The sequence below is a fragment of the Butyrivibrio sp. DSM 10294 genome (assembly GCF_028539135.1).
Lineage (GTDB): Bacteria > Bacillota > Clostridia > Lachnospirales > Lachnospiraceae > Butyrivibrio.
The window spans coordinates 1-230,686 of the sequence record NZ_JANSWL010000081.1 but is presented as its reverse complement, the minus strand read 5'-3'; the positions used below and the strand labels follow the sequence as shown (position 1 = coordinate 230,686).

General features: G+C 45.8%; 171 protein-coding genes, 1 tRNA gene and 3 riboswitches (1 of these 175 cut by a window edge). Of the genes, 43 read left to right on the top strand and 129 right to left on the bottom strand.

Annotation, left to right across the window (positions count from 1 at the left end; translation table 11 throughout):
* From NXH67_RS13190 to NXH67_RS13175, 4 genes are all read right to left on the bottom strand, one after another.
* Positions 1-4,088 carry the 5' portion of a Spy0128 family protein gene (locus NXH67_RS13190; protein WP_272797660.1) on the bottom strand. It extends 949 nt beyond the left edge of the window, so the window shows 4,088 of its 5,037 coding nt (coding positions 1-4,088); the start codon lies at positions 4,086-4,088; the stop codon falls past the left edge of the window.
* Positions 4,089-4,131: 43 nt separating this feature from the next.
* On the bottom strand, positions 4,132-4,728 hold the full coding sequence (lepB, locus tag NXH67_RS13185) for a signal peptidase I (protein ID WP_272797659.1): 597 nt from the start codon (positions 4,726-4,728) through the stop codon (positions 4,132-4,134).
* The gene (locus NXH67_RS13180; protein ID WP_272797658.1) at positions 4,721-5,548 is read right to left on the bottom strand and encodes a hypothetical protein; all 828 of its coding nucleotides are present in this window, start codon (positions 5,546-5,548) and stop codon (positions 4,721-4,723) included. Before NXH67_RS13180 ends, lepB begins: the two co-directional genes overlap by 8 nt.
* A gap of 267 nt (positions 5,549-5,815) precedes the next feature.
* A riboswitch (cyclic di-GMP riboswitch) is annotated at positions 5,816-5,902 on the bottom strand.
* A gap of 243 nt (positions 5,903-6,145) precedes the next feature.
* Positions 6,146-7,825 (bottom strand): flagellar hook protein FlgE, encoded by a 1,680-nt coding sequence (locus tag NXH67_RS13175; RefSeq protein WP_272797657.1) that lies wholly within the window; start codon positions 7,823-7,825, stop codon positions 6,146-6,148.
* A 288-nt stretch (positions 7,826-8,113) separates the two neighbouring features.
* Here NXH67_RS13175 and epsC point away from each other — a divergent pair, with 288 nt between their 5' ends.
* The gene (gene epsC / locus NXH67_RS13170) at positions 8,114-9,013 is read left to right on the top strand and encodes a serine O-acetyltransferase EpsC (RefSeq protein ID WP_022778195.1); all 900 of its coding nucleotides are present in this window, start codon (positions 8,114-8,116) and stop codon (positions 9,011-9,013) included.
* A 53-nt stretch (positions 9,014-9,066) separates the two neighbouring features.
* Here epsC and NXH67_RS13165 read toward each other — a convergent pair whose 3' ends face one another.
* Genes NXH67_RS13165 through rsxC form a run of 6 tightly spaced genes read right to left on the bottom strand, consistent with a single transcriptional unit; the run spans position 9,067 to position 14,145 of the window.
* Positions 9,067-9,861: an RnfABCDGE type electron transport complex subunit B gene (locus tag NXH67_RS13165; protein WP_022778196.1), complete on the bottom strand. Its 795-nt coding sequence runs from the start codon at positions 9,859-9,861 to the stop codon at positions 9,067-9,069.
* 14 nt (positions 9,862-9,875) lie between these two features.
* Entirely contained in the window at positions 9,876-10,469 is a 594-nt protein-coding gene (locus NXH67_RS13160) for an electron transport complex protein RnfA (protein WP_022778197.1), read from the bottom strand.
* Positions 10,470-10,471: 2 nt separating this feature from the next.
* Positions 10,472-11,254 carry an electron transport complex subunit RsxE gene (rsxE, locus tag NXH67_RS13155; protein ID WP_022778198.1) on the bottom strand — a complete coding sequence of 261 codons (783 nt, stop codon included), beginning with the start codon at positions 11,252-11,254 and terminating at the stop codon, positions 10,472-10,474.
* The gene (locus NXH67_RS13150; protein ID WP_022778199.1) at positions 11,254-11,865 is read right to left on the bottom strand and encodes an RnfABCDGE type electron transport complex subunit G; all 612 of its coding nucleotides are present in this window, start codon (positions 11,863-11,865) and stop codon (positions 11,254-11,256) included. The genes rsxE and NXH67_RS13150 overlap by 1 nt, the downstream gene beginning before the upstream one ends.
* Positions 11,862-12,812: an RnfABCDGE type electron transport complex subunit D gene (locus tag NXH67_RS13145; protein ID WP_272797656.1), complete on the bottom strand. Its 951-nt coding sequence runs from the start codon at positions 12,810-12,812 to the stop codon at positions 11,862-11,864. The genes NXH67_RS13150 and NXH67_RS13145 overlap by 4 nt, the downstream gene beginning before the upstream one ends.
* Positions 12,813-12,828: 16 nt before the next feature.
* On the bottom strand, positions 12,829-14,145 hold the full coding sequence (rsxC, locus tag NXH67_RS13140) for an electron transport complex subunit RsxC (protein ID WP_272797655.1): 1,317 nt from the start codon (positions 14,143-14,145) through the stop codon (positions 12,829-12,831).
* 280 nt (positions 14,146-14,425) lie between these two features.
* On the opposite strand from rsxC, the gene NXH67_RS13135 reads away from it, so the two are divergent.
* Genes NXH67_RS13135 through sdaAA form a run of 3 tightly spaced genes read left to right on the top strand, consistent with a single transcriptional unit; the run spans position 14,426 to position 17,256 of the window.
* On the top strand, positions 14,426-15,625 hold the full coding sequence (locus NXH67_RS13135) for a ribonuclease H-like domain-containing protein (RefSeq protein WP_272797654.1): 1,200 nt from the start codon (positions 14,426-14,428) through the stop codon (positions 15,623-15,625).
* Between the two features lie 38 nt (positions 15,626-15,663).
* The gene (gene sdaAB / locus NXH67_RS13130) at positions 15,664-16,332 is read left to right on the top strand and encodes an L-serine ammonia-lyase, iron-sulfur-dependent subunit beta (RefSeq protein WP_022778203.1); all 669 of its coding nucleotides are present in this window, start codon (positions 15,664-15,666) and stop codon (positions 16,330-16,332) included.
* Positions 16,333-16,350: 18 nt separating this feature from the next.
* A complete protein-coding gene (gene sdaAA, locus NXH67_RS13125) occupies positions 16,351-17,256 on the top strand; it encodes an L-serine ammonia-lyase, iron-sulfur-dependent, subunit alpha (RefSeq protein ID WP_272797653.1) in 906 nt (301 codons plus the stop codon).
* A gap of 48 nt (positions 17,257-17,304) precedes the next feature.
* Here sdaAA and NXH67_RS13120 read toward each other — a convergent pair whose 3' ends face one another.
* The 7 genes from NXH67_RS13120 to NXH67_RS13090 all read right to left on the bottom strand — a co-directional run bounded on the left by NXH67_RS13120 (position 17,305) and on the right by NXH67_RS13090 (position 24,350).
* Positions 17,305-18,090, bottom strand: coding sequence for a CheR family methyltransferase (locus tag NXH67_RS13120; protein ID WP_022778205.1), 786 nt, complete (start codon positions 18,088-18,090; stop codon positions 17,305-17,307).
* 752 nt (positions 18,091-18,842) lie between these two features.
* On the bottom strand, positions 18,843-19,985 hold the full coding sequence (gene rpsA / locus NXH67_RS13115; RefSeq protein ID WP_022778206.1) for a 30S ribosomal protein S1: 1,143 nt from the start codon (positions 19,983-19,985) through the stop codon (positions 18,843-18,845).
* A complete protein-coding gene (gene ispH / locus NXH67_RS13110) occupies positions 19,966-20,820 on the bottom strand; it encodes a 4-hydroxy-3-methylbut-2-enyl diphosphate reductase (RefSeq protein ID WP_022778207.1) in 855 nt (284 codons plus the stop codon). Before ispH ends, rpsA begins: the two co-directional genes overlap by 20 nt.
* 15 nt (positions 20,821-20,835) lie before the next feature.
* Positions 20,836-21,498, bottom strand: a complete 663-nt coding sequence (gene cmk, locus NXH67_RS13105) for a (d)CMP kinase (RefSeq protein WP_272797652.1) — start codon at positions 21,496-21,498, stop codon at positions 20,836-20,838.
* Positions 21,499-21,524: 26 nt separating this feature from the next.
* Positions 21,525-22,829 (bottom strand): NAD(P)/FAD-dependent oxidoreductase, encoded by a 1,305-nt coding sequence (locus NXH67_RS13100; RefSeq protein ID WP_272797651.1) that lies wholly within the window; start codon positions 22,827-22,829, stop codon positions 21,525-21,527.
* Between the two features lie 9 nt (positions 22,830-22,838).
* Positions 22,839-23,774, bottom strand: coding sequence for a MurR/RpiR family transcriptional regulator (locus NXH67_RS13095; RefSeq protein WP_272797650.1), 936 nt, complete (start codon positions 23,772-23,774; stop codon positions 22,839-22,841).
* A gap of 24 nt (positions 23,775-23,798) precedes the next feature.
* Positions 23,799-24,350, bottom strand: coding sequence for a TetR/AcrR family transcriptional regulator (locus NXH67_RS13090; RefSeq protein ID WP_022778211.1), 552 nt, complete (start codon positions 24,348-24,350; stop codon positions 23,799-23,801).
* Positions 24,351-24,555: 205 nt separating this feature from the next.
* On the opposite strand from NXH67_RS13090, the gene NXH67_RS13085 reads away from it, so the two are divergent.
* Genes NXH67_RS13085 through NXH67_RS13075 form a run of 3 tightly spaced genes read left to right on the top strand, consistent with a single transcriptional unit; the run spans position 24,556 to position 29,362 of the window.
* On the top strand, positions 24,556-25,302 hold the full coding sequence (locus tag NXH67_RS13085) for a glycerophosphodiester phosphodiesterase (protein ID WP_022778212.1): 747 nt from the start codon (positions 24,556-24,558) through the stop codon (positions 25,300-25,302).
* Positions 25,299-26,276 carry an alpha/beta fold hydrolase gene (locus NXH67_RS13080; RefSeq protein WP_272797649.1) on the top strand — a complete coding sequence of 326 codons (978 nt, stop codon included), beginning with the start codon at positions 25,299-25,301 and terminating at the stop codon, positions 26,274-26,276. The genes NXH67_RS13085 and NXH67_RS13080 overlap by 4 nt, the downstream gene beginning before the upstream one ends.
* A gap of 11 nt (positions 26,277-26,287) precedes the next feature.
* Entirely contained in the window at positions 26,288-29,362 is a 3,075-nt protein-coding gene (locus NXH67_RS13075; RefSeq protein WP_272797648.1) for a DEAD/DEAH box helicase, read from the top strand.
* A gap of 152 nt (positions 29,363-29,514) precedes the next feature.
* Here NXH67_RS13075 and NXH67_RS13070 read toward each other — a convergent pair whose 3' ends face one another.
* The 9 genes from NXH67_RS13070 to NXH67_RS13030 form a co-directional block, all read right to left on the bottom strand.
* Positions 29,515-30,702 carry a hypothetical protein gene (locus tag NXH67_RS13070; protein ID WP_272797647.1) on the bottom strand — a complete coding sequence of 396 codons (1,188 nt, stop codon included), beginning with the start codon at positions 30,700-30,702 and terminating at the stop codon, positions 29,515-29,517.
* Between the two features lie 14 nt (positions 30,703-30,716).
* Positions 30,717-30,974: a GIY-YIG nuclease family protein gene (locus NXH67_RS13065; RefSeq protein ID WP_272797646.1), complete on the bottom strand. Its 258-nt coding sequence runs from the start codon at positions 30,972-30,974 to the stop codon at positions 30,717-30,719.
* A 43-nt stretch (positions 30,975-31,017) separates the two neighbouring features.
* Positions 31,018-32,034: a S66 peptidase family protein gene (locus NXH67_RS13060; RefSeq protein WP_272797645.1), complete on the bottom strand. Its 1,017-nt coding sequence runs from the start codon at positions 32,032-32,034 to the stop codon at positions 31,018-31,020.
* Between the two features lie 12 nt (positions 32,035-32,046).
* Positions 32,047-32,763 (bottom strand): sulfite exporter TauE/SafE family protein, encoded by a 717-nt coding sequence (locus NXH67_RS13055; protein WP_272797644.1) that lies wholly within the window; start codon positions 32,761-32,763, stop codon positions 32,047-32,049.
* Positions 32,760-33,410 carry a DUF3267 domain-containing protein gene (locus tag NXH67_RS13050; protein ID WP_272797643.1) on the bottom strand — a complete coding sequence of 217 codons (651 nt, stop codon included), beginning with the start codon at positions 33,408-33,410 and terminating at the stop codon, positions 32,760-32,762. Before NXH67_RS13050 ends, NXH67_RS13055 begins: the two co-directional genes overlap by 4 nt.
* Positions 33,411-33,567: 157 nt before the next feature.
* Positions 33,568-33,921: a C-GCAxxG-C-C family protein gene (locus tag NXH67_RS13045; RefSeq protein ID WP_022778218.1), complete on the bottom strand. Its 354-nt coding sequence runs from the start codon at positions 33,919-33,921 to the stop codon at positions 33,568-33,570.
* 29 nt (positions 33,922-33,950) lie between these two features.
* Positions 33,951-34,364, bottom strand: coding sequence for an acyl-CoA thioesterase (locus tag NXH67_RS13040; RefSeq protein ID WP_022778219.1), 414 nt, complete (start codon positions 34,362-34,364; stop codon positions 33,951-33,953).
* Between the two features lie 153 nt (positions 34,365-34,517).
* The gene (locus NXH67_RS13035; protein WP_272797642.1) at positions 34,518-36,830 is read right to left on the bottom strand and encodes a glycogen/starch/alpha-glucan phosphorylase; all 2,313 of its coding nucleotides are present in this window, start codon (positions 36,828-36,830) and stop codon (positions 34,518-34,520) included.
* 117 nt (positions 36,831-36,947) lie between these two features.
* Positions 36,948-37,937, bottom strand: coding sequence for a LacI family DNA-binding transcriptional regulator (locus tag NXH67_RS13030; RefSeq protein ID WP_022778221.1), 990 nt, complete (start codon positions 37,935-37,937; stop codon positions 36,948-36,950).
* A 372-nt stretch (positions 37,938-38,309) separates the two neighbouring features.
* Between NXH67_RS13030 and NXH67_RS13025 the strand changes: the two genes are divergently transcribed.
* Complete coding sequence (locus NXH67_RS13025; protein WP_272797641.1) at positions 38,310-38,735, top strand: hypothetical protein; 426 nt, start codon at positions 38,310-38,312, stop codon at positions 38,733-38,735.
* Between the two features lie 172 nt (positions 38,736-38,907).
* On the opposite strand, the gene NXH67_RS13020 is transcribed toward NXH67_RS13025, so the two are convergent.
* From NXH67_RS13020 to NXH67_RS13005, 4 genes are all read right to left on the bottom strand, one after another.
* Positions 38,908-39,810 carry an SGNH/GDSL hydrolase family protein gene (locus tag NXH67_RS13020; RefSeq protein WP_272797640.1) on the bottom strand — a complete coding sequence of 301 codons (903 nt, stop codon included), beginning with the start codon at positions 39,808-39,810 and terminating at the stop codon, positions 38,908-38,910.
* A gap of 29 nt (positions 39,811-39,839) precedes the next feature.
* On the bottom strand, positions 39,840-41,372 hold the full coding sequence (locus NXH67_RS13015) for an alanine/glycine:cation symporter family protein (RefSeq protein WP_272797639.1): 1,533 nt from the start codon (positions 41,370-41,372) through the stop codon (positions 39,840-39,842).
* Positions 41,373-41,556: 184 nt separating this feature from the next.
* The gene (locus NXH67_RS13010) at positions 41,557-43,566 is read right to left on the bottom strand and encodes a hypothetical protein (RefSeq protein WP_272797638.1); all 2,010 of its coding nucleotides are present in this window, start codon (positions 43,564-43,566) and stop codon (positions 41,557-41,559) included.
* A gap of 169 nt (positions 43,567-43,735) precedes the next feature.
* On the bottom strand, positions 43,736-44,275 hold the full coding sequence (locus NXH67_RS13005) for a Crp/Fnr family transcriptional regulator (RefSeq protein WP_272797637.1): 540 nt from the start codon (positions 44,273-44,275) through the stop codon (positions 43,736-43,738).
* 150 nt (positions 44,276-44,425) lie between these two features.
* Here NXH67_RS13005 and NXH67_RS13000 point away from each other — a divergent pair, with 150 nt between their 5' ends.
* Entirely contained in the window at positions 44,426-45,451 is a 1,026-nt protein-coding gene (locus NXH67_RS13000) for a DUF2804 domain-containing protein (RefSeq protein WP_272797636.1), read from the top strand.
* Positions 45,452-45,484: 33 nt separating this feature from the next.
* On the opposite strand, the gene NXH67_RS12995 is transcribed toward NXH67_RS13000, so the two are convergent.
* The 4 genes from NXH67_RS12995 to NXH67_RS12980 all read right to left on the bottom strand — a co-directional run bounded on the left by NXH67_RS12995 (position 45,485) and on the right by NXH67_RS12980 (position 49,665).
* Positions 45,485-46,204, bottom strand: a complete 720-nt coding sequence (locus tag NXH67_RS12995) for an ABC transporter ATP-binding protein (RefSeq protein WP_022780095.1) — start codon at positions 46,202-46,204, stop codon at positions 45,485-45,487.
* Between the two features lie 34 nt (positions 46,205-46,238).
* Positions 46,239-47,921, bottom strand: coding sequence for an ABC transporter permease (locus tag NXH67_RS12990; protein WP_272797635.1), 1,683 nt, complete (start codon positions 47,919-47,921; stop codon positions 46,239-46,241).
* Between the two features lie 24 nt (positions 47,922-47,945).
* Complete coding sequence (locus tag NXH67_RS12985; RefSeq protein WP_272797634.1) at positions 47,946-49,034, bottom strand: ABC transporter substrate-binding protein; 1,089 nt, start codon at positions 49,032-49,034, stop codon at positions 47,946-47,948.
* A gap of 124 nt (positions 49,035-49,158) precedes the next feature.
* Positions 49,159-49,665: a shikimate kinase gene (locus NXH67_RS12980; protein WP_022780098.1), complete on the bottom strand. Its 507-nt coding sequence runs from the start codon at positions 49,663-49,665 to the stop codon at positions 49,159-49,161.
* Positions 49,666-51,008: 1,343 nt separating this feature from the next.
* On the opposite strand from NXH67_RS12980, the gene NXH67_RS12975 reads away from it, so the two are divergent.
* Positions 51,009-51,413 carry a DUF5684 domain-containing protein gene (locus NXH67_RS12975; RefSeq protein ID WP_272797633.1) on the top strand — a complete coding sequence of 135 codons (405 nt, stop codon included), beginning with the start codon at positions 51,009-51,011 and terminating at the stop codon, positions 51,411-51,413.
* Positions 51,414-51,475: 62 nt separating this feature from the next.
* Here the strand turns inward: NXH67_RS12975 and NXH67_RS12970 are convergent, their stop codons facing one another.
* The 7 genes from NXH67_RS12970 to gap form a co-directional block, all read right to left on the bottom strand.
* Complete coding sequence (locus NXH67_RS12970) at positions 51,476-52,885, bottom strand: sensor domain-containing diguanylate cyclase (RefSeq protein WP_022777818.1); 1,410 nt, start codon at positions 52,883-52,885, stop codon at positions 51,476-51,478.
* Between the two features lie 155 nt (positions 52,886-53,040).
* Positions 53,041-57,282 (bottom strand): lectin like domain-containing protein, encoded by a 4,242-nt coding sequence (locus tag NXH67_RS12965; RefSeq protein WP_272797632.1) that lies wholly within the window; start codon positions 57,280-57,282, stop codon positions 53,041-53,043.
* Between the two features lie 178 nt (positions 57,283-57,460).
* Entirely contained in the window at positions 57,461-58,318 is an 858-nt protein-coding gene (locus NXH67_RS12960) for a CPBP family intramembrane glutamic endopeptidase (protein WP_272797631.1), read from the bottom strand.
* A 104-nt stretch (positions 58,319-58,422) separates the two neighbouring features.
* Positions 58,423-59,298, bottom strand: coding sequence for an NAD-dependent epimerase/dehydratase family protein (locus NXH67_RS12955; protein WP_272797630.1), 876 nt, complete (start codon positions 59,296-59,298; stop codon positions 58,423-58,425).
* Positions 59,299-59,930: 632 nt separating this feature from the next.
* Positions 59,931-60,677, bottom strand: a complete 747-nt coding sequence (gene tpiA, locus NXH67_RS12950; RefSeq protein ID WP_022777814.1) for a triose-phosphate isomerase — start codon at positions 60,675-60,677, stop codon at positions 59,931-59,933.
* Between the two features lie 148 nt (positions 60,678-60,825).
* A complete protein-coding gene (locus NXH67_RS12945) occupies positions 60,826-62,061 on the bottom strand; it encodes a phosphoglycerate kinase (protein WP_272797629.1) in 1,236 nt (411 codons plus the stop codon).
* A 109-nt stretch (positions 62,062-62,170) separates the two neighbouring features.
* Complete coding sequence (gene gap / locus NXH67_RS12940) at positions 62,171-63,202, bottom strand: type I glyceraldehyde-3-phosphate dehydrogenase (RefSeq protein ID WP_022777812.1); 1,032 nt, start codon at positions 63,200-63,202, stop codon at positions 62,171-62,173.
* A gap of 290 nt (positions 63,203-63,492) precedes the next feature.
* Between gap and NXH67_RS12935 the strand changes: the two genes are divergently transcribed.
* The 9 genes from NXH67_RS12935 to NXH67_RS12895 all read left to right on the top strand — a co-directional run bounded on the left by NXH67_RS12935 (position 63,493) and on the right by NXH67_RS12895 (position 69,607).
* Positions 63,493-64,311 (top strand): histidinol-phosphatase HisJ family protein, encoded by an 819-nt coding sequence (locus NXH67_RS12935; protein ID WP_272797628.1) that lies wholly within the window; start codon positions 63,493-63,495, stop codon positions 64,309-64,311.
* A gap of 122 nt (positions 64,312-64,433) precedes the next feature.
* Positions 64,434-65,171, top strand: coding sequence for a GGDEF domain-containing protein (locus tag NXH67_RS12930; RefSeq protein WP_272797627.1), 738 nt, complete (start codon positions 64,434-64,436; stop codon positions 65,169-65,171).
* 4 nt (positions 65,172-65,175) lie between these two features.
* A complete protein-coding gene (locus NXH67_RS12925; protein WP_272797626.1) occupies positions 65,176-66,171 on the top strand; it encodes a transglutaminase-like domain-containing protein in 996 nt (331 codons plus the stop codon).
* 15 nt (positions 66,172-66,186) lie between these two features.
* Positions 66,187-67,242 carry a type II secretion system F family protein gene (locus NXH67_RS12920; RefSeq protein ID WP_022777808.1) on the top strand — a complete coding sequence of 352 codons (1,056 nt, stop codon included), beginning with the start codon at positions 66,187-66,189 and terminating at the stop codon, positions 67,240-67,242.
* Positions 67,243-67,257: 15 nt separating this feature from the next.
* A complete protein-coding gene (locus NXH67_RS12915) occupies positions 67,258-67,602 on the top strand; it encodes a hypothetical protein (protein WP_022777807.1) in 345 nt (114 codons plus the stop codon).
* 13 nt (positions 67,603-67,615) lie between these two features.
* On the top strand, positions 67,616-68,110 hold the full coding sequence (locus NXH67_RS12910) for a DUF4860 domain-containing protein (protein ID WP_272797625.1): 495 nt from the start codon (positions 67,616-67,618) through the stop codon (positions 68,108-68,110).
* Between the two features lie 38 nt (positions 68,111-68,148).
* Complete coding sequence (locus tag NXH67_RS12905) at positions 68,149-68,664, top strand: hypothetical protein (protein WP_272797624.1); 516 nt, start codon at positions 68,149-68,151, stop codon at positions 68,662-68,664.
* Positions 68,661-69,074: a hypothetical protein gene (locus NXH67_RS12900; protein ID WP_022777804.1), complete on the top strand. Its 414-nt coding sequence runs from the start codon at positions 68,661-68,663 to the stop codon at positions 69,072-69,074. The genes NXH67_RS12905 and NXH67_RS12900 overlap by 4 nt, the downstream gene beginning before the upstream one ends.
* 170 nt (positions 69,075-69,244) lie before the next feature.
* On the top strand, positions 69,245-69,607 hold the full coding sequence (locus tag NXH67_RS12895; RefSeq protein WP_022773049.1) for a response regulator: 363 nt from the start codon (positions 69,245-69,247) through the stop codon (positions 69,605-69,607).
* 79 nt (positions 69,608-69,686) lie between these two features.
* On the opposite strand, the gene NXH67_RS12890 is transcribed toward NXH67_RS12895, so the two are convergent.
* Positions 69,687-70,844, bottom strand: coding sequence for an MFS transporter (locus tag NXH67_RS12890; protein WP_272797623.1), 1,158 nt, complete (start codon positions 70,842-70,844; stop codon positions 69,687-69,689).
* Positions 70,845-71,152: 308 nt separating this feature from the next.
* On the opposite strand from NXH67_RS12890, the gene NXH67_RS12885 reads away from it, so the two are divergent.
* The gene (locus NXH67_RS12885) at positions 71,153-72,022 is read left to right on the top strand and encodes a TrmH family RNA methyltransferase (protein ID WP_022777802.1); all 870 of its coding nucleotides are present in this window, start codon (positions 71,153-71,155) and stop codon (positions 72,020-72,022) included.
* A 35-nt stretch (positions 72,023-72,057) separates the two neighbouring features.
* On the opposite strand, the gene NXH67_RS12880 is transcribed toward NXH67_RS12885, so the two are convergent.
* From NXH67_RS12880 to NXH67_RS12830, 11 genes are all read right to left on the bottom strand, one after another.
* Positions 72,058-74,106, bottom strand: a complete 2,049-nt coding sequence (locus NXH67_RS12880) for a methyl-accepting chemotaxis protein (RefSeq protein WP_272797622.1) — start codon at positions 74,104-74,106, stop codon at positions 72,058-72,060.
* 115 nt (positions 74,107-74,221) lie between these two features.
* The gene (locus tag NXH67_RS12875) at positions 74,222-77,614 is read right to left on the bottom strand and encodes a DegV family protein (protein ID WP_272797621.1); all 3,393 of its coding nucleotides are present in this window, start codon (positions 77,612-77,614) and stop codon (positions 74,222-74,224) included.
* Positions 77,611-79,692, bottom strand: coding sequence for a hybrid sensor histidine kinase/response regulator (locus NXH67_RS12870; protein WP_272797620.1), 2,082 nt, complete (start codon positions 79,690-79,692; stop codon positions 77,611-77,613). The genes NXH67_RS12875 and NXH67_RS12870 overlap by 4 nt, the downstream gene beginning before the upstream one ends.
* Positions 79,693-79,791: 99 nt before the next feature.
* The gene (locus NXH67_RS12865) at positions 79,792-81,102 is read right to left on the bottom strand and encodes an MBL fold metallo-hydrolase (RefSeq protein ID WP_272797619.1); all 1,311 of its coding nucleotides are present in this window, start codon (positions 81,100-81,102) and stop codon (positions 79,792-79,794) included.
* An 86-nt stretch (positions 81,103-81,188) separates the two neighbouring features.
* Entirely contained in the window at positions 81,189-82,523 is a 1,335-nt protein-coding gene (locus tag NXH67_RS12860; RefSeq protein ID WP_022777797.1) for an ABC transporter substrate-binding protein, read from the bottom strand.
* 88 nt (positions 82,524-82,611) lie between these two features.
* Positions 82,612-83,451 (bottom strand): carbohydrate ABC transporter permease, encoded by an 840-nt coding sequence (locus NXH67_RS12855; protein ID WP_272797618.1) that lies wholly within the window; start codon positions 83,449-83,451, stop codon positions 82,612-82,614.
* Positions 83,452-83,465: 14 nt separating this feature from the next.
* Complete coding sequence (locus NXH67_RS12850) at positions 83,466-84,338, bottom strand: carbohydrate ABC transporter permease (protein ID WP_022777795.1); 873 nt, start codon at positions 84,336-84,338, stop codon at positions 83,466-83,468.
* Between the two features lie 23 nt (positions 84,339-84,361).
* Positions 84,362-85,405: an ABC transporter ATP-binding protein gene (locus tag NXH67_RS12845; RefSeq protein WP_022777794.1), complete on the bottom strand. Its 1,044-nt coding sequence runs from the start codon at positions 85,403-85,405 to the stop codon at positions 84,362-84,364.
* Positions 85,406-85,577: 172 nt separating this feature from the next.
* Complete coding sequence (locus tag NXH67_RS12840; RefSeq protein WP_022777793.1) at positions 85,578-87,512, bottom strand: ABC transporter ATP-binding protein; 1,935 nt, start codon at positions 87,510-87,512, stop codon at positions 85,578-85,580.
* Positions 87,513-87,530: 18 nt separating this feature from the next.
* Positions 87,531-89,294, bottom strand: coding sequence for an ABC transporter ATP-binding protein (locus NXH67_RS12835; protein WP_272797617.1), 1,764 nt, complete (start codon positions 89,292-89,294; stop codon positions 87,531-87,533).
* An 18-nt stretch (positions 89,295-89,312) separates the two neighbouring features.
* The gene (locus NXH67_RS12830; RefSeq protein ID WP_272797616.1) at positions 89,313-89,822 is read right to left on the bottom strand and encodes a MarR family winged helix-turn-helix transcriptional regulator; all 510 of its coding nucleotides are present in this window, start codon (positions 89,820-89,822) and stop codon (positions 89,313-89,315) included.
* Positions 89,823-90,165: 343 nt separating this feature from the next.
* Between NXH67_RS12830 and NXH67_RS12825 the strand changes: the two genes are divergently transcribed.
* Positions 90,166-90,942 (top strand): HAD family hydrolase, encoded by a 777-nt coding sequence (locus tag NXH67_RS12825; protein ID WP_272797615.1) that lies wholly within the window; start codon positions 90,166-90,168, stop codon positions 90,940-90,942.
* Here the strand turns inward: NXH67_RS12825 and NXH67_RS12820 are convergent.
* From NXH67_RS12820 to NXH67_RS12740, 17 genes are all read right to left on the bottom strand, one after another.
* Entirely contained in the window at positions 90,939-91,955 is a 1,017-nt protein-coding gene (locus tag NXH67_RS12820) for a hypothetical protein (RefSeq protein WP_272797614.1), read from the bottom strand. The two genes, NXH67_RS12825 and NXH67_RS12820, sit on opposite strands and share 4 nt — an antisense overlap.
* 96 nt (positions 91,956-92,051) lie before the next feature.
* Positions 92,052-95,381, bottom strand: a complete 3,330-nt coding sequence (locus NXH67_RS12815) for a leucine-rich repeat protein (protein WP_272797613.1) — start codon at positions 95,379-95,381, stop codon at positions 92,052-92,054.
* 145 nt (positions 95,382-95,526) lie between these two features.
* Positions 95,527-95,745 carry a hypothetical protein gene (locus NXH67_RS12810; protein ID WP_272797612.1) on the bottom strand — a complete coding sequence of 73 codons (219 nt, stop codon included), beginning with the start codon at positions 95,743-95,745 and terminating at the stop codon, positions 95,527-95,529.
* A gap of 98 nt (positions 95,746-95,843) precedes the next feature.
* The gene (locus NXH67_RS12805) at positions 95,844-96,014 is read right to left on the bottom strand and encodes a hypothetical protein (protein WP_022777786.1); all 171 of its coding nucleotides are present in this window, start codon (positions 96,012-96,014) and stop codon (positions 95,844-95,846) included.
* 94 nt (positions 96,015-96,108) lie between these two features.
* Positions 96,109-96,243: a hypothetical protein gene (locus tag NXH67_RS12800; protein WP_022777785.1), complete on the bottom strand. Its 135-nt coding sequence runs from the start codon at positions 96,241-96,243 to the stop codon at positions 96,109-96,111.
* A gap of 198 nt (positions 96,244-96,441) precedes the next feature.
* On the bottom strand, positions 96,442-97,476 hold the full coding sequence (locus tag NXH67_RS12795; protein ID WP_272797611.1) for a PD-(D/E)XK nuclease family transposase: 1,035 nt from the start codon (positions 97,474-97,476) through the stop codon (positions 96,442-96,444).
* An 801-nt stretch (positions 97,477-98,277) separates the two neighbouring features.
* Positions 98,278-99,210, bottom strand: coding sequence for an Rpn family recombination-promoting nuclease/putative transposase (locus tag NXH67_RS12790; RefSeq protein ID WP_022777783.1), 933 nt, complete (start codon positions 99,208-99,210; stop codon positions 98,278-98,280).
* Between the two features lie 484 nt (positions 99,211-99,694).
* Positions 99,695-100,090 carry a hypothetical protein gene (locus NXH67_RS12785; RefSeq protein ID WP_022777781.1) on the bottom strand — a complete coding sequence of 132 codons (396 nt, stop codon included), beginning with the start codon at positions 100,088-100,090 and terminating at the stop codon, positions 99,695-99,697.
* A gap of 53 nt (positions 100,091-100,143) precedes the next feature.
* Positions 100,144-101,454, bottom strand: coding sequence for a GGDEF domain-containing response regulator (locus NXH67_RS12780; protein WP_272797610.1), 1,311 nt, complete (start codon positions 101,452-101,454; stop codon positions 100,144-100,146).
* 8 nt (positions 101,455-101,462) lie between these two features.
* Positions 101,463-102,047, bottom strand: a complete 585-nt coding sequence (locus NXH67_RS12775; RefSeq protein WP_272797609.1) for a BMP family ABC transporter substrate-binding protein — start codon at positions 102,045-102,047, stop codon at positions 101,463-101,465.
* Positions 101,987-102,433: a hypothetical protein gene (locus tag NXH67_RS12770; RefSeq protein ID WP_272797608.1), complete on the bottom strand. Its 447-nt coding sequence runs from the start codon at positions 102,431-102,433 to the stop codon at positions 101,987-101,989. Before NXH67_RS12770 ends, NXH67_RS12775 begins: the two co-directional genes overlap by 61 nt.
* 141 nt (positions 102,434-102,574) lie before the next feature.
* Complete coding sequence (locus NXH67_RS12765; protein WP_022777779.1) at positions 102,575-104,065, bottom strand: alanine/glycine:cation symporter family protein; 1,491 nt, start codon at positions 104,063-104,065, stop codon at positions 102,575-102,577.
* A 388-nt stretch (positions 104,066-104,453) separates the two neighbouring features.
* Entirely contained in the window at positions 104,454-105,020 is a 567-nt protein-coding gene (locus tag NXH67_RS12760; protein WP_022777778.1) for a GtrA family protein, read from the bottom strand.
* Positions 105,020-107,449, bottom strand: coding sequence for a glycoside hydrolase family 3 C-terminal domain-containing protein (locus tag NXH67_RS12755; RefSeq protein ID WP_272797607.1), 2,430 nt, complete (start codon positions 107,447-107,449; stop codon positions 105,020-105,022). The genes NXH67_RS12760 and NXH67_RS12755 overlap by 1 nt, the downstream gene beginning before the upstream one ends.
* Positions 107,450-107,534: 85 nt before the next feature.
* Positions 107,535-110,516: a beta-glucosidase gene (locus NXH67_RS12750; RefSeq protein ID WP_272797606.1), complete on the bottom strand. Its 2,982-nt coding sequence runs from the start codon at positions 110,514-110,516 to the stop codon at positions 107,535-107,537.
* Between the two features lie 168 nt (positions 110,517-110,684).
* Positions 110,685-111,992: an ATP-binding protein gene (locus NXH67_RS12745; RefSeq protein WP_272797605.1), complete on the bottom strand. Its 1,308-nt coding sequence runs from the start codon at positions 111,990-111,992 to the stop codon at positions 110,685-110,687.
* Positions 111,993-112,023: 31 nt separating this feature from the next.
* A complete protein-coding gene (locus NXH67_RS12740; protein ID WP_022777774.1) occupies positions 112,024-112,731 on the bottom strand; it encodes a LytR/AlgR family response regulator transcription factor in 708 nt (235 codons plus the stop codon).
* 145 nt (positions 112,732-112,876) lie between these two features.
* Between NXH67_RS12740 and NXH67_RS12735 the strand changes: the two genes are divergently transcribed.
* Complete coding sequence (locus tag NXH67_RS12735) at positions 112,877-113,320, top strand: PH domain-containing protein (RefSeq protein ID WP_022777773.1); 444 nt, start codon at positions 112,877-112,879, stop codon at positions 113,318-113,320.
* Positions 113,321-113,330: 10 nt separating this feature from the next.
* Here NXH67_RS12735 and NXH67_RS12730 read toward each other — a convergent pair whose 3' ends face one another.
* Genes NXH67_RS12730 through NXH67_RS12715 form a run of 4 tightly spaced genes read right to left on the bottom strand, consistent with a single transcriptional unit; the run spans position 113,331 to position 117,831 of the window.
* Positions 113,331-114,023 carry an epoxyqueuosine reductase QueH gene (locus NXH67_RS12730; protein WP_272797604.1) on the bottom strand — a complete coding sequence of 231 codons (693 nt, stop codon included), beginning with the start codon at positions 114,021-114,023 and terminating at the stop codon, positions 113,331-113,333.
* The gene (locus tag NXH67_RS12725; RefSeq protein ID WP_272797603.1) at positions 114,020-114,586 is read right to left on the bottom strand and encodes a GNAT family N-acetyltransferase; all 567 of its coding nucleotides are present in this window, start codon (positions 114,584-114,586) and stop codon (positions 114,020-114,022) included. The genes NXH67_RS12730 and NXH67_RS12725 overlap by 4 nt, the downstream gene beginning before the upstream one ends.
* Before the next feature lie 26 nt (positions 114,587-114,612).
* Complete coding sequence (locus NXH67_RS12720) at positions 114,613-116,670, bottom strand: DUF2264 domain-containing protein (protein ID WP_272797602.1); 2,058 nt, start codon at positions 116,668-116,670, stop codon at positions 114,613-114,615.
* A 30-nt stretch (positions 116,671-116,700) separates the two neighbouring features.
* Positions 116,701-117,831: a glycoside hydrolase family 88 protein gene (locus NXH67_RS12715; protein ID WP_272797601.1), complete on the bottom strand. Its 1,131-nt coding sequence runs from the start codon at positions 117,829-117,831 to the stop codon at positions 116,701-116,703.
* Positions 117,832-118,035: 204 nt separating this feature from the next.
* Here NXH67_RS12715 and NXH67_RS12710 point away from each other — a divergent pair, with 204 nt between their 5' ends.
* A complete protein-coding gene (locus NXH67_RS12710) occupies positions 118,036-120,591 on the top strand; it encodes a bifunctional diguanylate cyclase/phosphodiesterase (RefSeq protein WP_272797600.1) in 2,556 nt (851 codons plus the stop codon).
* On the opposite strand, the gene NXH67_RS12705 is transcribed toward NXH67_RS12710, so the two are convergent.
* The 13 genes from NXH67_RS12705 to NXH67_RS12645 all read right to left on the bottom strand — a co-directional run bounded on the left by NXH67_RS12705 (position 120,578) and on the right by NXH67_RS12645 (position 137,806).
* Entirely contained in the window at positions 120,578-122,542 is a 1,965-nt protein-coding gene (locus NXH67_RS12705; RefSeq protein WP_272797599.1) for a heparinase II/III domain-containing protein, read from the bottom strand. The two genes, NXH67_RS12710 and NXH67_RS12705, sit on opposite strands and share 14 nt — an antisense overlap.
* Positions 122,543-122,643: 101 nt before the next feature.
* Positions 122,644-123,693: a tetratricopeptide repeat protein gene (locus NXH67_RS12700; protein ID WP_272797598.1), complete on the bottom strand. Its 1,050-nt coding sequence runs from the start codon at positions 123,691-123,693 to the stop codon at positions 122,644-122,646.
* 24 nt (positions 123,694-123,717) lie between these two features.
* Positions 123,718-124,092: a RidA family protein gene (locus NXH67_RS12695; RefSeq protein WP_022777766.1), complete on the bottom strand. Its 375-nt coding sequence runs from the start codon at positions 124,090-124,092 to the stop codon at positions 123,718-123,720.
* Positions 124,093-124,119: 27 nt separating this feature from the next.
* Positions 124,120-124,371 carry a hypothetical protein gene (locus tag NXH67_RS12690; RefSeq protein ID WP_022777765.1) on the bottom strand — a complete coding sequence of 84 codons (252 nt, stop codon included), beginning with the start codon at positions 124,369-124,371 and terminating at the stop codon, positions 124,120-124,122.
* Positions 124,372-124,425: 54 nt separating this feature from the next.
* Positions 124,426-125,421, bottom strand: coding sequence for a GDSL-type esterase/lipase family protein (locus tag NXH67_RS12685; protein WP_272797597.1), 996 nt, complete (start codon positions 125,419-125,421; stop codon positions 124,426-124,428).
* A 29-nt stretch (positions 125,422-125,450) separates the two neighbouring features.
* Entirely contained in the window at positions 125,451-126,701 is a 1,251-nt protein-coding gene (locus NXH67_RS12680) for an MBOAT family O-acyltransferase (RefSeq protein ID WP_272797596.1), read from the bottom strand.
* Between the two features lie 102 nt (positions 126,702-126,803).
* Entirely contained in the window at positions 126,804-128,219 is a 1,416-nt protein-coding gene (locus NXH67_RS12675) for a tetratricopeptide repeat protein (RefSeq protein WP_022777762.1), read from the bottom strand.
* 1 nt (position 128,220) lies between these two features.
* The gene (locus NXH67_RS12670; protein ID WP_022777761.1) at positions 128,221-128,385 is read right to left on the bottom strand and encodes a hypothetical protein; all 165 of its coding nucleotides are present in this window, start codon (positions 128,383-128,385) and stop codon (positions 128,221-128,223) included.
* 9 nt (positions 128,386-128,394) lie between these two features.
* On the bottom strand, positions 128,395-129,774 hold the full coding sequence (locus NXH67_RS12665) for a bifunctional folylpolyglutamate synthase/dihydrofolate synthase (RefSeq protein WP_272797595.1): 1,380 nt from the start codon (positions 129,772-129,774) through the stop codon (positions 128,395-128,397).
* Between the two features lie 23 nt (positions 129,775-129,797).
* Complete coding sequence (locus tag NXH67_RS12660; protein ID WP_272797594.1) at positions 129,798-132,470, bottom strand: valine--tRNA ligase; 2,673 nt, start codon at positions 132,468-132,470, stop codon at positions 129,798-129,800.
* Between the two features lie 394 nt (positions 132,471-132,864).
* The gene (locus tag NXH67_RS12655; protein WP_272797593.1) at positions 132,865-134,505 is read right to left on the bottom strand and encodes a tetratricopeptide repeat-containing diguanylate cyclase; all 1,641 of its coding nucleotides are present in this window, start codon (positions 134,503-134,505) and stop codon (positions 132,865-132,867) included.
* A gap of 519 nt (positions 134,506-135,024) precedes the next feature.
* On the bottom strand, positions 135,025-137,484 hold the full coding sequence (locus NXH67_RS12650) for an ATP-dependent DNA helicase (RefSeq protein WP_272797592.1): 2,460 nt from the start codon (positions 137,482-137,484) through the stop codon (positions 135,025-135,027).
* Between the two features lie 115 nt (positions 137,485-137,599).
* A complete protein-coding gene (locus NXH67_RS12645) occupies positions 137,600-137,806 on the bottom strand; it encodes an HPr family phosphocarrier protein (RefSeq protein WP_272797591.1) in 207 nt (68 codons plus the stop codon).
* Positions 137,807-138,140: 334 nt separating this feature from the next.
* Between NXH67_RS12645 and asnA the strand changes: the two genes are divergently transcribed.
* On the top strand, positions 138,141-139,151 hold the full coding sequence (gene asnA / locus NXH67_RS12640) for an aspartate--ammonia ligase (RefSeq protein ID WP_022777755.1): 1,011 nt from the start codon (positions 138,141-138,143) through the stop codon (positions 139,149-139,151).
* Positions 139,152-139,248: 97 nt separating this feature from the next.
* Positions 139,249-140,586 carry a GTPase HflX gene (gene hflX / locus NXH67_RS12635; RefSeq protein ID WP_272797590.1) on the top strand — a complete coding sequence of 446 codons (1,338 nt, stop codon included), beginning with the start codon at positions 139,249-139,251 and terminating at the stop codon, positions 140,584-140,586.
* A gap of 16 nt (positions 140,587-140,602) precedes the next feature.
* Here hflX and thiT read toward each other — a convergent pair whose 3' ends face one another.
* Positions 140,603-141,304: an energy-coupled thiamine transporter ThiT gene (gene thiT / locus NXH67_RS12630; protein ID WP_272797589.1), complete on the bottom strand. Its 702-nt coding sequence runs from the start codon at positions 141,302-141,304 to the stop codon at positions 140,603-140,605.
* A 90-nt stretch (positions 141,305-141,394) separates the two neighbouring features.
* Positions 141,395-141,499: riboswitch (TPP riboswitch) on the bottom strand.
* Between the two features lie 677 nt (positions 141,500-142,176).
* Here thiT and NXH67_RS12625 point away from each other — a divergent pair.
* Positions 142,177-142,653 (top strand): CPBP family intramembrane glutamic endopeptidase, encoded by a 477-nt coding sequence (locus NXH67_RS12625; RefSeq protein WP_196804946.1) that lies wholly within the window; start codon positions 142,177-142,179, stop codon positions 142,651-142,653.
* A gap of 293 nt (positions 142,654-142,946) precedes the next feature.
* On the opposite strand, the gene addA is transcribed toward NXH67_RS12625, so the two are convergent.
* The 4 genes from addA to pdxR all read right to left on the bottom strand — a co-directional run bounded on the left by addA (position 142,947) and on the right by pdxR (position 154,205).
* The gene (addA, locus tag NXH67_RS12620; RefSeq protein ID WP_272797588.1) at positions 142,947-146,921 is read right to left on the bottom strand and encodes a helicase-exonuclease AddAB subunit AddA; all 3,975 of its coding nucleotides are present in this window, start codon (positions 146,919-146,921) and stop codon (positions 142,947-142,949) included.
* 16 nt (positions 146,922-146,937) lie between these two features.
* Positions 146,938-150,474, bottom strand: a complete 3,537-nt coding sequence (locus tag NXH67_RS12615; protein WP_272797587.1) for a PD-(D/E)XK nuclease family protein — start codon at positions 150,472-150,474, stop codon at positions 146,938-146,940.
* Between the two features lie 30 nt (positions 150,475-150,504).
* Entirely contained in the window at positions 150,505-152,643 is a 2,139-nt protein-coding gene (locus tag NXH67_RS12610) for an EAL domain-containing protein (protein WP_022777748.1), read from the bottom strand.
* A 116-nt stretch (positions 152,644-152,759) separates the two neighbouring features.
* On the bottom strand, positions 152,760-154,205 hold the full coding sequence (pdxR, locus tag NXH67_RS12605; RefSeq protein ID WP_272797586.1) for a MocR-like pyridoxine biosynthesis transcription factor PdxR: 1,446 nt from the start codon (positions 154,203-154,205) through the stop codon (positions 152,760-152,762).
* A 132-nt stretch (positions 154,206-154,337) separates the two neighbouring features.
* Between pdxR and NXH67_RS12600 the strand changes: the two genes are divergently transcribed.
* Together NXH67_RS12600 and NXH67_RS12595 are read left to right on the top strand one after the other, a co-directional pair.
* Complete coding sequence (locus NXH67_RS12600; RefSeq protein WP_272797585.1) at positions 154,338-154,943, top strand: ECF transporter S component; 606 nt, start codon at positions 154,338-154,340, stop codon at positions 154,941-154,943.
* 15 nt (positions 154,944-154,958) lie between these two features.
* Positions 154,959-155,522: a TIGR01440 family protein gene (locus NXH67_RS12595; RefSeq protein WP_272797584.1), complete on the top strand. Its 564-nt coding sequence runs from the start codon at positions 154,959-154,961 to the stop codon at positions 155,520-155,522.
* Between the two features lie 135 nt (positions 155,523-155,657).
* Here NXH67_RS12595 and NXH67_RS12590 read toward each other — a convergent pair whose 3' ends face one another.
* The 13 genes from NXH67_RS12590 to NXH67_RS12530 all read right to left on the bottom strand — a co-directional run bounded on the left by NXH67_RS12590 (position 155,658) and on the right by NXH67_RS12530 (position 176,504).
* Positions 155,658-157,166 (bottom strand): family 43 glycosylhydrolase, encoded by a 1,509-nt coding sequence (locus NXH67_RS12590; protein WP_272797583.1) that lies wholly within the window; start codon positions 157,164-157,166, stop codon positions 155,658-155,660.
* A gap of 98 nt (positions 157,167-157,264) precedes the next feature.
* The gene (locus NXH67_RS12585) at positions 157,265-160,180 is read right to left on the bottom strand and encodes a glycosyl hydrolase 115 family protein (protein ID WP_272797582.1); all 2,916 of its coding nucleotides are present in this window, start codon (positions 160,178-160,180) and stop codon (positions 157,265-157,267) included.
* 30 nt (positions 160,181-160,210) lie between these two features.
* Positions 160,211-161,956, bottom strand: a complete 1,746-nt coding sequence (locus NXH67_RS12580) for an SGNH/GDSL hydrolase family protein (RefSeq protein ID WP_272797581.1) — start codon at positions 161,954-161,956, stop codon at positions 160,211-160,213.
* 54 nt (positions 161,957-162,010) lie between these two features.
* Entirely contained in the window at positions 162,011-162,964 is a 954-nt protein-coding gene (locus NXH67_RS12575; protein WP_022777741.1) for a hypothetical protein, read from the bottom strand.
* Positions 162,965-163,112: 148 nt separating this feature from the next.
* Positions 163,113-164,612, bottom strand: a complete 1,500-nt coding sequence (locus NXH67_RS12570; protein ID WP_022777740.1) for an ABC transporter substrate-binding protein — start codon at positions 164,610-164,612, stop codon at positions 163,113-163,115.
* Between the two features lie 391 nt (positions 164,613-165,003).
* Positions 165,004-166,014: a carbohydrate ABC transporter permease gene (locus tag NXH67_RS12565; protein ID WP_022777739.1), complete on the bottom strand. Its 1,011-nt coding sequence runs from the start codon at positions 166,012-166,014 to the stop codon at positions 165,004-165,006.
* On the bottom strand, positions 166,007-166,915 hold the full coding sequence (locus NXH67_RS12560) for a carbohydrate ABC transporter permease (RefSeq protein WP_022777738.1): 909 nt from the start codon (positions 166,913-166,915) through the stop codon (positions 166,007-166,009). The genes NXH67_RS12565 and NXH67_RS12560 overlap by 8 nt, the downstream gene beginning before the upstream one ends.
* Positions 166,916-166,929: 14 nt before the next feature.
* Complete coding sequence (locus NXH67_RS12555) at positions 166,930-169,503, bottom strand: DUF5696 domain-containing protein (RefSeq protein WP_272797580.1); 2,574 nt, start codon at positions 169,501-169,503, stop codon at positions 166,930-166,932.
* Between the two features lie 41 nt (positions 169,504-169,544).
* Positions 169,545-170,204: a Yip1 family protein gene (locus tag NXH67_RS12550; protein WP_026668597.1), complete on the bottom strand. Its 660-nt coding sequence runs from the start codon at positions 170,202-170,204 to the stop codon at positions 169,545-169,547.
* Between the two features lie 5 nt (positions 170,205-170,209).
* On the bottom strand, positions 170,210-171,727 hold the full coding sequence (locus NXH67_RS12545) for an NHL repeat-containing protein (protein WP_272797579.1): 1,518 nt from the start codon (positions 171,725-171,727) through the stop codon (positions 170,210-170,212).
* A gap of 21 nt (positions 171,728-171,748) precedes the next feature.
* The gene (locus tag NXH67_RS12540; RefSeq protein WP_022777734.1) at positions 171,749-172,609 is read right to left on the bottom strand and encodes a carbohydrate ABC transporter permease; all 861 of its coding nucleotides are present in this window, start codon (positions 172,607-172,609) and stop codon (positions 171,749-171,751) included.
* 1 nt (position 172,610) lies between these two features.
* Positions 172,611-173,549: a carbohydrate ABC transporter permease gene (locus tag NXH67_RS12535; protein ID WP_272797578.1), complete on the bottom strand. Its 939-nt coding sequence runs from the start codon at positions 173,547-173,549 to the stop codon at positions 172,611-172,613.
* 21 nt (positions 173,550-173,570) lie between these two features.
* Complete coding sequence (locus NXH67_RS12530) at positions 173,571-176,504, bottom strand: extracellular solute-binding protein (protein WP_022777732.1); 2,934 nt, start codon at positions 176,502-176,504, stop codon at positions 173,571-173,573.
* Positions 176,505-176,935: 431 nt separating this feature from the next.
* On the opposite strand from NXH67_RS12530, the gene NXH67_RS12525 reads away from it, so the two are divergent.
* The gene (locus NXH67_RS12525) at positions 176,936-177,892 is read left to right on the top strand and encodes a helix-turn-helix transcriptional regulator (protein ID WP_022777731.1); all 957 of its coding nucleotides are present in this window, start codon (positions 176,936-176,938) and stop codon (positions 177,890-177,892) included.
* 7 nt (positions 177,893-177,899) lie between these two features.
* Here the strand turns inward: NXH67_RS12525 and NXH67_RS12520 are convergent, their stop codons facing one another.
* Positions 177,900-179,447, bottom strand: a complete 1,548-nt coding sequence (locus tag NXH67_RS12520) for a glycoside hydrolase family 43 protein (protein ID WP_272797577.1) — start codon at positions 179,445-179,447, stop codon at positions 177,900-177,902.
* Positions 179,448-179,787: 340 nt separating this feature from the next.
* On the opposite strand from NXH67_RS12520, the gene NXH67_RS18315 reads away from it, so the two are divergent.
* Both NXH67_RS18315 and NXH67_RS12505 read left to right on the top strand, forming a co-directional pair.
* A complete protein-coding gene (locus tag NXH67_RS18315; protein WP_330676694.1) occupies positions 179,788-182,598 on the top strand; it encodes a carboxylesterase family protein in 2,811 nt (936 codons plus the stop codon).
* Positions 182,599-182,604: 6 nt separating this feature from the next.
* Positions 182,605-183,918 (top strand): glycoside hydrolase family 5 protein, encoded by a 1,314-nt coding sequence (locus NXH67_RS12505; protein WP_272797576.1) that lies wholly within the window; start codon positions 182,605-182,607, stop codon positions 183,916-183,918.
* A gap of 181 nt (positions 183,919-184,099) precedes the next feature.
* Here NXH67_RS12505 and NXH67_RS12500 read toward each other — a convergent pair whose 3' ends face one another.
* The 5 genes from NXH67_RS12500 to NXH67_RS12480 all read right to left on the bottom strand — a co-directional run bounded on the left by NXH67_RS12500 (position 184,100) and on the right by NXH67_RS12480 (position 189,990).
* Complete coding sequence (locus tag NXH67_RS12500) at positions 184,100-185,011, bottom strand: hypothetical protein (protein ID WP_272797575.1); 912 nt, start codon at positions 185,009-185,011, stop codon at positions 184,100-184,102.
* The gene (gene ybaK / locus NXH67_RS12495; protein ID WP_022777726.1) at positions 185,008-185,502 is read right to left on the bottom strand and encodes a Cys-tRNA(Pro) deacylase; all 495 of its coding nucleotides are present in this window, start codon (positions 185,500-185,502) and stop codon (positions 185,008-185,010) included. Before ybaK ends, NXH67_RS12500 begins: the two co-directional genes overlap by 4 nt.
* A gap of 626 nt (positions 185,503-186,128) precedes the next feature.
* A complete protein-coding gene (locus NXH67_RS12490; RefSeq protein WP_272797574.1) occupies positions 186,129-187,364 on the bottom strand; it encodes an IS256 family transposase in 1,236 nt (411 codons plus the stop codon).
* A 727-nt stretch (positions 187,365-188,091) separates the two neighbouring features.
* The gene (locus NXH67_RS12485) at positions 188,092-189,270 is read right to left on the bottom strand and encodes a phosphoribosylaminoimidazolecarboxamide formyltransferase (RefSeq protein ID WP_272797573.1); all 1,179 of its coding nucleotides are present in this window, start codon (positions 189,268-189,270) and stop codon (positions 188,092-188,094) included.
* 12 nt (positions 189,271-189,282) lie between these two features.
* The gene (locus NXH67_RS12480) at positions 189,283-189,990 is read right to left on the bottom strand and encodes an IMP cyclohydrolase (RefSeq protein ID WP_272797572.1); all 708 of its coding nucleotides are present in this window, start codon (positions 189,988-189,990) and stop codon (positions 189,283-189,285) included.
* 44 nt (positions 189,991-190,034) lie between these two features.
* Positions 190,035-190,120: riboswitch (ZMP/ZTP riboswitch) on the bottom strand.
* A 219-nt stretch (positions 190,121-190,339) separates the two neighbouring features.
* Here NXH67_RS12480 and NXH67_RS12475 point away from each other — a divergent pair.
* Positions 190,340-192,067, top strand: coding sequence for a sensor domain-containing diguanylate cyclase (locus NXH67_RS12475; protein ID WP_022779955.1), 1,728 nt, complete (start codon positions 190,340-190,342; stop codon positions 192,065-192,067).
* Here the strand turns inward: NXH67_RS12475 and NXH67_RS12470 are convergent.
* Entirely contained in the window at positions 192,064-194,208 is a 2,145-nt protein-coding gene (locus NXH67_RS12470; RefSeq protein WP_272797571.1) for a glycosyl hydrolase 53 family protein, read from the bottom strand. The genes NXH67_RS12475 and NXH67_RS12470 overlap by 4 nt on opposite strands.
* 707 nt (positions 194,209-194,915) lie before the next feature.
* Here NXH67_RS12470 and NXH67_RS12465 point away from each other — a divergent pair.
* Positions 194,916-196,508: an alpha-amylase family glycosyl hydrolase gene (locus NXH67_RS12465; protein WP_272797570.1), complete on the top strand. Its 1,593-nt coding sequence runs from the start codon at positions 194,916-194,918 to the stop codon at positions 196,506-196,508.
* A gap of 58 nt (positions 196,509-196,566) precedes the next feature.
* Here the strand turns inward: NXH67_RS12465 and NXH67_RS12460 are convergent, their stop codons facing one another.
* The 4 genes from NXH67_RS12460 to NXH67_RS12445 all read right to left on the bottom strand — a co-directional run bounded on the left by NXH67_RS12460 (position 196,567) and on the right by NXH67_RS12445 (position 203,856).
* Complete coding sequence (locus tag NXH67_RS12460; protein ID WP_272797569.1) at positions 196,567-197,805, bottom strand: permease prefix domain 1-containing protein; 1,239 nt, start codon at positions 197,803-197,805, stop codon at positions 196,567-196,569.
* A 45-nt stretch (positions 197,806-197,850) separates the two neighbouring features.
* Entirely contained in the window at positions 197,851-198,189 is a 339-nt protein-coding gene (locus NXH67_RS12455) for a PadR family transcriptional regulator (RefSeq protein WP_022779951.1), read from the bottom strand.
* 237 nt (positions 198,190-198,426) lie between these two features.
* Positions 198,427-201,672: a hypothetical protein gene (locus tag NXH67_RS12450; protein WP_272797568.1), complete on the bottom strand. Its 3,246-nt coding sequence runs from the start codon at positions 201,670-201,672 to the stop codon at positions 198,427-198,429.
* 69 nt (positions 201,673-201,741) lie between these two features.
* Positions 201,742-203,856, bottom strand: a complete 2,115-nt coding sequence (locus NXH67_RS12445) for an efflux RND transporter permease subunit (protein ID WP_272797567.1) — start codon at positions 203,854-203,856, stop codon at positions 201,742-201,744.
* Between the two features lie 280 nt (positions 203,857-204,136).
* Between NXH67_RS12445 and NXH67_RS12440 the strand changes: the two genes are divergently transcribed.
* Positions 204,137-204,739 carry a TetR/AcrR family transcriptional regulator gene (locus NXH67_RS12440; protein ID WP_272797566.1) on the top strand — a complete coding sequence of 201 codons (603 nt, stop codon included), beginning with the start codon at positions 204,137-204,139 and terminating at the stop codon, positions 204,737-204,739.
* A gap of 77 nt (positions 204,740-204,816) precedes the next feature.
* Here the strand turns inward: NXH67_RS12440 and NXH67_RS12435 are convergent, their stop codons facing one another.
* Both NXH67_RS12435 and NXH67_RS12430 read right to left on the bottom strand, forming a co-directional pair.
* A complete protein-coding gene (locus NXH67_RS12435) occupies positions 204,817-206,478 on the bottom strand; it encodes an alpha-amylase family glycosyl hydrolase (protein ID WP_272797565.1) in 1,662 nt (553 codons plus the stop codon).
* 20 nt (positions 206,479-206,498) lie between these two features.
* On the bottom strand, positions 206,499-207,482 hold the full coding sequence (locus NXH67_RS12430; RefSeq protein ID WP_022779629.1) for a hypothetical protein: 984 nt from the start codon (positions 207,480-207,482) through the stop codon (positions 206,499-206,501).
* A gap of 152 nt (positions 207,483-207,634) precedes the next feature.
* On the opposite strand from NXH67_RS12430, the gene NXH67_RS12425 reads away from it, so the two are divergent.
* From NXH67_RS12425 to NXH67_RS12410, 4 genes are all read left to right on the top strand, one after another.
* Positions 207,635-208,642 (top strand): LacI family DNA-binding transcriptional regulator, encoded by a 1,008-nt coding sequence (locus NXH67_RS12425; protein WP_022779628.1) that lies wholly within the window; start codon positions 207,635-207,637, stop codon positions 208,640-208,642.
* Positions 208,643-208,947: 305 nt separating this feature from the next.
* A complete protein-coding gene (locus NXH67_RS12420; RefSeq protein ID WP_272797564.1) occupies positions 208,948-210,315 on the top strand; it encodes an ABC transporter substrate-binding protein in 1,368 nt (455 codons plus the stop codon).
* 92 nt (positions 210,316-210,407) lie between these two features.
* Positions 210,408-211,505, top strand: coding sequence for a carbohydrate ABC transporter permease (locus NXH67_RS12415; RefSeq protein ID WP_272797563.1), 1,098 nt, complete (start codon positions 210,408-210,410; stop codon positions 211,503-211,505).
* Positions 211,505-212,374, top strand: a complete 870-nt coding sequence (locus tag NXH67_RS12410) for a carbohydrate ABC transporter permease (protein ID WP_022779625.1) — start codon at positions 211,505-211,507, stop codon at positions 212,372-212,374. The genes NXH67_RS12415 and NXH67_RS12410 overlap by 1 nt, the downstream gene beginning before the upstream one ends.
* Positions 212,375-212,453: 79 nt before the next feature.
* Here the strand turns inward: NXH67_RS12410 and NXH67_RS12405 are convergent, their stop codons facing one another.
* Together NXH67_RS12405 and NXH67_RS12400 are read right to left on the bottom strand one after the other, a co-directional pair.
* Positions 212,454-213,764, bottom strand: a complete 1,311-nt coding sequence (locus NXH67_RS12405) for a sugar phosphate nucleotidyltransferase (RefSeq protein ID WP_272797562.1) — start codon at positions 213,762-213,764, stop codon at positions 212,454-212,456.
* Positions 213,765-213,882: 118 nt separating this feature from the next.
* Entirely contained in the window at positions 213,883-214,818 is a 936-nt protein-coding gene (locus NXH67_RS12400; RefSeq protein ID WP_272797561.1) for an SH3 domain-containing protein, read from the bottom strand.
* Positions 214,819-214,973: 155 nt separating this feature from the next.
* Between NXH67_RS12400 and glmS the strand changes: the two genes are divergently transcribed.
* Positions 214,974-216,797 carry a glutamine--fructose-6-phosphate transaminase (isomerizing) gene (gene glmS / locus NXH67_RS12395; RefSeq protein ID WP_022779622.1) on the top strand — a complete coding sequence of 608 codons (1,824 nt, stop codon included), beginning with the start codon at positions 214,974-214,976 and terminating at the stop codon, positions 216,795-216,797.
* A 101-nt stretch (positions 216,798-216,898) separates the two neighbouring features.
* Here glmS and NXH67_RS12390 read toward each other — a convergent pair whose 3' ends face one another.
* The 3 genes from NXH67_RS12390 to NXH67_RS12380 all read right to left on the bottom strand — a co-directional run bounded on the left by NXH67_RS12390 (position 216,899) and on the right by NXH67_RS12380 (position 221,305).
* Complete coding sequence (locus NXH67_RS12390) at positions 216,899-217,507, bottom strand: PilZ domain-containing protein (RefSeq protein ID WP_272797560.1); 609 nt, start codon at positions 217,505-217,507, stop codon at positions 216,899-216,901.
* A gap of 211 nt (positions 217,508-217,718) precedes the next feature.
* Positions 217,719-219,506 carry an ABC transporter ATP-binding protein gene (locus tag NXH67_RS12385; protein ID WP_022779620.1) on the bottom strand — a complete coding sequence of 596 codons (1,788 nt, stop codon included), beginning with the start codon at positions 219,504-219,506 and terminating at the stop codon, positions 217,719-217,721.
* 14 nt (positions 219,507-219,520) lie between these two features.
* Positions 219,521-221,305, bottom strand: a complete 1,785-nt coding sequence (locus tag NXH67_RS12380) for an ABC transporter ATP-binding protein (RefSeq protein ID WP_272797559.1) — start codon at positions 221,303-221,305, stop codon at positions 219,521-219,523.
* A gap of 239 nt (positions 221,306-221,544) precedes the next feature.
* Between NXH67_RS12380 and NXH67_RS12375 the strand changes: the two genes are divergently transcribed.
* The 4 genes from NXH67_RS12375 to NXH67_RS12360 all read left to right on the top strand — a co-directional run bounded on the left by NXH67_RS12375 (position 221,545) and on the right by NXH67_RS12360 (position 225,687).
* Positions 221,545-223,215, top strand: coding sequence for a LytS/YhcK type 5TM receptor domain-containing protein (locus NXH67_RS12375; RefSeq protein WP_022779618.1), 1,671 nt, complete (start codon positions 221,545-221,547; stop codon positions 223,213-223,215).
* Between the two features lie 3 nt (positions 223,216-223,218).
* Complete coding sequence (locus NXH67_RS12370) at positions 223,219-223,950, top strand: LytR/AlgR family response regulator transcription factor (RefSeq protein ID WP_022779617.1); 732 nt, start codon at positions 223,219-223,221, stop codon at positions 223,948-223,950.
* 99 nt (positions 223,951-224,049) lie between these two features.
* Positions 224,050-225,525 (top strand): carbon starvation CstA family protein, encoded by a 1,476-nt coding sequence (locus NXH67_RS12365; RefSeq protein WP_272797558.1) that lies wholly within the window; start codon positions 224,050-224,052, stop codon positions 225,523-225,525.
* A gap of 89 nt (positions 225,526-225,614) precedes the next feature.
* Positions 225,615-225,687 (top strand) — tRNA-Thr (locus NXH67_RS12360).
* Positions 225,688-226,590: 903 nt separating this feature from the next.
* Here the strand turns inward: NXH67_RS12360 and NXH67_RS12355 are convergent.
* The 6 genes from NXH67_RS12355 to NXH67_RS12330 all read right to left on the bottom strand — a co-directional run bounded on the left by NXH67_RS12355 (position 226,591) and on the right by NXH67_RS12330 (position 230,085).
* On the bottom strand, positions 226,591-226,911 hold the full coding sequence (locus NXH67_RS12355) for an endo-1,4-beta-xylanase (protein WP_330676693.1): 321 nt from the start codon (positions 226,909-226,911) through the stop codon (positions 226,591-226,593).
* Between the two features lie 252 nt (positions 226,912-227,163).
* Positions 227,164-227,397, bottom strand: a complete 234-nt coding sequence (locus NXH67_RS12350) for an AraC family transcriptional regulator (protein ID WP_272797557.1) — start codon at positions 227,395-227,397, stop codon at positions 227,164-227,166.
* Positions 227,398-227,479: 82 nt separating this feature from the next.
* Complete coding sequence (locus NXH67_RS12345; RefSeq protein ID WP_272797556.1) at positions 227,480-227,920, bottom strand: hypothetical protein; 441 nt, start codon at positions 227,918-227,920, stop codon at positions 227,480-227,482.
* A 20-nt stretch (positions 227,921-227,940) separates the two neighbouring features.
* Positions 227,941-228,378 carry a LytTR family DNA-binding domain-containing protein gene (locus NXH67_RS12340; RefSeq protein WP_272797555.1) on the bottom strand — a complete coding sequence of 146 codons (438 nt, stop codon included), beginning with the start codon at positions 228,376-228,378 and terminating at the stop codon, positions 227,941-227,943.
* Between the two features lie 7 nt (positions 228,379-228,385).
* The gene (locus NXH67_RS12335) at positions 228,386-229,501 is read right to left on the bottom strand and encodes an alpha/beta hydrolase family protein (protein WP_272797554.1); all 1,116 of its coding nucleotides are present in this window, start codon (positions 229,499-229,501) and stop codon (positions 228,386-228,388) included.
* 98 nt (positions 229,502-229,599) lie between these two features.
* A complete protein-coding gene (locus tag NXH67_RS12330) occupies positions 229,600-230,085 on the bottom strand; it encodes an NUDIX hydrolase (RefSeq protein WP_022779610.1) in 486 nt (161 codons plus the stop codon).
* Between the last annotated feature and the right edge of the window lie 601 nt (positions 230,086-230,686).

The following is a 230,686-nucleotide window of genomic DNA, read 5'->3' as shown; positions in this document are numbered from 1 at the left end:
TTAACCGCATCTTTACCGGTTACTGTCACACTTGCTACTCCGTTGGAAGCTCCTACAGGCATTGGCTGCTGAGCAAGCTCAGGGTTCACACTGAAGTCGATTGGATTACCGGCTGAATCCTTCATAGAGAATCCGATTCCTTCCATTGTGAAGGTAAATGCCATGTCTTCATTCCAGGTTCCACCGGTGAAGTTCTTGGTGATCTGTATAGGTCCTATAGGAATACTGTAGTAGTTACATACCTGAACCGTCTGTGTATGTGAAGCATTGGGTATATCATCATAACCAACCTTTACATCTGTAGGTGCCTTGTCAAAATGATTCGGAATGTCACAAGAGAATACAGCTCTATAGTTATTTCCTCCGGTACCAAGCCAGTTGCCGCCTTCCTTATCAACTGTTACGTCATACTTGGTAACTCTTGAAAGGTTGGTAGTTGTAAGATATGTGCTCTTATTAGTATAAGGATCATAAGTAAAGGTAAGTCCGTCTGCCACCTCTTCCACTACATAAGTTCCTGCGGGAAGATCGGAGATGGTCCACTGAGCACTTCTGTTGTAGGTTACAACATATTTCTTACCTGTGGGCTTACCTGAGTTGTACTCGATAGCCTCACCCTTGGTATCTGCTTTTCCTGTGAAGCCCTTCATAACTACATAATTCTTGGTCGAATTATTGGTAATTCTAAAGGTTACATTGTCAAGGAGCGCTGTTCCGGTATTGTCTCTTACGAATCCGGAGCCGAAATCGTTAACCACCATCTTGTGAATTCTGAGAGCTGATTTACCCTTGGTCTCATTATAGAAGGCCACATTCCGGAACTGTTCCAGTTCCTTGGATGATGATATTCTGTGGGCATCATTGAAATATCCTGTGCCCGGATTATTCTGTAAATCCGCAGATTCAGTTGCATCGATTCTGTAGTAAAGGGGCTCTACCTCACCGCCCTTGTAATACTTAATCTTTGCAAGTATCGCAGTGTTGTCCTTAGAATAATTACCTGTCGGATCATTCTCAAAGATTACAAAATAGTAGGTGCTTGCATTCTGAGATTCCTTGGTATCACCGCTTCCATAAGTCATTCCAAGAAGCCATGGGTTAATATCAAAGGTAACAGTAGATCCCTCATTTCTGGTATCCCAGGTTACAGGCTTCCAATAATAATTTCCGTTACAATCCTTGGCAAGCATTACCATCATGAAACTGAACTTGCCTGTATCTTCTGCCTTGGCAAGAATGCCATCTACATATTTATCAATCTTAAGCTTAATGTTGTCAGTGTCATCAACCACATTGTTGATCATCATTGAAGCCTGCTGATCGAGGTATCTGCGAACCGTAAGCTTATGGATCTCTCTTCTCTGGATCATGTAGCCTGCGATTACTGATCCCGGTACAGCACCGTTATTGATATCAACAGTAGCTTCAGGAGCTACGAAAGTACCTGATACAGTGTCAAGCACCAATGTTCCTGTGTAAGGAAGAAGGTCATTAGCCGCATTTCTCTGCAAAGGATTGATGATGATCTGGTTGGCAAGTTCAAGCCATCCCTCACCGGTCTTACCGCTTTCCTTTTCTGTATGAACCAGGAACTGCTCCATCTTGTATTCAGGACAATTGGTCAGGTCAAGGTTAATAACACAGAGCTTGTCACCTATTGTAAGTCCTTCACTCGTAAGGTAGTTATTGATATCACCGCTGATACCAAACTTCTGGAAAATTGTCTTTGTCAGATCCTTACGGAAACCATCGCTTGTTCCGATGACATTGAGCACCATAACGTCCTTGGTGTCATCAAGAAGTGCAAACTTGCGGGATGCCTCGGATGCTGTAGACAACAGGTTTGAAACGGATATCGGGAATGCTCCCTGAACCGTTGTTCCCGCACTGTTATTAGGATAAGAGTAAACAGTGTAAGAATTATCCGAGTTCTTGATATATACTGTATTGCCATCAACATGCTTGAGCTTGTTGTAAAGGTTCTCACCGCTTGCATTGTTCTCAACATATGAACTTGAGAAGGAACCAACGATATCATTATCATCTTCAGTTGGAAGATCGTTTACATCATAGGTTACGGTATACTTGGTTCCGTCCGCTGCTACAAAGGTCTCACCGTCAGGAACTACATTGCCCTTTGTATCAACCTCATAAACGTAAAGTCTTGCGTTACTCTGAAGAGTATCCTGATCAAACAGCTGTAAGAGATTGACTGTACCGGTACCATCCTTAACTTCGATATTGAAATTACCGATCTTGCTGGGATTTCTGTTGGTATCGGAATATGGCTGTGAATAAAGTCCAAACTTAAAGGTTCCGTCCTTGGTGGAATTCTTGGTAATAAAGTATCCGTCAAACTGAATGTGTGTAAATACAGTTGATGAGTTACCGAATTCTATTACACTCTTAAGGGTTCCCACTGCGATATTTGACTCAACATCGGTATTATCTGCTGACTCAAAGGTTCCCGCAACGGCACCGAAGGATGTGTTATCGCCGAGTGCATCAGCAATGTCACGGGCTGACATATGCTCAGTTCCTGTCCAGGAAACAATTCCATATTCGCTGTATACAAGAGCGTATGCAGAGAAGGAATCCGTTTCGAAGGAAACCTTATCGGTATCGCCGGAAAGATCTACATCGCTACCCTTGACCACCTCAACATTGATATCGGAAGCCTTGATGTCTGTCGCATCACTGGTAGCATTCACATTGTCCATAATCTCGTCTTTAACCGGAAGATGTACAACGCTTACGCCATCGGCATCAGCTGCTCCAATCTCATCAGACAACTGATTCTGATTAAGGCTAAGTGAGATAGCTACCGTTCCTGCCTTGGGCTGATACTCAACACCATCAAGCTTGAAGGCGATGTCATAAAGAAGAGTGTTCTTCTCATTGTAGGACTGCTTCTCTTCTGCGTCCTTATCGGCGATCTTATCAGCGTTGTCGTTAAGCGCCTCCATGTAAGCAGCGTAGTTATAATCCTCAGACCTGGAACTGATCTCAGCTATCTTAAGCTCAACTCCCTCAGGAAGTGCTGAAGGATCGGAAAGCTCTGCCTTAACCGTAACCATAAGGTCACTGGCTGTGAAGCTGGTCTGTGTATTAGCTTTGTAGTATGTAAGAAGAAGATCTGTATCTTCAAGAATATCTTTTGTCTCACCGGATGCTGTTGTTACCTGGTAATAAGTATAGGTCTGAACTTCATCGTCGCTGGAAGCGGTGGAAGCTGCATCCTGATTTTCTCCCGACTTGGAAGAAGCTGTTTTCTTGGTGATGAGTACTACCTGAGTCTCATCAACTGTTCCTTTATCAAAAACATAACCTTCGAAGTTCTTGACTTCCTTGGTCAAGTCAAATGATTCCGTAATTGAAAGTTCCTTGGAATCAGCAATCTGTTCTCCGTTTGTATCTTTATAAACAACGGTAATCTTGACATCACTCTTGATATCTTTGTCAGAAACCTTGGTCTCTTCAGATGAACTCTCTGATGATGCATCTGCTGAGGTCTCAGCTGATGAAGCACTGGCGGCTGCGGAACTTGTATCAGAACTGCTATCGCCGGTTGATGCACTGCTTGATGCATCGGATGCTGCTGATGATGAGCTGCCGGTTGATGCACCTGAGGAACTACCTGTAGATGCGCCTTCGCTTGATCCTGTAGAAGAAGCATCAGTTGCTGCAGCCTCGGACTTTCCTTCAGAAGCACCTTCAGGCTTGCTCTCTGAACTCTCTAAGCTTGCTGCAACTGCGGAACTTCCTGATGAAGCTGCGGCAGAATTGTCCTCTCCTGAAGCCTGTGCGCCGGCTGACTCTTCGGTCTTCTCACCATCCTCTGACTTCTTGGCCTCTTCGTTCTCCATCTGCTTGATCAGTCCCTGCTCGTAAGCATTGTCTGCTGTTTCAAGTACAAGACCGACCTGCTTGGCTCCTTCCTCAGTCATAGCCGTTGCTGGCTTATTCAACATATAAAATGTTACTGTACCGGACAGAAGAGAAAGACATACAGCGAACGCAATCCACTTTTTGAATCTGCTGTGCTTTCTGATGTAGTTTTCTGCGCGATTTTCATCAGCTTTGCGCATGTTTCGTTACCCCTAATCTATTAATATTACTTCTTACAACGTTTCATCTATCTTGAATAACACCAAAAGCGTCAAAGGGAAATACTCTGAACATTACCCTTCCGATGAGCTGTTCCCTTGTCACACATCCTATTACACTGGATCTGGAATCAATGGAAACGCTTCTGTGATCTCCCAAAACAAACCATCTGTTCTCCGGGACCTGATACGGGAATTCAAGATCCGTGGGTTCCAGACTCTTGTCGGTAATGTATGGTTCATCGATCAGAACTCCGTTGACCATAACGTTTCCGGCGTCATCTATCGTTACCCAGTCGCCCGGGGATCCGATAACTCGCTTAACAAGAACCTTGTTGTTATAGTAAAAAGCAAGAAGATCGCCGGTCTCAAAAACCGTGCTGTTACTTGCTATGACTATCTGTCCCGTCTCAAGAGTCGGGGTCATACTGTCACCCGTAACCTTGAGAGCTGTAACATAAAAACTGGAAACAAGAACCGCCAGCGCTGCCACAACAACAACTACTATAATTGAGTTCCTAAGAACTTTCTTATATTCCTTTTTGTTGTTCTCTCTCTTAAGTTCGCTCTTAAGCTCGTCAAGAGTCGGCCTTCCCTGGGGTTCCTTTTTTTTCTTACTCATCAACTCTTATTTTCCTCGGCCTGCCACGTTTTCTCTTAACAGGCGGCGCATCGGTCTGTGTTACATTATCTGTTTCTGTATTGGATTTTGTAGTCTTTTTTGCCTTAGGGGCTTCCTTAGCTGTCTCTTCTGAAATTGTCTCTGCCTGTGCTGTCTCTTCCTTAGGTGCCTGTCCCTCCGTTGTATCTGTCTTGCTGCTGTCTTTGGCTACTATTTTTGCATTATTTATGCTATCAAGAATGGCTTTGAGCATCTCTTTGCCATCACCGCCGGCTGCTTTTATCATTTCTTCGCAGCGTCTTTTGGCTTCACTCTCCATCAGGTCCATTCTTCTGCGGGATTCCACCATCTGTTTCTTGAAATCCTCGTATTCCCTTTTAGCCTGATCCTGGATTGTCTGAACATAGAGGTCTGCGGCCTTCTGCCCTGCATCGAAGATGCCTCCGAGCTTAAGTGATGCCTCCGCCAAGGTTCCTGACGACTGAATCTTGCTCATTTTGTCATCAACCTGCTGTACAAGATCCTTCTTTTCCTTATCAAGTCTTGACTTAAGTCCCTCTATATCTTTGTCAAATTTGGCCTGCATCTGCGTCTTCTGTTCGTTGAACTTGGTACGCATCTCAGCCTTCTCATCGTCGAAGGATTTGAGCATTGCTGCTCTCTCTTCGGCCATCTCGTGCTGCAACTGCAGCTTTTCTCTCTCGAACTCTTCCTTGAGTTCCTTCTCATGCCTCTTGGCACTCTCAGCTTCTTCGGAAAATTCGATCATCATTTCCAAAAGTTCCGCACGGCTGAGCTTCTTTAAATTCAAATCCGCCATTTTCTCTTTTCCCGTTTTCCCACATGAAAAAAGGCACTTTGCATCGGACTAAACCTTTAGTACTCTGCAAAATACCTTCTAATACGGAGAGGCAAATGCAAAGCTAAAAACCTGTTGTCGAGAAAATTACATATCCCTGTACTACCATGCCATTACCAATGTCATGTGTTCATCCATGAACTGCCTGCGTACTGTAATTTCAATAAAAAAGACCGTCTGTATAATCCTTTAACAGACACGGTCGCTTTTTTTGGTGCTATCCGAAGCACCAGCAACTGGCTATCTGTCACATAAAGTGATTAAGACCCTGTAGCTTTGCGTCACCATCTTTCGACGGTTTTGCCTTTATTTCCTGTTGTTATTAAGTTAAGTAAATGTAAATAATATTATCTTTATTAAGCTAACATTATTCGCAAAATGTTGTAACTAGAATATAAACTATTGCTAATCATATTTCAATCCTTTTTTCACAAAAAAATCACAGTCTCTGAAAAAAAGAGCCGGAATCTCAGTCCGGCTCTGAAAATAAAATTTCATATTTTTTTTATAATTATAAATTGGGTCCCTTAAAGTTTCCTTTTTTTATCTGCTTTTAGCTTATCGTTTAAGTCCCTTAAGTATCTGCAACATCTCGTCAGATGTAGTAATTACGCGGCTGTTGGCTTGGAAACCGCGCTGGGTTGTGATCATATCAGTGAATTCCTTGGCAAGGTCGATATTACTGCCTTCCAGGTATCCCGAGGACATATAACCGCCATCCTGTGTGATGTCCATGTATATAGGTTCTCCTGAATTAAGTGAAGCTTTGTAGAGGTTATCACCTATCTTTTCAAGGCCCATGGCATTACTGAACTGTGCCACGATTATCTGAGAGATCTTGACTGTCTGGCCGTTGGTGTAGCTTCCGTATATTGAACCGTCATTGGTAATTGACAGGCCGCTTAGTTCTCCGTTGGGATATCCTTTATTTTGTCCCTGCAGATCACCCTTATACGCGTATATCGATGAGGTTGTACCTCCCATGGTGTTGGCGTAATTGGTTGTGTTGCTAAAGTCCACATTAAGATTACCGATGGCTGCCGCATCTCCTCCAAACATGAACTGGTAGGAACTTCCGGCGGGATCAGGAACCTTGGTGTTGCCAAGATCAAAGGTGATCGGTCCAAGGTTGTTAAGGATATTGTCAAACCTGAAGGTTGTGGTCTTGGTGTTTTCCTCGCCGATGGCCTCCAACTGTCCGGATTCCTCATTGTATTTAAGCTCCACTGACATATCATCAAAGGTTTTCAATACTCCGTCTTCATCTCTTGCGGAATATAATCTCAAAGTATATCCGTTCTCAGTTTCGGAGCTCGGATGCAATCCATAGGTCAGTGTGTAATGCTTGCCGTCCTTGCCGGTCACCGTTGTATTGTAAGTATAACTTGAAAGGTTGCCTTCAAGAGTTATGTTGGTCTCAGTGACACCTTCCCCGGTGCCGGGAGTCTCTTTGATTGTTGCACTAAGCGGTGAGATCGGTGCTATACCATCAAGTGTTCCGTCATGCTTGTTGTATGTAAGGAGAATATCGTTAGATACACTGTTATCAATTTTCTTACCGTTGTCATCCAGGATCTTGTCTATTGAAACGCGGTATGTGCTGTCATCGCTGTCTCCCGCATTGTCGACTTTAAGCTTGATCGTATAGGTCCTGCCGTCCTTGCCATAAACTTCGAGCTGAAGAACTCTTCCCTCCTCAAGGACTTCATCATCCTTGTTGATGTTTCCTTTAAGGTAAGCTTCGGACGTTGCCTGTCCGGCCATAGTCTTGGTACGCTCAGTCATAACGGCTGGAGTTCCGGATATTCCCTCCCCGGCGATCATATTGCAGATATAGCCGTTATTCTGGGTTACGAAATTACCGGAACCGTCAATGGTAAAAGATCCGTCTCTTGTAAAAGCCTGAGTTCCGTCAGGAAGAGTAACCACGAAGAATGAATCACCTGTGATCATAAGGTCAAAGGCGTTATTTGTTGTAACTGCTGACCCCTGCCTGGTGATGTTGGTATAGATTGATCCGACCTTAGATCCAAGACCAACCTGGGAAGCATTGACCGTGGCGGTATTATCACCCGCTCCTGCTCCCTGGCGAACTGTCTGATACAGGATATCCGTAAATCCTGTTGCCTGTGATTTATAAGAAGTTGTATTTACATTGGCAATGTTATTACCAATTACATCCATTTCCATCTGGTGGGTTTTAAGACCTGAGACACCGGACCAAAGAGATCTCATCATAGGGCACGTACCTCCAAATAACAAGTTCTTTTCCCATGTACGTCCCTGTACTTTTATAGCGGCTATCCCTTTGCCGGAAAAGAATATACTATCTGTCATTTGCTATATCGGCCGAAAGCTTGATTTTATTTAGGTCTTATTGAAAAAATGTTTTAACAAGCAGGATTCATGATGTATACTATAGCTTAGTAAAGCAACATAGTCATAAAGCCCGAAGAACTATATTAAACATTTCGTAACATTGTAAATGCTTACAAATTATTAATATAGAAGATATGGAGTCAAAAAATGGATTTTAAGAAGAGCAATAACAACGAAGAATTAAAGAATGAGATAAAAAGTATAGTAGATCTGATCCTCTCAGACTATGAGAAGGGACGGGATGTGGATCAGATGGATGTCTATAATCAGCCTGACCGTGATGCGGTTAAGGACATCGTCATCAAGCTGATCCGAATCATATATCCCGGCTATTACAGAGACAAGGTCTACAAGAGCTACAACGACAACAACAGAATAGCCGTAGTTATCGAGGACGTTATCTACAATATGCAGAAGCAGATCGCTATCGCATTCCATCACAGCCCCGATTACAAAAATGCCGGCGATGAGACCCTGGACTGCGGTTCACGCTGCATTACACATGAGTTCTTCAAAAAGCTTCCCAAGATAAGGGAGTACATTGACACAGATCTTCAGGCCTGCTATGAAGGAGATCCGGCAGCCTACAGTAAGGGGGAGATAATCCTCTCCTATCCGGGACTTCTGGCCACCACAATCAACAGAATAGCCCATGAGCTGTATCTTCTTAATGTGCCGCTTATTCCCAGAATGATGACGGAATATGCCCACAGCAAGACCGGTATCGACATCCATCCCGGAGCAACCCTTGGCAAATATCTCATGATAGACCACGGAACCGGAATTGTAATCGGCGAAACCTCCATAATCGGAGAACATGTCAAAATATATCAGGGCGTAACAATCGGCGGTCTCTCAACGAGAGGCGGTCAGGCTCTTAAGGGAATCAAACGTCACCCCACCATTGAAGACAATGTTACTATCTATTCAGGAGCTTCAATTCTTGGCGGTGAGACTGTTATCGGTGAAGGATCTGTTATCGGTGCTAACGCATTTATCACTGCTTCTGTTCCGGCAGGGAGCAGGATTAGTATGAAAAATCAGTAACTAATAGGGGACAGTCCTTGTTAATGGGGACTGTCCCCTTTATCGCTTTATTGTTAAATATCTTTTATTGCCTTCTTCGGGCATTTCTCCACGCAGGTACCGCAGTGAGTACACTTGCTCTGGTCGATGGAAGCTACGTTGTTCTCAACGGTAATGGCTCCGGCAGGACAATTCTTTTCGCAGATATGACAGGCGATACATCCCACCTTACAGTAACCGTTAACGGCTTTGCCCATGTCCTTGGACATGCAGGCAACAACCTGTTTTGCGCTGTAAGGAATAAGGTCGATGAGGTGTCTCGGGCAGATGTCGATACACTTGCCGCAGGCCTTACATTCATCCTTATCCACTACTGCCACACCATTTACGATGTGGATGGCATCAAACTGACATACGGATACGCAGGAGCCGCCGCCAAGACAGCCAAAGGAACAAGTCTTGGAACCGCTGCCGGGCGCCTGCATCTGCAGACGGCAGTCGGAAACTCCGTCATATTCATACTGCTGGGTAGCGTTCTCGCAGTTGCCGTTACAGTGAACATAGGCAACCTGTTTTTCCGTCTCAATAGCCTCTACGCCCATAACTGCTGAGATTGCTGCAGCAACAGGTGCGCCGCCTACAGGGCATTGGTTAACTGCCGCTTCGCCCTTAGCTATGGCCGCAGCGCAGCCCGAACATCCGGGATATCCGCAGCCACCGCAGTTATTTCCGGGAAGAGCTTCCAAAATAGCTGCTTCCTTCTCATCTACTTCTACATGCAACTTAAGGTCTGCCACGCCAAGAATAAAACCTATAACTATTCCGACACCGGCCACAACGCAGGTTGCAATGATAATTCCAGTGATCATAGTCTTTTTCTCCTTTATTTCAAAGCGCTGAATCCGGTAAACGCAATAGCCATAAGTCCTGAGGTAAGAAGTACAAGAGGCATTCCCTTGAAAGGTGCCGGAATATCGTTGTATTCCATCTTCTCACGAAGACCGGCCAGGATTACGATAGCGATGGTAAATCCAACAGCTGTTGCAAAACCAACCAGTGTGCTGGTAAGAGGGTTCTCATAATAGCCGTCTGTTACGTTGTTGAGGGCAACACCGAGAACTGCGCAGTTGGTTGTGATAAGGGGAAGATATACACCCAGTGCCTGATAAAGGGATACGATGTATTTCTTCAGGATCATCTCAACGAACTGAACCAGCATGGCGATAACAAGGATAAATACTATGGTCTTAAGATACGAAAGATCCAAGGGATCTAATATAAACTTGTAGATCAGACTACAAACAAGTGAAGCCAGTGTAATAACGAAAATGCAGGCTCCGCCCATTCCAAGCGCCGTATCCGTCTTCTTGGAAACACCCAGGAAAGGACACAGGCCAAGGAACTGGCTAAGTACTACGTTATTTACAAGCGAAGCTGTTATCATAAGGCCCACAAGATTAACAATTGTCTCTCCCATAATCAATCAGCCTCCTTCTCATTCTTTTTATCCGCAAGGATCTTATCTGCTGCGGCCTCCTCAGAGGAACTGCAGCATCCCTGTCCGAACTTGGATGTGTCTTTACCTTTTTTAGCCAGATTCATCTTGATCTTGTTCATAATGGCGATAAGGAAAGCAAGAACGATGAAAGCTCCGGCCTGCTGGATAAAGATGCTGATGGGCTTATAGGTTGAAAGGAAAGCTCCAACCGCACCGGGAACCACTGTGCCTTCACCAAGGATCTGCACATCAAAAGCAGTTCCTGCTCCGATGAACTCACGGATAAGACCGATAACGGTGATGGCGCAGGTAAAGCCTATTCCCATTCCGATTCCGTCGAAGAAGGAAGGAACGATTCCGTGCTTGCTGGCATAGGCCTCCGCTCTACCGAAGATGATACAGTTAACAACGATAAGAGGGATATATACGCCCAGCGCCTTGTTAAGTGCCGGAACATAAGCCTTCATAAGAAGCTCAACCAATGTAACGAAGGAAGCTATAACAACGATGAAGGAAGGGATTCTTACGGTGTTGGGAATCACCTTTCTAAGGGCTGAAATAACTGCGTTACTAAGTGCCAGTACAAATGTAGTTGCCAGTCCCATTCCAAGGCCGTTTATAGCCGATGAAGTAACGGCAAGGGTGGGACACATACCGATCATAAGGACCAGTGTAGGGTTCTCCGCAATGAGACCGTTAAAAAATCTTTCGCCCGGGGTATCTGCTCTGAAGCCCAAAGCGCCTTTTTTAGCTTCTGTGCTCATCAGTTACCTCCTTTCACAAGTGCGGTTTCAAAGTATTCAACGGCGGCGTTAACGCCCTCTGTAACTGCTCTTGAAGTAATGGTTGCACCTGAGATGGCTTCGATCTGGGTGCCGGCATCCGATAACTGTCCGTTCTTGACTACGCTGAACTGAGTAGCCTGCTTGTCCACAAACTGAGGAGCAACTACCTTCTCTGCGTTCATTCCAAGTCCGGGTGTCTCAGCAATACTGATAATGGATATACCGTTGATATTGCCTTCTTTGGTAATGCCCACGGTGTACTGAATGAAGTCGCCGTAGCCCTTGGATTTAACCTGAATAACGTATCCCGCGGAAGCACCTGATGCATCCTTGGCTTCCTTGACGCTCTCGATGGTAACTCCGGAATGAGCTGAGGCAACCTTGTCCGCTGCAGCCTGATCCAGATCAAGATCATCAAAGGTCTGAGCGGATGCAAAAACAGACTGATTAGCCTTGTCCTGCGCAAGCTTGTCCTGATAAGCGATGGGGTCCTTGGTAACCTGATATACGATTCCCAGAAGAACTCCGGCCACAAGTGTTATGGCAAAAAGGATAAAGGCGTTTTTGATCATGCTCTTTGTATCGTTCATGCTTTTTTCGCCTCCTTTTTAGTTTTCTTGATTCCGAAGGCTCTCGGAATTGTGAACTTCTCGATAAGAGGAACCAGAAGGTTACCGATTACAATCGCAAAGGAAACACCCTCAGCGTTGGCACCGAAGATTCTGAAGATTCCTGTGAGAAGTCCCAGTATAAAGGCATATATGTATTTTCCCTTAGTGGTGATGGGACATGTAACATAGTCCGTTGCCATGAAGAAGGCACCAAGCATAAGTCCGCCGCCTGCCACATGTGCGGAGATATAGGACCAGTTAAAGCCGTAGCCGCCAAACAGTCCCACAAAAAGCACGAAGGTGATGATGTAGGTAAAAGGAATAATGTAATCGATGATTCCTACTGCGAACAGTATCATTGCACCTATTGCAATGCAAAGCATTGAGGTCTCACCGATGGTTCCTGCTGTTCTACCGATAAGCATATCCATAACATTGGGCTGAACACCGCTCTTTAGCAGAGCAAGAGGTGTAGCTCCGGTATAGGTATCGGGAACGATGAAATTGGTCATAAGGGCCGGGAAGGAAATTACAAGAAAGCACCTTCCGCCCAGTGCAGGGTTCATGAAGTTCTGTCCAAGACCTCCGAAGATCTGCTTGACCATGATTATTGAGAAAATACCGCCAAGAACAGGGATCCACCACGGCACTGTGGAAGGCAGGTTCATTCCAAGTAAAAGACCTGTTACCACTGCTGACAGATCACCTACGGTTACAGGCTTGTGCAGAGCTTTCTCATAGATAAACTCTGAAAGCACGCAGGAAGCCACAGAAAGCAAAAGTATGATCAGCGCATCCAAACCAAAATTGTAGATACCATAACCGGCTGCAGGAAGCAGGGCAATAACAACCCACATCATGATATTTGAAGTGGTTGTCTTGGATCTAACGTGGGGATTGGATGACACTCTTCTTAAATCACTCATTTATTGATGTCCTCCCTCACTTTTTCCTATTTGCCAGCTGAATCTTTCTCATGCCCTTGATGAGCTGAGTAAGCTGACGTCTTGCAGGGCAGATGTAACTGCAGCATCCGCACTCGCAGCATTCCATTCCGTAGTAGTTAAGGAATGTCTTTTCATCGTTGTGCTCAACGGCATCTGCCAGGTTCTTGGGGATAAGTCTCTCAGGGCATACCTCCACGCAGCGTGCACAGTTAATGCAGGCTGAAGGCTCAAGCTCGGATACCGCATCCTTGGTAAGGCAGGTAAGAGCCGATGCAGTCTTGGTTGTGGGAACATCAAGATCAAAGATGGCGAAGCCCATCATGGGACCACCGGAAATGATCTTGGCAGGCTCGTGAGCAAAACCGCCGGCGTCATCAATGAGCTCGCGGTAGTTGGTGCCGATCCTTACCTTATAGTTCCTTGGCTCTGCAATGGCGTCACCGGTGATGGTAACGATTCTCTCCATAAGAGGTCTGCCCTCTTTTACTGCTCTGCAGACAGCACAAAGAGTATCAACGTTGTCCACAATACAGCCCGCATCCGCAGGGAGCATTGAAGAGTTGATCTCTCTTCCGGTACAAGCATAAATAAGCATACGCTCAGCACCCTCAGGGTACTTGGTCTTTACTTCCTTTACGCTGATCTTTTCTTCATCTTTGGTTAATTCTTTGAATTTGGCGATGGCATCAGGCTTGTTATCCTCAATGGCAAGAATACCTCTTGCGTTGGGGAAAATGCTGACAGCTATCTTAAGACCTTCCAAAAGAAGCTCAGGTTCCTCTATCATACGTCTGTAGTCGGATGTAAGATAAGGCTCACACTCTGAGCAATTGGCGATAACATAATCGATTTTGTCGGGTTCCTTAGGGGCAAACTTAACCGCGGTAGGAAAGCCTGCTCCGCCCATTCCGACAACGCCGGCCTCTCTGACTGCCGCGATCTTGTCCTCTGCGGTCATCTCCTCGTATGGCTTAGCCGGTTTAAACTCAACTTCTTCGTACTTCTCATCGTTCTCCACTATGATGCTGCTGCACATAGCGCCTGTCGCAAGTCTTCTTGGTTCGATAGACTTAACAGTTCCGGAGACCGTTGAAAAAATGTTTGCAGAAACGAATCCGCCTGCTTCCGCAATCTTTTGACCTGTAAGGACATGATCGCCTACAGCCACGATGGGCTTGGCCGGTGCACCGATGTGCTGGGATAACGGATATACCAGCTCACCCTTTGGCAGCACAGACTTAATGGGTTTGTCCTTAGACAGTTCTTTCCCCTCGTACGGATGGATTCCACCCTCAAACGTACCTCTTGCCATTTCCTACCCTTCTTTCGAATTTTTTTAGAATTACTTGCTCCGGAAGAACCTCGGAGCGAACAATAACCTATATTCTAGTATACTAATATTCGTGCAATAATTCCACATTTATGAGAATTTTTCTGACAATTTCACTAGATGTAAGTCAACGGGCGGTTGTGAGTCAATGGGGACGGTTCTTTGTGACTCGCTTCGTGAGTCACAAAGAACCGTCCCCATTGACTCATCAAATATGATAGAATAATGAAGGTAGGGGACTTTCGGAAAGGTTGGAGCAGGTATGATAAAGACTAGCGAGGAACTGATATTTAACGGCAACGAGATCATTACAAAAATTCCGGAATTAATAGGTTATCCTTCAGAAGAGATATTGTTCATTGACATAGAGACCACCGGTCTGTCAGCCAAGACTGCGGATCTGTACTGCATAGGCCTCGCCTATTATGAGAAGAACCATTGGCGAAGCTGCCAGCTCTTTGCAGAGAACGTATCGCAGGAAGCTGAAGTATTGTCATCCTTTATCGCCTTTGCCAAGGATTTCAAAGTGTTGGTGCACTTTAACGGCAACAGATTTGATATTCCTTTTTTGGAAAATAAATACGAGAAGTATTTGTTCAAGAGCCCTATGGACCAGATGGAATCTTTTGACATCTACAGAAAGATCGCGCCATACAAGAATCTGTTGGGGCTCCCGGACTGCAAGCAAAAGACCATAGAGCTGTACCTTGGAATCAACAGGGAGGATCAGTACGACGGCGGCAAGCTGATTCCGGTGTATCAAAGATATGCAGAATCCAAAGATGCTGAGGACTTAAGGCTCCTCCTTCTTCACAATGAGGAGGATATCAAGGGCATGTTCCAGCTTCTTCCGATGCTGTTGTACGAGAGATTTTTTAAACTGTTCGAAAATCTCCCTAAACTGTCTGTAAAAACCGATGAAGAGATCGACCCTTCTAAGTATTACGAGGATGATTTTGCCCTGCATCTGCCCCTTAAGGCTCGGAAGGTTCAGGCCAATTATTACAAGGATTATGAAGGCAGCCAGAAGAAGGAAGTTTACATGAAGCTGTCCCTTCCAATCGCACTGCCCGCTTCTTTGTCCGGCAACTACGACGGCTGCTATTTCAAGGCAGAAGGCGATGAAGCTACGCTCAGGGTTCCACTGTATGAAGCTGAGCTTAAGTACTACTACGCCAACTACAAGGATTATTACTATCTTCCCAGGGAAGATACCGCTATACATAAGTCCATCGCAGGCTTCGTTGACAAGGCCTACAGGGAAAAAGCCACTCCATCCAACTGCTATACCCGCAAGGCCGGTCAATATCTGAAGGAATGGGATCTTGTTTTTTCTCCCTTCTTCAAAACCGACTACGAAGATAAGGACTACTATTTTGATCTTAATGAGAACATGAAAAAAAGCAGGTTTGCCATGAGTCTCTACGCCTGCCATGTGATAGCACATATTCTTAATGCATGATCAGAATAAGTATCTGATTTATTCAAAAGGAAGTATTTATGAACGTTTTTGACATTATCGGGCCTGTAATGATAGGTCCATCCAGTTCTCACACCGCAGGAGCCGTAAGGCTTGGCCGTGTAGTAAACAAAATAATGAACGAACAGAAGCCGGAAAGCGTTGAAGTTACGCTATCCGGTTCTTTTGCCCAGACCTATAAGGGCCACGGCACAGACAGAGCGCTGATGGCAGGCATCATGGGCTTTGACTCTGATTCCGAGGAGATCAGGGATGCCCTGGAGATCGCCAGGGACAGGGGTATCAAATACTCTTTTATCAAAAAAAATATCCCCGGCGCCCATCCCAACACTGCCCTTATCAACTACACTCTCCCCGGGGGAGAGACGGGAACCGTGCTAGGCTGCAGTATCGGCGGCGGAAACATCCGCGTTGACAGCATCAACGGAATGAAGGTTGAGTTCAGCGGGGAAAAGAATACGCTTCTTATCATGCACAAGGATAAACCCGGTGTAATCGCCAAGGTTACCAATTTCATGCATTTCTTTTATTCCAGCCTTAATATCTGTAACTTCAGGCTCTCCCGCGAGGAAAAGGGAGGAAATGCCATTATGACAATTGAGATTGACGGGGTTCCTCCGGAGCATCTTATAGAAGATATCAAGCTCCTTAGGAGCGTGGACAATGCAATCCTGATAAGAAGAATATGATGGGAGTTATGTACCTGTATGCTTAAATATGAATCAATAAAAGAGCTGACCGATGCTGCGGATAACGCCAGGGTCAAGATAAGCAGCCTTGTCCTGGAGGATCAGGCCCGCAGCATGGAAATATCCGAAGAAGAGCTGTATGCCCGGATGACCGACAGTTTCAGGGTAATGAAAGAAGCCGTTGTCTTTGGCATGAAAAAGGATCAGAAATCAATGTCTGGCCTGACCGGCGGCGAAGCTTATCTTGTAAACGAGTACAGCAAAAAGAATAACGGCGGTATCTGCGGAAGTTTCATGTCCGGAGCCATTGCCCGCTCCCTGGCCGTTGCGGGATGCAACGCATCCATGGGAAGGATCGTGGCCGCCCCCACTGCGGGAAGCTGCGGAATCCTGCCGGGGTGCCTTATCTCCCTGATGGAGGAAAAAGGCCTTGATGAGAAAGATGTGATCATGTCCATGTTTACCGCCGGAGCCTTCGGCATGGTAATAGCAAACAAGGCCAGCATAGCCGGAGCAGAAGGCGGATGCCAGGCCGAGTGCGGCAGCGCTTCAGCCATGGCCGCAGCTGCCATGACAGAGCTCATGGGCGGAGCACCGGACCAGGCTGCAGATGCCTGCGCTATTGCCCTCTCCAGTCAGATGGGACTTGTCTGTGACCCGGTGGCAGGACTTGTGGAGATTCCTTGTATCAAGAGAAATGCTTCGGGAGTTATGATTGCTTTTTCCAGCGCTGAGATAGCGCTGGCGGGTGTCGGATCCAAGATTCCCTGTGATGAATGTATAGATGCCATGAGGGAGGTTGGAAATGCACTCCCGGGTTCCCTGAAAGAGACAGCAGGCGGCGGACTTGCGACGACGCCGACAGGTCAGATGCTTAAGAAAAAGTGTTCGGCGAGAAGTAAAAAGCATAAAATAAGGCAATAAAACAGGGCCGGTTCTGATTCAGAATCGGCCCCTTGTATTGCTATATTCTTAGCTCATAGGTTTCTCATAATAGAATGAATTCTTACGAACGAATCCGATATCCTTGTAGTTAACAATCTGCTCTGTACTTCCGATAAAGAGGATTCCGCCGGGCTTAAGATTAGCATAATACTTTCTGAAAATATCGTCCTTAGCTTCCTCAGTGAAGTAGATAAGTACGTTACGGCAAACGATAAGGTGACAATCCTTCGGATAAGGATCCCTTAAAAGGTCTGCCTGCTTGAAGGTTACGCGGGATGTGATCTCGCTGGATACCTTCATTTTGCCGTCGGGAGTTTCTGTGAAGTATTTCTTCTTGAACTCCTCGGGAACACCTGCAACTTCCTTCTTGTCGTAGATGGCTGCCTTGGCTTTGGCAAGTACAACTGCGTCAAGGTCCGTTGCATAAACATTTATCTGATTTAGCGGAATATGCTTGGACAGCATCATAACGATGGTATAAGGCTCATCGCCTGTGGAACAGGCGGCGCTCCAGATCTTGAGATTCTTGCCGAACTTATTCATAAGCTCGGGAACCATCTCCTTGTCCATAAGATTCCACTGATCCTGGTTTCTGAAGAACTCAGATACGTTGATAGTGAGGTAAGTAACGAATGAATCAAGCGCCTCTCGGTCTTTTTTAATCAGCGCAAGGAATCCGTCATAACCTTTAACCTCATACTTTCCGATAAGTGTATCGATTCTTCTCTTCATCTGCTTTTCTTTGTAAGCGTTAAGGTCAATTTTGGTGAGGTCATAGACACCCTTTTTAAACCACTCGTAATCGTATTCCATGAATGTACTTCCCTCCTACACACAATAATAATTACAGCTACTTTAATTATATTTAAGTTCTAATTGTATGTAAAATTAAATATATATAAATAGTTTATCGATAATTTATATTGCCAATTATGTCTTAGGCAGCGCAAAATTAGTGACGTAGAAGGCTCTTCCAATGTGAGGCTATTGACCGAAAGTCTAATGAGGACAGGGAAGGGCTTGCAGCAATAAAAAGTTTGTCATAACCCATCCGGGATTTATGGCTTTCCATCCAGCCGGACAGTCTCCTTTCAGCTTCGTTCAGAACAGTCGCCTGCGGCGTCGCAGGGCAGCTGTGCTGCCCTGAAGGAGATTGTGGGGTGGCTCGGGTGTGGCGGCTTATGTGGATATTAACTGCAGGAAGCGTGAAACTGACAGCCTTCTTTTGTTGTTGTAGTGGTGGGAGCGACGAGCAGAGCAAAGCGGCGGTGGCCGGGGGATGGGCTGATGCAATAAAATTTTTGTCATTAGCTCCGCGATGATGATTTATGAGCGTTTCAGATAGGTGACCGGGCGAGTGTTCTGAACAGGGTGAAATGAGACCGGTCGCCTAGATGAAATGCCATAAATCACTGAGCGAAGGTAGCAAAAATTTTATTGTATCAGCCCATCCCCCGGCCACTGCCGCTTTGCTCGTCCTCTCGTCCTCTTCCCCCCTCACCCCACACAATACAAAAAGGCCGGCAGCTTACGCTACCGGCCAATAATATTCACATAAGTGGGAATTAATCTTCCTGCTCGGCGATTACCTTGTCGATATCAACAGAAACTACATCGCCCTCATCCTCTGCAGGAGCTGCTTCCTCAGCAGGCTCAGGTGCAAAGAGTGCCTTGATTGAAAGGCTGATCTTCTTGTCATCCTCGTTGAAGTCAACGATCTTAGCTTCAACTTCCTGGCCAACCTTAAGTACATCTGAAGGCTTCTCAACATGTTCCTTAGCGATCTGTGAAACATGAAGGAGTGCGTCGATACCGGGCTCAAGCTCGATGAATGCACCGAAGTCAGTCATTCTGGCTACCTTACCCTTAACAACGTTGCCAACCGCATACTTGGTTGTTGCATCCTTCCAAGGATTCTCGTCGTCGAACTTTCTTGAAAGAGCGATTTTGCTTCCGTCGATGCTCTTAACAAGAACCTTAACTGTATCGCCAACCTTGAATACCTTCTTAGGGCTCTCAACACGGCCCCAGCTCATCTCTGAGATATGAAGGAGTCCGTCTGCGCCGCCAAGATCGATGAAAGCACCGAAGTCTGTAACGTTCTTAACTACACCGTCAACTACGTCGCCGGCCTTGATGGTATCGAAGAGCTTCTTAGCCTGCTCAGCCTTCTCAGCTGTTACAAGCATTCTTCTGTTACCGATATATCTGCGTCTCTTAGGATTGTACTCAGTTACAACGAACTGGATCTCCTGATCCTGATACTTGGAAAGATCCTTCTCATAGCTGTCTGATACAAGTGAAGCAGGGATGAAGATTCTAACTTCATCAACTACTACTGTAAGACCACCCTCAAGTACCTGAACAACCTTAGCTGTAAGTACTTCCTTGTTGTTGAAGGCTTCCTCAATTCTCTTGTTGCCTCTGTCGATGGCAAGTCTCTTGTATGAAAGAATGACCTGTCCGTCTGCATCGTTGGTCTTAAGGACCTTAACGTCCATTGTATCGCCAACCTTAACGGCGGTTGTAAGGTCAATGCTGTTGTCATTGCTGTATTCGCTCTTAGTCAAGATTCCGTCGGACTTATAGCCAATGTTAAGGATTATCTCGTCAGGCTTAACGTCAATAACAGTTCCCTCAACAACCTCCCCTGTGTGAATTGTTTTGAACGATTCGTTAAGCATCTGTTCAAAAGTTTGTTCTGACATAATTCTGAACCTCCTCAATAATGTTCTTTGGGGTTGAAGCCCCGGCGGTAATCCCAACAATTCTGGTAGTGTCAGGTAATTCCAGATGTAGGTCATCCGTTGTGTGAATAAAATATGTATATTTGCATCGCTGCTGACATATCTCATAGAGTTTCCTAGAATTGGAGCTGTGTGCTCCGCCAATAACAATCATGGCATCAGCTCCCTGGGCGATCCTCTCCGCCTCAGACTGTCTTTCGTCAGTAGCATTGCATATTGTATTCACAACATTAATATTGTAACCATTATTTTTAAAGATTTCAACGTTTTCTTTAAATTTATTTCTGTTAAATGTAGTCTGCGCAACAACTGTATATTGCTTATCCTTATTTTTGTCGAAGTTTTCGGCACTTTCGCGGCTGTCGCATACCCAAACATCGTCCCCCGCATAGCTTACAATTCCTTCCACTTCCGGGTGATCCGCGCTGCCTATAACAATAATTCCTTGACCTTTTTCGCTCTCTTCTGCCACGATCTTATGTATTCTTTTAACAAAAGGGCAGGTGGCATCAATGATCGTCAGACCGCTTTCCTCGATTTTCCTGTGAACTTCCTTAGTAACTCCGTGGGATCTGATAATAATTATCCCTTCATGAAGATTTTCAAGTTCTTCCTGGCTGTTAATAACCTTAACGCCCTTTTTCTCAAGGTCTGCAACCACAGTCTCGTTATGGATTATGGGGCCGTATGTATAAATATTCGCGCCACTGTTTTTTTCTATCTGCTCATAGACGGTTTCCACTGCCTTGGTTACGCCAAAGCAAAAGCCCGCATGTTCGGCAAGTACTACTTCCATATAGCCTCTCTTTCCTCATTTAGCTCTATAGAGCTCTATGATCTTACCGGCAACTTCCTCTATGGTCATATATGAAGAGTCCACAAGGATCGCATCCTCAGCCTGCTTGAGAGGAGAATTCTCTCTGTGGCTGTCTCTGTAGTCTCTGTCGATGATGTCCTTCTCGATGGTCTCGATATCGCAGGCAACGCCCTTCTCTGTAAGCTCCTTGTAACGTCTCTTTGCTCTTACTCTTGAGCTTGCTGTAAGAAACACCTTAAGATTCGCACCGGGAAGAACCACGGTTCCGATATCCCTGCCGTCCATAACAACATCCGTGGTCTCTGCAAGTTTCTGCTGAAGCTCCACCAGCTTTTTTCTCACATCACCGTTAACACTGCTGGCAGATGCCATATTTCCCACAGCTTCGGTTCTGATAAGTCCGTTGACATTCTCTCCGTTAAGATAAACTACCTGAACGCCATCCTCATATTTGATGGTGATGTCCGCAGTTTGGCAGGTTGCGCTGATCTTGTCGCTCTCCTCTGCCTTGATACCGTTATTTATCATATAAAGGGCCATGGCTCTGTACATGGCTCCCGTATCAACATAAATAAATCCAAGTTCCTTAGCAACCATCTTGGCGATAGTGCTCTTGCCTGCTCCTGCAGGTCCGTCAATTGCAATGCTCTTTGCCATAATATATAACTCCTCGTAAAAAATTTTTATTCTTCCGCTGCGGAAACACCGCTAAGATGCCCTGTTGACCAGGCAACCTGAAGATTAAAGCCGCCGGTCTCGGTATCCACATCAAGAACCTCTCCCGCAAAATACAGTCCCTTAACAAGCTTGGACTCCATGGTGGAAGGGTTGATCTCCTTGACGTTGACGCCGCCTCTTGTGATAATTGCTTCGTTAAAGCCTCTCGTTCCTGTGATCTCCATTGGCAGGTTCTTGATCAGCTTAACAAATGCCTGTCTCTCCTCCTTGGTGATCTCGTGAACGGGCTTCTCGGGATCTATGCCCGACAGCTCTATCATAACCGGGATAAGCTTCGATGGGAAAAGACCTCCCAGCACATTTTTAAAATGCTTGTTAAGTCCCTCTTCGAAGTCCCTGAGAACCCTCTTATCAAGCTGTTCCTCATTAAGCGCAGGCTTAAGATCAATGAACACCTTGCCAAGCTTGTCCTTCTCATAATGGCAGCTGGCAGTAAGAATGAGAGGACCGCTGATACCGAAGTGGGTAAAAAGCATCTCTCCAAAGCCGTCATACACAGCTTTGGGTTTCTTGGCCTTCTTGGATCCGCCGTTCTCACCGGTCCCGTTACCGGCCTTAGTGTCGCCCTTATCAGATAAAAAGAGCTTGAGACCCACATTTTTAAGAGACAAGCCCTGCAGATCCTTGCACCAGCTCTCTTTTACCTCGAAGGGAACCAGTGAGGGAAGAGGCTCCTTGATGCTGTGTCCCGCATCCTTGGCAAACCTGTAGCCGTCTCCTGTGGAACCTGTGGAAGGATAGCTCATTCCGCCGGTACATACAATGATGCTGTCGAACTCCTCGCGGGTTATGGGATCGTCATCCACTGAATAAGTCAGGGCTGAAATCACGCCGCCGCTACTTTCCACCGACAGGACATTGGCATTAAACACCACAGTGACGCCTGCCTTAACCACAGCATTGTACAGTGTCTTGATTATATCCGAAGAATGGTCGGATACGGGAAAAACCCTGTCTCCGCGCTCAACCTTCAGCTTACAGCCGTTACTTTCAAAAAAGTCCATAACGGCCCTGTTGTCAAAATCATAAACAGCGCTGTAGAGGAACCTGGGATTTCTTTTAACATAGTTAAAATAGTCCTCCACCTCGCAGGCGTTGGTGACATTGCACCTGCCCTTGCCGGTGATGTAGATCTTTTTACCGGGCTTTTCGTTTTTTTCAAAAATAGTGACGCTACCACCGCTATTCGCGGCAGCCAGCGCCGCCATCATGCCGGCCGCACCGCAGCCGATAACTGCAATTTTCTTCACTAAACTCTCCTACTTGTTGACGTCCCCTGATCTGTAAGGATAACCGATCATCGGATCGTCGGAAGCAAAATCAATCTCATCATTTAAATAAACCTGATAATTATTCCAGGTCTCTTCCAGCATCTTAAGGTCTGCCTGAACCTCGTTAGGCTTTTTCATACACAGAGCCACCACCAGCGCATTGATAACGCTAAGGGGCGCCACCAGTGAATCAACGATGGAAGCCATCTCGCTCTTGGCAAGAAGGTTACAGGAGGAATACAGGTTCATGGGCGAATGAACAGAATCTGTAATGGTGATGACCTTGGCATTCCTGTCATTGGCAAACTCCATGCACTTCAAGGTTCTCATGGAATATCTGGGGAAGCTGATTCCTATGATTGCGTCCCTGTCGTTGATCCTTATCATCTGCTCAAACATCTCGCTGACATTGGTGGTTTTGATAAGGAAGTTGTTGCCTCTTATCATATTCATGTAAAAGTGCAGGAAATCCGCCAGGGGCTCGCAGCTTCTGATGCCCACGATATAAAGGTTCCTGGCCTTAAGTATAATGTCAACGGCAGTCTTGAAGGCTGCCACGTCGATGTTGTTGATCGTGTGCTCTATATTCGAAATATCCGACTGAAGGATGGTGGACAATATCTCGCCTTCATTGCTCTTGCCAAACTTCCTTCCCACCTTCTGAACTGAGCCAAATTTGTCGCTGACCCAAACAGAAAGCGCCTTCTGAAACTCGGGATAACCATCGTAGCCAAGGCTCATGGCAAAACGGACAACGGTGGATTCACTCATTCCCACGATCCTGCCAAGCTCTGCCGCAGTCATGAAAACAGCCTGCTCATAGTGGTCACAGATATAGGTGGCAATTGACTTCTTGCCCTTACTCATCCTGGGATAACATTCATTTATTCTGGTAATAACATCAACATCCGCTTCGAAGCGCATTACATCCCCCTTGATAAACGCTTATTACTTGCTGAAAGCCATGTAGGCTGACTCAAGCATACTTACGGATGAAGCCTCATCCAGATCATAATCCCCGGTCACAGCCATGCAGCCTGCGCCGTGGATGAAGATCCACATCTTCATGAAAAGATCCTGTGCATTACCTGCACCCTTGGCAACTGCCTTGTTTATCTCTTTAACAACATTCTCATTACTGCCATTTACAAGGTCATACATGCTCTTGGACTCAGGTCCCTGCTCAGAGATGAAAAGGAGTCTGAACAGATGAGGATACTTCTGAGCAAATCCGATGTACGCAAGACCCAGGTCAACGAAAGGAACCTCGTGGGACTTGGTGTAATCGTTGTAATAATCTTCGTAGTAAACGGCTGCCTTATCGTAAACGTCCTTTTTAAGCGCATCCATATTTTCATAAATGCGGAAAATAGGCTGTGTGGAGCATCCTGCTGCTGCCGCAAGCTTCCTTGATGTTATCTGCTCAAAACCTTCTCTTTTGGTAATCTTGAATGCCGCATTTACTATTTCTTTCTGCGTAATGGTTGCTTTTCTGGACATGTTTTTATGCCTCCCCAAAGATTTTTTAATAGAATGTCATTAAGATTTTCAATGACACGCGTTATTATTTTACAGAATGAGCCCACCTCTGTCAATGGATTCACTAAGTTTCACTCAGATTTTATGACGCTTTTTCAATTGAATGGCATCTTCTAAAATGATACAATTAATAGATGACATTTTTTACCAAACGGGGGTAATAAATATGAGCAGACCACTTATCTGGGCACATCGAGGAGCCAGCGGCCACGCCCCGGAGAACACCCTCTCGGCCTTTGATCTTGCGGCCAAAATGGGAGCCGACGGCGTTGAACTGGATATTCAGCTTACCAAGGACGGCGCGATTGTCGTCTGTCATGATGAAAAAATAGACAGAACCAGTAACGGTGCGGGATTTGTCAGAGACTATACTCTGGCTGAGCTTAAGAAGTTCAATTTCTGCAATGGCAATCTTTTTTATGAGGATGCCACAATTCCAACCATGGAGGAAGTATTTAATCTCCTGGATCCCACAGGACTCACCATCAATATAGAACTCAAGACCGGCGTCTTCTTTTACCCCGGAATCGAGGAAAAGATCGTTGATCTTACCCATAAAAAGAACTGGCAGGACAGAGTCATCTACTCTTCCTTCAACCATTATTCGATCATGAAGATAAAAGAGATCGATCCTGACGCCAAACTGGGCTTTTTGTATGCGGACGGATCCCTCGACATGCCCCTCTACGGACATCAGCAGGGCGTCGATGCACTTCACCCCGCTCTTTACAACCTGCAGTACCCTCATTTCATGGAAGACTGCAGAAAACACGGACTTGATGTAAACGTATGGACCGTCAACAGCACCGCTGATATCAAGAGATGCATTGAGCTGGGAGTAAACGCCATCATAACCAATTATCCGGACAAAGCCAATTCCCTTCTTAGCTACAGAGAATCGGAGGAAGCATGAATAATGTTAAGCTCCTTGGGGAGGAGGATTTCCTCTCCGCCATGGAAAACGAAGTCAAGGACTGGTGCAAAAAATATGTCACCAGAGGTCAGCTAAAGGGCCGGGGCAACATAGATTTTAACTACTATGTATGCGATCCCGAAGGAGCCCCAAAAGCCAGCATCACTCTGGTTCACGGTCTTGGCGAATTCTTCGGTAAATTCCATGAATACATCTGGTATCTCACCCAGGCTGGCTACAAGGTCTTTTTCCTGGAACAAAGAGGTCACGGCTATTCCGGGGGAAAGCCCAAGGCAGTGGACACCATCTATATCGACAGCTACAGGACCTACGTGGAGGACCTTCACCGTTTCGTGGACAAGGTGGTGGTTCCCGAGAGCAGGGGCCTTGATATGTTCATCATCGCCCACTCAATGGGAGGCGCCATAAGCACTCTTTTTCTTGAGACCTATGATGGTTACTACAAGGGAGCTATCCTTAGTTCCCCGATGTTCAAGCTACTGGCGGGCAATGTCAATCCCCTCCTTCGCATTCTCCTTAAGGCCTATGCGATAATCTTCAGAAAAATGTACGACCTGGGGCCCAATCAGAAGCACTTTGATCCCAATCCGGATTTTGACAAGAGCAGTGCTCTTTCCAGACCCAGATTCGATTACCAGCTAATGCTAAGAATAAGGGATCAGCACTATCAGACAAGGGGCGCAACCTATGGCTGGGCCCTTGCCAGTATGCGGGTTCACGATGATATTATGAGAAATGCGGGAAAGCTACGACTTCCCATCACCATTATGACCGCAGGCCGCGATCATCTTATAGACGAGGCGGGTTATGAAGAGTTTAGCGGACTGGCTCCCGCTGCCAGGATTCACCCCTATCCCACCTCCAAACATGAGATCTTCAATGCCGATGAAGCCACAAGAAAAGCTTATTTTCGGGATGTTTTTGCAACTCTCGAGGGATATCTGACTCACTAAGGAATGGAAAAATGCCAAATAACAGTAACGACTTTTTTAAGACAGGATCCATAAGCGCCTCCGGAAGACGCTTTATTTCCGATGCTCCCAAGGACTTCCACTACACCTCCTTTGAGACCAAAAATCTGCTGAGAGCCTACGCTCCCGAATCCGATACGCCTCTTTTATACAAGAAGGCAGCGCTGGTGGAGCTTGAGCCACATCTCGTTTTTAACAAGGACAAGATCACCTTAAGCTTCAACATATATTCCGGTCAGGGCCACAGCTACGTGCTTAAGGACATCGCAGAGCTGATCAGGGCAATTGATGAGAACAGCACCGTCAGCTACGGCAAGCATCTGGAATTCACCCACGATCTGTCGGCCTTCTCCGATGCGTCAAAAAAGATAATCAGATTCCTTAGGGATTATTTCAGACATAAACAAAATGGCTTCACCTACTCCTACGCCAAGGGCCACAGCAAGCAGATCGAGCTTGAGGGCCATGAGATCGACGAGTTCTTCAGCTCCGTTTCAGGAGTTTACTACGTGAATAACGATTTCCGGGCAAAATACAGCGAGGAGCGCTATCTGGAGATAGTTCCCGTATTTCCGCCCATTGACCTTCACATTGACAAGACGCCGGGAGGCATCACCTTCGAAGCCAGCTCTTTTACCATGTTCGAGGGCTATTCCTATCTGTATTTCGAGAGGCGCAGGAAGCTCCACATGATCCCGAGAGTGGACGCTGAGCCTGTTATTCCTTTCCTTAGATTCCTGTCCGCAAGAAGGACTGAGAATGAGCTGTTTATTTCGGAAAAGGATCTGCCTGTTTTTTCAACGGGGCTCCTGCCTGTCATCGAGGAGTATTTCAACGTAGGCTCCGATGGTTTTGAGGCTTCATTGTACACTCCGGACATTCCGAAGTTCAGGCTCTATATCGATATGCCTGACGATTTCACCGTAACCTGCGACCTGCAGGCTCTTTATCATGAGGGAAAAAATACCGAAGAGGCCTATCATGTTTTCGAGGAGCCCTCGGCTTTTGATGCAAACGATGCCCGTGACAAGGAGCAGCTCCCCGTTATAAGACGCAATCTTTTTGCAGAAAATCAGGCCGCCAAGGCCATCAGCCCCCATTTTGACAAGCTTGATGCGGAAAAAGGACTTCTGATCCTCGGGGGCGAATCCGCAGAAAGCGATAGGATCTATACCTTTATTACCGATGACATTCCGTCCCTTGACCGCATCGGAGAGGTCTATCTGTCCGATAGCATCAAGGCTGTTCATATTGTTAAATCGCCCAAGATCTCTCTTGGTGTGTCCGTTGTTTCAGACCTTCTGCAGCTGTCCATAGTGCCGGAGGATCTGACAAATGATGAGCTGGACGAGATTCTTACCAGATACGACAGGAAGAAAAAATACTTCAGGCTTAAGTCCGGAGATATCGTGGACCTCTCAGGCAATGAGATGGAGCTACTGTATACACTAAGGGACGGTCTGTCTCTGACTTCCAAGGATATTCTTGAGGGACACGCAGCGGTGCCTAAGTTCAGGGCGCTGTTCCTGGACGATCTGTCGGGACAGAGTAAGGACTTTTTGGGGCCGCATCTGTCAAGAAGCAGAGAATTCAAGGCTTTGGTGGACTCTTTTAACGAAGACGAAAAAGCTATTCCTCTGCCCGAGAGTCTGTCGGAGGTTCTCAGAGACTACCAGAAGACCGGCTTCCAGTGGTTTGCAAGACTTAGGAAAAACGGCTTTGGTGCCGTACTGGCAGATGATATGGGCCTTGGTAAGACGCTGCAGGTGCTTACTCTTCTGCTTTCCATCAAGGAGAAAAATATTAAGGAGGGCAAAAAGAATAAGTGCTCCCTTATCGTGTGTCCCGCTTCCCTGGTCTACAACTGGCAGCATGAGATACAGAAGTTTACACCGCAGCTACACTGCGAGCTGGCGGTTGGAATAAAGCCCGACAGAGAGAGGGTCACCTCGGAGATTGACGAGGAAGGTACCGATGTTATCATTACTTCCTATGACCTTTTGAGAAGAGATATTGAGCTGTACAAGTATCTTTCCTTTGAATGTGAGATCATTGATGAAGCGCAGTTTATCAAGAATCCAAGCACGCAAGGTGCAAAGGCAGTTAAGTCCATCAGCGCTTCCTTTAAGATTGCCCTTACCGGAACTCCTATAGAGAACAGGCTCAGCGAGCTCTGGAGCATATTTGATTATTGTATGCCGGGGTATCTTTTCAGCTACAAAAAATTCCACGACGTGCTGGAGGGACCTGCTGTTTCCGAGAAGGATGAAAGTGCCATGGAGAGGCTTCGCAAGATGATCGCACCTTTTGTGATGCGTCGTCTTAAGAAGGATGTCCTTAAGGACCTTCCGGATAAGCTTGAGGAAAACATCTACGCTCCCATGACCAAGGAGCAGGCAGAGCTCTACAAAGCAAGGCTTCAGCATATCAAGATGATGGTGGAGCTTAAGAGCGATGAAGATTTCAAGAAGGACAGGATCGTTATCTTGTCGGAGCTTACAAGGCTTCGTCAGATATGCTGCGATCCCGGCCTTGTTTATGATGGCTATCAGGGAGGCAGCGCCAAGGCGGATCTGTGCCTTGAGATGATTAAAAGTGCTGCAGAGAGTGGCCACAAGATGCTGGTATTCTCCCAGTTTACATCAATGCTGGAGAGACTCACTGCCCTGCTTAAGAAAGAAGGCATCGGCTACTATCTCCTTACCGGTGCCACCAAGAAGGAAGATCGCATCAAAATGGTTGACACCTTCCAGGAAGATGAAACACCTGTATTCTGCATCTCGCTTAAAGCCGGCGGCACAGGCCTTAACCTGACTGCAGCGGACATCGTCATCCACTACGACCACTGGTGGAACCGCGCCGTCGAGAATCAGGCCACCGACAGAGCCCACAGAATCGGCCAGAAGAACGTGGTGACCGTATACAGGCTTATCATGCAGGACACTATTGAGGAGAGAATTATTCTCCTTCAGAACAAGAAAAAAGAGCTGGCTGAGCAGCTCTTGTCTTCGGATTCACTTAGCACTCCGAGTCTTTCGAGGAAGGATCTGCTGGAGCTGTTGGGGTGATAGTAGAGCTTGAGGATGTGATACGGGGGCGATTTTTATACCAATGGGGACGGTTCTAAATGGTAAAGTTTTTGCAAAGAAAAAACTTTACCATTTAGAACCGTCCCCATTGGTATAAAAATCGTCCCCTTGTCATCTACATTGTCAATAGATCAAAATTTCTTCCACTCAATTCCTTGCGGCTCGGTTTGATGCTCATTAAGCAATGCCTCTACCTCTTCATCTGTAATTTCTTGCGGTTCTCCGCCTTCATGGATAAGAGTATTGGCCTCTATACCATCAACCCAGGGGTAGTCAAACTCCCATTTATGTACAAAGCCTTCGTCCCTGTCAAATTCATATGCATCAATGAAATAGTCAAAGTAATAGGTCCAATAGCCGGAATCCGGAAGATAGCCATTTAACGCTCTTCCGCGGATTACTTCGCCATTTTTGACATAGTAAACGACATAAGTGTGCCCTTCGTCGTTCATTCTGGGGGTGATAAACAGTTCATCTACGCCATCGCCGTCTATATCATACAGGGCATAGCCCGGGGCTGTTGCCTGGCTGTAGTCGTAGCCCTCACCTTCATCGGAGAACATTTCCTCGCCGGATCTGTAGTGCTGCAGGATGCCTTTGTACAGTTCCATCGTGGATTCAGTGGGTGCGGATTGCGAGTCAGTGGGGACGGTTCTTTGTGACTCACAAGGCGAGTCAGAAAGAACCGTCCCCACTGACTCACAATCCGCACCCACTGAATCACCGATATTAGACACGAAATACAATCCAACACAAATAATCGCCGTTCCGATAACCATTAGCGCAAATGCAATAGGCCATTTTCCGTTTTTGTTAAAACCATAGAAGTCATCCCAGCGCTTATCTTCAGGCGCATATATAACATTATAAAGGTACAGTATGCCATACAAGATCACCGGTAGCAGACCAAGTGCTGCAACACCCACAGACATACTACGCCTCTCAAATGTGCAAAATGATATTAACGCCAACAAGGGATTTATCAGATGGAGCCACAGCTCAGTGCCCACATAGAGTTTTTGGTAGCCACCCATACTTGGTCCCAGGAAAAAGATAACCGTGAGCATAGTTACTGTAACCGCCACAGTTCCGATGTACTTCAGAATAAAAGCCCACTGCGCTCCGGCAAAAAAGCACATGCAAAGTGCAGCAACTGCGCAGAGCACATTACTCTGGGTTGTAAAAAACTTAAAGGCCTTCTCCGCTCTTTCGCGGCACCACTTACCATCTTTTCTAAGAAAACTAAAGGAAATGACAGCTGAGATAACCACAATCGCGATGTTTAATAAATATGGTAATGCGCTGTAAACAATGCTCATAGCCTTGATCTACCTCATTTGCTAAAACCGCTGATCAGCTTCTCTTTCTGCTTTCTGGAAAGCTGCTTGATGCTGTACTCTCTTTTCATGGCCTCTTCTTTGGTCTCAAACTCCTCATAATAAACGAGCTTTACCGGAAGCCTTGGTTTGGTATACTTGGCTCCTTTGCCCTCATTATGAGCAGTCATGCGCTTGTCCAGATCATTGGTCCAGCCGCAATATAAAGTGCCATCGGCACATTCTACCAAATAGGTGTAATTCTTTTTGTCCATATACTTATTTTACCGCGGAAATAGCTGCAAATACCAAATTGTTTTATACAACACCGCTCTCTAAAATTGAAAAAGTCTTATTCTCACAGTTAATCTCAGCCATCGCACCATAAGGTAAAATGAACATTGGAGATGAATGACCAAAATTTAATCCATAAACAATGGGGATTGCACAGGAATACTTGTCGAAAACTATCTTTTTAATTATTTTTGCTCGTTCCAAGAAATCCCTTTCTTCATTAGATTTTCCCAGGATGATTCCATTTAACTTGCTAAGAATTTCTCTTTGTCCCAGATACTCAAAAAATCCCTTTATGGCCTCTTCATCAAAAAACTCAGGGATATCCTCTATAAACATAATTGCGCCGTTATAGTCTTCATCCTTAAGCTCTATAGCTGTCCCTTCAAGTTCCGTAATTCCGGTATGACCACCTATGAGTCTTCCGGTTGCTATTCCTTGTCCTTGAATGAACTCATATCCCAGGCAAGGATGGTAACCACGCTTTATATCCGATCGGAAATTGTTGGATGCCTCATATGTCCACTCCTTAGCCGGTTCAATAATTCCAATCGGATCATTTTCAAACAGCGTTTTAACAAACCATCTTTTACTGTACTCATGCCATCCGGCCTGATCCGCTATCTGTGTCAGAAGATTATCCCCGTAAAAGGTTGAAAGTCCGCATTTATAGCAATATAGGTGAAGATACATAACATCGGAATATCCAATGAAAATCTTAGGATTAGCTGCAATCACATTAGAATCCAGATACGGAATTAGATTAATGCTGTCATTTCCTCCAACATTAGCTATAACTGCCTTTATATCCTTGTTCTCAAATGCCCACATAATATCTTCGGCCCGGGCCTTTGGATTTTGAGACAAATATTCAGAGCCTTTCATAGAATTGGGCGCATGGATCACATTAAGTCGAAGTTCCCGGAGTCTTAATACTCCAAGCTCATATTTCCATCTTATTCCTTCATCTCCAGCCCAACCATTGCAAGGACTTATGGTTGCAATTGTATCGCCGGCTTCAAGTCGCCCCGGCTTTATCAAGTTCTTCATACTTCATACCTCTCTCAAAATCAAGGCTATTCCGGAAATGATCAGCATAATTATCACAATCTTTTTCACATATTTCTCGTCGATCACACGGGCGCTGAGCATGCCTGCCCCAAGACCGGCCAGCATGCATGGTGCCAGCCATAGAGCCATCTTCAGGGCTTCTAAGGTGATTATTCCATACAGACTGTAGAGAATGATCCTAAAGGAGTTCTCAATCACAAAGACCAGGCAGATATTTGCCTTGAAAGACTTGGAATCCTCAGTCACTCTGCCTATATATGCGCCAAGCAGCGCTCCCACGCCGTATAGTCCGCACAAAAAGCCGGATAAAATACCTATGACCGTCAGAAGTATCCTCGACTGCTTCGCTTTTTTCGAAGAAAACTCTCTAAAGAGCATCTCTATTCCAACCAAAATCACAAGCACGCCGAAGATAATCTTAATGACTGTCACATCAGCATTTTTAAGAAAAAGAACACCTCCAAGGCTGCCGGCAATCACCAGAACCGATAGCGGGATGCAGATTTTTAAATCTATGGATCTGCGCTCTTTCCAACTGATTATCAGATTGGTGGGATAGCCAAGGATCAGCTCCACCGGAGAAATATTTATATTGGCATTGCCAAAGCTCAGTATTGAGGTAAAAACGAGAGTGTTGGCAAACCCGCACAGGCCCTTAACAAAAAAGGCACAAATCGTTGCAGTTATCCAAAAGATCATAGTTTTACCCAATATGAATGATAACCGTGATTAAAAACCTTTGCTCCGTCAGGCACCTGTCTGATGCAGTTGTATACGTTCACGATATCGCCCACCGCGCTAAAGACCATGCAAATGGAATAAAGTGCTACAGCTACGGCCAGCACAACAGGCACCGCTATAAACTGCGCCAGGATTACCCAGGCAGCAAAAGGTAATATTCCCAGAACAATTGCAGGTCCCAGGGACATGATCACGAATCTGCTCTTGCTTATATAATCCTCACTATAAACAAACAGTGCACCTGAGGAAGGAGCGACATAGACTTCTTTTTTGGCAGCTCTGGGAAATAAAACAGCATGAATATATTCGTGAATCCACATGGAAACTATCAGAAGCGCCACGAATATACCCATGGCCACGACAAAAGATTTCATCTCACTTCGCAGCGCCTGCTTGGTAATTCCCGCATAGTCAGCCTTAAGCCTTAGCCAGGAGATTGCCCCCATCAGCAGTATCAGCGGGAGTAATATTAAGGTTCCTATAGAAAAAGCCTCCCAGGTTGTGTCCGGTTCCTTAAACTGAACGGCGCCCTCAGGTAATTCTTTGCCGCTGGCAATCGTATCTATATCCCCTTTGAGAACTCCCTTATATTCAATATTCCACATGTATTAAATTCCTTTTCTGTCTTATTTTTTTGAGTAGGTTAAAGTGTGCTTTTTGACTATCCAAACTGCGAGTAAAATACAGGCAGCCTTAGCTACAGCGCTAATAGTTGCATTATCATCAGCAGTCAGCTGCGCCCCTGTGTTTACAAGAGCATGCTCAGGCATTCTTTATCATCTCTTCAAGCATTGCAGCAGCTTCGCCAACAAGATCATTGCAGGTTCTGCCTGTGCCGGTTCTCTGAGCGATCAGGGTCTTACAATCAAGACTTCCGTTCTTATCAAGAAAGGCCTTCTCATATTCGGCAGCCTTATCTATACCAAGCTTTTCAAGCATAGCTACAACGCTAAGATATGTTCCGCATTTACCATCAATACTTCTTGGAGCAGGCACCAGGTTCTTTGCCTCATCCTCAGATACACCAAGCGTCTCTGCAAATGCTAACGCCAGGGAAGTTGAACAGTTATTGCCATTTTTGTGAAAATTCCTGGCCTTAGTTTCTAATTCTGTCATAATGATATCCTCCTACAAAAAAACTAAAATCAATTGTCTGCTGCAACAAGCCCGGAAAGAGTGTTAAATAATTCAGGATACTCCTGCTTCATCCTTATTGGTCTGCCCTCCGTATTAAGAAAAGCATGGGATGATGTGCCCAGGCAAACCACATTTCCGTCCTTATTCTTCATTTCATAAGCAAGGTGGAGCTTAACTCCCTTGAACTCTTTTACTGAAACACTTATCGAAACCTGATCAGCGAAGGTCGTTGTCTTCTTGTAATCACAGGTTACATTAAGGACCGGGGAGATGATCCCCATCTCCTCAAGTCTGGCGTAATCCCAGCCTATCTGCGAAAGAAAATCCACCCTTGCCTCCTCCATCCACCTGATGTAGTTGGAATGGTGTGTGATCCCCATCCTGTCAGTTTCGTAATATTGCACTGTATGAATATAGTCCATGTCATAACCTCATGTTGAAAGCCAACCAAAAAATGTCACATCTTACTATATCGCCATGGTCAGTTAAGGTAAAGGAAAAAATCAGGAACATAAGATGAAAAAACGCCCCGAACATTTCTGTCCGGGGCGCGTGGATTCAGTTCAAGCCCTAACTTAGTTTAGATGCCAGATATCTCTGTTATATTCATTTATTGTTCTGTCTGAGGAGAAGAATCCTGCTTTTGCAATGTTGGTCAGCATCATCTTCTTCCACTTATCACGGTTCTCGTAATCAGCGAAGATCTGATCCTTCTTCTCTATGTAGCTCTCAAGGTCGATGAGAGTCATGAACCAGTCCTTGTTAAGGAGCTCGTCGTGGAGTCTCTTGAGGTTCTCCTTGTGACCAACCTTAAGGGCTTCCTTGCTGGTGATGAAATCAACAGCTTCCTTGATCACTTTACTCTTCTTGTAGTAATCCTTGGAAACGTAATCAGCCTTCTTGTAGTGCTCGATTACTTCATCAGCGCTGACACCGAAGATGTAGATGTTGTCATCGCCTACAAGCTCGTGGATCTCTACGTTGGCACCATCGTCTGTTCCAAGGGTTACGGCGCCGTTCAGCATGAACTTCATATTGCCGGTTCCGGAAGCTTCCTTGGATGCAAGAGAGATCTGTTCTGATACATCGCAGGCAGGGATAAGTCTCTCAGCGTAGCTTACATTGTAGTTCTCTACCATAACTACCTTCATGTACTTGTTAACATCAGGATCGTTGTTGATGATCTCCTGAAGAACAAGAATAAGGTGGATGATGTCTCTTGCGATTACATAGGCAGGAGCAGCCTTGGCACCAAAGATGAAGGTAAGAGGTCTTGCAGGCTTCTTGCCGCCCTTGATCTCAAGGTATTTATGGATAATGTAAAGAGCATTAATCTGCTGTCTCTTGTACTCGTGAAGTCTCTTTACCTGAATGTCAAAAATGGAATCGGGATCAACCTCTACTCCCTCGTGCTCCTTGAGGTAAGCAACCAACTCCTCTTTTTTGCCTCTCTTGATGGCCTCGAGCTTATCGAGAACTGCCTCATCGTCGATGTGGTCAAGGAGCTTCTCAAGTTTGTTTGCATCCTTCTTGAAGCCGTCTCCGATGGTCTCTGACAGGAAATCTGCCAACGGATGGTTACAGGAAAGAAGCCATCTGCGGAAGGTGATTCCGTTGGTCTTGTTGTTGAACTTCTCAGGATAGAGCTTGTAGAAATCATTAAGTTCACTGTTCTTGAGGATCTCTGTATGAATAGCTGCTACACCATTGATTGAGAAGCCATAGTGGATATCGATGAAGGCCATATGTACCTTCTTCTGCTTGTCGATGATCCAAACCTTGGAATTTCTCTTGTACTTGTCGCGGATTCTCTTATCCAGCTCCTTGATGTAAGGAACAAGCTGAGGAACCACCTTCTCAAGATACTCAAGGGGCCAGGTCTCAAGAGCCTCTGCCAGGATTGTGTGGTTGGTGTAGGCACAGGTCTTACTTACAACGTTGATGGCCTCATCGATATTGAAGGCTTTCTCCTCAACAAGAATCCTGATAAGCTCAGGAATGATCATTGTAGGATGTGTATCGTTGATCTGGATAACCGCATGGTTATGGAGCTCGTGAAGGTCATACTGACGCTCCTTCTGCTCTCTTAAGATAAGCTGTGCTGCATTTGAAACCAGGAAATACTCCTGATATATTCTAAGAAGATTACCTGCCTCATCGGAATCATCCGGATAGAGGAAAAGAGTAAGGTTCTTATCTATTTTGGTCTTGTCAAAGTCGATGCCTTTTTTAACAAGGCTCTCATCTACGGACTCAATGTCAAAGAGGCGGAGCTTGTTAACTCCGGTGTCATAGCCCACAACATCCATGTTATAGAGACGGGAAACAACCTTCTTATCGCCAAAAGATACCTCGAAGGTAGTATCTGTCTTCTCAAGCCAGGACTGGTCTTCGATCCAGTCGTTCTTCTCTGCATTCTGAAGGTGATCCTTGAATACCTGCTTAAAAAGTCCGAAGTGATAATTGAGTCCGATGCCCTCTCCGGCCAGTCCAAGGGTTGCGATGGAATCAAGGAAACATGCTGCAAGTCTTCCGAGACCGCCGTTACCAAGTGAAGGCTCAGGCTCGCACTCCTCTATATCTGCAAGATTCTTGCCGTTCTTCTCAAGAATAGCCTTAACTCTGTCATATACTCTCAAGTTGATAAGGTTGTTGGAAAGAAGCTTACCGATAAGGAACTCCATTGAAATGTAGTAAACCTTCTTCTCACCGTTATAAACCTCGGCAACATTCATAAGACGTGTTGTCATCTCCAGAAGAACGAAGTAGGTCTCGCGGTCCGTAAGTTCCCTTAGGCTCTTGCCAAACTTCTCGTCAGCCAGCTGCTCAAGCTGCTCTTCAAGATTAAGAACCAGAACGTCGCGCTGCATGTTGGTGTGCTTAGACATTTTAATATCTCCTCTCGCAATAAAAAACAATTTTCCCAGGAAAACGTTTTCTTAATTCATAATACATACTTTACCATGAGAAAACGTTTTCCGCAAGTTTTTTCTTACAAAATAATCTCAGCGGATAATATCCTCATACTTGATTCTCACCAGAGTATGGGGTATCACTACTTTTCTGCCCTTCTCTCCGCTCATAAGTCTGTCCAGCTCAATAAGAGCTTCCTCAGAGATCTTAACAAAGTCCTGCTTGACTGTGTTCATCTGCTTACCGGCGTAGCCCATGAGCAGTATCCCGTCAAAGCCGCAGACCGGTCTGAAGATGTCCATGTCTATCAGAGCCTTCATGGCTCCGATGGCCATAAGATCCGAGGCGCAGACAACGCAGTTTGTATTCTTGGCAAATTTCATGGTGATCTCTCTGGCCTTAAGCTCAGAGAAACCGCCGTTTCTTACGGTGAGCTTGAGCTTTTTCTCGGTGCAGAGCTTCTTGATACCATTAAGCCTCTCTGCGGTGACATAGCCGTTTTCTTCTCCGGCAATGTACAGAACCTTCTTGCACTTGTTCTCCGTAATGGTCTTCTTGGCAACGTCATATTGCGCTTTTTCATGGTCGACGCTGACGGATGATGTAGTGTCATTTACCATTGGTGCGTCGATGACCACCATCTTGAATTTTCCGCTGTCAATGAGCCTATGAAGGACCTTGTCCTTAGTGGTTAGGCCGTAAACGATGATGCCCTTAATCCCCTGGGAGGCAAAATAGCTGGTGACTTCCTCAAGGTTCATATCTTCGATCATGGAAGTAAAAACGGTGATGACATCCAGCTGCAGTTCCTTGGCCTTATGGACGGCTCCTGATATGTACTGCATGCCGATCTCGTCACTGGCCTGGGTCTCAAGATTGAGCTTGATGAGAAGTGCAACTCTGCCTGCCTTCTTGGAAGAAAGGGTAGCGGCTACGGCGTTTGGTACAAACCCCAAGCGTTCAACTACTTCATTTACCTTGGCTTTGGTTGCTTCGCTGACGTTGGGATAGTTGTTTAGCACCTTGGAAACAGTTGATATGGCTACGCCTGCTTCCCTGGCGACATCTTTGATGGAAACCATTTATTCTCCTTACTGTACCCGTGTTTTCGGAAAGCGTTTTCCGTACATGATATAATCATAACTTTTTACGACAGGTATGTCCAATGAAAATTGCATAAAAACATCAGCCTACAAAATATTGGCAGATTAGCTATGGCAGCTAATATGTGCGGCCAGGAGATAATGGATGGTCAGAACTTCGTATTTATGGGGGGTGGATGTAGATTTATGTCATAAAAGCTTGATAAATAGCAATATTTAGGTAGATAGAATTAGGAGAACGCAGTAAAATACTGACATGTTGCCGTTAAACATAATCAAATGGCGCATAAATTCTATATCAAGGAGGATTTTGTCTATGATGAAAAAAGGATTGTGGGGAGGATGTAAGAGATGAAGCCTAGCTTAAGATTTGTTATTGATGTTTTCATTTCACTGGCTGTTTCTGCAAGCTACTTCGTGTTATCCGGGGCTGAATTTGATATTGCGTTTTTCCTGTTTATTCAGGGCTGCGCAATTATAATGGCAACTTCTGTAGCTGTAGCACATCAGGATTGTTTCGAGCTTATAACCTTTGGTCTTTTGTACCTGAAGCACTCCATTCTGACCGTTTTGAAATGCTTTATCCCTTTGATCATTGTATACCTCATCACCGTTTACGGTATGAAGATGGACGAAAACAGCGAGACTTATATCAATTTCCTCGGCATTGTTTTCTGTATCACAGCTAACGTATACTGCTACATCAGAGATCTGAAGAGAAAAGCTGCAAAACAGGCCGCTGCAAACCAGGCTAACTCTCAGAGACCTGCAGCTTAAATTTAATACTGAGTAACTCAAAAAAGGAATGTCTCCTATTCACTTTCATGGATAGTCGACATTCCTTTTTTCTCTCGTTTCTAAAATCATCGCGTTGTACAAGAACTGCGTGTTTTCCGGTATTTTCCCCGTGCAGTCCCATTAATTCAGCTAGGTTTACTGCATTCACCAATCACATGGAGCCCATGATAAAGCTCCATTCAGAGGAGTTGGGTTTGGGGCTGTAGTGGATTCCGTCGGAGTCAATCTGAAGATTGGAATAGACGTAGGAGTACATGTCGATAACTTTGACTCCGTGTGCGTTTGCCCAGGCGGTTATCTGCTGGTTAAAGGCCGCCATGTCTTCGTTGCGGTATCTGGTGCTGTCCCATTCGTCAAGACACTCATTGGCTGTGGGTCCCACATTGCAGATCACAAGGTTGATTCCTCTGGCAAGAAGACCTTCATAATAGGTCTTGTACTGTTCTATGTTGTAATGATCATTGCAGCCAAGCCAGGTTACAACTGTATCGTATTCCGAGTCATAACGTCCCAAAATCTCAACCAAATAGTCATAGCCTTTGCCATTCTCGGCAAATACTCTCACACCGCCCTGATTTAGATCATATATCTCGTAGCCTTCTCCGTCGAAGATATCTACGGTTCTGGAATCTCCGATAAAAAAGATCCTTCCGTAGTCCTTAGGCTGCTCTGCTGCGGCTGCTTCCGGCTGCTGAGGGCTCTCAGTTTCTGCAGTAGTCTCCTGCTTATTAGGTTCTGCGGGAGCTGTCGAACTTACGGCTGCGGAATCGTCTTTTTGGGCTGCTTCCTTATCTGCAGGCTGCGTGGTAGCAGCGCTTGATGCATCGGAGCCCGCCTCGTTCTTGTCTGTAAGGGACATCTGCGCTGTGGCCTCTTCTGCTTGTGGGGCCTCTGTCTTATCAGCTGATGCCTCCTCTGCGCTACCCTCCTCTTCTGCCACCACTTCCACAAATGAAGCCTCTGAAACTCCGGACTCGGCGGTTATTTCTTTCTGACCACATCCAAACAGCATAGCGCAGGAAAGGATCATGGCTGCTACAAACTTTTTTTTCATAAATTACTCCATATTTTACTTATTGTTTTTTACTTATTGGCTTTCTTATCCCAGACCTCCGCTTCTGTTCCGATCACCTTGGAGGTGAATGGAGTTCCGTCATTTTTCTCGAAGTGTTCCTGTGCTTTTTTAACATACTTAAAGCCTATATACAAAAGAGGTATATTGCAATAAGCGATGAGAATGTTGGCAAAATCGGACAGATCCCACAGTGCTCCCAGGTCCATTCCTACGATTGATGTAAGCATTCCGAAGCAGATAACGGCGATGTCAATTACACGAATAACATTGATAAATGCGGCGCTCTTGCTGATTCTGTTTGCACAGATCTCAGAAAATGACATGAAGCCCAGAAGGCAGGTAAATGCAAACAGCCCAAAGCACAGTGATACCAAAAGGGTCACGGCGCTGTTAAACAAAGTTCCGGGTGTAAGCTCTGTGACCGATGCCAGATACTTGGGGAGCTTGCCCAGCTCAAACCATGCGTCAGCGGCATCTGTAAGCCATACTCTACCCATGATAACAACAAATCCTGTAAGTGTACAGATGACGATTGTATCCAAAAATACGCCGATGGCCTGAACACAGCCCTGATCGCAGGGGTGCGCTGCATCGGAAGCAGCTGCGGGCATTGTGATGGTACCCTGGCCGGCTTCGTTGGACATAAGACCTCTCTTAACGCCCTGCATAAGGGCAATTCCGAAGGCTCCGCCAAATACTGCTTCAGGTTTGAAGGCCTCGGTAAAAATGGCATAGAAGAACCAGGGAATACGTGTGAAGTTGATAAGGATCAGAACAAGCACTGTAACCACGTATACGATAGCCATGATCGGTACGAGAACGTCAGTTACTTTGGAAATCTTTTTGGTTCCGCCGAAGGATACGGCAACGGTTGCAATAATTACGATGGCAAAGCCGATCCAGTATACGGGATGAGTTGTAGGAAGGTCTGATCCGCTTACGATACTGCAGATCTGTCCCATTGCAGAAACCGTGTTAAAGCCCTGGGCGGGGAAGCACAAAATAGCATATATGATGTACATCAGTGACAGAACAACGCCCACAACTGCGGAATTCTTAAGAAGTCTTCTGCCGTAAAAGGCCATACCTCCGATGTACTCTCCGTCTTTTTCCTCCTTGAATATCTGGGAAAGGGTGGACTCGACAAAGGCTGTTGCCATTCCGAAAAAGGCTGAGATCCACATCCAGAGCAGGGCTCCGGGGCCGCCCACCGATACCGCACCGGTGACACCAAGGATATTCCCCGGGCCGACACGCATGGCAGTTGATAGGAAGAATGAGGCCAGAGGCGAGATTCCTGTTTTGGCCTTGCTGTTCTTAAGAACCTCGATGCCATGTTTGAATTTGCGAACCTGAATGAAACGAAGTCTGATCGTAAAATAGATACCCGAGCCAATCAGCAAAATGATGGCCAGTGAGAAATTTCCCAAGATGGGAATGTTTGAATACCATGAAAAATTCGTGGGGAAGTCCCAAAAAAGATCGGAAACAACCTGAATTCTCCCACATACTGCCGTGATAAACGCCAATAATCCATCCATACTTTTTTCCTCCGATTTAATCTAAAAAAATATTGTCCCCAAGAATATATCTATAATTTCATTATACGCCTGATCTACGGTATTTCGTCAGCATAAAATGCTGTCTGTCTTGCAAAAAGCGCTTGATGGGCAGAAAAAAGGTGCCGGACCGTTATAGGTACGACACCTTTGAATGCTATTTTATTTATTTGGCTACAACCTTGCTTCCCTTGTGCCTCTCAATCCTGGAACCTCCGCCAAGCTTGATGGTATCCTTGATAAGGTCGTTCATGATATCTTTGTAAGCTGTCTTGCCGTCTTTTTCGAAGCCGCTCTCCAGTGAATCAAATTCGTCGGAATCAAAGAGGATTGCCATGGTGTTGCCGTCCTCGAGGCGAAGAAGGATCGTGGTCTTCATACCAAGAATGGCTTTGGTGTACTCATAGTCCTCAGCTCCAAGGAATTTCTCTATATCTTCCACTTCACCTGTAAGGGCATCTGCTGCCTGTGACAGATCAAACTCCGACAGAGTCTGACTGATTCCTTCGATTACGGCATCCTCTTCAATAGGAGGCTCTGTAAGCGCATCTGCATCGACGTTCAGCATCATATCGGGCATCTCTGCAGAGGTCTCCTCTTCCGGAACTTCCTCCATCATTGACATATCTGCTGGCATCTCTTCAAGGGCAGGCATATCTGCAGGCGCCTCGGCTGCTGCTTCGCCGGCCATCATTGCTGCCATCATCGCATCCATTTCAACAGGAGCTTCCTCGGCTGCCGGCATCTCTGCTGCCATTTCAACGGGTACCTCAGGGGCTGCTTCTGCTGTCTCTGTTCCCGGCATCGGTGCATCTCCTGCAGCGATCATTGCTGCAAGAACGGGATCTATATCAAGCGCTTCCGCATCCAGAGCAACCGGTTCTGCAACAGGGATATCTATGGGGGCTTCCTCGGCTGTTACATTTTCTACGAGCGCTTCTGCTACTGACATATCTGCAGGCATCTCTACAGGTGCCTCTGCCACAGGCATATCTGCAGGGATATCTATCGGGGCCTCGGCTGCGGCTGCCTCTGGTGCTGCCTCTCCGGCCATCATTGCTGCCATCATTGCTTCCATATCTGCCGGCGCTTCCTCAGCTGCTACGTTTTCTACAAGTGCCTCTGCTACTGACATATCTGCAGGCATCTCTACCGGTGCTTCGGCTACAGGTATATCTGCAGGAATATCTATCGGGGCCTCGGCTGCGGCTGCCTCTGGTGCTGCCTCTCCGGACATCATCGCTGCCATCATTGCATCCATATCCGCAGGTGCTTCTTCCGCTACAGGCATTTCTGCCGGTGCCTCTGCTACAGCTGCTTCAGGCGCTGCCTCTCCGGCCATCATTGCTGCCATCATTGCATCCATATCCGCAGGTGCCTCTTCAGCTACAGGCATCTCTACAGGTGCTTCGGCTACAGCTGCTTCTGGGGCTGCTTCTCCGGCCATCATCGCTGCCATCATTGCATCCATATCCGCAGGTGCTTCTTCCGCTACAGGCATTTCTGCCGGTGCCTCTGCTACAGCTGCTTCAGGCGCTGCTTCTCCGGCCATCATCGCTGCCATCATTGCATCCATATCTACAGGTGCTTCTTCAGCTACAGGCATTTCTGCCGGTACCTCTGCTGCCGGTGCTGCCTCTGCTGCTGCCAACATAGCTGCAAGGGCAGGATCCACATCCGGAGGTGCCTCCTCAAGTGTAGGCATCTCTCCCGTAGCGCCTTCTCCGGCCATCATCGCTGCCATCATTGCGTCCATATCAGCCGGAGCCTCTGCTGCCGTCGGTACAGGCTCGGCTGCCGGTGCTTTCGCAGGTGCCTCAGCTGCCATAGCCGCCATCATCGCATCCACATCGGATGCAGTCTCGGCTGCGGCCATTGCTGCCATCATCGCTTCCGGATCTACCGGCGCAGGTGCAGGAGCTTCCTCAGCGGGTGCCGCCTCTGCGGGAACCTCTGCTGCGCTTGCCGCCATTATATCCTCTACACTGGGAATGTCCATAATTGGTTCAGGTTCCGCAGCTTTTTTGGGAGCAGGAGCCGGTGGCGGCGCTTGTTCCGGTGCCGCTGCAGGCGCGGCTGCGGCCTCTTCTGCCTTCATAGCAGCCAAAAGATCATCCACATTGGCAGTAGAAAGATCCTGCCCATTAAGAATATCCTGAGTGCTCATGCCATCCATGCTGTTTCTCCTTTCGATTTATATCCAAAATTCATTATTCCGTACATTTATTAGAGCATAAAGCGTCTAGCTATATTATCCTTTATTTCCCCGTGAATTTACAGTAAATTTTCTATAAAATCCGCAAATTTTCTGTGATTTGAGCCTGTCAGACCGCTCCGCAGACAGCCTATTTTTTCCCAAAAAACTTGTAGGAATACCCCTTCACAGCATATTCGCGAAGAGAGTCCTTGATCATTGTCGCATCCTGGTCTCGTTTCTTCTGAACAATGTTTACATCCGGTGAAATCCTACTGCTGACATCCTCCAGCTCCTGACTAAGCTGCTGAATGTTATGGGACATATTCAGCATCATCCCTGCCATATTCCTCATCATCTGAACAATGCTGTCCTGATTCTCCTTGACGAAGTCCCCCATGGTTCCTTCCGTAACTCTAAGGAGCTTAACCTGAGAAAAAGTGATGATGGTATAGATCGCCGGTTTATGAAGCAGAAGCCCGAATTCTCCAAAGCAGGCTCCCGGGCTCAAAATTCCCAGAAGCACTTCCTTATCAGTTCCGTAGCCGGTGTACATCTCCACATTTCCCTCAATGACCTTGTACATATCAAGGTTAACCTCTCCTTCACTAAGGATTGTCATACCCGCCGGAACTGTGATTATCTTATTTTGATTTTTTACAGAATAGGCATCGAATACGTTTTTATCCATCTGCTGTGCCTCCGTCATAAAACACATTCACCCATTTTTCTGATTATATTTTAAATGAGCGTTATACCGATAACAAATTAAACGTTTATAAACGCATTTTTGTATCGTGCGCCATGCTATAATGATTATAAGTATGAAAGGGGGATTATTATGGGCAGAAATCATGAAGTGACAACCGTTCACGACCTGCTGGATGAAAACGGCGAACTCTCAGAGCCCGGTTGGAGCCGCAGACTCTTGCAAAGATATGACAGAAGCAGGATCAAGGCTCCCGCATGGCGTATCAAAGAGTGGGATTACTATCTGGTTCTAAACAAGGATTTTGCCGGTGCTTTCACTATCTCGGATGATGGCTATATCGGACTTCAGTCCGTGTCTCTTATCGAGTTTGGTGATAATCCGTGGGAGCACACCGAAACAGTTCTAAATGCACTTCCAATGGGCAAAATAAGACTCCCTTCAGACTCTTCGACAGGCAGCACCACCTATAGCGATGGCAGGCTTCAAATGTCCTACGAAGTAACAGAGGGTCAGCGCCATATCACCTGCTCTTTTGACAACTTCTTCGAAGGTAAGCCCTTCAAATGTGACATTATCCTAAGGCAGCCCGACATGGATACCATGGTCATCGCAACTCCCTGGGATGAGAAGCGCGCTTTTTACTACAACCAGAAGATAAACACCATGCGTGCCTCCGGCTATATGGAATACGACGGCAAAAAATATGAATTCGACCCGAAGACTGATTTCGGCACCCTTGACTGGGGCCGCGGTGTCTGGACCTACGACAATACCTGGTATTGGGGATCAGGTAACTGCGATATAGACGGAAACGCCTTTGGCTTTAATATTGGCTATGGCTTTGGCAACACTTCCGCCGCCACCGAAAACGTACTTTTTTACAACGGAAAAGTACATAAGCTGGATGACGTAACCTTCCATCTTCCCGAATCAGGTTACACAGATCCCTGGAAAATCACTTCCTCCGACGGGAGATTTGAAATGGATTTCATTCCGGTTCTTGACCGTGCAGCCTACATGAATTTCAAGATAATTGCCTCCGATCAGCACCAGGTATTTGGCAAAATGACCGGTAAGGCCGTTCTGGATGATGGCACCGTTATCGAAATCAAAGATATGATGTGTTTCGCAGAAAAAGTACATAACAAATTTTAAGACGACTAAAAAACTCCTGAACCCATCAATCCGTTAAAAGATGAATTCACGAACGAAGTCATTGGCGGGAGTTTCCAATATTTCCTTAGGGGTCCCCACCTGCTGAACCACGCCTTCATTAAGGACAAAAATACGGTCGGACATATCCACGGCTTCAGTGAGGTCGTGGGTTACATAGACAATGGTTATGGCGTATTTTTTCTGGATCTCCTTGATCTCTCTGCGCATTTTTTTGCGAAGTCTTGCATCAAGGTTTGATAAGGGCTCGTCGCAGAGAAGGATTCCTGATTCCGATACCAGTGCTCTTCCAAGGGCAACTCTTTGCTGCTGACCGCCGGAGAGCTTGGAGGGCATGGTTTTCTCATAGTCAGACAAACCCATTTCCTCAAGGATATTCCTTACCTTTTCCTGAATCTCAGCTTTCGGACGTTTTCTGATCTTAAGAGGGTAGGCCACGTTGTCAAAAACGTTCATGTGGGGCCACACCGCATAGGACTGGAATACCATACCGATATTGCGGTTTTCCGGCGGTACGAAGGTATCCTCTCCGCTGACCTTTTTATCACCGATGAAGATCTCGCCGGTGGTGGGCTTCTCAAAGCCCGCTATCATGCGAAGGGTTGTGGTCTTACCGCAGCCTGAGGGGCCCAGGAGAGTTATGAATTCTCCGTCTGCGAACTCCGCATCGAATTTCTCTATTATTCTGCTGTTTCCAAAGCTTTTGGTCACATTTTTTAATGTTATGGTTGCCATAATTTCCTCCGTTATAGCTTTTTCCCTGTCATCATCAGATGGAAAACTTTCCTTTGGTAAGCTTGTTCATTGCCACATTCAGGATCAGCACAAATATCAGTATCCCGCTGGCAAGGGCCGACGCAGTCTGCTGGCTGTGATAGGTCTGATACAAAAACAGTTCAACTCCCAGCGTCTTTGTATTGTTGGAATACAAGAGATTGGACATGGTAAGTTCATAGAAGCAGGGCATGAATATCAGAAACCATCCCGCCACGGCTGAGGGTAAGATCAGCGGCAGCGTAATGTCCCTCATTCTATGCAAAAATCCTGCTCCCGAAATCTGGGCCGCTTCCTCCAGGGAAGTACTTATCTGGGACAGCGCCGCCACAACGGTCCTCATTCCCATCAGCATGTATTTGATCATATATGCCACAACCATTATGAAGATCGTATTGTAAATGTTTATTCCAAATTTCCCGGACATGGTCATGATAAGTGACAGGGCGATTACAACGCTGGGGGTTCCGGAGCCTACGGTTATAAGGAAATCCGGGATCTCTTTTCCCTTAGCCGCTGTTCTCTTAAGCAGATACGCCATGAAAACACAGACGATCATTCCAAGAGTCGCCGCCAGAACTGCGGATATTATGCTGTTTCCGGTGGATTTGATGATGGACTGCCTGGAAACGATGGTGTTCCAGTATTTGAAGGTAATGTTGCCGGGGGCAAATACCGATTTTCCCATATTCATTGTAAAAGAGGTGGCGAATACGGTGGCAAAGGGCAGCACCACCACGATAAAGGCAAATATGGAAACAAGGATTGTCAGCGGGATTCGCCACTTTCCAAGATCCACGATCGAAGGCTTGGTGGATTTGCCGGAGACTACGATGTAATCTTTTTTGGCCACGGTGAAATTGGAAACATAGAGAACTATGAAGGATACGATCATAAGAAATACCGCAAGGGATGTGGCATCCGACAGGCTCTCTCTTGAGCCCACCGATACGTAGTCAACGATGCGGGTGGTTATGGTATAGATTTTGCCGGGAGCTCCGATTATCGACGGAATGCCGTAGCAGGAGGCTGCCGCAACTAAGACAAGAAGTCCCGCCGCCACAATTGATGGCAGCATCAACGGAAGCGTCACGGTGAAAAGAGTGGCGACCGGCGATGCTCCGCAGCTTCTTGAAGCTTCCTCCAAAGAAGGATCCATTTTTTCCATAGCTCTTGAGATCGTTATGAAAGCATAGGGGTAATAGAAGGTGGTCAGAACCCAGACCAGCCCTCCTATCGAATAGATGTTAAAGGGTGCAGCGGACAGCCCAAAGAGCTTTTTCAGAAAAACGTTGAGGGTGCCCACTGTGGGATTAAGAAGACGCAGCCACGCCATGGCTCCCACATAAGGAGGAACCATGTAGGTGGTCACGAATAATGTTCTAAAGAATTTTTTGCCGTAGAGATTGGTTCTTCCCACCAGCCAGGCCAGGGGAAAAGCAATGACGACGCCAAATACCATGGACAGCGATGCGGTGATCAGAGTGTTCTTAAGGCAGCTAAGGTTAAGGCCGTAGGAATATATCCTTTTTATACCTTCCAGGGAAAAATGCCCGTCGGATATAAATGAGCGCGCCACCAGATACAGCAGCGGAAACACCTGGAAAACCAGGAGAAATGCCACCACCAGTGCCATGAACAGCCATTTAATATCAAAATATCTTTTCTTAGTTTCCATGAACCCCCGTCGCTCCCCTTTGAATTACTCCACGGTTACATACTCCTGGAACATAGTGCGGATCTCGTCTCTTTGCTTGTAGGCCTTTTCCCAGTCCACGGGAATGTTGTTCGCAAGAAGCTCAGAGATAGGTCTTCCGTCATAGGGAACCTCTGTAAAATCGCTTCGTACGCCGTTCATCCAGCCCTTGACGATCTGCTTCTGGCCTTCGACCGAAAGGTAATAGTCCTCGATAGCTTCACAGGCTGCGATATTGTTGTTGGCGCTGTGAGCTTCGTCGATGATCATGATGGTTGAGGGAATGAGAACGGAGCCGTCCTCGGGATAGATTATCTCAAGGGCAGAGCCCTCTTCTTCTCTCTTTTTGAGTACGGATTCCTCAAGGATCATGATCTCCTTGCACTCGCCGGTCTCAAGCTTGGTAAGAGCAACGGAACCTGATTCTATAGCTACGTTCTGAGCTCCGAGAGCCTTGAAATAGTCCTCACCGTATTTATCGAGAAGAGCCACAACCGTTGAATAGGCGGTTCCGGAAGTAAGGGGATTACTCATGGAGAGCTGTCCTTTCATATCTTCTCTCTCGGCGAAATCCTTGAGGGTCTGTGGAAGATCCTCTTTATTGTTCAGTTCGGGATTGTAAGCAAGAACCATGTTAAGGGTCCTTACAGGATACCAATAGCCTTCTTTGTCGTATTCAAAAGCAAGCTTGTCGGCTTCGGGATAGATATAGGGATGGAGCATTCCCTGCTCCTTAAGTTCAAGTGAATAGGAGGGCTCAGCCACCATAAGGATATCGCAGCCCATTTTACCGGATTCCATCTCTGCGGCGATCTTGGACTGTATGGTTCCGGAGCCGCTCTGGAAGAATTCAACGTCAACATTTGGGAACTGCTTTTTCAAGGCCTTCTGCATCTCATCGACGATATCCTCGTACATGGATGTATAGATGACTACCTTGCCGGATACCTCAGAATTTGTGGCAGCGGGTGCCTGCGAATCAGCGCCGGCATTTCCGCCTTCGCTTCCGGCGCCCTGGCCTGATGAGCCGCAGGCAACCATTGAAATTATCATGGGAATAGTTAACAGAATTGATAAGATTTTCTTTTTGTTCATAATAAACTCCTCCTCATTAACCATAGGTGTGTTGGCGGAATTGTCTACAAATGTATATGCAATTTCATCCATGTATTATTGTACTATGGTTAGCGAAGAGAAAAATATTAAAAGAAAATGAAAATCAGATATTAGCCATCGCCGCCAGAATATCCGCAACCACTTCTTCCATGCTGTGGTTCTTTTCGTCGATTGTTATATCCGCATATTTCTCATACAGAACACTTCTCTCATTGTACAGAGAGATAAGAGTCTGACCGTCACGCATTACCACGCCGCGCTGTTTTACATCATTAAGGCGCTTGGTAAGGTGATCCATATCCACCTTGAGGTACACTACTCTTCCGATGTTCTTGTAGTGCTCCATAGCTTCTTTGCCGTAGACAGCGCTGCCGCCGGTGGCGATGACTGTTTTCTGGGCCTCTATACCGGCATTTACTCTGTTCTCAATCTCAATGAAGCCGTCGATTCCTTCGGTTTCTATTATCTCGGAGAGTTTTCTGCCCTCTTTTTCCTGAATTACGATGTCAGCATCAACGAAGCTGTATCCCAGGATCTTAGCCAGGATAACTCCTACTGTGCTCTTTCCGGAGGCAGGCATGCCCACCAGGATGATATTGTCTTTTTTCATAATATTCTCCAAATCCTGCGCCATAAATTACTTAACAGTTGACGCGATAGAAGTCATTATAACATAGAATTGGAACTCCTTAGAAATGTAAGACAAATATGTAGTTATGATATCCGGTAGATTCAAATCCGCTGAAAGTATAGAAACACCCTGGATATTGATATCAAGGGGCTTTCGCGGCATATCCTCGCCAAAAAGCGGCTGCGGTATTCCACGGTCCCCTTGACATCAATATTCAGGGTGTTAGGGGCTAATCAAGCGGATTTGAATCAGGTGTGTGGCATACGAAAGCTACATTATTGCACCAGTTAGTATGTTTATTTGACTCCTCACCTTATTAGATGGGCCTATGATATTCATACTGATACTCCAGATAATGCTGTTTTAGTATGTGTATATAACACATTTCAGCCTTTACCAGCTAGTTTTTGTTCCTGAAAGGCATATTAAGATGCGACTTCACAGGTGTTTCATATGATTATCAAAATATTGATACCATAAAGGAGCCGGAAAACACGCAGATTATACATGAACAGCATCAGACGTGTATGAATTAGCTTAATATGCAGGAGAAGTGCACTTGCAGAGGGAAAATTATGATCTATGAGTGTCAGATTGTCACAATTCCGTCAACTTTAGGCCTCTGGGAGCACGCAGGGAAAAGGACTGCTTGATCCTGCGTGTTAGCTGCTGATTTTCTAAGCACGCCAGTTTCAATTGAGGGCAATATTGCGTGTTTTCGCTATGTTTGACCTGCCAGATTGTTCCAAGATTCTGAGCCCGAGGTAATGAAAACAGCCACCGCGTAAGCGGCTTGCCCTTGATAGCGCAAAGAATAATTGCTACAATGCTGTCCTCGACGGAGAAAAAATAGATTGTTCCTGAGTTCCTCGCCGTCGGTGGGTACGACGCAGCAATTATTCTTTGTGCTGTCAAGGGTGTGCGTCCGGCTGCAGAAGTCTAAACTATTTCCGTGTTATACTGTGACAACTACATACCTTTCATACTACTCTCTCCACACCCTCTTAATTCACCCATAAAAAAAGCACCGCCACCGGGATCCTGCCGCAGTGACGGTACTTTATCTCTTAGGAAGATTTCTCATCGCTTTATCTTCCTCCTTTCTGATATATATATCGGTGGGTAAACTCAATGCTTAAGGCACTTTACACATATTTAATACTTCTTAATACTTATTAATTCTTCCTTATCCTTCTTGTGACAGTAGTGTGATACTCCGAGTGATACCATTAGCTGGCAACATAGAAAAACAGATATTTGATTATCTTCAGAAACATGAACCTGAAAGATGACCTCTTGGCATGAGATCATAGGAGGGAAAAATGGTAGACGAAATTTTCGGATATGGCTTTTGCGCCATGATAATAGCAATTCTTGTTCTTATATCCAACTGGATAATATTTTTGAAGGCAGGCCGCCCCGGCTGGCAGAGCCTTATACCGCTTTATAATATATATGTGGAATACAAGCTATGCTGGAAAGGAAGATATGGATTACTTTCAATCGCACTTACAGTAGTCTCACTGTTACTTGTGGCCTTTGATGCAGATTCCCTGCTGATCTCCATAACTTCCGCCGCATCAATGCTCCTTCAGATTATTTTCTGCTTCAAGTTCTCAAAGGCCTTCGGTAACGGTATCTTCATGGGAATCATTCTCATCCTCTCAGCTGGTCTTGGCCGCATCATCCTGGGCTTTGGCGGCTCCCGCTACGTTCGCACAGCCTAAGTAAAAAACACGGGACGATTCACTATTGAATCACCCCGTGACTTATTCATATTATATTGTTATTATTCTCTCGCATTCTTGGATGACTGCTTATCCTTGTACATCTCGGCATCTGCTCTCTTGAACACATCATCCATGGAATTGTCGGTGGTCACATTGTAGATTGCCATCCCCATTGCCACGGAATAACGCTCCCAGGCATCACGGGTGGTGTCATTAGCGGTATAATCAAATACTTCCTTCATCTTCCTAAAGAGCACTTCTCTGTTATCATAATCCCTGTTTTCCAACAGGATAACGAACTCATCGCCTCCGATCCTGAATACCGGAGAATGATCATACATTACGCAGAGCTCATGGCAGGCTCCAAAGATATAATCGTTGCCGTGCTCATGTCCGAAGGTGTCATTGATCTTCTTAAGATTATTGAGATCAGCCATAACAATCGCAAATCTGGCTCTTCCCGAGTTGATGTCTTTGTTGATTCTCTCTCTTACCTTGTCATACCAGGCCTTATTCTTAACGTGAGTCAGAGCGTCCTGATAAGCCAGCATATCCATGTGGCTCACCTGGGTCTTCATAACTTCCACCTTGCCCTCAGCGTCCACGATATTCTTAACATAGGTCTTCATGTCCTTGGACATCTGCTCTACCGCATTGGATAGGGATTCAACCTCATTGTGGGTATGGATTGGAGGAGCATCATATTCAAGCTTGTCCGGATCCTTTTGCTCATGGGATATTCTGGCAAAAGAAACAACGCTCTTTTCCAGCTTGCTGATGGGCTCTGTTATGTTCCTTGTCATCCAGTACAGGAAAAATGAAATAAAGAAAAGACCGAGAATAACAATGAGCACAACATTCATTGCAGTGTACTCACGAATATCCTTCTCAAGCTCATAGACTTCGATGTCTACGCATAAAACAGCGAATATCTCGCCGTCAGAACCCTTAAGAGGTAAAAGACCGGTATAATCATAGCCCCATACACTGAAATCCTTAAAGAAAGTGATTCCGTCATTTTCCATAGCCGTAAAAAATCTGGCTATCTCATCAGGCTCATAGTCCTCCGGTGATACCAGACCGAGATAATAACCATCGGGGTCTGTAGCTCTTCCGTAGGCAGTATCTGCGGAAATTACGTTCATCATCAGAGGCGGATCAGTACTGATAGGCATTACAATATAGAGATAATGGACATCGAAGTCCTCCATTATCCCATCCATAAAAGCAGTGAGCTGAACAAACTTCTCAGATTCCTGCTTAGTCTCTACGCACTGTTCAAGATCCTCCATATCGATATGGCTGTAGACATACTCGATAATGTCGGTCATTCTCTCTTCATAGGCAGAATAAAGAGACTGCGTATAGGTTCTGTAGGTCAGAATACTAAGGACCAGACACAGCAATACAATGAAGGCAGAACAGCCGATGAATATGCTTTTTTTGAGGGGCCGTTTGTTCTCGAACATGATAATTTGCCTATCAATCCTCCGATAAACATTATTGTGAGCATATATTAACGTCAAGCCGCACTCTCACAAAGATATGATACCATTTTTTGGCCCCTCAAATCTTAAATTAGCTTAAGGGATATCTAAATAATTTATGAATATAAGTAATAATATTACTCATCTGCAATCACAACAAAAGTCTTGCTGCTCTGTCCTGTAAAGTTGCCTTTACCCTTAACCACAACAGTCGGGAGTTTCTTTGTGCCGGCTGTAGGTATCTTCTTGTTGTTCTTGTAGGAAAGGGTGTAATCAACACCTTCCTTGAGGGTTACCGTACCCTTTTCGGTTTTAAAAGTGACAGTTACTATGGGATAAGCTCTGCCATTTCTCAAAACAGCCTGCTCCGCGTTAATTTCAATTTTCTGACCGGCATCCTTTTTGATGTTATAAGCCTTGACCTTGACAGTCTTTTTGATAGCTCCGCTGTAGCCATTTATTCCCCTAAGTTCAAGGGTATATTTTCCGGCATTTCCGTTGTTTGCGAAGCTTACTGTATAGTCTCCGTTAATGCCATCCTCTGATCTTGTCAGGACTTTTGTCAGCTTGGTCTTGCTATCCTTGTGGTAAAGGGTGATGCCACCTTCTGTAGAAATATCCTCGAAGCTCAGGGACTCACCTGAATAATCCACAGATTTTAGAAGACCTGATATCTTGACCTTACTCATGGGAGTTCCTTTGATCTCCAGATCGGCATTTTTGCTTCCGACATAGAAGGGCTCTGCGGAGCTGTCCTTCACAATTCCGTTTATTGCAAATCTGTGTTTTCCTGCAGACTTAAAGTCGCCGGAGATTTCTTCCACAGTGTAGTCCACGCCATAGGTGAGCACTTTCTTTTTGTATTTCACAACAGCTATCGGAGTCTTGCCGTCAGAATTATCAAAGGCTTCCTGAATATCTACTCTGTCTCCTGTAGTATAGGTAAGCTTAAGGGCTTTGCCGTTAGCGGCTGTAACCTTAAGCTTAGATGCGCTCACGGACTTTGCAGGGTCTGCTGTTGTTACGCTGACGGTCTGCAGCATTTCTCCTGTATAGTTACGGCCTGCCATAGCTGTTGCCACGATGATGTAAGTCTTGCCGGGATCTGACAAAACTGTAGCACCGGGGTTATTTACAACGGCTCCGTCTCTGCTGCCTTCATGATAGATAAGCTGATAATCCTTACCTTCCTTAAGTGTCTTGCCGGCGAATTCGATGACAGGTCTGATACTTCCAAGTTTGCTGCTTTTACCAGCCATCAGAGCCACATGAGTCTCAGAAACAAGCTCTGCATCTGACAGCTGCGCCTGTTCTATATCAAAAGTGAAGGTCGATGTGCTTTGGTAAATACCGATGCCGTTAATAATTATTGAAGGTGCCTTTGCGCCATTATGACCGGCAGCTGCTATGTTGTTCTTGTAGGAAACAGTATAGTCTCTGCCTTCCAGGAGCCTTTCTGTGCCTTTAAATACGTTGATCTCTCCATCAAATGTAATAGCTGAGCCGTTATAAACTGCCTTAAGATCGGTATTGGAAGGTCCGTAAAAAACTCTTTTCCCGTAGCCCTTCTTATTATTTCCGAATGCGTACCACAAGCCCTGAGGGACAGCTTTTTCATCCCCTTCGAACAGCTCTTTTTGCATCTGTTCATCAATATCGCCCCAGATCATCTGCTTCCTGGAAGAATACTTTGCGTAGAGGTCCAGATCTCCGGTATAATCGACACGGATGCAAGATGCTTTTTGGGTATAATCCTCATCCAGATACCATCCGTCAAAAGTAAATCCTTCCGGTGCTTCGGGGTCGTGGAGCTTATAGTAATTACCGCTGATATAGTACTCGGGATTGTCCGGGTTCTGAGTACCCTCGCCGAGATGATAGGTGATCAGGTACTTATCTCCAAATGAATAGCTTGTGGACAGCTGATGTCTGTAAGTATTTTTATCGTCGCCGAATCTCCAGATTATTCTATAGGTAACCCCGGTCGCTGTTCTGTCCTTGTAGTAATCGTCGGTTACCACATATTCTTTTCTTCCGTCCGCTGTTATCTGGGCTACAGTCCTGTCCCCGTCCATGATGATATATTCTTTTTCTCCGGGAAGTCGTTTTAACTTAAGTGTTACAGAGCGGTCCTCGTGAACTTCCTTGGAAAAATAATCTGACGTGGGTGCTTTGGTATAAGTTACGCTTGCGGACTTACCGTCCATTGTTACAGTGAGCTGTGTAACACCAGAGCCTCTCTCATATCCGATGCCATCCTCAGTGATCTCCATAACCTCCGGCTCAGAACTTGTCCACTTCGCCTTTTCAATAGGTGTGTAATCGGATGGTGTAGTGCTGTAATGATATTCGTAATAAACAGAAGGATAAACACACTGGCTGTAGAGATAGGCGCTGATGGCAACAAGCTCGTTCTTAACGGTCACTTCAAATGAAGAGGATACATCCGTTCCTGATACCTTTGCGGTTATGGTTGCTGTTCCATAGTCCTTTGCCCTAAGAAGGCCATCCTCAACGAATGCTACCTTATCATTTGTACTACTCCAGACTATGTCCCTATAGGTTGAATTATAGGGCTCAATCTTAGTATTTACTTTGTAATACTTCTCTTTGGCAAGTTCGATCTTGCTATCTGTGATATTGGTAAAAGAGATTCCTGTCGGAAGCACTGTTTCCGTAGCTGCAACATTTTTGGTAAATGCCTTCACGGACAATACACTACTCCAATTACTCCATCTGCCGTTCTTATAAATGTAACCACGACCGTCCCTGGCTCCGCCACCGCCATAGGGGCAATGCTCTCCCCTCATGACAATCGCAAACTTTTCTCCCTTTGCAACGGTTACAGGAGTCGGCAGTTTAACTGTCTTATAGCCCGCATACTCTGCGATTCCCGTTACAGATGCTTCAGGGCAGAGGGTCCCAAGGCTCTCATCACCTGTAACATTTCTGTATATCTCGATAGAATATTCTGCGCCGACATTATTCGTGTAAAAAGCTACCGCTTCAATCTTTTCACCGTAGGCACCGCCCTCAGCATGAGCCTCGAAGACAGTTGCATAGGCTTCACCACCATTTGCATCATAACCGCCACCAAGTCCGTACTGATAATTGTTGTCATAGTTATCTGCAGATTCAACATCAAGGGCATACACATAGTAGGACATGGAAGGTTCGTAATAAGACATCCAGAAATATCCCGCATATCCCTTGGTATTAATATTTCCCTGGGTCCAGCTGTTTCTTACAAGCCATGCTCCGTTGCCGGCAGGTTTGCAGGTGAAATTGCCTGCAGAAAAATCGTCATCCCAACCCACTATAACAACAGCATGATTAGGGTAGAGAGAACCGCCTGTGGGATTACAGAAAGCTGCTTTATCAGGGTTATACTCCGCAGTGGAATAAGAAGGTGAATAACTGTTGGGGGTATGATAGTCAATTCCCACAGCACCATATTCTGTTACAAGCTTCTTGATAGAATTCTGTGTAGCCTTCTCCTTGATGAAGCCCTGAACATGCATAGCATCATCATAGGCAGCTTCATCCTGAAGTCCTTCCGACTGTATGTAAGTAGCACTTCTATAAGGGTATCTCTCCTCACTTGCAAGGCCCATCCATCCGGAAAGGGTTGCCATGGCTGATTCTTCATTGTTGCCATCAAGGAAAGAGGATAGATTTTTCTGTGAATATCCGGTCAGGCCTCCAAGAGGATCTGCCACATGGTTTGAATTAAAATAGGCAAGGTGCAGCTCTGAAAAATCCACTTCATTAGCTAACCCCTTCTTAAGCGCATTTATCTCTGCCAGAGCAAGTGTGGCATGGGCCCAGCAGGTGCCATAGGGAGACTGACTGCGAAGAGGCGGAAGAAGGCTTGTTGTGTAGCTCTTTGGATATTCAACTTCCTCCAGAAATTCAATCTCTGACGCTTCCCTGAGGTCTGTGATCTCAATGGGATTCTCTGAAGGCACATAGCCTGTGTATACTTCAATATAATCTACTGCGTTGGAGTTACCTGCCGCAGCCGTTGCCTCCGTCTCGGATTCCTCAAGGAGCTGGAGCTGTTCTTCGTCCGCAGAATCCTCGGATATTACTTCCGAATCTTCTGTTATCGTATCTATATCTTCTGATATTGTATCTGTGTCTTCGGATATTACATCCAAGCCCTCTGATATTTCATCTACGTTCTCAGCTGCTTCATCTGATGATATCTCATCCGAAATATCTTCATCAAACGCATAAAACTCCTCCGAAAGATCAGACTCTTCAAATAAAGCCTCATCTTCCGAAGGAGTTTCGATATATTCTGCAGCATAAGCTGTGCCTGTTCCTGAAACAAGCATCGCAGCTACCAATAACATTGCCACATATTTCTTTTTCATAATGACCACACCTCATATGTTCGAAAATTGTTTTCTTACTGATCCCCAGCATTTTAGTCTACTCGCTGTAAGGCATGGTTCTCAATAGTTTTAAACAGTATTTCGATTATATTTGGCGCAGTTTTTCAAGCATTTCATCCTACTGATGAAACAAATTTACTTATTCTGTATCAGCTGCTCAGGCAGGAATCTCAGCCTTCTCCTCTGTCTTTTTAAATACAGGAAGGTCCTTACCAAGGAAAATTGCTGCTGCAAGGAATACTACTGCCAGCACGATGCATACGACAATGTTACTGTCTCCGGGGATCACATAAGACAGGATCATTGCTGTGGAGTTGTTGATGATATGCATGATGCAGGTTGGAACAATGGATTTGAACTTATAAGCCACAAATGCATAAGCTGCTCCGAGAGGAATTGCATACAGACTCTGAAGAGGGTTCATATGCATAATACCGAACATAACAGCTGTTAAGATAACGGATCCAACGATTCCGAAGGCCTTCTTGGAGATTCTAAGGGCAACACCTCTAAATGCCAGCTCTTCCGCAATAGGTCCAAGAAGAGCTATATAAATAAATCCAACTACTTCATTTCCCTCTGTGGACATTTCCATGATTGTGTTCAAAAGCTCAGCACTACCGGGAATAGCCCAGGCAATGAACTCTGCAAAAACAGTTGTGAAAAAATAGATTCCGAGAGCAAGGGTTACTACAAATACGATAGTCTTCACATTAAAGGTTTTCTTAAAGCCGGACTCGTACACTCCCTCTGCCTTATCCTTTTTGACAAATCCCAGATTATACCAGAGGCCGAATACTATCAGCAGGATAACACCTGCTACCAGCTGCAGAACCGGAGTTAATTTCATAATAGCCTGTGTAAGAGCATTCACATCAGTGGGATCATCTACACTAAAGGCCGCAATAATGCCTCCTACAACAGAGCCGACCAATATCTGAATCAGCATATACAGTAACAGAATTCCTATTACTGCCAGGACTGTCAGCCCCTTATTACTCTTTTTTGTTTCCATACATTTTCTCCTTCCAATACGCTTTTTGATGTCAGTTCCCCGAGTTGTCAGAAAACATGCACTCTATTACTATACTATACTTAATGCGTTTCTTAAAGTTTAAATTATACCTTTTTCCCCAAAGCAGCGATTCTAGCGTCAATCAGAGGATACAGCCAATCTGATAGCTTGCGGAAGTGATAGCCCGTTTGACGTGCCCTTTCTGTATTAAAGCTTCGTTCACCCTTAAGCCCATTGTAGGGTGCAGCGTCGCCGTCTAAGGTAATAATCGCTTTTTTACCCAATGCATTTTCGATATAAGCGATCATGTTTCCAATCTTCACCGGATCTTCGGAACATCCATTTACAGGTCCCGAAACAAAATAATCCGCCAGATATGCAATGAACTCCCCTGCATCCTTCTCATATATGAAAGCCATTCTTCCATCCATGTCATCGATGTTCATAGGCTTCTCATCCCTGATGTGCTCTATATAGAAATCCAGCCTTCCCGTATAATCATTCTCACCCATAACCACCGGGTATCTCACAAAAGAAATCCTGTCGGGATCCATGAACTCAAGTGTCGCCCTCTCAGCCAGTCTCTTGGTCTCAGAATAATCAGAGAGCCTGCCCTCCCACCGAAGCTCATACTCCTGCGTCCTGAACTCATCCTCACTTATGCATGCGTGGTCATTGAAATAAACAGAACAGGTAGACATCTGGATATATTTATCACAAATTACGTTTTCAAGAAGCGCCTTAACATCATTGGAACCATATGCAATCTTATCGATTATCAGATCAAAATGCTTACCTCCAAGTGCCTTCTTAACGCTCTCCGGATCCATTCTGTCCATCGTGCAATATTCAGCTTTCCCTTGGAATTCAGGCTTGGAATTGCCTCTTGTGGCAATAGTGACGTCATGCCCATTACGAATCAGAGCATTGACCATAGGAATACCAAAAAATCTTGTCCCACCAACAACCAGTATTTTCATATGTGCACCTCCATGCAGAAACTACCTTTTAACTATACCAAAGTCAGTAATACAAAACAAAGAGAATTGTCAGAAAAAACAAAGTTATTCCTCCCCCGTCAGATTCAAATCCGCCCATACTATGTGTGGCATAAATACCCACAACTCCATAGGGCAGTCTAGTTCTTAGTGCTTGTCATATTTTTTATTATTTGCAGTAGGAAAACAGCATTGATATAGCGCCTCTTTTTACATAACTGACTTGTTTTATACCTAAGGCATATGAACGCATACTTATTAGAATATTTCATATGCATCTTTGTCATCGATCCCACTGAAATAACTCCGGATATGCATATTAACATCCCAGATTTTTTCATTTTAATATGCTTATATACTGTAAAATGACCATCGCCAGCTCGATATTGATTCAAAAAGGCATATTAGCAAAGGAAATATATGCATTTTCATATGATTATCAGTATAATGATCTCAACGTAACAGGGTTCCCTAAAAAATGCTTAGCACCGTGAGATATATTTCTGCGCATATTCAAAAGGAGCCCGACATCTATCCAAAGAGTACCGGGGCACATCAAAAAACGCCCGGCCTCCATTCACGGAGTACCGGGCGCCATAAACTACGCCGTAATGTTATGCGTTAACGATCTTGCCGAAATCGGGCTTAAGGCTTGCGCCACCGATAAGGCCGCCGTCGATATTAGGCTTTGAAAGCAGCTCTGCAGCATTGCCTGCATTCATTGATCCGCCGTACTGGATACGAACTTCATCAGCTGTAGCCTGATCATAGAGCTTGGCAATAAGCTCACGGATAAGTCCGCAAACTTCCTCAGCCTGGTCAGCTGTAGCTGTCTCGCCTGTTCCGATAGCCCAGATAGGCTCGTAAGCGATAACAAGCTTCTTAACCTGATCAGCTGTTACTCCTGAGAGATCCCAGGTGATCTGTCTCTCGATCCACTCCTTGTAGGTGTCTGCCTTACGAAGTGCAAGAGACTCACCGCAGCAAAGGATAGGTGTAAGGCCTGATGCGAAAGCCTTCTTAACCTTCTGGTTGATAAGGATATCGTTCTCACCGAAGATATCTCTTCTCTCTGAGTGACCGATGATAACGTACTCAACGCCTGCATCCTTAAGCATAGGAGCAGAAATCTCGCCTGTGAAAGCGCCGCTGTCTACGATGTAGAAGTTCTCGGCACCAACATGTACGTTTGTACCCTTAACAGCCTCAGCTACAGGTACGATATCAATAGCGGGAACGCAGTATACTACGTCCACATCATCATTCTTTACAAGATCCTTGAGCTCTGCGCAAAGAGCTACTGCCTCGCTGGGAGTCTTGTTCATCTTCCAGTTTCCGGCGATAATACGTCTTCTTGCCATTTTGGTATTCTCCTTTTGTCAAAAGTCACATCAAAGTGTCAGGCACTATAGCTGTCTAAAGTGAGAAAAGCACTCACTTTATCCATCTACAGTGCCAGACACATGGTTGACACTCGATAGTCTTTCTATGATTTACTCAATTGGTTAATTACTTATCGTCTGCTGCGTATACGCCGGGAAGCTTCTTGCCCTCGAGGAACTCAAGAGAAGCACCGCCGCCTGTTGAGATGTGGCTCATCTTGTCAGCATAGCCAAGCTGGTTAACAGCAGCTGCACTGTCACCACCACCGATGATTGTTGTAGCGGTTGTCTCTGAAAGTGCCTTAGCGACTTCCTTGGTACCTGTAGCAAGAACAGGGTTCTCGAATACGCCCATAGGTCCGTTCCATACTACTGTCTTAGCAGACTTAACTGCCTCAGAGTAAAGAGCGATGGTCTTAGGTCCGATATCAGCGCCTTCCTTGTCTGCAGGAATCTTGTCAGCATCAACAACTGTTGTTGTGATGTCGGGCTTGTCGATAGGATTAGGGAACTCATCGATGCAAACTGTATCGATAGGAAGAAGGAGCTGCTTGCCGGCCTTCTCTGCCTTCTCCATCATTTCCTTACAATAATCAACCTTGGTCTCGTCAAGAAGTGACTTACCAACTTCGTATCCCTTAGCCTTAAGGAATGTGTATGCCATACCACCACCGATGATAAGAGTATCGCACTTATCAAGGAGTGTGTTGATAACGTTGAGCTTATCAGCAACCTTAGCGCCGCCAAGGATAGCTACGAAAGGTCTTACAGGGTTCTCAACCGCATTGCCGAGGAAGTCGATCTCCTTCTGCATGAGGTATCCAACTGCGTTGTTTCCACCCTTCTCTGTGATGAACTTGGTAACAACTGCTACAGAAGCGTGTGCTCTGTGAGCTGAACCGAAAGCGTCGCATACATAGTCGTCAGCAAGATCAGCAAGCTCTTTAGCAAAAGCCTCACCGGCCTCTTCAGGCTTGGTCTCTTCCTTGCCACGGAATCTTGTGTTCTGAAGAAGAACTACGTCTCCCTCGTTCATAGCTGCAACAGCTGCTGTAGCATCAGCGCCTGTTACATTGTAATCAGCAATGAACTTAACTTCCTTGCCAAGCTTCTCAGAAAGTCTCTTAGCTACAGGTGCAAGTGACTCACCCTCGTTGGGGCCATTCTTAACCTTTCCAAGGTGTGAGCAAAGGATAACCTTACCACCGTCCTTTACAAGCTTCTCAATTGTGGGAAGTGCAGCTACGATTCTTGTCTCGTCTGTGATCTCGCCGTTCTTAAGAGGTACGTTGAAATCGCAACGAACAAGTACACGTCTGCCCTTTACATTGATGTCATCTACGGACTTTTTGTTGAGTGACATATTTTTTTCCTCCTGGATTTAAATTTGAATTAGGATTGTTTAAGAAAAGAGGCCCGGTCCACAAGGACCGGACCTCTTAAAAAGTCTATTTCGATATTGGAGAACTTAATTAACCAAGCTCAGCGAAATACTTGATTGTTCTAACCATCTGTGATGTGTATGAGTTCTCGTTGTCATACCATGAAACAACCTGTACTTCGTATGTATCGTCGTCAACCTTGTTAACAAGTGTCTGAGTAGCATCGAAGAGTGAACCGAATCTCATACCAACGATATCAGATGAAACGATCTCGTCTGTGTTGTATCCGAATGACTCTGTAGCTGCTGCCTTCATTGCTGCGTTAACTGCTTCCTTAGTAACGTCTGCCTTCTTAACAACTGCGAAAAGAAGTGTTGTTGATCCTGTAGGTGTAGGAACACGCTGAGCAGCGCCGATAAGCTTGCCGTTAAGCTCAGGGATTACAAGACCGATAGCCTTAGCAGCACCTGTTGAGTTAGGAACGATGTTAACAGCACCTGCACGTGATCTTCTAAGGTCGCCCTTTCTCTGAGGACCATCAAGGATCATCTGGTCACCTGTGTAAGCGTGGATTGTGCACATGATACCTGACTGGATAGGAGCGTAATCATTAAGAGCCTTAGCCATAGGTGCAAGGCAGTTTGTTGTGCAAGATGCAGCTGAAATGATCTTGTCATCCTTTGTAAGAGTCTTGTGGTTAACGTTGTAAACGATTGTAGGAAGATCATTTCCTGCAGGAGCAGAAATAACAACCTTCTTAGCACCAGCGTTGATGTGTGCCTGTGCCTTCTCCTTAGATGTGTAGAAGCCTGAGCACTCAAGAACAACGTCTACACCAAGCTCACCCCAAGGGCAGTTATTAGCATCTGGCTCTTTGTAGATCTTGATGGTCTTGCCCTTTACTGTGATTGTTCCAGCCTCGTCATCAGCTGTTACGTCATCCTCGTGACCTACTTCAACGTAACGTCCCTGTGATGAGTCATACTTGAGAAGATGAGCAAGCATCTTAGGGCTTGTCAAATCGTTGATAGCTACTACTTCGTAGCCCTCTGCACCGAACATCTGTCTGAAAGCAAGACGACCGATACGACCAAAACCATTAATTGCAACTTTTACTGCCATTTTAAGTTCCTCCTAAAATGAATTTATTTAATTGTTTGCTGTTTCCTTTATAATTACCTGCATTGATAATTTTTTATCAGCAACTACAATTCTAATAAAAAAAAGCATATAAATCAAGTGAATATAGCAAAATATTTAATGTTAATCCATCGAAGTTGCATAAAACCCAAGAAAAAATAAAAAAGTAAAATTATCTTTTATAAGTTATACTATAGAAAGTTAAATTGGACCTAAAAACCGAATTGTCTATCAATATAAAGTAGATATATATAACAGAAAGGCGTAACAAAATGATTCTTGCAGACTACCACATGCACTCCTCAAACTCAGGTGATTCCAAGGCTCCCATGGAATCTATGATACAATCAGCCATCGATAAGGGGCTTAAGGAAATCTGTTTTACAGAGCATATGGATATGGACTTTCCGGGGCTTCCTGAACTGCCTCCGGACCCCTTTTTGCTTGATGTGGAAGCTTACAAAAAAGAATTTCTTATAAATAAAGAAAAATATTCAGACAAAATAACTCTGAAATTCGGAATTGAGATAGGAATGCAGCCCCAGATCGTCGCAGAAAACACTGCCCTTGCCGCAAAGCATGATTTTGACTTTATCATAGCTTCGGAGCATCTGGTGGACAAAATGGATCCCTATTATATGCAGTTCTGGGAGTCACAGCCTTCCGTTAAGGCAGGTATTCTAAGATACTTCGAGCAGACACTGGAAAACATACAGCTCTTTACCGAATATGATGTACTGGGACACCTTGACTACATTGCAAGATATGTTCCCAAGGGTGACTCTACTTATTCTTATAATGCATTCAGGGAAGTTATCGACGAGATCCTTATGGTCGTAATTAAAAGCGGCAAAGGCCTTGACCTTAATTCCAAGGCCCTTGGCGGTGATTTCCACATGTCCAATCCCTGCCCCGAAGCCCTTGCCAGATACAAAGCTCTCGGAGGTAAGATCATAACCTTCGGCGCTGATGCCCACGCCCCAGAGGGAGTTGCCCTGTGCTTTGATAAGATCCGTGAGATTGCACTGTCCGCAGGCTTTACCGAGTACTATACCTTTGACAGGCGCTGCCCCATCTCCCACGAACTATAATCAGATTTTCGATTTTTTTAATAATATGATAACAGCCCTCTTCTTTATTCAATAAACGAAATATAGTAAAATAGTAATGATACATGTGTGAACTATTATGGCGTTTAAGGCGGAGGTTTACGATGAAACCTGAGTTTTATGATAAGAGTAAGAGGGCTAACGTCTATAACAGTATATTCCTATACAAGGTGATTTCTCTTTGTATTCTTGTCATTCTGACTGTCATACTTACCGTTATATTTGTCACAGAATCCGATAAACTAAAGCAAGCTGACGATATGGCTCATCTGTTCATTATCATTGTGGGCATCAGTATCGTTCTCTTTACTTTCTCAATCATATTTGATTTCTACGTTCTTAAGCGCACTGTTTCAATAGGGCGAAGGCTCAACAAAATGGCCTATCTGGACAAGCTCACAGGCCTCCCCAACAGATACAGCTGCGATATTCTGATCGACAGCTTCGATAGTCCCGACAGACTCCCGGGCGCGGGCTTTATCCTGATGCAGATCAATAACCTTACTTCCGTCAACGAAGATTCCGGACATACAGGCGGTAACTGGCTCATCTCAGAGTTTTGCTCCATTCTGGAAGAAGTCTCAGAGAGCTACGGCTACGTTGGCCGCAACGGCGGAAATGAATTCATCATGCTGATAGAAAACTGCGACAGCACCGCAGTAGATATGTTCCTTCTTGACCTGACCAAAAGAATTCACGGTTACAACGAAATGAACGTGGGAGCTCCCATGGAAATATCCTACTCCCGCGTCCTTAACATCGATGAGCATAAGGAAAAGATCTCCGAGCTAATCTCTCTTGGCTACCAAAAGCTACGGAAATCCCCTCAGACACTTTCGTAAAATTATGAAAAAAAATCTGACCGGAAACAGACTAAATAAAATAAGGGCAAATATCCTCTTAGGGGTTATTACCTGTCTTCTTTTTACCATAAACGGCTGCGGTGACGCCGAGGACTTAATAAGCGCCGCACAGCCTTCCGCTGACCAGACAAGCGCAGCGGTAAGTCACGAAAAGGGAAGCAGAGATAATGCCCCTGTTTGTCTTGTGCCCACAACCCCGGGCAAGGTTACCTATGAGAACGATTTTGCCCATGTGGACGCCTCCAATATATCGGAGGGCTATGTGGTTGTGCGCTATACCGGATCATCTCCCAAAGTAAAACTCCAGATCACAGGCCCTGATGAGATTACCTACACTTACAGTCTTAATGTCGATACACCGACAGATGAGGTCTTCCCTCTTCAGTCCGGCGACGGCGAATACATGGTTAACGTGTACGAAAACATTCAGAGTAACCAGTACTCAATGGTATTTACCCAGCCCATTGAGGTAATCCTCGACAATGAATTCGGGCCGTTCCTGTATCCCAATCAGTATGTATCCTTCGAAGTTTCCGACAATGCCATACAAAAAGGAGCTGATCTGTGCTACTCCTGCAACAGCGATCTTGATGTTGTATCGGCAATCTATAACTTCGTAATCACCAATATCGAATATGACTACGACCTGGCTGAATCGGTTCAGAGCGGGTACCTGCCCGACATCGATGAGGTTCTTGCCACACGAAAAGGTATCTGCCTTGACTACGCCGCTCTTATGACCAGTATGTTAAGAAGCCAGCGAATCCCCACCCGAATGGAGGTTGGTTATGCGGGAACAGCCTATCACGCCTGGCTCAGCACCTATATCGAGGACATCGGATGGGTCAACGGCATGATCGAATTTGACGGAACCACCTGGTCCCTGATGGATCCCACCTTTGCATCCACCACCGACACCGAGAAACTCAGATCTTTTATCGGAGACGGCAAAAACTACTCTGTAAAATATATTTATTAATCATCCGGAGGCAACATGAAAACCAATGGCACTATCAAAAAACTAAGCAGCTATGAAATAGCAAACTTCTGCAGGCAGATGTCTCTTCTTATAAAAGCCGGCATCTCACCTTCAGAGGGCATTGAGATCCTTCTCCAGGACATCCACGACAAAGGAAGCCAGAAGCTCCTTAATAGGATCAATCAGGTTCTCCTAAGCGGCGAACAGTTCCACGTAGCTCTTCAGATGAGCGGTGTTTTCCCGGATTATGTTATTCACATGGTAACCATCGGCGAGGAGTCCGGAACTCTGGACACCGTAATGGAATCCCTGGCCGACTACTATGACAGAGAGGAAAACATCCAGTCCAATATCAAGAGCGCCGTGAGCTACCCTCTTATCATGGTATTCATGATGCTTGTGGTTGTGGTGGTTCTCATCGTCAAGGTACTGCCCATCTTCGAGCAGGTATTTGCCCAGCTGGGAACCAGCATGAGCGGCTTCTCACAGTCACTTCTTAATCTTGGAACTCTTCTTAACCGCTATTCGGCAGCTCTTACTATCATACTGGTGGTTCTGGCGGGACTCTTCATCTTCTTCTCCGGAACCTCAACGGGAAAAAAGACCTTCAGGAACATCCTGACCGTTTTTGCCCCCACCAAGAAGCTGATGCAGGAGCTTGAGAGTGAGCGATTTGCCAGCGGTATGGTACTGACATTATCAAGCGGAATGGACACCTATGAGGGTCTTGCCCTTGTTAACAAACTGGTGGAAAGCAAAGAGATGAAGGCCAAGGTGGAAAAATGCAGACAGCTCCTTCTTGACGGCGACAATTTCCCCGAAGCCCTTGAGAAATCCAAGATTTTCTCCTCCTTCTATTCACAAATGGTATCCGTAGGCTTTAAGACCGGGTCCATGGACGCTGCCATGAAGCAGATCGCCGACCGCTTTGAACACGAGACGGAGCGCAAGATCTTCTCTCTTATCTCGATACTTGAACCAACACTTGTAATCGTTTTATCCGTAATCGTAGGAATGATCCTTTTGTCTGTAATCCTTCCTCTGATGGGCATTATGTCCACCATAGGCTGATGAAGAAAGGCTGATATGTCAAGATTTGAAATGGGCGATGGCCACAAACTTCATATATCGGACAGCTTCTACAGAGTGATCTCTATCCTCATCTTTGCCATGGTACTGGTTCTCTTCTTCATCGCTGTGGACGAGACCGGACGAGGCACTGTCAAGAAGCAGCAGGAATCTCTTGAAAACGCTCTTTCAAGGGACATTGTCCAGTGCTATGCCATCGAGGGCAGATATCCTCCTAGTCTTGAGTACATGGAGGACCACTACGGACTAATTTATGACAAATCTGTCTTCTTCGTGGATTACCAGCCCATCGGATCCAATCTGTACCCCGATGTAACTGTTATCCTGATTGAAGGCAATTAAAGGAGGCTCTTGGATGGATGTAAATAGTAAAAAGAGCCATGTGATAGATACGATGTTCGTCATCTGCCTGATGTTCCTCTTCGTCCTGTGCGCGGTGTCGGTTATAGGCATCGGCGCCAGTATCTACAAGAAAAATGTCGGCCAGATGGCAGACAATTACTCCCACAGGATCACCAGCGCCTATGTCACCGAAAAGGTAAGACAGGCTGACGAAAACGGCGCAGTCTTCACTAAAGAGCTCTTTGGCAAAAATGTTCTCGTACTGCAGGAACAGCAGGGAAATGACCTGTACGATACCTATATCTATGAATACGAGGGCTATCTCATGGAACTCTATATAAGAGACAGCATTAAGACCTTTTATCCCCAGTCGGGGCAGAAGATATTGAAGGTAAACAGCTTCAACGTAGCGGAAAACACCGATTCGGTGCTGGAAGTTGATATAGTCACCGAAGACGGCAACAAGAACAGGTTATACATAGCCAAAAGGAGTACAAGACAGCAGTAATGAACAGACGGGCAAGTTCTAAAATAAGTTTGTTCCTGATGGAACTTATAATTGCCATTCTATTCTTTTCCCTTGCAAGCGCAGTCTGTGTAAGGCTTTATTCTGCTGCCCACAGTCTCAGCGAAGAAAGCATTAATCTTAGCAATGCCCTGACCTGGTCCCAAAATCTGTCCGAAGCCTTTTACGGAACCAAAGGCGACGTAAAGGAGATGGAGAAGCTCTATCCCGAAGCAATTGTCAGTAAGGACGACTCCGAAGAACATGTTATTACCGTGGTACTGTTTTTTGACGACGAATGGAATTATGTGGATGCAGAGCTTGTGGATGCCTCCTATGAAGTAATTCTGGAGACCCGCAGGAAAAGCGCAGATGAAGTCTACAGCGACGTAAATGAATACGGAATAACCCTTGTGGGAGACGCCGTTGTCGGAGAAGTAGCTGCCATCGATCTTAGAGGTACCACTGAAGTCTATTCTTTTATTCCGGAGAACGAAGATATGCTTCTCTTCCACGGAAATGTTGATATTTATGTAGGAAAGGGGGTGCCGCAATGAGCAAAGACAGACAGGCTCCCGCTCACGTGGGAAGTGCCTCTATCCTGCTGATCTTCACGGTTCTGAGTCTTATCTCCTTCTCGGCTCTTACCATGGTCAACTCCAAGGCGGACTACAACTTAAGCTATAACCTGTCCAGGAGACAGGCGGCCTACTATGAGGCCTGTCATAAGGGAAATGCCTTTGTGGCGGCGGTCAACTCAGGATATACAGAAGGTGCATCAAAGGGCAAAATTTCAAAGAGCATACCGATAACCGACAATCAATCGCTCAATATTACGTTAATGTCAAATTTCACAAAAAACTCGGGTAATTCGGAAAATACCTTTACCATAACCCAGTGGAAGATAGTAAACTTCGAAGATTCAGGCTACGATACAACGCTTCCGGTGCTGAAAAGAGACGGCTGAATTTAAAACAATTTCCCTAAGACTTTATCAAATTTTAATTTTTTGCATAACGATTTAACGCATATATTTATAAATCCATGTTACAATAGATTATGTACTGAACAACTAATTTCAGAAAATGAATTGCTTTAATTTTCATAGCAACTAAAAATACTTATTGGAGGTTCAATATGGGAAAAAGAATACTCATTACCGATGACGCCGCTTTCATGCGTATGATGCTTAAGGATATCCTTTCCAAGAATGGATATGAGATTGCCGGCGAAGCTGAGAACGGTAAAATAGCAATCGAAAAATATAATGAGTTAAAGCCCGACCTTGTAACTCTTGATATCACCATGCCTGAGCTTGATGGTATCGGAGCCTTGAAGGGAATCAAGGCTGCAGATCCGAATGCAGTTTGTATTATGTGCTCTGCTATGGGTCAGCAGGCAATGGTAATTGAATCTATTCAGGCCGGTGCCAAGGACTTCATTGTAAAACCTTTCCAGGCAGATCGTGTTCTGGAGGCTGTTAAGAAGGCTATCGGATAATTTAATATTCGTCTAAAAAAGCCCCAAAAATTCAGGAGCTTGCCTCTGCAAGCTCCTTATTATTATGCCTATCTATTTCTTACAATTTCACTTCATTTGGCTTAATCTCTCTAAGGCAAAGAACCGATACAACGGAGATGATGAAAAAGCCGGAAAGAGCAAGAATAGCATTTCTAAGTCCCATCTTCTCTCCCATTATTCCCGTAAGAGCTGTGAAGATCGCACCGCCGATTCCGGTGGCTGTGGTGATCATTCCGGTGGCTGTAGCTTTTTTATCTGCGCAGTATTCCATCAAAATGTTGAGAACGCTGGGATAAATAGCTCCGCATGCAAAGCCTAGAGGTATGCACAGAACAAGTGCTATCACGCCACTGTCAGCCCTTGAAATTACCGCTGAGATAAGCGGTATGGCGATTACAGAGGCAATCAGTATCTTACGTGCATACTTCGAATAGATTCCCACAAGAGCCCTTGAAGGTATCATAACAAGCCAGAAAAGAGATAATGCAAACTTACCGTAATCTGACATCAGAGCATCGGTGAAAAGAGTATCAACGAAGAAGGCAAATCCGTTCTCATATCCAACGTAGATGCACATCACAACGCACAAAAGAAATACTCCCGCAAAAATAAATTTGCCCGATATTCCTGCACTGTCTTTTATGCCCTTTGCTTCTTCAGGCATTCCTCTTCCCCACAGCGTAATGCCGGCAAATGCAATGACTGTGCCAATGAAAAGAGTGATGAACAATATCCTCCAGTCTCCGCCTATTCCAAGATAATATTTAACGAAAAGAGGTGCCACAAAAGCTCCGAGCGCATACATTGCTGTCATGAATCCGATCTTGCGGCCACCTGTCACGGGATAATACTCAGCAAGTGCTGCGATCGCGATAAACTGAAGAGCGCTGGTTGTAAGTCCCAGGAAGAATATTCCTCCTATGAACACAGCCTGCAGAGAGCTGGTAAATACAAAAAGCGCAGCCATCGCCTGAATGCCCATCATTATAAGAAGGCATCGTATCTTGTTGGTTCTGTCAGCCCAGCTTCCAAGTATTATCGGAGCCAGCATGGTAGCCGTCAGCTCCACGGAAGCAAATATTCCCTTGGAACTCTCGGTAAGATCATAGACCTTTCCGATGGTATAGAGGCTTGCCTGGTAGCCTCCCGCCTCAAAGCCGTTGATGAAGATAATGAAAAACAAAAATAGCCACAATAGATCAGGGGTCTTTTTCATTTTGGACATCTCCTCATTATATGAAACTTTTTGATATAATGGTGTAGGTGTCAAAAGTATCTTTTGACACCATATGATATACGAATTGCTCCATGACTATCGTCATTCTCGCAATTCTGCAAATATTCGGAAACCGCTAATTTACTGCGTAAATTGCTAATCCCTCATATTTGTTTGGGCCATAAAGTCAAAATGCTTAACATGCCAGCATGTACGCATTTATGACTTTTGGCACCTATATCATATAATGGTCATGTATACATTTTATCATGTTTTTAACGCTAATAAGTAAAGGAATAGCTGTAATTATGTTTAATATACAAGAAATTAATAGCCTTGATATCCCGGCTCTGGAGGTGTACTCAAAAATCCCCGAAAGGCAGCTTCTGACCATTAATGAACCTGCCCCCGGTATTTTTATCGCCGAGAGCATGAAGGTCCTGGAAAGGGCCCTTGACGCCGGATATGAGCCCATATCTATGCTGGTATGTGACAGCAATCTGGAGGAACTTACAGACGGAAATTCAGACCTGTCCGTCAAACTCCTGGAAGCTGCCAAAAAGCTTACCGACAGCCTTCCTGTCTATGTAGCGGATGAAAAGACTCTGGACCTTCTCACAGGTTATCACCTAACAGGCGGTTGCCTCTGTGCCATGAAGAGAAAACAAATGCCCGCTCCCGGTGATATCCTCAAGGACGCAAGGCGTATCGTAATCCTTGAGAATGTCATGAATCCCACCAATGTAGGTGCAATCTTCCGTTCTGCGGCAGCTCTTTCCATGGATGCGGTGCTACTTACCCACTCCTGCGCAGATCCCCTGTACAGAAGATGCATAAGGGTCAGCATGGGAAATGTGTTCCTGATCCCCTGGACCTTCATTGATTCCAAAAATATGTACTGGCCCGGACAGGGAATGGAATATCTGCATTCCCTTGGCTATAAAACAGCGGCTATGGCCCTTAGAAAAGAATCCGTCTATATTGACGACGACTCTCTCAAAAAAGAAGAAAAGCTCGCCCTTATAATGGGAAGCGAAGGAGACGGACTCCTATCCGAAACCATTGATAAGAGCGATCACGTGGTAAAAATACCCATGGCCCCCGGCGTTGATTCCCTTAATGTGGCGGCAGCCAGCGCCCTGGCCTTTTGGGAGATATCAAAAAGACCTTCCCCGTAATATACGAGGAAGGTCCTTATTTATTGGTTCCTGCATCAGTTAATTGTAAATCTCAGCAGGTTGTCATTGATGGTATCAACAGCATCCGATACGGAGGAAGCGGCATTTGCAACAAGCTCTGAACTGGAAGCAACGCCCTTGGCAGCCTCAGTAACTTTATCCACATTCTCAGCGATCTCCTGAGTGGATGCGGACTGCTCTTCGGATACGGAAGCCATGTTGGTGGCAACATCGTTAACCTTCTGCATCTCCTGTGCCATATTGATAAGAATATCGTTGGCATCGGAGAGCTGTTTGGTGATCTCTTCGAAAGTGGTAGCTGCCACATTGACAGTCTCCGCACTGTTGTTGATAAGAGTTGTATTGGTCTCGGATTTCTCGGACAGCATCTGTACCTTCTGAGACATATCCTTGATGATCTCACCGATCTGGTTGGTGGCATCAGCAGAGTTCTGAGCCAGGGCTCCAATCTCGGAAGCAACAACCGCAAAGCCTTTTCCTGCTTCTCCGGCTCTTGCAGCTTCGATGGAAGCATTGAGGGACAGAAGGTTGGTCTGTGAGGAAATAGAATTGATAAGGTCTATGATCTGGGTGATCTTGTCCGCAGCCTCATCAACGTTAGTTACCGCATCAGCCATATCCTTCATGGATTCAACGATATCCGTCATGCCGTTGGCAACGTTGGACATATCCTTCTGACCGGAGCCAGCCTTTTTAACCAGATTGTTCATGGAGTTCTCTATCTGCTGTTCCTGCTCCGTTACATTGGAGACAGTCTCTGCAAGGACAGTGGCGTTCTCTGCAACCTCAGTTACGGCTCTCGCCATATTATCAATATTCTCTCTGATCTGTGTCATGCTTACAGACTGATTGTTTGCAGCCTCTTCCAGATCCTCGGCAGTACTCTTGGAGGTCTGGGCATCTCCACGGAGCTTGCCTGACACATCCTTGATCTCAGTTAGGGAGTCACGCATTCCGTCGATAAATTCGCCCATAGCCCGGTTCATATATGCGATCTCGTCATCGCCCTTAGCGGTGATATTGACGGTGAAGTCACCACCTGAGATCTTTTCAATATTGTTGGTAAGAGTAGTTACAGGCTTCTTAATCATCTTGTGCAGTGACTGGGCAATTATGAGGATAACCACTATTACTGACACAACCGTAACTATGAGAAGGACGCCAATAAGTTTCTGAAGAACTGCAAGAACCTCTTTTTGCTTGGCATAGAGAACTACACTCCAGTCAGTTCCGCTGACACCTGAGGTTACTACATACCACTTTTCGCCGCCTGCAACGATGGGTTTTACTATTTCGATCTTATCCTCCCCCTGAGCTGCAACAAACTCGCCTATGGATACGATAAGAGGATTATCGGTAACTTCAGATATGTTCTTGCCGCAAAGACTGGGATCATCTTTAAAGGAAAGGATAAGTCCGCTCTTTGTGATCATCATGGCACCACCTGACTGATATACAGCTACTTCATTCAGTTGTTTCTGTGTGTTTGCCATAAAAAGGTCCGCAGCAAAGCAACCCTCACGTCCATCCTTGAGGTGTACATGTCTGATAACGGTAGCGCAGAGTTCACCGGTAACAGCATCAAAATAGGGCTGATCGTAATAATAGAACCAGGAGTTATCATAACCTACAGCCTCCACATACCAGCCGTGGGAAGTGACATCCTCCATAACATAATCCGGCGAACTGGGATAAATAAAGGTCTCGTCGTTGAGGGCCAGATAAGCTCCCGTAGGAATCAGACCATATCTTCCGACGGTTCCGGCCATATATTCCATTATCTCCTCGTTGCTGGCGAAGTCGTTCTGTTCAACCGCATCGGCAACAGCATTCAGATAATAGAATGTAGATGTAAGCTCCTTGTTCACCTTGGCGGCACTGGCACTTACCTGATTGGTCAGAGATGTATCGATCAGATCCTTGACCATTCCGTAGCCAAAGATTATAACCAGACCCTCGGCAATAAGGATGCTTGCCACCAGAAGTGTGACAAACAGAATCGAAATCCTTACACTTATAGCTTTTGTGGCTCTTTTCTTTCCATTACTTCCTTCATTATTCATTACTGAAATACCCTCCTATTTTAGCAATTCAACGCCTATATATACCAAATTGCATTAATTTAATAACGCCCATATGAACATTCCCTAACCAGTATATTAAATTTGAATTACTTTTTTATGACTCTATTTCACGAATAATTGACTCATAATCCCTTTTTTCAAAGAAAGCCTTCAACCTCTCGTATTTATCCTGCTCTCCTGCAGGGATAATATAATCGCCAAGGTCCCTGAATATGCCTTCCACACAGGCCTCGTTCTCTACCCTTGCGCTGTCAAGGAGAGCCTCATAGGCGCTCTCCAGAATGATCTCATCAGCCTCGGGCTTTTGATCCGATTCAAAATAAGGTGCCAGCTTATCCAGAAATTCCAGATAATCGCTCATCATGCTGTCATGATGCTCTTTTATATATTCTATATCCTTTGCTTTGCCTGCATCCTCCAACAGTCTTGTCTTCTCAGACAGTCCCATGATTCCCACAAGCTTGGCTGAGCTCTTAAGGGCATGAACCTTGATCGTATAGTTCTCATAGTCTTCGCTTTCATAAAAGCCCTTAATGGCAGTGCTGTTCTCCTCGATTGATTCATAGAATATCTTAAGTACAGCCAGGAATGAATCCTCAGAACCGCTGTTGGTCAGCGCGGTCTTTACATCAAGACCCTCAATATCTTCATACCACTTATGTTCAGCTGCAGAAGGTTCCTCATATACCTCCTGAGTTACAGCATCGCTGCCGCTCTCCTCTTCCTCTTCTTCACTTGCGTAAGAGGCATCCGAAAGGCTTCTCGGATCCTTCTCATCCGGTATCATCGACTCGAAGTGATAGGGCTTGTCTCTCTTGTCCATATAGAGAAGGCCAAAGGTTCCGATACCGGAATTAACGGCAATGGCTGCGGAAGCTTTCTGGAACAGAATATGCTTGAATTTGAATCTTGCCTTTACTTCCTCAGCTATCCAGTTGAGTTCCTTATGGCTCATACCTACATATGCAATAAGCAGCATATCAAGATCGGGGTCAGCAGTCTTAGGCAGGATTCTTCTGATATACTTGCGTATGCAGTCTTCCTTTTCACCAAGGAACACCCAGCCCATGCTAAAGACACTCTTCTTAATCTGAAGAAGGGGATGCATATTGAGCGTAGACATGATCTTATGTATCCTCTCGGACATATAGCCGCCCCTGACCATTAATCTCGTCTCGGTTACGAAGAAGCTGCAGTGCATCTTGGTCTTAACGGCCTCCAGTTCTTCGATAATGCGCTCCACAGACTGATTCTGCTGCGCCATCTGGTGAGCCAGCATTACAAGAAAGCCCATGGCACTCGAGAGAACTCCCGAGTCAAAAACGGTTACATTGTCAAACTGCCTTGCCGCCATGGAAGCATTGTGATACTCCTCGCTCATACTGGGCGTTATGGAAATATGAACGATATGATGAGCCTTCTGAAGCCTTCCTGCAAAGAACTCCTCAAAATCCTTGGTCTTGGGAGGCTCAGACCACACCTTGCCCTCCGACGAATACATATAGTAAAGAAGCTCATCGGTATCGGCTTCCACATTGTCATAGAAGGTTCCCGCATCGGTATGAACCAGGAAGGAAATGATATCAAGCTGCATCTCCCGTACAAGGCTCAGCGGCAGGTCGCACAAACTGCTGGTGGTAATAAGAACCGGCACCTTTCTCCTGTAACCCTTAGAGGTATTGAGCACTTCAGTGGACAGATTGATGGCATTCCTTCTTACGATCTTTTCCTCGGGAAGAAGTGACAGGAGGCTTTCCTCCAGCTGCTTACCGGATACAGGCTTAAGAAGATACCCGTCAAAGCCGCTTCTTGCATACAATTCTTTATTCTCGCCGCCCGCATTGGCTGTAAGTATCACGACAGGAGTATTGTTGTTGATCTCCTCTTTTTGCTTACGAAGCCTTATCATGCAGTCGATACCGTCCATACCGGGCATCAGATGATCCATAAATATCACATCATAGCGTGTGCTTCCGGTCATATACAGAGCCTGCTCTCCGCTGCCAGCAAGGTCAATCTGAACCTTGGTATCCGCAAGAAGCTTTCTCTCCACCTCAAGGTTCATCTCATTGTCATCCACAATAAGAATTCGTGCCTGAGGTGCGGTAAAGCTGCTCTCATACTTCTGAGTGCCTACGCCATTTCCGAAATTGGAGATACTGATATCGCCGATGGGAGCTTCATTGGTAACTCCCTGCCACAGTGAAACCGTGAAGGTAGCGCCCTGGCTGTACACACTGTTGACGCTTATGGTTCCGTCCATCAGATCCACCAGCTGCTTAACGATGGAAAGGCCCAGACCCGTTCCTTCGATATGTCTGTTCTTTTCCTCATCCACTCTCTTGAAGGCATCAAAAAGATAGGGCAAAGCCTCCTGTTTGATACCCATTCCGGTATCCGTTACAGAGAAGATCAGATGAGTCTTGTCATCTCCGAATAGCTCCTGCTCCACATGGAGAGTGACAGAACCCTCGCTTGTATACTTAACTGCGTTATTCAAAAGATTGATAAGAATCTGCTTTATTCTTACTTCATCACCGTAGAGCTCAGACGGAATCGAAGGGTCGATATCCACCTCAAATTTCAGACCCTTTTGCTCGGCCCTCAGCCATATCATATTTACGATCTCGGATACGAGCGCGGACATGCTGTAATTAACGGGTACAATGTCCATCTTGCCTGCCTCTATCTTACTGAGGTCAAGGATATCGTTAACAAGGGCAAGAAGCATTCTTCCTGAACCCTGAATATTGGAAGCATCCTTTTTGATCTCATCCGAAGCATCATCCTGGCGCAGTATGATCTCGTTAAGGCCTAGGATTGAATTGATAGGAGTTCTGATCTCATGGCTCATACTGGAGAAGAACTGGTTCTGACTGCGGTTAAGTTCCTCTGCTCTCTCCGCCTGCTGCTGAGCCTTTTTGCTCTCCATGCTGAAGATCAGCTTCTGATACCTTAGCATCGCAAAGGTCGACAGACCTACCAGAATAACCGATACCAAAGAGTCTATCGCAAACATCTGAAGAGAGTGGCTCACCACCAGATTGGGAAAATGGAACCAGATGGCATACTCAGCGATGGTAGTGGCTGTAATACAGAGCATCATTACCAGTCTGAAACCTCCTGTCAGGGACATACCTATAAACATATAGCTGAAGATTACCCAGAAGACACCGCCTCCCTGAGGTCCTCCTCCAAAGAAGAAGATTATCGGAAGAACGATAAATACCAGTTCAACAGCCTGTGCAACAGCTCCCTGCAGCAGTCTGCCCGAATACACACTGTATCCTGTTGCTATTGGAACCGCCACGATCATAACAGCCAGAGCAACAATCTCAACAATGTTCTCACCACCCAGAATATCGAAGATAAAGGCTATGATCATGGCTATATCGCCCAAGGTGGCAAGCATGACCATGGTTCTTTCTTCGTAGCTGATGGAGGGGTCATTTAATTTTTCAGAAAGGAGTCTGAACAGTTTTCTCATGGCATACTCCTTTCCTCATACCTGACATTCTTGGGAGGAAGAATTCTCTTCATGACCCTTTCGAATTCCATGATATCAATGGGCTTGGCGATGAAGCCATCGAAGCCCTCATTCAGGAACATCTCTTTGGCGCCGCTGACAGCATTGGCAGTAAGGGCAACGATAAGGATGTTTCTGTCCTTTTCCCGAGCCATCTGTTTGAGCCTCTTCATGGCCTCAACTCCGTCCATCTCGGGCATCATATGATCCATGAAGATAATGTCGTAGGTCTTATCTCTGAATTTATCCAAAGACTCCTGTCCGCTGGCGGCGGTTTCAGTGATCATGCCATAATCCCTGAAGGTTCCGGTAGCGACAACCAGGTTCATTGGTTCGTCGTCAACAATAAGAGCCCTTACGCCGTCAAACATAGGCCTCTTCTGTCTCTCATCAAATATTGCATTAAGTTCACCGGTACTTCCGTTAAGGACCTTGGTGACGGGAAGTCCATACAAAGGCTTGGGCATAAGAACTATATTACTGCCCTTAGGTGTATTGAAGGTTCTGTTCACTGCAACCGCAACCACTGTATCTCTCGCTGCAACTTCGTCAAAATATGCAGCATTTCGGCGGTATTCCTCTTCGCCCATGAAGATATGGGATACCTCTACCCTGCTCATAAGGTTCCTGATTTCCTCCACAGAATATGCGGAATAGAGATTAATCTTAAGACCGGATGCAAGATTCACTGCCATCTGACGATAGAAATCTCTTACAGCAGAAACCTTGTATTTATTGGGAAGCATATGGAATATAACATTCTTAAAGCGATCTCTGTTGGCGCTGAGGCAGTTAGATGCATTATCAACTTCCTGTGGCACGCAGAGTCTGACAGTGGTGCCTGTCTTGGCATCACTGTTGATAGTAACGAAGCCGTTCATGGCATGGGCAAAGCCATAGACAACGCTAAGCCCCAGACCTATGCCGCCGCTTGATCTGTTTCTCTCTTTGTTGGCCTGATAGAGTCCCTGGGAAACGAAGGACATATCATGGCCCGTCATGCCCTTACCGGTATCGGTAACTTCAATGGTAAGATTGACACCGTACTCTCTTTTGGTGGAGCTGATCTTTACGTAGATACCGCCCTTGTTGGTGAATTTCACAGCGTTATCTATAAGGTGACGCAGCATCTTGTGGAGCTTTTTGATGTCACCCTTCATGGAAATGGGCACCTTGGGATCAAGGTCGATGACCATCTCCAGCTTTTCTTTGCCCTCACGGATAATGTACTTGGACAGCACATCATTTACAAGGGAGGTGATCATATATTTGTCTTTTTCGATATATACGTTGCCGTTCTTGATCTCGGTATAATCCTGGATATCCTCTATCTGCCTGGAGAGGCGAAGGCCCGCATCCCTGATGGCAAGCACGTCCTCAGTGGTCTCGTTTTTAAGGATCAGGCTGGAGATACCATTGACAACGTTAACGGGAGTTCTGAGTTCGTGGGAAATATTAACCAGAAAGTCGTCCATATCCGAGAGGGAATTCTGCATCATCTTTTCATCCCCCTCTATGACCTCAAGAAGCCTCTTCCTGTCTATCATTATCCATCTGCAGACATAGTGCACGGAGAGGACCATGATGGAATGAAGTACCACCTTGGATATATTCAGCAAATTGAGTTCAACGGTGTGATAATAGGCAGCAAGAACGATCTGGACAAAAAAAACCAGTCCATACTGTATAAGAGTAAAGTTAAGAACAGTCACACTTCCCAAAAGGGAAAGCGCCACCGTCAGAAGCACATTTGCTATAGCAATATCAAAAAAGCAGGAATTGTGGATACCATGGAAGATCGCAGTGGCAAAGCTGAGCATGAGGATCACGTTCTCTCTCATGCTCTCCCGGCCGTACTGCGACAGATGCATTACCCACAGAGTGATCATTCCAAACACAAGGAGCGGTGGAACCCAGAACTCCCACATCTGAAGTGCACTCTCAATGGTAACGCCAACAATGCATATTGTTAGGATTATTATGATCTTTGTATGAATACCGGTGCGGTTCTTCATGATCTCACCTAAAAAACGATACAAAACACACAACTGCGCATAATAAATTATACGTTTTTAAGATAAAATAATCACGATTTCTCCACTTTTTTCATGATTTTCATAATATTTTAATGAAATGATTTACAGCGTAATTGTGCCATTTATCTCGGGCAGAATGATTTTCCCCGCATGAGAAGACACCAGCTGTTCGGGTCTGAAGCTGTGAAGCGGAACAAGGACCGCAGGCTCTATCACATCAACGGTGTGACGAAGGTAATAAGGCTCCGCATGGCCGCCAAGGCCGCATCTTAAATAGTTTATCCCCAGGTTATCAAGGAGGCTGTAGAACTTGGCAAAGGAAGGATCATAGTCGCCGAGGGGTGCCCCGTCCATATGAAGATACAGGGAAATTACACTGTCCAGCTCAAAGAGCTCATAGACATGCTTGTAATCCTGCTGAAGCACATACTTCTCAGGGTTTTCCAGCAGCATTTTTCTGATGACAACAGGCCTGTTCTTAAGAAGAGGCGCCTTGAGCTCCCCGCCCTCAGGAAGGTATACGGCGAAGTTATCTTCGGGATAAAAGGCTGCCACATAGTCGGCCTGCTCAGGCTCAAGCACCATGGTTCTTCCGCACTCAGCCAGAACTTCAATGAACCTGTGGATCCTCTCAACATTTCTGTTGTAGTTATTAATAACTAGGAGCTTCTCTTCTTCAAGAGCATGATTTTTGAACTCCTCAAGGAGAGTTGACTCGGTATGGTCTCTTACAGGTCCTTCAAGAGACAGCATGTCCACATCAGCGAAACTGATGGTGACGCCTTCGCTGATCATCAGATCCGCACCCTTGCATTTCTCGGCAAAGGCTGCGCTTATCTCAGGATGATAGCCGTGGTATCTGTAATCTCCGGTATAGCAGATTTTTTTCCCATCTGCTTCGATCAGAAAACCGCAGGCTCCGATAACATCGTGGTCCACCTGCACACAGGTTACCTTGATATCTCCTACGGTGACAGATGCGTCATAATCTATGGGAAGAACCTTTTCATGCTCTCTTATCTCCAGCTCTCCCATTACTCCCATCTCGTGATATAGCCGTGCAGAATCAGCACTCATATACACAGGAACGCCTTGGTCAAGGGCTCCCAGACCACCCATGTGGTCGATATGCATATGAGAAATGATTATGAATATCTCTTTATCCGTTTCGCCATAGGCCTTAACCCCTAGCTTATGTGCAGTCTCAGGCTCATAGATGCCGTCGATGGCATTAAGTACCCCGAGCCTTACATAGTCATAGGCTTCGTTTCCCGGACGGAGCCTGACCTTATCATCTATTCTGTCCGCATAAGCAAATCCGAAATCAAAGAGGCAGATAGTGGTCTTAGTTTCCACTGCCACAACAGTTCCGCCTATTTCCCTAAGTCCACTGATAAAAGTAAGTTTAGCCATAACACACCTCAAAAAGGAGAAAAAAGGCCGCCCGCCACATGGCAGGCAGCCCCAACTTTCATTTAATTCAATTGATCAGAAATGTATTAATACTGAGCGTTGATTGCTTCAACGATAGTGTCAAGCCACTTCTGAGCGTCTGCCTTGTCATAAACAAGCTGCTCAACAGTTGAAGGAACTGTGCTTCTGATATCATTTGATGCATCAAATGTAGGTGAGAAGAAGAAGTCCTTGGACTGCTCGTAGCAAGCCTTAGCGCAAACGTTCTCATCCATGTATGCCTTGTAAGCATCTGTCTCGTAAGCAGATGTTCTGATAGGAAGGTAACCGGTTCCTACAGCCCACTCTACTACAGCGTCTGTGCTTGTGATGTACTTGAGGTACTCCCAAGCTGCAAGCTGCTTGTTAGAATCCTGTGAGAACATAACAATGTTTGTACCAGCCATGTTAGCTGCCTTAGCAACGTTTCCAGGGATAGGAGCTACTCCAAGATCCCAGCCCTCAGCCTTGATGTAAGAAACACCGGCTGAAGATCCGATGTAAGAAGCGATCATCTGGTTGCTGAGAACATTTGAGAAGTATCCGTCCTCACCAACAAGACGAGCATAGCCATTGTTGTAAAGGTTTGAAAGGTACTCGCAGGTCTCAAGACCCTTCTCATCGTTGAAAAGAGCGCCTGTAGCATCTACGTAGTCGCTTCCGTTCTGGTGAAGAGAAGCCTCAACAGCACCTGCAAGATCATCGTAACCGATGAAAGCGATGTTCTTGGAATCCATAACTGTCTTAGCAGCAGCCTCTACATCAGCCCAAGTCTGAGGAACTTCGATTCCGAGCTCATCGAACATTGTCTTGTTGTAGAAAAGAACATAAGTTGACTTGTTGTAAGGAACAGCGTGGATGAAGCCGAACTCTGAGCACTCATCACGATAAGCTGAAACGATGTCATCCCAGTTATCGAAATCAGTTGCTACAAAATCGTCAAGCTTAACTACCTTGTCGATGTAAGGTGTAAGCCAGTTGTTGTAAGCCTGAGCAAGATCAGGAAGAGCATCAGCAGCAGCTGAAGCCTGAAGCTTGGTCTGAAGGTCGCCGTATGCACCCTGGTTTACAAGTGTAACCTTGATGCCGTACTCGTTGTTTGCATTGAACTCATCTGTGATCTGTGTAAGAACAGTCTCAAGATTGCCGTTCATAGCGTGCCAGAAAGTGATCTCTGTTGCTTCGATTGACTTAGCCTCAGCAGCAGGAGCTTCCTCTGTAGCAGCAGCCTCTGTTGTTGCCTCTGTTGTTGCAGGAGCCTCAGTAGCAGGTGTCTCTGCAGGAGCCTCTGTTGTTGCGGGAGCTGTCTCACCACATCCAACCATCATGGATGCAGCCATAGCCATAGCAAGTACGCCGGCACCAAATTTTTTCAGTTTCATAATACTATTCTCCTTCCTTTCCGCATCGCGGATGTAAAAAAAATATCTTCTAAGGCATAATTGCCCTTAGATCAAAATAACCCCAATATCATCCCTTAAGTCCGCTTCTTGTAACACCTTCGATGATGTACTTTCTAAGGAACAGATAGATGATGATGATAGGCATAACAAGCATACAGGATGCTGCCATGATAAGCTCTGTGGAAGAGCCTGCCTCAGTCTGGAAACGAACAAGTCCGTTGGAAAGAACTCTCATCTCCTGTGAGTTTGTAACAAGCAGTGGCCACAGGAATGCGTTCCAGCTACTGATGATGTTCAGGATCGCAATTGAGAAAATGGCCGATTTGTTCATGGGTACCATGATCTTGATCATATATTTGAAATCGGAGCACTTGTCAACCTTGGCTGCAAGGTAAAGTGACTCAGGTACCTGCATGAAGAAACGTGTCAGCAGATAAATGTAAAAGGCACTTGAGACCCAAGGTACGATCATGGCCTTGTAGGAATCGATCCACTTGAGCTTGATGATAGTCTCATAGTTGGTGATGATAAGCATTTCGCCGGGGATCATCAGTGTTGCAAGGAAAAGAGAGAACACTGTCTTCTTGCCGGGAAAATTAAGTCTTGAAAATGCGAAGGCTGACAGCACTGTAGTTACCAGTACGCCGCAGGTGGTGCACAGTGTAACGATCAGTGTGTTCACAAAATATCTCGCAAAAGGTGCTGCTGCCCAGGCGTCCTTGTAGTTAACCCACTGAGGAGTCTCCGGAAACAGCGCAGGCGGAATTGCAACCAGTTCGCTGGGTGTCTTAAGTGAAGATGAGATCATCCATACGAAGGGCAATATAGTAAAAACAGATCCCAGGATCAGTACTGCAAACTTCAGTACTGTCCCGATAATATTTCCAATATTTCTCTTATTATTCATAGCTATACCCTCTTTTATTTCTTATTGCCACCGGTTACACGAAGCTGAACCCTGGTGAAGATAAGAATAATTATGAACAGGACAACACTGCCTGCAGCAGCAACGCCGTACTTGTAGCTGTTGTAGAACTTATCGTAAATGTAGTAAACGATAGTCATTGCCTTGTTGGCGGGGCCGGCTTTTCCCTGGAACAGTGAGAATACCTCGTTGTACACCTTGAAGGCACCGATCATTCCGATAACGCTGGAATAAACGATCATGGGTGCAAGCTGAGGAACCGTGATCTTGGTAAATACTCTAAACTTGGGTGTAGAGTCAATTCTTGCTGCCCTGTAGAGATCCTCGGGAATAGTCTGAAGACCAGCCAGGAAAATAAGAATATTGAAGGCCATGCTCTTCCAGATAGCGAAAATGATAAGAGCAGGCATAGCATACTGCGGAAGATTAAGCCACTGAATAGGCTCAATTCCGATAAGTCCCAGCATGAAGTTGATGAGACCGTAATTACTGTTGAACATCCATCTCCATACGATACCGATGGCGATTACGCTGGTAACGTAAGGAAGGAAATAGATTGTCTGGAAAAGTGCCTTGGTCTTCTTGCAGCTGTTGATAAGAACCGCAATGATAAGTGAAAGCATGATGGATACAGGCACAACGCACACAACGTAGATTGTGGTGTTCTTAAGTGACATAGCAAAATCAGGATCGGCAAACAGCGCCTTGTAGTTATCAAAGCCGATTGACTTGTAGCTGCCGTTGATAATGCTGTAATCCCCCAAAAAGCTCATAACGATGGCTCTTATAAGAGGATATATTGTGAAGCAGATCATAATGATCATGGACGGAAGGAGATATAAATATCCCTTTGCACTCTTTTTATCCATTATAATAACTCCCTTCCCTTGGATCAGAATCTGCCGATGAGCTTCTCCTGGTCATCAAATACCAGGATATGGCCTTCACGAACAGAAGTCTTAACAGAATCACCTTCTGCTACCTGCATGTAAGAATGAACGAGGATACGTACAACCTTCTCACCAAGCTTGGAGAAAAGAAGGAGGTCACGTCCTGTCATACGAAGGTTGTCCACCTTGAAGGAATTGCCGTTATCATCGATGTAGAAGGACTCAGGTCTGATTCCTGCATGATAATGTCCGTCAGCGAGCTTGGCGCCTGTTCTGAGAACCATACCGCCTGAGGAGATAACGCCGTCATTAACGTCAACTTCGATATTGTTGATCTCGGGTGTTCCGAGGAAGTTTGCTACGAATTCGTTGGCAGGATTGAGGTACATGGTCTGAGGAACCTCATACTGCTGAAGCACACCTTCCTTCATAACTGCAATACGATCGGAGATACTCATAGCCTCTTCCTGGTCGTGGGTTACGAAGATGGTTGTGATCTTAACTTCCTGCTGGATACGTCTGATCTCTTCTCTTGTTGCTACACGAAGCTTAGCATCAAGGTTGGATAAGGGTTCGTCCAGAAGAAGTACCTGGGGTTTCTTGACAAGTGCTCTTGCGATGGCAACTCTCTGCTGCTGACCGCCTGAAAGCTCACTGGGCTTTCTCTTCATGTACTGGTCGATCTTAACGACCTTGGCGATCTCAAGAGCCATCTCCCTTGCAGGAGCCTTCTTGATTCCGCGGTTGATAAGCGGAAATGTGATATTATCCTCTACAGTCATATGAGGATAAAGAGCATAATTCTGAAATACAAGACCGATTTCACGATCCTCGGGAGCAATGGAAGTTACATCCTTGTCGCCGAAATAGATCTTACCCTGTGTAGGGGTAGTAAGACCCGAAAGCATAAAAAGTGTGGTTGACTTACCACAGCCGGAGGGTCCCAGAAGGCCCACCAATTCACCGTCTTTTACAGTAAGATTCATGTGATCTACCGCATTAAGACTACCATAAGTTTTTGTTAGATTTTCAATTCTGATATCCATGCTTTACCTACCCAATCTAATAAAAAAATGTTTCTCCGAAACGCAGACAGCTTTTTATTATACTATAACAAATCGAAATATCAAATGTTTTTTTTTATAAAAATTTAACAATTAAAATAGGACCGGTCTATATGCCGACCGGCCCTTAAAAATTCAATAGTTTCCTTATATATCAAGCAGTTTCGCTCTTCATACCCGTGTAAAGCTGATAATACTTCTGACCCTTGGCAATAAGCTCGTCGTGGGTTCCCTGCTCGATTATCCTTCCCTGTTCCAAAACGATAATACAATCGCTATTTCGTACAGTTGAAAGTCTGTGTGCAATGACGAAGGTGGTTCTGCCCTTCATAAGCTTGTCCATACCGTCCTGAACGATCTTCTCTGTTCTGGTATCGATGGAGGAAGTAGCCTCATCCAGGATAAGAACCGGAGGATCTGCAATGGCGGCCCTTGCAATTGCAAGGAGCTGGCGCTGACCCTGTGACAGATTGGCTCCGTCACCGGTGAGCATGGTGTTGTAGCCGTCAGGGAGCCTCTTGATGAAGCTGTGGGCATTGGCAAGCTTGGCTGCTGCCTTGACCTCTTCGTCTGTGGCATTCAGCTTACCGTAGCGGATATTCTCCATAACCGTGCCGGTAAAAAGATGTGTATCCTGAAGAACGATACCAAGGGACCTTCTAAGGTCTGCCTTCTTGATCTTGTTGACGTTGATATTATCGTACCTGATCTTACCGTCCTGAATGTCGTAGAATCTGTTGATCAGGTTGGTGATCGTGGTCTTACCCGCACCGGTGGAGCCTACAAAAGCAATCTTCTGACCGGGAAGCGCATGGAGCACGATGTCATGAAGAACCATCTTCTCATCCGTATAGCCGAAGTCAACGCCGTTGAAGGTAACATCACCTTCCATGGGCTGGTAGGTGGTTGTATCGCTGGCTTTGTGATAATGCTTCCAGGCCCAGTGTCCTGTGTGGTGGTCTGCCTCAACGATCTCACCGTTCTTCTCCTCAGAATCAACCAGCATTACATAGCCTTCATCGGTCTCAGGCTGCTCATCCAGGAGCTTGAAGATACGCTCTGCTCCGGCAAGAGCCATGATGATCGAGTTGAACTGCATGCTGACCTGGTTGATGGGCATTGAGAAGTTCTTGTTGAAGGTAAGGAAGCTGGCCAGTGCACCGACCGAGAGTCCGAAGGTCACATTTCCCGACAGTGCGATGGCACCGCCCACAATAGCACAGATTACATAGCTGGTATTGCCAAGCTGTGCATTGATGGGACCAAGGGCTCCGGAATAGGCATTGGCCTTGAACGCACTCTTGTACAGCTCCTCGTTGAGCTCATCGAACTTAACGACGGCTTCGCTCTCATGATTGAAGACCTTGACTACCTTCTGTCCTGTCATCATCTCCTCGATATAGCCGTTGAGAGCACCGATATTCTTCTGCTGAGCAACGAAGTTCTTACCGGAAGCCTTGGTGGCCTTGGCTGAACAGAACAACATAACTGCAACCATTACAAGGGTTACGATGGTAAGAGGTATGCTCAGAACCAGCATTGATGCCAGAACGCTGACAATCGTGATTGCTGAGTTCAGCATCTGAGGTATACTCTGACTTATCATCTGACGGAGAGTATCGATATCGTTGGTGTAGATCGACATGATATCTCCGTGGGCATGAGTGTCAAAATACTTGATTGGAAGGCTCTCCATGTGCTCGAAGAGATCCTCACGAAGTCTCTTAAGTGTGCCCTGGTTAATGAAGATCATTGTATAGGACTGAATAAATGCAGCAAGTACGCCTGTTCCGTAGAATATGGCAACTCTCGCCATGGCCTTGAGAAGCTCGCTGTAATCATTGCTTCCCGAATCAAGCATAGGCTTGATATAGCCGTCTATAAGTGTCTTGGTAAAAAGGGTTCCCTGTACGCTTGAAAATACTGTTACAAAGATACAAAGAACAATAATTATCATATGAACGGGATAGAATTTAAACACATATCCCATGATTCTCGCAAAAAGCTTGCCGGGGTTCTCTACCTTAGGACGGGGCATTCCCTGCCTTGGTCTTCCGGGGCCCGGTTTAACCTGTTTTTCTTCTGCCATTTCTTTTCTCCTTTACTCTCAGCCTGCCTGGTCGAAATCTGCATCTCCGGAAGCTCCGGTCTGTGACTCGTATACTTCTCTGTAGATCTCATTGGTCTTAAGAAGCTCCTCATGGGTTCCGAAGCCGTTTACACAGCCGTCGTCCATTACAATGATGCGGTCGCAGTTCTGAACTGAACTGATACGCTGAGCGATAATAAGCTTGGTGGTTCCGGGAATCTCCTCGGCAAAGGCCTTCCTGATCTTGGCATCCGTTGCTGTATCAACAGCGCTGGTGGAATCGTCCAGGATAAGGATCTTGGGCTTTTTGAGAAGGGCTCTTGCGATACATAGACGCTGCCTCTGTCCGCCGGATACATTGGTTCCGCTCTGCTCTATCTCGGTGTTGTAGCCATCCGGCATTCTCTCAATGAATTCGTCGGCGCAGGCCATTCTGCAGGCTCTCTTGCACTCCTCCTCGGTGGCGTTCTTGTCACCCCAACGGAGGTTGTCAAGAATAGTTCCGGAGAAAAGAACGTTTTTCTGAAGTACAACGGATACCTGATCTCGCAGGGTCTCCATGTCATAGTCCCTTACGTCCACACCGCCGACCTTGATGCTGCCCTTTGTAACATCGTAGAGTCTGCTGATAAGGTTAACCAGCGAAGACTTAGCAGAACCGGTTCCTCCGATGATTCCGATGGTCTCTCCCGATTTGATATCAAGGTTAATATCCTTAAGAACAGGCTCCTCGGAGGTTGTATTGTAGGCAAAATCCACATGCTCGAAGGAAATGCTGCCGTCCTTAACTTCCTTGACAGCGCCATCCTTGTTGGTGATGGTGGCCTTCTCCTCGATAACCTCTGCGATACGCTTGCCGCTGGCCTGAGCCATTGTCAGCATTACGAAGATCATACCAAGCATCATGAGATTCATGAGGATGGTCATGCAGTAGGTAAGAAGACTCATAAGTCCGCCGGTGGTAAGCTCATTTGAAACTATCATATGGGCACCGAACCAGCTCACCAAAAGGATGCAGATATATACAGTTCCTGACATTACGGGACTTATCATAACAAGGTTCTTCTCCGCCTTAACGAACATGTGATAGATGTTAAGGGCAGCCTTCTTGAACTTGTCATTCTCATATTCTTCACGGACATAGGCCTTGACCACGCGGATTGCGGATACGTTCTCCTGTACGCTCTCATTGAGCTTGTCGTACTTCTCAAATACCTGCTTGAAGTACTTGGTGGCCGTGTTCATGATGATCACCATAAGAACCGACAGGAACAGAACTGCCACCAGATAGATGCTGGCAAGTCTGGGACTGATGGTAAAGGCTGCAACCATGGCGATAATAAGGGATGCAGGCGCTCTCATGGCCATTCTGAGGGTCATCATGTAGGCGTTCTGAATATTCGTTACGTCTGTTGTAAGTCTTGTTACAAGACCTGAAGTTGAAAATTTGTCGATATTGGCAAAGGAGAAGGTCTGAATGTTGTCAAACATAGCCTTCCTGAGGTTCTTGGCAAAACCTGTGGATGCCTGTGAACCGTAATAGGCTCCGCCAAGTCCGGCAAAAAGTCCGAGCAAAGCGATGACGATCATCATTGCTCCAACCCTGAAGATGACGCCCATGCTTCCTCCGTTTGGATTGTTAAATCCGATACCGTCATCCACGATCTTGGCCATAAGAATAGGGATTATCATCTCGCAGATAACCTCCAGGACCATGAAAAGGGGCGTAAGGAAGGAGGCAAGCTTGTATTCCTTTACCTGTTTTAAAAGTGTTTTTAGCATAGATTCTCTCCTGAATTGTTATTCACTCTTGTTAAGATCATCGCAGTTCATAGTTTCTTCCCGAAGTTCCTTCATGTTGTCTATGACCTTGTCAAGGAGCCTTCTAAGCTCCGTAACTTCTTCCGTGGTCATGCCCTCGGTCAGATATGAATCGGTGTATCTTTTTCTCTCCTTGTTGTGCTTCACAAATTTCTCGCCCTTAGGAGTCAGAGCGATATTCCTGTATTTTCTGTTGTCAGGATCAACCACTACCTTCAGCATCTCCTTTTCCTCGAGTCTCTTAAGAAGACCGATGGTGGTAGGATGCTTGATGTGCAGAGCCTTGGATATGTCCTTCTGGGTGACCTTCTGATTCCTCTTCTCCCACACGTAGGATATAAGCATCAGCTGGGAAAAGGTCATATCGTCCTCCTTCAGCTGTCTATTGATAATGGCGGCAAAGGATTCGTGGATAAGCTTGAACTTGAAGCTCGTGGGCTCATGCTCTCTGTCTCTGAAGAATTGCCTTTGATCTTCTTCGCAGTTCATGTCTCACCTCTCATTCGTGACAATTAATATATGATATACGAATTGCTCCATGACTAAAGTCATTTTCGCAATTCTGCAAATATTCGGAAACCGCTAATTTACTGCGTAAATTGCTTATTCCTCATATTTGTTCGGGTCATAAAGTCAAAATGCTTAACCTGCAAGCATGTACGCATTTTTGACTTTTGACACCCATATCATATATATGTAGCATGATACATATCCCATGATAGGTAGCTAACTACATATTGTCAAGTTAAAATTTTCTTAAGCGAATCCTTAGCTGATTTGACAAATACTGCGGCAGCGGTTAGACTTCTGAAATTATAGAAAGGACCTGAATATGATCATATTTTTCGATATAGACGGAACACTATGGGATTACAAGAACTACATACCTGAGAGCGCCAAAGAAGGCATCAGAAGGGCCAGGGCAAATGGCCACAAATGCTTCATAAATACAGGAAGAGCCAGAGCCTTTGTCACTAATAAAGAGCTCCTTGATATAGGGTGGGACGGCATTGTATCCTCCTGCGGATGCATGATCGAATATGAAGGTAAGACCATCTTCAACCGCCTGATATCCAGGGATGACGCAATCCGGACCATGGAAGCCATGAACAAATACGGCTTCAAGCCAATCCTTGAAGGCCCTGAGCACCTCTATATGGAGAAATCCGACTACACCGGAGATATGTACGGCGAAAAGGTAATGCGGGAAATGGGTGAGAGACTCCGCGGGATCAAAGACTCATGGGGAAAATGGGAAATAAACAAGCTCTCCGTCACCTGCAACCCTGAAACCAGTGCGCAGTGCAGCGAAGAGCTATCCGATCTGTATGACTATATGGTTCACACTCCCACTATCTGGGAGATGGTTCCCAAGGGCTATAACAAGGGAACCGGTATCCGCAAGGTCTGCGAACTTCTTAATGTAGATGCAGCGGACACCATTGCCTTCGGCGACAGCATCAACGACAAGGAGATGCTGGAGGAAGCCGGTATCGCAGTTGCCATGGGCCGCTGCAGTGATGAGATCGCTCAGATCGCGGATTTTGTAACTGCCAATCTGGAAGACGACGGCATCCTTATAGGCCTTGAGAAATTTGGCCTTATTTAGAACTCATATACTACCTTTTCAACCTTATAGGTGTGGTAATAAGAATTATCAACATTTAGAAGAACCAGATCGTTTTTACACCAGGCAAAAACCAGCGTTCTTCCTACGACAAAGCTACTTATTGTTTCTTTCTTACGGCTTTCCAAGTTATATTTTACGAGAAAACCGTTTTTGTAATAATACACCGCTCCGTCCTTGTAACCTATTATTCTCTCTTTGTAGGTCTTGCATTTGTATATTATCTTAGAGGAGTGGTCTGCAGGGTTTATGGCGACAATTGCCTCTTTTCCGGCTGCCCTGTCCGCCTGATTGTGATCTGCGAAGTACCCTTCTCTCTTGGACCAGGGATTCTCATGATACATGACCTTGGCATAGATAATACCGTTTTCGTAGGTGCAGTCCTCTGAATAAATGGAGGCCTCATCGTCAACCTCGGATGTAACAACTTCTACCGGAAAAGATTCCCCATTAACAGTACATGTATAATATGGATCCAGATGACTGGAAGAAAGGGTGACCGTTCCGTATTCCGGTGTCTCAATCTCTGCTGTAAGGCTGTTCCATACATCATATCCGTAGGTATGATCATGTACCGGCTCGGTAGCTTCCAGTTCTTCGCTACCTATGTGATAGGTATAGATAACGAAGTCATTATCATCATCTCTTACTTTGTATTCAACAGTGTCACCCTTAAGCACCGGATCATACACAAGATAATAATCCTCAGGATCTATAACAGCGATCGTCCTGGTGCTGTCAGTATCAACATCATATAGGCATATCAGCTCTTTTTCATCCGCATATCCCACGTAAGCTACATATCTCTCACTTGCAGTATCGGGACAACCGTTAAAAGAGGATACGTTAAGAGTCGGCCTGTCAAACAATCCAAATACCATTCCCAGGACCACAACTACCCATATTGCAAATCCAAGGCCTATTGTCAGCAGAATAAGTAGAATGGCTATGATGATCTTTTTGGCCTTACTCATTTCTTTATTTTCCTTAACCATAAAAACGCTTCTCCTTACCGTTTGTTCATAGAATCGATTTCATTCTATCCGATAAGAAGAAGCGTTTAAATTATCTATTCTGCCGATTACAGGTCTTTATTTAGTCCAGATCGCATAAAGAGTTACTGTAGCTTTGTCCTTGGTGGTGAGATTCTTAATGCCGGAAGTGTACTGACCCACAGGCCTTCCGCTCGCGTTAATCACCAGGTTCTTACCTGCCTTGTCGGTGGCAAAGCCTGCAAAGGTATAGCCCTTTCTTGAGAGCCTCTTGCTGCAGAAATCGGAGAAATCTGCTTTCTTTGTAACATCTTCGCCGTAGGCAACCCCGGATGCAAAGAGCATGGTGGTCTGTTTCTTGTTGTTTTTGTCAAGGTATACACCGCCGTTGGTGCTAAGCTTCACATTGTAGGTGATCGGTGTGAACTTAGCGACGAAGTATATGTCACCGGCACTTCCTTTTTTGATGGTTGTGACATTTCCCTTGGTGGAAAGCTTCATCCGGCTGTTAATGTACTTCGCATCCCAGCCGGTGAATTTATAGCCGGTCTTGGTGGGATTGGGGATCTTGACATCTGCGCTGCCATCATAGGCATTTACAGGAGTCTTAAGGGTTCCGCCGTCAAGCGCATAGCCGATGCGGTAAAAGATTTCTTTGCCCCACTGAGCGTACAGATGAACCTGCGCTATTTCCTTGCCGTTTGGATCACTTCCGGTTGACAGCCCGGAGTAATTACTTGCCATGGAGTACTTCTTGCCTTTGCCGTCAGCTCTGGAATTGACTGATACTACGAAGCTGGTAAATTTCCCGCCGTTTTCGGGGTGATAGCCCTCAAAGGAGCCTGCCATGGAGTACATCTCAAATTCTTCTGTATATCTGACCCTGCGGGTGTTGGTGATATCCTTGCTGTCTGAAGAATTGTTCTTGTGCACGATGAGGTCATATACGTTCTCGTTCCAGGTGGCTGTCAGGGTTACGTTGCCGTAATTGCCGCTGCCTGCCTTGATGATGCCGCCGGAGAGTGCCATTTTACCTGCTGACTGCTCTACCTTCCAGCCTGCGAAGGTGTAGCCGGTCTTGGTGGGAACTGCGAGAACGCAGTCCTTGTCTGCTGTGTAGGTCGCAGGAGCCTTCTTCTGAGTACCGCCCCCAAGTCTGTAGGTGATCTTGTACTTAACAGGTGTCCAATGAGCATAGATCTTGGCGCTGTCAGGATTCTCAGGCTTAAATACAGTGCTTCCGGGCTTAATCCTGCTGCCGCCCTCGGGAAGTGTGTACCAGCCGGCGAAATTGTAGCCGGTTCTGGAGGCTGTGGTGGTGAACTTGGGATAAGCCTTGCCATAGGTAACCTGGAAGGTTGATGCTCCGCTTAATTTACCGCCGTTTGCATTAACACTAACCGTATAAGTCTTAGCTGTCCACTTAGCGTAGAAGGTGAGCTTGCCGCCCTTACTTGTGTCCACAGACGGGGCTGCCTTGGTGAACTTGGAATCAAGGAACCAACCGTCAAAAGTATGGCCGGTTCTTGTAGGAGCAGAGAGTGAGATGCTCTCGCCCTTTAGATAATTAACAGGGTTCTTATCGCTGTTTGTTCCGCCATTTAAGACATAGGAAATGGGGAAACTCTCGGTGATAATATAATTATTGTCACTTGCGTTCTTTTTTATCCAATCATAGGCATAGCATCCCTTGGGTACAATGACCATGATATCCTTGGACCCTGTGGTGGTGAAGGCCTGATAGCCGATTTCCTTTACCGACGCAGGTATTGTAACCTTGGAAAGAAGGGGACAGTCGCCAAATGCCCAGGCGTCTATCTTGGTAACTCCCGAAGGAATCACGAGATCCTCGATATATGTTCCACTGAAAGTCTGATATCCTATCTCCTTGAGCTTGTCAGGAAGGCGAAGCTCGTAGAGCCTGCAGTTGGCAAAAGCCTCACTGCCGATACTCTTACACTCACTTCCGGCCTCAAACTTAAGTGCATCAATACTTCCCTTGCCATCGGAATAAAAGGCGCCTTTACCAATAGTCTTGATCCTCTTAGGGATAGTTACTGTACATCCCGAGAAATCCGCACTGTAAAAAAGATAGTCAGGAATAGCTGTGACATTATCTCCGAAGACTACCTGACTTATGCCGCAGCCATCAAAAGCAAATATCTCACAATCAGTCAGGGTATTTGAATTAAGTGTCACCTTGGCCAGGAACTTGTTGTCAGCGAAGGCCCAGGAACCGATATTGTTGACCTTGGATGGAATTACGATCTCAGATATTCTGGTGGAACTAAAAGCCTGATCGTCGATTTCCTTAAGGCTCTCAGGAAGGGTGATCTTGAAAAGACGTGCCTGGCTGAATGCTGAATCCCCGATGGTAGAGAGCTGTGAGCCATCCTCAAATACAACCTCCATGGTTCCGGAAGATTTGGAAGATGCACTGAAGGCACTTCTTCCGATGATCTTAACGGTTTTGGGAATAGTGATCTTGATATCGCCGAACTTGGCATCATGAAGAAGATATTCGGGAATTACTGTCATATCCTTGGGCAGAGTCACACTGTTAATCGGGCACTCCTGGAACGCATACATTCCTGAGACTGTCATCTTCTTGGTCTCTACCACAACTTGAGTAAGCCTTGTATTATTGGCAAAAGCCCAATTGCCGACTTCGGTAACCGATGCAGGCAGTGTAACACTTGTAAGATGAGCATATTCAAAGGCATTGCTGCCAATCTCTCTTAAGGATGAGGGAAAGTTAATGCTCTCAACCGCGGTCGCATAAAAGGCTTCCTCGCCGATGGAAGTGATGTTACTCTCCAGAGAAACCTCCTTCAGATTAGAGCATTCCCAGAAAGCATATTTGCCGATAGTTGTAATGCTGTCCTTTACCACAACCTTCTTGATACTCTTCAGATAATCTTCCCAGGGACGGGTAGTTGGAAGCATGTCCTCCATAACGCCGCTTCCGGTGAGGGTCAGGGTTCCTGAAGCATCAAGGCTCCATTTGATGTTACTTCCTAATTCGCCGCTTGTTGCCAAGAGCTTTGCATCAGCAACATCATCAGCTTCTTCAGATACGAGATCATCCTCTGAAACAAGCTCTTCATAGGAATCTGTATCGTCTTCTACGGTCTCATTGCCGGATACGTCCTCTGAGATAACGTCTATCTCTGTTTCCGGTTCAACTTCTGCTTCAATTTCTGTTTCATTCTTTGTTGCATCAGAATCCTCATAATCTGACGCCTCTTCTGAACTCTCATCCGATGCAAAATCCTCTGAGATCATAACCTCAGACGAATCCTCAACAGAGAGTTCTTCCCCATACTGCGTTGCACCTTCATAAGCCTCTGCTGCTTGCGGAATCTGTGCAATCACAATGGACGCAGCAAGGAACAGGCCAAGGGTTCTACGGATAAAACCTTTTTTCATACTATAATTTTGTCCTCCATGTCAGTATTTCTCTCTCCCAATGTAGGCTATAAGCCCACACTTAGGTATTCTACGACATGGAGGACAATTTTTCCATTATTGTTATTTCGTTTATTCAGTATTTATGCGTGGTTCGGGGTTTATATCAGCCGTCGAACTCGTTAACTTCATGACAGTAGGTGCATACAGCGCTGTCCTTACTGATATCCACTGTGATGTTTCTGTGGCAGTGGTGGCAGGCGATCTCCATGGCCTGTGTCTCTATCTCATGTGCTGCCTCAGAGGCCTTCTCGTCTGAATGTGTCATGCTTCCTACAAGTAATACTATAACTGTGAATCCCAATGATAAGATTTTAGTGATCATTCCCATTTCTATATTCTCCCTCTCAAACTTATTGTTTATAAGAAAATGATATCAGGAGAATTATCACAGTTTTATCACAGTAGTTTCACAGGTAGCCGTTAAGCTTCTTTTTGCCTCTTATCAAAGAACTCTGTAAGGCGCTCGATAGGTATTGGCTTGGAATACTTGTAGCCCTGGAGGTATCTGGCGTACATATTGTTACATCTGTTCTCATCGTCTTCATTCTCGATGCCTTCGTAGAGAACGGAGTAGTTCAGGTCTGTGAACATGTGGGCCAGGCTGTGGGAGCTATAACGGTGAAATAAAACGGCAGCCCATTTCTGAGCTGCCGCACATAATACATTTGCAATTTACCTATAAGCCTTAGAAATCCTCGGGACCAACCAATGAGTCCTGAGGCGTAATCTCCCTTTCAATCATCTCCAGTAGGCAGAGCATTCCAAAAAATGCAAACAAGCTGTTTAATAGGACTACGATTATTTTAAAAATAAGTTTCATGGTGCATTCTCCTATGTTTTATTGCCTTTGTCATACTGTTTCTATTACAATAATATAACTTTTTATTGATAAATGATACACTTTTTCTCACATTTAGGTGATTCGGTACAGTCCCCAAGCAGACATCGTCCCCACGGGAATCCGGCATCCTCCGCTATCGCTATCAAAGTGCCTGACACCAAGGCTCTGTCTCAACCATTATCTCATTTTCTTCAAAGCTTCATTCTCCGCCATGAGCTTCGCTATCGTCGCATCTTTATCTGCTATCTTTGCATCTTTATCTGCTAACTTTGCATCTTTATCTGCGATAGTGGCGTCCTGCTCAGCAATGGTTGCATTTGCAGTATTCAAAGCCGCCTTTGTATCATTAAGTTCATCCTGTAGCTCATCAATCATATACTTCGCCGTATTTCGATCCATAATCCTAAGCTCTTCAGAAAACATTCCCATCACCTTCTCCACATTTAAACACATGTTGTACAGGTCACGATATAGAGGCTCGAAATATGGATATTCCTTGATAAGTTTGATAATATACTCCGGTTCATCACATCCAAGGAATGTTAGCCATGCTTCAAATTCTCCATCTATACTACCTCTATTATGAAGTTTATCGAGATAATTATCAACGGGAATAAAAACTATATTTTGAAGCATGTTAAGCTTTAACCCGGAATCTGACACAGATCTGAAGGTATGAATGAAAGCATTCCTATACTCTTTGAATTCAGATGGGCTGCTTTCCATAAAGACAATTGTATATACAGGACAAATATCCTTGTAACTGAACTTTTTCTTTCGTTCATCACGGACTCGCTTGTATTGTCTAAGAAGCAGGTCCGCACTATAGCAGGATGACCTTTCTCCGGTAAAGGTAAGACCGATCTTTTGAATCTCGATATTTGCAATCGAGCCGTCCTCCAGTTCCACAACGATATCAGTTATCACAAGGGACAGTTCATCACCGATGCGGGAATTGTCGTTGGGAAGCGGGCATTTTACTGTAACTTTCCTCTTTAGGATAATGCTAAGAAGGTCTGAAAGTCTTTCCGGTGTAGTATCAGGATTTAGGATTTCTTTGAAATAACTATCATATAGAAGTTTACAACCTCTGGTTCCACAGCATATATCAAGAAAGCGTTCCTGCTGCTGCGAGGACCATTTCTCAAATATACTTCTGAGTGCGGGAGTGCTGTTGATCTCTGCAAGGATCTGTACTCTGGTCCTGATCATAGGGAAGAATTGTGATAAGTTATTACTTTGCATGCTTTTCCTTTCTGTTGTATGCTTTCATTTTTTTCGAGACAAAACACTCAGCCCATAGGTTTGAAGACGCCCCTAGAAAAATGGTAGCCTTAAGAAAGCACATAATCAGCCAAATATCAGTCATGGCTCGTGCGTTGTGGTGGGTACTGACAATCCCTATGGTCTTATGTTTGGAAGATACTTATCATGCCGAAATGTTATGTAGCGAATTGGACACGCCGTCAACATAATAAGTTACTCACGATGGAGCAGATTACGTAATTAGTTTTTTCACATCCAACATCTATACAATACAGTATTTATGCGGGTTTGTAAACAATTCTTAAGGAATCTTAAGTATTTTGCGGTATTGCGTTATCAGGAATAAAACAGCACCAAAGAAACGTCCAGCATCCGGCATCTCATGCGCTGTTCACATACCGGTCACAATCTTAAGAATTCTTAAGAATTGTACGGTTTCATGATACTTTTGGATACAATATACTTGAGAATGAAATACCCTTCGGCGAGTGAAAATCCGCTTTGCGGCATGAAATTCCCTTCGGGAATGAAATAAATTGCGCCATCATACAGGAAGACAGCTGCCTCTCTCCACACACCGGCCAGCCTAGTTTATCCTCTCCCGGCCGGACGCAATTAATTGTTTTGCTTGGAGAGCGCAGCCTATGCTTGCTGTGAGAGCTATCGCAAATAAAAACGGCAGCCCATTTCTGAACTGCCGGAGATACTATCATTAGATAGTTTCATTCTACTTTAAATATGTGAGTATTACTTTTCTTCTTTCAGTTTTTCATATATTCTCTCTACACTGTAATCAGGAGCAAAATCTATTGCAATATTGTAGATTGGAGCAATGTCTTCAACACTTTCCTCCACTTCATTTGCAATTTCTTCAATGTGTTTCCCTGCTTTTATTTTCTTGCAAATCAGAGTAATAAGATGCTTGTCAATTCCTTGTTTTTCCCCATCTGCTCTAAACAGTTCCATAACCTCTGCTTCGTTGTATTCAGTATCAAGCATACCTTCAACCTCCTGTCTGTGCGAAAAAAGGAAATCTCGAATTACAAAATTTTGGGGCATCTCATCAAGCGCTATGTTGACTGCAGCCTTTATATCGTGTTCTACCAAGTTCTTAAGAACACAAGCCACAAACCAGGCATATTCATTCAGAGTCTTGCAGTTCTTCATAAGCTCTTTATTTCTGCCATAGTTCACGTTTATCATCCTAACCTTAACTTCTACATCTGCAGTTTCCCTGTAATCGGGATTAAAGGAATCACTCAGCCTTAGTATAACCTCATCTTCAGTATAATCTCCGCCATTATAAAACACCACAAGTTTCGGAACAGGGAGCATTATCCTTTTTTGCCCATATTTGTTTAACTTGTGCTTTGCAATATGTCCGGAATACAGTTCTCCTACATACTGAAGCATCCTCAGTGGCATATTATAGTTCAGAGTCGATTGATGTTCATACACGCTCATAATATCAAAAATGATAAATGATGTATCATTCTGCATGCCCATAAAGAGTACATCGCTCAAGGTGTTAAACTCAATCAATGATGGATCCGTGTAGTCTGAGCCATTTACAGCATTGTATAGACTTAGAGTCCATTCCTTGTTTTCAGGATTGCCATAAATAAAATTGAAAAGCCTGTCCTTATACTTTTTGTTGATCCCTGTTGTAGTTGTTGTCAATTTTCGTTCTCCTTTAATTATAATTTTTCAGCATTTCCCTTTCAAGCGCCAAGATTTAGTATCCGGGCATGATTGCGGATCATTGCCGTATTGGGTTATTTCTTAAGTCTTCATAACTTGGGACTTATGGGCGATGAGGCCTTGAAATAATAGATGTTTTGTCAGGTAGTATCCTGACGACTGAAAAAATATAACACAGAAACTTTCGAACACGCAATCGAACAGAATCTTAAGATTTGGAGGCGTTTTCTTAAGAAATTAACGGTATATTGTAGATTTTGGACAGTCCCCAAGCAGACATCCCCCACCCCGGAAATCCTACATTCTCCGCTATCACTCTCAAAATGCCTGGCACCAACAGGCCTCCACTACATGGCTTCTCTCCAATTCCGCTACGCCTCCGTTACGCTTCCTTCCTGCAAGTGCCAGGCACATTATTATTCGCCTTTTCTTCACTGATCTTATCTCTCTTCATACAGGGATTTTATATGAAAAACTCAATGACATTATGCTCAAACAGAAAACTCAGTATCTTATCCTGGGTGATCCAGCCCATAGCAAGCTTACCGAAGTTAAAGAACTCAAGTCTCGTGATGATCATAAGGTAAACATCCATGTACAGTACGCCCTCCACGATTCCCCAGGCAAGGCAGGGGAGAAGGGGTCTTTCGTTGTTTTCCTTATTGTGATATATGACGACTCTGGCAATGAGAAGCACTGCCTTGGCCATTAGATAACAGATAAACATTGCGAGGATCTCGAATACGAAGCCCATGATATATTCCTTGAGCTGCACATATTGATCGGTGGGATTGGTCAGAGCGGTACCGGCTGCTATGGCATCTATCTGGCCGATCAGTTCAATGTATGGAGAAACCATCTCCTCTATAGGGGGACACTGACCTTGGGATTTTTGTGCAGATAATTCATAACTTACTCCAGAAAAAGTCTCTCCGCATCGAGCTTTACTGTTACATCCCCGGCGCCTTCCGTCTCATTCCATTTCTTCATAAGTCGGTCCACGGGAATGTTATAATCCTCAGACGTTGTCTTCATCAGCATTGTAAGGACCTTGTCCTCACCATATTTGGTGATGACGTCACTTCCTCTAAGGCAGGAGGATTCCACCTCAACAAATTTGTCCACATAATCTCCGATGGGACCCTTGTCGCTGCTTAGGGTGAATATAAGAAAATACATGCCAAAGGCATAGTTTCGCTCAAATCTTATAAGGAATCTGTAGAGAGTTGTGAAGCATTCCAGAGGAACAACACAGGCTCCCTTCTGTCCTGCTCTCTCGCCCAGGATCATTCTGATATCGGTGGTGCTGTTGTGGGACTCATTATCCTTCTTGTCAGCATCGTTCTGCCTGTAGATGCTAAAGCCGTGCTTGCCGTTCTGCTTAACTTCGTAGAGGGCCTGGTCAGCCTTGTTAAACAGCATGGTGTAATCATTACCTTCATCAGGACAGATGCAGGCACCGATAGAGCAGCCAAGGGGGATGTTCATATCCTCTGCAAGGCACTCTTTTGCGTAGCTAACAATCTTGCGGTTAAGGAACTCGGTTCTTTCCTTGAGCATCCTCTCGTCTCTGGTGTTCTGGCAAAAGGCTATGAATTCGTCGCCGCCGATTCTTCCCACGATATCGGTGGATCTCATGACGCTGCGAAGGATTTCTGCGAACTTGATAAGGATCATATCGCCCTTTTCATGGCCGTAGATGTCGTTTACCAGCTTAAAGCTGTCAAGGTCTATCATCATGAGAATGCCGTTGCCGCTTTTTACGATCTCGCCTATCTTCTCTGCACTAGTAGTCTTGTTGTAGAGGCCTGTCATGAGATCATTCTCCGCAGCCTTTCGAAGGCCACTAAGGCGCTCCATGTTGTCCATGATGTTGTCGATACGCCGAAGGAGTACGTCTGCCTTGAAGGGCTTTCTGATATAGTCAACAGCGCCGTTGGTAAGACTCTTTTCCTCGCTCTCGTCGCTGGATAGGCCTGTCATGAACATGACGGGGATGATAAGGTCATATTTTTCCCTTAATGTCTCCACCATCTGGAAGCCGTCCATTCCGGGCATCATAAGGTCAGAGAGGATCATGTCGGGCTTCTCCTTACGGTACAGCTCTATGGCTGCCTCGCCGGAATCCGCCATGACCACCTCATATTTGCGGGACAGTATGCCCCTGGTCTGCATGCGTACTATCTCGTCATCGTCCACCACAAGAATCTTTTTATCGCTCATTTGCCACCTCAAATATACTTAAGCAGGTCTTTGTAGGACCTGTACTGCGATATCAGTTCGTAGTTGTTGTCTCTGACATAATCTATATTGCCTTCCTTCACGGCTTCCTCAAGGGCCTTGGCCTTGTCGGACAGGTCATAGGCTCCTATCAGCCTTGAAGCGCTCTTAAGTGCATGCACTTTGATGCCATAATTCTCGAAGTCGTCCTTGAAGTAATACTCCTCGATCTCATCGGCCTTCTTATCAATATCCTCAGGTTTCATACCGATGCCGGTGTCACTTACCTTACCCTTTAGCAAAATGGTGTCGGCACCGTCCTCGAATATCAGCTTCTCAGCCGCCTCACGCTCTGCCTGTTCATCGCTCCAGGAGCCGATGAAACGGACCTTAAGTTTTACATCGGGATTAACTGATTTGGCGCCAAGATAACAGGCGTTGACACCTCTGTCCACCTGGGGAGTGTTGGTTCCTCCCACAAAGCCAAGGACATTGGTCTTGGTCATGGAGCCGGCAATGATACCGGCCAGATATCTCATCTCATAGATTCTTCCGAAATAGGTATATACATTGGACGCGTCACATTCAGTGGACACGGTAAAAAAAACACGTTGGGATAGCTCTCGATTATCTTACGGCAGTTATTACCAAAACCGCCACTGGTAAGGAAAAAACAATTGCAGCCCTTGGACACAAGCTCCGCAACTGCAGGCGCTGTGGCCTCTGCGGTCTCATCCACATGCTCCACGATCTCAAGGGGAAGATCAAGTTCTTTGCATGCTTCGCTGAGGCCTTCGTAATGGATCTCACTCCATCCGTCATCCTCTATGGAATCAATGAAAACTCCGCCGATCTTCACCGGCTTGTCTATTTGCGGTCTGTTGGAAAAAAGAATAAAAAGCACAATGGAAAAAAGCGCTGCCACCAGGATTCCAAAAAAGACCGGCATAGCCGCGACTATTACCCGAACAGTTCTCCGCATATCATCATCCTCATCCTTGAAAGTAATGACAATTAATCATGTATTCTGTATACCTTTAACCGATAATACTCGAAATCATTATAGAATGCTTCTATAAAATGCAGAAAAACTATGAATAAAATAAGTGTAAAATAGAGGTTTTCAGCCGATCTCTTTTTCGTGAAGTTCCTGAATATCATCGAGGGCGGAAAGCATAGGCTTCACATCCTTGCCGCGAAGCTTGCGGTCAACGTAGTTCTTGGTGATCTTCATAACGGTGCCGCTAAGGGTTATAACACCGATAAGGTTGGGGATTGCCATCATTCCGTTGAAGGTATCAGACAGATCCCATGCAAGTGACAGATCCATGGTAGCTCCGATAACTATGAATACAACGAAGATTATCTGATAGCCCTTAACCGCCTTGGTTCCGAAGAGATACTCAAATCCCTTGCTGCCGTACTGGCTCCAGCCCAGAACAGTTGAGAAGGCGAAGAATAAGATTGCAATTGCGATAAAAGCAGAGCCTGCGCCGCCAAATACTGTTGAGAAAGCCTCAGCCACAAGAGCTGTGGAAACGTTCTCTGAAAGGACCTTGCCGGTATCAAGATCAACCAGACCGCTGGACAATACCGCAAAAGCAGTAAGTGTACATACGATGATGGTATCTGCAAATACCTCGAAGATACCCCACATACCCTGAATAACGGGCTCACGAACATTGGAACTTGAATGAACCATAACTGAGGAACCAAGACCTGCCTCGTTGGAGAAAACGCCTCGCTTCATTCCCCACTGAACAGCCATGGCAACACCGCTTCCTACGATACCGCCGCCAACTGCCCTCATTCCGAAGGCTCCTTTTATGATAGCTGCAAAAACTGCGCCGGCCTTATCAAAGTTAACCACAAGAACGATGATTGCTCCTACAACATAGATAACTGCCATGAAAGGTACGAGCTTCTCTGTTACGGAGGCGATTCTCTTAAGTCCGCCAACGATTACAAGACCTGCAAGAGCCATCAGGATGATTCCTGTTACGAAGTATGGAATGTTAAATGCTGAATTCATGTTGACAGCAATGGAATTGATCTGGCTCATATTGCCGATGCCGAAGGATGCAAGAACGCAGAAGACACTGAACAGTACTGCAAGAGCAGCTCCGATCTGTGCACAGCCTCTTTTGGCCCCAAGTCCGTCCTTAAGATAGTACATGGCGCCGCCGCACCACTCATCCTTCTCATTACGTCTTCTATAGTAGATACCGAGGACATTCTCGGAGAAGTTGGTCATCATTCCGAAGAACGCTACGATCCACATCCAGAAAATAGCTCCCGGTCCACCTGCCGCAATAGCTGCCGCAACACCTGCGATATTACCTGTTCCGATAGTTGCTGCCAGCGCCGTGCACAGGCTCTGGAACTGGGAAATCTGCATATCTCCCTTGGCTGTATGCGCTGTTATATGAGAATTGGTAAAAATACTTCCGATGGTGTTCTTCACCCAGTGACCAAAATGACTTACCTGGAAGAACTTGGTCAAACAGGTCATCAAGACTCCCGTTCCACATAAAAGTATCAGCATGGGAAGCCCCCATACAAAGCCGTTCACTGCACCATTGATCTGTTCCACCTGAGATAGAAATTCGTTCATAGGCATCTCCTTCCACAACACTTTTTAAGATTGTATACACGAGTACAAATATAATTAGTACCATTTTAAAGTGATAAAGCGGAAAAGTCAAACCAAAATTGGGGTCAGACCCCATTCACAGAATGTTCACAAACTCTTTAGTAAGCATTTAGGTTATGGTTTTAATATAAGATCATCAAGTAAAACAAATTACTTGATCCCCACAACACATACTTTTTTCAATCATTACACATGGCTATTCCAACCCCATACACGGAATAGCCTCCTCCCACAAATAGCCTCGCCCCTCCGAGGATGAAATAAATAGACTTCACATCATAAAAAGAGAGAGCTCAGTGATCTGAGTTCTCTCTTTTTTGCCGATTACATTAAATTTGCCGAATACGTTTTAGTTCTTCTCTTCCTTGGGTGTCTGAGGGAAGATGATCTTGTTAACAAAGAAAAATACTACCATGCTGACACCGCCGTTAAGAACTGTGGTTCCGATTTCCTTAAGCCATGCAAGATTCTGAGGAATAGCATAGGTGATGCCGCCCTTCCAGATGCAGTTAAGGGAGTTAACGATACAGGTGATCACACAGAAGGCACAGATGTACCAAAGAGCCTGTTTTCCGATCTTATCATAGTTCCTGAAAACAAAGTACTTCTGGATAAAGAAGTTGATGAACTCTCCGATCACCATTGCGATCATATATGCCACAAAGTATGCCGTACCACCCTCATCCGGGCCGTATCCTATGATATACCAGGGGAATGTATGGCCAAACATGGTGATTGGGATTCCGGGAAAACCGAACGCCTTATCACCAAGGAATCCAAATGCGGCGGGAAGGAAAATAAGAAGTAACAGCTTGAATACCGTGATCAGATTACTTACGATCACGAATAAACCTCCCTCTCTTATCCACTGCGCTGCCTTGGGATGTTTTTCTGCAAAACTGCTCCAGAATTTCATTATTTGTTGCCTCCCTTAATCTTAGCTTCATAAGCCTTGTTTTTCCTGCTGTTTCCGAAGAAACCGCCGATAATTGTGCCAAGACCTCCGAAGAAGTGTCCGTTCACGAGCTTGACGATTCCGTCAACCATATCCATGCTGACCATACCGCCGCTCATCTTGGCCATCGCCCTGAAGGGCATATTGTAAACAAAAAGAATGTTCAGATCCGGCTTACCGCTTTCATCCGCCTTCTTCTTTTTGTTCGTAAGTACCTTGTAAACAAGCCTTCCAAGACCGCTCTTAGCGTAATAGAGCTGACACAGAGCATCGTTCCTTCCAAGCTTGCCGCTCCACTTTCCATCGGGAATGGATCTTCCAAGGAGCTTCTCGAATTCATCGTCGTTAACGGTCTCAATCTTACCTAAGTAATAGGCCTTAAGAGACTCTTTGACGTAAGGAAGTACGTCGGTGGTCGCTTCCTTCCTGATCTCACCTGTAAGTCTGATATCAGCGCTGCTGGCACCTACAAGGATGTCGTAGCTGCCGCCTTCAACCTCCCACTTATTAGTCTTGACGTTAAAATAACGGAAAGTCTTATCGTCAAAGGCGATCTCAACCTTCTTGCTCTCCCCTGCTTTAAGGAAAGTCTTGGCAAAGCCCTTGAGCTCCTTGGCAGGTCTGAAAACCTCAGCTCCGGGAAGTGATACATAGAGCTGTGAAACCTCGGCTCCGTCTCTGTCTCCGGTGTTCTTAAGGGTAAAAGCTACGCCGTTTTCACCGACTGTGAGGTCGCTGTATTCAAAGGTTGTATAAGAAAGACCAAATCCAAACGGATATACCACCGGCACTCCGGCTGTATCATAGTATCTGTAACCAACATAAACGCTTTCTCTGTACTCTGAAGTCCTCTGCTGGCTTGGATAGTATCTGTAAGCGGGAGTATCCTCATATCTTCTACAAAGGGTCTCCGCCAGCTTACCTGAAGGATTGACGCTTCCGGTAAGAATATCCAGAGCAGCTCCTGCTCCTGCCTGTCCGTTTAAGTAGCAGTGGATCATGGCCTTGAGGTAATGATGCCAGGGCATCTCGATGGCTGATCCGGCGCTGATAACACCGATAACGTTGGGATTAACCTGTCCAAGTTCCTGCATGAGAGTTATCTGATTCTGAGGAATTCTCATATGGTTTCTGTCCATTCCCTCAGATTCACTGTCCTCATTAAGTCCGAAGAAGTACAGGACATAATCTGCTCTTGCTGCTATATCCAGAGCTTCCTTCTTGGTCACTGCATCCTCTTCGCCGTTTCTGGAATAGCCTCTGGAGGAGCCGATAACCTGAAGGTCGTAATTACCTATGATCTCGGAGATGGTCTCAACCTTGGTGGGATTAACCATGGAGGAGCCTGCACCCTGATATCTGGGAACAAAGGCAAAGTCGCCGATAACCGCTACCTTGGAGCCGGGCTTAAGAGGAAGGATCTTGTCCTCGTTCTTCAAAAGAACTGTACTCTCTGCCGCAGCTCTTCTTGCTATTGCATGATGAGCAGGAATGTCGAATTCATCCTTTTTATCCTTAGCATTAGCTGTAAGAGTATAAACTACGTCAAGAAGCTCGTCGACTCTCTTATCCACATCCTCAATACTGATCTTGCCGCTTTCTACCGCAGCGATAAGCTCTCTTGCGGAGTCAAGGCCGGGATTGGGCATCTCAAGGTTGGAACCTGCAGCAACTCCCAGAGCGTGATCGTTGGATGCACCCCAGTCAGTGATAACTATGCCGTCAAAGCCCCATTCCTCTCTCAAAATATCAGTCAAAAGATGCTTATTCTCGTTGGCATAGGTTCCGTTAACCTCGTTATAGGCTGACATGATTGTCTTAGCCTTACCTTCTTTTACAGCAATCTCAAAGCCGGTCAAATAGATCTCTCTTAAAGTACGCTCGTCAACCACGCTGTTCATGGCCATACGACGAAGCTCCTGTGAATTTACCGCAAAGTGCTTAGGGCAGGCATATACGCCTTTGGACTGAATACCTCTTACATAGGCTGCTGCCATTTTGCCTGCAAGATATGGATCTTCAGAAAAATACTCAAAATTACGTCCGCAGAGAGGGCTTCTCTTGATATTGAGTCCGGGGCCAAGAAGAACGTTGACGCCTTCGGCCATGGCCTCTTCACCGAGAGTCTCTCCCAGGGTCTCTCCAAGCTCGGTGTCCCAGCTGTTTGCTATTGTTGCTGCTGTAGGGAAGCATGTGGCGGGAAGGGATGCGTTAAGTCCAAGGTGGTCTCCCGCTCCGGCCTGCTTTCTTATGCCGTGAGGTCCGTCAGAGCAAAAAATTGACGGTATTCCAAGACTGTCGAATTCCCAGGTCTGCCACTCACCTTTTCCCTGTAAAAAAGCAGCCTTCTGTTCAATTGTCATCTTCTCAATGATATTCTGATATTTCACGATTTTTATCCCCATTTGCTTGTTTGAATATCAGAAGGCGTCCGGCCCATTGGACCGGCGCCTTCCGAATAATCAACAGTAATTATTACTCTTGTGAATCTGTATTAGCACTCTCTGCCTGAGCAGCAGCTGCCTGTGCTGCCTCTTCTTTGGCTCTGTTCTTGCCAAAGTTCTTAATGAAGATGCACATAAGGCAGATCATCAGTGCTGCAAATATAACATCAAGTACGATCATAAGTACTTTCCAGGATGCCATTTTTTCTGAAAGATTCTCAGGTGCATAAGCACGGCTGTTTACTACTGTGTAGAGAATGTTCCTGGTAGCTTCTCTCATAGCCTGCTGAGCGCCGTTGGTATCTCTGAACTGTACATTGTTGGTTGCTGTAGGATAGTTAACCAGCATACAGTCTGTACCGTTACGGATAGCCTGGTCAGATGACATGTATCCGTATACTCCGAAGTAGTCGGTAAGAACGAAGCCATTGAAGCCCCACTCATCGCGAAGAACTGTCTTAAGAAGTGATGATGAACCACCTGCCCAACGGTTACCGATGTAGTTGAAGGAGCTCATTACAGCCAGCATATCGGTGTTCTTTACGCACATCTCGAAAGGTCTTAAATAAATCTCACGGATTGCCTGCTCATTGGACCATGTGCAGAGCATATCAAGTCTGTTCTGCTCCTGATCGTTGAGGGCAAAATGCTTCATGTAAGCATATACTCCGTTGGACCAGGATCCCTGACAAGCCTGTGATGCAATGATACCTGAAAGGAAGCTGTCCTCTGAATAGTACTCGAAGTTACGTCCTGCAAAAGCAGTTCTGTGGATGTTCATGGCAGGTGCATACCAGCCGGATACGTCCATCTCGTTAGCCATCTTACCGATGAAATCACCGAAAGAGTAAGCAAGATCCTTGTTAAAGGTTGCTGCAATAGTTACACCTACAGGGAATCCAAGGGATCCAACACCTGTAAAGTTGTTGTTGATTGATGCAGGGCCGTCACAGTCGTTTGTACGTACCTTGCCGATGGAATCAACTGAGTTGGTCTGATATCCGCCAAGGGAGATCAGTGCATTCATGTCATCCAGTGACATGCTGTTAAGGAGCTCATCCCACTTGGGATCGTCCTTGGCAAGACCACGGAGGTCTTTGAGCTTTAAGCTTGTAGCTGCGCCTGTTGTTACTGCTGTGGCATTAGGATCTTCATCAGCTGCTGTAGCCTCAGCTGTCAGGTAGTTACTGTTGTTGTAGAAGGTAGCCTTGGCCTCTGCGTTCATCTCATAGCTTGCAGGAGCCTTGGTTGCCTCTGCATAGTTGGCAAAACTATCTTTTCTTGAGAGATATGTTACATCTCCCTGTGCATAATCAAATACGTTTGTTGCTGTGATCTGATCTGTTGATCTCTTGTTTGATCCGTTGTAGGTTACAGCGGCTCCAACTGAATAGGTCTTGGAATCGATCACTGTGTGTGCATCCTTGTTTACAGAGATGATATAGTCTCCGCTCTCAAGAACATATGCCTTGGCACTCTGATAATCGTAGGATGCCATAAGCTCTGTATCAAAAGAAATTGTGAAGGTCTGTGAAGCGCCGGGCTGAAGGATATCAGTCTTCTCAATAGCGATGAGGTTGGCTGTTGCCTTCTCAATTCCGCCGTTGGTGTAAGGAGGATTGAAGTATACCTGAACAACGTCCTTACCTGCTGCAGAACCTGTGTTGGTTACTGTTACGTCAAAGGAAATCTTGCCGTTTGACTCTGTGATCTCACCCATCTTCTGCTCGAAGGAGGTGTAAGAAAGTCCGTATCCGAAAGGATACTGAACAATGCTGTCATAGTCGATAAGTCCCTCAGCTGCTGCTGTCTCATAGAACTTATATCCAACATAGATGCCCTCGATGTAATCAATGAAGGAAACATCTGCTCTGGACTCGCCGCCTGTCATGAAGTTAGTTGAAATAACAGCGAACTCGTCCATATTTGTGTAATTGAAGTCACCGAAGTTGTTCCACCAGGGTGTCTCTTCCATATCATAAACAAAAGTGTCAATGAGCTTACCGGAAGGATTAACCGCACCTGTCATGATCTCTCCAAGTGCCTTCATTCCAACGTGGCCCATTCCTGCTGCCCAGAGAACTGACTTGATCTGAGGATGATCCTTGACAAAACCAAGCTCAAAAGCATTGGCGCCGTTGTAAAGAACGATAACCTTGTCGAAGTTACTGCAGACAAGATCGATCATCTCTTCTTCTCTGTTGGTAAGCTGGAGATAGTGATCACCTGCATCCCAGTCGTTTCCAGTATTTAATGTGTCATCATAAACACCTGCGGTGTAGGTTGTTCCATCCTGGAAGGATCCGTCAACCACTGCAGTCATGTTGGCAGGAAGATCTGCTCCCTCACCACCTGAACGGCTGATAACAACAAGTGCTGTGTCAGAAAATGCTTTTGCATTTGAAATAAGACTGTCTGTGTAAAGAGAAACATTGGGTTCGGGAAGTGTCCAGTCCTGTGCCCACATTCCAACCTCAGGTCTGTCTGCCTTGTAGTCGGTGTAGAACTTGGACAGCTCCGCATTGGTCTCGATACCTGCCTCCTTGAGTGACTGAAGGATATCGATGGTTGCATAGGCGCTGTTAAGAGCACCGGATCCTGCTCCTCCAAGGATAGGATTGGTGGAAGCCCAGCCGAATACGTTGAGCTTGCTGCCTGATGCAATGGGAAGTGTGTTTGCCTCGTTCTCTACAAGGACAATACCCTCTTCCGCAATCTGTACAGCCAGATCGGTTGTAGCGTCGGATGTCTCTTTTGTGATCGTTCCGCTTCCGCTTACAAGGTCAAGCATTGTGCTCATGGGACCTGTACAGATCATATTTACGCAAATAACAATACCGGTGAGCATAGCAACAAGTGCTGTACCTCTGATGAGCTTCTTGGTGGACTTCTTCATTTTCATTACAGCGATCATTACGACTACTGCAACTGCGATGATGATTCCTATAGCTATCAGATAGGATTTGATGGATGTTATGACGTTCATAACATCGCTCATGTTGATAGTTAACATAAAAGAACCTCCCTCTTTTTAGTGTTCGCAACTGGTCAGGAAGCGAAACTATAAATTTTGCGCACATACATACGCGCCATTACACCTATAGATTATCACGCAAAAAAAATCGTGCCGTTTTTGTCACAAACGGTACGATTTTTGTCATAAACGGTATAATTAAAATCATCAATGGTTTCCCTGCGGGATAAGTATCTTAAGCTCAAACCAGTTGTCATTAAGGGCAAAATTCAGGGTTCCATGATACTTCTCCACTGTATATCTGATACTCTTAAGTCCGAAGCCGTGGTTTCCCTTGTCAGCCTTGGTGGTGACGGGATAGCCGTTTTTCATGGTGATAGTATTCTCGCAGTAATTGGCTATCTGCACTACGATGAAGTTCTTTTTCTGTGAGATGGCCATGTGTATCAGGCGCTTCTCCGGGTCATCTATGAGAGAGACGCTCTCAATGGCGTTATCAAGGGCATTGCCAAAAATGGTACAGATGTCCGCAACGTGCATGAAATCAAGGACGTCCCCCTCCGCCACGCAGGTTATCTTGATATTGTTGGCCCTGCAGTTCATGGTTTTGCCGGCGATAAGGGTATCAAGAACGCTGTTTCCCGTCTCCAGCTCGGGACTGTAGGATTCCAGCTCTGCTTCCAGGGAATTGAGCCATTCCTCTCTCTTCTCATCGCTCATCTCGGCGCGAAGCCCCGCTATCTGGTGCTTAAGGTCATGATATTTCATGTTGATGAGTTCAAAGGTGGTCTGGTAGTTGCGGTACTTGTCGTACTGGGCCTTGAGCATGGCATGGATGTTCCTTAGCTCTTTTTCCGCAAGAAGCTCGCAGATACGGCTCTGATACACGTAGAGGATCATGATCCCGGCCACGTCCACCAGGGTCCTTATATAGAAGATATCCGCCACAACTCCGGCTGAAAAAGGGGTATTCTTGACGATAAAACTAAGATTACTGAAGGCGAAAACCGCAGCGGCAATGATGATGGCAGCCCACAGCTCTCTGTTATTGATCTCCAGCTGGAAAATGCCCCTTGTCATGCTGACTTCCATGTAATGAGCCCAGGTAAAAACAATTCCGTAGACCACTACCAGGAGAAGTAACTGCAGCAATATAGACTTGTTGTATTTGTAAAAATAGCAGGCCAGCTGCCACTCAAGGGAAGCCGCAAGCTCCGCCAAAAGAAACGCTCTGGCACAGTAATAGCCAATGACATTGACGGTTGCGTCGCAGGTTGCATACATATACACATACATAAAGACCACCGCCATCCCCATGCAAGGCACCCATAAGTAAACGGGAAGGCTTTTGGTCAGCACCAGAAACATGCTCTGAACTACCAGCGACAGTATCGTAAAGAGGATAAAATCCTCGTTCTTGACCTTCCTCTTAAGGACCAGGCAATAGCCAAAACAGGCCAGCCACTCCGCAAGGGCTGTATATATTCTTGGTATATCCTGATAAACCAGTTCCATTTACGTCTCCGTATCCTGCCCGACGTATCAACTACATAATCGAGGTCATATAGTCGGTGAGGGCGCTCATAAAATCATTTTTCCTGGCTCTGCTGATAAGAAGCTGCTTGCCTGCAATGAGGCAGCTCCCCTTCTCAACACCGTCCACAAACTTGAGGTTCACAAGATATCCCTTGTTGCTCCTGAAAAAACCATAGGCGGCAAGCTGTTCTTCATAGTCCGAGAGCTTTCCTCGAATATAGAACTCTCCGCTGGTAGTGTAAAAAACAAGGTTGTGACCTTCACTTTCTATATAGAAGATACTGTCCACGTCCACCTTTTTAACACCGGAGGACATTTCTATGGAAATATATTTGACGTCCTTTTTCCTTATCTTACCGATGGCACGGCCAAGCTTCTGAGAAAAAGCGAAATAGCTGACGGGCTTGAGCACATAGTCAAGGGCGTCAACCTGGTAGCCTCTGATGGCGTAGTTGGTCATGTTGGTGATGAACATAATGACCACGTCCTGATCAAGCTTTCTGATCTCCTCGGCTGCGATCATTCCGTCCATGAGCTTCATCTCAATGTCCATCAGGATAATGTCAAACTGGCCCTTGTAGCCGTTGGTGATCTCATCTCCGTCGGAGAATCTGGTTATTTTGAAGTAGTTCCCGCTTTCCGCCTGATATTTATTTATGTATTCCGTCAGCTGAGAAGCGTAGGAATCCTCGTCTTCAACAATCGCAAGCTGAATCATGTATTCTCCCGTTATCGTTACTGCGTTTACGTGTGTTTTGTATTGCGTACTATCAATTGTATTATACAACACTTTCTGCCGCTGCATAAATAGGATATAATTAATGCTATCTATTCCCAACATATTCCAAAGGAGACAAATGCAAATGGCTAAAATAGTTAATCCCGATCAGTACGCAGAATCCACAGAGGCCAAGGGCGAGCTTCGCTACACAGAAAGGTGCAGATGGCTCTTTCTGGGTCTTCCCTGGACCTTCACCAAATATGAGATTCGCGATAATGTACTTACCATCATCAAGGGATTTTTTACAGTCAGAGAAAACGACTGTTATATGTACAAGATAAGTGATGTTGAGATCACAAGTACTCTCATGCAGAGAATCGGCGGCATGTCCACCATCATCCTCTATACTTCCGATGTTACTGACCGCACTATCGTCATGAAGAACATCAAGCACGGCCGTGAGATCAAGGACTTCATCCTTCAGGCCTCAGAGAGCGCAAGGCTTCGCAGAAGAACCGTCAGCATGCAGAACATCGGCTTCGGAGCCAGCGATGTTCATGACATTGACGAGATGGACGAAATATAAGTCGTAAGGCTTAGTCCTGCGGGTGCCTCTCCTGTCTGGAGAAGCCGCATCCGCAGTAGTCCTGCCTGTAGAGGTCGAACTGCCTGGAGAGCTCTATTGATCTCTTGTAGCCTTCTTTTTTCTTAAAATCAGAGGGAAGGAAATGAACTTTCTCCTGTCCACAGTCTGAATTAATCTGCGCCGCGGCCTGTTCGCCTACTTCGTTCAGGACGTCGGCGTTTTTTAACGGGCTGATGGTAAGGGTTGTGGTGAAATATTCATAGTCCTCCGCCGCTGCGATCCTTGCAGTCTCGCCAAGTCGCAGTTCAAAGCATATCCTGCAGCGGTCCCCGCCTTCGGGGCACAGCTCATACCCTTTTACCGCCTCGAAGAATTCCCTGGGCTCGTAGTTACCTTCAAGGATCTGTATCTTGCCGGCCTTGTCGGTGGAATTCATTCCCTCAAAATTGCCGCTGTCAATCTGGCTGTTGTAGGCAGCGATGAGTCTCTTCTCTTCTTCCACACGCTTCCTATACTCTTCGTCCTCGGTGATATTGGGATTGTAGAAAAAGACTGTGATGTCGAAGTATTCACGCAGGTATTCAAGGCAATAAGAAGAACAGGGCGCGCAGCAGGCATGAAGGAGTAGCCTTGGCCTCTGGCTTTTGTTTGCGAAGGATTCTATTTTCTTTTCCAGTTCTTTGGAGTAATTTCTTTTGTTCATAAAAGGTTAATCTCTTTGGGTGTGTCTGTGTGCTCTCCCAGCATCTTCTCCATCCAGACCATGTTGTACCATCGTCCGAACTTGTAGCCGCACTGGTGGAACTCTCCCACCATGGAATAGCCGAGCTTTTCATGGAATCTTACGCTGTCATAGGTAAGATGCTCATCCTCAGCTCCGTTGGGGTAGCCGATGCAGGCGTTGACATTAAGTATTCCCATGTCAGCCAGCCTTTTCTCCAGCTCGTTATAGAGGAGTCTTCCAAGACCGGCTCTCTTTAAGTCTTTGTCCACATAGATGGTGGTCTCAACGCTCCACTGATAGGCCGCTCTCTCCTTAAATGGGGAAGCGTAGGAATAGCCAAGGAGTCTACCGCTCTCCCTGTCCTCTGCCACAATATAGGGATACTTCTCCAGGGTCTTACGGATGCGGCCCTCAAACTCAGTTACTGAAGGCACATCGTACTCAAAGGTGATGGCGGTATCCTCAACATAGTAACGGTAAATGTCAAGAAGTCCCTCAGCATCTGAAGAAAGAGCCTCTCTTATCAGGATATCTTTTTCCATAACAATTCCTCATTTCTCCTCGTATATTATAGAGAAAGTTTACTCTCTATCCGGGAGAAATCAACTACTTTTTTCGTGCCGTCCTTGAAGTTAATGGTAACAGGGCCGTAGCCGCCGCAGCCCTGAGGATCGGTGTAAACCACGTCGGACACTGGGAATATCTCGTCTTCGGAGAAGTCCTCAAGGCTCTCTTTTGTGATAGTCTGAGATAAAAGAAAATATGGCTCGTAGCCGTACTGCTTATCCCTCACAGTCTCTGCATAAAGGACTATTGACCTTCGGCTGTCGGGGTTGGTACCCTCGCTGTTTATTATCTTAATATCGCTCCAGCCGTCCATGATGGTAAAGGCCAGCTGTTTTTCCTTTCCGGTGTGGTCATGTCCTTTCAGGATAACCGCCTTGTAGCCATCCTTCTCCCTGCGGATGATCTCGGTACCGTTGTCGGGAAAGCCAAAGCTTCCAAGGGTGAGCCTTAAGGGCCTTCTGTACATTCTTATCTTATCGGCTCTGAAGATTCCGCAGGGCACTGCAAAGTCAGCAAGGTTCATAACTGTGCGCCAGTGATCCTCTGTCTCCATCTCGTAGTCAAAGACCTGTCTTCTGTAGAGAACGCCGTCTGATTCTCCGTGCCAGAGGGTTACGTTACCCTTGTGATATTTCTTTTCCGGAAGAAATTCAAGGACATACTGCTGGGATTCCACGTCCGGAGCGGGCTTACTCTCCCAGGGGAACTTGGTGCTGTATACCAATTTGCTGTAGTTCCACATGCCGTGCTCATCATCCTTGGCCTTCATGACCTTGGCGGTTCTTAGCTCTGTTATCCCGTTGGCTTCGTGATTTGCAAAACAAAGTCCGGGGCCATCAAGGGTTGTGACCTTTGTTTCATTCTTTTTCAGCTGCTCGAAGGTGCCGCCGCTCTCTCTCTCGGTCCAGAAGGGGTGATCCTCAGGAAGATGGAGGCACAAAAGGGCCTTGGCGAGCCACATTGGAGACTCTGCGCAGGAATAGCCCTGAAGGAGAGGTGCAAAAGGGCCGTAGAAGCCAAGGGTTGGCACTCCTTCCCAGAGAAAATCGTCCCTTGTCAGGAACTGAAGCAAGGATCCGGAGCAGATTCTTCTGGCCAGGCCCGGATCTATGGAGGATTCTCTCATAAGGAGATTCCCGTCAAAAGCGCCGGTGGCGGCGTTTCTGTATATGCCGCTTCTGCCCCACATATTGGTAAAGCCGTCCCTGTCGAAGAAATCGGGATAGGTCTTCATAAGTTCGTTTGAATATTCCTCAAATTTGCCGGCGATATAAGGCTCTTTTTCATAGCCGTACCAGTTGTTCCAGATGGCGGTGTACATGTTGAAGGCCCAGCAGGAATAGTAGTCAAAGCACTGTCCGTCCCTGTACCAGCCATCTCCCACATAGTAGCCGAGGATGTTCTGGGCGTGGTCTCTCATAATGTCTTCATCGATGGGGTAACCGTTCATATATAGGAAAGCCATGTCCAGCATGTTAAAAAGGCGCCAGTTCTGGGGCACGGTATTGGAATGGGCAAAGTCGGTGAGAAAAGCTGCTATTCTATCCTTCTCTTCCTTGGTGTAGGTATCCCAGATCTCATCCTTGGAGAGCCACAGGCAGATAACAAGGGCTGCGGTCTCCACGGTCTGTTGATAGCAGGCATTGGGATTGTTCGAATCATCAAGCTTTCTCATATCCGAATAATTAAGTACATAATTCTTTTCCCCGGGAGTTACGGCGCAGAGAACCTGCTTTTTATAATAATCTCGAATATTAATCCCGTTTAAGGTAAGCTGCGGCTCTATATGGATAAGAGGCGCTGCGATAAAAAAGCTTCTGGCAAGGCCTTCGAAGTACTCGGCCTTGATGCGCCACATGGGAGCATCCTTGGAAGGGTAAGTGATCTTGGTCTCATACCTTGGCATAACCACGGGAGCTTCGATATTTTCTATATTTTTAAATATTCCCGAAAGAAGATATTTTGCAGCATCTATCCAGGTATCTCTTGTAAGACCTGTAAAAGGGCTGAGCTCAAAGTCCAGGTGTTTGGGTTCAAACTTCATTCTGTCTCTCTCCATAAAGTCCATATTGTGATTACTTTTTGCGTATTACCAGATAAACAGTTCCTTATCCGTCAATTTCCAGATGGCTTCAATGTAATAGTAGTCACCGTAGATAATCGGGAATTCATGGTCCTTATCATGATAGGAAGCGGAGCACCTTGTTAGAAGCTCATCATGCTCCGGATCATAGTCGCAGTCCTTTTCGTCAAGGACTGAAAGCATCTTCTCTGCGGCGGCTCTGTATGCGGCAGCCTTGGAAAGATCTTTTTCCTTAAGCTCTTTTTCAAGAGTAAGAAGTCCGCAGGATGCGATGGCTGCTGCCGTGGAGTCGATGTAATGAGGCTCTGCGGGCTGGTCGAAGTCAACGGGGATAAGGCCGTCTTCAGGGATTCGGCTGCAGAATCTGTCTGCAACCTGCATGGCGGTTTCAAGATAATGCTCATCGCCTGTATGTATGAAGCTCAGCGTAAAGCCGTACAGAGCCCAGGTCTGGCCCCTGGTCCAGGAAGAACCCTCGCCATAGCCCTGTCCGCCGTATTCTCTGTCAAATTCTCCGGTCACGGGATCAAAGCCTACAATATGCCTCACGGATCCATCTTCCCTTATAAACCATTCCATGGCTGTATCCGCATGTGCTACTGCGATGTCTTTGAATCTGGGATCCTTAAGAACATCAGATGCCCAGTACAAAAGAGGCAGGTTCATCATGCAGTCGATAATTGCCCAGCCTGTTGTATCCCTGTCATCGCCCCAGTCGTTCCAGGCTCTGATGAAGTTGCCTTTCAAATTAAACCTGCCTGCAAGGCTTGCCGCAGCAAGAAGTCCTCTGTTTTTGGACTCTTTACTACCGGACAATCTGTAATTTGCGACAGCCGTTGGAAGCCAGCGAAAGCCGGCATCATGGTCCATTCCGTTATAATCCATAAATGCGGCATCCATCTTAACTTCAAGCTTTTCCGCACACTCACGAAACAGCTCATTGCCTGTGGCGTGATAGAGCTGCCACATCATTCCGCCGTAGAAGCCGTTGGTCCACCAGCAGATATCCTTTTTATCCGATTTATCGTCAAAAACATGTCCGGCTGCGGTGTATGGAATCTTACCTCTGCTTCTTGCAGCCACTTTCTTCTCTTTTCTGATAATCTTGTCAGCTATCCTGCTCCAATCAGTACTCATAAGAAATTCTCCTGTTTAATTCATAGACTATACTTCTTTAATACTACTATTGTTTCGGGATCAATAGTATGCAAATCTTTAATTATTATTTGTATATTTATTAAAAAAAAGAAAAAATCAAATAAAATTTACCCCCCCAATTTAAATCTGATAAAATATATACTGTAAACCGTTTGTCCAATCATAATCCACGGAGCTGCAGCCTTGAAAACGCAAGCCAAAGAAAAGGTAACCGATCAGTACTTCATCGACAATCTTGACAGAGCCATCAAAGAGGAATGGATAAAGGCTTATCATCAGCCACTTATCCGCTCCGCCAGCGGCCTTGTATCCGATGAGGAAGCCTTCGCCAGATGGGAAGATCCCGAAAAAGGAACCTTTAGCCCAGCTGACTTTCTTCCTGTGCTCGAAAGAGAAAAACTCACCTACAAACTTGATCTGTATATGGTTGAAAGAGTCCTTAATAAGATGAAGGGCCAGGGCGAACACGGTCTTTTCATAGTTCCTGAGTCCATCAATCTCGCCGCTTCGGATTTTGAGTGCTGCGACATGGTGGAGGAAATCGTAAAAAGAGTTGATGCTTCCGGGCTCTCGAGAGATAAACTGTCTGTGGAGCTCTCGGAGAGAACTGTTTCGAGAGATATTGGTTTCATGAAGACTCAGGTTGAACGCTTCCAGTCCCAGGGTATTAAGGTGTGGATGGACGACTACGGAAGCGGTTATTCATCACTGCTTATCCTGCTTGAGATCAAATTCAACCTTTTAAAGATAGATAAAATATTCGTAGATAAGATCCTGGATGGCGTTGACGGTCAGATTATTCTTACAGAACTTGTTAAGACTGCCCTCTCCCTTGGTATAGACACCGTTGCCGAAGGTGTGGAAGTCAAAGAACAGGCAGACTTTTTGAAGGAGATCGGCTGCACTAAGCTTCAGGGTTTTTACTACACCACTCCGGTTTCCCTTGCTCAGATCATCAAAAGGAACGAGGAAGGCATTCAGATAGGCTTTGAGAATCCCGCCGAGGGTGAATACTACGAGCAGCTTGGCAAGATAAGCCTCTATGATCTTTCTTTTTCCAAGAGCGAAAGCGACGGGTTAAAAGACTATTTTGACACCTTGCCGATGATCATCATTTCCATGGACGATGAACGGATAAAAATAATTCGAAGCAACAAAAGCTTCAAGGAATTTGAAGCCGCTGCTCTTCCGGGTTTAAGAGAGTGCTCTTCCTTTGAGATTTCATCCATAAAACCCGGGCCCGGATACTATACCTTCACACAGATAAGGCAGTGCGCAAAGAACGGAAACCGGCTTATTATCGATGACCGTCTTTCGGACGGAAGAAGTCTGCAGCTTTTTATGAGAAGGATTGCTCAGAATCCCGTTACCGGATGCAGCGCCATCGCTATTGCTATTTTGTCAATTTCCGATAAGATTTCCGAAGACAACCTTACCTACAATTACATTGCCAGAACTCTGTCTTCTGATTACATATCCCTGTACTTTGTTGATTTGGATACAGAAGAATTCTCCCAATACATATCTGACGGTACACGCCGAGATATAACATTAAAATCGAAAGGAACAAACTTCTTTGACCTGACCAGGCCGGACTTCAATATCACTATGCAGGAAGAAGATAAGTCGCAGTTCATCAAGGATTTTACCAAAGAAAAAATCATGAATGCCCTTGATAATAACGGCATCTTTTCCCTTGTTACCAGAATATTTATAGGCGATTCTCTCACCTATGTCAGCCTGAAGGTTGTCAGAGTCGGCAGCGATGAAAAGCATATCATCATGGGCGTCAGCGATGTAGATGAGCTGATCAAAAACCGCGAGATAATCAGCCTTGCAAAGGAAGAACAGCTGGTCTATTCAAGAATCGGCGCTCTCTCCGGTGATTATATTTATATCTACACCGTAGATCCGGAAACCGGCCATTACACCAGATTTACTCCGGCAGGTATCATAACGGATATGGGAATGGAGGATGAAGGTGATGACTTCTTTAGCGAAGTAATAAAGAACAGTTCGAAGGGAATTTATCATGAAGACCATGACAGCTTCCTGTCAGCCTTCACCAAAGAAAACATCATAAAAACCATCGCGACAAGAGGCGTGTTTGAACACAGCCACAGACTCAACATCCAGGGCAGACCAAACTATGTGATCGCGCGTGCCGTTTGGGTCAGCGAAGATGATCATGAAAAACTTATATTCGGTGTCATCGATGTGGATGAGCGCGTTCGCCGTGAACAGGAATATGAGAAACACCTTTTTGCTGTGGAAAACAAAGCAATTCTGGACGAACTCACCGGTGTAAAAAACAAGCATGCCTATGCTGACACGGAAGAAACTCTTAACGCTCAGATATCCGCAAATAAAGTGTCACCTTTTGCAATTGCAGTATTTGATATTAATGGCCTGAAGCAGGTAAACGACACCTTAGGTCATCAGGCCGGAGATGAATTTATCAAAAGCGGCTGCAACATCATCTGTGATTTCTTCAAGCACAGTCCTGTTTTCAGAGTGGGCGGAGACGAATTCGTGGTTGTGGCTCAGGGCAACGACTACAACAATATCGACTCCATAATGAAGCGCTTTGAGGCCAACAACCTGAAAAACAAAAAAAGAGGAACCGTGGTCATCGCAGCCGGTGTATCCAGATTTAACGCCGATACAACTGTGTCGGAGGTTTTCTCGCGGGCTGACATAGAAATGTACGAAAACAAGAGAAAGCTCAAAGAAGCCTAAACTCGTAATCAGTCGCTGTCTCGTCCATTTCCAGCAAAATGCGATACACACTGCCCTTCCAGGCTATGGAGAGCCTGTCATCGGTTATGGGATATTCGCTTATCCGCACTTTTTTGACGCCTCCCGTAACCCGGATACTTCCAAGGTCTCCCACATCTATATTTACTGCTTCGCCAAAGGAATCCCCGGAAATAACAGGTCTCATACAAGTCATGATACTCATATACACCGGCATCTGTCCGGTGTATTTGTCTGTTACGATAACTCCCGTTCCCTTGCACAGAGCAATGGTCCTCTCATAGGAAAAATCCAAGTCTCCTATCTTATCTCCCACCGCATAGGCGCTGCTGATATCCATCTTGAGAGAACTAACTTCTTTACCACTGCTGCCGGTTACATTAGTACACAGTATGCAGTTAACATCCGTTGCGCAGTACTCTTTGCCGTCTCTTTCCATGATGATATCAGGGTTATTAGCATCCGCAGCAGGGTCTGTGCCCAGCACATCTCCAACCTCTCTCATCGCAAAAGTAGGAAGGTTGTGGAACTGGGACTGCATTGTCCACAGTTCGTAGCGTTTGTCTGAAAAGGTCTTGGCCGTATAGGTCCCAACGCCAAGATCAATGACAAAGGGCCTGCCATTCTTGTACACAGTAAAGGAGCCCACATCATTGTGATTGTGGCTGTCTGCGTTATCTCCCGCCCTGGCTGCAAGAGTAAACACTTTGTCCCTGGCGATCATCAGTCCCATGCTGTCAAAGTAGCAGTCCTTAGGAAGCTCATCGCTTGTAGCAAAACTCTCCATCTCACCGGCAGCAAAGGCCTGCATCACATGGTAAAAAAGATTGATCTCACCGGATATAAGCCTGTCCTTCCTTGGTGCTGTTCTGTAATCCTCCGCAGCAAAAGAAGCAAGTACATCATCTCCAACAGCCATACCAAAGAGAAACTCCCTCGCGCAGCGCCTTCCTGCCAGCGGGCTGCAGTCTGCGAAATTGACATAGTATCCCTCTCCCACATACATCTTTACGATGAAGCCGGCGATATTCTTAATCTTGTTTTCCTTGTATATAGCTGAGAATTCAGGGCTTTTTAATGAACAGTCCATAAGCTCAAGACATCCGAAGAGGCACAGTCCCGCATGGGAATAATACTGGGCTCCCTCGTTGCAGCCACCGTCCTCTCCGTATTCATCAAGGAAATAGTCGCAGGATTCAGCAGCTTTTTCCAGGAACTGCTGTCTCTCTTTTACGGTAAAAAAGTCCTCTTCTCTTGTAAGTGCACATATAAGAACATTCTGGGTTATCCAGGGAGTCCAGTTGCACATGGTCTGCTGCCCATCTCCCATCCACCAGAAATGCTGATGAAGATAGGGCTCAAAGATGCGCTCTTTAAGCCTCTCATTGACATAAATTCCGATATGAGGGCTTATCTTATCAAATACAGGGCGAAGAAGATACTCTATAAAGGCCACCTCAGCGCCGCTCTCTGCCTGAAACAGGTCTATGATCTGCCTGGTGACATCGGGAAGTATCTCCTGCTCTGCGTCTCTCTCATAGCTGGTATGGGGCGGAAGACACCAGGTGGTCTCCTCCAATATTAGGTAGAGTCCGTCCAGAATATCATCAAGGAACCGCCCCTTATTCTCAACGCACTCTGCCATTACGAGCTTATTTAGTTTCCTTCTTCTGGGAAAATACTTATCCTCGAACCTTACTCTGTTACCGGTTCTTTTGAAAGTCATAAAATCCGAGATCAGAAGCTCGGTCCAGGGCTCCTTAAGAGCCTCTTCACCCTCTTCTATAAGCTCTTTTTTGACCCGGTGCGGGAGTCCTTCCCAGGCAGTTCTGTCTGAAATATCGGGATATCTGTCGTAGATGCCGCAGTTTCCCGCCCTTCCCAGATATTCTTTTGTTAAGCTCTCATGAACGGAATTCGTAGCTGTTCCCATACTTTTTTACCCCAAAGAATATGATCTGAAACCTTATAACAAAAGATGCATCCACAAGATGCTCACTAAAAAGCACCACGGATGCATCGAAAGTTACAATATTATCTTGTAGAAAGAAAAACGTTCTCTCTTGCTGCAACTTCATCATCGGGATAGTCATGCCTGTAGGTCTCCATCAGAGAGGAGGCAAGTCCGAACTCTCCCATATATTCATAAGCGGTTATCTCATTGAGCATAAGGGCCTGCTCCACATCCTTATCACCAAGGGCAAGTCCCGACTGGAAGGAAGCAACAGCTCCCTCGTAATCGCCCTGCTTGATCTGACACATGCCAAGCTGGTTGTAGACAAGGGAGGAATCCGGATTCTCGCTTATATAGGTCTTGTATACGCTGATGGCGTAGTTGTAGTCGCCCTGTTTCTCTCCGGTCTGACCAAGAAGAAGGACCACAGGCTCTTTCTCCTGATCTCTCTCGTTCCTGGCGGCCTCAAGATAGCTCTGGGCCTCGGCATTATTTCCAAGGTAATAGGAAATCTGCCCCTTCTCGTAGTTGGTCATGAAGTTCTGACCGTTGTCCATGGCGGTCTGAAGAAGGGCTGTGGCCTCATCTCCGTAGCCGTGCTCATCAAGAGCTCTGTAGATCATGATGATCATGGAATAATCCTTGGGACTTAAGGTAATGGCTCTGGTGAAATCCGAATAGGCATTGTCATGGTCGCCAGATGCCAGAAGTGCCACACCTCTGAGGTAATAAGCACTGCTATCCTTACTTCGAAGTCCAAGAATGGCATCATAGACCTCCTTGGCCTTACTGTATTCACCCATGTTAAAAAAGGCCTCCGCCAGGTAGTAGTTGGTGTCAAAATCCATGTCATCAACTATTCCCTCATCGGCTGCAAGGGATGCCAGCAGCTCAGTGGCAGCCTGCTCATACTCGCCGGTCTTAAGAAGTGCGATGCCCCTTCCTCTGTGCAATAGGCATTCGTCCTCCCCGTTATTCTCGGCACTGGCAAAGCTCTCAAGAGCATTCTCATATTCATGGCTCTCTATATAGGCAAAACCGGAGTCTATATTGCGCCTTCCAACGAGACTCCCACATCCCGACAGAAGGACAGACGCCAGCAAACAAGCGCAAATAAGTCGGTGCTTCATAACCCTTCCCCCAACGATAGTGCATTACTTAAGGTAAGCTACAACCTCCACTTCACAGAGAACGTTTCTGGGAAGCTGCTTAACTGCAACGCAGCTTCTGGCAGGCTTGCCTGTGAAATACTTCTCATATACTGCATTGAAAGGAGCGAAATCACTCATCTCAGCAAGGAAGCAGGTAGTCTTAACCACGTGCTCATAGTCTGTTCCTGCAGCACGGAGGATCTCTCCGATATTTCTGCAAACTCTGTCTGCCTGATCAGTAATAGTTGTTGTATCGATCTCACCATCCTCAGGATTGATGGGAATCTGTCCTGACGCATAGAGAAAATCTCCTGCGATAATAGCCTGTGAATAAGGTCCGATCGCTGCCGGTGCCTTGTCTGTAGAAATGTACTGCATAATAGACCTCCTTATATGTAAAAATAATCAAGTATTATCCTGTGAATCCTCTCCGAACAATGCGGTTACGTAGTAGCCTCTGGCGTTCTCTTCAACCTTGGTGACTACGCCCTTCCTCTCCAGCATTCTCTCGCGGAAAGGGAAATTTCCCGACATTGCAAGGGACGGGTCGATGGTATAGTAATAGTTACTGGGAAGCACTCCCTCTGTAACCGTAACAGGGTCTCCCTCATGAAGAAGTCCCGGTCTTTCCATCTTAAAAATCATTTCTCTAGACATTTTACCACCCCTTTTTCAGAAAGTAATATCTTGTTTTTTTCTTCAAATTGTGAATCAGTCTTTTACAATGGCATGGAGTCTTAAGTAGTCATACCAGAGCTGATAGGATGAGGCTTTGAGGTGAATATCGTCGAAGGAAAGGCTTCCATCAAGGTTGCCGTTACCGTCATCCACCGCCTCGTTCATGTCAATGTAAAAAATGTTCTGATTGTCCGCAAGCTGCGACAGAGCTGCATTTCTTCTGTCAACGTTGACATTGTTGAAATTCTTGTCGCTGTTACTCTTTCTCTCTGTAACATGCATGATGCCCTGAATGTAAATTATGGCATCGGGCTGAAGCTCACGGATTCTGTTTACCACTTCCATGTAATGCTCAACGAAATACTCATCGGTACCTGTGCCGATCTCATTAAGTCCAAGGCTGATATATATCTTGCCAAACTGCTGATTGGAAAGGGCCTCCTCAACTCCGATGGTACCCTCGGGAGTCTTGATGAACTCTTTCTTCATCACAGTGTAAATGGAGAGAGACACCTTGGCATAGAAGGTGGCATGCTCATCCAGCTCCTGACAATACTCGGACAGGCCAACGGTCCTTGAATCTCCGATGAAAAGCGCATCATCAAAGTACTCCGGAGTAACCTCCTGAGGCTCATAGACCTTCTCTTCCACAAGTTCTACATCATTAGCTGATACATCGCCAGCGGATATATCAACCTCCGGCTCTTCCACCGTCTCTTCTATCACTACCTCCTCAGGCTCTTCCTGAGGACCTTCGACAACAGTATCCTCCTGCATCTGTTTCAGGAGTTCATCAATAGAACCGGGCGTTTCAGGTGAGGGCTCCTCTGCCTCAGGCACATAGTTCCAGGGAAATACCCCTTCCGTAGCGCCACGTATGGGAAGTACCATAATTGGTGCCTTCTCCGGGTCGTACCCTTCCTTATAGTCCGCATAAACAGTGTTTGCAAACACCACTGCGACAGTCGTTATGAAGATTGAACTTACCACGATGGCAATAAACATCGGGCAGGTCTTGAAAAACTTCATGTCTCTTACACTTTCTTTTAATACAAGGATTAAAACCTAAAATACATAAACGGATTGCCTGCTGCGTTGGCCAGGCTGTATACGCAGGCCCAGAACAGCACAAATACTGCAATTGTCACCACAATATTTCTTCTGTGGTTCTCAAATATCTCATAGACCTTGGGAATCAGAAGCACCAGGCCTACAGCTATAAGAATGCCGTAAATACCGACATTTTTGGCAAAATCATTGGGGTTAACTGATATTCCCGCTCCGAAGAAAGGGAATAGTCTTGTAAAGTAAGTTGCCAGCATCTGTGAATCCGGAATCGCGAAGATAACCCAGGTAAGAGGTATAAGCACCAGCACATTGATCTTGCCGATGAGCCATCTGAGAACCCCGGGGAGCTTCTGAACAATGTATTTCTCACAGACAATGATAAGAAAAATGATCATTCCCCAGAGAATAAAGTTCAGGGTAACGCCGTGCCAGAAGCCGGTTATAAGCCATACGATAAGCAAATTGAAAACAGTGCGAAGGCTTCCCTTCCTGCTGCCTCCAAGCGGGATGTATACATAATCCCTAAACCAGGAGCCAAGAGATGCATGCCATCTTCTGTAGAACTCCGATACGCTAAGGGATGCATAGGGGTGATCGAAGTTGGTGATAAAAGGAAATCCCAGCATAACACCAATTCCCGCTGCCATCAGCGAATATCCCCAGAAATCCATGTACAGCTCAAGTGAATAGGTAACGGCGCCGAGCCATGCCAGCGGCGTTGAAATACTCTCATAACCGATGGTCCCGATGTCATTCCAGAGCATCGCAAGATGATCTGCCAGAAGCACCTTCATTCCAAGTCCCACCGTAAAGAACTTAAGACCGTCCTCGATTCTTTCAAAAATCTCGAGAATGGTCCTGTTTTCTTTGTGTCTTTCAAAATCCGAAAAACGCATTATGGGGCCTGATACCACCTGCGGAAACATGGTAAAGTAGGCAGCGGTGTCAATAAACTTAGGCGTATTCTTAACTTTTCCCTGATAGAGGTCTGCCTGAAATGAAATCATCTTGAATACAAAGAAGCTGATTCCTATAGGCATGAATGAACTGTCAACAAACTGAGACAGGAGCTTGAATTCCACCAGCATTACAACGTCCAGGAATACGACGAAGGCAAGCAGGAACTTATTCTGCCCACTGCCGTGGAGAGCTCTTGCAAAAAAGTAGTTGACTAACACAGCCCCCAGAAGAACCGGGAGCATCCTAAGATCCCCAAAGCCGTAGAAAACCAGACTCCCCAAAAGGAGAGTGGCTTTTCTGAACTCTATGGGGGTCAGATAATACACTATTAGAAAAACAGGCAAAAACCTGAATATAAAAGTTAAATCTGAAAAATTGATCATTTAGTTCCCCGAATTGTTAATCTCTGCCAACTTGGTTTCGGCGGCCTGAGCACTCTGAGTACCCGGGAAATCGGTGATAACCTTATCATAGATCTCCTTGGCCTTATCCGTATCGCCCTGGGCGTTATAGGAGTTGCCAAGATAATACAGGGTATTAACATTTGTATTGTCATACTGATATGCCTTGGAAAGATTGGCTACAGCAGTATCATAATCTTCAGCTTTGTAGGCTTCATAGCCTGTGTTGTAATAGGATGTGGCAAGCTGAGGTCCAACCAGTGACATAAGGCTGTTGTACAGAGACATAAACTCAGCAGAAACATTCTCATCGATGGCATCAAGATCAAGATGCTCCAGAGCCCCTGCCATTCCCTCGATATCGGAGGGATCATTAATGTAAAGGGCTGTGGCCTCCATAAGGCTGTTCATTGCAGCGGAAGTACTGTCTACGCCTTCATAGCCGGTAACCTGAGACTGAAGCTCCTCAACCTGTTTCTGGAGGTTACCGATCTGCTGCTCATAATCCACCAGCTGAGCCGACTTGGAATCGGACTCCTCGCTGATCTGAGTGATCTTGGCCTGGTTGTTGCTGTTGATACTCTGAATTCTCTGAGGCAGGATCAAAAAGCATGCTGCCGCCACACCAAGCACCATTCCAAGGACGATTCCCCAGATGGAGCTGGATCTGGCTATTGCCGACTTCTTAACCGGCTGAATGATCATCTCATTGCCGCTGTTGTATCTGATGGAGCCGTCATTGTCCGCAGCCACATCGGAAACCAGCTTGCCGCTCTCGCCGGGAAGCAGCATACTGTCAGCTTCCTTGAGATATCTTCTTGCCATCAGATTGCCCGTATCAAGCTCAAGAGCCTTCTGGGACTCGATCTTGGCTCTGTCCCACTTGCCGTTTTTAAGGCACAAAAGGGCAAGCAAAAGATGTGCCTTAACCAGTCTCTTGTTGAGCTGGAGCACCTTCTTAAGCTGAATCTCCGCCAGATCGTAGCTGCTTTGATGACAGTAGTTAAGCGCAATATTAAATTTCTTGATGGTCTGATTGATGTTGTCCAGAAGAGATGGTGAATTTCTGACATCATCAATATAGTTGTCAGCCAGATTGTTATCGGACTGAAGGTTCTTACTTATAACCCACTCGGCAAGGGCTGCTACCACTTCGCCGGTGTCGTAATATATAAGGCCAAGAAGATTCCTGGCATTTATATTGTTTTTATCAAGTTTAAGGCTCTGACGAAGGGACTCGACAGCGCCTGTCATATCTCTAACGCCTGCTTTCTCAAGGCCTTCATTGTAGAATCTGTTGGAAAGACTCTTGATCTTCTTGTAGGTTCCTACCCTGGCTCCGCAGCCCGGGCAGGTGCTATCCTTGGTAAGCTCGGCTCCGCAATAATAACACTTCATGTTATCTTACCCTCTTTGCCGTATCTGCTTCCTGACTTGCTTCCTTGAGAAGCTTAACAATGACATCGGACATATCGTCAAGATCCTGCTTGTAGATAATGTCCTCTGCATCCTCTATTTCAAGACTTGGTTTGAATTTCTTAAGTTCTTCTTCAAAATTGATCATAATAGCCTCTTAAATTATTTCCTTGATCTGTCCGGCGAGATAAAGTGATCCTGCCGCAAATACCATATCCCCGGATTTCCTGATGGTTATAATATCGGTAACGGCATCCCGGACATTGCTGTAATATTTAATGGGAAGTCCTATGATTCCCAGTCTGTCCTTGCTGTCCTCGAAGGCCGCCTTGAGATCTCCCATGGATACGGTCCTCTCGGTATTAAGTACTGCTACAAATACGGAATCAAATATTCCGCTGGAAAGAAGCCTGTCGATGATATCTCCGTACTGCTTGTCTCCTACGATTCCGAACAAAAGGAGCCTTCGTCCTTCACACTCTATTCCGGAAACGCTGTCAATAAAAGCCTCTATTCCGTCAATGTTGTGGGCTCCATCCACAAAAATACCCGGCCGGATTTCTTCCATCCTGCCGTCCCACTTGGCACTGATAAGTCCATCATTAATGTCCAACTCAGTGATATTGGCGCCCTGATCCCTTAGGATCTCACAGGCAGTTACCGCCAAAGCGGCATTTTCTGTCTGATATTTGGCCAAGGTTGATAGCTTTAGGCCACAATATTTATCATAAAGGGAATTATACGAAAAAGCAATGTATTTATTCCCCTGTTCGTCCTTATTAATATGTACATCGGTGATATTTCTGCTCTCCACCGCAATCGCCCTTGTATCAAGGCTTAGCGCTGTCTGCTTGATAACATCTGAGGTTTCTTTGGTCTTGTCAAAAAATACGACGGGAACGCCCTTTTTGATGATTCCGGCCTTCTCGCCGGCTATTGCCTCAAGGGTGTTGCCCAGGTACTGCATATGGTCGTAGCCGATCTCCGTAATAACGCATACTTCCGGTTTCCTGATACTGTTGGTGGCATCGAGCCTTCCCCCAAGTCCGGTCTCCATCACAAGATAATCCACCGGATATACATCGTAGAGAAGTACTGCCATAAAAAAGAGAAATTCGAAATAAGTCGGGAAAAATTCCCCGTCTTTGTATTCAAATATTCGGCGCAGCGTCTCCATAAATACAACCAGGAATACACCGTCCGATATAGGTTTGGTATCTATGCAGAATCTCTCATTGATCTTAACGAGATGCGGCGAAGTAAAGGTACCCACGGTGTAGCCCGCCCGCATCAATATCCAGGAGATATAGCTGCAGACAGAGCCCTTGCCGTTGGTCCCCGCCACATGGATTATCTTCATGTTTTCCTCGGGATTACCCAGGTACGCAAGAAAAGCCTCCGTCTCTTCGGCGGAGTGCTTTTCTGCGAATCTGGGAATCGTGTTAAGGAAATCCTCAAGTTCTGCAATTGTTATCTTTTCTGCATTATCGGAGCGCTCAATAAGCTTCCGTGCCTTGCCTAATAACTCGTTATCCATAACTCTCAGCTTAGTGGCAGCGATTATTTTTTCAGCTGCGCAAGTCTTTCTGTAATCTGATCATAGGTCTGCTGATACTTTAGCTGCTTGTCCTTCTCCTCTGCGATCTTCTCTGCGGGAGCCTTGGAAAGGAACTTCTCATTGCTGAGCATGCTCTGGGATCTCTTAAGCTCACCCTCAAGCTTCTTCTGTTCCTTGGTAAGTCTCTCGATCTCTGCTGCACGATCAACAAGATCTGAGAAAGGAATATAGCAGGTTGCATCTGCAAGAACTACTGAAACAGCGTCCTCAGCAATTCCTGACTTATCCTTCTGGCAAACAGACTCTGATGCGTAAGCAAGGGACTCGAAGAAGAGCTTACCCTTTGTGAAGATATCAAGAACCTCGTCCTTGTCACTTACTACGTATACTGCTGCCTTTCTGGAAGGAGCAACGTTCATCTGTGTACGAACGTTTCTGATGCCTCTTACGGCCTCTTTGATGGTCTCGATTGACTTCTCGTCTGCCTCGAAGTTCCACTCATCCTTGTAAACAGGCCACTCAGAGATCATGATGGACTCTTCCTCATCCTGCATTGTGCAGAAGATCTCCTCTGTGATGAAAGGCATATAAGGATGAAGGAGCTTCAGTGCGTTAAGAAGCACGGTCTGCAGGGTCCAAAGAGCTGCCTCGTGGGAAGTCTTGTCATCTGAGTTGTAGAGACGAGGCTTAACCATCTCGATGTACCAGTCACAGAACTCATCCCAGATAAAGTCATATACCTTCTGAACGGCGATACCAAGCTCATACTTGTCCATGTTCTCGGTAACTTCCTTGATGGTATTGTTGAGCTTACTGATGATCCAGTGATCAACGGGCTCAAGACCGGAGGGCATGGGCTGATGGATTGCTGAAGGAGCATCCTCTGCCATGTTCATCATAATGAATCTTGAAGCATTCCATACCTTGTTGGCAAAGTTACGGCTGTTCTCTACTCTCTCGTTGTAGAAACGCATGTCGTTACCCGGTGCGTTACCTGTGATAAGAGTAAGACGAAGAGCATCTGCGCCGTAGTTCTCGATGATATCAAGAGGATCGATACCGTTTCCGAGGGACTTACTCATCTTTCTTCCCTGAGAATCTCTTACCAGACCATGGAACAGAACAGTGTGGAAAGGATAAGTTCCCATGTTCTCATAGCTTGAGAAAATCATTCTGATTACCCAGAAGAAAATGATGTCATAACCGGTTACAAGTACGTCTGTAGGGAAGAAGTACTTAAGCTCCTTGGTGTCATGAGGCCATCCAAGGGTCTCAAAAGGCCAAAGTGCTGATGAGAACCAGGTATCAAGAGTATCAGGATCCTGTGTAAAGTGGGTCTGTCCGCACTTAGGACAAACTGTAGGAGCTTCCTTGGCTACAACTACCTCTCCGCACTTGTCGCAGTAGTAAGCAGGGATTCTGTGGCCCCACCAGAGCTGTCTGGAAATACACCAGTCACGAATATTGTCTGTCCAGTTGAAATATGTCTTCTCCATTCTCGGAGGAATAAGCTTGATCTCGCCTTCCTTAACTGCCTTGACAGCGGGCTTGATGAGCTCGTCCATCTTAACGAACCACTGTGCCTTGATCATAGGCTCAACGGTTGTGTGGCAACGGTCATGGGTTCCTACATTGTGAGAATAATCCTCGATCTCAACAAGAAGTCCCATCTCATCCAGCTCTTTTACGATGGCATCTCTTGCAGCATATCTGTCCATGCCCTCGAACTTGCCGCCGTTTGCGTTGATTGTGGCATCGTCATTGAGGATGTTGATTTCCTCAAGGTTGTGGCGCTTACCTACCTCGAAGTCGTTAGGGTCGTGGCCGGGAGTGATCTTAACTACACCGGTACCGAATTCCATATCTACATAAGAGTCCTCAACAATAGGAAGCTCTCTGTTAACAATAGGAAGAAGAACCTTTTTGCCCTTGAAGCTCTTATATCTGTCATCATCAGGGTTAACCGCAACAGCTGTATCGCCAAGCATTGTCTCGGGACGTGTTGTAGCAAACTCGATGAACTCTGTCTTTGAAACAGTTCCGTCCTCATCGATCACAGGATATTTGATGTGCCATAAATGGCCTGCCTGCTCCTCGTACTCAACCTCAGCGTCTGAAATGGAGGTCTTACATACAGGACACCAGTTTACGATACGGCTTCCCTTATAGATGTAGCCTTTTTCATGCATCTTGCAGAAAACCTCGGTAACAGCCTCATTACAGCCGTCATCCATGGTGAAACGCTCTCTGTCCCAGTCGCAGGAAGAGCCCATCTTCTTGAGCTGAGAAATGATGGTTCCGCCGTACTCTTTTTTCCACTCCCAGGCTCTCTCAAGGAACTTCTCACGGCCAAGGTCTCTCTTGTCGATGCCCTCTGCCTTAAGAGTGTCAATGATCTTAACCTCTGTGGCGATGGAAGCATGGTCTGTTCCGGGCTGCCAAAGAGCATTGTAGCCCTGCATTCTCTTGTATCTGATGAGAATGTCCTGCATGGTGTTATCAAGGGCGTGGCCCATGTGAAGCTTACCGGTGATGTTCGGGGGTGGAATCACAATGGTAAAGGATTTCTTGGTCTCATCAACTTCGGCATGGAAGTACTTCTTCTCCTCCCATTTGGAGTAAAGACGTCCCTCGATACCTTTTGGATCATAGGTTTTTGCAAGTTCTTTCTTCATAATCTTCTCCTATCTCTGATCTAAACTGCTCGGCAAGGGATAATCGTTTTTTTGGTAAAAAACGCCCTTAGCCGAATGAACAACTCAGCTAAGGGCGTAGTTAACGCGGTACCACCTTAATTCACAGAAAGCATCACTGCCTCCTGCCTCTGCAGCATCATAAAATGCTCTATCCTCTAACGCTGATAATGCGGGAACGTTTGTTGAGGAAAAGACCTCATTTCTGGACGTCCGGTTCAAAAGCTACCTTCCATATCGCAAACGATTGTATCCTCTCAGCGACAGCACTGCTGCCGGACACATTCTCTTTAGTCGCCTGACTGATATGTACTCCTCTTTCTCAAAACCTTTGATATATAATTAGTAAATATCATAAGTTACATGTTCTTCATTGTCAAGTTTGGCTGTCAGTGTCATCATTCCGGGGCATATCGGCCACTTGCGTCTTGTGGAGCAGGACGATCTCGCCTTTTTTGCCACCTTTGACCTCATAGAGGGCATTGTCTGCGGCGTACATGTAGTCCCAGAGCTTGTTGGTCTCAAGGGGAACGGAGTTCCTGATACCCTGGGATATTGACAGATACTCCTCAGAGCCTGCAAGACCGCTCTCTATCTGCATGGAAGCCACTGCCGAGCGAAGATTGTCTGCATAGTTCATAACCTGATCGTCTCTTAGACTCTCATAGATAATGACAAATTCATCTCCACCGTAGCGAAAGCCGTGAATCCTGGGATTGTCCCTGGATATCCTGGCAATCTGAGAGGCGATCTTCTTAAGGCACTCGTCACCGGCGGGATGCCCGTAGGTATCGTTGTAGTGCTTGAAATTGTCCACATCCAGGATCTCCACCGCAAGAAGGGTCCTGCGATTATAGGCATTGTCGAAGGCCACGTCAGCGAATTTGTTAAGCGCCAGTCTGTTGCCAAGCCCCGTCAGCGGATCGGTCTCCGCCTGCTTCTGTAAAAGAGTGTTCTCCTTCTCTATCTCCGAGAGCTTCTTACGGATACCGGAGAAGAACTTGTAGTTACTTATGATCTCCTTGTTCTGGAGCATGCTGTATTTGTAGAAATCCTCGAGGGCCTTGCCCTTCTCCCTGCTGTCGTCCACTCTTTCATAGAGCTGCACGCGAAGGGATGCCGCCTGGAGCTTGAGATTGGTTATGTTAAGGTCGTCCAGGGATCTCTCGATATTCTTGATTGTGCCAATGGCCTCATTAAGTCTTCCCGTCTCCATAAAGAAGCGGCATATTCTGAAGATATCCTCCATATTGTCCAGCGGATATTTGTTCTTCTGTATCAGATAGGAGAGCTTGTCGGAATAAGCCTGATATTCTTCCATCCTGCCAAGATAGTGGTTGGCCCTCATTCTGATGTCAAGAATCGGCACATCCAAAAAGTAATCCCTGCTGCACCTTAGGTCCGCCTCGATCTTGGCTATACCCTCAAGGCACTTTGCCACAGACTCACGCTTATCCAGCTGCATATAGCAATCCGCTTCGAAACAGTAGCAAAAAAGAACATTCCTGTAATACAGGCTTTCTTTCTTGTTCTTCCTGATATCCCTGTAGGCTGCCCGGATATGGGACAGTGCCTCCTTCACATCACCGTTGTCGTAGTAGATCTGACCGATGTTGTATCTGATAATGCCCGGCACAACGCTCTCATGCATGTTCTCACAGTATTTGAGTCCTGCGTAGAAAAAGTCCAGGGCAGGCTCCTTGGTGCCGTGGTTCATGGCATCAATACCAAGGAGATTGTAGCACCTTGCCAGATGCTCGTAATCCCCGCACTGCTGAAGATATTCTATTGCCTTGAGAAGATTGGTGTTGAATCTGCGATAATTGGTGCTTATCTGGTAATAAGCATCTGCCAGATAGTAGTAAGCGTAGCCCAGTAGATTAATATCATCTACGGCCTTGGCCTTTCTCAATAGACGATTGCATATGTTGATAAAACTGCCCGACATGGAAGACCTGGCAGTCATTAGTTCCCTGTTAAGTCTCTGAACATCTAAATCATAATCCTCTATTCTCATACCCGCCCCTCGCTAAATCCGAATTATGACCAAAAGAAATATAAATAATTCTACAATACCAAGGTGCCTATCGCAAGAAAATAAGGGAATAAAAAAGGACCGATTTTTCGCCCTAATATTTTCGGATTCCGCATGCATAGGGCATTACAAGAATTTTAACGACACATCTGTCATATCTAAGTATGGTTTACATAATGTATTTGACCAATTCGGTCAGATAACAATTTTTTAACGGTTCTTGGTTCTATTTCACAACAACTTGTAAACCCACTGTTTTAGCGGTCTTTGATTTTTACCCTTTCAGGTAATCCCCAATTTCCACAGAGTTATCCACATGACACGCATGTCGTTAACCTCTAACAATTTTGTGATTTTTCTGCTTTTTTCGTAAATTGTATCTATTTTAGCATCAATTAAGTACAAATAACGGTTTACATAAATTAGTCTTTTATTTTTATATGTAAACCATTTTGCCTCATTTTTATGATAAATCGTATATATCCCCCCCTATTTTAGTGGTTATAACCCGCTCCAGAACTGTTCTGCGGCTGTTTTGACCGTTTCGGTTAATACCCGCTTACACCCCTGCCATTCCCTCGGAAACAGACTTCTGTATCCGGTCTGCATAAAGCGGTCATCAAGAAGGGCCACAACGCCTCTGTCTTCTTCTGTTCTGATAACTCTTCCCGCTGCCTGAAGGACCTTGTTCATCCCCGGGAACTTATAGGCATAGTCGTAGCCGTCCTCTCCCTGTTCATCGAAATAGCTCCTTATGATCTCTCTTTCGTTGCCCACCATGGGAATGCCGCAGCCCACTATGATAACTCCTATAAGACTGTCGTACTTAAGGTCTATTCCCTCACTGAAGATTCCGCCCATGACGCAGAAGCCCAGGACGTTTTTGTCCTCCACGATCTCAAGATCCATGTTGATGATCTTGGACAGGTCAAGGTTATTTCCTGTGGAAAAGCGCTCCAAAAAGGCCTCCCTGGAGGTCTCACTCATATAGTCCTGTTGAACTAAAAGCTCTGTGGTCTCCTCGTCGAAGAACTCATTCTCATAGATCTCGCCCACTTCCTCCATGAACTGATGGGAAGGGAAAAAGATGAGGTAATTGCCGCTTCTGGCCTTAACAATGCTGTCTATATAAGAGGCGATCCTGTGGTACTGCTCCGGGCCTCTTTTGGAATATTTGCTGGTGACATCCGCTCCGATGAAAAGCCCAAGCTTGGACGGGTCAAAGATGGATCTTGCATAGATCTCAAAGTCCTCAGCCGTGCCTCCAAGCAGCTTTTTGTAATACTGAATGGGCAAAAGTGTGGCGGAAAAGAGTATAGTGCTGCGCCCTCTTCCCATGCACTCCGCAAGGTTCCCGGAAGGATCCACGCAGCGAAGCCTTAGAAGGAAGCTCCCATCCTCGGCAAATTCGCTGTAGATCACATATTTGTCATCAAGCTTGTCATAGATAACAAGGAATCTGTGGAGGTCAAAGTAAAACAGAAGAAGTTCCTCTCTGCAGGGGCCCTCTGAATGATCCTCCAGATACTCGGAAATAATGGTAGAGAGCCTGTTAAGGGCATTTGCCAGCTTCTCGATTGAAGTTATGACCTTGCAGCCGTCACAATCTCTTTTGAGTTCCAAAAGAAGCTTGTTACACTTATCAAGGTGTCCGGCGATGCTGGGATGATATTCCTTGATGGTATTCTTAAGCTCAAGAAAGCTCTCCTTGCGAAGAACGGCGCTGTACATCTCCCTGCCTCTTTCAAGGAGGTTATGGGCCTCATCCACAAGGAATACGTAATCCGTTTTGAGGGCATCGGAAAAGAACCTTCTAAGATATACGAAGGGGTCAAAAACGTAGTTATAGTCGCAGATCACGGCATCTGCCCAAAGGCTCATGTCAAGGGACATCTCGAAGGGGCAAACCTGGTATTTTGTGGCATACTCCACTATTTTTTCCCTGTCGAAGCTGTCCTCATGGGTCAGCAGGTCAAAAATGCAATCGTTGATCCTGTCATAGTGACCCTTTGCATAGGGACATGCCTCGGGATTGCAGTTCCTCTCCTCTTCTCCGAGGAAACAGATCTTGTCCTTGGCTGTAATGGTAACGCTCTTAAGGCGAAGCTTCTGATCGTTCCTAAGGATATCAAAGGCTTCCTCGGCAACGGTCCTTGTTATGGTCTTGGCTGTCAGGTAGAAGATCTTGCTGGTTTTGCCCTCACCCATAGCCTTAACGGAGGGGAAGACAGTGGAAATGGTCTTGCCGGTACCTGTGGGGGCTTCGAGAAAGAGTTTTTTGCCATGGACGATAGTTCTGTAGACACCGGCGGCGAGATCCTTCTGGCCCTCTCTGTAGGGGAAAGGGAACTGAACAGCCTTGATCGATGAAGTCCGGAGGGTCTCCCACTCGCACTCGAAATCAGCCCATTTCCTGTACTTGGAGATGAGGTCAAGGAACCAGGTCATGATCTCGTCGTAGGAAAAGGACTTGTCGAAATACCTTTTTTCCTCAGTATCGATATTGCAATAGGTTATTCTGATGTTGATCTCTGGATAGTGTCTGCCCGCAAGGTACATGGCGCCGTAGCACATGGCCTGGGCAAGATGAAGGTCATCCGCCTCTCTCATTCTGGAGAGGTCTCTGTAGGTTCCCTTGATCTCATCGATCATGGGTACGTAACTGCTGCCTGGAATGAAGGACTCCTGAGATGCCTCCAGCTCAGATATTGGTTTGTCGAAATTCTTGTCGAGAATGCCGTCGGCTCTTCCCTCCACCACAAGCGCATATTTTTCCGCATCATAGCTGTAGCTTAGGGGCACCTCGGCGTGGTAGTCCGGTCCCATACTCTTTTGAATCATGCGATGGATCCTACTGCCCTCAAGCATGGCGTCGGGTGACGTCTGATGTATACGATTGTCTATGTTTCCGCTTCTTAGGATGAACTCCACAAGACCGCGGACCGATATTTTTATCTCCATTAAGTGAATGATCTCCGATGAAATGTAATAGGAGCACAACAGAAAACTCCCTATGGCACATTTTATACCATAGGGAGTCTTACTACCACTTTAAATATGAAATTGTATCTACCGATTATGCTACGGTAAGTGAATTGAGCACCTGCTCAAAGCTCTGGTCATAACCGCTGTACTCAACTGTGAGCTTCTGTGTAAGATCAAGACCGAAAACTCCCAGGATTGACTTAGCGTCTACTACGTACCTGTTATAGTATATATCTACATCGAAATTACATTTAGTCGCAGCATTGACAAAGTCCTTAACCTGTGCGGGTTTCAGCATAATATTTTTCTTAATTACGTGCCTAAACATATCTCCTACTTCCTTTCCACAAATGACCAAACGTCAACTAATTCCTATACGTAAGCGTTTAAGTAAATGCTTAGTAGAATATACCCTCTTGGCATCGATTTGTAAATAGGATTTTGTGAACAAACGGTGAAAGATTTTCGAATTTTTTTTATAGATTTTTTATACTTTATTTCGCTAATGTAATAAAAAAATGTATATATACTGTAGAAAAATATACAATGTTTTGAGATAAACTATTGCAATAAGAAGCGTTCCGCTTTAAGATGTTAAATAGTAAAAATTTAGGTAAATTGGAGTTTATCAGATGGAAAACCTTAAGATTCCCAAGAAATACGAATGCGCCCTGGATCTTCACGATACCCAGGTCGGCATCAAAACAGTAAAAGACTTCTTTCAGGGCATGCTCGCCACAAGACTTAACCTTCAGAGAGTAACCGCTCCTTTGTTTGTTACTCCCGAGTCAGGTCTTAACGACAACTTAAACGGTGTTGAGCGCCCGGTTTCTTTCGATATCCTGAACGAGAATCAGCGTCCCGCCGAGATCGTTCACTCTCTCGCCAAGTGGAAGAGATACGCACTCAAGAAGTACGGCTTCAATGTTGGCGAAGGCCTCTATACGGATATGAATGCCGTTCGCAGAGATGAGATTCCCGACAACATCCACTCCATCTTCGTTGATCAGTGGGATTGGGAGAAGGTCATCAGCAAAGAGGACAGAAACCTTGATTTCCTCAAGGAAACAGTAAGAAACGTATACAAGGTTCTCAGAAAGACAGAGAAATTCATGTCAATTCAGTATGATTATATTGAAGAGATCCTTCCCGACGATATTTTCTTTATCACAACCCAGGAACTGGAGGATATGTTCCCGGCCAACACTCCCAAGGAGCGTGAGTACTACATCTCCAAGGCTAAGGGCGCTGTCTGCATCATGCAGATTGGCGACGAACTTGCTTCCGGAGACAAGCACGACGGCAGAGCACCTGACTACGATGACTGGCAGCTCAACGCCGATATCATTGTTTACTATCCTGTTCTGGATATTGCTCTTGAGCTGTCCAGCATGGGAATCCGTGTAGATGAGAAGTCCCTTATGAGCCAGCTTGAGAAGGCAGGTTGCACAGAGCGTGCTAATCTTCCTTTCCAGAAGGCAATTCTCGACAAGGAGCTTCCATACACCATCGGAGGCGGTATCGGACAGTCAAGAATCTGCATGTTCTTCCTTAGAAAGGCTCACATCGGAGAGGTTCAGTGCTCTATCTGGCCAGAGGAGATGGTTGCCGAGTGCGAGAAGAACGGAATTAACCTTCTTTGATCCTGCCATATTGATAATGATTTGTTTGGGAAGCCCGTTTAATATGGCTTCCCATTTTTTTGCCGGTTGGTCCGGCTATTGCAGAAACGGAGATTTAATGAAAAACACAATACACCAGATAATTCAGGAAACAATTAAGCCAAGGGCAATCCTCGTTGGACTTAACGTAAACAGAAGCGATCTCGAATTCGAGAGATCCATGAATGAATTAAAAGAGCTGACCAAGGCCCTTGACCTGGAGGTGGCAGCAGTGGTGACCCAGTCCCTGTCCTCTCCCGACAACAGCACCTATATAGGAAGCGGCAAGGTGGAGGAAATCAAGGATTCCCTCGATATCTTCGATGCGGATATCATCATCTTCAATGACTCCCTCTCTCCCATGCAGCTTCGTAACCTTGAGAAAGCTCTGGACACTGAGGTCATGGACAGAACAGGCCTTATCCTACAGATTTTTGCCTCAAGAGCCAAAACAAGAGAAGCAAGACTTCAGGTTGAATATGCACAACTTCAGTACATGCTTCCAAGACTGGCCCATATGCGCACCTCCCTCTCAAGACAGGGCGGCGGCAGCGGCAGACTCTCCAACAAGGGTTCCGGAGAGAAGCAGCTTGAGCTTGACAGAAGACGCATCGAACACCGCATGGCTGAGCTAAGAAGAGAACTGGAAAACGTGGAAAAAGAGCGTGATACCCAGAGAAGCAGAAGGCTTAACTCAGGAGTTCCCAGAGTCTCTCTTGTGGGCTACACCAACGCCGGTAAGTCCACAATCCTCAACAACATGATCAGAAACTACGGAAGCGACGGTCAGGATGCGGATGAGAAGCTGGTTCTTGAAAAGGACATGCTCTTTGCTACCCTTGATACTTCCGTAAGAAGAATAAATGCCCCGGGTCACAGACCCTTTTTGCTGGCGGACACGGTAGGTTTTATCAGTGAACTGCCCCACTCCCTTGTTAAGGCCTTCAGGTCCACTCTGGAGGAGGCTAAATATGCTGATATTCTGCTGCAGGTCATCGATTTCTCAGACCCGGAGTACAGATATCATATGGATGTCACCAGGGATACTCTCACTGAGATAGGAGCAGGTGATATTCCGGTCATATATGTTTTTAACAAGTCAGACCTTGTGCAGAAGGAGCAGGAGGAGAATTCCCAACTGGTGATGGATGTTCCAAGGTCCATGGATGACAGGGTATATATCTGTGCCAAGGCTGAGGACAGTCTCGAGGAGCTGATCTCGGTGATCGAAAGAAAGCTCTCGGAGGGCGCGTCGGAGTGTGAACTGCTGCTCCCCTATTCTGAAGGCGGTATCTTAAATGCCCTGACTCAGGGCGGAAATGTACTGTCCAGTGAGTATCTTCCCGAGGGAATAAAAACGGTCGCCAGACTTACGCCTGCCGACCGCATGAAATACGCTAAATATATATCGGATTGATTGCTGTTAAAGGGCATCAGCCAAGCTGAACCTGCTTGCGGATGCTCTTTTCGTTTACCTCTGCCTTGACGCGGTTAAGTGCCTTGTGTACGGCGGGAATCAGCAGAACGATGATCGTAAGTACTGCCTCTGCTCCGATGTAGGAACCGTTGTAAAGGGATGAATAAACAACGGGATGCATTCCCTCGGGAGCGTAAGCTGCGAAGAATATCACGCCGGAGAGAACGGAGAATATGAAACGACCGAATATTCCAACAAGATATCCGATGATCATTCCGTTCTTTTTCTCATAAAAGAAACCTGCAAGGCCAAGGGCTGTGAAGGCCAGCACGTAGTCGCAGACAAGCTGAGGAACGCTGATGATATAGGGATCAACGATCATCTGGAGAAGTCCGTAGGCAAAGGCAGCTGAGATGCTGACTCTGGGTCCGTAGAGGTATCCGATGAAGGTTATGAAGAACATACTAAAAAGTGTTACGCTGCCGCCCATAGGAAGCTTGAAGAGCTTGATATTGGACATTACAAAGGCAAGTGCGATGCAAAGAGCTGAAACAGAAATCTGCTTGATGCTCATTTGGCCCTTGCCGTCCTTGTTGGTAAAATAGCTGATGGCCATGGCCGCTACCACAAAGAGAACAAACATTAAGGCATAGCCGCCCTTGGTGAGACTGTAGGTTACGTCTCCGTCTTCAATTACTTTTTCCAAAAATAAATACATATAAAAATCCTCCCCTGATGGATATCCGCTTCAGAGGAGGTTATTATTTCTTGATTGTGGTGTATCAGTCAGACTGTGTAGATGTGGTCTGTGATGTAACCGTTGCTTCCCTACGCCGGCACTATCCGGATCAGGTAATAAGGGTTAGACGCGCATAACGCATACACTCTCAGCATAGCTCCCCTAGCGGTTTATTTAGTTCATATCCATTAAACACTTGACGGGGGCTGTTGTCAAGAGGGGATATTGGTTTCCCGGAAGGGGGATCAGGGAGGGGGAGTTGTATGGGCGTGGGAGGGGGGAGGGGCGCTGAAGAATGGCAGAAATGCTCGCCGCTCTTTCGCTTGGATTTATGGCTTTGTCAAAATACCGCAGCGTATCTACGGCTCTAAACTCCGCCCGGGATGGGTTAATATGGTTACCCGGAGGTGCTGTGGCCGGGCGTCAGACAACGAGCCGTGGGCAGATACGTTGCGGTATTTTGACAAAGCTCATAAATCCTGGCGCTCTCTCACAGGCTCGCATTTCTCTCATCCTTCAGTGCCAAGCTAATGCCCCTCCCACGCCCATACAACTCCCCTCCTCCCTGAGATCTCCTGCCACCACGGATAAAACCAGATACATTACTGTCTGTTAAATCAGATGATGTAGGTGTCAAAAGTATCTTTTGACACCATATGATATTCGTGAAAATCAGGTACACATTGGTGGAGAAAAACATATAAACATTGATAACGATAATCGTATACAATAAACTTAGATGCAATAGAGTTAATCCCATTACAATAGTTATGTGCATACATAGCGAAAATACTAGCAATTAAAAAACATCATAATCAAGAGGAGAAATATTGGATAAGTATTTGATATATATGAGAAGTAAGCTGAATAGAGATACTTCAAAGAGTGTAACGCCGGGCACTTACATGGTTTATGGGGTGGTGGGGGCACTTTTTGCGTTGGCGCTGACAGTGCTGTTTAATGCGCTTGGGCTGGTTGAGGCTGAATCATATCAGAAGGTGGCTAAGTCGCAGTTTGGTGTTTTTGAGTCGCCGGTTATGATGATGCTGTTGTACTGCGTATTTACTCCGATTGTGGAGGAAGTAGTGTTCAGGTTCGTTATTTATAACAGTCTTAATTATGCAATAAAAAAGGACCTGTGGGCCCTGATGTTGTCGTCTTCGCTGTTTGGGATCTATCATATGAATCCGGTGCAGGGGGTGTATGCATTCCTGATGGGAGTGGTGATCTGTTATTGCTATCGCAGGTCGGAAAGTATTTTTGTCCCAATAATAGTACATGCCAGCGCTAATCTGATAGCACTGGCATACACCATTTTTTTCTTATGAGGGGTTTACAACTATTTGTGCATTAGTCCACCGGAATTGTAGAACTGTATTCAGTTTAACAGCAGATTTGTCAGATAACTTATCAGATATTGCGGGCGATATGCGTAAATTGCTCAAAAAAACCGTCTTTTGGGGTGACCAAAAACCGGTTTCCAATAAGCTAAGTAACCATGCATTCCGCAACCGTTTCCACGTTATCAGTTTCCAAATATAACAAAAATGTTCACAAAAAAATCACATATTTCCTTGGTTTATTATGCTATTTTCACATCAAAATCCCATTTTGTTACATTTTACGCAATATTCAGAGGAATCACAGTTCCGAATCTGAAGGAATAAATATATATCTCCTTTACTTTCTTGCCTGTGGCTGCTTCCAGCGCTCTCTTGTAGTATTGGAGCTGTATGCTGTAGCGCTGTACCAGTTCCTCTTCGGTATCCACTCTGTCGGTCTTGTAATCCATGAGAACGATGTCGTCGCCCTCAAAGAACCAGGCGTCAACGATTCCCTGTATAAGAACTGTCTCCTCAGGCGGGAACTTGGAGTCCAGGTCAGCTGCGGAGATTCCCATCATGAAGGGCTTCTCTCTCATGAGATTACCGGTTCTGTAGGCCGTGGCCATACGCTGTCCCAGGGATGAACCCAGGAATCTGGTGACATCTGCAGACCAGACAGACTGCGGGTATTCCGGCGGGATCACTTTTTTGTCCGCCAGATCCTTCATCCATACATAGATTCTCTTGGATATGTTGTCCAGATCTGTTCCCTTCATCTTCCTTGTCTTGGAAGGTTCAACGTCATCGAAGATCTCTGCCGCATTATCAGTAAGCTTCTTATCTCCGAAGATATTCTCGTCCAGAAGCTCCATGATCCTGTGATAGGCGGTACCTCTGTCAGCTCCGGACAGGCGCTGTATCACCGCGGTCTTAACGTCAGCCGCGCCTTCTGTAGGAGCCTTTGCTACATCTTCCATATCGAAGGGCACCTCAATGGCATCCTCATCTATGAACTCAGCTTCTGTACCAAAGACCTCTCCCATTTCCTCGAGAAGGTGCTTTTTGAGCTCTGTAACGGTGGTCTTGGTGTATAGTCCCTTAAGATTCTCAAAGGCATATCTGCTCTCAAACTTATCCTTAAGCCTCTGGGCCAGCTCCTGATCAAAGCCCTCAAGGACGCCTCTTTTCAGCTCTTCCTTACGTAGATTACCCATCACATCGGCGATTATCATATCACGGCGAAGGTCTTCATCCTGAAGAGCAGTAACGCAGAAGGCAGGAAGGTCGCCTTTTTTATCAATGAATTTGACGTAGGTTTCCTTGTCTACTCCAAGCTTGTCCAGTGCTGCCTCGAAGCTCGGATGGGCAAGTACGGCGGGAAGTGTCCAGTCATAATAGCTCATGGCACCAAACCTTGCGGAAAACGGAAGGCGCACAGCTGCCTGATTCAGAGGCATCTTGTTAAGAGCCTTGGCAAGCTTATCTCCAAGTCCCTTGACGGAAGCTGTCATAATGAGCTTCTCTTTGGCTCTGGTAAGGGCTACGTAGAATATTCTAAGCTCCTCTCCAAGGCTGTCTTTGGTCATCTTGTCGGCGATAACAAGGCGCTTCAAGGTATCGTATTTGAGCCTGTGCTCCAAATCGATGCACTTTACTCCAACACCAAGATCCATGTCTGAGATAAGATCTCCCTTGGTGTCCCGCATGTTAAAGCGCTTACTCATCCCCGCTACAAATACAACGGGAAACTCCAGACCTTTACTCTTATGAATACTCATGATGCGGACAACATCGGCGTTCTCATCGATGATTCCCGCTTCGCCGTAGTCCACCTGAATGAGCTTAATGTGTTCAATATATCTGACAAAATGGAATAGTCCCTTGAAACTACTCTTTTCAAAGGTCACGGCCTTGTTAAGAAGGAGCTCAAGGTTGGCCTTTCTCTGATTTCCGCCGGGAAGAGCTGAAATATAGCAGTCAAAGCCTGTCCTGTCGATGATGTACTCCAGAAGCTCATGAACGGGAGTGTACACCGACATCTCCCTTAGCTCCTCGATGAACGTGATGAAGCTTCGGAGCTTGGCTGTGAGAGCATCCTCATCAGAGCTGCCTGCAAGAAGCGCCTTGATGGCTCCATGCATGGAATCCTGCTCTCTGGCCTTATCGTTTCCATTTATCATAACCCTTACCCGGGCCAGTTCCTCGTCGGAGAAACCTCCGATCACGGAGTGCATGACGCTGACAAGGGGTATATCCTTGGTGGGATTATTAAGAAGTGACAGGAGATTTAGCATCACCGCCACTTCGTAGGCTTCGAAGTATCCGCTCTTTGACTCCACGTAGGCAGGGATCTGCTGGCTCTCAAGTATTCTCTTAAAGCAGGTATCCCAGCCGCTGGGTGACCTTAACAATATGACGATATCCTTGAACTGCAGGGCCGGATTCTCCTGTCTTAAGGCATGGATCTTCTCGGCTATAGCAAGAGCCTCTTTTTCCCTTGCGCTGTAACCCTCAAAATCTGACAGATCGTGGAACGCTTCCGGTTCTTCCTGCGCTGCGGATACTACGCCTTCCATAGCTCCATCCTCGGGATCGTATCCGCCTTCCTCGTAGTCCTGCCCGCTGCCCTCCTCGGCTGCGGAAGCAGATGGAATATCCACCAGAAGTAGCTCCGGGGTAACGTCGTAGTCCGGCTCTCCATAGGCATCCTTTGCACCGAAAACAAGCCTGGCATCCGCGTCGTACTCAACGCCTCCAAGGTCTTTTCCCATTATTCTGTCAAAAATGTAATTGGTGATATCAAGAACCTCTTTGCGGCTACGGAAGTTCATGTGAAGGTCTATTCTTCTGTTTTCCGAAGCCCCATCCTTTACAAAGGTGCCAAGCTTATCCATGAAGATCTCAGGCCTTGCCAGTCTGAATTTATAGATACTCTGCTTGACATCGCCAACCATGAAGCGCTCTGAGATATCCGGCTTTTCCCCGGAGATGGACTTAAGGATCAGCTCCTGAACGTTGTTACTGTCCTGATACTCATCGATAAGTACTTCTCTGAAGAAGTTCCTGTATTCAAGGGCTACAGCCGTCGGAGTGCACATCTCTATTATTTCTTCGCAGGTCTTTCCGCGAGAACTCTCCTCATCAGGGTGATCTACGAGGATCCTGAGGGCAAAATGCTCCATGTCTGAGAAATCTATAAGGCCCTTCTCACGCTTTTTTTCATCAAAAAGAGCCTTGAACTTCAGCGCCAGTCTGCAAAGCTCATGTACAGCAGTGCTGCAGAGTTTCATCTGATCAAGAACGGTGCCGGCGGGCAGTGCCAGATACTTCTCTATAATTGTGTTTTTCAGCTTTTTCTTTACGCTGTCCCTGATGTCCTTGACGTTTTTCTTCTTGGACTCGGAGACGGTGTCATCCTTTTTCCTGGATAGGGTCTGGAACTGAATGACTCTTACTGCGTCAAAGAGTTCGTCGTAGGTCTTTTTCCCAAGGACAGCTTCAAATTGCTCAATATCGTTCTGAATATTGTCACCGTACTGATGAGGGCCGTCGGGATCACAGCAGATCTTCTCAGCCGCCACCAGGTCATCTCTGCACTCGGCGAGCATCCTTAAGATGGTGTCCACGCAGTCCTGCACCCAGGGAAGACTGTCGAACTCGCCTTCACAGTCGTAGTCCTTCATTCTGTCGTTGATGTAGTCCTCGGGCCAGGGCATACTCATGGCGAAGTCGTAGAGCTGCATAATATAGCTGATTGCGGCCTCATCACTGCTGCCAACGCCAAAATAGTTCATGACGTAGAGGAAATCCGGATTCTGCCCCTCAAGGGCCAGTGCATACTCTTCCTCCAGCATGTCCTTCATGACTTCTTCCTGAACAAGCTTGAGCTCACCCTCGTCGCCTACACGAAATGAAGGGTCCAGGCCGATGTTGTTGAAGTTGTTCTTGACTACGTACTGGCAAAAAGAGTCTATTGTGGTGATCTTTGCGTTGTGGATAAGGGTCTCCTGCTTCTGAAGGTGCTTGTTGTCAGGTTCTTCCTGAAGCCTCTTCTGAATAGCCAGAGTGATCTTCTCCTTCATCTGGGAGGCTGCGGCCTTGGTGAAGGTCACCACCAGCAGATGGTCGATATCAAGGCCTGCCAGCACCATCTGAATGATACGTTCGACAAGCACCGCTGTTTTGCCGGAGCCGGCAGCTGCGGATACCAGTATATTGGCGTTTCTTTGGTCTATTACCGCCTGTTGTTCCGTTGTAAATTTAATTGCCATATTGTTTCACCTGTTATCAGTTGTTATTATCCGTAAATTCGCTGCGAATGGCATCAAGCGCATCCTCGTCCTTCATGGCCAGCTTCCTCTTGGAATAGCCGGGGATCCTCTCGTCGTAGCCGCAGACGGACTTGTAATCGCAATAGGTACAGGAGCTCCTCTGCCCTGCCTCGTAAGGGTTAACGGTTATATCTCCGTCCAGTATTCTCCTGCCAAATTCCCTTATCTTCTTGTTCACATATTTGGAAATGCAGGCGTAATCCTCATTGGAGACTACTGAAGACTCCTTGGCGTAGTCACCGTTTTGCTTGAGCCTTACGGGGATGACGTCAGATTTGGCTTCAAGTCCCTCGTGAAGCATCTGAACCACGTCCGGATCTGCATTTACAAGGCCTGTGGTGCGAAGTTTGGCCCTTATAAGTTCATTGATATCATCCGGTTGCAAGTCTTCCTGCCCCGGGACGATGGGATCGTCTACATGGTAGTACAGGAGCGCCGCAGGGACGATTTCCTTATTTGGATTTTTATTTTTTTCTGCCGCCAGGGCAACATTCATATACATTACTAACTGAAGCGAAAGCCCGTGGTAGAGCGATGCGATGCTAAGTTTCTTTCCTCCGGACTTAAAATCGATGACCTTGACATATACGTGCTCAGGATCTTCGTACAGATCAATCCGGTCAATCCTTCCCCTGAGGTGCATTTTTTCAATAATTTCAGTCTTTTCTTTCTCAGAAAGGGTTACGTTGATCTCCTCTATATCTCCGGCTTCCCGGAAGTTCATCTCCACGAAGGCAGGCTCAAAGCGGCCCTTGGAGATCTGATATTTTAAGGTATCAACCGTTCTTGAAAGAATGCGATGAATACGCTCTATCAGGTACTGATTTCTGGAATTGCTGTAAAGAATTGTATTTCCGTATTTGTCAGCACATGTTATTAAAGCTTGTTTTAATATCGCATCCGATTCCTCTTTGGATATATTCCTGAAATCGATCTTCCTGGTGATAATCTCCCCTGTGTACTGCTCCAGCACTTCATGATAGATATTTCCGAGGTCGGAAGGATCGATGACATACTCTTTTCTGTCCTGAAGATGCATTCCGTAGCTGAGGAAATGAGCGTAGCAACAGGACGCAAACTTCTCCAGGCGGCTTACGCTGTTCTCAAGGGTTGCACCGTACAGGGCTCTTGCCAGTTCCTTGGCAAGGGGCTTGTTGTCATAATGGGAAAAAGCAGCCTCTGTCAGCTTATTAAGGAGGTTATCCTGCTCTGAATAGTCCCTTAGCACCTTGTAGAGGGTATAAAACTCCCCTGTCTTTTCCTTGAAAAGAGTGCCCTCCGCATAGCTTCTTAGCATCTCCGACATGGTGTCATAGCTGTCTCTCACCGATACATTCTGGGATTCAAAGGAGCCCTCCTGGGGTCTTTGCACCGTAAGTCCCTCAAACATGGACTGGAGCTTGGGTATCAGATAGGCAGGTCTTAGCGACTTGCCCTCCTTGTCAATCTCTGCATAGGACAGGAATAGCTTATCTGTGGGCTTGGTGAGGTTCATATACAGATAGAGCCTCTGAATATACATCTGCTGCCTGGGTGTTGGCGCCAGCTCAATTCCGGTATCAAGCTCCGAGAGGAACTGCCTGTCTATATCGGATAGAATGCCGCCACCTCCCTGGTTCGACGGAATGGCGCCGTCATTTACGCCCATGAAGAACAAGGCTCTGATCTCCTTGAGCCTGCTTCGCTCAATATCTCCCACGATTATTCTGTCCACATCCTGAGGAATGGTACCAACCTCGATGTTTCCAAAGCCAACGCTGAGGATATCCCTGTATTCCTCAAGGGACAGGCTCTCGCTCCCTATAAGGCTGTTCATCTGAAGGAGCAGATTCATGATCTTGTCGTAGATCTGGTCGTACTCCCTTGCTTTACGGATATTTCCTGCCTGTCTGAAACGGTCTGCGTAGGCAAGGAGCTTTTCCTTGGAATTATTAGCTTCAATCACAGATATCAGAGCCTTCGTTATCTCGGATACTGTGCCTGTTTTTTGTTCAAAAAGAGGTTTCAACTGCTGCGTTATCGCCTCTCTCATGGCTTCAAGTTTCGCAAGAAGCTCAACTTCCTTGAGGTCCTCTGCATTATTCCTTGGCTTGAAGCGCCTTGGCATTCTTCTGAGGAACTTGTCCTCCCACTGCTTCCTTCCGTTTATTCCAAGGGCTCTGACATAGTTCTCGAGAATATCTGTGTCATCTTCGGAAAAATCTGTCATTCCGCTTCTCATGTAATGGAAGAGGTCCTCATATTTGTAACCGGAAATTACCGTGTTAATGGCGCTGGTCACATATTCCACAAAGGGGTTCAGCATAAGAGCCACATTCTTGTCGATGTAGACGGGAATCCCGAATTTGTCCGCTTCCCTGCTGATGATATCCCCGTAGTCCTCAAGGGATCCGCAGACAATAGCAATATCCCTGTAGGCGAGTTCTCCCTGCCTTATAAGGTCGGAGATCTTGATCATGGTCTGCCTTATCTCCTCTGCGGGACTTGCGGCGCTGTATATCTCAACTGAACTATTTTCTCCCGAATATTTACCGGTGTTATATCTGAACAGGTTCTCTTCAAGAAATGCCAGAGGCGGGTTATCCTTAAGGCGGAACACGGGACTGTTTGTAAGTCTGATATCCCTGTTTTTCTCATGAAGAAGTGCCCTGTAGGAATTAAAGTCAGGCAGGCTCCCCACTGAGCCCAGGTTCTCCTTCTCCACCTCGTACATGAGCTTTTCAAGGTCTCTTACGGTCTTTTTGCCCAGCATAAAAAGGTCCTGCTCTTCGAAGGAATCCGCGTAGGGATCCTCATTAGGGCTGATGGTCACTGATACCACCACCTCATCGGCTATGGCAAGGAGCTTTTTGATAACCCTGTACTGAATGGGGGTAAAACCGGTAAATCCGTCAAAAATCACAATGGAATCTTTAAGAATCCTGGAACAATCAATAGCTCTGCACAGAACGTCCAGAGTCTCTTCGGTGGTTATGTAATTGCCTTCGATATATTTGAGAAATTCGCTGTAGAGAAGGCGAAGGTCCCGGAGCTTGGAATTAAGTGCCCGCTTCTCGGTGCTTTTTTCCATAAGAGTGCCCAGCATGGCATCGTCGATCCCGTACTGCATGAACTCAGAGATTGTAGACTTAACCTCATCTATATAGCCGGGCTTATGCATGTTCTTGCCAATCACAGGGAGTTTGTCCCCAAGAAGGTCTGAAACATGGCGCAGCACCAGGCTCTTGCCCAGATCATCGAGCACAGAAAAAGAGCCAAGGCCGGTCTCCTCAAATATTCGATAGGAGAGCCTTCCAAAGCTCAGTACATCGATGTTCATTATTGCCCCCTTGGGATGCATTCTGACAACATCCTTCTGGGTCTGCATGGTAAACTGATCCGGAACTATAATAAAAATCTGCTTAGTGTTATCCTCAAGGCTTCTGCCTATGGCCTCGCTAAATAGTGTGGTGCTCTTTCCGGCGCCACTTGCCCCAAAACAAAATCTTAGCATATCTTCTCCCAATACTTTTAATCATATCCCCTAATTGCCGTATATCAGCTCGTCGCTGATCTCATCCGCATATCTGCAGCAGGATATGTACTTCCATCTGTTATTATAATAAAAAGGAAGTATCATGTACATCTGCATTCTTCCGCCGTCGCCGGGCATGGCTGAATGGTAATAGTCAACTATATACTGGGAGCCGGCCTCCTTAATCCTGTCATTTACGGTGGTTATGTCATAGAATTTCCTGAATCTCTCCCTGTCATCCGGGTATATGTACATATTTGAGTACATCTGGACCGCCTTGACGGCATTCTTTTCAACATCCGCAACAGGGAATTGGCGGGTGTTCAGGAAGATATTCTCAACTGTTCCGTCCTCATCATAGAGGTCAACTCTGAAGTACTGGTTAAAAACGTGAGCCATGGCCACATGGATATTGTCGGCCAGCTTGCTGTCACCGTATATGGTAAGATTTCTTGTCACGGTGGCATAGGCCGCCCTGGAGCCGTGTCTTGACAGGAACCTTATCTTGGTGTTCAAAAGGCTTCCGTTTACAATGCGATCGCCTTCAGCCCTGTGATCATAGGAGTTCTCTGCGCTGGCAGCCATTTCCATAAGACTTCGTACATCGTCGGAGCCAATCTCGGAATATATTTCATTTGCCTGCTGAACACTTGAAATGCCAATAGTACTTAGCATCTGAACAAAAGCATTGTTTGCATACAGTATCTGTATTGTTTTATCATCTACCTCAATGATAGCGATGGGCAGGTTATTGACAACCTCCATACTCTTGTCCCTAAGGGGCGTTGTTCCCAGGAAGTTTATCTCACCGATATCGTCATAATACCGGCAATAATCATTGTCCTCACATACCTCAGGACTATAGTCTGTTTCTGTCTCGAATTCCTCCATGGGCTTGGGCTTGCCGAAAAGATAGCCCTGAAGTCTCTCACAGCCTATCCTTCTTAGGAATTCGTATTGTTCCTGAGTCTCCACGCCTTCAGCGAGGGTGTGTATTCCCAGCTCCTTGGCCATGTTCACAATGGAGGATAAGATTACCTTGGTTCTTTTGTTGGTCTCAAAGTCCCTAAGGAAATTCATATCGATCTTGAGCATGTCAAAATCATAGATCTTAAGGTTGTTAAAGGAGCTGTAGCCGGCGCCGAAGTCGTCCATCCATACCTGATAACCGGCTTCTCTGAACCTTTTTATCTGGTCGTTTAAGAAATTCTCTCCGAAAGCTACCGCGCTCTCTGTGATCTCAATGTTAAGAAGGCTAACCGGAATGTCATAGTTTTGCCTGCACTTTTCCACCTCGTTGAGAATATCACAGAGCTCAAAATCAAGTCTTGAAAGATTCACGGAAACAGGTTCTACTCCATAGCCTCTGTCAAGATCAATCCTGAGTTCACGGCACACCTGATCAATGATGCAAATATCCAGCTTGTGTACCAGGTGAACGTTTTCAAGTACCTCCACGAATATTACGGGTGAAATAACGCCCATCTCAGGGTCAATCCATCTGGCGAGGGCCTCATAGCCGCAGATTTTCCCCGTAAGAGCCCTGACTTCCCTCTGATAATATACCTTGAAGTACTTCTTCTTGAAGGCGCTCTCGAAGTTATCTATAACATACTGCCTAAGTTCGTTCTTCTTTTTGAGTTCTTCGGAATAAAAATTGTAGTCCTTGTCATAGACTCTGATGATATCATCGCAGGCACTCTTGGCGCGGTCCACCATGATAACGCTGTCGCTCTCATCTCCCTGTGCCTGATAAATGCCGGCCTTAATACGAAGGCGAAGCCCCTTCTCATGCTTAAGGGCAGCCTCGTCCAGAGTCAATAATCTGTCAACGATATCCTGATGTGATACGGATTTGGTAAGAATGATAAACTGATCGCCGCCGGTTCTTGCAACTACGTCTCCGGCAAAAATATCCCGGATCTCCGTAGCCATACCGCGAAGGAACTCATTTCCTCCCGCAAAACCATAGCGCTGATTGAAGGCCTTGAAATTCATGACATTCAAATAAATGATGACAGCACTTTCTGATGCCAGGTCCTGTCCTCTTTCCTGAATGATTTCCAAAATACCGGTCAAATTAAGCAAACCTGTAAGCTCGTCAATGGACGCAGGCTTACCGGATGCATTTTGATCAAGCTGTAACATAGGCCCCCTCATGTCGTTTCATGGGTGATATTCATACGAATCCACGATATCATTTTATCATAATATCATTACACTAATTGTTAAATTTCTCTTATATCCGCAGCCGATAAAACTTCTCATATGGATGCGGCTTTTTTGAGAATCCTCAGAGCTTCCGGGAGTTTGTCCAGATTGATGTTGGAATAGTCGAATATGAATTTGCCTATATTCTCGGGCTTGGTTCCATGATAAAAGTCCGAAACTGCCGATATTTTGATGTTTTTCTTAAGGAGTCTTTGCTCCAGCTCACTGTCGGAATATTTCGTATTCAGCTTAAGGATAAAGTGAAGGCCGGAATCGTTTTCTTCGATCTCATAGCCGCCTTTCCCCGGCTCCCCCAGGATAGCTTCTATAATTTCAAGGACTTTGTCTCTTTTTTTGCTGTATTTGATCCTCATACGGTTGATGTGCTTCTCAAAATGGCCGCCTGCAATGAACTGCGCCAAGGTGTACTGGTCAAAGGTGGATACGGTGCAGGACAAAAAGGAAAACTCCTCATAAAACTTCGCAGCCAGGTGGTGCGGAAGCACCATATAGCTGATTCTGATGGTGGAGGTCAGGGATTTGGAAAAGGTATTCATATAAATCACCTTCTCCGCATTGTCTATGCTCTGGAGCGTTGGGATCGGCGTCCCCCTCAGGCGAAATTCGCTGTCATAGTCGTCCTCGATGATATAGCGGCCATCCTCTGCCCCTGCCCAGTGCAGTAGCTCGTAGCGCCTTGTGATAGGTGTGGTGACTCCCGTCGGGAAATGGTGGGTGGGACTGATATGGGCCACATCTGCTTTGTTTCTGACCAGATCCCTGATGCTAAGCCCCTCGTCGTCCAGATCGGCAAAGCCGTAGTCAATGCCCTCCATGTCGTATACCTGTCTGATCTTCTTATAACCGGGGTTCTCCAGACAATACTTCTTATCCTTGCCAAGGAGCTTGATAATAAGGCCGTAGAGATACTCTGTTCCTGCCCCCACCACGATCTGCTCCGGAGATACGTCCATTCCTCGAAAAGAGGACAGATGTCTTGCTATAGCCATCCTGAGGTCCGATATACCGGTGGAATATGATACCTTAAGGAGTTCTTCGCTCTTATCTGCGATCACGCTCCTGTTAATCCTGGCCCACACAGAAAAAGGGAAATTGGACAGCTCAGGCCTGTTGGAGGAGAAGTCAAAGTAGACTACCGGAGGATTAGGATCAAACATACTGTTTCCTTGCATGTTGAGCTTTTCTTTTTTATCCCCACCGGCCTTACCGGTAAGCTTACTGCTGGGCGCACTGATACGATTTATCTTCTCCACAAAATACCCCTTCTTGGGAAGGGAATATATATATCCCTCCTGTAGGAGCTGATCGTAGGCATTGTCAACGGTGACGGTGCTGACTCCGAGGTTGTTGGCAAAGCTTCTTCTTGAAGGGAGCTTTTCTCCTGCAGCAATCACGCCTCCTGTGATATCCTTTTTGATCAGTTCGTATAGCTTTAAATATTTGGCCCCGTCGGTCTTACTAAGGTCATAAGTAAGCATGTTTTCCGTCTCCTCTGAATTGCTTTTTATAACTGGTATTTAAATAAATACTAGGATTGTATATTTTTATAATACCAACATTGTAGTATATTCTTAGGAAAATGAAAATAATGAATCAAAGGAGACAGAACAATGAGCACAAGTACTTCAGTCAGCACCGACAAGAAAAGCTCCCTGAGGAGCACCAACCCTGTGAGATGGCTTACCATCACCGCCATTTTCATGGGACTTAACATAATCGTATCAAGCTTCGGTATTCCCGTTCCCGGCGGACACCTGTACCTGTGTGACACCATCATCTGCACCGCTGCACTTCTGCTTGATCCTGTGGCAGCATTTATTGTGGGCGGAATCGGTTCCTTCCTGGGAGACCTGCTCTTTTATCCTGCTCCGATGTTCGTTTCTCTCGTCACCCACGGACTTCAGGCTGCGGTGGTATCCATCATCGCCCACAGGGCTGTCAGGAACAGATCCGCCAGAGCGCATTTTTCACTTAGTCTTATCGCAACACTTATAGGCGGCGTTATTATGGTTGTTGGCTATACTCTTGGCAAGATCTACGTATACAGCACCTATGTGGATGCTGTTTTAAAGCTTCCCTATGAGATCGCCCAGGCGCTGCTTGGGGTTATCGGCTCACTTCTTCTGTGTTTCAAAGGCGGCCTTAATAGAATTTTTGCCAGGATGGAGTATAATGAAGTGGGTGTCAAAAATACTTTAAGCCCACATCAAAAATAAAGAAGGTAAAAAATCATGGATTTTAAGGAAATAACAGCTCAGAGCAGACAGGCTGTGCAGGAGATCCTTGCAGCAGCGAAGCTCAAAAAGGGCTCAATATTCGTAATCGGCTGCTCCTCCAGCGAGATTCTCGGAGATCAGATAGGAACCGCCACCAATCTGGATTCAGCCAATGCTGTATTTGACGGCATCATTCCCGTACTTGAGGAAAACGGTATCTTTGCAGCAGCCCAGTGCTGCGAGCATTTAAACAGAGCGCTGGTAGTTGAAAGGAAGACCATGGAGCGCTACGGCTTTGAACAGGTCAATGCAATACCTCAGCCAAATCATGCGGGAGGCGCATTTGCCACAGTATGCTATCAGAGATTCAAGGATCCCGTGCTGGTGGAGACCATACAGGGCAAGGCCGACGCAGGTATAGACATCGGCGGAACCATGATAGGAATGCACATGCACAGCGTAGTGGTACCTCTTCGTATCTCCCTCAGGAAGATCGGAGCAGCTCCCATCATTTGCGCAAGACATCGCCCCAAATATGTGGGCGGACAGCGCGCCATCTACGATGAAGCACTGATGTGATATGTAATTGAGCCTGCGAACCACTGACATATTTCACTTAAACAGCTCTGCAATAATAAAGTGAAGGGCCTCGGCTAAATGCCGGGGCCCTTCTTGTCAGTCAAATTATGCAGGTCATAAATTACGTTGTTATTATCAGAAAATAAGTTCCTTGATCTGGATTCTGCACTTGCCGTGGTATACGAAGAATAAAGGATGTACACCGTTAACGGCATCAAATTCTACTGAGAACTCCTTCCAGGTCTTGTCAACTCCACCAACAGGAAGCTCTGCGATAGCAGGTCCCTTCTCCTCAAGTCTTACCTCGAGCTTAGCATCTGCGTCAACAGGATCGTTGTTGTTAACGTCAAGTCTTGCTCTTACTGTAACCTTGGTTACGTCCTTGAAATCAAAGTACTTGTATCCGATAAGTGTTCCCTCACAGATCTCATCGATATACTTCTCGTCGCCGTCGTTGTTAACGTTAGGGAAGGAATCTGTGAAGATTCTGTTGCAGCCGTGAGGCATCTTGCCGTTGGTGATGTTGCAGGCGATAGGTGCGGGATACTCACCCTCAGCTACAAGAGGACCGCCGTTAAGACCGCAGCTGGTGATCTCAACCTGATTGATGGAACCATCGGGATTGATTGTGATCTTCTCTGCGCAGGCCTGTCTGCTGTAATCGGACTTGTGTGTAAGTCTGTGGTAGAATACATACCACTCACCGTTGATGTTCTCAATGCTTCCGTGAGTAGTACCTGTCATATTCATCTTATCATCAAGTGTTCTGCCGTTAAAGCCTACATCTCCATTGGAAACAAGAGTTCCGCCAAAGGTGAAGTCTCTGTCCGGATAATCACTGGTTGCGTAGCACAGCTCGTGGTTCTGCTGTGAAGAATAGATGTAGTAGTATTTATCTCCTACCTTACGCATTGAGCTGGCCTCGAAGAAAGGATGCTCCTCAAAGCTTGTGCCCTTGATGTTGTAAGGGATAAGATGCTTGGCAGGTCCCTTAAGGGTCATCATGTCATCCTCAAGCTCCATAACGATAGGGCCCATGACACTGCCCTTCTTAGCCTTCTCAAGGATCTCTTCTCTTGAGCGGTTGAACATTGTCATCTCTGATTTGATTGATTCCTCATTCTCAAAGAAATCTTCTTCCTCTTCAAACTGATACTGTGTACCGGAATAAAGGAAGATTCTGCCGTTGTCGTTAAGAAGACCGGGATCGAAGCATACGAAATCCTGTGCAGGAGTTCCGTCGGGGTTCTTAACAAAACCAAGATATTTGAACTCTCCGGCAGGTGTATCGCATACAGCTACCTGGATAGGTCCGAAATAGCCACCCTGTCCGAAGGGGCCTGACATAGCATAGTAGAGATAGTACTTGCCGTCATTACCTCTTACGCAGTCAGGTGCATACATATAAGGCCTCTCATTGTAATCGGGATCCTGTGTTGCCTTGTAGATAACGCCCTCTTTTCTCCATGACTTAAGGTCATCAACAGGTGCGGAATATACGGTATAATCCAGCATACAGAAAGTCTCTCCGCCTTCCTTGTCATGTGAACCATAAATATATACTCTGTCACCAAATACGTGGGGCTCGCCGTCGGGAATGCATACATCCAGAGGCAAAATCGGGTTAAAAATCTGTTTCTTCATTTTTCCTATACCTTTCTGTTGCTTATCATTGTTTTATGATACCCATAAAACGCCGCAATGTCTTGTTATATCTTGCCATTTCATGTCTTAATATTGCGTTAAAAACCTCTTACGGGGCAGTTGTGCAAATAACCATCTTTTCTTGCAAAGGCTGCCTCTCTGATCACAAGTCTCTCTATAACAACGCCGGGATCCTGAGGAAGGATCGTAAGGTCGTGCCATCCCTTGGAAAGGTTCCTTGTAAGCACGGTTTCATGCTGATTATCAAGTACACCCTTAGCCCACTCAGGACAGGTTCTCTCTCCGCCCTGGTAGTCAGCTCCAACGGTGGTAACGCTCTCAAAGGCTGCATCTGTCGTACTCTCGGGATCAATAGCCATTTTTACCCTAAGAAGGCTCTCGGTGCTGAGAGGATTGCAGGGTGCAGTGATAAGTCTGATCTCGTACTTGCCGTCCTTAGGCACATAGAAGCTTCCTGTAAGTGAAGGAAGATCCTCGGCTGCTACCTTGCCGAAATCGCAGTTCACAGGGAAGGCCTTGGCTGCGCTTCCGTATTTGCCGTAATTATCTATTATTCTGTAGGAAGGAGCCTGTGCATCCTCATCCTCGGACAGCTCCAGCTCTCCTGCCTCGATAGACAGTTCCAGATCACTCTCTTTGACAAATGCTGCCACTTCATCCGGAAGAACAGGTACAAAGTGATCTATAGCCGCTTCCTCCTCGGTGAAGTTCCTTGCGCATACATATACTTCAACCTTGTACATTGCTGCCTTGATCACGAATTTGCCAACAAATGTGCCCTCGGGAAGATTGTCACCTGTTGTAACCACAAGGATGTCCGTATCGCCCTCCTTGAGAACACCCTCAGAGGCTGAAAGGCTGATCCATTCATCGCACTCGGTAACCTTCCACTCTATATCGCCTGTTCCCGCATTCTCCAGCTCAAGCTTCTCGAAGAAGCAGGTAGGGCTGCACAGACCAGTAAGCACGATCGGGTGTCTGGTCCAATCACCGCCCATGGTGTAAGAATCGCTGTAGGAACCTGCAACAACCACTCTGGGTCTTCTGGAAGGGATAACGGTATGAACTACCGGGTATCTTGCCTCCTCATCATTCCAGTGAACAAAGCCCATGTGCTCTGAGCCCATGATGCCGTCCCACTTACCATCAGCGCATTCGTAGTAGCCCTTCTGGAGCTCTAAATCTCTGTCCATACACTCATTGATGAGGCCTCCGTAGATATTTGCAGATGGTCTGCCCTGGCCTGCAAGATGATGGTTGATTCCTGCAAATAGCTGCATCTCAAGAAGATTCATGGATGCACATACAGGGAAGTACACCAGCTGGTAAAAAGCATCCTTTAACGGAGTCTCTTTGAACTTATCCCAGAGATCCTCTGCCTTGGATACGGAGATATCTGCAAGCTGAAGCATATATTCAGCCTCGCCGTAGTTAACGGGGTGATATATCCTTTCATTCAATGCTTCAGGACGTCTGATGGAATTGACATAAGTATAAGTATCAAGGAGTGCATAAATATCCTCATATGCATCCTCGCATCCTGCAAACTGACGCTCAACCCAGTTCCTTAAATACTCTGTAGCAGAATCTGTATTAGAGGTTCCCCACTTGTCAAAGTCATAGGCAAGGTCCATAAAGAAGGACAGTGGAAGCTCCTGGGGCTTAAGGTCACCTACATTGACGATCCAGATGTCTCTTACTCCGGATTCATAGGCCTGTCCCATCTGCTCCCATACCTTGCTAAGATGAGTTGAATTAACCCATTCATAGGAAATGGGATCTCCGTGATAATCGAAGTGATAATACATTCCCCAGCCGCCTCTGCGGTCTTTTTCAAATTCCTCGGGTAGTTTTCTCATATTGGCGAAATTGTCATCGCAGAGCATGCAGGTGATTCCGTCAAGCTCAGGCCAGTAACGAAGGCCCTCTGCGGTCTCATCGCCGTAGAAGTATTTCTCAACTTCCTTGTATATTGCCAGCATTCTGGGAACGTTGTCTAAATCTTCACTGATAGTCTCTTTTATCAGATTGTTCTGAACAGTAATAACATCCTTGAGATAATCGATGTTGTCCTGAAGTGTAGCTTCTCTTCCGAGAACCTCGCTGTCACGCTCGCCTCGCATGCCCATGGTGACAACGTTTTCAAACTTGCCGTTTCTTGACAGGCCGTCTCTCCAGTAATTAATAAGACCCTCTCTGTTCTTGGAGAAGTTCCAGGCAGAGCCGTACTTGGTATCATCGCCCTTAACCAGATCCCACTCCTCGCTGTGACGAAGGCAGGGTTCATGATGGGAATTACTCATAACGATTCCCAGCTCATCAGCAAGCTCCGCATTGGCAAGCCCGGGGCCGTCCAGTGAGAAATTGGAGGTCCACATTGCAGGCCAGAGGTAATTACCCTTCATTCTAAGGATCAGTTCAAAAACATGCTCGTACATCTGGGCAGTAAAGCCGCCAAAATGCTTGAAGGTCCAGGTTCCGAAGGAAGGCCACTCATCGTTAATAAAGAAACCTCTGTATTTAACCGAAGGCTCTTTGGATACAAAATTGTCTGCATCTGTAAGTGCTACGCTGTCACATTTCCTAGGGCAAACGTCTGCAAAATACACCCAGGGGCTGACTCCCAGAAGATCTGAGATATGGAACAGACCATAGATTGTTCCTCTCTTGTCACTTCCAACAATAACAAGGGCAGAGCCTCCGTTCACTGTTTCCACTACCTGAAATGCGTAGCACTCACGCTTACCTGCGAGTGTGTCCTCGGAAATTCCGCACTTATCGAGAAGCTCTTTTGCAAGGCTGCTCTTACCGAGAGTTGCAGCATAAACACCTCCGGAGAAATCACCAGCGGATGTAGATTCTGTAACCTTATACTCTGCGTCCGTAACAAGCTTAATGTCACCTGCTACCTTGGCTGCAATCTTCTTAACTCCGCTCCACTCGTCTTCTCCAAGTACTATCTGTCTGTTATCGCTTCCAATTATGTATTCCATATTTACGCCCTCATTGTTTTATAAATAACATCACTCCACTACACCAAAACCAAGTATTGTGAATTTCTTTTTCTCCATACCGGGAGCAAGCTCTATTCTGATCTCGTGCTCCTTGGTACGCTTGCCGTTATGTATGATCACTGCGTTGCAATGTGTCCAGCCGTTCTTGAGAGGATCTGCCTCCAGAACCTTCTTGCCGTCAACATAGACAACACCGACTCCTGCATTGGGAAGACCTGAATCCTTGTGTACCAGAAGAAGCTTGGAGCAGGTAATCTTCATTACGAAGGGATCATTGTTTGCTGAGTTTTCTTCATGGCACCAGTTGTAAGGAAATTCGGGAACAGGCTTGATCTCGGAGTCCATCTCAACGTGCTGAAGATCCTTATCAATATCAGCAAATGAACCCTCGCTCACAAGCTCGATTCCAAACCTGCTCTTAAGTCTTGGCATTTCTTTTCTGTCGAGGAGTACCACCTTCTCAAAATCAGCTCCGATGGCGGGCTCTGTCTTATCTAGCTCAACCTCTTCCTCATACTGTGAAGGCTCAGCATTAACCACATCAAGAAGATTGATGATGCAGTCGCTCATGATCTGATGTCCAAGGTTACTTGGATGATACTGATCATAGAAGTACTGGTTCTTGGAAATGACTCTGCCGTCCTCGGGAAGGAGCATAAACTGTGGTGATACAGCATCAAGAACACTGACCATTGGAATCTGGTAACGTACACCTACAGGTCCCAATCTGTCCTGAAGATTCCAGTCATTGGAGAATACTGCAAACAGTATTACAACCGCAGGCTTCCAGGGAAGGCTGTAGGCCTTACGGATAAGACTCTCGAAGCATATGCCCTTGGTCTCATCACCTTCATCGTTAACTGCAAATTCTATTACAATAAGATCCGGCTTCTTAACGCCGTCTCTGAGTACGTCTCTCTCAAATCTGATCATTCCAAGCTCGGAGGGTGTTCCGCCCACGCCGGCCTTTACCAGGTCAACCTTACCGCCCTTGGCATACTTTTTCTCAAATTCGTCTGCAAATACCCTTGCATAGCATTTCTCGTGAATAGGAATCGCTCCGGCGCCCTGTGTGATAGAACCGCCGATAAAGCCAAGAGTGATATCCTCTCCAGCTCCTGCCTTGGCAAGAAGCGCCTCGATCCTGCCGGTGTTACCCTTAAGTCTGAGGCTCCTTGCAATCATTTTTTTGTAATTGTCTGATTCAAAGTTAACAAGAGTCTCTTCTCTCTGAATAGGAGCAACAAAGCCCTCATTCAGGTAAAATCTGACGTCTACGCTGGCCTGAATTCCGGGTCTTGCAAATTCAAATCTTGTCTGACCTATCTCATGGTCGCTGGCAAGCCAGTTTACATCTGAAAGCTCTATGATGTTCTCCATGCCGTCCATATCCAGTTCCTTCTCAATACTGGTGGCGGGCTCGCCGGGAGCCTTAGGATACATCTGCATTACAAAATTCACCTTCTCATCCGGCACTCTTCCTGTAACGCTGACTCCGATGGAATGAACCATCTTCCTGAAACCTGCTGTGCTTCTTAAAAGCTCCAGCATATAATCATCTGAGATATTGCCTGCAAGTCTTGCGGCATCTATGAGTCTTCCGTCGTTCTCATAGATGAACTGGATACCTCTTCCATCTGGCTGAGGTGAACCATATACCTGCTTGCCCTGCATAATAAAGAAAAATGGACGTTTCTTTACCGGATCCTTAGGAGCAACCGGCCCTCCATTATTCACGCTTTTTGCTGCTTCCATTTGTATCTCCTCCACACTGCATTTTTTGCTATACAATATTTTTTTCACCGCCAATTAAGGCCATACACCGGGTCTTGGCTTGTTAACCTGAATCACCTTGGCTGCCTCAAGATTTCTGAGAAGAAGAAGTCTTGCTTCACCGACCTTCTCGGGCTTAATCATGAAGAAGCAGTAGGTTTCTATAAGTGAGAACAGATTGGCTGTTCTTCCTTCGATCTTGAAGTTATTGATTCCCATGGGAACATATTTCTCCCAGATAAGCTCCGGTGAAACGAAGGTCGGATAATCCTGAATCGTGTAAAGACAATTCATATCACCGTATTTGCAGGTCCAGGGAATAATGTGCTTTCTCTTTTCCGGAGGAAGATTCCTGTTCTCCTGAACAATCTTCTGATTAAGAGCGATATTTTTGTAATGATCGCCGCGTCTCTCACAATTTGGTACACAGAGAGCATTGATAAGGACCTCCAGCTTGTCTTTATGATTCAGCTGCTCTATCAGATCCCACTGATTGTTCATGTTATAGTCAAGAACCACGTACTTGTAATCCTTCTCAAGTTCGGCATTAAGAGTTTCTACGCTCTTGATCTCCTTGCAGGTTGTGGAGTCAATCTTGTAGGAGGGATAATTCTCCCTGATGTACTCCTCAAGTATAGGTGAAAAAACAAGCACCTCGTTCATGCCGTTGTCGCCTTCCTTCAAACAGAAATTACAGAAGGGATCAGCAAGGTCTTCCTCTTTAATTAGTGGATTGGTAAAGGTGAATCTGACAGGAATATTCTTTTTGTTAATAGATGCGATAACATGCTTAACAAAGCCTGCATCACACTGATCATTTCCCAGAAGTCTTCCGCCATTCCATAGAGAGAATGGGAAAGCACCGAAGAATGAGGCGATCTCTACGCCTTCTCTGAAGTATTCCGGATGCTGCTCAAGCAAACTGATCCAAAACATGTTGAGCGGGAAATTGTACCTAAGCCCCGGAAGATGAAATCTGACTTTATTCATTTTTAACACCTCTGTCTTTATAAACTGACCGTTTTATTAAATGAAAAAGGGTTCCTACAACCTTTTTCCCTTAATAAAACGGTCAAGGCAAAAGTAACTTTTGCCTTGACCGGCATTAAGCTAAATGCTTATCTGTAGTCTGTGCTAATTATTTGTTAGCCTCATCTACATAAGACTTCCATGTATCACGGATAGCTTCAACCTGCTCTGATACAACAGCGCCAGGTCCAATGTTCCATACGAAGTCTGAACCAAGGTTGAGGTTAGGAACCATTCCATGGTAAGCAACAGTACCCTTCTCTGTCATCATTGTGATAGTCTCATCAACAGCTCTCTCATCGAACTTACCGTTACGTGCTGTTGAAAGGTATCCGTTGTAGTCAAGGTACTCAGCTGAAGGAGCCTGTGTCCAGAGATTCCAAGCAAATGCGATCTTCCAAGCCTTGTCTGCATCATAGCATCCAGGGATAGCAGCAGGGTTGTTTGACCAAACGTTGATGTAATCGTTCATCTTAGGTCCCTTAGGGAACATTACGAATCCGATCTCATCCTGCATATCCTCAAGGAAGTTACCAGGGCAACCTGCATACTCATCTTCTACCATGAATGCTGCCTGACCGTTGATGAACTGCTCTTTGTAGTAATCCCACTCAGCACCCTCAGGGTTAGCTACTTCTGCATCATATGTATCAAAGATCTTAACTGTCCACTCAAGAGCCTCAAGGGTCTCGGGTGACTCAAGGTTGTATACGAAGTTTCCGTTTGCATCCTTGTCGATGTAAGAACCGCCGTTTGAGAATACAGCAGCTGTTGTCATGTTACCTTCGTTAAGTGTAAGACCGTAAACATCGATTGTACCATCGTTGTCCTTATCCTGCTGAACCTTGCTCATAAGCTCTTCGAACTTATCCCATGTCCATGTTCCGTCAGCCTGCATATCGTAAACTGACTCAGGATCGATTCCTGCTTCTGTAAGAAGTCTCTTGTTGAAGTATACACCTGTACGTGCCTCTGAATAGCCGGCGAACATAGCGTAGATGCTGTCTCCCTTAGAATACTGCTTGTGAAGAAGGTTTCTCTGGAACTTAACATCGTTGAAGTCAAGGCAATCCAGAGTTGAAAGGTCATACATAAGGCCGTTAGCCATAGCGGATGTGATAGCCGGATCATCACGAAGGATGAATATATAGTTCTCGTCGCCGCCTGTTGTAGCGTAATCTACGAAATCTGTAGGTGTTGAACCCCAGTCAGACATAGCTGTCTGCTTAAGAGTGAAGTTGTAGGTCTCCTGGATCCAATCTCTGTAATCCTTAAGAGCTTCCTCATACTCGTTCTGAGGCTCTGCCTCATCGCCTGACCACCAGTCACGGATAACGATTTCCATTCCGCCAAGGTCTACAGGGTTGCCTGAATCATCAGTGATGATCTGATAAGGATCATACTCGTCAGATGGAGCTTCCTCAGCAGCTGCCTCTGTTGTAGCCTCTGCTGCAGGTGTCTCTGCTGCAGGTGCCTCAGTTGCAGTTGTGTCTGCAGGTGTCTCTGTTGTAGCACCGCCGTTTGTGTTGTCACCGCAGGCTGTCATGCTAACAAGTGTAGCTGCCGCCATAATAGCGGCTGTTGTCTTTGTTGTTAAAGACTTTCTCATACTTAAATCCTCCTTTTAAGTTGTACCCCCACATGGGATATATAAAAACATATATTTTTATTATATGTTTTTTTACATTATCTTGATAATCATTTTTTGCTATGTGCCACCAAATGTTGCTATTATCGGTAGGTTTTTGTGATGAAAATTTGGTGGTTTTGTACAATAATGCGAATTGGCTACCCGAAAAGTTATCGATAAAATAAAGGAAATCAGGTGATGCCCTCTACTATGTTCGCGATATCCGCGCTTCTCCGCTTACGCTGTCGAACCGCTACGTCCATTCGGAATCCGCACTACCGCGCTACTTCCTCATGTACGTTCGGTCCTCAAAGTCAAGCACAGTTTCGTGCAAGCACAAACTGCGCTTGACCTTGAGTCCCTATATCGCTCACATCTTGATACCTGTTGCTGAAATACTCTCTACGAAGGAACGCTGTGCGAAGAGGTAGAGAACGATCAGGGGAACGATGATCATAAGTGTTCCGGTTGCAAGAATACAGTTGGAATAAGCAACTGAAATTGTTGTCTTAACTCCGTTGATTCTCTGGATGTATGCACCGAGACTGTCTACAATTCTGGAAAGTCCGGTACTTACAAGCTTGGTGTTTCCAAGGAACATTCTGGAATAGAATCCGTCTGTCCACTGCCATACAAAGGCAAACAGGAAACAGGAAGTGATGATGGGCTTAGCCTGAGGAAGCATGATCCTTATGAAAGTCTTAAGTGTTCCGCATCCGTCAACGTAAGCTGCTTCTTCAAGGTCACCGGGGATGTTTCTGAAGTACTGACGGATCATGTAAATGTACAATCCGTTCTTAAGTCCCATACATCCTGCACTCATAAGGTAATAAGGAAGCTTGGAGCCTCGAAGGTTAATCGAATCACCTGTTAACAGCTTGAAGATTCCCAAAATATCAAAGAATCTGAAGTGAAGGTGCAGTGAGCTGGCGATTGTCTGCGGAGGAATCAGGATTACAAGGATGACCATTGCAAACCAGAATTTCTTGAGCGGAAATTCAAATCTTGCGAATCCGTATCCAACCAGTGTACATACCGCAATCTGAAGTGCAGCAACGGTAAGTGCAATAAGAAGTGAATTAAGCACAGCTGTTTTGTAGTTCATAAGCTCAGCTGCAAGTCTGTAGTTACCTGTCGTGAAATGCTCCGGGATGGAGATAACGATAGGATTGTACAGGTCCTTCTCAGTCATGAAGCTGACTGAAATCTTGTTGAAAATAGGCTTAAGGATCAGGAAGCACATTCCGAATAAAAGAATGAATCTTATAATGCTGACCGCTCTTTCTGTTATTACTTTCTGCAGGAGATAACCGCCGGAGAGTTTGTTTCTTTCCCAAAAACTCTGTTTTGCATATCCTGCTTTATTCTCCGTCTTAGTCATAGTAATAAACCCTCTTTGAAATGAAAAATGATGTAACACCTACAAAAGCAAGTACTAACAGGAAGTAAACCCATGACATTGCAGATGCATTACCGTACTGCTGCTGATCGATCATAACTGTCTGAATCTTCTCAATTACCGCGTTATCGGATCTCATACAGAAATCAACTACTGTATATACCCAGTTAACAAGGAAAAGTGAGCTGATCATAGGGAAGGTGATCTTCCACAGGCTCTCCCACTTGGTACATCCCTCAATATCCGCAGCTTCGTACATGCTGGAGGAAATTGTCTGGAGACCTGAGAGGAAGATGATGATCTGAATACCTGAAGCAAGTGCAACATCGTAGATGTTATCAATTACTTCGAAGACCTTCTCATAGGCTCTTACACCTACACCGGCAGTTCTGAGAATACTCTCAAGGGCACCTGTAATACTTACATTTCCCGTTGACTGCTCGATTGTCTGTGCCAGCTGAGCCATAAGCTGGTTATTTGACTCAAGTCCTACGATTACACCTGATGAAAGGATAACCGGCAGGAAGAAAATCGCTCTTACGAGTGCTCTTCCGTGGAACTTCTGATTAAGTATCAGAGCCACAAAGAAACTAAATACGATAATAGCCAGTGAATAAACGATCATTCTGGAAACTTCCTCCCAGAGTAGCCTGTTAAACTCAGGATCTACTCTGAAAGCGAAGATGTAATTGGTTATTCCGTTGAGAGTCTTGGTAACTTTTCCTGCTGCAAGGTTAACCTCACAAAAGCTCATGTAGCAAGACTCAAAAAGTGGTTTGATCATGAAGACCAAAAATCCGATTATGAAGGGGGATATGAATAAATATCCCGATATAGCCTTACGCTTCTGAAGCCCGGCTAATTTGTTTTTCTGTTTACTCATAACTTTGCCTTTCCTTATCTTGTTACTACATAATCTCTTGCAGGAACATCTACGCCGTTTACTGTGTAATCTGCGTATCCATAGTTGACGTAAACCTTGGTTCCATCAGCATATTCGGTGCAGGAAACATCACCTGTAAGGTTATCATGTCCTGTCATTTCCTGATTGAAGGTGTGCCCCAGTTCAGAATTGTATCTGTTGTAGATCTCCAGCATCTTTTCCTTCCAGGAATCGAAATGTGATCCGTAATAATCTGTGTAAAGAGTCTTCTGTGTTGCGAAGGAAGATTCTTCCATGAATGTGAACTGAAGACCTGCGCCGTATTCAGCTGCATAGAGTACTTCGTTCTCAGGATTACCGTTGATGTTGATGGGCTCTCCTGTGTAATCTACTCTTCCGTGAACTGCCAGCTGGAAGAAAGGAACACATTCATCAAGTATTGTATATTCGGAACCTCTGAGGTCCATGTTGGTAACCATCTTTGCAAAAGGAATTGCATAATCGTTACCCATGTTGATCATAAGAGGAGTTCCGTTGTCGTTGTAGCCCTTAAGGAGCTCAACCTGTTTGTTCAGAACTGCTTCTCTGCTGTTAGGATTCTTTCTGTAGAAATCTGATGAGAGGTCCTCACCAAGATCCTGGAAAGAAGCACCTGCGCCATACTTATTTGCTGCTTTTACAAGATTGTTCGCATACTTGTTAGCCAAATCTGTATGAAGAAGATAATAGCTAAGGTCTGCATTTTCTCTCTGAGCATAGGTTACATGGCTGTATTCAAAGAGCTCTGCTCTCTGCTTACTGATAAGCTTGGCTGCATCTCTGTATGAGAAGAATCCATCCAGAAGATCGCTATCATATGCATACTGCGTTATACCGTTGAGATAAACTGTATTGCCGTTTGCCTGAACCTCAGAAACCATATTGCTGAGATCTTTGCCGCTTCCGAGAGCTCCGACTGTCTTGGTCTTTGAAAGAACCTTCTGCTCTACACCGCCGTTGCACCAACCGGTCATCTTGACGTTCATGTTGCTTACTCCGGATGCGGTGAGCTCATCTATAATGCCCTGAGCTTCCTTGTAGCTTGTAAGCTTGAGAGGTCTCTTTACAGGGATACCAACGATCTGTTTAACCTTATCGATGGCTCCAACCAGTTCGATGGCTACAGGAGTGCTTGTATCATTTACAAGATCAAGGTATCCTGCATATTCCTTCTGAAGATATGTGCTGTAGGTCTTGGCCATGTCTACATAGCTTCCGGAATTAACGAAGGTATATCTCTGTGAAAGAACTTCATCCTCAGGGAGGTTAAGATCATATTCGTAAATATCACTGTTGGCGATATCACCTACGTCATATTTCTCTCTCTGACAGATGCTGTACTTGGCATTTACAAAGTTGTAAGAGTGGTTCTTGCCGGCAATGTCGGCCTGAATAGCTGCATAGGCTCTGCCGTTCTCAAGAGTACAGATGAAGGAATCATTTCCTTCAGATACACCGTATACTCCGTAATAAGCTCTTGTGTTGTGTACCACTGCATCTCTTGTTACACACATATCCCAGCCGTATACATTGGTGTAATAACTGGACTGTGAGGTCTTGCCGTTGTTAAAGTTGATAAGTGCTCCGCCTCCCTCGGGAACCAGCATAAAGCCTTCATCCTCAGGACCACCAGCTCCGAAATAAGGAAGAGGTGTGATTGTATAAATAGGTGTTTCCTTATCAAACTCAAGATCCTTGAAAGGAACCTCAACCACCAGGTCCTTGCCCTCAAGCTTGTAAATAACGCTTACATTGAAGACGGGCGTCTCTGATGCGTTTGTTGAAAGATCAAGTTCCTTATCTGCAAGATAATCATCATAGGTATATCCTGCTGCTTCAAACTTGTCCTGGATTGTCTTTCTAACGTTATCCTTGGTCGCTGTTCTGAGAACGTAGATAACATTGGTCTCGATAATAGGATAGTTTGCAAGAAGTTCATCCTTATTATCCTTGGGAGTAAGCTTGTTGATATCGTACTTTTTGTAGTACTGCTTGATCAGATCGGCTTCCTTTTTCTCCATCTTGCCAAGGTATTCTTCAAATCTTTCCTTGGTGATTACCGGAGGAATGGTGAATTCCTTCTGAACACTTCCCAGTGAATAGTTAACTCTGATCTCATTGTCTCCGGGAACGATCTCATATATACCGTTCTGTGCAGAGAATCCAAAGGAGTTATAGGTTGTCTCAAGTCCCTGTGTAATGGAATAAGACATAACCAGCGGAGACTGAAGGAAGAGCTTCTGGTCATCCAGAGCTGCTGCATCCTCTGCAGCTTTCTGAGGATTGGAGTACCAAACCTTGCCGCTGTCCTTAACTTCCAGTGAGAACTCGGTAGTCTTGGGATCCATGGTAAGCTTCAGCTGTCCGTTATCGATTACCACGTTGTCCTCTCTGCCATCAAAAGCATAGGGAGCAACAATTGTTTTTTCCTCTGTAGGAGCCGTTGTGTTAACGATATAGGCAACACCGCCGACTATGATACAAAGGATAAGGATCGAAGGCAGAAGCTTCAGGAATCCCTGCAATATTTTCTTTTTTATTTCATCCATCTTTTTGTTCTTATCTGTTTTCAAGTCCGTCACCCCTCATCCTACATTCGGAACATCAATTCTTTGCCCAGGGAAATGAAGTATGCGATTCCCTGTGAAATCATGCTAAAGAAGATCATAAGAATAAAGATCATGACTAGCATAGAAAACAATGTAGCAACTGTAAAAAGTAGGTTCTTTCCTGCAGAGTATTCGTGGATCTGTCCCATGGCTGCGATTACAAGAAGCGCACACCATACCAGTGACAGAGCACTTACTACGCTGTAAAACTCAGCTTCGTTGACAGTAACAAAATTACTGAAAATCATAAGCGGGAACTGGATAAGCGGATAAGGTGTAAGTGCATAGCAGGTAGCCATATATACCTGTCCAAGTCTTCCTTTTCCATCAAACAGTGTTGTAAGTCCCCAGTTACCTACTACCCAAAGTGCAAGGGGGAATAGGATACTTGCCAGATACAGGAAGATGTTAAGGTCTTCCCAATACACCTGGATCATAATAAAACTTGTGTAACGCAGCTTCAGGATACGAATCAGAAGTGTAAGGAAAAGAATCGTATTGGCAGCTGCCATTGTGCCTCTTTTTTCATGTGTAAGATCCCAGAAACCATCAAGCGGATGAGTAATGCAATAGAGGGCAAATTTCAGGGAATCAATGTATTTCTCTCTTGGATTATCAATTGTCTTTGTATTTGCTATCATATTCATCACCCGTTCCTGCCTGCTACAAAGATATCTGCTGTATCAATCTCGTAGCGAAGTGCTTTTACCTTTCCAATTCCAAGTGGAACAAGGAATAATACTAGGATAACTGCTACTATCCAGCCTATGTGATCTTCAACCCAGATCTTTCTGTACTGCTTGTATGCCTTGGAATAGTTCTCGGCGTCATACTTAAGTTCGAAGTATTCCATAGCCTCCTTGTACTTCTCCTGACGAAGGAGTGCTCGTCCGATTCCGATGTAAGCCAGGTCGTAGTTACCATTCTGGTTCATAACTTCCTGCCATGCAGCTCCTGAAGATTCATATTTACCCTTGTCGAAATCTTCGATAGCTGTGTAAACAAGATTACCGAACTCTGTTGGAACAAAGGCTGTTATTGAACAATCCAAGCTGTCCAGAACATAAAGCTCGTGGCCGATGTGCTCGATAGCGGAAGGTCTTCTGAAATATCCATCCATGTTACCGTTACCGCCATAGGCAAATACCAGACGTCCCTGGTCATCATAGCCGAATACTCTTCCTCTGTTTCTGTCGAGGCAGGCATAGATGTCATTGTCCATTACAGTTACGTCAGTGAGGACTGAAGGTCCTTCATATCCACCGCCGGAACCCCAGTAGAGATCACCCTGTACCGGCCAGTCGCCGTTTTTAACCAGGATGTCGTTACCCATAAGGTTCAGCTTTCTGACTGCATTCTCTGTCTTCTTGGAGTCATCGGTAAGAGCTCTTGTTGCGTAGATAAAGCCTTCATAGTCCATGTAGATGTTCTCATACTCAGTGGGAACGAAGGATTCCATCTTGGCTCTCTGCTCTTGAGAAGCGAGTTTCTTCCAAATGTAATCTGTCCAGTTGAAGGTAACCGGTGTAGCTCCTACAAATCCTGAGAATGCTGTGTCATTCTCGTATTTTATAAGACCCTTGTTGATACCGGTTGCTATACAGTAAACACGTTCAGCTGTATCAACTGCCAGCTTGGTGGGCTGGAATACAAGCTTGGGATCAAGTGTGTTGTCCGTAGGCTTAACAAACTCAAGAAGATAGTTAAGATCCTTGTCAAGCTTAAGTACTCTTGCATTGCCCTGATCGGCTACGAATATGTTGCCGTCTTCGGATATTGCAACATCGGTGGGGTTATTGAAAGTATTGGGCCCCGAACCGCCTTTGAAGGAATCGATTATCTTTACAACCTCAAGCTTTTCCGGAGAAACCCTCTCAAGCTCGATTATTCTGTTGTTACCACTGTCACACAGATAGATGTGATTGCCTTCCACAAATAGTCCCTGAGGATTCTTGAGTTTGACATCAAGCCCCAGATCTGAGGAAGTAAATACCTTGCAGACTGTATAGAAGTCTGCGCTGTCCTTGTAATCTCCCCAGTAATCGTAGTTATAGGTATAACCACCGTCACTGCCACTGGCAGATACCTGAAGCGGCTGAAGAAATGCAGTTGCCAACGCAAGTATTGCCATTCCGGTCTTTAAAAACATATTTTTCTTACGCATATCGCTTCAACACCTTTCAAATTAGTCCTTAAGACCTGAACTTGCCATGGTCTCCAGAATCTGGCTCTCTGAAAATACAAATATAAGAATAGGTACTATCATTACTACTACAAGTACTGCCGCTCCCTGTCCGGTTCTTGCGATTCCGCCTGACTGAATCTGCTGAAGGGCATATACGAGAGTCTTTCTTTCTTCTGAATAAATGTATGTAGAAGCTTTGTTATTCCAAAGTCCCTGTACTGAGAAGATGATAAGTGTCATCCATGCAGGCTTAACGTTTGGCATAACGATGTCATAGAATACTTTCCACTCATTTGCTCCGTCGATCTTGGCTGCTTCAATAAGTGAAGTAGGAAGTCCTTCCATGAACTGCTTCATAAGGAACAGTCCCATAGGTGAAGCAAAAGCGGGAATGATGATTGACCAGTAGGTATCGATCCAACCAAGTTTGTTGAGAATCAGGTAGTTGGGAATAGCTGTTACCCAACCGGTGAACATCATGGCTACCGTTACAATTTTGAAGAAGGTCTTTCCTCCGGGGAACTCATACTTCGCAAGCACGAAAGCTGCCATGGAAGCAATGATAAGATGTCCCGCCGTACCACAGAAGGTAATGAATACTGTGTTGAAAAGATATCTTGTAAAGGTTACCCAGGACTTACCCATTGTTACGAACAGATCCGAGAAGTTATCAAGTGTAGGATGCTGTGCGAAGATCCTGGGCGGGAACTTGAACAATTCATCAAGTGGTTTAAGTGCACTACTTACTGCATAAATAATTGGGAATGCCATAACGAAGGCAACCAGCAAAAGGAAAATGTAAAGAGCTATGTCTCCGCCTATTGACCTGTTTGGCTTTCTTTTTTTAATCAGCTTACTCATATCACGTACCAACTCTCCTTAACAGACTTTGAATTGCCTTGTTGCAAAGTATCATCATCAGGAACAGGATTGTAGCTATTGCACAGGCGTAACCCATTTCAAATCTTGAATAACCGTAGTCAAACAAGTGTGTTACGATGGTACGTGCTGCATAATCCGTACTGGGATATCCGCAAAGAGCCATTGTTACATCAGCCACACCAAAGGATGATGTAATTGTCATAACCGCACCGAACATAAGCATAGGCTTCATGCTGGGAAGAGTTATGTACCAGAGCTCCTGCCATCTGTTCTTGATACCGTCCATGTATCCGGCCTCAAACTGTGATCTGTCTACGCCCTGAAGTCCGGCTACGAAGGAAAGGAATCCGGATCCCATACTCATCCAAAGGATAACTACCATACAAATTGGAAGCATGTATGTGGGATCGATGAGCCAAAGCTTAGGTGCATCGATGAGACCGATACTCATCAGGAACGCATTTACATATCCGTATGCATCGCCTCGGAAGAATACCGAGAAGATTACATAACAGTTACCTGCAATGGAAGGGGCGTAAAACACGATGACAGCGATACTTCTGATCCACCTTGGCAGCTCGTTGATAAGCCAGGCAAACAGGAAGGATAAAATGTATCCCAGAGGACCTGTTATCAGCGCTATCATCAATGTATTTTTCACGCCTATCAGAAAGATATCATCCTGGAGCACCAGGGAGATATAATTCTGTAATCCTATAAACCGAGGAGGTTCAAGGATGTTGTAATATGTGAAGCTGTAATAGATAGATGCTACTACAGGGAACACAAAAAACATTGTAAAGAGTATTGCGTACGGTGCCAGGAAGATGTAGCACATTTTTCTGTTCTTTGCTTTCTTCAGGGCCACGTTAAAATTGTGCTTACGCAGCGTTAAGTATTTCTGCAGATATTCCTTCATCTCATTAGCTCTCCTGTATCTTTAATCAACCGGCATACCAAATTCGATTCGTTTCTTCTTAATCTCTTCATCTATCAGAATCGAGTAATCAATGATTGTTTCTCGTGAATCAGTCTTGGAATTGATTACCTTTCTTATAGCGTTTGAAATATGACGGCCTGTGAAGTATCCACCGGGAACTTCTCTGATACCTACTGTTGAATCCCACTGTTCATTCAGAACCGCAATGTCATCTGTACTCCAGGACAGATTTGAGAATGCGTCTCTGTTTGCTGTAGCATATCTTGCAGATGATCCAAGAAGGGCCTCGATCTCACGACCAAATCTTACCTGTGTATCCGCGGTAGCCCACCACTTCATGAACTCCCAGGAGTTCTGCTTGAGTTCTTCATCCTCTGTTGCGATCATCATTGTTGCGCTTCCTGTGATGAAGTCTGATCTGTCGAGGTATGTCTTGCCGCTCTCATCCGTTCTGTAGGTTCCGGGAATAAGAGTGAAGTCCCAAAGTCCCCTGATCTCAGGTGCGGATACCATAAGTGTGTTATATGTTGAGTATGGTGCAATTCCTATTGGCATCTCTCCTGAACGGAATCTGCTGACGAAATCGTAAACAGTAGGAATACCATAGTCATTGAAGTATCTTACGTAATCATCGAATGCTGCAACACCGGCCTCTGTGTTAACTGTGGTCTTGGTGCCGTCCTCGTTGTACATATCTCCGCCGTACTGATACAGGAGTGAGAAGTACATTGAAAGGTCCGGGGTGTTGGACATTACTGATGTTGCTGCTGCGGTAGCACCGCTGCTTCCTGCTGCTGTAGGAATACCGATTGAAAGGTTGTTTCCCTGAATTGTGGGAAGCATCTCGATCAGTTCCTTCCAGGTATTGGGAATCTCAAGCTCCATCTCTTCAAGAATGTCTTTTCTATAGAACATAACGTTGAAGGTCTGTGTCTCGGGAACACCGTAGATGTGTCCGTCGAGTCTGTACTGCTCATAGGAGCTCTCTGAGTAATGGCTCATTACTTCTTCCCAACCATCGAACTGAGTGATATCCTCAGCTGCGCCACGGAGCGCATAGTTTACAGGCTGGTCGGCACCTACGGAAAGAACTACGTTAGGTCCTCTTCCTGCAAGAACCGCATTAAGAAGTGCACCGGGATCAACGATCTCAACGTTGACCTTGACTCCTGTTGAAGTAGTGAAGTCATCATCTACCATTGTCTTAAGGATTGTTCCCTGATCACGTCCGGTCAGTACCCAAACCTTAACTACCTTATCACTGCCCTTCTCGTCATATACATCTCCGACTGAGTTGTAGTCTACGAAGAAGGATGCAACGAAGGACTTGATCTCATGAGCGGCCTTGGTAAAGAAGTTGGCCTTGTCCTTCTTGGGTGTTACACCTGTACCTGAAATAACCAGGTAGTCGATATCAAGCTTGGTCTCACTCATTTTAAGTGATGCTGTGCCAAGTGATGTGATGTTATCTTTAAAAGTAGTAAACTCTGTTGTTATCTTCTGAGGCTTAGCACAGAATCTCTCAAGCTGCTGAGCAATTGTCTGAGCTGTTGCAATGTTATCAGCCATCTGTCCGGAATAAGCAACCATGTCATCTACTATCTTATAGAGCTTCTTGGCTTCCAGTTCCATGGCTTCCATGATCTCGGGATATGTAGTCTCGATATGGTAATCTCTGTATACGTCAGGGCTTGCTCCGGTGTAAACAAGGATTCTACGATAAATCTGATTGAGTCTGAAGGTTGAATCCTCCATCTCCTCAAGGATAGCACCCATACCTCCGAGAGTTGCCTCAAGTCTTATTGTGTGCTGACCCTTGGTAAGGTAGAACTTGTAAGGTGTTCCTGTCTCATCTGCAAGATCGAGGCAATCCCAATCATTTGAATAAGAGAAAGATATCTCTTCAAGTCCCTTGAAAGGAACCTCTCCATCGATTGTCACGCATCTGTTTGAAACAGATCCTCTTGCGTAGTTCTGGCGGCCCTTGATCATAATATTGTAGAAACCGTCTGCGGGAACTTCGAAGTTCCACTCGATCCACTGACCTGAACTTCTCCAGCTTTCACCACCAACATAGTTCAGTACTGTGTTGGTTACGCTGTTAGGAAGGGTGGTCGGCGAGGATCGATCATATTTAGCATAAAGGGAGGATTCTGATCTAAGGGTTGAATCCTCGCCCTGTACCACCTGCTGATATGTCGTTGCTTCCTGGCTGTCTGTTCCTGTCTGTGAAGCAAGGTATTCCTCATATGTAGGTGCCTCTTTAATTCCCTTAACCGTAAGTTTGGAAAGAATCATGGGCTCGTTGTCTGCTCTTAAGGAAAGTTCATTCTCTCCTTTTTCAAAATAGAACATGTAAGGATCTGCTACATATCCCATGCTGTCCTTGAAGTAAGCTGACTGCTTGTCAAAGTACTCAACCTGTCTGGGTCTTATCTCGTTGCCCTGGTTATCAACCTTGACCTCACCGCCGTCCATCCACATTCTCGTGAAGGCGATGTTTCTTGCTCCTTCAAAAGGAAGCTCTCCGTTAATGAGAACGGATCTCTCTGCGGCAACTCCTCTTGACTCCGGAATCAGGTATTCCATATAGAGTCTGTAGAAGCCCGCCTCCGGAACATTGACCTTCCAGGTAACCAGAGATCCCGTATCTGTAAATAATCCGTCGGCTTCTTTTTTAACAGTACCCTCTGCCTGGTAGTCATCGAGCTGTATGTCGATGTCCGTTGAAGGCTTGCCAGCATCCTTGTACTGGGCAAGATACTTATTATAAGTACCGACTCGTTCCATACCCTGGACATCCACCGTCAGGTCGGTGTCCTTGTATTTATCATGGAAGTCTTTCACATCCCGTCCGGATAGCACCACGAAGACCCCACCGATAACTGTTATGGATAAAACTACTGCAATGATTTTCTTTACTGTGGTATGCAAGAGTAAGTCCTCCCCATTTATTGCTTCTCAATATTTGCTACAGGCTATTACAACCTGCACTATAAAGGATATCGGCTTGGGAGCCTTGTCGCCTACCAAATTTTGCCTTATGGTATTCAGATATTGCGATGGCAGATAGAAAAAAGAGATGTCATTTTTGTGCACATTTGACAAATCAGAAATAATTTTGTAGTATGCTTTTAGGTAAAATAAGCACGATGTGAAAAAGAATAGCAATATTTGAGAAGAAGAATAGGGATTAAAGTGCTAAGATATGCGTACAAAACGCATAAAGAAATCCAGTGTTTTTGCGATTTACCTAGAGATGTTGTTAAGATGAAGCAATGCCATAATACGTAATTATATATTGCTTTTTTATGTTATGAAGTATATTCCTATGGCAATATTTCATGGCAGGGAGGAACAAAGGTATGATTCTAAGAAATGAAGGCGTAAGTCTGGATTATTACCAGCAAAATACCGATTATGAGAGTCGTTCTCTTGAAGGGACCAAAGAGAATTCCATTTTCCCCAAGGACAGTTCCATCAGAATATGGTACAACGAGCTGAACGTGGATTATCCCACGCACTGGCACAATGCCCTTGAGATCATTGTTCCTATTGAGAACTACTACGATATTGATGTGGACGGGGAGCCCCACAGAGTAATGCCGGGAGATATCTTCTTTATCCCTCCGAGAAAATCACATGCACTTCATGCACCCAAGTCCGGTCAGCGTTATGTATGCCTTTTCGATATTGACTTTTTCTCCAATGTAAGAGGCTACTCGGGACTTATCACAATGCTGAAGGATTGCATTCATATAACCCCCGACACCTTTGCACCTGTATATAATGAAGTGTATGATCTGTTCTCACAGATCTGGAATGAGTATTTCCAGAAGACCGAGTTCTATGAGTTCTCGATCTACTCACATCTGTTCCAGATCATGACCATCCTGTCCAGATTCAATCTCAACAGAATGCAGCTCTTCACTGATTCAACTCCGGTTAAGAGACGTGAGTATTTCGATCGTCTGAATAACGCCATCGACTATATCGATGAGAACTACGCCAATGACATCACTCTGGATGATGCTGCTGCCTTCAGCGGTTTCTCCAAGTTCCATTTCTCCCGTTTGTTCAAGGAGTATATGAACTGTACCTTCTACGATTACCTCATCGGAAGACGTATCAAGGCAACCGAGATACTGCTCACCAGGGATGACCTGTCAATTACTGACATCGCTCTTCAGGCAGGTTTCTCAAGTATCTCTACTTTCAACCGCACCTTCAAACTCAAGAAGGGCTGCACCCCCGGTGAATACAGAACCCTTTTCTCCGGCGGTTTAGGCAAAGAAAAGGGCGATGTATCGGAAAAGATTTAAATCTTTATCATTTATTGAATTTCCAACTGTATAATCTGAACGGATCTCCGGAGAATACAAAGAATACTGCGTGTTCTCCGGTTATTTTTTTGTCCAGTGATGCGGTGATGGTTGTAAGCTCATCTGCATCTGCGCCGCTGACATCCACATATCCCGCAGCCTCTGAAGCGGGAGTGTCGAGACAGATCTTGATTGCTCCGGCGCCTTCTGACAGAGCCTTAACTTCAACTTCTGCTGCTCCGTCTTCTCCGAAGTCTGCTCCGCTGACACTGATCCAGCTGCCGGGAAGCATATCTGCTACTATCATATCTCCTGAGCCATACTTCTTGGCCTCATCGCCAAACTGTTTGGTTGTAACGCCTGATTCATTGGACATTGTTACTGCCTTGGTCTCTGTATAAGGATCAAAGCTCTTAAGCTGCTTAACGCCCTCTTTGGTCCCTGTGCTCACTGAAGGAGCGTTATTCTCATCTATCACAAGCTTGTCGATATGAGTGCTGCGGTAGCCTCCGTCAATTCCCATCTTTTTCTCAAGCATTCTTGCATGATAGGTGATGTACCACTGTCCCTCAAATTCGAACATGCAGTGGTGATTGTTACCGCCTACTCCAAAGAATCTCTCAGGATTCTTAAGGACAGGGTTGCAGGCTGTGAAAGGTCCCATGGGTGAATCGGACTTCATGGTCATGATCTCGCCGGATTCAAAACCGTTCTCCTTGGCAGCCTCAGGTGTTACATTAAAGTTGGTGCAATAGGAATAATAATAGGTACCGTCAATCTTGTTGATTCCTGAATCCTCAAATAAATAGGAAACATTCTCTATAGGCTTGGGATCTCCCTTGAGGCTGATCATATCATCGCCAAGCTCGCAAACTCTTGCTGTTCCGGGATTGGATGCTGCCTCGGGAGAAGGGATACCGCCACCGAAGTAGATGTATGCTCTTTTGTCGGCGTCCATAAGAACTGCGGGGTCAAAGAGCCATGTTACCTCTGCGCAGGTAGGAGTCTCTCTGGAAATAAGAGGCTTGTTAATGGGATCGGTAAAGGGTCCCACCGGTGAATCTGCTGTCAGAACAGCAATTCCGTTGCCGTTGTTGGCAAAGTATAAGAAGAACTTGTCCTTGCCGTCTATATTCTTGTAAGCTGCTGCAGGTGCCCAGGAGTTCTTGCCCCAGGTTGAAGCACCTGTAAGACCTGAAGCATAAATAGTTCCGTGGTCTGTCCAGTTCACAAGGTCATCGGAGGAAATAACATTGATGGTGTTGATATTACCATAGGTATTCTCCTTGACTGTTCCGTCTGCATTATAAGAAGGCTTGTCACCGGTCATATAGATGTATACTCTTCCATCGTATACAAGAGCGTAAGGGTCTGCACCAAAACGCTGAACCATAACGGGGTTGTGATCCGTTATTCCCTTGAGGCTCTGCTCCGGTTTGAGGTTGTCGAATACTTCACTGATATTCAGGGCTTTTGTGTCCATGTCTGTTAAATCTCCATTTTCATCTGTTTCTTGTTGCTCTACTGCATTGCTGCCGGTGCTGTCCTCAGACACTGTGTTTGGAGCAGCCCCCGAAGCACAGGCAGTCAGGAAAAAAGAAACGGCGACCAAACGCAAGATTATTATTAGAGGTTGTTTGTGTTTAAAAGTTGTTTTGTTTTGGAAATGTGTAGTCACCGTTTTATCTCTCCTGTGATAAAAATAATATTTGATTTTGTAATTTTTCATCCACCGAAATGTTGCTCATTTCACCGCAGTAATTGCCAAAACCCGCAACTTCGCAAGTGTTGCCCATCCACCCGCAATATGTGAATAGACTCATTTCTTTTGTAGACTATAAATTTAAATATGAAAAAATAACAATTTCGTTAATAAAATGTATTGGAGAAAAAATATGCTTAGAACAACTAATACCGAAAACGGAAAAGTCAGCGGACTCCCCGGTAGCAATCCGCGCATCACTGCTTATCTGGGCATCCCCTTTGCTGCTCCTCCGGTGGGCAAGAACAGATGGAGAGCGCCTCAGCCCGCAGAAAGCTGGGAAGGCGTAAGATTATGCCATGAGTTCGGCCCCATCTCCTATCAGAACACACCGGGAATGGGTACAGATATCTACTGCAGAGAATGGCATGTGGATGCCGATATTCCCATGAGTGAAGACTGTCTCTACCTCAATGTATGGACTCCGGCCAAGGCAGCCTATGAGAAGCTTCCTGTACTCGTATGGTTCTTCGGAGGCGGCTTCCAGTGGGGCTATACAGCCGAAATGGAGTTTAACGGAGAAGCTCTTGCCAAAAAAGGTGTGGTTGTAGTCAGTGTCGCATACAGACTTAACTGCTTTGGCTTCATGGCTCATCCCGAGATTACAAAAGAATCTCCCGATGCTCCCGCCAACTTTGGTCTCCTTGATCAGAAGGCAGGTCTTCACTGGGTATACAGAAATATCGCAAACTTCGGCGGAGACCCGGAGAAGATCACCATCGCAGGTCAGTCTGCAGGTGGTTCCAGCGTTATGCACCAGTACACTCACGAAGGCAATTTTGATGTAATTAAGGGTGCTGTGGTTCTCAGCGGAATCATCAGACTTCCTGATCCCAAGGACGATATTTTCCGTCCCCTTGATCTTCCCAAGGCTGAGGAACTTGGCAAGGCATTCCTTGATTCCCTTGGTGTGAAGAGCCTTGATGAAGCCAGGGAGATTGATTCCAAGTCCCTGCTTGCCGGCTACGATAAATTTGTTTCCGATCACCCTCGTATGTTCCCTATAAGAGACGGTTTCTTCTGCAAGGGCGATCCGGTTGAGCTTTTTGTCGAAGGCAAATGTGCCAAGGCTCCCATCATCGCAGGCAACACCTCCGATGAGTTCATGATGGGCAGCATCAATACCGTTGAACAGTCCGTTAAGAGCACCTTCAACGACGCTACCAAAAAAAGAGCAGATCAGAGTTGCTACTATTACCGCTTCGATCCCGATATTCCGGGCGACGGCAATGTATTTACAACTCCCGATGGCCATGTCATCAACGATAGTCACCCCGGTACCTTCCACTCCTGCGACCTGTGGTTCTTCTTTGATAACCTGATTAAGTGCCACCGTCCCTATGAGGGAAGACATTTCGAGCTGGCAAGGCAGATGAGTGACTATTTCGCAAACTTTATCAAGACCGGTGATCCCAACAAGGGCGGCAGCGAGAAGATCGCACTTCCTGTATGGGCACCTTATACCGATTCCGACAGAAACGAGATAGAGTTCATCTCAAGAGGCGCTTCCCCCCGCAAGGAAGGCGGCATCAGAAACAATTACAAGAAGCAGGCAGTCAACCCTTATCTTCCAAACTGGGAGTATGTTCCCGACGGAGAGCCCTATGTATTCGGAAACAGGGTATATGTCTACGGTTCCCACGATATCTACGGCGGAGAGACCTTCTGCATGGGCGACTACGTATGCTGGTCAGCTCCCGTCAATGACCTTGGCAACTGGCACTACGAAGGCGTGATCTACAGAAAGACTCAGGATCCTCTTAATGAAGACGGACATATGTGTCTGTACGCTCCTGATGTAACTCAGGGCCCAGACGGAAGATATTACCTCTACTATGTACTTGATAAGATCAGTGTTGTTTCCGTTGCAGTTTCAGACTGTCCCAATGGTCCTTTCGAGTTCTACGGTTATGTTCACTATGAAGATGGCACCAAGCTGGGTGACAAAAAGGGCGATGAGCCTCAGTTTGATCCCGGTGTTCTTACAGAAGGTGATGAAGTTCATCTTTATACAGGCTTCTGCGGACACGGCGACGAATCAAGACATGGCGCTATGTACACACTTCTTGACAAGGATATGCTCACAGTCAGGAAAGCTCCCGAGATCGTGGTTCCCGGCAAGATCTACAGCGCAGGCACAGGCTATGAGGGACACGCCTTCTTCGAGGCTTCATCCATCAGAAAGAAGGATGACACCTATTACTTCATCTATTCCTCAGAGGTTATGCACGAGCTGTGCTACGCAACCTCAGACAAGCCCGCAGGACCTTTTACCTATGGCGGAGTTCTGGTCAGCAACTGTGACCTTCATATCGGAGACTACAAGGCTCCCGAGGTTCCTTCAGCCTACGGCGGAAACAACCACGGCAGCATGATACAGATCGGTGATGAGTGGTATATCTTCTATCACAGACACACCAACGGCACCTGGTTCAGCAGGCAGGCCTGCGCAGAGAAGCTCCATATCAATGAGGACGGCTCCATCGATCAGGCAGAGATCACCAGCTGCGGACTTAACGGCGGCCCTCTTGAAGCATACGGTGAGTATCCTTCCTACATCGCCTGCAACATCTTTACCAGAGCACACAAGATGTATGTTGAGCCCGATGCTCCCAGAGTCGTTCAGGAATTTGACAATACAGGCTACGGAATCAGCTATATCAAGGATATTGTTGACGGTACAGCTGTGGGATTCAAATATTTTAACTACGAACATGTAACAGGCCTTAGAATCAAGACCAGAGGCTATTTCAAGGGACATTTCGACGTCACCACAAGCCTTGGCGGAGAGGTTATCGGAACTATCGTAAAAGATGATTCTTCAAACATCTGGGATGCAAGAGAATGTCATTTTGAAGAGATAAATGGTATACATGCACTTTATCTGCGTTATAATGGTTCAGGTAGTTGTTCACTTGCAACGATTGAATTTTTGAAAGGATAATTTTTTATGAGAAAGTATTTTAAGAAACTGTTGGCTGTTGGTATGGCAACAAGCCTTGCATTTGCCGGCCTCGCAGGATGCGGTTCTGACGCAGCTCAGAACATTCCTCAGGACAATCAGGAGGCCGTAGAAGCTACTCAGGAAGCCACCGAAGCAGCTCCTGCTGCTAAGGCCACAACTGAGACAGCTGCTGAGGAAGCCACAGAGGCTCCTGCTGCTGCTGCTGAGGCTACTACTGAGGAGGTAGCAGAAGACACAGCTTCCGATATTCCCATTGAGGAGAAGGAAATGAAAGATATCACTCCAGCCGAACTTGTAGCTCAGATTGAGATTGGCTGGAACCTTGGTAACTCTCTGGATGCTTATGGCGCTTCAGGCCTTGCTTCTGAGACCAGCTGGGGTAATCCCGCTACTACCAAGGAGATGATCGATGCCGTCGCAGCCAAGGGCTTCAACAGCATCAGAGTTCCAGTAACCTTCGGCGGACACATGGGTCCTGCTCCTGATTACACCGTTGATCCCGAGTGGATGGCACGTGTTAAAGAAGTAGTTGATTACTGTATCGAGGATGACCTCTATGTACTTCTTGATTCTCATCACGAAGAGGACTGGAGAATTCCCGACAACGACCACGTTGATGCAACAAGCGAGCAGATGGCTGCTCTTTGGACTCAGATTGCTGAGGAATTCAAGGATTACGACTATCACCTTATTTTCGAGGGAATGAATGAGCCCAGAGTTAAGGGCGGTCAGAACGAGTGGAACGGCGGAACACCTGAGGTAAGAAAGTGCCTTGATACGCTGAATCAGGTTTTCGTTGACACAGTAAGAGCCACCGGCGGAAACAACGAGTATCGTCTGCTTCTTATTACCAGCGTTGCAGGCTCTCATGTTATTTCAACCATCGCTCCTCTTAAGATTCCTGAGGATGACCACATTGCAGTTGCGATCCACGCTTACACTCCTTACGCCTTCACCTATGAGGATCCCAGCGCTAACCCCTATGATAACTGGGATGGTTCACACAAGGGCGATATCACCGGAGTGTTCTCAGACCTCAGCAGAATCTTCCTTGCCAAAGGAGTTCCCGTTCTTATTACAGAGATGGGCGCCGTTGACAAGAACAATGAAGATGAAGTTGTTAACTGGGTTACAGAGTATCTAAGCCGCGCCAAGAAGAGCGGAATTCCCTGTTACTGGTGGGATAACGGCAACTTCGATCAGGAAGGCGAGAAGTTCGCAGTATTTAACAGAAACGACAACACCTGGTACAGAGAGAAGCTCGTAGATGCTATGATGGCTGTTTACGAAGAGGAGTAATCCGGTTAGATACTGAAATTAGTACAGAATAATAAGGCATCAGATTTATCCTTTTAGGATTTATCTGATGCCTTTTACTTTGCTTATATATCTTTTTATTTATTTCTATTTTTCCTATTTCTTAATGTATCTATTTCTTAATGTATCTATTTCTTTATATATCTGTTTCTTACCGGAGTCTTTATCTCTTTCTTGCCGCCATTTTCTTGGCGTTGATCTCGGCAAGACGCTTATTTATCTGATTTCTGATAAAGTCCTCTTCCCCGTCCTTAACAAGGTAATACATATAGGAATCAAGAACCAGCTCCTGGGGAAGTCCTCTTCCCACCAGCTTAAAGTTCCTAAAGCCCATATCGATATAGTCCTTCATCTCCTCCTTGGATATAAAGGCAGGCTTGTTCTTACAGTCCTCAAAGGATTTCTTTTCCTGTCTGTTGGGACAGTTGAAGGGCCTTGAGATCTCGAATTCCAATTGCTTTAAGGCCTCATCTCTGTAGTGCTCTAGGCGCTTGGGGCACTCGGGGAAACAGATCTCATCGCAGAGGATCTCCACTCTGTCAGCCACAGGTCTTAAGCTCTCAAGAATCTCTTTGTTGTGGTTCATATCATAGTCGAGAACCACCATGAAATAATCCTTCTCAAATTCCGCATGCAGCTTCTCCGGATCTGTGATTCTCTTGGTTGTGGATGAAATGAATTTAAAGCCCGGATACTCTTTTCTCAGATAATTCTCCAGAACCTCGGTATTTACAAGCACCTGATTCTCGCCGTTATCGGCAAGGCGCATTATGAGGTTACAGAATGTGTCATTTAAATGCTTCTCCTCAATGAGGGGGTTGGTCCAGGTAAAGCGCACGGGAACATGCTTGGAATTGAACATCTTGATGGTGCGCTCTATCTCATTCTTGGGGCAAAAGCCAAGAACTGTTCTGCCACCGTTCCAAATTGCTCCGGGGAAGGTGCCGTACACACTTCCTACTCTGTAATTTTCGTTAAAAGAATTGGGAAACTCCCTCATCAGTTCAATGACAGTGTAGTTCAGATCCCTGAACACACTAAAGCCCGGCAAATGCCAGTAAATATAATCCTTCATCCCAGCATACCTTCCTCAATAACTAAATTTGCAAGCTTGCATCCTGCCACGGCGATCAGATCCTGCGGTGCAAGCTCTATCTGAAATCCAACTTTGCCGGCGCTGACATATATATGCTCGTGATCGGCGGCTGTCTCATGAAGGAATGTCTGAAACTGCTTCTTCATGCCTATAGGAGAACATCCTCCGTGAACATATCCGGTAAGAGGCAGGAGATCCTTTTGTTTGATCATTGCGATGGACTTCTCTCCTGCAGCCTTGGCGGCCTTCTTAAGATCAAGCTCTTCTGCGACGGGAATGACAAATACATAGTAGGTATTGCTCTTACCCTGGGTTACAAGAGTCTTGAACACCAGCGCGGCATCTTCCCCAAGAATGCCGGCTATCTCTTCGCCTGTCATGGTAGCATCCGGTTCATATGAGTGGCTTGAATAGGGAATCTTTTTGCCCTCAAGTACACGCATAACATTGGTCTTCTCTTCTTTTTTCATGGTGATTACCTTCTTCGTAAAAATGAATATGTCTATTGTCGCACTTCGATAAGAAAATTACAAATAAAATCGGATGCAATGAACAGTTCACTTATTCAATACGACAAGTATGTAGTTGTGATACCCGGTAGATTCAAATCCGCTGAAAGTATAGAAATACCCTGGATATTGATATAAAGGGGCTTTCGCGGCATATCCTCGCCAAAAAGCGGCTGCGGTATTCCACGGTCCCCTTGACATCAATATTCAGGGCTTTAGGGGCTAATCAAGCGGATTTGAATCAGGTGTGTGGCATACGAAAGCTACATTATTGCACCAGTTAGTATGCTTATTTGGCTCCTCACCTTATTAGATGGCCTATGATATTCATACTGATACTCCAGATAATGCTGTTTTAGTATGTGTATATAACACATTTCAGCCTTTACCAGCTAGATTTTGTTCCTGAAAGGCATATTAAGATGCGACTTCACAGGTATTTCATATGATTATCAAAATATTGATACCATAAAGGAGCCGGAAAACACGCAGATTATACGTGAACAGCATCAGACGTGTATGAATTAGCTTAATATGCAGGTCAAGTCCTTTTTTGTGTGTAAATTACCTTTAGGTGCTAATCGGCGCTATGCCGCCAATAGTTTCAGCTGTTCCACGGCTATTTCTTTAAGCTGAGGAATGTAGTCATCTACTGTTTGTAGCTGCTTCTTGGGATAACCAGATGTAGTTGCTGAAGCAAATGCTTCGTGAACATCCATAAGCACGCTCCCCATGATTCTTATTACAGAAGCATCATTAGGGAATACTCCAATCACTGTTGAGCGGCGCTTTAGTTCTCTGTTAAGACGCTCTATGTGATTTGATGTTCGATGATAGATCCTAAGGCGTTCTGGCAATACCATTACTGTCATTGCACTTTCGAATCCCGTGTCTAGACATTCCATAGCTGCTGGCGCAACATCACTGTAATCACCTATTATGCGGTCTCGGATCTTTCTTGCCTCTGAGATAGTTGAAGCGTGATACATTTCAAGCAACTCGGAATGGAGCCCTTTTTGATACTTATTGGGCGTTTTATCAAGTATATTTCTTGAGAAATGAGTTTGACATCTTTGCCATGGAACTTCAGAGAAGACCTTCTTTATTGCATAAAGGATACCAGGATGAGCATCGGAAGTAATGACTCTCACTCCGTGCAGGCCACGTTTTCTAAGTGACTCGATGAACATGAACCATGTATTGTTTGTTTCGTTATCAAACAGGTCAAATCCAATGACTTCACGCTTGCCTTCAGTATTTGTGGCGTAAGCTACCATGAAGGCCTTTGATACGATTCTGTGGTCATTACGTACCTTGAAATAAGTAGCATCTATAAGGACAAATGGATATGCATTGGTCAGCGGTCTGTTACGAAATTCATTAACAATGACGTCCAGATCCTTGCATACCTCCGACACCATAGACTTTGAGTAGGAAGTGCCACATAATGTTTCGACAACCTTTGCTACTTTTCTGGTAGATACACCGGCAACCACCATTTCGGCCATACTTGCTACAAGAGCAGCCTCACTTCTCTGGTAATTATCAAATATAAGTGACTTGAATGGAACATCTCTATGCCTGGGAACTACTAACTCAATCTTACCAAGACGAGTAATCAACTGGCGATCTCTGGTGCCATTACGGCTGTCAGTTCGGTCTTCAGAACGCTCGTATTTTTCTGCTTTGAGTTGTTCTGTAGATTCAGCTTGAAGGATGCTGTTCAAGCTGTCCTGTAGAAGCTTTTTAAATGCATCATCACGATTTGATGAAAGTAACTGTAGTATTTCTTCCTGGTTTAAAGTAATATTTAGTTGAGCCATTGAGCTATACCTCCGGTTAATTTGATTGTGGTGATTTAATTATACCTAAAGGTGAGCCTTTGGCTCTTTTAATATTAATTTATAAATTTACACCATTATATGGACATTACTAATATGCAGGAGAAGTGCACTTGCAGAGGGAAAATTATGATCTATGAGTGTCAGATTGTCACAATTCCGTCAACTTTAGGCCTCTGGGAGCACGCAGGTGAAAGGACAGTTTGATTCTGCGTGTTAGCTTCTGATTTTCTAAGCACGCCAGTTTCGATTGAGGGCAATATTGCGTGTTTTCGCTATGTTTGACCTGCCAGATTGTTCCAAGATTCTGAGCCCGAGGTAAGAAAACAGCCACCGCGTAAGCGGCTTGCCCTTGATAGCGCAAAGAATAATTGCTACAATGCTGTCCTCGACGGAGAAAAAATAGATTGTTCCTGAGTTCCTCGCCGTCGGTGGTGACGACGCAGCAATTATTCCTTGTGCTGTCAAGGGTGTGCGTACGGATTCCTTAACATAAATTACCACTATAAAATTTTATGTCTCACATACTTTCAGCGGATTTGAATCTACCGGGTATCACAACTACATATTTATTCGCTTTGTTCATAACTCGTCATTTTTTTACAATCTATAGTGCTGTATAAAAATGGACTCCGGCATCCAGTGCGACACCAAAGTCCATTTTGCGATCAATATTATTACTGAGATAGGCTGCGTATTACCTAAACTATCAGTGGTGGAACAGTCTGAGGCCTGTAAATGCCATAACCATATCGTGGCTGTTGGCTGCTTCGATGACGTTGTCATCACGTACAGAGCCGCCGGGCTGAGCTACATACTTAACGCCGCTCTTATAGGCTCTCTCGATGTTGTCACCGAAGGGGAAGAAAGCGTCGGAGCCAAGGGCAACGTCTGTGTTCTTGTCGAGCCATGCTCTCTTCTCTGCCTCTGTAAATACAGGGGGCTTCTCTTTGAAGATATTCTGCCACTTGCCCTCTGCGAGAACGTCCATGTAATCTGCGCCGATGTAGAGGTCGATGGCATTATCGCGGTCAGGTCTCTTGATGCTGTCAAGGAAAGGAAGGTTCAGAACCTGAGGTGCCTGACGAAGGAACCAGTTGTCAGCCTTGGAGCCTGCAAGACGTGTGCAGTGGATTCTGGACTGCTGGCCTGCACCGATACCGATGGCCTGGCCGCCCTTTACATAGCATACTGAGTTGGACTGTGTATATTTAAGTGTGATAAGTGCAATGATAAGGTCGATCTTGGCAGACTCAGGAAGATCCTTATTGTCTGTAACGATGTTGGTGAGCATGTCCTCACCGATCTCGATGAAGTTGTGTCCCTGCTCGAAGGTTACGCCAAATACCTGCTTCTTCTCAACTGCCTCGGGAACGTAGTTCTCGTCGATCTCGATCACTGCGTATTTGCCGCCCTTCTTGGCCTTGAGGATCTCAAGGGCCTCATCTGTGTAGCCGGGAGCAATGATTCCGTCTGAAACCTCTCTCTTAACAAGCCTTGCCGTATCTGCGTCGCAGACATCAGACAGGGAAATGAAATCTCCGAAGGATGACATTCTGTCAGCGCCTCTTGCTCTTGCGTAAGCGTTAGCCAGGGGGCTGAGCTCTCCAAGGTCCTCTACCCAGTAGATCTTCTTCTCGATATCTGTAAGAGGTGTTCCTACTGCTGCTCCGGCAGGTGATACATGCTTGAAAGAAGTTGCTGCGGGAAGGCCTGTTGCCTTCTTAAGCTCTGATACAAGCTGCCATCCGTTGAGGGCATCAAGCAGGTTGATGTAACCGGGTCTTCCGTTTAAAACCTTGATGGGAAGGTCACTTCCATTCTCCATATATACTCTTGAAGGCTTCTGATTGGGGTTGCAGCCATATTTAAGTTCGATCTCGTTCATGGTTATTCTCCTTTACGCGTTCTTGTTGATGATGCGGCTCTCATACTTGCCTGTTGCGATCTCAATATATCTTGTGAAAAGTGAAACCTTGTTGTCTGCGTTAAGAGCGCTCCAGACATTGTTAGTGAAGGTATCAATATCACCATCGATATTTACAAGAGTAGGCTCTCCCTCGTAGCTGGGAAGTGGATTGCCGTCACCCATATAGGTGTGGATAAAATAGCCTTCACCGGCCTTGGGATTCTCATAGGTAAAGGTGAATCTCTGGCAGGAAGAAGGATCTCCGTGATTGCTCTTCAAGATTGACATAGCAAAATCATACTTGCCCTCTGCCACGTTCATGATTCCTGAAATTCTGGGTGTGTAGTTGGGGGCATCAGGCTCAAACTCTCTTGTTCTGAGTGCCTGCTCGAAGGTATTGCCCTCCTTCATAAGATCATAAACAGTATCGGTCTGATCTCCGTTGGTTACGATGGTGGAATTACCAAGGACGCGGACAGGTGCATAGATGATAAGACTTGGATCCTCCATCTTGGAAGGATCGTGGGCCTGGGTGCGGATACCCTCACCGTCCTCTACGAATACGCGGTTTCTTGAATTCTCGCTTCTTCCCATGATGAAGTAAGCGCAGGCTGCGTATTTGCCATCAGGAGTTGTGCCGATTACGATTCCTCGGCCAGGGTAGGTGGTGCTTGAGATTTCTTTTACTAAATCTGTCATTGTGACCTCCGTATAATAGAAAGACCGCCTGGGCAAGCCACTACAGCGGCTGCCCAGGCGGTCGACAATTCTTTTCATTATCTGTACTCCCATGTGGTTACCCACTTATCCGCCAGTTGTACAGACACGTATAAGATACATTATCCTGCAGATTTTTTCAAGTACTTAATTGACCATTTTTATTCAATTCATGTACTGATCAATGCCATCTGCGATACCGGTGACAATATTCCAATTCACACTAATGTCAAATTGTCAGACAAATCAGCTTCCAAACAATACTTCTAACAAATCAGGGATTTTGTAGTATTATATATACGGCAGACGAAAAAAATCAGGAGCGATGTTAATGAGATTATTACAGACTTCTTATAACGACAAACTTGAAAATACAGTAAAACAGTGGACTGAGAGTCTCTCAGCAAATGAGAGGGCCGCTCTTTTTCATATTTATGTACCTTACGATCTGGCGGATAATCGCGTCAAGACTGATGCTGTCAGAGGAATCCTCAGGACTGCTGCTCCCGATATTCCGGTCATAGGCTGCAGTGCAACGGGAGAGATTCTTGAGGGCAGCATGAATGACACCGAGATCGTACTGTCTCTTATGATATTTGATAAACCGGGCACCGGAATTGAGGTGCTTCCTTATTATGATAAAAAAATGGACGAAACAGCGCTACTTAAATATGCCGCTGCAATTCCTAACCTCAAGGGAATTGAGGTTCTTACCGCTGCTTCCTACCAGGATATGGAGGGAGTCTCCATGCTTTTGGATGAGCTTCCCGAGGAGGTTGAACTCTTCGGCGGAGTGGCTGTCGGAGACGCTGCATGCAAATCCTTTGTTTTTGCTGATGACTGTGATTACAGCGAAAACGGCACCGTTTTTGTATTTTACAGCGGCGAAGATTTCCACATTCAGACCAACAGGATGTTTGGCTGGAAGGCCATTGGTTATCCTCTTACCGTTACCCGCTCAGAGGGTCCTGTTGTCTACGAGCTGGATGGCAAGCCCGCCTACGATGTGTACCATCACTATCTTCACATCGGCAAGGGCAAAAATTTCTTTTATGATGCTCTGGAATTCCCATGGGAAGTGCAGATAGATGAAACAACGAATTATATCAGACATGCCAAGTCTCTGAATCCGGACGGCAGTATAGTCATGTCTTCCAATATTCCTCAGGGCAGCCGGGTACGTCTTACCTACGGCGATCCCCGAAGGATCTTCGAGCATACCAAACAGACAGGGCTTCTTGTGAGAGATTTTGCTCCCCAGGTTGTGAATATTTTTAACTGTATGGGACGTAAACTCTTTTGGGGAGGCAATGAAGACGTGGAGATTGCCGAAATTTCCAAGCATATGCAGACAACGGGATTCAGCGCCCTTGGTGAGATCATGAGATACAAATCCCAAACGGTGCTCAACAACCTGTCCATAGTCTGCGTTGCCATGAGAGAAGGCAAGGCTCAGGGCCTTATTGACCTTGACGTGGAGCAGCTGGAGAAATCCTCCGACATGCCCATCACCGCCAGACTTGCCATTTTTATCAACACAATAACAGAAGAACTGATGGAAAAAAATGAGCAGCTCAACGAGATGCTGTACAAGGCTTCCCACGATGCGCTCACAGGCCTTCTTAACCGCGGAGCCATAGAAAGAATTATCTATGACGCAGAAAATGAAGACTGGTATCTCATAATGCTGGATGTGGATAATTTTAAGCAGATAAACGACAGATATGGACATAACATGGGAGACAAGATCCTCAAGCTTACCACCAGACACCTGTATGAGCACTCGGACTCTTTTCCCGGAATACAGGCAGGACGCTGGGGCGGCGAGGAATTCATGCTATCTGTGTCCGGCTACTCACCGGAGCAGGTTAAGGATATAGCAGAGCGACTCAGAAAAAGAGTAAAGGCCTGCTCCGATTCGGAAGTTAATGTTACCATCAGCGTTGGTGTAACCGCACATCACGCCGGTGAAAGCGTATTGGAAACCATAGACAGGGTCGATGCCCTGATGTACCGTGCCAAGGAACAGGGCAAAGACCGTGTATGCAGTGATATTTAGTTCTTAGTCAGAGCAAAGTCATCGACGGTGCCCCAGCTTCCTTTGTTACAGGTATAATGAACACCAATCTTGATTGTGTCACCGGTGGCAATCTTAATATCATCAATGACAGGGTTCTTCCACTCTGCCCAGTTGGTTACCATGAAGGTCTTCTTGTAGGTTTCGTCGCCCACAACCGCAAAGAGTTCCAGATTGGAATCCCCGGACATATCTCCGCCCTGGGCAAAGCACTCCAGCCTGTAGCTTCCTTCCTCAAGGTCTGTCAGTTCCTGATAGATGGTAAAGTCCATGTCACCATCGCCGGACCAGAAATGATAAGCAAAGTCGCCGGTGTAAGCATCATCAGCTTTTTCCTGAAGATCAGTGGGATTGGTGGAACCCTCGTATTCAACCTTCCACATGGAGATATCGCTGTCTTCAAAGCTTGGATTGACCACCAGATTGGGAAGTTTGACTTCAACGTGGCATACGATTGTTTGGGGCTCTCCGTCTGTTCCTTCAACGGTTCCGGGAACATTTATGGACTGCTGACCGGAATTATCAATTTTGGCAACCGTATCTGCATCCCAGGTAACCGGCACCTTGGTATTCCTGGAGGTGTCATTGTATATAACGTCTACTTTGTCAGGAAGTTCTATTTTATCCCCCACAACAAAAGTCCTGTACACATCGGGAATCGCATCAATCTGAAGCGGCGCATCAGAGCCTGTTCTTATGAGCTTGAAGGTATTTAAAGACGCAAGAGGATTGCCCTCAAAATCAAAGAGCGCCTGATTATCCCAGGAACATCCGCCGTAGTACAGCCCTGCGTCCTCAGGGTCATAATCCGCCGCGAAGCTGCTGGCCCATCCGCTTCCGTAGGTCTCCCATTTCTCTGAATTGTTGTCAGTAGGCTTTCCAACCGGAATCCAGGTTCCTTCCCAGTAAAAAACTCCAAGAGCTCCCGCATCATTTGCCGCAGCCATCGTGTCTCTGAGCATATTTGCCTGGCCCTGAACCGTAGCGGGATAGCCATCGACAATATCACCCTCGCCGCTAATGCTGTTGTCGGTGCCATCACCTTCTTCCGATGTGTAGCAATAAGAAGTCTCGGCCAGTAGCACCTCCTTTCCATAGTCGTTTTTTATCATCTGAACAGCAGCCTGCATTTCATCAAAACCGCCGTTCCAGAAAGGATAATAGGAAAGGCCTATGATATCATAGTCGACTCCTGCAAGCCCCAGATTAGTCACAAGATTGGTAAGCTCGGGGATGTCCTGAATATTGGTGTAATGAATGACTACTTTAATATCTTTGCCGTATTTATCTGCCATCTCGCGGACTGCTTTGCTACCTGCAGACAGGAGTTTTGTCACATTGGCCTGGGCCTTCTCTCCGCTCATGCCATAGTTGATCTCATTTCCAACCTGAACCATGGAAACGTCAATGCCCGCGTCCAAGAGCTGTGTCAGTGAATCCACAGTAAAATCATAGAGCGCATCAGACTTGGCGTTCAGATCCATTCCCTCCCAGGCTTTGGGACAATGCTGCCTCTTGGGATCGGCCCAGAAGTCGGAATAGTGGAAATCTATGCAGACCTTCATTCCGTACCTGGTGGCTCTTTTGCCCAGCTCTATCGCTGTCGCAACATCGTTGTTGCCGCCTCCGTAGCCGTTTCCGTCCTTGTCGTAGGGATTGTTCCAGACGCGGAGCCTTATGTAGTTGACGCCGCTATCTGCCAGGGTCTCAAAGACATCTGCCACCTCGCCGTCGTAGTTATAGTAATTAACTCCGCTGTTTTCCTCAACAAGTACCGAGGATGCGTCCATTCCGCAGATATAGTTCTCAGGCAGGTTATCGATCTTTTTTACAAAAATCGTAGTGTCTACCTTGTCGCGGTGCTCTGCGGGAGTAATGATGGGGGCTACTGATCCAGATGAAGCTTCGGAAGCGTTTGCGGCATCATTCTGTATAGTGCCGGCTGATTCAGTGTTTCCTGAATCATTTGCTTTTTCTGAGTTTACTGTACTTGATGATGTTTGGGAATTTCCTGTGCCAGAGCCTGCCACTTCCTTATTGTCTGCAGCTCCTGCACAGCCCTGAAGCAGCATTGAACATGATATGGCAGCGGCCATGACACGGCAGATGGTTTTCTTTTTCATAGTATTTCCCCATTTCCTTCCTGATATTTTATGGATGTGTTTTATATGAGTTTTTTGAGTTTTCCTTTTATATTTAACTTTTGTATTTGGCTTTTTTATCTGCCTATTGAATTTGCCTTTTGTGTTTGCCTACCGCGAAATTATCTATTACGTATTATTTAAGAAAAAAACTGGCGCAGACGTAGTCCATTTTTTTCATTACGTCTGTTTGAACGCTTTTCGACATATGGCGTAGCTCTGCCAAATATCTTTACGTCTATTTAGAAAAAATCCATAATTAACGTAATTCAAATAAATTAAGCCATAAGCAGAATAATAAATTTACGTCTGAATCAAATTATATGCCAATCGGACGTAACGGATAGTCCAAGCACTATTTTACCACTACGTCCAATATGAAAAAACGACATTATAGACGTAGAAGAAAAATCGGACTACGTCATGTTTGAGGTATTATATATTTAGACGTAATTAGCTATCGCTTTACCGTTAATGCATAAACATGCTCATTTGTCACGAAAAAACGATGCGAAAAGTCGATTCCTAAAATTGATACTAATATTTTCTACTTGCGATGTTGCAAAGGATAATATAAAATCTTGGTTATTGGAAACGTTACCGGAACTATGAATATTGTATCATAAAAAAAGTGGTTGCGACTAGCAAATGCTCACTATCACCAACACCTATAATGAGGGAGGAATATCATGCCAAACTGGTTAAAAGACGCTGTTTTCTACGAAATCTATCCACAAACCTTCAAAGACACCAATAACGACGGTATCGGAGATATCAACGGTATCATAGAGAAGCTCGATTATGTTAAGAGCCTTGGCTGCAATGCGATCTGGATCAATCCCTGCTATGACTCTCCTTTCAAGGATGCAGGCTATGACGTAAGGGATTACAAGAAGGTAGCACCCCGCTACGGCACCAATGAGGATCTCTACAGACTCTTTGGCGAAGCCCATAACCGAGGCATCCACGTGCTCCTTGACCTGGTTCCCGGCCACACCTCAGAGGAGCATGCCTGGTTCCTTGAGAGCAAGAAGGCTGAGCGCAACGAATACTCTGACCGATATGTATGGACCAATGCCGCTTTCCAGGGAATTGGCGGACACCCTTACATCGGCGGCGAGGCAGAGAGAGATGGCTGCTACATGTTGAATTTCTTCAAGTGCCAGCCTGCCCTTAACTACGGCTTCCTTAACAGAACCGAGGACTGGCAGAAGGCTCCCGACGATCCTGAGTGCATCGCAACAAGAGAAGCCATGAAGGACGTAATGCGTTTCTGGCTGGACCACGGCTGCGATGGCTTCCGCGTAGACATGGCGGACTCTCTGGTAAAAGAGGATGACGAAAACAAATCAGCCACCGGCTCCATTTGGAAAAACATAAGAGAAATGCTTGATAAGGACTATCCCGAGGCTGCCCTTGTTTCAGAGTGGAGCAATCCCCATCAGGCGCTTAAGAGCGGCTTCCACGCTGACTTTTACCTGGACCATCACGGAAACGGCTACAACACCCTTATCCGCGACAACGAGACTCCCGGCGGCGATCACAGCTTTTTGAAAAAAGACGGCGATGGCGATATCTTCAGATTCCTGGATGATTATCTTCCCAAATATGACGGAACCAAGGACTACGGCTACATCAGCTTCATCACCTGTAACCACGACACTCCAAGGCCCAGAAGGACTCTCTCCTATCATGAGCTTAAGATTGCCTTTGCTATGTTCCTGACCCTTCCCGGAGTTCCTTTTATCTACTATGGTGATGAGATAGGCATGAGATATCTGGATATTCCCACCAAAGAAGGCGGCTTTGCAAGAACCGGCAGCAGAACCCCCATGCAGTGGGATGACAGCAAGAACCACGGTTTCTCGGATTGCAATCCGGATACCCTCTACCTTCCACAGGACCCTGCAGAAGATGCTCCTACGGTAGCTGCTCAGGAGAAGGATCCCGATTCACTTCTCAATGAGGTGAAGGCCCTTGTTACGCTTCGCCATAAATATCCTGACCTTCAGGCTGATGGAAGCTTCGAAGTACTCTTTGCCGAGAAAAACAGCTTCCCCTTCATCTACAGACGAGGCATGCTGATGGTTGCCATCAACCCTTCTGAGAAGGAGGCATCGGTTTCCCTTATAGACAACGACCACTACGAGGATCTTGCCAAGGTGTCTGATGAGTACCACTATGACAACAGCGACATCGTGCACTGCATCGGAAAATGCGACGTGACTCAGACCAAGATCACACTTGGCCCTCAGTCCTTTGCAGTTATCAAGCTTGATTAATTAAAACAGGGCTTTGAGATAATAACAATCTCAAAGCCCTTAATTATTTCATATAGATTTACTTAAGTCCGTAGCTCTTTTTGAGGTAGCTGTGAACGATTGGAGCAATGATCCAGATAAGCCACATGCGTCCCCAGAGTCCGAATAAAAAGCCGCCTATCATGAAGATTGCAAAAACGATTGCCCAGTAGTTGCTGAGAACAGTGTCCATAAGTGGGCTGATCTCACGACCGTTGGGGGTTTTGTAGGTCTTATCCTTCTTGAGCTCTTTTTTGAGCTCTTTCTTTAATTCCTTTTTAAGCTCGTTAACCCTGACCTGATCAATTGTGTCTGCCTTAGCTTCCTTGATGGCTTCTACGGTTCTGGTGGTCTCCTTCTCCCAGCTATCAATGATGCTTGCTGCCTCACTTGAAGCGGCTGCTGCATAGGTTCCGGTGCTATCACTGCCGGTTGTATGTCTGGAAGGCATCTCATCGTCCTCCTCTTCATCATCCAGCTCTTCATCAAGGGATTCTCTGGAATTGAGCTTAAGAAGCCTCTTGCAGGCTCCTGTTTTTCCGGAGGATGAGATGATGAGGCAAACACCGAGGCCTGCGATCACAAAAAGAAGCGCAGGAGCAAGGTTCTCGGTAATAAATTCGTTGGAAAAAATGATCTCAAGAAGCACGGTGGGAAGTACGCTTAAGGAGCAAAGCACGATTCCTGCCGCAAGAACAAGTCCCCTTGTTACCTGGTGAGAATCCAGCTGGCTTTTAACATAGGTTTCTGTTTCTGCATCAATGGTGCAGAGCTCATCGGAAAGGAATCTCCATTCTCTCTTTCTTGCGGAGGAAAGAACAATAAGTCCTACGCCTACAGCAATGAAAACAAACAATGAAATGATGGAAAATGCTGATACCATTTTGGACAAAGCTCCTATTCTAAAGAAGCCTGCAAGGCCATCTGAAAGAATAGGGCCAACTACGCACATAATGCAGAACATAACTCCAACACCCAACATGAACTGTGAAAAACCATTCTCTGAAATATAGTCTCTGGCTTCCTCAATGTCCACTAATCTTCTGTAATTCTCTGAATTCTCATCTCTTCTGATTCCCATGGAATCTGCTATCTCATCCAGATTGCCAAACTCTTCCTTGATGATCTCTAAGGCCTCTGACTCTGACTTACCCTCTGACATAAGCTCGCCATATTTGTCCTCCATCATTGTCATAAGCTCCTGCTTAGCCTTGAGAACTTCATCTGTGGCAGGTAAATTTGCAAAAATGCTGTTAAGGTATTCTCTGATTGCTTCCATTATTCTTTCTCCCGTTTTTCACACACTTTTTTTCTTGATAATAAATCAAACTGCTTCCTGAGAGATGAATCTCTCAATAACATCCTTGGTCAAAAGCCATTCTTCACATTTTTCCCTGTAATAATCGCGCCCTGCGTCGGTTATACGGTAGTAGGTGCGACGCTTGCCATTTTCTGCCTCCCGGCTGAAGGATGAGATATATCCGTTCTTCTCAAGCCTTGTAAAAGCGGAATACAACGTCGTCTCCTTGATGAGATACTTACCGTCGGACATGGTCTTGATATTCTTGGATATCTCATATCCGTAGGAGTCCTCCCGGCGAAGGAAATACAGGATAATAGTGTCGTTATAGCCTCTGATCACATCGCTGCTGATCTCCTGCATAGCTTTTTCCTTTTCCTTATTTATTTGATTATATGTATCTTGTAACGGATAATTACTACGACAAACATACTACGTCTGTCATAGTAACAATATAATACGACTGTCGTAGTATGTCAACAAAAAAATGGGGCCAGTCCCCAATAACAAATTGTGAACTTCTCAGATTACCGATAGAGTATGTTGTTCACAGTTTGTTGATGGGAACCGGCCCCTTAACACTGCTGCTTATTTCTTTAATTACAATGTCTTGATGCTGTCAGTCTTGATAATGAACTTAACTGAGCTGGGCTCCTCCTCTGAGGATCCGCCGAAAGATGTGTATTCCTTGCCTGCTTCCTGGATGGCTGTGATCCTGTCTGCGAATTCGGTGAGGTCTCCGTCGAATGCTTCGTAGAGCTTCTCAATACCTTCCTCATCGAACTTAAGCATTCCTTCAAGGAGTTCCTGAACACCGTCGTCAAGCTTGACTGAACCGTCTGCAAGTTCCTTGACACCGTCTCTGAGCTCATTTGCGCCATCGTTTAACTTCTTGGCACCGTCATTGAGTTCACCGGCACCGCTGTGTAACTTGCCTACGCCTTCATCGAGCTGTGCTGCGCCGTCTGAGAGCTTGACTGCTCCGTCATTAAGCTGTCCTGCGCCATCTGCAAGCTTGGCTGCTCCGTCATTAAGCTGTCCTGCGCCGTCTGAGAGCTTGGCAGCTCCTGCATTGACCTGACTTGCTCCTGTTGAGAGCTTGCCGGCACCTTCGTTAAGTGTTACAGCGCCTTCAGAGAGTCTCTTTGCTCCTGCTACCATAGATCCTGCACCGCCGGAAAGCTTGTCGTTATTGGCAACAAGTGCCTTGGTTCCTGCAGAAAGCTTGTTGGCGCCTTCTGAAAGACTACCGATTCCTGAATCCAGCTTCTGTGCTCCAGCGTAGATATTCTTGATTCCTTCGGCCATCTGTGCATTGCCGGTAGCAACCTGCTCAGCACCTGTCTTAAGAGTCTGAAGCTGTGTAAGTGTTGCCTCGCTGAAATCTATGCTGTTAAGAGTCTGTAATGTATCACCAAGGATCTTGGTTGATGCCTTGGCTGCTCCGTAGGTTCCGGAATAAATGGAAATCTTCTGTATAAGAGTCTTGGTCTCAGCTGTCTTCTTGTCTGACTCTTCCTTAACCTGAGCCAAAACAGCCTCTTTGGTCTTCTCGGAAGCAACAGCTGCTGCTTCATCAGCTGCCTTCTTGAGCATATCCTGGAGTTCATCATAGGTAAGAGTTATTGTACCCTCTGAACCTGTACTTCCTGTACTTTCTGTATTTCCTGTACCTTCAGTATTTCCTGTACCTTCAGTATTTCCTGTACTTTCAGTATTTCCTGTACCTTCAGTATTTCCTGTACTTCCGGTATCACCAGCGCCGCCATTGTCGCCGCCCTGAGTGTTATCACCGGCATTTGTGGTGTCACCCGTGCTTCCGCCATTTGTATTATCTCCGGCATTTCCGTTGTCACCGGAATATCCATTGTCTCCGGTACTTCCTGCATTAGCATTGTCGCCTGCAGGCTGTCCATCGCCATCTGTAGGCTGAGCGTCGCCTGTGGGCTGACCTTCACCTGTAGCGGGCTGAGCGTCGCCTTCTCCCTTATTACCGGACTCTTTGTCTGAACCATCGCCGCCTTCAGGTGCGCCTTCTTCAGTAAGTACTCCGTATTCTGCCTCTATTACGAGCTCATCGCCGTTCTCTTCCTGGCTTACGCCTGCAGTAGCGCTTCCCTGAAGTGCTGCAAGTCCTGTATCTCTGATATCAATAGCTGTTGCAGCATCTGCGATCTTACCGTCTGACAGGAAGTACAGAGCCTTAACAACTGTCTCGCTGCACTCTTCCCTTCCTTCAAGGAAAGCCTGTGCATGGCAGAATGCCTCATACTGGCCGCTGATCTCCTGTTTCTTGGTCATAAGGCCGCTAAGGGCAGTGAGCTTTTCAACAACCTCGCCTACACCTGTGCTTACCTGAGCTGAGCCGCTTGCAAGAGCAGCTGCACTGCTAACTATTTCAGCCTGGGTCATTTCATCTACAAGCTTCTCAGAACCTGCCTTTAACTGACCTGCACCGTCAGCAAGTTCTGCAGAGCCTTCCTGAATCTGCTTGGTAGCATTCAGATAATCAACAAGTCCGCCATATAATGTATCGCCGCCGGCTGCGAGAGTCTTACTTCCATCAGCAAGGTCCTTGGTTCCTCCGGCGAGCTCTTTTGCTCCGCCTGCCAGCTGGCTTGTTCCGTTTGCAAGTTCTTTACTTCCGCTTGCAAGCTGGGAAGTTCCGTTTGCCAGCTCTTTGCTGCCGCTTGCAAGCTGACCTGCGCCGTTTGCAAGTTCCTTGCTGCCGCTTGCCAGCTGACCGCTGCCGTTTGCAAGCTCTCCTGTACCACTGACAAGTGACTGTGTTCCGTCATACAATGATCCTGTGCCGTCTGCCAGCTGCTGTGAACCGTCATAGAGCTTGTCAGCGCCCTCTCTGAGTTCACCGGTTCCGTCCTTCAGGGTCTTGGTTCCGTCAACCAGCTGTGTTGAGCCATCCTTGAGCTCGCCCATGTCGGCCTTAAGATCGGTTATCTTATCTGAACCTGTAAGCTCTGACATTCCGAAATCATTGAGGATATCGGAGCTTGCCATTGTAATGGTCATTCCAAGTTCGAAATTATTTACATCAGCTGTTACTTCGAAGTGATCAGATAACTTGTCCTCGATCTTGCCATCCTCATCCAGCTCTTCCCACTTCTCATCGCTGATATCAAGGCTCTCCTTAAGTCCGGGAACTGCAACGCCCATAACCACGATCTTGCCACCGTCGGAGATAACCTTACCGTTTGATACCTCTACATTTGCGAATTTATCGGAATCAAGCATCATACCTGATACCATGGCAAAAGGTGTATATACCTCAATATCCTTGCCGTCTACGTTAACTGTCTTTTTATCCTTGTTCTCATAGTCAAAACGGATTGTAACCTTACCGCTCTTACCTGCAAGTTCCTCGGGAGAAATCTCTTTGCCGTTGAGAGTGTAGGTGATCTTCATATTAACGGGAAGCTCCTTTTCTGTGGTTCCCTGATAATAGATATCTGCTCCCTCAGCGTCCCATACAACGGTTCCGTCGGGGGACTCAGTGAAGGTCTCTGAACCTTTGACATTAACAATATCCTTGAGCTGTGTGGAGTCCTTGATCTCCTTGGAAGCGTCTGCATTCTTGAGCCATTCGCTGACGATTACATCTCCGACTTCACCGTTGGCATTGGCTGTGACATATACTGTCTCAACCTTGCCTGCATCTGTGGTAGCTCCGCCGGCTCTTGTTGCCATATCCACAATGGTGTTCTCAAGGGCCTTGTCCTCGGGCGCCTGCGTTTCAATTGCTGTTGTTGTATCCTTAGTTGTGGAAGCACCGCAGGCAACTGTCATAACTGCAAGCATTGCTGCCATAACAACTGTTAAAGTTTTCATTAGATTTTTTCTGATCATAATTTTCCTCTTTTCCTATGTACTTATGTACATATAAGTTTGTATGTATAATCAGGCAACTTTGTGTCTGTGAATAAATCCTGTGTGATGTGAATCCTTCTCGTCACTTACTGTCATGCCGAAGGTTGTTCTGATAATGAGTCCGTCGAAGATCATGTACATTGCGGGCAGTACCAGAAGTACGGTGAACATACTGATGATGGCGCCTCTTGCCATGAGGTTACAAAGTGAACCGATCATGTCGATACTGGAGATCATGCCAACACCGAAGGTTGCGGCAAAAAAGCTCAGCGCACTTACAATAACCGACTTCATGCTGGTGGAAAGTGCTATCAATGTAGCTTCCTTCTTGTTATGCCCTAAATTTCTCTCATTCAGGTATCTGGTGGTCATCAGGATCGCATAGTCAACGGTGGCTCCCAGCTGAATGGTTCCGATTACAACCGATGAGATGAAAGGAATGGTTGTATGTGTGTAATAAGGAAGTCCCATGTTAACAAAAATAGCAAACTCGATAACCGAAACCAGGATGAACGGAAGGCTCGCGGACTTAAGTACAAAAGCAATAATAAGGAATACAAGTCCGATGGAAACAAAGTTAACAACCTGGAAATCGTGGTTGGTTATGTTGATAAGATCCTTGGTGCAGGGAGCCTCGCCCACAACCATAGCCTTGGGGTCATAGCTCTTAACTATCCTGTCTACCTCTGTGATCTGATTGTTGATCTCATCGGAGGCGATCTTGTAATCCGTGGTCAAAAGAACCATCTTCCAATCGTCGCTCTCCAGCTTCTTAAGTGTATCCTCAGGAATGAACTCTCTTGGGAAAGCAGGTCCTACAATGGAGTCGGTTCCAAGGACTGAGAGGATACCGTCGGTGTCCTTCAGCTCCTTTATCATCTGATTCATAGAAGCTGTATCAAGGTTCTTGTCCACAAGGAGCATGTATGCGGAGTTCATTTCGAACTTCTCATCAACCTCATTGGCTCCCTGTACGCTCTCAAGGCTGTCCGGAAGAGTCTGGGTGAGATCGTAGTAAACACTGGTGTGGTTGTTTCCATAAACTGCAGGAGTAATAAGTGCAAGGAAGACCAGGAAAAATACCAGGTAGTGCTTAGCCACAAAATTCGGGATCTTAACAAATTCGGGCATCAGAGGTTTGTGCTTGGTCTTCTCTATAAGGTTGTCAAAAACAAGGATCATGCTGGGAAGGATGGTTACACATCCGATAACTCCGAATACAACACCCTTGGCCATTACAACGCCCAGGTCCAGGCCCAGTGTGAAGCTCATGAACATCAATGCGATAAATCCGGCAACAGTGGTTATTGAAGATCCGATTACCGACTGGAAGGTTGCGGTAATGGCATTTGCCATGGCATCGTTCTTGTCATCGTTTTGGCTAAGCTCTTCCTGATAGCTGTGCCAAAGGAAGATTGAGTAGTCCAGGGTAACACCAAGCTGAAGTACTGCGCTCAGGGACTGTGTAATAAAGGAAATCTCTCCTTTGAATACATTGGTTCCCATGTTGTACACGATGGCCATTCCTATACTAAGAAGGAAGAAAAAAGGTATCAGGTAGGAGTCCATTGTAAGTGAAAGAACTATTACCGCAAGAAGAACTGCGATTCCTACATAAATAGGTGTCTCCTTCATAGCCATGTTCTTGGTATCTGTAACTATGGCGCTCATTCCGCTCATAAAGCACTGCTTGTCGGAAATCTTCCTGATGTCCTCGATGGCCTTCATGGTTCCGTCTGAGGAAGTTCCCTCATCAAATATGACGAACATCATTGTGGCATCGCCGCTGTTAAAAGCTTCATATACATGGGATGGAAGCATCTCCATCGGAATGGAAAGATCAAGGACTGAATCGTACCAGAGTACATCGGATACATGATCAACCTCTTCGATCTTGGCCTTAAGGGCTGCCACATCCTTCTCTTCCATTCCCTCGGCCACGTACAGCACGAAGGCTCCGGTACCGAACTGATCAAGAAGAACATCCTGGCCCTTCATGGTCTCAATATCCTTAGGAAGATAAGTAAGAATATCGTAATTAACTCTTGTGTTGAAATAGCCCACAGCTGACGGAATCAGCAGTGCAAAGGCTACAATCAGTATGACAAATCTCAGTTTAACAATAACATGTGAAAGTTTGTTCATAACTTCACCTCCTCAAATATATCACCTTTCCGCACTATATGAGCACAAAAAAGCGTTTTGCCAACGAGAACTTTTTTCAATAAGATTCAGGATCTTTGAAATTTATTCTTGACCGTTGGTCATTTTCTATAGTATGGTATAACATGTTTATGACTGATGGTCAATATTTTTTTTGAAAAATTTTTATAAAGAAAACAATCGATTTCTGAAATATAGTTTTGTTTTATTGCATGAATATGCACTATCTGCCATAATAGAATAAATTGATGAGGACAAATATATGGGAAAAGCTGAACAGAACAAGAAACTGAAGATGGAGAGCCTTTTGAACACCTCCTTTGAGCTCTTTACCTCAAAGGGACTTAACAAGACCTCCATTTCCGACATAGTTGAGAAGGCCGGCGTGGCAAAGGGTACCTTTTATCTGTATTTCAAGGATAAATATGATATTAGGAACAGACTCATCGCCCACAAGTCCAGCCAGCTCTTCATGCAGGCATATCATGCGCTGGATGAGGCCGGAATAGAGGGCTTTGAAGACAGACTTATCTTTATTATGGATTATGTTCTGGATGAACTGGCCGCCAACAAGGGACTTCTTGCTTTCATCTACAAGGACCTTAGCTGGGCTGTATTCAAGAAGGCTCTCACCACTCCCGTCAGCAGTGATGACGTGGACTTTGGCGAAGTATATAGAAAAATGATTGCAGAATCAGGCCTTAACTTCAAGGAACCTGAGGTCATGCTCTTTCTTATCATCGAGCTTGTAGGCTCCACCGGCTACAGCTCCATAATGTATGACGATCCGGTATCCTTAAATGACCTGAAGCCCCATCTGGAAACTACGGTTCGGAGTATAATTAAACAATATACGATTCAGTAATACAACATAAAAAGGCAGGAGAGCCGATGGCTCTCCTGCCTTTTCAATATGGTTATAAATATGCAATTGGTAATTTCTCATTTAGTTATCTTGTAGCTGTAATCACTAAAATCAGCCTCAAGAACTGCCTTGTGCTCGCCGTTTGTCCACTCGAAGGTCATGACACTTCCGTCAACATTAACCTGGAGGTCAGCATCGAAGCCAAAGGCGGGATGAGTATTTCTGAAGGCAAGAAGCTCAAGCTGCTTCTTCACAACATCCTTCTTCATGGCCTCTTCTATGTCAGACAGGCTAAGATTGGTTCTGTTGATTTCCTTGTGTCCGCCGGCTCCCGCACGCTTAACTGCTTCGTGATCATTTTTGCCTGCGAAGAGATCAAGGTACCATACCTGAGGCTTACCGGGCATGAACATCTGAATCGCTCTCGCAAAGAGCATCTTCTTGTCGTCATCTCCAAGGGCGCTGTAGTAGGTAGCATTTACCTGATAATACATGTTCTTGGCGCCGTGAAGGTCTTTGACAAAGCCGCCTCTTCCGACGATGGTGTCGATCATGTTCTGAATGTCTTCTTCAGGAAGGATTCCCTTAAGATCAAGAAGCGGGATTCCGTCGTGGCAGCCCAGCATATTGACAACTCTGATCTTCTTTTCCTGAATCTCATCGGCCCATTTCTTCAGAAGTTCACCGGATCTGCTCTCAATGGCATAGATAAGGAGTCCGGGAAGGAAGAAATCATAGGTCATGTAGCCCTTGTTTGCCACAACTTCATAGATCTTCTCGCTGTAGCTTGCGTGAATCTCGGGAAGAAGTGCTACTCCGAACTCGTCGGCCAGCTTTTTAACCTTCTCAAGTACGTCCCAGGTGTCGGGCTCATTGAGGAAGTTCTTCTTGCCGGGTTCCTTGGGTGCATAGGCGAAGGCATCAAGTCTTACAATCTTTGCGCCGTATCCTGACAGGCTCTTCAAGGTGTTTCTGTAATGCTCCCAAACAAGGTCTGATTTGATATTAAGGTCCATCTGACCAAGATAGCGTCTCTTGGATTCCAGATAGTCCACTGTCTTATCCTTGTATTTCTCATATCCTGTAAAATCGATCTCTGAAGGCTTCTTGCCCTCATCCAGAGCCTTGCAGACTCTTTCAGACAGTCTCTGAGCTGACAGATACTGAATATCCATAACCTCCATGAGATCCTGCGCATCGGGACGCTTGTACTGAACCTCCTGATAGAAGGTGTTCCAGTAAGGAATATCCTTGCCGTCAGGCATTCTCACCATGAGGATGGGAAGTCCCGGCTTTCTGAAAAACATGTCCTTGATGTACTCCTGCCTTGGCTGAATATAGCCTTCAGGAGTCATGTCTCCACAGCCTTCCCAGAACTTGTTCCAGTTGATGAAAAAGTCAGCGTATTTGGACTTCTCACCGTTCTTAACAAGATCCTGGAACTGAGGTGACAGGACAGATGCGTGATTTAAGATAAAATCAAGCTTAAGGTCGATATCAAGCTTACCCAGAGCATCGATATCTTCTTTGCTTCCAAGTTCCTCATTGATCCCATAATCAATTACAGAAAAACCTCTGTCCAGATCAGTGTTGAAGATACTGGGCAGAATGTAAAAAGACTGAAATACGTCTTCAAATTCTTTTTTGGAAAGGACAGAAACAATATCCTTCAGGGTGCCGCCCATGCTATCGGGATAGGCGTTGAGCATAGGTCCGTTATCCACATATTTTTTACTCATGAATTTCCTCCTAAACCATCTTAGTCCATTCCGTAGAGTTTCTTGAATCCGTCGTAGCTTATAAGTTCACCGGCCTTGGTGATGATGATCTTGGCCTTGTGAGCCTGATCAACGAGCTTTTGCTGCTCCAGCTCCAAAACCATCATGGTGAAGGGGCTGTCCAGCTTGCCATCTCTGTTTCTGGATCTTCTGTGCTCGAGAGTCTCCTGTGGTGTACTGTTCAAAAGAACCGGTATATCAACCTGACTCATGTAGTCACTGTTACCGTGGGTCCACTCAACAATAAGCACCTGCTTGTCAGACATATCAACGCAGTCGTACCAAAGAGAAGCTTCGTCTCTTCCCATTCTTTTAAGGAAAAGGGACTTGGCACCATCCTTGAAAGCCTTCATAATGGTATCAACCTCTTCAAAGTCGGTTTCCTTGGGTGTACCCAGATAATTATTAAGGGCCTTTCTGCCGCCGTCAAGGTAGTAACTGAACCATGTGTCAGTCTCTGCATGTGCCTTGTTTGCGTCATCTTCGGCTATCTGCCACTCTTTGACCTTGGCATAGTTTTCGGGATTCATGACACCGGCGTCAACCATTGCTCTGATGCCTGCAACCCTGTATGTATGAAGTCTTTCCGCATCATTGTACATGGGAATGCGGTGAGGATAATTATCGCCGGACATGGTGTAACTGCCTATTCCTTCGCTGTTCAGAAGATATGACAGACATGACGCAATTTCTGATTTGCCCACGCCGGAACCTCCGCAAACGGCAACAACAGCTCTTCCGTAAGGGTTAGCGCCCATGGCCTTCTCCAGCTCTTTTACCAGCTCGGGAAAAATGGTTCCTGCCTTGGCTCTGTGGCTGTCACCGATCTCAACCTTATCACCGGGCATATCGCCGTGGGGGATGTCATCGGGGATTGTGATGGAAGAAGCACACTCTGCGGCCTTTTTCAGGTTCTCCAGGATCTGATCTTTGTTTACTGAGATTTTTTCGTATTGGTTGTTCATAATTCTCCTCTTTTTTGACAACTAAAGTCACTCATGGTATTTCTGAAAGTAGAAAAGCTTTTGCGCATAAGCACAAAAAAATTTTCAAAAATGAAGTTTTATTTGAACACAAGATACAATAACTTTTTTTCTTTGTAAAGACCAAAAAAATTATGATTACGATTAAAGAGATTGCAAAGCAACTAAATATGAGCACTACGACGGTTTCAAATGTTATTCACGGAAAAACCGGAGAAGTGTCTCCGGAGACCCAGAAAAAAGTCCAGGACTTTTTGGATAAGGTTGACTATGTGCCGAATATCAGTGCACGTAACCTTGCTCAGAATCAGTCCAAGATAATCGGTCTTGCCCTGAAGGCCAGAGCAGACAAATATGAGAACCTGATCATGGACCCCTTCGTATCCGAACTTATCGGAGGCGTCGAGGAGACCATAAGAAATGCAGGTTACTTCATGATGCTCTATATTTCCAGCGACACCACCGAGATCATGAGACATGTGTCTACCTGGAATGTGGACGGTCTTATCCTTTTCGGAATGCTGGATGATGACGGAATCCGTGTCAGCGAGAAGTACAAGAAGCCCATCGTATGCCTTGATACCTACAGTATTGAAGGTCTCAAGCACTTCACCAACGTAGGACTTGATGACGAGCAGGGAACCTATGATATGGTCAACTACATGATAGTCAAGGGTCATAAGAGGATTGCCTTCCTCTCCGATAACCAGAGCGGCGTAGACCTGGCAAGACTCAACGGTTACAAAAAAGCCCTTGCAGATGGGGGACTGAAATTCAAGCAGAGCGACTTTTTAAAGATAAGACCCAAATCCGATGAGATTCAGGACAGTCTTGAGGAGATCTGCAGAAAAGCCAAGAATTTCGATGCCATCATGTGCGTATCGGATCTCTATGCGGTGACCCTTATCGCCGCTCTCACAGACAGAGGCATCAGAGTTCCCGAGGACATTTCCATTGCAGGTTTCGACGACAACATGCTGGGTCAGCTCCACCGTCCGGCTCTTACCACAGTTCATCAGGATGTTAAGAAAAAGGGAATCGTTGCCGCAGATACTCTGCTCAAACAGCTAAACGGCCAGAAGACGCCGAACCAGATCAAGCTTCCTACTCATCTTGTTATTCGTGACACAGTAAGAGCTTAATCGTTAAAGTCAGCACATGTAAAAATTGCCTAAATTAACTTTTGCGCATAAGTTACAGCATTTATCGATTTAACGAATATTTTTGATATATTTAATAAAAATTTATGATTTAGAACAAACACCGCAAAGCCAGTAAACAAGCGTTTTGCGGTGTTTTTGATTTTTAGAGTCCGAGAAAACATGCGAAATATGCTTGCCTTTTGTGCATAATTGTGATATTTTGAATTTAGCGTACAACTTATGCGCAAAAGTAACACAAGAATTTTAGATTCAATATTGCACAATGCACAAAAGGAGGGTAACAAATGAAAAAGAAACTTATGTCAGTACTTCTTGCAGGCACCATGGTCGCAACACTTGCTGCATGCGGTACTACAGGCACAACCAGCACAACTACATCTGACACTGCTGCTCAGCCTGAGGCACAGACAGAGACACAGACAGAGACACAGACAGAGACAGACACTACAGCAACTACTGAAGCAGCTCCCGCTGCTACAGAGACAGCTGAAGCAGGAGCTGTTCGTCTTCTTAACGGTAAGCCTGAGATCAACGATCAGATGCAGGCTCTCGCTGCTAAGTACAACGAAGAGACAGGTAACACTCTCGTAGTTGAGACAATCGGTGGCGATACCAACGCATCCGATGAGCTTAAGAAAATGTACCAGGCAGACAATATGCCTGATATCTTCGTAATCGAAGCTAACCAGGCAGCCAACTGGGATGGAATGCTTGCGGATCTTGCAGGTGAGGAGTGGACAAACAAGACAGGTTTTGAACTTACAGATGCTTCTATGGGAACAATCGGCTTCCCTTACACAGTTGAGGCTACAGCCCTTGGTTACAACGCTGATATCCTTGCTGCTGCAGGTGTTGATCCTGCTTCTCTTACAAGCCCTGACGCTTGGAAGGCAGCTTGCGAGACTCTTGATTCCAAGAAGGATGAGCTTGGCTTCACAGCAGTATTCGGTTGGTGCGCAGAGCCTACAAACCTTGGCTGGTCTTCAGGTACTCACGTATTCGGACAGTACCTTGATGCAGGTCTTAAGGCTGACGATACAACCTATATCGATCTTCTTAACGACGGTGGTAAGATCGATGAGGCAAGAATGAAGAACTTCGCTGAGTTCATCGGCATGATGAACCAGTATTCAGATCCTGCTCTTCTTATTGACGGAACCTATGACAATCAGGTTGCAGGCTTCAAGGAAGGCAAGTATGTATTTATCACACAGGGTAACTGGTGCGTAACATCTCCTTCAGATGTAAGCTTTGAGTGCGGATTTGCTCCTTATGCATTTGAGGATGGAATCAACACCATCATCGCAGGTCCCCCTTCATATTGGGTAGCTTACAAGGACGGCAACGTTGACGGAGCTAAGGCATTCTTCAACTGGTGCGCAGGCGATTCAGCTCAGAACATCCTTGTTAACGACGCAGGTCTCGTATCTCCTTTCGATGACTGCCAGTATGAGGCTGTTAATCCTTTCTACAAGAGCATGAAGAGCTACATCGATGCAGGCAACTACTCCGGATGGCACACAATGCTCAAGAAGGACGGCCTTCAGAACCAGACATGTAACGTATTTGCAGATTATGCTAAGGGCAAGCTTGATGCAGACGGCTTTGTATCAACAATGGCTCAGGTAATCTCCAGCTACTACGCTCAGTAATAAATAACATGCAGGCAGGGCATGCATGCCCTGCCTGTTTTTTCACAAGATTAACTGTTTCCATCGCTTATAATCTGAAAGGGGGATTACAGATGGGTAACTTTTCTACAGGCCGGAAAATAGCATCCTTTGGCAGCTTAATACTCGGACTGGTACTTCTTATTGCAGGACTTGCACTTTCCATAACAGGGGCAGGGGACCTCATCCTGTTTACAATGAACGTTGGCGGCAAAGCCACACCTATAATTTTCGGCAGAGGCATCATGTGTGTAATCGGTGTAATTCTTCTGATCGTTGGTCTCTATCTTTTCCCGACGCTTAAACACCACCGCGCCATTATCAATTTTATTTTCCTTTTCCCATTATTATTCGCATTTCTGGTAACTGTTATCATTCCTCTTTTCCTTGGTATCGGCTATTCCTTTACCGACTGGAACGGTATCAAAATGACAGAAACCGTAGGTTTTTACAACTACACCAGAATGTTCAAACAGCCGGCATTCCTTTGGTCAATTCTTTTGACCTTCCTGTTTGTAGTATTTAATATGATTCTGGTCAACCTTGTTGCTTTTCTCTTAGCCCTTCTTTGCACTTCTAAGATCAAGGGCCTTGGATTCTTCAGAGCAGCATACTTCCTCCCCAACCTTATCGGAGGAATCGTTTTGGGTTATATCTGGCAGTTCATTTTCAGCCAGGTTGTTACTAAGTTTTCCGGTACATATTCAATGCTTTCGGACACAAAGACAGCCTTTGTAGCTATCATTATCGTATATATTTGGCAGTACGCAGGTTATATCATGCTCATCTACATCACGGGTCTTAACACTATCCCCGGAGATGTTCTTGAAGCATCCTCCATCGACGGAGCCAACGCGATCCAGACTCTTTTCAACATCAAGATTCCCATGATCGCACCTACAATCACGATCTGTACTTTCCTTACACTTACATCAGCCTTCAAACAGTTCGATGTAAACCTTGCTCTGACAGGTGGTAAGGGTTCCGTACAGTTCCTTGGCTCTTACATCGCCAACGGTACAGAGATGCTTGCCCTTAATATCTACACCACTGCGGTTATCAACAACGATTACGCACTGGGCCAGGCAAAAGCGGTTCTGTTCTTCATCATCCTTGCAGTTGTATCCATTATTCAGGTTCGCATATCTAATAAGAAGGAGGTGGAATTATAATGCATAGAAAAGAAAGTACTTCCAGCGTTGTAATACGATTCATCATTGCTATCATAATCGCAGTATATGTACTGTTCCCATTCTTCCTTCTGCTTATCAACTCCGGCAAGGTGACAGCTGATATCACTTCCAATCCTGTAAGCCTTGCAGGTGCCAGCTTTGGGCAGCTCTTCACCAACATCAAGGCGGTTGTAAATGACCCGAACTTCAAGTTCTTCTCATCATTTGCTTCCTCCGCTGTCATCACCATTTTGTCACTGGTTCTGCTCTCTCTTTTCGGAGCCATGGCAGCATGGGTTATCTGCAGAAACAAGACCATCTGGTCCACAGTTATTTACTTTACATTTATCGCATCCATGATCATTCCCTTCCAGGTAGTTATGCTGCCTCTTATCTCTACTTTCAGAGATGTGGGAAAATTCATTGGAATTCCGATGCTTCAGTCCGTTCCCGGTATCGTTTTTGCATATCTTGGATTTGGCGGAGCCATGACAGTATTCATTCTTACAGGTTTCATCAAGGGCGTGCCCTTTGACCTTGAGGAAGCTGCCTCCATCGACGGTTGCACACCGGAGCAGACCTTCTTCCAGATTATCTTCCCGCTCCTTACACCTGTAATCACTACAGTTACCATCCTTAACGGAATGTGGATCTGGAACGACTACCTTCTTCCTTCAATGATGCTGGGACAGAACGGTAAGGTTATGACGATTCCCATCGCCATTCAGAAGTTCGTTGGATCCTACGTAAAGAGCTGGGACAGAATCCTTCCCGCAGCTCTACTTGCAATCATTCCTATGATCGTTATCTTCCTTATCGCACAGAAGCAAATCATGGAAGGCATGATAGAAGGAGCTGTTAAGGGATAACCACTTAACTAATTTACATAAAAACCCACTAAAAAGACGCATGCCGATACACGACATGCGTCTTCTATTTTACATATTATTACAGTTCAAACTTCTTCTTATCCTGAACATTGATCGACTCGCCCAGTTGTACCTCAATGAGCTTGAGCTCAGTGTCAGCAAAAATGGTGTGTTTGCAGCCGGCCTTCATGGTGATCACATCGCCGGGCTTAACAGGGTTCTCCACGCCATCAACCACGGTTCTTCCGGTTCCGGAAATAATTACCCATACTTCATCGCGGTATTCATGGTTGTGATAGTTCATGGAATGGCCCGCATTAAGGGTTACCTTGATGGTCATGCTGGCATTCTCAACGTCTATAACCTTGAAATTACCCCAGGACTTCTCTGCAAACATGATCTGCTGCTCGAAGGAATCAACGAAGGGCTTGATGTAGGAGCTCTGCTCCTTATCTGATACAAGGATTCCCTCGGGAGATGCTGAGATCACCACATCCGTAAGTCCCATGGCAAGAACAGGCACATCCATCTCATTGACGATGTGTACACCCTTGCACTTATCATTAAGGATACCCTTGCCAACAACGTTCTCTTCCATTGCTTCCGTAAGGGTATTCCAGGTTCCGAGATCCTTCCACTCTCCGTTGAAACGCATAACCTGAATCTTCTTCTCTTTCTCAACAACTGCATAGTCAAAAGAGATCTTGGTGAGAGTGTCATATTTAGCAAAAAGATCGTTGTAATCCGTAAAATCAATAAGCTCGTGAGCCTTGTTAAGGACGTAGGACAGCTTGTACGCAAACACGCCTCCGTTCCAGAGAGCTCCCTGGCTGATATACTGAGCTGCCACATCTGCTGTGGGCTTCTCTTTGAAAGTATCTACAATACTGACATCCTCTGCATCCTTGGGAATAATGTATCCATACTTCTCGGAAGGATAGGTAGGCTCTATTCCCATGAGCACCAGATTGGCTTCACCTCTGTCAGCCTGCTCCGAAAGAGCCTTGATGGCCTCAAAATAGTCATCATCAACATAAGGATCCACAGGGCAAACAACAACAGACTCGTTAGGATCAACACCCTTGACGTCTACAAGATAAGCTGTAGCCAGCGCAATGGCAGGGAAAGTATCTCTTCTGCAGGGCTCGATTGAAATGCCCACATCCTCTCCCAGCTGATTGTGGATTGATGAAACCTGTGCCTTACTGGTGGCTATGGTAACAGTGGCGTCCTTATCAACCTTTTTGATCTGACGATAGACCCTCTGAACCATGGACTCGTAGGAGCCGTCCTCTTTTTTGAATATCTTGATAAACTGCTTGGATCTGATGTCATTGGAAAGAGGCCAGAGGCGCTTGCCTGAGCCGCCGGATAATAAAACTATGTTCATGTGATTTCTCTTTTCTTCTATAATAATGTGGTTTAAATAATAAAATTATTTCCCATAAAAAAACCCCATATATAATTGCGTCAGACAATTACTATACAGGGTAATTGTGTATTCATATTCAGCCGATAACCGACATGTAATAGGAATAAAGGCTTCTGTAGGTAGCTGCGTTGTAGTGAAGTCCATCGGCAGTTGTAAAGCCTGCCTGCTTAAGATATGTATAGCCGTCGATCCACTGCACTCTGGAGTCAAGTCCCGCCTGAAGCTGGGCATTGAAACTCTCAATCTGGGCATTGGATACGCTGGCGCCGTCTCCTACCGGTGTAACAGCCGCATAATATACTGTGATCCCTGCATTGGACCAGGTATCGATATAGCTGTTGACAAGGCTGACATACTTGCCGGCATTGGCCAGATCGTTGACACCGAAATTGATGATCATCTTGGTGCCCTTTCCTGCGTATACAGGAATAAGTGAAAGTGCCGATCCCTTGAACCAGCTGTAGCCCTCACCTATCTTGGCAATATAGGCCTTGTCTGAGGATCCAACAGCCATCTGAAGCTGTACTGTTCTGGAATCACCAACAAATACGTAAGGAGTTCCGGGAAGCTCGTCCACCATGTATTCTCCCTTGATATAAGCAGTTGAATCCTTGAATGAAACCTCATACCACTCATTGTCGGTCTCTCCGGTGACCTCCACGGCGCTGCCCCAGGAGAGCTTGCCCACCTTGTCATAATCGGTGCCTGCACCGGCTCTTACATTGACGGTGTCACTGGTATATTTGGTCTTCGGAGCCTCATACTCGGTAACAGTAAAAACAGTTCTGGTGAGTTCCACCGTAGCCTCTTCCTGAGATACGCTGACGGTGCTGACCATCTCTTCTACTTCCGATTCCGTTTCTTCCACAGCCATGGTGATGTCCTCTGCTATGGCTGTTGCCACGGCGCTGCTGGACAATTCTGAGGATGAGGTAGTCTCAACCTTGTTGGCTGCCATCATTCCCACTGCAAGGAACACGCTGAAGAAAGCGGCAAATGCTATGAGTATCATTAAATTTCTGTTTTTGAAGGTAATAATATTCATATCCTAAAAATTTTACATTAGCGTCAAAAATATGTCAAATCACCGAATTTGACTATCGCCTTCCTTATTATTATAATGACTAAGTATTAGCAAACAGAAAACGACATTATGACGGAGATAATATGTGCGGAATAATAGGTTACATAGGTAAAAAAACTACTATAGATATTCTACTTGATTCACTGGAGCTTCTGGAGTACAGAGGCTATGACAGTGCAGGTGTAGCTCTTTTTGCAGATCCTGATAAGGGTCCTGTTGTCAAAAAGGTCGCAGGCAGGGTTTCAGCCTTAAGAGCCATCTGTCAGGATCTTCCAGAGGACCCTTGCGCAGGTATCGGTCACACCCGTTGGGCTACCCACGGCGGTGTCAGCGATGCAAATGCTCATCCTCATCAGCAGGGAAGAGTTACCCTGGTTCACAACGGAATCATCGAGAACTACAAGGAGCTTATCAAGGAGTACAATCTTAAGGACAGGCTGGTTTCAGAGACCGACACCGAGGTTGCAGCCGCAGTTCTTGATTCACTCTACGACGGCGATCCCGAGAAGGCCCTTAGAGACCTGGTAAGTGTTCTGAAAGGAACCTTCGCCTTCGCTGTACTTTTTTCCGATAAGCCCGGTAATATATATGCAATCAGAAACGTCAGCCCCATCGTTGTTGCAATGACTGAGCACGGAGCTCTTCTTGCTTCTGATGTAGCAGCCCTTGGTGTTCATGCAAGAGAATATGCATTCCTTCCCGAATATCAGGTGGCTTGTCTCTCCTCCAAGGGCATCATCGTTCACGACGAGAAGAGACGTGAGGTTCCTCTCCAGCTTATGGAGATCGACTGGGATACCAGCCGCGGCGGCAAGGACGGATATCCTTTTTATATGGAAAAAGAGATCCACGAACAGCCCGATGCCATCCGCAACACCATAGAGCCTCATATCATAAACGGCACCACTTCCTTTGCAGATGAGCAGATTCCCGATTCACTCTTTAGAGAGAATCAGAACATCATAGTTATCGCCTGCGGTACAGCCATGCACGCCGGCCTTATCGGTCAGCAGCTGTTCCACACACTTGCAAATATTCATACGGACGTGGCCATGGCTTCAGAGTTTACTTACACCAACCCTGTTATCAAGCCAGGCACACTGGTTATCGCCGTTTCACAGTCAGGAGAGACAATCGATACCCTCGAAGCTATCAAATACGCCAAGAAGCGCGGTGCCAAGGTTCTGTCCATAGTTAATGTCAAGGGTTCAACCATTGCAGATAACAGTGACTATTGTATCTATACACACGCAGGTCCGGAGATCGCGGTTGCAAGTACCAAGGCCTTTACCAGCCAGGCTTCCGTATTCTATCTCCTGGCAATTCATGCAGCAAGACTTAACGGACTCCTCACACAGGCTGAGGTAGCAGCATATCTTGAGGGACTTAACAGTATTCCCGAAGTTATTGGCAGGATCCTTGATCAGAAGGACTTTATCAAGAACATGACCAGGAGCCTTCTCTCCTCAGACCAGTGTTTCATGATCGGCAGAGGCCTGGATTACTCCCTGCTTCTTGAAGGATCACTCAAGCTCAAGGAGATTTCCTATATCCACTCCGAAGCCTACGCTTCCGGAGAGCTCAAACACGGTACCATCGCACTTATAACAGACGGTATACCTGTGGTTGCACTGGTAACTCAGAAGGCACTGGCTTCCAAGGAGTATTCCAACATCCGTGAGGTTCAGTCCCGCGGCGGAAATGTACTTCTTATTACCAAGCAGTCCCTCTATAAGGATATGAACATCGCTGAGGAGGATACCTTCCTCCTTCCCGAAATCGATGACATGTTCATGCCCTTCCCCGCTGCAGTTGTTATGCAGCTGATCGCTTACTTCACCTCAGCAGCCAAGGGCTATGATGTGGACAAGCCACGTAACCTTGCCAAGGTTGTTACAGTAGAATAAAGATGTAAAAAAATTACGCCTGACACTGGGACGATATGTGTCAGGCGTTTTTATATGAAAAAGTGTGTGTGAAAGCTGTGTAACATATGGAGAACATCCTATTATGCCGAAATAGTGGTTGCAGCGCTAACGCCGTCCTCTATTTCGCTCTTTTTCTCCAAAACAAAATTGATATAGTCAGCGGAAAAGCCGCTGAGACTAAGACCTATTGCTTCATGGCCGCTTATCTTGAACACTCTCGCAACAGATCCCACAACATCGATTCGTTTGCTGTTCTTGCTCTTATGGAACATCAACCTTACGGTGTCTCCAACCTTGTATTTGGCAAGACCGTCGGCCAAAAATGCCATGCCTCGAAGTGATACGTCATGAACAACAATGTTGTAGGGCGTAAAGCCATTTACATACGCAGTGCCGGGAATATTGACATAGTAGCGCTTGGCTCTTCTTCTGTTGTTCTCACCTGTGATTTCTTTCCCTTTGACAATGTGAAAAGCAGAACCGCCAAAATCTACCCTCTGAAGTGAGTCCACCTTAAACAGATGCTTTTCATCTGTATAATCGTCCTCATATATGAAGCTTGCGCTGCTACAGCTGTTAACAATAGTTCCGTTGCTATAAACCGGTGTAATAAGAGCTCCTCCTTCGTAGTGTATCAGCACCGTAGCTTCTGCCTTAACCATCAAACCGTTATGAATCATACTGATCATGATTTTTTTGCCTTGTTTCATATCCTGTATCTTCATACGCTCAGTATAAAAATGACCGGTGAACAGTTTGTGTTATATATGTGAAAAAATTGTGTTCTTGACGAAATACTGTATAAAAATTTCAAAAAAAGCCACGAAAACCTTTCGTATAATTTCAGTTTCCGTGGCTTTTTACGATTATATATAATTGTTATTGCGTTCTATTGGACAATCAGCCCACCTCAAGGCCCTCGATCTGAGCTGTATACAGGTGATAGTAATCGCCCTTCTTGGCCATGAGTTCCTCATGGCTTCCGCACTCTGTTATTCCGCCGTCGTTGATATACATGATCTTGTCACACTTGGTTATGGTGGAAAGTCTGTGGGCTATGATAAAGCTGGTTCTGCCTGCCAGCATGGCATCAAGTCCCTGCTGCAGCGCTTTCTCAGTCTGGACATCTATACTTGAGGTAGCTTCGTCAAGGACCAGTATAGAAGGATCTGACAAAAGCGTTCTGGCGAAGGATATAAGCTGCTTCTGGCCCTGGGACAAAAGTGCGCCCCTCTCCTTAACCTCAGTCCTGTAGCCTCCGGACATGCCCTTGATAAAGTTATGGGCGCATACGGTCTTGCTGGCACGTCTTATCTCAGCCTCTGTGGCATCCAGTTTGCCATATCTGATGTTGTCCTCAATTGTTCCCGAGAAAATGAAACTATCTTGCAACATTATACCCATTTGGGACCTAAGACTCTGCAAAGTAACCTTGGAAATGTCCTGACCGTCTATGAGGATACGACCGCTGTCTACGTTGTAGAACCTGGAAATAAGGCTTACGATGGTGCTCTTTCCGGCTCCTGTGGGACCTACCAGGGCTACACTCTCACCGGGCTTAACTGTGAAGGATACATCGTGCAGAACTTCTTTGCCCTTCTCATAGGAGAATGAAACGTGATCAAAGGTTACCTCTCCCACCATCTTCTTCATCTCAACGGCATCCGGCGCATCGTCAACAGTTACGGGCTCGTCCATTGCTTCAAAGATTCTCTCAAGATAAGCCATGTTGTTGATAAAGCCGTTGAAGATATTTCCCAGGTTCATAATGGGCTGCCAGAATCTTGCGGCGTAGCTGGAGATTGCCACGATGGTACCCAGGGTCTCGTTGCCGCCTGCAAAGATGAGAAGACCGAAGATGTAGATCGCTGCCCTTACAAGAACCGAGATAATATCTATTCCGGGCCATACCATGGTGGAGTAGCTTACGGCTGTCATCCAGGTCTTACGGCAGTTATTTGACAGAGTCCTGAAGATATCAGCATTCTCGTCTTCTCTTGCAAATATCTGAGTTATCCTTGCACCTACTATGTTCTCCTGAAGGTAAGCATTAAGGTTGGAGTTCTTGTTGGATACGGCCTGCCAGGCTCTTCTTTGCTTGTTCTTGATCCAGAACATGAATACCATAAGGAAAGGCACTCCCGCCAGAACCACAAGGCTAAGCTTCACATCCACTGCGAACATGAAAATCACGATAAATACAAGGTTGATGATCTCAAGGATGACATTAATCAGTCCGTTACTTAACATGTCCGAAACGGAATTGACGTAGTTAACCACCCTTACCAGGATCTTGCCGTGGGGTCTGTCGTCATAGTACTGGAAGGGGAGCTTCTGCAGGTGCTTAAACAGGTCCGTCCTTATCTGATAGATAATGTCCTGGCTGACATTAACCATGACTCTTGATCTGATGGTGGTAAAAAGCACACTTATAATGTAGAAAACCGATGCAAATACCACCAGTCGATACAGCATATTTACATCCTTCTGCGGAATTGCTATATCAAGAGCTCTCTGTACGATAATAGGGCTGACAAGGGCCGCAGCTCCGCCAATTGCAGACAGGATAAGTGCCAGCGCCATTTTGCCTGCTTGCTTTTTGATATATACCCATGCCCTTAGGAGGTGTCGTATGTCAAAAGGCTCTTCTAAGATTTCATCTTCTTTGTAGGTATTTCGTCTTGCCATCTTACTTCCTCCTTTCACGCACCGGCCTGGAGCTTAACAAGCTCTGCGTAGTAGCCGCCTTTTTTGATAAGTTCTTCATGGGTTCCCCGCTCTGTTATCTCGCCGTGCTGCATGATGAGGATCTGGTCCGCATCCTTGGTGGTGGATATACGCTGGGCGATGATGATCTTGGTGCAGGGGAAATCCAGGTTACGAAGGCTCTCCTGGATCTCTTTTTCCGTCTCAAGGTCCACGGCGGAGGTGGTATCGTCAAGGATAAGGATGGAAGGTCTTACGGCCAGCGCCCTTGCAAGGGATATTCTCTGCTTCTGTCCGCCGGATAAGCCAACGCCTCTCTCTCCGACTATTGTGTCATAACCCTCGGGCATCTTGGCGATAAAGTCTGAGGCAGCCGAATACTTGGCAAATCTCACTACCTGCTCTTTACTCAGCTCACTGTCACCGTAAGCGATGTTGCCGTCAATGGTATCGGAGTAAAGGAGTACGTCCTGAGTTGCGAGACCTATGTTTTTGCGAAGCTGTGTGAGCTTGAGTTTATTGACGTTAACGCCGTCCACCAGCACTTCTCCCTCAATGGGCTCATAGAACCTGGGAATCAGGTGGATCAGGGAAGTCTTGCCGCAGCCGGTCTCGCCCATGATTGCGATGGTCTGGCCGGGCTCTGCCTTAAAGGATATATGTTCAAGGACCGGGAGCTTACCGTCGGAATACATGAAGGATACATTCTTAAACTCAACTTCTCCTCTGAAGCGCTCGGGCTTGTCTACCGCATCGGGTGCGTCCTTGATCTCAGGCTCCGAGTAGTAGATCTCCATAACCTTGGCAGAAGCCGCCGAGAATCTCTGGAACTCGTTCATTACGTTACCGAGCTGTCTCATGGGGTTGGCAATGGCCCAGATAAGTCCTGAGAAAGCCACGTATTCACCCATAGATAGCTTACCGTCTATAAGGAAGAGACCGCCTACCAGAATAAGGATGACTGATAAGAGGTTAGCCAGAGTTTCTATAAAAGGATAGAATCTAAGCCACACTAATGCAGTCTTTTTGTTGGTATCCCTAAAGTCTGTGTTGCAGTCATCGAACTTTTTAATCTCATAGTCTTCTCTGGCAAAAGCCTTAACCACGCGGTTGCCGGCGATATTCTCCTGGGCAACGGTGTTCATGTAGGCCAGCTTCTCACGAAGGAGGGCGTGCATTGGTGCCACCAGGAGCTTGAATACATATATGATAAAAAAGATAAGGGGTGCCACGATAAGAAGGCTGAAGGCCAGCTGCCAGTTCATAGCTATGAAGTAGACAGCGGTTGCGGTTATAAGCGCAAAAGCCTCCACTACCATTCTGACAACCCAGGCCACCATATGCCTAACAGCGTCCAGGTCACCGGTCACTCTGGTCATTAGGTCACCGGTTCTGTAGGTGGAATAAAACTTCATATCCTGCCTCTGGATCTTGTCGTAGAGGAAGTTCCTGACCCTGAACAGAACAGTCTGGGACACCTTCTCATAGGCCATACAGTCCAGATAGACTATAGCGCACCTTAGAATTGTCAGACCTATCATAAGGAGAAGTAGCCTTATAAACTCATCCGTATGAGCCTCAAGATACTGCCTTGCACCTTCTCCTGACAGGAATCTGTCTATGATCCGGCCGGAAAAAAAGGGCACCGTTAGCTGCATCATATTGTAGATAACCGTGCCCAGGATCGCGAATACATAAAGGAGCCTTGCCCCCTCCATGTTGTCCCACAGCCACTGTAATCTGGTTCTGGGATACTTCCATTTTGAGTTCTTAGCTTTCATTTCACATCTCCCGATTTATGATTTGTGATATTGGTTTTTTGGAGCATTCTTTAATTGTAAGCTGAAAGAATTCTTAAAACCATTCAGTTTCCGACATGGGAGCTTCTCATTTTTTGCACTGGAGTCACAAAAATAACGATATACCCCAGATTTTTTAACTCGATTCAATTGATGAAGGCCTGGCAAAGCTGTAAAATTATATTAGTTGGGTTTATATGTAATCTGTTGGGGGAAAACATATGGAACTGTACTACAACATGATCGTCAACATTGGCCTTCTTGTTCTGATTGCCAATGTTCTGGTAAGAATTCCTGTAGTTACACAGATCATCTGCGAGGAGAACAAGCACACGCTCCTGGCTAAGCTTGTGCTTGGTGGGATTTTCGGAGGATTCTGTATTTTTTCAACCTGCACCGGCGCTCAGGTTCAGGGGGCTATTCCTAACACCCGCGTGCTCGGCGCCCTGGCGGGAGGTCTTTTGTGCGGCCCCACTGTGGGCATTCTGGCCGGTCTTATCGGCGCCATTCACCGATTCTTTTTTGATATCCACGGAGTTACAACCTTCGCCTGCGCACTTTCCACGTTCCTGGAGGGCGTTCTGGGAGCAGTTCTTTACCAGGTATTTCGTAAAAGAAATATCGACTTCGAGTGGAAGTATCTGGTTTTTATCACCGCTGCTGCCGAATGCATGCACATGGCAAATCTCCTTATCTTTGTGCGTCCCATCAACATTGCAGTTCCCATTGTTAAGATAATCGCCCTTCCGATGATCATCTTTAATTCCATCGGCATGGTGCTGTTTTTCTCTGTGTTTAAGGATATATATACCAGGCAGAACCTGATAGCCGCTGACAAGATGCAACTGGCCCTTAACATAGCCGACGCCTGTGTCCAGAATATCAGAAAGCATCACATCACCGACGAGGATTACAAAGAAATGGAAAAGACCATCAGCGGATTTTCAAGATGCCGTGATGTCTTTTTCCTGCCTTCAAGCCGCAAAGAGGAGCTCCGAAACTGCGGTTATGCGCTGTCTGAGGAGTTCTTAAAGGATATTGATGAAAAGTGTGTCACAGAGCTGGTCTACAGAAAAGAGCGAAGGGCCCTGCCCTTTAAGACCACACTTGTGGCCTCCGGATCTAAGGTCACAGTAGGAAGTGAAACCTGGGGTTATCTCGTGCTGGTTTTTGACAGGCGCTATTCATCCCCCGAAGCAGCCAAATGCCTGGTGCTGGCCCTTGCCAAGTTTTTTACCACCAACTACGAGGCACATCAGGTTGAATATCAGAAAAAGATGAGAGAAAGGGCTGAGTTCCGCGTTCTGCAATCCCAGATCAATCCGCATTTTCTTTTTAACTGTTTAAATACCATATCCTGCTTCTGCCGTGAAAAGCCGGCTTATGCAAGGGAGCTTCTCCAGGCTCTGTCGGTGTATTTCAGGCATAACCTGAACTCCAGCGATGCCTACATGATAGATATCGAGGCGGAGTTTGAACAGGTAGATGCGTATCTGATGCTGGAGAAGGCCCGCTTTGAGGACCGGCTTTCTATCAAAAAGAACATCGAAAGAGATCTTCATGTGCAGGTGCCCACACTTATCCTGCAGCCCATAGTTGAAAATGCCATAAAGCACGGCGCCATGAAAAGAGATATCGGAAAGGTAGAAATTGAAGCGGGAATGGATGGCCAGGAACTCTTTATCCGTATCTCAGACAATGGATATGGGATTCCGGACCAGGTTCTCAGAGCATTTAATGACAAAACCACAAAGGGCCGGTACGGACTTCTTAACGTGGACGGAAGGCTTCGCAGCATATACGGCGAAAAGCATGGTCTTCAGATAGAGACATCTGATAGCGGCACCACAGTATCCATGAGGATACCGCCAAGAGCTTTGTTGGAGGGATGATACATGACAAGAATACTTATTGCGGATGACGAGAGGCCGGCAAGAAGCGAACTTCGTTTTTTACTGGAGAAGATTTTAAAAGAAATGGGCCGAAGGGAGGTTGAGATCCTGGAGGCTTCAAATGGAGCCGCGGCTCTGGAGCTTATTGAGCAAAACTCCTTTGATGCCTGCTTTTTTGACATCGAGATGGGAGATCTGAAGGGAACGGAGCTCGCCGCCAGGATGCGGGAAAAAGAGCTGTATACCGCCGTGATCTTTGTGACCGCCTATGCAAACTATGCGGTAAATGCCTTTGAAGTGGAGGCGGTGGACTATGTCCTGAAGCCCTTTGATGAGGGTCGCATAAGAAAGTCAATTCAGAGGCTTTTAGACAGAGAAATGATTCCCTCCAAAAAGCCGGGGCCCTTTGCGCTGCCTGCCGGAGATCACATGGAGGTTGTAAATGCCGGCAACATCAGCTATATCGAGGCTATCCACAAGGGTGCCAAGGTCCATTGTCACCACAACACCTACTATTCCGGAGATCCTCTTATCGAGTGGGAAAAGAAGCTGAGTCCTGCCGGGAATCAGTTCCTTCGGATCCACAAGAGCTTTATTGTAAACCTGGATGCCTGTGAAGCCCTTGTCCCCGACTACAACAACGGCTACGCATGCAAGCTTAAGGACTGCGAAAACACTGTTATCCCAATCAGCCGAAATATGATCCATGAAGTTAAAATGCATTTCAGTACCTGATTTTCGCATTTTAATACTTCTTCATTGTTCGGTATCCCGCATAATATTATACTGATCATAGGGAAACTTTTTTCCACTAAAGTATAGGAGGGGATTCATATGATCAGCTTTATTGTATGTTTAGCAGTATTGATTGCAGGTTATTTCATCTATGGTGCTATTGTTGACAGGGTATTTGGGCCGGATGACAGAGAAACTCCGGCAGTCAGGATCAATGACGGCGTTGACTTCGTTACGATGCCCAGGTGGAAGCTGTTCCTGATCCAGCTCCTGAACATCGCAGGACTTGGACCAATTTACGGAGCTCTTGCAGGAGCTCAGTGGGGCACCTCCGTATTTCTCTGGATCACTCTTGGAACCATCCTGGCAGGTGGTGTTCATGATTTCTCTGTTGGTTTTATGAGCATGCGTCATGACGGCGCCAGTGTTTCCGAGCTGACAGGTATGTATCTTGGAAATATCATGAAGACGATCATGCGTGTATTCTCCGTAGTTCTTCTTGTTATGGTAGGTACCGTTTTTGCAGTAGGACCTGCCGGACTTATTTCACTTCTTATCGGCAACCAGGGCGGCTCAGGACTTCTTACCAACAGCACATTCTGGCTTGCACTTATTCTTATCTATTATTTCATAGCTACTTTTGTTCCGATCGACAAGATCATCGGCAAGCTCTATCCGGTATTCGGAATCTGCCTTATCGTCATGGCGATTGGAGTTGGAATCGGTATCTTCACACATGGTTACAGGATTCCTGAGATCCAGCTTTCAAACCTTCATCCGTCAAATACACCTATCTGGCCCATGATGTTCGTATCTGTTGCCTGCGGTGCTATTTCAGGCTTCCATGCAACACAGTCTCCTCTTATGGCACGCTGCTGTAAGTCGGAAAAAGAAAGCCACATGGTCTTCTACGGCGCTATGGTATGTGAAGGCATCATCGCTCTTATCTGGGCAGCAGCAGGCAGCGCAGTTTATGAAAAGACCGGCGGCCTTACATCAGGTCTTACAGATATGCTTGCAAACGGACAGGCTGCATGTGTATATGATATCTGCACAAAGACAATGGGCGGCTTTGGTATTGTTCTTGCAATGCTGGGCGTTATAGCCTGCCCTATCACATCAGGCGACACAGCTTTTCGTTCCGCAAGGCTTGTGGTTGCAGACTGGTTCAAGGTTGATCAGAAGCCCTATTTAAAGAGACTTTACCTCTGCGTTCCGCTTCTTCTTGCAGGCGCGTTTATCAGTCAGCTTAACTACGGCATCGTTTGGAGATACTTTAGCTGGTCTAACCAGACCCTGGCTATGATAGCTCTCTGGACAGCATCAATGTATCTGTTCAAGAATGGCCGCTTATACATAATCACAGTAATTCCGGCAACCTTCATGTCAGCAGTATCGGTAACCTATTTCTTCTGTGCACCTGAGTGCCTGCATCTGTCAGTGCTGATCGCATACCCTGTGGGAATAGTTGCAGCCATCGTATTCCTTGTGCTCTTTATACTGGCAACCAGAAGGACTTCAGTGACTGAGAAAAAAAAAGATGATGGCCACCACCACAAACTCCATACTGCGTGAAAAAAAGCATTAAAAAAATACTATTTCTGTTGACAAAATTCGAGGGGCTTTGCTATAATAATTTTTGCGACTGATTTAAAAAAGTCCAAGCTGTTGTAGCACAGTCGGTAGTGCGTCGCATTGGTAGTGCGGAGGTCACGAGTTCGATTCTCGTCAGCAGCTTAGCCGTAACCCTTTTGGGTTGCGGCTTTTTTGTTGTGGTGAAGAGGACGGAAAAAGAGCGGGGAATGGGGGATTACAGCGGAGGCATATGAACGCATGCTTAATAGAATATTTCATATGCATATTTGTCATTGATCCCACTGAAATAACTTCGGATATACAGATTAACATCTCAGATTTTTTCGTTTTAATATGCACTTTTACTGTAAAATAGCCATTCCTAGCTCAATATTGATTCTAAAAGGCATATTAACAAAAGGAATAATTGCATTTTCATATGATTATCAGGATAATGATTCCTTATAGGCACAGATAACACGCGGATTACAAATAAATAGCAGCAGGAGTGTATGAATTAGCTTTTGTAACACTTCAGAATAGGCATTTTTCTTCTAGGAGTGCTTTGATATCCAAATTTCGTCAATTATTGACTCCAACAGGCACTCGAGGTGAAAGTCAGTATAAATCTGAGTGTTCGCCCACAACTTGCCTTACACTCATATACAGGTTTTATGTTGTTCCGCGTGTTTTTGTTGTGTACAAAGAAATTCCGCCAGATTGTTCCAAGATTCTGAGCCCGAGGTACTGAAAACAGCCACCGCGTAAGCGGCTTGCCCTTGATAGCGCAAAGAATAATTGCTACAATGCTGTCTTCGACGGAGAAAAAATAGATTGTTCCTGAGTTCCTCGCCGTCGGTGGGGACGACGCAGCAATTATTCTTTGTGCTGTCAAGGGTGTGCGTACGGATTCCTTAACATAAATTACCACTATATAATTTTATGTCTCACATAATTTCAGCGGTTTTGAATCTACCGGGTATCTCAACTACATATTTATTCGCTTTGTTCATAACTCTTCATTTTTACAATCTATAGTGCTGTATAAAAAATGGACTCCGGAATCTAGTACATCGTTCGCAAAATAACTGGCCTAATTCGAATTATAAGAGTATTTTCGGTAAAATGTATCGGAAGACCAAAGTGTGAAAAGCGCTCCAGGACTTCTTCCAGCTTCTCCTTTCCCCAATAGCCCTGATGCTGATGGGACTGGATACCTATGGCGCTTATAGGAACCCCCGCGTTAAGGCAACCATCTATCAGAATCTCGTAGTTTGTTGAAGTGTTGAAGTCATTGAGCAGCAGAACTGCATCAGGGTTGTCTGCATGGGCCCTGTCAAAGACTTCTTTTATCAGTCCTACCCTGCCCTTTTCCTTGCAGATCATGGTTATGGCATTATCGTACTTGGCAAATATTCATTTATTTGTATTGGTGTTTGTTTTCGTCGCTTAGTTCGTTCTGGAGCATGGTGAAGAATTCGGAGTATCTGAGGGTTGTGCCGCCTTCGTAGCGGACTGCTCTGGCTTATAGGGAGAGGGGGATTTCTTTGCCCTCCCAGGATATGGGTTCTTCATTATGGCTTAGGATTTCTGTGCATAGGGTTCTTGCGTAGTTTTCGTCTGATGAACCTGTCAGGATCACGAATTCATCTCCGCCGATGCGGAATACCACATCGTCAGTTCCTGCTGCCTGCTCATGCGTCTTCGGATTATGTAATCCCTGATACTGATGTTGTTAATGTACCTGAAAAGCTTTTCAATAGTGGACTTCGAGCAGTGCAAATGATCAGCAATGGTCTCTGTTTTGATGGGCTCAGTGAGGTTGTCTTCGATGTATTCCAAAGCCTCAATAAGGAGCTGAATATTTTCCATGCCCTTAGTCCTTTCTACTACGATATCGTGATTCTATTATACGAATGCATATGAAACTATTCTTGATAAAATGAGTAATGTTTTACATCATATTTTCCTGTTTCTGCTGATACTTTAAAAGGTCCTCGGTCATATCCTTAGCGGTCTTAAGATCCAGCCACCAGATGATCAGATTCACCAATATGAAAATGATAACTATGCTCACTGACACGCCAATTGCTGCAACGATCAGTTCGGAGGTGATCTCTCTTCCGCCAAACATGAATGCCAGCATAAGGACTATGAGAAGCAGCATCCTTACTATGTTGCGTATAAACTCCTGCTTTACCGATAATTCTTTTTTATCTCTGATGAGCAGCGTGGGGATTGTTCCGATAAGTCCATAGATAAGTGGGTACAAAAATACTTCATAGCCAAAGACCTGGGTTGGCGCAAGTATCTTGCCCAGAATAAGCATTGCCACATTTATCAGTGTCACCGATATGAAAAAACTGTTTAAAATATCTCTGATACGTTCCTTCATGTTAATCACCTCGCTGCCGGTTATCCCCGGAGCCTTTCCTTGATCTCAAAAACATATTTCCTGGAAATTATCACATTCTCATTGTTCTTAAGCTGACATAAGAACCTGCCGTTCAGTGCCGGTTTTATGGATGATATCTTCATCAGATTCACCACCACTGACTTCGAGATCCTGGCAAAACTTCTGTCGGATAAGAGCTCTTCGAATTCATATAGGCGCTTACGGGATTCATAACAGTTTTTTCCAAGATAAATAAAGGTCTTATCATCCACAGCCTCGATGTAATAGATCTCAGAAAGGGGTATCTGATACTGCTTTTCCTCTCTTGTGGCTTCAATACTTCCCTGGTGGAGCTTAACAAAACGGATGATCTCTTCTACTTTTGAATCGCGCTTATGGCACCCGATCTCTATATATTCAGTTTGGTCGTTCTGGATCTCTTTTACCTTAATTTCCATTAAATAATCAGTAACTCTCTTCTACAGAGAATTCTCCTTCACCTTTCAGATAACAGTCATAGAACCTTAAGATAATGCTGTTCATGGTATCAATACATCCTCCCGGATCTACGTCGCCGGTGCCGAGCATATTTGCCAGGGCGGGGGATATAAGCGGAAGATCAGTAAAATTCATATGTCCCGCGTTCTTAAAATAGGTTTCATATCCGCAGGTTGCATTCTGAAGAACGACATTGTTGGCATAAGCATAGGAATTTCTAACTGCATCGACTTCTTGTCTATGGTGCTCCTCGTTGGCTATGGCAAGAAGGGGTGTTTCATAGGGTTCTTCATTGATCTGAACAACGCCATCCTCTACGCCGGTCTCTTCACCCAGCATAGTTCCGTCGATATCTATTACCGCTGAGATGTCTGCTCTTCTTCCCACTGTTACTGCAGTCGCTCCGCCCATGGAATGTCCCATCAATCCTATTTTATCAAAATCAGTGGCCTTTAGAACAGATACGAGAATGTCCTTGCCCTTATCGTCATAAAACCATGCTGCGGAAAGCGTATCGTCACTGCCGGCCTTTTTAAGTTCATCTACTACAAAATTCATATCAGCAATGCGAAGCTGCATCCACTCAGAAGTAATGTCATAGATCTCGGCTTCAGGAACGTCGCTGCCGCCTACTGACAGAGCGGTCTGGAAAAACTCGGAATCAACAGTGACTGTTTTACCAGAAGAGTCTTTTGTGAAAAAAGAATGATATGGGTGATCTAAGCTGACCACTACATAGCCGTGGCTTGCAAGCTCCATATAGGTTGAGGTGTTGCTCTGATAATAGCCAAAGGCACCGTGGCTGAAGATTACAAGAGGCAGGGTGTCCTCAGAGAAATCGTCTATGTTCTCAGGAAAATAAAAATGTACGGGAACTTCACGTTTTGAACCATCCTGCTCGAAGGTTTCAAGCCTGCTGTCATCGATCAGGATTGCTGATGTTTCTGCAAGTGCATAGTCTCCCGTTGTTTCTCTGCCGTTATAATCTGTTATGACATATGTGCGGAACAGTACCGCGCCAAGGATAATAACTCCTATTATGCAAAATATAACTAACTTAGTGTTTTTCTTTTGAATTGTCATCTTATTTACCGCCTTTCTGATGAGACTATATCGCCGATAGAGTCTGTATTCAATGCTTAGGTGGGTAAGATGCACAAATTGGCGGCAAGATGCAAGTATCAGATTCTTTCGTCTGTTACGATATGCTCTACGCCGCTATGTTCATTCTGAAGATAATCCTTCATGAAGGTGGGAAATGCTTTGTACTTATCGAGTTCAGCGATGGGGAGCCAGTACATGTTTTCCTTAACGCCCTGGGTGTAGCTGTCGCTGTGAAGCTCTCTGGTTCCTCTTGACTTCATCAAGAAGTAAAAGGCTATTTCGTGGCAGTCAAGGCCCTTTAAGCCGCCCTGATTATCAGCAAAAAAGTTCTCGTGGATCACGGCGAGGCGGTCAATCTCATAAGGAACGCCGGTTTCCTCGAGAACTTCTCTTTTGACGGCAGCTTCGGCAGTTTCGCCCATGTGAACGGCGCCGCCAATGGAGTAGTAGTAATCATCAATCTCATTTCCGGCAAAAAGTACATATCCATCCTCAACGATTATCGCTGCCGCACGATATCTGAACCACTTATTTTCATTAGTAAATCCGCAATTGTATTCCATATCTGTAATTCCTCCCTGAATGTAGTTTGTTGGTTTACCGGGGGTATTGGTTTCCCGAGGGTGTTGGTTTCCCTGGGGTTATTGGTTTCCCGGACGCACTTGGAAAGCGCAGAGATACCCTGCAGCAGAGGCATAGAAATATTCGCCCCTCGATCGCTATGATTCATGGTTCTCCCAAAAGAACCCAAATAATCTACAGCTCTAAACTCCGTCCGGATAGTTCTGACATAATTTCCCGGGTGGTTATGGCCGGGCGTCAAACAACGAGCCGTGGACAGATTCTTTAGGTCCTTTTGAGAGAACTCATGAATCTATGCGCTCCTTCACAGGCGAATATTTCTATGCCTCTGCTGCAGGCTATCTCTTCGCTTTCCAAGTGCTGTGTACTGAAGATTCCTTCAATGCAGAACAACATCTGTTTTACTCCAAATTGTTTTTCACATAAAACAGATATAGATATTAAATTCTTTAGGTTAGAATCGCTGTAAGGTCAAACGAAAAAGCAGCTTGAATTATAACAATAACTGCCCTTTCGTTTGATCTTATTGCGATTTAACCTAATTGAACAAAGTAAGCGTCCGTGGAGCCTATACATATGGGT

Coding starts and splice junctions, on each gene's coding strand:
- lepB (WP_272797659.1), bottom strand. CDS start 4,728: ATGAGTAAGAAAAAAAAGGAACCCCAGGGAAGGCCGACTCTTGACGAG.
- NXH67_RS13180 (WP_272797658.1), bottom strand. CDS start 5,548: ATGGCGGATTTGAATTTAAAGAAGCTCAGCCGTGCGGAACTTTTGGAA.
- NXH67_RS13175 (WP_272797657.1), bottom strand. CDS start 7,825: ATGATGAGATCTCTTTGGTCCGGTGTCTCAGGTCTTAAAACCCACCAG.
- epsC (WP_022778195.1), top strand. CDS start 8,114: ATGGATTTTAAGAAGAGCAATAACAACGAAGAATTAAAGAATGAGATA.
- NXH67_RS13165 (WP_022778196.1), bottom strand. CDS start 9,861: ATGATCACTGGAATTATCATTGCAACCTGCGTTGTGGCCGGTGTCGGA.
- NXH67_RS13160 (WP_022778197.1), bottom strand. CDS start 10,469: ATGGGAGAGACAATTGTTAATCTTGTGGGCCTTATGATAACAGCTTCG.
- rsxE (WP_022778198.1), bottom strand. CDS start 11,254: ATGAGCACAGAAGCTAAAAAAGGCGCTTTGGGCTTCAGAGCAGATACC.
- NXH67_RS13150 (WP_022778199.1), bottom strand. CDS start 11,865: ATGAACGATACAAAGAGCATGATCAAAAACGCCTTTATCCTTTTTGCC.
- NXH67_RS13145 (WP_272797656.1), bottom strand. CDS start 12,812: ATGAGTGATTTAAGAAGAGTGTCATCCAATCCCCACGTTAGATCCAAG.
- rsxC (WP_272797655.1), bottom strand. CDS start 14,145: ATGGCAAGAGGTACGTTTGAGGGTGGAATCCATCCGTACGAGGGGAAA.
- NXH67_RS13135 (WP_272797654.1), top strand. CDS start 14,426: ATGATAAAGACTAGCGAGGAACTGATATTTAACGGCAACGAGATCATT.
- sdaAB (WP_022778203.1), top strand. CDS start 15,664: ATGAACGTTTTTGACATTATCGGGCCTGTAATGATAGGTCCATCCAGT.
- sdaAA (WP_272797653.1), top strand. CDS start 16,351: ATGCTTAAATATGAATCAATAAAAGAGCTGACCGATGCTGCGGATAAC.
- NXH67_RS13120 (WP_022778205.1), bottom strand. CDS start 18,090: ATGGAATACGATTACGAGTGGTTTAAAAAGGGTGTCTATGACCTCACC.
- rpsA (WP_022778206.1), bottom strand. CDS start 19,985: ATGTCAGAACAAACTTTTGAACAGATGCTTAACGAATCGTTCAAAACA.
- ispH (WP_022778207.1), bottom strand. CDS start 20,820: ATGGAAGTAGTACTTGCCGAACATGCGGGCTTTTGCTTTGGCGTAACC.
- cmk (WP_272797652.1), bottom strand. CDS start 21,498: ATGGCAAAGAGCATTGCAATTGACGGACCTGCAGGAGCAGGCAAGAGC.
- NXH67_RS13095 (WP_272797650.1), bottom strand. CDS start 23,774: ATGCGCTTCGAAGCGGATGTTGATGTTATTACCAGAATAAATGAATGT.
- NXH67_RS13090 (WP_022778211.1), bottom strand. CDS start 24,350: ATGTCCAGAAAAGCAACCATTACGCAGAAAGAAATAGTAAATGCGGCA.
- NXH67_RS13085 (WP_022778212.1), top strand. CDS start 24,556: ATGAGCAGACCACTTATCTGGGCACATCGAGGAGCCAGCGGCCACGCC.
- NXH67_RS13080 (WP_272797649.1), top strand. CDS start 25,299: ATGAATAATGTTAAGCTCCTTGGGGAGGAGGATTTCCTCTCCGCCATG.
- NXH67_RS13075 (WP_272797648.1), top strand. CDS start 26,288: ATGCCAAATAACAGTAACGACTTTTTTAAGACAGGATCCATAAGCGCC.
- NXH67_RS13070 (WP_272797647.1), bottom strand. CDS start 30,702: ATGAGCATTGTTTACAGCGCATTACCATATTTATTAAACATCGCGATT.
- NXH67_RS13065 (WP_272797646.1), bottom strand. CDS start 30,974: ATGGACAAAAAGAATTACACCTATTTGGTAGAATGTGCCGATGGCACT.
- NXH67_RS13055 (WP_272797644.1), bottom strand. CDS start 32,763: ATGATCTTTTGGATAACTGCAACGATTTGTGCCTTTTTTGTTAAGGGC.
- NXH67_RS13050 (WP_272797643.1), bottom strand. CDS start 33,410: ATGTGGAATATTGAATATAAGGGAGTTCTCAAAGGGGATATAGATACG.
- NXH67_RS13045 (WP_022778218.1), bottom strand. CDS start 33,921: ATGACAGAATTAGAAACTAAGGCCAGGAATTTTCACAAAAATGGCAAT.
- NXH67_RS13040 (WP_022778219.1), bottom strand. CDS start 34,364: ATGGACTATATTCATACAGTGCAATATTACGAAACTGACAGGATGGGG.
- NXH67_RS13035 (WP_272797642.1), bottom strand. CDS start 36,830: ATGTCTAAGCACACCAACATGCAGCGCGACGTTCTGGTTCTTAATCTT.
- NXH67_RS13030 (WP_022778221.1), bottom strand. CDS start 37,937: ATGGTTTCCATCAAAGATGTCGCCAGGGAAGCAGGCGTAGCCATATCA.
- NXH67_RS13025 (WP_272797641.1), top strand. CDS start 38,310: ATGAAGCCTAGCTTAAGATTTGTTATTGATGTTTTCATTTCACTGGCT.
- NXH67_RS13020 (WP_272797640.1), bottom strand. CDS start 39,810: ATGAAAAAAAAGTTTGTAGCAGCCATGATCCTTTCCTGCGCTATGCTG.
- NXH67_RS13015 (WP_272797639.1), bottom strand. CDS start 41,372: ATGGATGGATTATTGGCGTTTATCACGGCAGTATGTGGGAGAATTCAG.
- NXH67_RS13010 (WP_272797638.1), bottom strand. CDS start 43,566: ATGGATGGCATGAGCACTCAGGATATTCTTAATGGGCAGGATCTTTCT.
- NXH67_RS13005 (WP_272797637.1), bottom strand. CDS start 44,275: ATGGATAAAAACGTATTCGATGCCTATTCTGTAAAAAATCAAAATAAG.
- NXH67_RS13000 (WP_272797636.1), top strand. CDS start 44,426: ATGGGCAGAAATCATGAAGTGACAACCGTTCACGACCTGCTGGATGAA.
- NXH67_RS12995 (WP_022780095.1), bottom strand. CDS start 46,204: ATGGCAACCATAACATTAAAAAATGTGACCAAAAGCTTTGGAAACAGC.
- NXH67_RS12990 (WP_272797635.1), bottom strand. CDS start 47,921: ATGGAAACTAAGAAAAGATATTTTGATATTAAATGGCTGTTCATGGCA.
- NXH67_RS12985 (WP_272797634.1), bottom strand. CDS start 49,034: ATGAACAAAAAGAAAATCTTATCAATTCTGTTAACTATTCCCATGATA.
- NXH67_RS12980 (WP_022780098.1), bottom strand. CDS start 49,665: ATGAAAAAAGACAATATCATCCTGGTGGGCATGCCTGCCTCCGGAAAG.
- NXH67_RS12975 (WP_272797633.1), top strand. CDS start 51,009: ATGGTAGACGAAATTTTCGGATATGGCTTTTGCGCCATGATAATAGCA.
- NXH67_RS12970 (WP_022777818.1), bottom strand. CDS start 52,885: ATGTTCGAGAACAAACGGCCCCTCAAAAAAAGCATATTCATCGGCTGT.
- NXH67_RS12965 (WP_272797632.1), bottom strand. CDS start 57,282: ATGAAAAAGAAATATGTGGCAATGTTATTGGTAGCTGCGATGCTTGTT.
- NXH67_RS12960 (WP_272797631.1), bottom strand. CDS start 58,318: ATGGAAACAAAAAAGAGTAATAAGGGGCTGACAGTCCTGGCAGTAATA.
- NXH67_RS12955 (WP_272797630.1), bottom strand. CDS start 59,298: ATGAAAATACTGGTTGTTGGTGGGACAAGATTTTTTGGTATTCCTATG.
- tpiA (WP_022777814.1), bottom strand. CDS start 60,677: ATGGCAAGAAGACGTATTATCGCCGGAAACTGGAAGATGAACAAGACT.
- NXH67_RS12945 (WP_272797629.1), bottom strand. CDS start 62,061: ATGTCACTCAACAAAAAGTCCGTAGATGACATCAATGTAAAGGGCAGA.
- gap (WP_022777812.1), bottom strand. CDS start 63,202: ATGGCAGTAAAAGTTGCAATTAATGGTTTTGGTCGTATCGGTCGTCTT.
- NXH67_RS12935 (WP_272797628.1), top strand. CDS start 63,493: ATGATTCTTGCAGACTACCACATGCACTCCTCAAACTCAGGTGATTCC.
- NXH67_RS12930 (WP_272797627.1), top strand. CDS start 64,434: ATGAAACCTGAGTTTTATGATAAGAGTAAGAGGGCTAACGTCTATAAC.
- NXH67_RS12925 (WP_272797626.1), top strand. CDS start 65,176: ATGAAAAAAAATCTGACCGGAAACAGACTAAATAAAATAAGGGCAAAT.
- NXH67_RS12920 (WP_022777808.1), top strand. CDS start 66,187: ATGAAAACCAATGGCACTATCAAAAAACTAAGCAGCTATGAAATAGCA.
- NXH67_RS12915 (WP_022777807.1), top strand. CDS start 67,258: ATGTCAAGATTTGAAATGGGCGATGGCCACAAACTTCATATATCGGAC.
- NXH67_RS12910 (WP_272797625.1), top strand. CDS start 67,616: ATGGATGTAAATAGTAAAAAGAGCCATGTGATAGATACGATGTTCGTC.
- NXH67_RS12905 (WP_272797624.1), top strand. CDS start 68,149: ATGGAACTTATAATTGCCATTCTATTCTTTTCCCTTGCAAGCGCAGTC.
- NXH67_RS12900 (WP_022777804.1), top strand. CDS start 68,661: ATGAGCAAAGACAGACAGGCTCCCGCTCACGTGGGAAGTGCCTCTATC.
- NXH67_RS12895 (WP_022773049.1), top strand. CDS start 69,245: ATGGGAAAAAGAATACTCATTACCGATGACGCCGCTTTCATGCGTATG.
- NXH67_RS12890 (WP_272797623.1), bottom strand. CDS start 70,844: ATGAAAAAGACCCCTGATCTATTGTGGCTATTTTTGTTTTTCATTATC.
- NXH67_RS12885 (WP_022777802.1), top strand. CDS start 71,153: ATGTTTAATATACAAGAAATTAATAGCCTTGATATCCCGGCTCTGGAG.
- NXH67_RS12880 (WP_272797622.1), bottom strand. CDS start 74,106: ATGAATAATGAAGGAAGTAATGGAAAGAAAAGAGCCACAAAAGCTATA.
- NXH67_RS12875 (WP_272797621.1), bottom strand. CDS start 77,614: ATGAGAAAACTGTTCAGACTCCTTTCTGAAAAATTAAATGACCCCTCC.
- NXH67_RS12865 (WP_272797619.1), bottom strand. CDS start 81,102: ATGGCTAAACTTACTTTTATCAGTGGACTTAGGGAAATAGGCGGAACT.
- NXH67_RS12860 (WP_022777797.1), bottom strand. CDS start 82,523: ATGAAACTGAAAAAATTTGGTGCCGGCGTACTTGCTATGGCTATGGCT.
- NXH67_RS12855 (WP_272797618.1), bottom strand. CDS start 83,451: ATGAATAATAAGAGAAATATTGGAAATATTATCGGGACAGTACTGAAG.
- NXH67_RS12850 (WP_022777795.1), bottom strand. CDS start 84,338: ATGGATAAAAAGAGTGCAAAGGGATATTTATATCTCCTTCCGTCCATG.
- NXH67_RS12845 (WP_022777794.1), bottom strand. CDS start 85,405: ATGGATATCAGAATTGAAAATCTAACAAAAACTTATGGTAGTCTTAAT.
- NXH67_RS12840 (WP_022777793.1), bottom strand. CDS start 87,512: ATGGCAGAAGAAAAACAGGTTAAACCGGGCCCCGGAAGACCAAGGCAG.
- NXH67_RS12835 (WP_272797617.1), bottom strand. CDS start 89,294: ATGCTAAAAACACTTTTAAAACAGGTAAAGGAATACAAGCTTGCCTCC.
- NXH67_RS12830 (WP_272797616.1), bottom strand. CDS start 89,822: ATGAACTGCGAAGAAGATCAAAGGCAATTCTTCAGAGACAGAGAGCAT.
- NXH67_RS12825 (WP_272797615.1), top strand. CDS start 90,166: ATGATCATATTTTTCGATATAGACGGAACACTATGGGATTACAAGAAC.
- NXH67_RS12820 (WP_272797614.1), bottom strand. CDS start 91,955: ATGGTTAAGGAAAATAAAGAAATGAGTAAGGCCAAAAAGATCATCATA.
- NXH67_RS12815 (WP_272797613.1), bottom strand. CDS start 95,381: ATGAAAAAAGGTTTTATCCGTAGAACCCTTGGCCTGTTCCTTGCTGCG.
- NXH67_RS12810 (WP_272797612.1), bottom strand. CDS start 95,745: ATGATCACTAAAATCTTATCATTGGGATTCACAGTTATAGTATTACTT.
- NXH67_RS12805 (WP_022777786.1), bottom strand. CDS start 96,014: ATGTTCACAGACCTGAACTACTCCGTTCTCTACGAAGGCATCGAGAAT.
- NXH67_RS12800 (WP_022777785.1), bottom strand. CDS start 96,243: ATGAAACTTATTTTTAAAATAATCGTAGTCCTATTAAACAGCTTGTTT.
- NXH67_RS12795 (WP_272797611.1), bottom strand. CDS start 97,476: ATGATCAGGACCAGAGTACAGATCCTTGCAGAGATCAACAGCACTCCC.
- NXH67_RS12785 (WP_022777781.1), bottom strand. CDS start 100,090: ATGGTTTCTCCATACATTGAACTGATCGGCCAGATAGATGCCATAGCA.
- NXH67_RS12780 (WP_272797610.1), bottom strand. CDS start 101,454: ATGAGCGATAAAAAGATTCTTGTGGTGGACGATGACGAGATAGTACGC.
- NXH67_RS12770 (WP_272797608.1), bottom strand. CDS start 102,433: ATGCGGAGAACTGTTCGGGTAATAGTCGCGGCTATGCCGGTCTTTTTT.
- NXH67_RS12765 (WP_022777779.1), bottom strand. CDS start 104,065: ATGAACGAATTTCTATCTCAGGTGGAACAGATCAATGGTGCAGTGAAC.
- NXH67_RS12760 (WP_022777778.1), bottom strand. CDS start 105,020: ATGAAATTCTGGAGCAGTTTTGCAGAAAAACATCCCAAGGCAGCGCAG.
- NXH67_RS12750 (WP_272797606.1), bottom strand. CDS start 110,516: ATGTTAACTATCAACATGAGCGATGTTATGAACGTCATAACATCCATC.
- NXH67_RS12745 (WP_272797605.1), bottom strand. CDS start 111,992: ATGGAACTGGTTTATCAGGATATACCAAGAATATATACAGCCCTTGCG.
- NXH67_RS12740 (WP_022777774.1), bottom strand. CDS start 112,731: ATGATTCAGCTTGCGATTGTTGAAGACGAGGATTCCTACGCTTCTCAG.
- NXH67_RS12735 (WP_022777773.1), top strand. CDS start 112,877: ATGGCTAAAATAGTTAATCCCGATCAGTACGCAGAATCCACAGAGGCC.
- NXH67_RS12730 (WP_272797604.1), bottom strand. CDS start 114,023: ATGAACAAAAGAAATTACTCCAAAGAACTGGAAAAGAAAATAGAATCC.
- NXH67_RS12725 (WP_272797603.1), bottom strand. CDS start 114,586: ATGGAAAAAGATATCCTGATAAGAGAGGCTCTTTCTTCAGATGCTGAG.
- NXH67_RS12720 (WP_272797602.1), bottom strand. CDS start 116,670: ATGGAGAGAGACAGAATGAAGTTTGAACCCAAACACCTGGACTTTGAG.
- NXH67_RS12715 (WP_272797601.1), bottom strand. CDS start 117,831: ATGAGTACTGATTGGAGCAGGATAGCTGACAAGATTATCAGAAAAGAG.
- NXH67_RS12705 (WP_272797599.1), bottom strand. CDS start 122,542: ATGGGAACAGCTACGAATTCCGTTCATGAGAGCTTAACAAAAGAATAT.
- NXH67_RS12700 (WP_272797598.1), bottom strand. CDS start 123,693: ATGAAGCACCGACTTATTTGCGCTTGTTTGCTGGCGTCTGTCCTTCTG.
- NXH67_RS12695 (WP_022777766.1), bottom strand. CDS start 124,092: ATGCAGTACATTTCTACAGACAAGGCACCGGCAGCGATCGGACCTTAT.
- NXH67_RS12690 (WP_022777765.1), bottom strand. CDS start 124,371: ATGTCTAGAGAAATGATTTTTAAGATGGAAAGACCGGGACTTCTTCAT.
- NXH67_RS12685 (WP_272797597.1), bottom strand. CDS start 125,421: ATGAAGTTTTTCAAGACCTGCCCGATGTTTATTGCCATCGTGGTAAGT.
- NXH67_RS12675 (WP_022777762.1), bottom strand. CDS start 128,219: ATGAAGTGTTATTATTGCGGAGCCGAGCTTACCAAGGATAGCACCTGC.
- NXH67_RS12670 (WP_022777761.1), bottom strand. CDS start 128,385: ATGATCAATTTTGAAGAAGAACTTAAGAAATTCAAACCAAGTCTTGAA.
- NXH67_RS12665 (WP_272797595.1), bottom strand. CDS start 129,774: ATGGATAACGAGTTATTAGGCAAGGCACGGAAGCTTATTGAGCGCTCC.
- NXH67_RS12660 (WP_272797594.1), bottom strand. CDS start 132,470: ATGAAGAAAGAACTTGCAAAAACCTATGATCCAAAAGGTATCGAGGGA.
- NXH67_RS12655 (WP_272797593.1), bottom strand. CDS start 134,505: ATGAGAATAGAGGATTATGATTTAGATGTTCAGAGACTTAACAGGGAA.
- NXH67_RS12650 (WP_272797592.1), bottom strand. CDS start 137,484: ATGGAGATAAAAATATCGGTCCGCGGTCTTGTGGAGTTCATCCTAAGA.
- NXH67_RS12645 (WP_272797591.1), bottom strand. CDS start 137,806: ATGCTGAAACCCGCACAGGTTAAGGACTTTGTCAATGCTGCGACTAAA.
- asnA (WP_022777755.1), top strand. CDS start 138,141: ATGGAAAACCTTAAGATTCCCAAGAAATACGAATGCGCCCTGGATCTT.
- hflX (WP_272797590.1), top strand. CDS start 139,249: ATGAAAAACACAATACACCAGATAATTCAGGAAACAATTAAGCCAAGG.
- thiT (WP_272797589.1), bottom strand. CDS start 141,304: ATGTATTTATTTTTGGAAAAAGTAATTGAAGACGGAGACGTAACCTAC.
- NXH67_RS12625 (WP_196804946.1), top strand. CDS start 142,177: ATGAGAAGTAAGCTGAATAGAGATACTTCAAAGAGTGTAACGCCGGGC.
- addA (WP_272797588.1), bottom strand. CDS start 146,921: ATGGCAATTAAATTTACAACGGAACAACAGGCGGTAATAGACCAAAGA.
- NXH67_RS12615 (WP_272797587.1), bottom strand. CDS start 150,474: ATGCTAAGATTTTGTTTTGGGGCAAGTGGCGCCGGAAAGAGCACCACA.
- NXH67_RS12610 (WP_022777748.1), bottom strand. CDS start 152,643: ATGTTACAGCTTGATCAAAATGCATCCGGTAAGCCTGCGTCCATTGAC.
- pdxR (WP_272797586.1), bottom strand. CDS start 154,205: ATGCTTACTTATGACCTTAGTAAGACCGACGGGGCCAAATATTTAAAG.
- NXH67_RS12600 (WP_272797585.1), top strand. CDS start 154,338: ATGAGCACAAGTACTTCAGTCAGCACCGACAAGAAAAGCTCCCTGAGG.
- NXH67_RS12595 (WP_272797584.1), top strand. CDS start 154,959: ATGGATTTTAAGGAAATAACAGCTCAGAGCAGACAGGCTGTGCAGGAG.
- NXH67_RS12590 (WP_272797583.1), bottom strand. CDS start 157,166: ATGAAGAAACAGATTTTTAACCCGATTTTGCCTCTGGATGTATGCATT.
- NXH67_RS12585 (WP_272797582.1), bottom strand. CDS start 160,180: ATGGAATACATAATTGGAAGCGATAACAGACAGATAGTACTTGGAGAA.
- NXH67_RS12580 (WP_272797581.1), bottom strand. CDS start 161,956: ATGGAAGCAGCAAAAAGCGTGAATAATGGAGGGCCGGTTGCTCCTAAG.
- NXH67_RS12575 (WP_022777741.1), bottom strand. CDS start 162,964: ATGAATAAAGTCAGATTTCATCTTCCGGGGCTTAGGTACAATTTCCCG.
- NXH67_RS12570 (WP_022777740.1), bottom strand. CDS start 164,612: ATGAGAAAGTCTTTAACAACAAAGACAACAGCCGCTATTATGGCGGCA.
- NXH67_RS12565 (WP_022777739.1), bottom strand. CDS start 166,014: ATGACTAAGACGGAGAATAAAGCAGGATATGCAAAACAGAGTTTTTGG.
- NXH67_RS12560 (WP_022777738.1), bottom strand. CDS start 166,915: ATGAGTAAACAGAAAAACAAATTAGCCGGGCTTCAGAAGCGTAAGGCT.
- NXH67_RS12555 (WP_272797580.1), bottom strand. CDS start 169,503: ATGGATGAAATAAAAAAGAAAATATTGCAGGGATTCCTGAAGCTTCTG.
- NXH67_RS12550 (WP_026668597.1), bottom strand. CDS start 170,204: ATGATAGCAAATACAAAGACAATTGATAATCCAAGAGAGAAATACATT.
- NXH67_RS12545 (WP_272797579.1), bottom strand. CDS start 171,727: ATGCGTAAGAAAAATATGTTTTTAAAGACCGGAATGGCAATACTTGCG.
- NXH67_RS12540 (WP_022777734.1), bottom strand. CDS start 172,609: ATGAGTAAGCTGATTAAAAAAAGAAAGCCAAACAGGTCAATAGGCGGA.
- NXH67_RS12535 (WP_272797578.1), bottom strand. CDS start 173,549: ATGAAGGAATATCTGCAGAAATACTTAACGCTGCGTAAGCACAATTTT.
- NXH67_RS12525 (WP_022777731.1), top strand. CDS start 176,936: ATGATTCTAAGAAATGAAGGCGTAAGTCTGGATTATTACCAGCAAAAT.
- NXH67_RS18315 (WP_330676694.1), top strand. CDS start 179,788: ATGCTTAGAACAACTAATACCGAAAACGGAAAAGTCAGCGGACTCCCC.
- NXH67_RS12505 (WP_272797576.1), top strand. CDS start 182,605: ATGAGAAAGTATTTTAAGAAACTGTTGGCTGTTGGTATGGCAACAAGC.
- NXH67_RS12500 (WP_272797575.1), bottom strand. CDS start 185,011: ATGAAGGATTATATTTACTGGCATTTGCCGGGCTTTAGTGTGTTCAGG.
- ybaK (WP_022777726.1), bottom strand. CDS start 185,502: ATGAAAAAAGAAGAGAAGACCAATGTTATGCGTGTACTTGAGGGCAAA.
- NXH67_RS12490 (WP_272797574.1), bottom strand. CDS start 187,364: ATGGCTCAACTAAATATTACTTTAAACCAGGAAGAAATACTACAGTTA.
- NXH67_RS12485 (WP_272797573.1), bottom strand. CDS start 189,270: ATGAACGAGATCGAACTTAAATATGGCTGCAACCCCAATCAGAAGCCT.
- NXH67_RS12480 (WP_272797572.1), bottom strand. CDS start 189,990: ATGACAGATTTAGTAAAAGAAATCTCAAGCACCACCTACCCTGGCCGA.
- NXH67_RS12475 (WP_022779955.1), top strand. CDS start 190,340: ATGAGATTATTACAGACTTCTTATAACGACAAACTTGAAAATACAGTA.
- NXH67_RS12470 (WP_272797571.1), bottom strand. CDS start 194,208: ATGAAAAAGAAAACCATCTGCCGTGTCATGGCCGCTGCCATATCATGT.
- NXH67_RS12465 (WP_272797570.1), top strand. CDS start 194,916: ATGCCAAACTGGTTAAAAGACGCTGTTTTCTACGAAATCTATCCACAA.
- NXH67_RS12460 (WP_272797569.1), bottom strand. CDS start 197,805: ATGGAAGCAATCAGAGAATACCTTAACAGCATTTTTGCAAATTTACCT.
- NXH67_RS12455 (WP_022779951.1), bottom strand. CDS start 198,189: ATGCAGGAGATCAGCAGCGATGTGATCAGAGGCTATAACGACACTATT.
- NXH67_RS12450 (WP_272797568.1), bottom strand. CDS start 201,672: ATGAAAACTTTAACAGTTGTTATGGCAGCAATGCTTGCAGTTATGACA.
- NXH67_RS12445 (WP_272797567.1), bottom strand. CDS start 203,856: ATGAACAAACTTTCACATGTTATTGTTAAACTGAGATTTGTCATACTG.
- NXH67_RS12440 (WP_272797566.1), top strand. CDS start 204,137: ATGGGAAAAGCTGAACAGAACAAGAAACTGAAGATGGAGAGCCTTTTG.
- NXH67_RS12435 (WP_272797565.1), bottom strand. CDS start 206,478: ATGAGTAAAAAATATGTGGATAACGGACCTATGCTCAACGCCTATCCC.
- NXH67_RS12430 (WP_022779629.1), bottom strand. CDS start 207,482: ATGAACAACCAATACGAAAAAATCTCAGTAAACAAAGATCAGATCCTG.
- NXH67_RS12425 (WP_022779628.1), top strand. CDS start 207,635: ATGATTACGATTAAAGAGATTGCAAAGCAACTAAATATGAGCACTACG.
- NXH67_RS12420 (WP_272797564.1), top strand. CDS start 208,948: ATGAAAAAGAAACTTATGTCAGTACTTCTTGCAGGCACCATGGTCGCA.
- NXH67_RS12415 (WP_272797563.1), top strand. CDS start 210,408: ATGGGTAACTTTTCTACAGGCCGGAAAATAGCATCCTTTGGCAGCTTA.
- NXH67_RS12410 (WP_022779625.1), top strand. CDS start 211,505: ATGCATAGAAAAGAAAGTACTTCCAGCGTTGTAATACGATTCATCATT.
- NXH67_RS12405 (WP_272797562.1), bottom strand. CDS start 213,764: ATGAACATAGTTTTATTATCCGGCGGCTCAGGCAAGCGCCTCTGGCCT.
- NXH67_RS12400 (WP_272797561.1), bottom strand. CDS start 214,818: ATGATACTCATAGCATTTGCCGCTTTCTTCAGCGTGTTCCTTGCAGTG.
- glmS (WP_022779622.1), top strand. CDS start 214,974: ATGTGCGGAATAATAGGTTACATAGGTAAAAAAACTACTATAGATATT.
- NXH67_RS12390 (WP_272797560.1), bottom strand. CDS start 217,507: ATGATCAGTATGATTCATAACGGTTTGATGGTTAAGGCAGAAGCTACG.
- NXH67_RS12385 (WP_022779620.1), bottom strand. CDS start 219,506: ATGGCAAGACGAAATACCTACAAAGAAGATGAAATCTTAGAAGAGCCT.
- NXH67_RS12380 (WP_272797559.1), bottom strand. CDS start 221,305: ATGAAAGCTAAGAACTCAAAATGGAAGTATCCCAGAACCAGATTACAG.
- NXH67_RS12375 (WP_022779618.1), top strand. CDS start 221,545: ATGGAACTGTACTACAACATGATCGTCAACATTGGCCTTCTTGTTCTG.
- NXH67_RS12370 (WP_022779617.1), top strand. CDS start 223,219: ATGACAAGAATACTTATTGCGGATGACGAGAGGCCGGCAAGAAGCGAA.
- NXH67_RS12365 (WP_272797558.1), top strand. CDS start 224,050: ATGATCAGCTTTATTGTATGTTTAGCAGTATTGATTGCAGGTTATTTC.
- NXH67_RS12355 (WP_330676693.1), bottom strand. CDS start 226,911: ATGATCTGCAAGGAAAAGGGCAGGGTAGGACTGATAAAAGAAGTCTTT.
- NXH67_RS12350 (WP_272797557.1), bottom strand. CDS start 227,397: ATGGAAAATATTCAGCTCCTTATTGAGGCTTTGGAATACATCGAAGAC.
- NXH67_RS12345 (WP_272797556.1), bottom strand. CDS start 227,920: ATGAAGGAACGTATCAGAGATATTTTAAACAGTTTTTTCATATCGGTG.
- NXH67_RS12340 (WP_272797555.1), bottom strand. CDS start 228,378: ATGGAAATTAAGGTAAAAGAGATCCAGAACGACCAAACTGAATATATA.
- NXH67_RS12335 (WP_272797554.1), bottom strand. CDS start 229,501: ATGACAATTCAAAAGAAAAACACTAAGTTAGTTATATTTTGCATAATA.
- NXH67_RS12330 (WP_022779610.1), bottom strand. CDS start 230,085: ATGGAATACAATTGCGGATTTACTAATGAAAATAAGTGGTTCAGATAT.